The 230,686-nt window shown below is 67.2% G+C and carries 204 protein-coding genes, 8 pseudogenes and 1 riboswitch (2 of these 213 only partly in view); of the genes and pseudogenes, 95 read left to right on the top strand and 117 right to left on the bottom strand.

The features are described from left to right. The 6 genes from IHQ52_RS05795 to IHQ52_RS05770 all read right to left on the bottom strand — a co-directional run. Positions 1–442 carry the beginning of an aromatic ring-hydroxylating oxygenase subunit alpha gene (locus tag IHQ52_RS05795; protein ID WP_096272938.1) on the bottom strand. It extends 740 nt beyond the left edge of the window, so 442 of the gene's 1,182 nt are visible here — the first part of the coding sequence; the start codon lies at positions 440–442; its stop codon lies off the left edge, out of view. 172 nt (positions 443–614) lie between these two features. Further along, on the bottom strand, positions 615–1,847 hold the full coding sequence (locus tag IHQ52_RS05790; RefSeq protein ID WP_024500246.1) for a cytochrome P450: 1,233 nt from the start codon (positions 1,845–1,847) through the stop codon (positions 615–617). After that, the gene (locus IHQ52_RS05785) at positions 1,847–2,083 is read right to left on the bottom strand and encodes a ferredoxin (RefSeq protein WP_096272936.1); all 237 of its coding nucleotides are present in this window, start codon (positions 2,081–2,083) and stop codon (positions 1,847–1,849) included. Before IHQ52_RS05785 ends, IHQ52_RS05790 begins: the two co-directional genes overlap by 1 nt. A gap of 2 nt (positions 2,084–2,085) precedes the next feature. Next, positions 2,086–2,955 carry an SDR family NAD(P)-dependent oxidoreductase gene (locus tag IHQ52_RS05780; protein ID WP_024500248.1) on the bottom strand — a complete coding sequence of 290 codons (870 nt, stop codon included), beginning with the start codon at positions 2,953–2,955 and terminating at the stop codon, positions 2,086–2,088. Between the two features lie 363 nt (positions 2,956–3,318). Continuing rightward, positions 3,319–4,812 (bottom strand): aldehyde dehydrogenase, encoded by a 1,494-nt coding sequence (locus tag IHQ52_RS05775; protein WP_024500249.1) that lies wholly within the window; start codon positions 4,810–4,812, stop codon positions 3,319–3,321. Positions 4,813–5,008: 196 nt separating this feature from the next. Next, entirely contained in the window at positions 5,009–5,437 is a 429-nt protein-coding gene (locus IHQ52_RS05770; protein ID WP_024500250.1) for a hypothetical protein, read from the bottom strand. A gap of 73 nt (positions 5,438–5,510) precedes the next feature. Here IHQ52_RS05770 and IHQ52_RS05765 point away from each other — a divergent pair, with 73 nt between their 5' ends. Genes IHQ52_RS05765 through mnhG form a run of 6 tightly spaced genes read left to right on the top strand, consistent with a single transcriptional unit; the run spans position 5,511 to position 12,212 of the window. Further along, positions 5,511–8,483 (top strand): Na+/H+ antiporter subunit A, encoded by a 2,973-nt coding sequence (locus tag IHQ52_RS05765; RefSeq protein ID WP_238064139.1) that lies wholly within the window; start codon positions 5,511–5,513, stop codon positions 8,481–8,483. Continuing rightward, on the top strand, positions 8,480–9,169 hold the full coding sequence (locus IHQ52_RS05760; RefSeq protein WP_096272928.1) for a Na(+)/H(+) antiporter subunit C: 690 nt from the start codon (positions 8,480–8,482) through the stop codon (positions 9,167–9,169). The genes IHQ52_RS05765 and IHQ52_RS05760 overlap by 4 nt, the downstream gene beginning before the upstream one ends. After that, positions 9,166–10,779, top strand: coding sequence for a Na+/H+ antiporter subunit D (locus tag IHQ52_RS05755; protein WP_096272926.1), 1,614 nt, complete (start codon positions 9,166–9,168; stop codon positions 10,777–10,779). The genes IHQ52_RS05760 and IHQ52_RS05755 overlap by 4 nt, the downstream gene beginning before the upstream one ends. Then, the gene (locus IHQ52_RS05750) at positions 10,776–11,609 is read left to right on the top strand and encodes a Na+/H+ antiporter subunit E (protein ID WP_096272924.1); all 834 of its coding nucleotides are present in this window, start codon (positions 10,776–10,778) and stop codon (positions 11,607–11,609) included. The genes IHQ52_RS05755 and IHQ52_RS05750 overlap by 4 nt, the downstream gene beginning before the upstream one ends. Then, positions 11,606–11,869 (top strand): monovalent cation/H+ antiporter complex subunit F, encoded by a 264-nt coding sequence (locus IHQ52_RS05745; protein ID WP_096272922.1) that lies wholly within the window; start codon positions 11,606–11,608, stop codon positions 11,867–11,869. Before IHQ52_RS05750 ends, IHQ52_RS05745 begins: the two co-directional genes overlap by 4 nt. 10 nt (positions 11,870–11,879) lie before the next feature. Next, positions 11,880–12,212, top strand: coding sequence for a monovalent cation/H(+) antiporter subunit G (mnhG, locus tag IHQ52_RS05740; protein ID WP_096272920.1), 333 nt, complete (start codon positions 11,880–11,882; stop codon positions 12,210–12,212). Here the strand turns inward: mnhG and IHQ52_RS05735 are convergent. The 4 genes from IHQ52_RS05735 to IHQ52_RS05720 all read right to left on the bottom strand — a co-directional run bounded on the left by IHQ52_RS05735 (position 12,209) and on the right by IHQ52_RS05720 (position 15,057). Beyond that, a complete protein-coding gene (locus IHQ52_RS05735; protein ID WP_096272918.1) occupies positions 12,209–13,333 on the bottom strand; it encodes a glutamate--cysteine ligase in 1,125 nt (374 codons plus the stop codon). The two genes, mnhG and IHQ52_RS05735, sit on opposite strands and share 4 nt — an antisense overlap. Before the next feature lie 32 nt (positions 13,334–13,365). Beyond that, entirely contained in the window at positions 13,366–14,046 is a 681-nt protein-coding gene (locus IHQ52_RS05730) for a superoxide dismutase family protein (protein ID WP_096272916.1), read from the bottom strand. A gap of 133 nt (positions 14,047–14,179) precedes the next feature. Continuing rightward, positions 14,180–14,665: a LytR C-terminal domain-containing protein gene (locus IHQ52_RS05725; protein WP_096272914.1), complete on the bottom strand. Its 486-nt coding sequence runs from the start codon at positions 14,663–14,665 to the stop codon at positions 14,180–14,182. A 47-nt stretch (positions 14,666–14,712) separates the two neighbouring features. Beyond that, complete coding sequence (locus IHQ52_RS05720; protein WP_024500253.1) at positions 14,713–15,057, bottom strand: DUF3263 domain-containing protein; 345 nt, start codon at positions 15,055–15,057, stop codon at positions 14,713–14,715. A gap of 329 nt (positions 15,058–15,386) precedes the next feature. On the opposite strand from IHQ52_RS05720, the gene IHQ52_RS05715 reads away from it, so the two are divergent. The 8 genes from IHQ52_RS05715 to IHQ52_RS05680 all read left to right on the top strand — a co-directional run bounded on the left by IHQ52_RS05715 (position 15,387) and on the right by IHQ52_RS05680 (position 22,116). Further along, on the top strand, positions 15,387–15,998 hold the full coding sequence (locus IHQ52_RS05715) for a peptide deformylase (RefSeq protein WP_024500254.1): 612 nt from the start codon (positions 15,387–15,389) through the stop codon (positions 15,996–15,998). Between the two features lie 8 nt (positions 15,999–16,006). Then, a complete protein-coding gene (locus tag IHQ52_RS05710; RefSeq protein ID WP_024500255.1) occupies positions 16,007–17,032 on the top strand; it encodes an N-acetylglutamate synthase, CG3035 family in 1,026 nt (341 codons plus the stop codon). Then, a complete protein-coding gene (locus tag IHQ52_RS05705) occupies positions 17,032–17,661 on the top strand; it encodes a guanyl-specific ribonuclease (RefSeq protein ID WP_024500256.1) in 630 nt (209 codons plus the stop codon). The genes IHQ52_RS05710 and IHQ52_RS05705 overlap by 1 nt, the downstream gene beginning before the upstream one ends. Next, entirely contained in the window at positions 17,658–18,170 is a 513-nt protein-coding gene (locus IHQ52_RS05700; protein WP_024500257.1) for a barstar family protein, read from the top strand. The genes IHQ52_RS05705 and IHQ52_RS05700 overlap by 4 nt, the downstream gene beginning before the upstream one ends. A 59-nt stretch (positions 18,171–18,229) precedes the next feature. Next, positions 18,230–18,859 (top strand): TetR/AcrR family transcriptional regulator, encoded by a 630-nt coding sequence (locus IHQ52_RS05695; RefSeq protein ID WP_024500258.1) that lies wholly within the window; start codon positions 18,230–18,232, stop codon positions 18,857–18,859. Positions 18,860–18,901: 42 nt separating this feature from the next. Continuing rightward, positions 18,902–20,122 carry an oxygenase MpaB family protein gene (locus IHQ52_RS05690; protein WP_375295676.1) on the top strand — a complete coding sequence of 407 codons (1,221 nt, stop codon included), beginning with the start codon at positions 18,902–18,904 and terminating at the stop codon, positions 20,120–20,122. Continuing rightward, positions 20,119–21,261, top strand: a complete 1,143-nt coding sequence (locus IHQ52_RS05685; protein ID WP_096272912.1) for a DUF5995 family protein — start codon at positions 20,119–20,121, stop codon at positions 21,259–21,261. Before IHQ52_RS05690 ends, IHQ52_RS05685 begins: the two co-directional genes overlap by 4 nt. A 69-nt stretch (positions 21,262–21,330) precedes the next feature. After that, a complete protein-coding gene (locus IHQ52_RS05680) occupies positions 21,331–22,116 on the top strand; it encodes an exodeoxyribonuclease III (RefSeq protein WP_024500261.1) in 786 nt (261 codons plus the stop codon). Between the two features lie 115 nt (positions 22,117–22,231). Here the strand turns inward: IHQ52_RS05680 and IHQ52_RS05675 are convergent, their stop codons facing one another. Then, positions 22,232–22,984, bottom strand: a complete 753-nt coding sequence (locus IHQ52_RS05675; protein WP_024500262.1) for a siderophore-interacting protein — start codon at positions 22,982–22,984, stop codon at positions 22,232–22,234. After that, on the bottom strand, positions 22,981–24,645 hold the full coding sequence (gene mbtM / locus IHQ52_RS05670; RefSeq protein WP_024500263.1) for a long-chain-fatty acid--ACP ligase MbtM: 1,665 nt from the start codon (positions 24,643–24,645) through the stop codon (positions 22,981–22,983). Before mbtM ends, IHQ52_RS05675 begins: the two co-directional genes overlap by 4 nt. Positions 24,646–24,984: 339 nt before the next feature. On the opposite strand from mbtM, the gene IHQ52_RS05665 reads away from it, so the two are divergent. The 7 genes from IHQ52_RS05665 to IHQ52_RS05635 all read left to right on the top strand — a co-directional run bounded on the left by IHQ52_RS05665 (position 24,985) and on the right by IHQ52_RS05635 (position 37,607). Further along, positions 24,985–28,440 (top strand): non-ribosomal peptide synthetase, encoded by a 3,456-nt coding sequence (locus tag IHQ52_RS05665; RefSeq protein WP_238064138.1) that lies wholly within the window; start codon positions 24,985–24,987, stop codon positions 28,438–28,440. Between the two features lie 60 nt (positions 28,441–28,500). Further along, positions 28,501–29,109 (top strand): GNAT family N-acetyltransferase, encoded by a 609-nt coding sequence (locus tag IHQ52_RS05660; protein WP_006436918.1) that lies wholly within the window; start codon positions 28,501–28,503, stop codon positions 29,107–29,109. Positions 29,110–29,113: 4 nt separating this feature from the next. Continuing rightward, entirely contained in the window at positions 29,114–30,913 is a 1,800-nt protein-coding gene (locus IHQ52_RS05655; RefSeq protein ID WP_238064137.1) for an IucA/IucC family protein, read from the top strand. Further along, the gene (locus IHQ52_RS05650; protein WP_096272906.1) at positions 30,910–33,252 is read left to right on the top strand and encodes a penicillin acylase family protein; all 2,343 of its coding nucleotides are present in this window, start codon (positions 30,910–30,912) and stop codon (positions 33,250–33,252) included. Before IHQ52_RS05655 ends, IHQ52_RS05650 begins: the two co-directional genes overlap by 4 nt. Further along, complete coding sequence (locus IHQ52_RS05645; protein ID WP_040004804.1) at positions 33,240–34,682, top strand: non-ribosomal peptide synthetase family protein; 1,443 nt, start codon at positions 33,240–33,242, stop codon at positions 34,680–34,682. Before IHQ52_RS05650 ends, IHQ52_RS05645 begins: the two co-directional genes overlap by 13 nt. Before the next feature lie 67 nt (positions 34,683–34,749). Then, on the top strand, positions 34,750–36,294 hold the full coding sequence (locus IHQ52_RS05640) for a pyridoxal phosphate-dependent decarboxylase family protein (protein WP_006436922.1): 1,545 nt from the start codon (positions 34,750–34,752) through the stop codon (positions 36,292–36,294). Beyond that, positions 36,291–37,607 carry a lysine N(6)-hydroxylase/L-ornithine N(5)-oxygenase family protein gene (locus IHQ52_RS05635; protein ID WP_006436923.1) on the top strand — a complete coding sequence of 439 codons (1,317 nt, stop codon included), beginning with the start codon at positions 36,291–36,293 and terminating at the stop codon, positions 37,605–37,607. Before IHQ52_RS05640 ends, IHQ52_RS05635 begins: the two co-directional genes overlap by 4 nt. 303 nt (positions 37,608–37,910) lie before the next feature. Here IHQ52_RS05635 and IHQ52_RS05630 read toward each other — a convergent pair whose 3' ends face one another. The 3 genes from IHQ52_RS05630 to IHQ52_RS05620 form a co-directional block, all read right to left on the bottom strand. Continuing rightward, positions 37,911–38,585, bottom strand: coding sequence for a PIG-L deacetylase family protein (locus IHQ52_RS05630; protein WP_006434999.1), 675 nt, complete (start codon positions 38,583–38,585; stop codon positions 37,911–37,913). Positions 38,586–38,775: 190 nt separating this feature from the next. Next, entirely contained in the window at positions 38,776–39,153 is a 378-nt protein-coding gene (locus IHQ52_RS05625) for a carboxymuconolactone decarboxylase family protein (protein WP_040004542.1), read from the bottom strand. A 44-nt stretch (positions 39,154–39,197) separates the two neighbouring features. Continuing rightward, entirely contained in the window at positions 39,198–40,961 is a 1,764-nt protein-coding gene (locus IHQ52_RS05620; protein WP_006435001.1) for an aminotransferase class V-fold PLP-dependent enzyme, read from the bottom strand. Between the two features lie 440 nt (positions 40,962–41,401). Between IHQ52_RS05620 and IHQ52_RS05615 the strand changes: the two genes are divergently transcribed. Beyond that, positions 41,402–42,052 (top strand): DUF2202 domain-containing protein, encoded by a 651-nt coding sequence (locus IHQ52_RS05615; RefSeq protein ID WP_006435002.1) that lies wholly within the window; start codon positions 41,402–41,404, stop codon positions 42,050–42,052. A gap of 135 nt (positions 42,053–42,187) precedes the next feature. Here the strand turns inward: IHQ52_RS05615 and IHQ52_RS05610 are convergent, their stop codons facing one another. The 9 genes from IHQ52_RS05610 to IHQ52_RS05570 form a co-directional block, all read right to left on the bottom strand. Then, on the bottom strand, positions 42,188–43,291 hold the full coding sequence (locus tag IHQ52_RS05610; RefSeq protein WP_232513056.1) for a sensor histidine kinase: 1,104 nt from the start codon (positions 43,289–43,291) through the stop codon (positions 42,188–42,190). A gap of 20 nt (positions 43,292–43,311) precedes the next feature. After that, complete coding sequence (locus tag IHQ52_RS05605; RefSeq protein WP_006435004.1) at positions 43,312–44,010, bottom strand: response regulator transcription factor; 699 nt, start codon at positions 44,008–44,010, stop codon at positions 43,312–43,314. Positions 44,011–44,021: 11 nt separating this feature from the next. After that, positions 44,022–44,273 (bottom strand): DUF2202 domain-containing protein, encoded by a 252-nt coding sequence (locus tag IHQ52_RS05600; protein WP_232513055.1) that lies wholly within the window; start codon positions 44,271–44,273, stop codon positions 44,022–44,024. A 532-nt stretch (positions 44,274–44,805) separates the two neighbouring features. Continuing rightward, entirely contained in the window at positions 44,806–45,777 is a 972-nt protein-coding gene (locus IHQ52_RS05595) for an ABC transporter substrate-binding protein (protein ID WP_096272902.1), read from the bottom strand. A 43-nt stretch (positions 45,778–45,820) separates the two neighbouring features. Further along, entirely contained in the window at positions 45,821–46,633 is an 813-nt protein-coding gene (locus IHQ52_RS05590) for an MTB12 C-terminal domain-containing protein (RefSeq protein WP_096272900.1), read from the bottom strand. A 135-nt stretch (positions 46,634–46,768) separates the two neighbouring features. Then, complete coding sequence (locus IHQ52_RS05585; protein WP_006435009.1) at positions 46,769–48,073, bottom strand: wax ester/triacylglycerol synthase domain-containing protein; 1,305 nt, start codon at positions 48,071–48,073, stop codon at positions 46,769–46,771. A gap of 25 nt (positions 48,074–48,098) precedes the next feature. Next, positions 48,099–49,265, bottom strand: a complete 1,167-nt coding sequence (locus IHQ52_RS05580) for an acyl-CoA dehydrogenase family protein (protein ID WP_006435010.1) — start codon at positions 49,263–49,265, stop codon at positions 48,099–48,101. A 14-nt stretch (positions 49,266–49,279) separates the two neighbouring features. Then, a complete protein-coding gene (locus IHQ52_RS05575) occupies positions 49,280–49,528 on the bottom strand; it encodes an acyl carrier protein (protein ID WP_006435011.1) in 249 nt (82 codons plus the stop codon). A gap of 49 nt (positions 49,529–49,577) precedes the next feature. Further along, positions 49,578–50,918 carry a salicylate synthase gene (locus tag IHQ52_RS05570; RefSeq protein ID WP_006435012.1) on the bottom strand — a complete coding sequence of 447 codons (1,341 nt, stop codon included), beginning with the start codon at positions 50,916–50,918 and terminating at the stop codon, positions 49,578–49,580. A gap of 147 nt (positions 50,919–51,065) precedes the next feature. Between IHQ52_RS05570 and IHQ52_RS05565 the strand changes: the two genes are divergently transcribed. After that, on the top strand, positions 51,066–52,733 hold the full coding sequence (locus IHQ52_RS05565) for a (2,3-dihydroxybenzoyl)adenylate synthase (protein ID WP_006435013.1): 1,668 nt from the start codon (positions 51,066–51,068) through the stop codon (positions 52,731–52,733). Between the two features lie 74 nt (positions 52,734–52,807). Here IHQ52_RS05565 and IHQ52_RS05560 read toward each other — a convergent pair whose 3' ends face one another. Then, positions 52,808–53,155 (bottom strand): GNAT family N-acetyltransferase, encoded by a 348-nt coding sequence (locus tag IHQ52_RS05560; RefSeq protein WP_006435014.1) that lies wholly within the window; start codon positions 53,153–53,155, stop codon positions 52,808–52,810. 183 nt (positions 53,156–53,338) lie between these two features. Then, a riboswitch (TPP riboswitch) is annotated at positions 53,339–53,453 on the top strand. Here IHQ52_RS05560 and thiC point away from each other — a divergent pair. Together thiC and thiD are read left to right on the top strand one after the other, a co-directional pair. Further along, on the top strand, positions 53,444–55,135 hold the full coding sequence (gene thiC, locus IHQ52_RS05555; RefSeq protein ID WP_006435015.1) for a phosphomethylpyrimidine synthase ThiC: 1,692 nt from the start codon (positions 53,444–53,446) through the stop codon (positions 55,133–55,135). Its footprint overlaps the riboswitch before it by 10 nt. A 77-nt stretch (positions 55,136–55,212) precedes the next feature. Next, entirely contained in the window at positions 55,213–56,013 is an 801-nt protein-coding gene (thiD, locus tag IHQ52_RS05550; RefSeq protein ID WP_051995364.1) for a bifunctional hydroxymethylpyrimidine kinase/phosphomethylpyrimidine kinase, read from the top strand. Between the two features lie 36 nt (positions 56,014–56,049). Here the strand turns inward: thiD and IHQ52_RS05545 are convergent, their stop codons facing one another. The 4 genes and pseudogenes from IHQ52_RS05545 to IHQ52_RS05530 all read right to left on the bottom strand — a co-directional run. Continuing rightward, complete coding sequence (locus tag IHQ52_RS05545; RefSeq protein ID WP_376740315.1) at positions 56,050–57,666, bottom strand: ABC transporter family substrate-binding protein; 1,617 nt, start codon at positions 57,664–57,666, stop codon at positions 56,050–56,052. Positions 57,667–57,698: 32 nt separating this feature from the next. Beyond that, positions 57,699–59,774, bottom strand: a complete 2,076-nt coding sequence (locus IHQ52_RS05540; RefSeq protein ID WP_006435018.1) for a dipeptide ABC transporter ATP-binding protein — start codon at positions 59,772–59,774, stop codon at positions 57,699–57,701. Continuing rightward, a complete protein-coding gene (locus IHQ52_RS05535; RefSeq protein WP_006435019.1) occupies positions 59,771–60,769 on the bottom strand; it encodes an ABC transporter permease in 999 nt (332 codons plus the stop codon). Before IHQ52_RS05535 ends, IHQ52_RS05540 begins: the two co-directional genes overlap by 4 nt. A 1-nt stretch (position 60,770) precedes the next feature. Further along, positions 60,771–61,121 (bottom strand): annotated as a pseudogene (locus IHQ52_RS05530) (ABC transporter permease subunit); the annotation flags it as partial. A 3-nt stretch (positions 61,122–61,124) separates the two neighbouring features. Here IHQ52_RS05530 and IHQ52_RS05525 point away from each other — a divergent pair. Then, positions 61,125–61,472: pseudogene (locus tag IHQ52_RS05525) on the top strand (daunorubicin ABC transporter ATP-binding protein); the annotation flags it as partial. After that, positions 61,472–62,320, top strand: coding sequence for an ABC transporter permease (locus IHQ52_RS05520; protein ID WP_238064135.1), 849 nt, complete (start codon positions 61,472–61,474; stop codon positions 62,318–62,320). The pseudogene IHQ52_RS05525 and the gene IHQ52_RS05520, both read left to right, overlap by 1 nt. 168 nt (positions 62,321–62,488) lie before the next feature. On the opposite strand, the gene IHQ52_RS05515 is transcribed toward IHQ52_RS05520, so the two are convergent. Then, positions 62,489–63,652, bottom strand: coding sequence for an ROK family transcriptional regulator (locus tag IHQ52_RS05515; protein ID WP_006436636.1), 1,164 nt, complete (start codon positions 63,650–63,652; stop codon positions 62,489–62,491). A gap of 673 nt (positions 63,653–64,325) precedes the next feature. Between IHQ52_RS05515 and IHQ52_RS05510 the strand changes: the two genes are divergently transcribed. After that, complete coding sequence (locus IHQ52_RS05510; protein ID WP_006436635.1) at positions 64,326–65,387, top strand: sigma-70 family RNA polymerase sigma factor; 1,062 nt, start codon at positions 64,326–64,328, stop codon at positions 65,385–65,387. Positions 65,388–65,413: 26 nt separating this feature from the next. On the opposite strand, the gene IHQ52_RS05505 is transcribed toward IHQ52_RS05510, so the two are convergent. Further along, on the bottom strand, positions 65,414–65,830 hold the full coding sequence (locus IHQ52_RS05505; RefSeq protein ID WP_085950455.1) for a VOC family protein: 417 nt from the start codon (positions 65,828–65,830) through the stop codon (positions 65,414–65,416). A gap of 133 nt (positions 65,831–65,963) precedes the next feature. Between IHQ52_RS05505 and IHQ52_RS05500 the strand changes: the two genes are divergently transcribed. Next, positions 65,964–66,671, top strand: a complete 708-nt coding sequence (locus IHQ52_RS05500) for a histidine phosphatase family protein (protein WP_006436633.1) — start codon at positions 65,964–65,966, stop codon at positions 66,669–66,671. Between the two features lie 113 nt (positions 66,672–66,784). On the opposite strand, the gene IHQ52_RS05495 is transcribed toward IHQ52_RS05500, so the two are convergent. From IHQ52_RS05495 to IHQ52_RS05475, 5 genes are all read right to left on the bottom strand, one after another. After that, positions 66,785–67,531, bottom strand: a complete 747-nt coding sequence (locus IHQ52_RS05495; protein WP_006436632.1) for an SDR family NAD(P)-dependent oxidoreductase — start codon at positions 67,529–67,531, stop codon at positions 66,785–66,787. A 38-nt stretch (positions 67,532–67,569) separates the two neighbouring features. Next, positions 67,570–68,586, bottom strand: coding sequence for a phosphotransferase family protein (locus tag IHQ52_RS05490; protein ID WP_006436631.1), 1,017 nt, complete (start codon positions 68,584–68,586; stop codon positions 67,570–67,572). Beyond that, positions 68,583–69,797 carry an acyl-CoA dehydrogenase family protein gene (locus IHQ52_RS05485; RefSeq protein WP_006436630.1) on the bottom strand — a complete coding sequence of 405 codons (1,215 nt, stop codon included), beginning with the start codon at positions 69,795–69,797 and terminating at the stop codon, positions 68,583–68,585. Before IHQ52_RS05485 ends, IHQ52_RS05490 begins: the two co-directional genes overlap by 4 nt. A 123-nt stretch (positions 69,798–69,920) precedes the next feature. Beyond that, positions 69,921–70,568, bottom strand: coding sequence for a TetR/AcrR family transcriptional regulator (locus IHQ52_RS05480; RefSeq protein WP_006436629.1), 648 nt, complete (start codon positions 70,566–70,568; stop codon positions 69,921–69,923). Positions 70,569–70,596: 28 nt separating this feature from the next. Further along, positions 70,597–71,301 (bottom strand): TetR/AcrR family transcriptional regulator, encoded by a 705-nt coding sequence (locus IHQ52_RS05475; protein WP_006436628.1) that lies wholly within the window; start codon positions 71,299–71,301, stop codon positions 70,597–70,599. A gap of 83 nt (positions 71,302–71,384) precedes the next feature. Between IHQ52_RS05475 and IHQ52_RS05470 the strand changes: the two genes are divergently transcribed. Then, complete coding sequence (locus IHQ52_RS05470; protein WP_006436627.1) at positions 71,385–72,341, top strand: oxygenase MpaB family protein; 957 nt, start codon at positions 71,385–71,387, stop codon at positions 72,339–72,341. 184 nt (positions 72,342–72,525) lie between these two features. Here IHQ52_RS05470 and IHQ52_RS05465 read toward each other — a convergent pair whose 3' ends face one another. Together IHQ52_RS05465 and IHQ52_RS05460 are read right to left on the bottom strand one after the other, a co-directional pair. Further along, complete coding sequence (locus IHQ52_RS05465; RefSeq protein WP_006436626.1) at positions 72,526–73,806, bottom strand: alpha-hydroxy-acid oxidizing protein; 1,281 nt, start codon at positions 73,804–73,806, stop codon at positions 72,526–72,528. Positions 73,807–73,874: 68 nt separating this feature from the next. Continuing rightward, positions 73,875–74,168: a hypothetical protein gene (locus IHQ52_RS05460; protein ID WP_006436625.1), complete on the bottom strand. Its 294-nt coding sequence runs from the start codon at positions 74,166–74,168 to the stop codon at positions 73,875–73,877. Positions 74,169–74,293: 125 nt separating this feature from the next. On the opposite strand from IHQ52_RS05460, the gene IHQ52_RS05455 reads away from it, so the two are divergent. From IHQ52_RS05455 to IHQ52_RS05435, 5 genes are all read left to right on the top strand, one after another. Next, positions 74,294–75,436 (top strand): polyprenyl synthetase family protein, encoded by a 1,143-nt coding sequence (locus tag IHQ52_RS05455; protein WP_040004770.1) that lies wholly within the window; start codon positions 74,294–74,296, stop codon positions 75,434–75,436. Next, a complete protein-coding gene (locus tag IHQ52_RS05450; RefSeq protein WP_006436623.1) occupies positions 75,433–76,155 on the top strand; it encodes a hypothetical protein in 723 nt (240 codons plus the stop codon). Before IHQ52_RS05455 ends, IHQ52_RS05450 begins: the two co-directional genes overlap by 4 nt. 182 nt (positions 76,156–76,337) lie before the next feature. Then, entirely contained in the window at positions 76,338–77,192 is an 855-nt protein-coding gene (locus IHQ52_RS05445) for a carotenoid biosynthesis protein (protein WP_006436622.1), read from the top strand. Continuing rightward, positions 77,179–78,327 (top strand): glycosyltransferase family 2 protein, encoded by a 1,149-nt coding sequence (locus tag IHQ52_RS05440; protein ID WP_006436621.1) that lies wholly within the window; start codon positions 77,179–77,181, stop codon positions 78,325–78,327. The genes IHQ52_RS05445 and IHQ52_RS05440 overlap by 14 nt, the downstream gene beginning before the upstream one ends. Then, a complete protein-coding gene (locus tag IHQ52_RS05435; RefSeq protein WP_006436620.1) occupies positions 78,324–79,817 on the top strand; it encodes a phytoene desaturase family protein in 1,494 nt (497 codons plus the stop codon). Before IHQ52_RS05440 ends, IHQ52_RS05435 begins: the two co-directional genes overlap by 4 nt. Before the next feature lie 261 nt (positions 79,818–80,078). Here the strand turns inward: IHQ52_RS05435 and crtI are convergent, their stop codons facing one another. The 4 genes from crtI to IHQ52_RS05415 all read right to left on the bottom strand — a co-directional run bounded on the left by crtI (position 80,079) and on the right by IHQ52_RS05415 (position 84,014). Beyond that, complete coding sequence (gene crtI / locus IHQ52_RS05430; protein WP_006436619.1) at positions 80,079–81,668, bottom strand: phytoene desaturase family protein; 1,590 nt, start codon at positions 81,666–81,668, stop codon at positions 80,079–80,081. Continuing rightward, entirely contained in the window at positions 81,665–82,576 is a 912-nt protein-coding gene (locus IHQ52_RS05425) for a phytoene/squalene synthase family protein (protein WP_006436618.1), read from the bottom strand. The genes crtI and IHQ52_RS05425 overlap by 4 nt, the downstream gene beginning before the upstream one ends. A gap of 82 nt (positions 82,577–82,658) precedes the next feature. Further along, complete coding sequence (gene idi, locus IHQ52_RS05420; RefSeq protein ID WP_006436617.1) at positions 82,659–83,246, bottom strand: isopentenyl-diphosphate Delta-isomerase; 588 nt, start codon at positions 83,244–83,246, stop codon at positions 82,659–82,661. Positions 83,247–83,399: 153 nt separating this feature from the next. Next, entirely contained in the window at positions 83,400–84,014 is a 615-nt protein-coding gene (locus tag IHQ52_RS05415) for a TetR/AcrR family transcriptional regulator (RefSeq protein WP_006436616.1), read from the bottom strand. A 95-nt stretch (positions 84,015–84,109) separates the two neighbouring features. Between IHQ52_RS05415 and IHQ52_RS05410 the strand changes: the two genes are divergently transcribed. Beyond that, positions 84,110–85,126, top strand: coding sequence for a hypothetical protein (locus IHQ52_RS05410; RefSeq protein WP_006436615.1), 1,017 nt, complete (start codon positions 84,110–84,112; stop codon positions 85,124–85,126). Here IHQ52_RS05410 and IHQ52_RS05405 read toward each other — a convergent pair. From IHQ52_RS05405 to IHQ52_RS05395, 3 genes and pseudogenes are all read right to left on the bottom strand, one after another. Further along, positions 85,106–85,792, bottom strand: a complete 687-nt coding sequence (locus IHQ52_RS05405) for a CDP-alcohol phosphatidyltransferase family protein (RefSeq protein ID WP_006436614.1) — start codon at positions 85,790–85,792, stop codon at positions 85,106–85,108. The genes IHQ52_RS05410 and IHQ52_RS05405 overlap by 21 nt on opposite strands. A 55-nt stretch (positions 85,793–85,847) precedes the next feature. Next, positions 85,848–86,729 carry a YhjD/YihY/BrkB family envelope integrity protein gene (locus IHQ52_RS05400; protein ID WP_006436613.1) on the bottom strand — a complete coding sequence of 294 codons (882 nt, stop codon included), beginning with the start codon at positions 86,727–86,729 and terminating at the stop codon, positions 85,848–85,850. A 79-nt stretch (positions 86,730–86,808) separates the two neighbouring features. After that, positions 86,809–87,428, bottom strand: a pseudogene (locus IHQ52_RS05395) (LysE/ArgO family amino acid transporter). Positions 87,429–87,513: 85 nt separating this feature from the next. On the opposite strand from IHQ52_RS05395, the gene IHQ52_RS05390 reads away from it, so the two are divergent. Beyond that, the gene (locus tag IHQ52_RS05390; RefSeq protein WP_006436611.1) at positions 87,514–88,422 is read left to right on the top strand and encodes a LysR family transcriptional regulator ArgP; all 909 of its coding nucleotides are present in this window, start codon (positions 87,514–87,516) and stop codon (positions 88,420–88,422) included. Between the two features lie 21 nt (positions 88,423–88,443). Here the strand turns inward: IHQ52_RS05390 and IHQ52_RS05385 are convergent, their stop codons facing one another. Together IHQ52_RS05385 and ku are read right to left on the bottom strand one after the other, a co-directional pair. Beyond that, entirely contained in the window at positions 88,444–89,775 is a 1,332-nt protein-coding gene (locus IHQ52_RS05385; protein ID WP_006436610.1) for an MFS transporter, read from the bottom strand. 60 nt (positions 89,776–89,835) lie between these two features. Next, positions 89,836–90,819 (bottom strand): non-homologous end joining protein Ku, encoded by a 984-nt coding sequence (ku, locus tag IHQ52_RS05380; RefSeq protein WP_445614945.1) that lies wholly within the window; start codon positions 90,817–90,819, stop codon positions 89,836–89,838. A gap of 116 nt (positions 90,820–90,935) precedes the next feature. Here ku and IHQ52_RS05375 point away from each other — a divergent pair, with 116 nt between their 5' ends. The 3 genes from IHQ52_RS05375 (at position 90,936) to IHQ52_RS05365 (ending at position 95,156) form a co-directional block, all read left to right on the top strand. Beyond that, complete coding sequence (locus IHQ52_RS05375) at positions 90,936–93,413, top strand: ATP-dependent DNA ligase (protein ID WP_006436608.1); 2,478 nt, start codon at positions 90,936–90,938, stop codon at positions 93,411–93,413. Between the two features lie 62 nt (positions 93,414–93,475). Further along, entirely contained in the window at positions 93,476–94,252 is a 777-nt protein-coding gene (locus IHQ52_RS05370; RefSeq protein WP_006436607.1) for a dienelactone hydrolase family protein, read from the top strand. A 166-nt stretch (positions 94,253–94,418) separates the two neighbouring features. Then, entirely contained in the window at positions 94,419–95,156 is a 738-nt protein-coding gene (locus tag IHQ52_RS05365; RefSeq protein ID WP_006436606.1) for a metallophosphoesterase family protein, read from the top strand. 32 nt (positions 95,157–95,188) lie between these two features. Here IHQ52_RS05365 and IHQ52_RS05360 read toward each other — a convergent pair whose 3' ends face one another. The 7 genes from IHQ52_RS05360 to IHQ52_RS05330 form a co-directional block, all read right to left on the bottom strand. Continuing rightward, positions 95,189–96,208 (bottom strand): YdcF family protein, encoded by a 1,020-nt coding sequence (locus IHQ52_RS05360; protein ID WP_006436605.1) that lies wholly within the window; start codon positions 96,206–96,208, stop codon positions 95,189–95,191. A gap of 117 nt (positions 96,209–96,325) precedes the next feature. Beyond that, positions 96,326–96,754, bottom strand: a complete 429-nt coding sequence (locus IHQ52_RS05355; protein ID WP_006436604.1) for a DoxX family protein — start codon at positions 96,752–96,754, stop codon at positions 96,326–96,328. Positions 96,755–96,832: 78 nt separating this feature from the next. Then, a complete protein-coding gene (locus IHQ52_RS05350; RefSeq protein WP_006436603.1) occupies positions 96,833–97,264 on the bottom strand; it encodes a nitroreductase family deazaflavin-dependent oxidoreductase in 432 nt (143 codons plus the stop codon). A gap of 166 nt (positions 97,265–97,430) precedes the next feature. Further along, positions 97,431–98,957, bottom strand: coding sequence for an NAD(P)(+) transhydrogenase (Re/Si-specific) subunit beta (locus tag IHQ52_RS05345; RefSeq protein WP_040004779.1), 1,527 nt, complete (start codon positions 98,955–98,957; stop codon positions 97,431–97,433). Between the two features lie 20 nt (positions 98,958–98,977). Continuing rightward, on the bottom strand, positions 98,978–99,283 hold the full coding sequence (locus IHQ52_RS05340) for an NAD(P) transhydrogenase subunit alpha part 2 (RefSeq protein ID WP_004020381.1): 306 nt from the start codon (positions 99,281–99,283) through the stop codon (positions 98,978–98,980). After that, complete coding sequence (locus IHQ52_RS05335) at positions 99,283–100,374, bottom strand: Re/Si-specific NAD(P)(+) transhydrogenase subunit alpha (protein WP_006436601.1); 1,092 nt, start codon at positions 100,372–100,374, stop codon at positions 99,283–99,285. The genes IHQ52_RS05340 and IHQ52_RS05335 overlap by 1 nt, the downstream gene beginning before the upstream one ends. 331 nt (positions 100,375–100,705) lie before the next feature. Further along, entirely contained in the window at positions 100,706–102,262 is a 1,557-nt protein-coding gene (locus tag IHQ52_RS05330; protein ID WP_220455697.1) for a molybdopterin-dependent oxidoreductase, read from the bottom strand. A 165-nt stretch (positions 102,263–102,427) separates the two neighbouring features. Here IHQ52_RS05330 and IHQ52_RS05325 point away from each other — a divergent pair, with 165 nt between their 5' ends. Continuing rightward, positions 102,428–103,903: an FAD-binding protein gene (locus tag IHQ52_RS05325; RefSeq protein WP_006436599.1), complete on the top strand. Its 1,476-nt coding sequence runs from the start codon at positions 102,428–102,430 to the stop codon at positions 103,901–103,903. 145 nt (positions 103,904–104,048) lie between these two features. Here the strand turns inward: IHQ52_RS05325 and IHQ52_RS05320 are convergent, their stop codons facing one another. From IHQ52_RS05320 to nadB, 7 genes are all read right to left on the bottom strand, one after another. Then, a complete protein-coding gene (locus IHQ52_RS05320; protein ID WP_006436598.1) occupies positions 104,049–106,331 on the bottom strand; it encodes a heavy metal translocating P-type ATPase in 2,283 nt (760 codons plus the stop codon). Further along, positions 106,331–106,519 (bottom strand): hypothetical protein, encoded by a 189-nt coding sequence (locus tag IHQ52_RS05315; protein ID WP_006436597.1) that lies wholly within the window; start codon positions 106,517–106,519, stop codon positions 106,331–106,333. The genes IHQ52_RS05320 and IHQ52_RS05315 overlap by 1 nt, the downstream gene beginning before the upstream one ends. Position 106,520: 1 nt before the next feature. Next, the gene (locus tag IHQ52_RS05310) at positions 106,521–106,727 is read right to left on the bottom strand and encodes a heavy-metal-associated domain-containing protein (RefSeq protein ID WP_006436596.1); all 207 of its coding nucleotides are present in this window, start codon (positions 106,725–106,727) and stop codon (positions 106,521–106,523) included. 52 nt (positions 106,728–106,779) lie between these two features. Then, positions 106,780–107,073, bottom strand: a complete 294-nt coding sequence (locus IHQ52_RS05305; protein WP_005196646.1) for a metal-sensitive transcriptional regulator — start codon at positions 107,071–107,073, stop codon at positions 106,780–106,782. A 169-nt stretch (positions 107,074–107,242) separates the two neighbouring features. Then, positions 107,243–108,181, bottom strand: coding sequence for a hypothetical protein (locus tag IHQ52_RS05300; RefSeq protein WP_182155886.1), 939 nt, complete (start codon positions 108,179–108,181; stop codon positions 107,243–107,245). 166 nt (positions 108,182–108,347) lie between these two features. After that, on the bottom strand, positions 108,348–109,358 hold the full coding sequence (locus IHQ52_RS05295) for an alpha/beta fold hydrolase (protein ID WP_006436594.1): 1,011 nt from the start codon (positions 109,356–109,358) through the stop codon (positions 108,348–108,350). Positions 109,359–109,428: 70 nt separating this feature from the next. Next, positions 109,429–111,078 carry an L-aspartate oxidase gene (gene nadB, locus IHQ52_RS05290; RefSeq protein WP_006436593.1) on the bottom strand — a complete coding sequence of 550 codons (1,650 nt, stop codon included), beginning with the start codon at positions 111,076–111,078 and terminating at the stop codon, positions 109,429–109,431. Positions 111,079–111,210: 132 nt separating this feature from the next. On the opposite strand from nadB, the gene IHQ52_RS05285 reads away from it, so the two are divergent. Further along, positions 111,211–112,746 (top strand): FAD-dependent oxidoreductase, encoded by a 1,536-nt coding sequence (locus IHQ52_RS05285; RefSeq protein ID WP_006436592.1) that lies wholly within the window; start codon positions 111,211–111,213, stop codon positions 112,744–112,746. Positions 112,747–112,757: 11 nt separating this feature from the next. On the opposite strand, the gene IHQ52_RS05280 is transcribed toward IHQ52_RS05285, so the two are convergent. Then, positions 112,758–113,657, bottom strand: a complete 900-nt coding sequence (locus IHQ52_RS05280; RefSeq protein WP_051995403.1) for an SDR family NAD(P)-dependent oxidoreductase — start codon at positions 113,655–113,657, stop codon at positions 112,758–112,760. 126 nt (positions 113,658–113,783) lie between these two features. Here IHQ52_RS05280 and IHQ52_RS05275 point away from each other — a divergent pair, with 126 nt between their 5' ends. Together IHQ52_RS05275 and IHQ52_RS05270 are read left to right on the top strand one after the other, a co-directional pair. Further along, complete coding sequence (locus tag IHQ52_RS05275; protein WP_006436588.1) at positions 113,784–115,397, top strand: phytoene desaturase family protein; 1,614 nt, start codon at positions 113,784–113,786, stop codon at positions 115,395–115,397. Then, positions 115,394–115,828: an SRPBCC family protein gene (locus IHQ52_RS05270; RefSeq protein ID WP_006436587.1), complete on the top strand. Its 435-nt coding sequence runs from the start codon at positions 115,394–115,396 to the stop codon at positions 115,826–115,828. Before IHQ52_RS05275 ends, IHQ52_RS05270 begins: the two co-directional genes overlap by 4 nt. A 78-nt stretch (positions 115,829–115,906) precedes the next feature. Here IHQ52_RS05270 and IHQ52_RS05265 read toward each other — a convergent pair whose 3' ends face one another. The 3 genes and pseudogenes from IHQ52_RS05265 to IHQ52_RS05255 all read right to left on the bottom strand — a co-directional run bounded on the left by IHQ52_RS05265 (position 115,907) and on the right by IHQ52_RS05255 (position 118,748). After that, positions 115,907–117,361: an aminotransferase class I/II-fold pyridoxal phosphate-dependent enzyme gene (locus tag IHQ52_RS05265; protein WP_096275045.1), complete on the bottom strand. Its 1,455-nt coding sequence runs from the start codon at positions 117,359–117,361 to the stop codon at positions 115,907–115,909. 52 nt (positions 117,362–117,413) lie between these two features. Then, positions 117,414–118,474, bottom strand: a pseudogene (locus tag IHQ52_RS05260) (hypothetical protein). A 73-nt stretch (positions 118,475–118,547) separates the two neighbouring features. Next, positions 118,548–118,748 carry a hypothetical protein gene (locus tag IHQ52_RS05255; RefSeq protein WP_096274820.1) on the bottom strand — a complete coding sequence of 67 codons (201 nt, stop codon included), beginning with the start codon at positions 118,746–118,748 and terminating at the stop codon, positions 118,548–118,550. A 141-nt stretch (positions 118,749–118,889) separates the two neighbouring features. Here IHQ52_RS05255 and IHQ52_RS05250 point away from each other — a divergent pair, with 141 nt between their 5' ends. Next, the gene (locus IHQ52_RS05250; protein ID WP_096274821.1) at positions 118,890–119,135 is read left to right on the top strand and encodes a DUF6480 family protein; all 246 of its coding nucleotides are present in this window, start codon (positions 118,890–118,892) and stop codon (positions 119,133–119,135) included. An 8-nt stretch (positions 119,136–119,143) separates the two neighbouring features. On the opposite strand, the gene IHQ52_RS05245 is transcribed toward IHQ52_RS05250, so the two are convergent. From IHQ52_RS05245 to IHQ52_RS05235, 3 genes are all read right to left on the bottom strand, one after another. After that, a complete protein-coding gene (locus IHQ52_RS05245; protein ID WP_096275046.1) occupies positions 119,144–119,809 on the bottom strand; it encodes a DUF6766 family protein in 666 nt (221 codons plus the stop codon). Positions 119,810–119,849: 40 nt separating this feature from the next. Beyond that, positions 119,850–120,983: an Rv2629 family ribosome hibernation factor gene (locus IHQ52_RS05240; protein WP_006436581.1), complete on the bottom strand. Its 1,134-nt coding sequence runs from the start codon at positions 120,981–120,983 to the stop codon at positions 119,850–119,852. A gap of 115 nt (positions 120,984–121,098) precedes the next feature. Beyond that, the gene (locus IHQ52_RS05235) at positions 121,099–122,142 is read right to left on the bottom strand and encodes an NAD(P)-dependent alcohol dehydrogenase (RefSeq protein WP_006436580.1); all 1,044 of its coding nucleotides are present in this window, start codon (positions 122,140–122,142) and stop codon (positions 121,099–121,101) included. 223 nt (positions 122,143–122,365) lie between these two features. Here IHQ52_RS05235 and IHQ52_RS05230 point away from each other — a divergent pair, with 223 nt between their 5' ends. Together IHQ52_RS05230 and pgfA are read left to right on the top strand one after the other, a co-directional pair. Beyond that, positions 122,366–123,742 carry an ABC1 kinase family protein gene (locus tag IHQ52_RS05230; RefSeq protein ID WP_096274822.1) on the top strand — a complete coding sequence of 459 codons (1,377 nt, stop codon included), beginning with the start codon at positions 122,366–122,368 and terminating at the stop codon, positions 123,740–123,742. 103 nt (positions 123,743–123,845) lie between these two features. Further along, a complete protein-coding gene (gene pgfA, locus IHQ52_RS05225; protein WP_182155890.1) occupies positions 123,846–125,204 on the top strand; it encodes a cell envelope lipid trafficking protein PgfA in 1,359 nt (452 codons plus the stop codon). 369 nt (positions 125,205–125,573) lie between these two features. On the opposite strand, the gene IHQ52_RS05220 is transcribed toward pgfA, so the two are convergent. Further along, a complete protein-coding gene (locus IHQ52_RS05220; RefSeq protein WP_006436577.1) occupies positions 125,574–126,536 on the bottom strand; it encodes an alpha/beta hydrolase in 963 nt (320 codons plus the stop codon). Between the two features lie 409 nt (positions 126,537–126,945). Between IHQ52_RS05220 and IHQ52_RS05215 the strand changes: the two genes are divergently transcribed. The 7 genes from IHQ52_RS05215 to IHQ52_RS05185 all read left to right on the top strand — a co-directional run bounded on the left by IHQ52_RS05215 (position 126,946) and on the right by IHQ52_RS05185 (position 137,921). Further along, positions 126,946–128,424, top strand: a complete 1,479-nt coding sequence (locus IHQ52_RS05215) for an amidase (protein ID WP_006436576.1) — start codon at positions 126,946–126,948, stop codon at positions 128,422–128,424. Between the two features lie 76 nt (positions 128,425–128,500). Beyond that, positions 128,501–130,162: an FAD-binding dehydrogenase gene (locus tag IHQ52_RS05210; RefSeq protein WP_096274824.1), complete on the top strand. Its 1,662-nt coding sequence runs from the start codon at positions 128,501–128,503 to the stop codon at positions 130,160–130,162. Between the two features lie 112 nt (positions 130,163–130,274). Beyond that, positions 130,275–131,279 carry a Dyp-type peroxidase gene (locus IHQ52_RS05205; RefSeq protein ID WP_096275047.1) on the top strand — a complete coding sequence of 335 codons (1,005 nt, stop codon included), beginning with the start codon at positions 130,275–130,277 and terminating at the stop codon, positions 131,277–131,279. 65 nt (positions 131,280–131,344) lie between these two features. Beyond that, positions 131,345–132,145, top strand: a complete 801-nt coding sequence (locus IHQ52_RS05200) for a family 1 encapsulin nanocompartment shell protein (protein WP_006436573.1) — start codon at positions 131,345–131,347, stop codon at positions 132,143–132,145. Between the two features lie 146 nt (positions 132,146–132,291). Further along, positions 132,292–134,025 carry an ABC transporter ATP-binding protein gene (locus tag IHQ52_RS05195; protein ID WP_096274825.1) on the top strand — a complete coding sequence of 578 codons (1,734 nt, stop codon included), beginning with the start codon at positions 132,292–132,294 and terminating at the stop codon, positions 134,023–134,025. After that, the gene (locus tag IHQ52_RS05190; protein ID WP_182155892.1) at positions 134,022–135,941 is read left to right on the top strand and encodes an ABC transporter ATP-binding protein; all 1,920 of its coding nucleotides are present in this window, start codon (positions 134,022–134,024) and stop codon (positions 135,939–135,941) included. The genes IHQ52_RS05195 and IHQ52_RS05190 overlap by 4 nt, the downstream gene beginning before the upstream one ends. A 351-nt stretch (positions 135,942–136,292) precedes the next feature. Further along, on the top strand, positions 136,293–137,921 hold the full coding sequence (locus tag IHQ52_RS05185) for an HNH endonuclease signature motif containing protein (protein ID WP_006436570.1): 1,629 nt from the start codon (positions 136,293–136,295) through the stop codon (positions 137,919–137,921). 103 nt (positions 137,922–138,024) lie between these two features. On the opposite strand, the gene IHQ52_RS05180 is transcribed toward IHQ52_RS05185, so the two are convergent. Continuing rightward, entirely contained in the window at positions 138,025–138,720 is a 696-nt protein-coding gene (locus tag IHQ52_RS05180) for a hypothetical protein (RefSeq protein ID WP_006436569.1), read from the bottom strand. Positions 138,721–138,765: 45 nt separating this feature from the next. On the opposite strand from IHQ52_RS05180, the gene IHQ52_RS05175 reads away from it, so the two are divergent. Continuing rightward, the gene (locus IHQ52_RS05175; RefSeq protein WP_006436568.1) at positions 138,766–139,335 is read left to right on the top strand and encodes a YdeI/OmpD-associated family protein; all 570 of its coding nucleotides are present in this window, start codon (positions 138,766–138,768) and stop codon (positions 139,333–139,335) included. Between the two features lie 112 nt (positions 139,336–139,447). On the opposite strand, the gene IHQ52_RS05170 is transcribed toward IHQ52_RS05175, so the two are convergent. From IHQ52_RS05170 to rnhA, 3 genes are read right to left on the bottom strand one after another with little or no spacing between them, the layout of a single operon-like run. Beyond that, positions 139,448–140,239, bottom strand: coding sequence for an SDR family oxidoreductase (locus IHQ52_RS05170; protein WP_006436567.1), 792 nt, complete (start codon positions 140,237–140,239; stop codon positions 139,448–139,450). Positions 140,240–140,298: 59 nt separating this feature from the next. Further along, on the bottom strand, positions 140,299–141,195 hold the full coding sequence (locus IHQ52_RS05165) for a D-isomer specific 2-hydroxyacid dehydrogenase family protein (protein WP_182155108.1): 897 nt from the start codon (positions 141,193–141,195) through the stop codon (positions 140,299–140,301). A 27-nt stretch (positions 141,196–141,222) separates the two neighbouring features. Beyond that, a complete protein-coding gene (gene rnhA, locus IHQ52_RS05160; protein ID WP_085950454.1) occupies positions 141,223–141,660 on the bottom strand; it encodes a ribonuclease HI in 438 nt (145 codons plus the stop codon). Positions 141,661–141,828: 168 nt separating this feature from the next. Between rnhA and IHQ52_RS05155 the strand changes: the two genes are divergently transcribed. The 3 genes from IHQ52_RS05155 (at position 141,829) to IHQ52_RS05145 (ending at position 144,584) form a co-directional block, all read left to right on the top strand. Continuing rightward, positions 141,829–142,596 (top strand): methyltransferase domain-containing protein, encoded by a 768-nt coding sequence (locus IHQ52_RS05155; RefSeq protein ID WP_006436564.1) that lies wholly within the window; start codon positions 141,829–141,831, stop codon positions 142,594–142,596. Positions 142,597–142,732: 136 nt separating this feature from the next. Beyond that, positions 142,733–144,025 (top strand): DUF4185 domain-containing protein, encoded by a 1,293-nt coding sequence (locus IHQ52_RS05150; protein WP_006436563.1) that lies wholly within the window; start codon positions 142,733–142,735, stop codon positions 144,023–144,025. A 79-nt stretch (positions 144,026–144,104) separates the two neighbouring features. Further along, positions 144,105–144,584 carry a DUF1697 domain-containing protein gene (locus tag IHQ52_RS05145; protein ID WP_051349628.1) on the top strand — a complete coding sequence of 160 codons (480 nt, stop codon included), beginning with the start codon at positions 144,105–144,107 and terminating at the stop codon, positions 144,582–144,584. A gap of 295 nt (positions 144,585–144,879) precedes the next feature. Here the strand turns inward: IHQ52_RS05145 and IHQ52_RS05140 are convergent, their stop codons facing one another. From IHQ52_RS05140 to IHQ52_RS05125, 4 genes are all read right to left on the bottom strand, one after another. Further along, on the bottom strand, positions 144,880–145,356 hold the full coding sequence (locus IHQ52_RS05140; RefSeq protein WP_006436560.1) for a hypothetical protein: 477 nt from the start codon (positions 145,354–145,356) through the stop codon (positions 144,880–144,882). 58 nt (positions 145,357–145,414) lie between these two features. Next, positions 145,415–146,686, bottom strand: coding sequence for an acyl-CoA dehydrogenase family protein (locus IHQ52_RS05135; protein WP_182155110.1), 1,272 nt, complete (start codon positions 146,684–146,686; stop codon positions 145,415–145,417). Positions 146,687–146,728: 42 nt separating this feature from the next. Next, complete coding sequence (locus IHQ52_RS05130; protein ID WP_006436558.1) at positions 146,729–148,123, bottom strand: phosphotransferase family protein; 1,395 nt, start codon at positions 148,121–148,123, stop codon at positions 146,729–146,731. Positions 148,124–148,233: 110 nt separating this feature from the next. Beyond that, entirely contained in the window at positions 148,234–148,614 is a 381-nt protein-coding gene (locus IHQ52_RS05125) for a YybH family protein (RefSeq protein WP_006436557.1), read from the bottom strand. A gap of 101 nt (positions 148,615–148,715) precedes the next feature. Between IHQ52_RS05125 and IHQ52_RS05120 the strand changes: the two genes are divergently transcribed. Then, on the top strand, positions 148,716–149,600 hold the full coding sequence (locus IHQ52_RS05120; RefSeq protein ID WP_006436556.1) for a LysR family transcriptional regulator: 885 nt from the start codon (positions 148,716–148,718) through the stop codon (positions 149,598–149,600). Positions 149,601–149,610: 10 nt separating this feature from the next. Here IHQ52_RS05120 and IHQ52_RS05115 read toward each other — a convergent pair whose 3' ends face one another. From IHQ52_RS05115 to IHQ52_RS05105, 3 genes are read right to left on the bottom strand one after another with little or no spacing between them, the layout of a single operon-like run. Continuing rightward, the gene (locus tag IHQ52_RS05115; protein WP_006436555.1) at positions 149,611–150,387 is read right to left on the bottom strand and encodes a hypothetical protein; all 777 of its coding nucleotides are present in this window, start codon (positions 150,385–150,387) and stop codon (positions 149,611–149,613) included. A gap of 17 nt (positions 150,388–150,404) precedes the next feature. Further along, positions 150,405–150,845, bottom strand: coding sequence for a CoA-binding protein (locus tag IHQ52_RS05110; protein ID WP_006436554.1), 441 nt, complete (start codon positions 150,843–150,845; stop codon positions 150,405–150,407). A 58-nt stretch (positions 150,846–150,903) separates the two neighbouring features. Then, positions 150,904–151,536 carry a TetR/AcrR family transcriptional regulator gene (locus IHQ52_RS05105; RefSeq protein ID WP_006436553.1) on the bottom strand — a complete coding sequence of 211 codons (633 nt, stop codon included), beginning with the start codon at positions 151,534–151,536 and terminating at the stop codon, positions 150,904–150,906. Positions 151,537–151,643: 107 nt separating this feature from the next. Between IHQ52_RS05105 and IHQ52_RS05100 the strand changes: the two genes are divergently transcribed. Then, positions 151,644–152,777, top strand: coding sequence for a phosphotransferase family protein (locus IHQ52_RS05100; protein WP_182155112.1), 1,134 nt, complete (start codon positions 151,644–151,646; stop codon positions 152,775–152,777). Positions 152,778–152,781: 4 nt separating this feature from the next. Continuing rightward, entirely contained in the window at positions 152,782–153,918 is a 1,137-nt protein-coding gene (locus tag IHQ52_RS05095) for an Rv3169 family protein (protein ID WP_159404686.1), read from the top strand. Between the two features lie 64 nt (positions 153,919–153,982). On the opposite strand, the gene IHQ52_RS05090 is transcribed toward IHQ52_RS05095, so the two are convergent. Beyond that, positions 153,983–155,050, bottom strand: coding sequence for an alpha/beta hydrolase (locus IHQ52_RS05090; RefSeq protein ID WP_182155114.1), 1,068 nt, complete (start codon positions 155,048–155,050; stop codon positions 153,983–153,985). A 239-nt stretch (positions 155,051–155,289) separates the two neighbouring features. On the opposite strand from IHQ52_RS05090, the gene IHQ52_RS05085 reads away from it, so the two are divergent. Continuing rightward, a complete protein-coding gene (locus IHQ52_RS05085) occupies positions 155,290–155,859 on the top strand; it encodes a type 1 glutamine amidotransferase domain-containing protein (protein ID WP_006436548.1) in 570 nt (189 codons plus the stop codon). 7 nt (positions 155,860–155,866) lie between these two features. Here IHQ52_RS05085 and IHQ52_RS05080 read toward each other — a convergent pair whose 3' ends face one another. Together IHQ52_RS05080 and IHQ52_RS05075 are read right to left on the bottom strand one after the other, a co-directional pair. Further along, on the bottom strand, positions 155,867–156,484 hold the full coding sequence (locus IHQ52_RS05080; RefSeq protein ID WP_006436547.1) for a maleylpyruvate isomerase family mycothiol-dependent enzyme: 618 nt from the start codon (positions 156,482–156,484) through the stop codon (positions 155,867–155,869). A gap of 100 nt (positions 156,485–156,584) precedes the next feature. Then, positions 156,585–158,617 (bottom strand): annotated as a pseudogene (locus IHQ52_RS05075) (OPT family oligopeptide transporter). A gap of 183 nt (positions 158,618–158,800) precedes the next feature. Between IHQ52_RS05075 and IHQ52_RS05070 the strand changes: the two are divergent. Then, complete coding sequence (locus IHQ52_RS05070; RefSeq protein WP_006436545.1) at positions 158,801–159,445, top strand: TetR/AcrR family transcriptional regulator; 645 nt, start codon at positions 158,801–158,803, stop codon at positions 159,443–159,445. 68 nt (positions 159,446–159,513) lie between these two features. On the opposite strand, the pseudogene IHQ52_RS05065 reads toward IHQ52_RS05070, so the two are convergent. Both IHQ52_RS05065 and IHQ52_RS23655 read right to left on the bottom strand, forming a co-directional pair. Then, positions 159,514–161,078: pseudogene (locus IHQ52_RS05065) on the bottom strand (GMC oxidoreductase). Beyond that, on the bottom strand, positions 160,978–161,202 hold the full coding sequence (locus tag IHQ52_RS23655; RefSeq protein ID WP_157228303.1) for a twin-arginine translocation signal domain-containing protein: 225 nt from the start codon (positions 161,200–161,202) through the stop codon (positions 160,978–160,980). The pseudogene IHQ52_RS05065 and the gene IHQ52_RS23655 overlap by 101 nt, the downstream one beginning before the upstream one ends. 306 nt (positions 161,203–161,508) lie before the next feature. On the opposite strand from IHQ52_RS23655, the gene IHQ52_RS05055 reads away from it, so the two are divergent. After that, a complete protein-coding gene (locus tag IHQ52_RS05055) occupies positions 161,509–162,345 on the top strand; it encodes an SDR family oxidoreductase (protein WP_006436543.1) in 837 nt (278 codons plus the stop codon). A 42-nt stretch (positions 162,346–162,387) separates the two neighbouring features. On the opposite strand, the gene IHQ52_RS05050 is transcribed toward IHQ52_RS05055, so the two are convergent. Continuing rightward, the gene (locus tag IHQ52_RS05050; protein ID WP_006436542.1) at positions 162,388–162,801 is read right to left on the bottom strand and encodes a DUF5313 domain-containing protein; all 414 of its coding nucleotides are present in this window, start codon (positions 162,799–162,801) and stop codon (positions 162,388–162,390) included. A gap of 186 nt (positions 162,802–162,987) precedes the next feature. Between IHQ52_RS05050 and IHQ52_RS05045 the strand changes: the two genes are divergently transcribed. The 5 genes from IHQ52_RS05045 (at position 162,988) to IHQ52_RS05025 (ending at position 170,094) form a co-directional block, all read left to right on the top strand. Then, positions 162,988–163,506, top strand: a complete 519-nt coding sequence (locus IHQ52_RS05045) for a MarR family winged helix-turn-helix transcriptional regulator (RefSeq protein ID WP_006436541.1) — start codon at positions 162,988–162,990, stop codon at positions 163,504–163,506. Positions 163,507–163,773: 267 nt separating this feature from the next. Further along, the gene (locus tag IHQ52_RS05040) at positions 163,774–165,462 is read left to right on the top strand and encodes an MDR family MFS transporter (RefSeq protein WP_006436540.1); all 1,689 of its coding nucleotides are present in this window, start codon (positions 163,774–163,776) and stop codon (positions 165,460–165,462) included. 153 nt (positions 165,463–165,615) lie between these two features. Next, complete coding sequence (locus tag IHQ52_RS05035) at positions 165,616–166,833, top strand: CaiB/BaiF CoA transferase family protein (protein WP_006436539.1); 1,218 nt, start codon at positions 165,616–165,618, stop codon at positions 166,831–166,833. Positions 166,834–166,926: 93 nt separating this feature from the next. After that, positions 166,927–168,459: a catalase gene (locus IHQ52_RS05030; RefSeq protein ID WP_096274829.1), complete on the top strand. Its 1,533-nt coding sequence runs from the start codon at positions 166,927–166,929 to the stop codon at positions 168,457–168,459. A gap of 342 nt (positions 168,460–168,801) precedes the next feature. After that, positions 168,802–170,094, top strand: a complete 1,293-nt coding sequence (locus tag IHQ52_RS05025; protein ID WP_024499149.1) for a competence/damage-inducible protein A — start codon at positions 168,802–168,804, stop codon at positions 170,092–170,094. Positions 170,095–170,470: 376 nt separating this feature from the next. Here the strand turns inward: IHQ52_RS05025 and IHQ52_RS05020 are convergent, their stop codons facing one another. After that, complete coding sequence (locus IHQ52_RS05020) at positions 170,471–172,117, bottom strand: acyl-CoA synthetase (RefSeq protein WP_024499148.1); 1,647 nt, start codon at positions 172,115–172,117, stop codon at positions 170,471–170,473. A 289-nt stretch (positions 172,118–172,406) separates the two neighbouring features. Here IHQ52_RS05020 and IHQ52_RS05015 point away from each other — a divergent pair, with 289 nt between their 5' ends. Next, on the top strand, positions 172,407–173,393 hold the full coding sequence (locus tag IHQ52_RS05015; protein WP_024499147.1) for an esterase/lipase family protein: 987 nt from the start codon (positions 172,407–172,409) through the stop codon (positions 173,391–173,393). Then, positions 173,390–174,280 carry an oxygenase MpaB family protein gene (locus tag IHQ52_RS05010; RefSeq protein WP_024499146.1) on the top strand — a complete coding sequence of 297 codons (891 nt, stop codon included), beginning with the start codon at positions 173,390–173,392 and terminating at the stop codon, positions 174,278–174,280. Before IHQ52_RS05015 ends, IHQ52_RS05010 begins: the two co-directional genes overlap by 4 nt. Before the next feature lie 56 nt (positions 174,281–174,336). Here IHQ52_RS05010 and IHQ52_RS05005 read toward each other — a convergent pair whose 3' ends face one another. The 6 genes from IHQ52_RS05005 to IHQ52_RS04980 form a co-directional block, all read right to left on the bottom strand. After that, positions 174,337–175,671 (bottom strand): NtaA/DmoA family FMN-dependent monooxygenase, encoded by a 1,335-nt coding sequence (locus tag IHQ52_RS05005; protein ID WP_024499145.1) that lies wholly within the window; start codon positions 175,669–175,671, stop codon positions 174,337–174,339. 73 nt (positions 175,672–175,744) lie between these two features. Beyond that, a complete protein-coding gene (locus IHQ52_RS05000; RefSeq protein WP_024499144.1) occupies positions 175,745–176,518 on the bottom strand; it encodes an ABC transporter ATP-binding protein in 774 nt (257 codons plus the stop codon). After that, complete coding sequence (locus IHQ52_RS04995) at positions 176,515–177,402, bottom strand: ABC transporter ATP-binding protein (protein WP_024499143.1); 888 nt, start codon at positions 177,400–177,402, stop codon at positions 176,515–176,517. The genes IHQ52_RS05000 and IHQ52_RS04995 overlap by 4 nt, the downstream gene beginning before the upstream one ends. Continuing rightward, positions 177,399–179,018: an ABC transporter substrate-binding protein gene (locus tag IHQ52_RS04990; RefSeq protein ID WP_024499142.1), complete on the bottom strand. Its 1,620-nt coding sequence runs from the start codon at positions 179,016–179,018 to the stop codon at positions 177,399–177,401. The genes IHQ52_RS04995 and IHQ52_RS04990 overlap by 4 nt, the downstream gene beginning before the upstream one ends. A gap of 67 nt (positions 179,019–179,085) precedes the next feature. After that, positions 179,086–179,961 (bottom strand): ABC transporter permease, encoded by an 876-nt coding sequence (locus IHQ52_RS04985; protein WP_024499141.1) that lies wholly within the window; start codon positions 179,959–179,961, stop codon positions 179,086–179,088. A gap of 3 nt (positions 179,962–179,964) precedes the next feature. Then, the gene (locus IHQ52_RS04980; RefSeq protein ID WP_024499140.1) at positions 179,965–181,125 is read right to left on the bottom strand and encodes an ABC transporter permease; all 1,161 of its coding nucleotides are present in this window, start codon (positions 181,123–181,125) and stop codon (positions 179,965–179,967) included. A 278-nt stretch (positions 181,126–181,403) separates the two neighbouring features. Between IHQ52_RS04980 and IHQ52_RS04975 the strand changes: the two genes are divergently transcribed. From IHQ52_RS04975 to IHQ52_RS04960, 4 genes are all read left to right on the top strand, one after another. After that, positions 181,404–182,261 (top strand): GntR family transcriptional regulator, encoded by an 858-nt coding sequence (locus tag IHQ52_RS04975; protein ID WP_024499139.1) that lies wholly within the window; start codon positions 181,404–181,406, stop codon positions 182,259–182,261. An 80-nt stretch (positions 182,262–182,341) separates the two neighbouring features. After that, positions 182,342–182,857 (top strand): NADPH-dependent FMN reductase, encoded by a 516-nt coding sequence (locus IHQ52_RS04970; RefSeq protein ID WP_024499138.1) that lies wholly within the window; start codon positions 182,342–182,344, stop codon positions 182,855–182,857. Next, positions 182,854–183,360, top strand: coding sequence for a flavin reductase family protein (locus tag IHQ52_RS04965; protein WP_024499137.1), 507 nt, complete (start codon positions 182,854–182,856; stop codon positions 183,358–183,360). The genes IHQ52_RS04970 and IHQ52_RS04965 overlap by 4 nt, the downstream gene beginning before the upstream one ends. A gap of 139 nt (positions 183,361–183,499) precedes the next feature. Continuing rightward, positions 183,500–184,432 (top strand): SDR family oxidoreductase, encoded by a 933-nt coding sequence (locus IHQ52_RS04960; RefSeq protein WP_024499136.1) that lies wholly within the window; start codon positions 183,500–183,502, stop codon positions 184,430–184,432. A 68-nt stretch (positions 184,433–184,500) separates the two neighbouring features. Here IHQ52_RS04960 and IHQ52_RS04955 read toward each other — a convergent pair whose 3' ends face one another. Continuing rightward, positions 184,501–185,787 carry a bifunctional 3,4-dihydroxy-2-butanone-4-phosphate synthase/GTP cyclohydrolase II gene (locus IHQ52_RS04955; RefSeq protein ID WP_024499135.1) on the bottom strand — a complete coding sequence of 429 codons (1,287 nt, stop codon included), beginning with the start codon at positions 185,785–185,787 and terminating at the stop codon, positions 184,501–184,503. A 296-nt stretch (positions 185,788–186,083) separates the two neighbouring features. Here IHQ52_RS04955 and IHQ52_RS04950 point away from each other — a divergent pair, with 296 nt between their 5' ends. Then, positions 186,084–187,037 carry a DUF808 domain-containing protein gene (locus tag IHQ52_RS04950; RefSeq protein WP_024499134.1) on the top strand — a complete coding sequence of 318 codons (954 nt, stop codon included), beginning with the start codon at positions 186,084–186,086 and terminating at the stop codon, positions 187,035–187,037. Between the two features lie 173 nt (positions 187,038–187,210). Further along, on the top strand, positions 187,211–187,993 hold the full coding sequence (locus IHQ52_RS04945) for a sulfite exporter TauE/SafE family protein (RefSeq protein WP_024499133.1): 783 nt from the start codon (positions 187,211–187,213) through the stop codon (positions 187,991–187,993). A 1-nt stretch (position 187,994) separates the two neighbouring features. Here the strand turns inward: IHQ52_RS04945 and IHQ52_RS04940 are convergent, their stop codons facing one another. Genes IHQ52_RS04940 through IHQ52_RS04920 form a run of 5 tightly spaced genes read right to left on the bottom strand, consistent with a single transcriptional unit; the run spans position 187,995 to position 193,391 of the window. After that, positions 187,995–189,098, bottom strand: coding sequence for an ABC transporter ATP-binding protein (locus IHQ52_RS04940; RefSeq protein WP_024499132.1), 1,104 nt, complete (start codon positions 189,096–189,098; stop codon positions 187,995–187,997). 54 nt (positions 189,099–189,152) lie between these two features. Further along, the gene (locus tag IHQ52_RS04935; protein ID WP_024499131.1) at positions 189,153–190,040 is read right to left on the bottom strand and encodes a carbohydrate ABC transporter permease; all 888 of its coding nucleotides are present in this window, start codon (positions 190,038–190,040) and stop codon (positions 189,153–189,155) included. Next, positions 190,040–190,999 carry a carbohydrate ABC transporter permease gene (locus IHQ52_RS04930; protein ID WP_024499130.1) on the bottom strand — a complete coding sequence of 320 codons (960 nt, stop codon included), beginning with the start codon at positions 190,997–190,999 and terminating at the stop codon, positions 190,040–190,042. Before IHQ52_RS04930 ends, IHQ52_RS04935 begins: the two co-directional genes overlap by 1 nt. A gap of 2 nt (positions 191,000–191,001) precedes the next feature. Continuing rightward, on the bottom strand, positions 191,002–192,351 hold the full coding sequence (locus tag IHQ52_RS04925) for an ABC transporter substrate-binding protein (RefSeq protein WP_024499129.1): 1,350 nt from the start codon (positions 192,349–192,351) through the stop codon (positions 191,002–191,004). Further along, positions 192,348–193,391: a sugar-binding transcriptional regulator gene (locus tag IHQ52_RS04920; protein WP_024499128.1), complete on the bottom strand. Its 1,044-nt coding sequence runs from the start codon at positions 193,389–193,391 to the stop codon at positions 192,348–192,350. Before IHQ52_RS04920 ends, IHQ52_RS04925 begins: the two co-directional genes overlap by 4 nt. A 123-nt stretch (positions 193,392–193,514) precedes the next feature. Between IHQ52_RS04920 and IHQ52_RS04915 the strand changes: the two genes are divergently transcribed. The 4 genes from IHQ52_RS04915 (at position 193,515) to IHQ52_RS04900 (ending at position 198,378) form a co-directional block, all read left to right on the top strand. After that, entirely contained in the window at positions 193,515–194,582 is a 1,068-nt protein-coding gene (locus IHQ52_RS04915) for an NAD(P)-dependent alcohol dehydrogenase (protein WP_024499127.1), read from the top strand. Beyond that, entirely contained in the window at positions 194,579–196,054 is a 1,476-nt protein-coding gene (locus IHQ52_RS04910; RefSeq protein WP_024499126.1) for a mannitol dehydrogenase family protein, read from the top strand. The genes IHQ52_RS04915 and IHQ52_RS04910 overlap by 4 nt, the downstream gene beginning before the upstream one ends. After that, positions 196,051–197,466: a xylulokinase gene (locus IHQ52_RS04905; protein WP_024499125.1), complete on the top strand. Its 1,416-nt coding sequence runs from the start codon at positions 196,051–196,053 to the stop codon at positions 197,464–197,466. Before IHQ52_RS04910 ends, IHQ52_RS04905 begins: the two co-directional genes overlap by 4 nt. 138 nt (positions 197,467–197,604) lie before the next feature. Beyond that, positions 197,605–198,378 (top strand): class I SAM-dependent methyltransferase, encoded by a 774-nt coding sequence (locus IHQ52_RS04900; RefSeq protein ID WP_024499124.1) that lies wholly within the window; start codon positions 197,605–197,607, stop codon positions 198,376–198,378. Between the two features lie 73 nt (positions 198,379–198,451). On the opposite strand, the gene IHQ52_RS04895 is transcribed toward IHQ52_RS04900, so the two are convergent. Beyond that, positions 198,452–199,285, bottom strand: coding sequence for an aldo/keto reductase (locus IHQ52_RS04895; RefSeq protein ID WP_024499123.1), 834 nt, complete (start codon positions 199,283–199,285; stop codon positions 198,452–198,454). Positions 199,286–199,609: 324 nt separating this feature from the next. Further along, a pseudogene (locus IHQ52_RS23825) lies at positions 199,610–200,154 on the bottom strand (molybdopterin dinucleotide binding domain-containing protein); the annotation flags it as partial. A 275-nt stretch (positions 200,155–200,429) separates the two neighbouring features. Here IHQ52_RS23825 and IHQ52_RS04885 point away from each other — a divergent pair. Then, positions 200,430–200,633 carry a cold-shock protein gene (locus IHQ52_RS04885; RefSeq protein ID WP_004020476.1) on the top strand — a complete coding sequence of 68 codons (204 nt, stop codon included), beginning with the start codon at positions 200,430–200,432 and terminating at the stop codon, positions 200,631–200,633. Positions 200,634–200,790: 157 nt separating this feature from the next. Further along, positions 200,791–201,558, top strand: coding sequence for an oxygenase MpaB family protein (locus tag IHQ52_RS04880; RefSeq protein ID WP_024499121.1), 768 nt, complete (start codon positions 200,791–200,793; stop codon positions 201,556–201,558). Positions 201,559–201,583: 25 nt separating this feature from the next. Here the strand turns inward: IHQ52_RS04880 and IHQ52_RS04875 are convergent, their stop codons facing one another. Then, a complete protein-coding gene (locus IHQ52_RS04875) occupies positions 201,584–202,225 on the bottom strand; it encodes a trypsin-like serine protease (protein ID WP_024499120.1) in 642 nt (213 codons plus the stop codon). Between the two features lie 243 nt (positions 202,226–202,468). Between IHQ52_RS04875 and IHQ52_RS04870 the strand changes: the two genes are divergently transcribed. From IHQ52_RS04870 to IHQ52_RS04855, 4 genes are read left to right on the top strand one after another with little or no spacing between them, the layout of a single operon-like run. Further along, positions 202,469–204,769, top strand: a complete 2,301-nt coding sequence (locus tag IHQ52_RS04870) for a glycerol-3-phosphate 1-O-acyltransferase (RefSeq protein ID WP_024499119.1) — start codon at positions 202,469–202,471, stop codon at positions 204,767–204,769. After that, positions 204,769–206,259 (top strand): HAD-IB family hydrolase, encoded by a 1,491-nt coding sequence (locus tag IHQ52_RS04865; RefSeq protein ID WP_024499118.1) that lies wholly within the window; start codon positions 204,769–204,771, stop codon positions 206,257–206,259. Before IHQ52_RS04870 ends, IHQ52_RS04865 begins: the two co-directional genes overlap by 1 nt. Continuing rightward, complete coding sequence (locus tag IHQ52_RS04860) at positions 206,256–207,710, top strand: wax ester/triacylglycerol synthase domain-containing protein (protein ID WP_024499117.1); 1,455 nt, start codon at positions 206,256–206,258, stop codon at positions 207,708–207,710. The genes IHQ52_RS04865 and IHQ52_RS04860 overlap by 4 nt, the downstream gene beginning before the upstream one ends. Before the next feature lie 47 nt (positions 207,711–207,757). Then, complete coding sequence (locus IHQ52_RS04855) at positions 207,758–207,958, top strand: hypothetical protein (RefSeq protein ID WP_035760557.1); 201 nt, start codon at positions 207,758–207,760, stop codon at positions 207,956–207,958. Between the two features lie 9 nt (positions 207,959–207,967). Here IHQ52_RS04855 and IHQ52_RS04850 read toward each other — a convergent pair whose 3' ends face one another. Next, positions 207,968–209,296, bottom strand: a complete 1,329-nt coding sequence (locus IHQ52_RS04850; RefSeq protein ID WP_024499115.1) for a DoxX family protein — start codon at positions 209,294–209,296, stop codon at positions 207,968–207,970. A 157-nt stretch (positions 209,297–209,453) separates the two neighbouring features. Between IHQ52_RS04850 and IHQ52_RS04845 the strand changes: the two genes are divergently transcribed. From IHQ52_RS04845 to IHQ52_RS04835, 4 genes and pseudogenes are all read left to right on the top strand, one after another. Beyond that, positions 209,454–210,011: a TetR/AcrR family transcriptional regulator gene (locus IHQ52_RS04845; protein WP_024499114.1), complete on the top strand. Its 558-nt coding sequence runs from the start codon at positions 209,454–209,456 to the stop codon at positions 210,009–210,011. A gap of 118 nt (positions 210,012–210,129) precedes the next feature. Next, entirely contained in the window at positions 210,130–211,191 is a 1,062-nt protein-coding gene (locus IHQ52_RS04840; RefSeq protein WP_157753410.1) for a spirocyclase AveC family protein, read from the top strand. Positions 211,192–211,264: 73 nt separating this feature from the next. Next, a pseudogene (locus IHQ52_RS23740) lies at positions 211,265–211,446 on the top strand (wax ester/triacylglycerol synthase domain-containing protein); the annotation flags it as partial. Positions 211,447–211,555: 109 nt separating this feature from the next. Further along, positions 211,556–211,744: a hypothetical protein gene (locus tag IHQ52_RS04835; RefSeq protein WP_035760577.1), complete on the top strand. Its 189-nt coding sequence runs from the start codon at positions 211,556–211,558 to the stop codon at positions 211,742–211,744. A 275-nt stretch (positions 211,745–212,019) separates the two neighbouring features. On the opposite strand, the gene IHQ52_RS04825 is transcribed toward IHQ52_RS04835, so the two are convergent. The 5 genes from IHQ52_RS04825 to dnaB all read right to left on the bottom strand — a co-directional run bounded on the left by IHQ52_RS04825 (position 212,020) and on the right by dnaB (position 218,991). Beyond that, positions 212,020–213,330, bottom strand: a complete 1,311-nt coding sequence (locus IHQ52_RS04825) for an MFS transporter (protein WP_024499111.1) — start codon at positions 213,328–213,330, stop codon at positions 212,020–212,022. Positions 213,331–213,953: 623 nt separating this feature from the next. Continuing rightward, the gene (locus IHQ52_RS04815; protein WP_198362481.1) at positions 213,954–214,568 is read right to left on the bottom strand and encodes an RNA ligase family protein; all 615 of its coding nucleotides are present in this window, start codon (positions 214,566–214,568) and stop codon (positions 213,954–213,956) included. A gap of 56 nt (positions 214,569–214,624) precedes the next feature. Beyond that, positions 214,625–215,134: a hypothetical protein gene (locus tag IHQ52_RS04810; protein ID WP_024499109.1), complete on the bottom strand. Its 510-nt coding sequence runs from the start codon at positions 215,132–215,134 to the stop codon at positions 214,625–214,627. Then, positions 215,131–216,516 carry an AAA family ATPase gene (locus tag IHQ52_RS04805; protein ID WP_024499108.1) on the bottom strand — a complete coding sequence of 462 codons (1,386 nt, stop codon included), beginning with the start codon at positions 216,514–216,516 and terminating at the stop codon, positions 215,131–215,133. The genes IHQ52_RS04810 and IHQ52_RS04805 overlap by 4 nt, the downstream gene beginning before the upstream one ends. Before the next feature lie 231 nt (positions 216,517–216,747). Then, positions 216,748–218,991 (bottom strand): replicative DNA helicase, encoded by a 2,244-nt coding sequence (dnaB, locus tag IHQ52_RS04800; RefSeq protein ID WP_024499107.1) that lies wholly within the window; start codon positions 218,989–218,991, stop codon positions 216,748–216,750. Between the two features lie 579 nt (positions 218,992–219,570). Here dnaB and IHQ52_RS04795 point away from each other — a divergent pair. After that, positions 219,571–220,236 carry a hypothetical protein gene (locus tag IHQ52_RS04795; protein ID WP_035760553.1) on the top strand — a complete coding sequence of 222 codons (666 nt, stop codon included), beginning with the start codon at positions 219,571–219,573 and terminating at the stop codon, positions 220,234–220,236. A 166-nt stretch (positions 220,237–220,402) separates the two neighbouring features. Here IHQ52_RS04795 and rplI read toward each other — a convergent pair whose 3' ends face one another. The 4 genes from rplI to rpsF form a co-directional block, all read right to left on the bottom strand. Beyond that, positions 220,403–220,858, bottom strand: a complete 456-nt coding sequence (gene rplI, locus IHQ52_RS04790; protein WP_024499105.1) for a 50S ribosomal protein L9 — start codon at positions 220,856–220,858, stop codon at positions 220,403–220,405. A 19-nt stretch (positions 220,859–220,877) separates the two neighbouring features. Beyond that, positions 220,878–221,135, bottom strand: a complete 258-nt coding sequence (gene rpsR, locus IHQ52_RS04785; protein ID WP_004020662.1) for a 30S ribosomal protein S18 — start codon at positions 221,133–221,135, stop codon at positions 220,878–220,880. A 60-nt stretch (positions 221,136–221,195) separates the two neighbouring features. After that, a complete protein-coding gene (locus tag IHQ52_RS04780) occupies positions 221,196–221,717 on the bottom strand; it encodes a single-stranded DNA-binding protein (protein WP_006868586.1) in 522 nt (173 codons plus the stop codon). 116 nt (positions 221,718–221,833) lie between these two features. Further along, on the bottom strand, positions 221,834–222,115 hold the full coding sequence (gene rpsF / locus IHQ52_RS04775; RefSeq protein WP_004020660.1) for a 30S ribosomal protein S6: 282 nt from the start codon (positions 222,113–222,115) through the stop codon (positions 221,834–221,836). Positions 222,116–222,322: 207 nt separating this feature from the next. On the opposite strand from rpsF, the gene IHQ52_RS04770 reads away from it, so the two are divergent. Together IHQ52_RS04770 and IHQ52_RS04765 are read left to right on the top strand one after the other, a co-directional pair. Continuing rightward, the gene (locus IHQ52_RS04770; RefSeq protein ID WP_051349625.1) at positions 222,323–223,777 is read left to right on the top strand and encodes a hypothetical protein; all 1,455 of its coding nucleotides are present in this window, start codon (positions 222,323–222,325) and stop codon (positions 223,775–223,777) included. A gap of 1 nt (position 223,778) precedes the next feature. Beyond that, positions 223,779–224,357 (top strand): GNAT family N-acetyltransferase, encoded by a 579-nt coding sequence (locus tag IHQ52_RS04765; protein ID WP_024499103.1) that lies wholly within the window; start codon positions 223,779–223,781, stop codon positions 224,355–224,357. 11 nt (positions 224,358–224,368) lie between these two features. On the opposite strand, the gene IHQ52_RS04760 is transcribed toward IHQ52_RS04765, so the two are convergent. From IHQ52_RS04760 to IHQ52_RS04740, 5 genes are all read right to left on the bottom strand, one after another. Beyond that, positions 224,369–224,776, bottom strand: a complete 408-nt coding sequence (locus IHQ52_RS04760) for a hypothetical protein (RefSeq protein WP_024499102.1) — start codon at positions 224,774–224,776, stop codon at positions 224,369–224,371. Positions 224,777–224,812: 36 nt separating this feature from the next. Beyond that, complete coding sequence (locus IHQ52_RS04755) at positions 224,813–225,754, bottom strand: 8-oxoguanine DNA glycosylase OGG fold protein (protein WP_024499101.1); 942 nt, start codon at positions 225,752–225,754, stop codon at positions 224,813–224,815. A 72-nt stretch (positions 225,755–225,826) separates the two neighbouring features. Next, positions 225,827–227,488, bottom strand: a complete 1,662-nt coding sequence (locus IHQ52_RS04750; protein WP_035760574.1) for a glycosyltransferase family 87 protein — start codon at positions 227,486–227,488, stop codon at positions 225,827–225,829. Then, a complete protein-coding gene (locus IHQ52_RS04745; RefSeq protein WP_024499100.1) occupies positions 227,448–229,790 on the bottom strand; it encodes a transglycosylase domain-containing protein in 2,343 nt (780 codons plus the stop codon). Before IHQ52_RS04745 ends, IHQ52_RS04750 begins: the two co-directional genes overlap by 41 nt. Positions 229,791–229,917: 127 nt before the next feature. After that, on the bottom strand, positions 229,918–230,310 hold the full coding sequence (locus tag IHQ52_RS04740) for a DUF5318 family protein (protein WP_006438600.1): 393 nt from the start codon (positions 230,308–230,310) through the stop codon (positions 229,918–229,920). A 219-nt stretch (positions 230,311–230,529) separates the two neighbouring features. Here IHQ52_RS04740 and IHQ52_RS04735 point away from each other — a divergent pair, with 219 nt between their 5' ends. Further along, a protein-coding gene (locus IHQ52_RS04735) for a PadR family transcriptional regulator (RefSeq protein ID WP_006438599.1) crosses the window boundary here: on the top strand, positions 230,530–230,686 show its 5' end (the start). 578 nt of this gene lie beyond the right edge of the window; the window shows 157 of its 735 coding nt (coding positions 1–157); the start codon lies at positions 230,530–230,532; the stop codon falls past the right edge of the window.

The following is a 230,686-nucleotide window of genomic DNA, read 5'->3' as shown; positions in this document are numbered from 1 at the left end:
CGTGGTCGGAACGATCCACGTCGCCGAAGGTCGAGTCGCGCGTGATGGTCCGCAGCGATCCGTCCGGGTCGTAGGACCAGCGGTGGTAGCCACACGAGAAGATCCGGCAGCGCCCCTTCTCGCTCTTCTCGAGCATCGCCCCGCGATGCCGGCAGAGATTGACGAACGACCGGACACTGCCGTCCTTCTGCCGCACCACGATGATGTTGTTCCGCGGCATCTGGACCGTGACGAAGTCGTTGGGCCGGGAGATCTCGCTGCCGTGCGCGACGATCGAGGGCACACGGCCGAAGATGTGGTCGCGCTCCTCCTTCGCGAGCACCGGATCGGTGAACTCTTCGGACTCGAACTGGACGATCTCGTCGAACTTGTCCGTCGTCTCGTTGCGCAGGAGATCCAGCGCACGCCTGATTCGATCTTGACGGGGAAGCGAAGTGGTCATGATTCCCTCCGTGGAGGAGCGGTTGTCTGCGAGTAGGGATGCACCCGGCGGGCTGCCGCGGATACGGACCTAAACCTACAGTAATAAGTTTTATGGGGCAACGGTGCGGCCTGGGTACCGGTGCGGCGAGCGGGGAACACAACCCGCCGCACCGGTGGTCTGGGACGCCGGGTCAGGACTCCGGGGTGAACCGGATCGGCATGCGGACGCAGCCACGCACCTGGCTGGCGTGGAACACCGGCGGATCCGATTCCACGAGCTGGAAATCGGGGATTCGGCGCAGGATCTCTTCGAGCGCGACCGTGAGTTCGATGCGCGCGAGATGTGAACCGAGGCATCGGTGTGCGCCACCGCCGAACGACAGATGGCGGTTCGGCTTACGGGCGATGTCGAGGGCATCGGGGTCCTCGAACTCCTCGTGGTCCCGATTCGCCGAGCAGAGCATCAGGATCAGCTGCTCGCCCGCCGAGATCTTCATCCCGCCCAGTTCGACGTCACGGGTGGCGCGACGCCCGGGCACCACGGCCGCCTCGATGCGCAGGATCTCCTCGACCGCGGTCGGGATCATCAGCTCCGGGTCGTCGATGATCTGCTGTCGCTGCTCGGGATGGTTCACCAGGTGGACGATCGCCCACGCCAGCGAGCCCTGGACGGTGTGCAGGCCGGCGATGAGCAGCAGGAAGAACATGCGGTTCAGCTCTTCGTCGGTCAGCAGCCGGAGTCCGTCCTCGAGCTCCACCTCGGTGTGGATGAGCTGCGAGGTGACGTCGTCGCCCGGGCTCGCCCGGCGCTCGTCGACCATCTTCTGGAAGTAGCCGAGCATCTGCATGCCGGCGATCGCACGAGCTTCCAGCGACTCCTGTTCGGAGCCACCGGGCTTGCCGAACAGCACGACGTCGGTCGCCTCGGTGAACAGCGGCGCGTCCTCGACCGGCCAGTCCATCAGCGCCAAGAAGATCCGAGCCGGGAGTTCGTGGGCGAACTCCGAGATGTATTCGGCCTCACCCTTCTTCGCGAAGCCGTCGAGCAGGTCGTTGACGACACCTCTGATGTCATCGGACAGCTTTTTCATCCGCGCCGGACCGAACAGCGGCTGCAGCGCCTTGCGGTAGCCGGTGTGCTCCGGGGGATCGAGCTCGATCGGGATGAATTTGCCGAAGGCCTCGTTCGTCACCAGGTTGTTGGGGTAGCTCGAGAAGGTCTCCGCGTCGCGCAGGACCTCGTGGATCTCGTCGTAAGAGGTGACGATCCAGTGGCCGCCGTGGGCCGTCGAGTAGACGACCGGTCCCTTCGCGGCGAGTTCTGCGGCAAATTCCTGGAATCGATCGATCGGGGCTGCGATGGACTGGTCGTAGACGTCGAAGTCGACGGTGACGTCCTCGCGGGATCGTTCCGCTGTTGTCATTACTGGTCCTTTGTGGTCGTGGAGTCGGTGGTGAGCAGCGCCAGGGCCCGTTCCGGACACATCGACACCGCCTCGCTTGCCTGAGCCGCCTCGTCCGGGGTGAGAGCGCGTTCCGGAACAACGGGGTCGCCCTGATCGTCGGCGTCGATCAGATCAGGGGCGACCCCGTAGCACAGTCCGTGTCCGGCGCACGCCACGCGATCCACGATGAGAGTGGTGGGCTGCGGGGAGGACATGGTCAGGCGTTCGGGTTCTTCTGCTCGAGGTCCTCGGGGAACCACATGCCGACGCGCGACATGGTGCCGCCGTCGCCCGAGGAGATGACCTGGCCGGACATGTAGGCGGCGTCATCCGAGGCCAGGAACAGGGCGATCTTGGCGTTGTCGACGAGTGACGGCGGGCGGTTCAGCTTGAGCGGGATCGGCGAGACGAACGGGTCCCACGGGCCGGAGACCTCTTCGTAGGACTGGCCGACGACCGGCGAACCGGCGGGCATCAGGAAGTTCGGCGACATGCCGTGGGTCGGTGCGAGGCCGTTGACGCGAATGCCGAAGGGGCCGAGGTCCAGGCTCAGGCCGCGCACGAGGCCGTTGACGCCGGCCTTGGTGGCCGAGTACAGCGCGATCTGGTGGTAGGCGAGGAACGAGGCCGCCGACGAGGTGGCGATGATGGTGCCGCCGCCGTTGCGCTTGAGATGGGGAACCGCGGCCTGGGCGGTGAAGATGACACCGGAGAGGTTGACGCCGAGGACATTGTTCCAGTCCTCCTCGGTCAGGTCCTCGAAGTTGACCTGCTCGCCGCCGGCGACGGTGGGCACGCCACCGCGCGAGACGACTCCCGCATTGGCCCAAGCGATGTCGAGCTTGCCGAACTCGGCGACCGTCTGGTCTACCGCGGCGGTGATCTGGTCCTTCTTGGAGACGTCGGCGGTGATGGCGATCGCCTCGCCACCCTGCTGCTCGACGAGCTTCACGGTCTGCTCGGCGCGATCACCGTCGATGTCGACGACGGCGACCTTGGCACCCTCCGCCGTGAACAGCTGGGAGGACTGACGGCCCAGACCCGAGCCGGCTCCGGTGATGAGTGCGACTTTGCCTTCGAGTTTCATGTTCGATCCTTGCTCTGGGGGGGGGTGAGTGGCGATACCTGCCGAGTTCGCGGCCAGGCTGACTGACGCCGTGAAACGAGGTGACTCGCATCGTGACGTGTGAGTCGATGTGATGACCGCCACCTTCGGGCACCACGTTAGATCGTTGAACATGAGACGTCAAGTGATATTTGTCAGCAGCTCAAGGTTTTCTTTTCTCGTTGCCACACAGCTGATTTCAACGACGACGACCAGGCGTGACAGTGTCACGCCTGGTCGTCTGTTTCGTTCCGCGCGCCACCTTGGCGACCCGGAAGGATCGCCACGTTGGCGTCGTTCAGTTGTCGGTCGTGCAGCCGTCGGAGAGGTCCGCCCTCACCCGGTTCAGGACTGCGGGGGCGCCGGTAGGTGCACGGTCTTGATCTCGAAGAACTCCTCGAGACCCTCCGCGCCGCCCTCGCGGCCGACACCGGACTGCTTGTAGCCGCCGAACGGCAGGGTGAAGTCGAGAACAGAGGTGTTCACGTTGACCGTTCCGGTCCGGATGCGTTGCGCGAGTTCGAATCCGCGCTCCACGTCGGCGGTGAAGACGGCACCGGACAAGCCGTAGACGGAGTCGTTGGCGATGGCCACCGCGTCGTCTTCGTCTTCGTAGGTGATGATCGAGATGACGGGACCGAACACCTCTTCCTGGGCGATCGTCATGTCGTTGCGCACGTTGTCGATGATCGTGGGCTGCACGAAGAAGCCCTGATCCCCGACCCTACCGCCGCCGTAGACGACCTCGGCACCCTCGGCCTTGGCCTTCTCGATGTAGCCCTCAACGCGCTCACGGTGACGCTCCGAGGTCAGCGGCCCCAGGAAATTCGTCTGCTCCCAGGGGTTTCCGATCGGGATCATGTCGAGGGCCGCCTTGTACGCCCCGACGATCTCGTCGTGACGCTTGCGCGAGACGAGGACGCGGGTCAGGGCGACACACGCCTGGCCGGACTGCATGCAACCGGCCATCGGCAGGTTGGCCATCACCGTGTTCAGGTCAGCGTCGTCGAGGATGATCGCCGCGGACTTGCCGCCCAGTTCGAGGGACACCTTCGCGACCCGGTCGGCCGCGAGGCTCATGATCCGACGGCCGGTGGCGGTGCTGCCGGTGAAGGTGATGTGGTCGACCTTCGGGTTGACCACGAGCGACTCGGAGACCTCACGGTCGGCGACGAGCACGCTGAGGACGCCCTCGGGGATCACACCCTCTTCGACGAGTTCGGCGACCACGTCGGCGAACACCGACGGCGACAGCGGCGCCTCGGGCGAGGTCTTGAGGACCACCGAGCACCCGGCGGCCAGCGCCGGGATCACCTTGAAGGCGATGCTGCCGATGGGACCGTTCCAGGGGATGATCGCGGCGACGACGCCGGTCGGCTCCTTGACGATGCGGGAGACCCCGCCGTCGGCGCGCGGACGCTCCTCGACGACATTCACCTTGCGCGCCTCGGCGGCCACCGCACGGTACAGGCCGAGCACCATCTGCTGGGTCATCGCGCTGACGGGCGCGGTGACGCCGACCTCGACGATGCCGAGGGTCGTCAGTTCGGGGATCCGCGTCTCGAGGCGGTCGGCGATGGCGTCGATCACGTCGGCACGTTCCGCAGGCGACTTGCGCGCCCATTCACCGCCGTCGAACGATGCCCGGGCCACGTCGACGGCACGCGCCATGTCCTCGGCGGTGGCGGCACGGACGCGGGCCGCGGTGCGCTCGGAGTACGAGTCGACCACGTCGATCCAGTCATTGCCGCTCGATTCGACCCAGCGGCCTCCGATGAAGACTCGGTCGCGGTCGGCGATGGTGGCGAGTGGGTCGGTCGCCTGTTCGGTCGTCGTCATGGAACAGCTCCTCGATGAGTGGATGTGCGGCCCCGGAGTCCAGGGCGGACAACACGGTGACGCAGCGTTGTGAATCGGGTCACAGGAGAGACTAGTAACCGAAAGGCGTTAGGTCAACACCTGACATGTTCTGTCATTTGTCTCGCAGCTTCGGGCACGAGAAAGCCCCCGCCGCAGCGGGGGCCGACGCGCCGGATTACTCCGCGTTCACCAGGTAGAACACCGATGAACCACCACCGGCCGCCTGGGGTGATGCGCCGATCTGGACCCAGAAGGTCGATCCGCCCTTGGACGCGGACAACACGGCGACCGACTGACCACCTTCGGTGGAACGGTGCGATTCGGTGTAGCCGGCGTCGGTGAGCTTCTTCGCCGCCGCGTCGAGCTGGTTGCCGGCATTCGCCGGACCCTGGACGGTGACCTCCCAGCCGTCGGCGCGTGTACCGCTCGCCGAGAGCACGTGCCCGTCGATCAGCGGCACCTGCGTGACGGGAAAATCCGACGGCAGCGGGACACCCTCGGGACCGGCTTGCTCCTCCTCGCCACACCCGGCCAGTGAGCCCGCGACCACCACGATCGAAGCCAGTACCACAAGGAGACGCCAGAGCCAGTCGAACCGGAACATACGGGCAACGGTAAAGTAGTTCCCGCGGGTGTTCGCCCGTGACACCCCGCCGGGAGAAAGACGGAGTGCCCTTTTGATATCCGTGTTGACTGCGTTGGCAGTGTGCGCACTGATAGCGCCCGCAGTCATCCACTGGATCGGCACCCGGGGCTTTTACATCCTCGCGCTCGCGCCGCTCGGCGCCCTGATCTGGGTGATCACCCACTGGCCCGAACCGGAAGCCGACCGCGTCGTCGTGGAGACGGTGAGCTGGGTTCCGTCGCTGCAGATGGACATCGCCACCCGGTTCGACACCCTCGCGGCGATCCTGTCCGTGCTGATCCTCGGGGTGGGCGCCCTCGTGCTCTGCTACTGCGCCCATTACTTCGACGACGCCCGTCCCCGCGTCGCGCTGTTCGGCGGCGAGATGGTCGCGTTCGCCGGTGCCATGTTCGGTCTGGTCGTCTCCGACAACATGCTCGTGCTCTATGTGTTCTGGGAGCTCACGACCGTGCTGTCGTTCATGCTGGTCGGCTTCTACGGCGTCCGCGCGACTGCCCGCCGGTCGGCCACCCAGGCGCTGCTGGTCACCACCTTCGGCGGTCTGGCCATGCTCGTCGGCATCGTCATGCTGGGCGAACGGTCCGGGACCTACCTGCTCTCGGAGATCATCGCGGCGCCGCCGACCGGCGTCTACGTCGACGTCGCGATCGTCCTGCTGCTCGTCGGCGCGCTCAGCAAATCGGCCATCGTCCCGTTCCACTTCTGGCTCCCGGGCGCCATGGCCGCCCCCACCCCGGTCAGCGCGTACCTGCACGCCGCGGCGATGGTGAAGGCCGGCATCTACCTGATCGCGCGGCTGGCCCCGGCCTTCTCGGTCACCGCCAGCTGGCAGGTCGCCGTCGTCGGACTGGGCGCGTTCACGATGGTCCTCGGCGGCTGGCGGTCGCTGCGTGAACTCGACCTCAAGCTCATCCTGGCCTTCGGCACGGTGTCCCAGCTCGGGTTCATGGCCGTGCTCGTCGGCATCGGCGACGCCAACGTGGCCATGGCCGGACTCGCCATGCTCGTCGCGCACGCCATGTTCAAAGCCTCGCTGTTCATGGTCGTCGGCATCATCGACCACGCCACCGGTACCCGCGACATACGTAAACTCGCGCGGCTCGGTCATCGGCTACCCGTGCTCGCCATCACCGCCGCGGTCGCCGGCGCCAGCATGGCCGGCATCCCCTTCACCTTCGGTTTCATCGGCAAGGAAACCGCCTTCGCGTCGGTCTGGGACACCGGCGCCCTCGCCCCCTGGCAGGCCCACACCGTCGACATCGTGCTGCTCGTCGGCTCGATCATCACCTGCGCGTACACGCTCCGTTTCCTGTGGGGGGCCTTCGGTCGCAAGGTGCGGCACACGCCCAGCCCGGCAGTGGCGAAGATGCACGCACCCTCATGGGCCTTCTACCTCTCCCCGGTCGTCCTCGCGGTCGCCGGTGTGGTGGCCGGACTCGTCAGCGGACCGATCGGCGATCTCTTCGAGCCCTACGCCGAGACCCTGAACAGCTACGGCCACGAGATCGAACACCTCGCCCTGTGGCATGGATTCGGCCTCCCGGTGATCTTCTCGATCATCGTCATCGTGGGCGGCGTGATCGCCTTCCTCGGCATCCGCCGAATCCGCGACCGCGTCTTCGGGTTCCGGCCCCTGCTCAACGCCGACCGCATCTACGACGCTGCGCTGCGTTCGGCCGACACCATCTCGCTGCTGCTGACCCGCAACACCCAGCGCGGTTCACTGCCCATCACCCAGGGCGTCATCCTGTGCACGGCGATCCTGCTGCCGACGATCGTCCTGTTCCTCGGCGCGCGCGACCGGCTGCAGGTCGACTACAGCGCCACCGCGGTCCAGGTCGTCATCGGCGGAATCATGATCGCCTCGGCGCTCGCCGCGGTCGTCCTGCGCAATCGTCTCGCCGCGACACTGTTGGTCGGCATCACCGGCTACGGCTGCGGCATGCTGTTCGCGCTCTACGGTGCCCCCGACCTCGCCCTCACCCAGTTCCTGGTGGAGACCCTGACGCTGGTCATCTTCGTGCTCGTGCTGCGCAAGCTGCCCGCCGAGCCGGAGAAGCGGCACGCCACCGCCTTCAAGCCCCTCCGCGCGCTGATCGGTCTCGCATTCGGCGCCATGCTCGTGGTGATCGGTCTGTACGCCGCCTCCGCGCGCTCGACCGAGCCCCTGCACGTCGACCTCCCCGAAGCCGCCTACAAGTACGGGCACGGCGCGAACGCGGTGAACGTGCTCCTGGTCGACATCCGCGCCTGGGACACGATCGGCGAGGTGTCGGTGCTGATCGTCGCGGCGACCGGCGTCGCCTCGATGGTGTTCCGCAACCGACGCTTCGGCGCGGCACCACGCGTCGCCGACGCCATCCGGCTGCAGGCGGGCATCAGTGGCGACGATTCGGACGACGACGATCCGATCCCACCCGACCGCACGACGTGGCTGCTCGGGTCGGGTCTGCGCGACCCGCGGCACCGTTCGATGGTGCTGGAGGCGACGACACGTCTGCTGTTCCCGACGATGGTGGTGCTCTCGGTCTACTTCTTCTACGCCGGCCACAACTCGCCGGGCGGTGGTTTCGCCGGCGGACTCACGGCAGGACTCGCACTCGTCCTGCGGTACCTCGCCGGCGGACGCTACGAGCTCGGTGAGGCCCTGCCGATCGAACCGGGCCGCATCCTGGGCGCGGGTCTGGCGATCTCCGCCACCACCGCGATCACCTCGATGTTCCTCGGGGCCCCGGCGCTCTCGTCGGCCGTCTTCGAGATCACCGTCCCCGTCCTCGGCGACATCAAACTGGTCACCGCGCTGTTCTTCGACCTCGGCATCTACCTCATCGTGATCGGCCTCGTGCTCGACGTGCTGCGCAGTCTCGGTGCGCGACTCGACGTCGAGACGACGATGGCCCGCACCACGGTCCGGTCCCGGACCTCGTCGGAGACGGTCCCGGCCGAATCGGACGAACCGACCGCCGAGAACGTACCGACCGGGAAGGGACAGGTGGCGCGATGAGCACCAACCTCCCGCTCCTGCTGGTCGTCGGATTCATGGCCGCCTGCGGTGTGTACCTGCTGATGGAACGCAGCCTGGTCCGGATGCTGTTCGGCCTGCTCCTGTGCGGCAACGCGCTGAACCTGATGATCATCGTGGTGTCCGGCGGGATGGGCAATCCGCCGATCCTGGGCCGGTCGTCGGAGAACCGTGCAACCGATGCCGACCCGCTCGCACAGGGGATGGTCCTGACCGCGATCGTCATCACCATGGGTGTGGCGGCGTTCGTGCTCGCGCTGGTGTACCGGCTGTTCGTGATCAACCGCGACGACGACGACGTCGAGGACGACGTCGAGGACGTCAAGATCAAGACCGGCACGCTCGACACCGCCCCCGACCGCGACCGCAGCGACGACCCGGTCACCTTGTCCGACACCGTGACCGGCGACTACTTCGACGACGCGGGCAACCCGCTCACCCCCGAGGAGGCCGCCGAGCGGCACTCCGCCCTGCATGAGACCGACATCATGCCGACCGACGCGGACGTCATCGACGAGATCGGTTCCGACGACACCGAGGACGACCCGGACGTCGTTGGCGACAAGGTGCCCGACGACGACTCGGGCGAGCCGAATGTCATCAGCAGCTCCGGGGAGAAGATCGCCGCCGACGACGCAGCACACAGTTCCGAAGGGGGTGACCGATGACTCCGCAGCCGTCCTGGATTCCCGTCCTGATCGCCCTGCCGACGCTGGTGCCCCTGGGCGCCGCCGCGCTCTCGCTGCTGCTGGGCCGGAGCCCCCGGTTCCAGCGCGTGGTCGCCATCGGGGCGATCTCGGTGGCGTTCATCACGTCGTGCCTGCTGCTCTACCTGACCGACCGGCACGGCACCTTCGCCGTCGCGATCGGCGGCTGGGGCGACAAGGGCTACCCCAACGGTCCGCTCGGGATCACGCTGGTCGTCGATCAACTGGCCGCCCTGATGCTCGTCGTCTCGACGATCGTGCTGCTCTGCGTCGTCGTGTACGCGATCGGTCAGGGTATCCGGGACGGCACGGCGCAACAGCCGACGTCGATCTTCCTGCCGACCTACCTCATTCTCACCGCGGGTGTCTGCAACGCCTTCCTCGCCGGCGACCTGTTCAACCTGTACGTGTCCTTCGAGGTGCTCCTCACGGCGAGTTTCGTGCTGCTGACGCTCGGTGCCAGTGAGGAGCGCGTGCGAGCCGGCGCGTCGTACGTGATGGTGTCGATGGTGTCGTCGCTGATCTTCCTGGCCGGCATCGCCTTCGCGTACGCCACGACCGGCACGCTGAACCTCGCGGAGATGGCCGTCCGTCTCGACGACGTCTCCAGCGGTACCCGCAACGCCCTCTACGCCGTGCTGCTGGTCGCCTTCGGCATCAAGGCCGCGGTGTTCCCGCTGTCGACCTGGCTGCCCGACTCCTACCCCACCGCCCCCGCACCGGTCACCGCGGTGTTCGCCGGTCTGCTCACGAAGGTCGGTGTCTACGCGATCGTCCGCGCCCACACCCTGCTGTTCCCCGGCGGGTCGATGGACACGGTGCTGATGGTCGCAGGTCTGCTGACGATGATCGTGGGCATCTTCGGCGCGATCGCACAGTCCGACATCAAACGTCTGCTGTCGTTCACCCTCGTCAGCCACATCGGCTACATGGTCTTCGGTGTCGCCCTGTCGTCGGAACTCGGCATGTCGGCCGCGATCTACTACGTCGCCCACCACATCCTCGTCCAGACCACGTTGTTCCTGGTGGTGGGACTGATCGAACGTCAAGCGGGTTCGGCGTCGCTGCGTCGTCTCGGTGGCCTGATCGCCAGCCCGATCCTCGCCGTCCTGTTCCTGGTCCCGGCCCTCAACCTGGGCGGCATCCCGCCGTTCTCCGGGTTCATCGGCAAGGTCGCCCTTCTCCAGGCCGGCGTCCAGAACGGCTCGGTGCTGGCCTGGATTCTGGTGACCGGTTCGGTCGTGACCAGCCTGCTCACGCTGTATGTGATGGCCCGCATCTGGACCAAGGGTTTCTGGCGGCCACGTGCCGACGCCCCCGAGGGCGAGCTGGCCGACCAGGGACCGTCCGCACTCATCGACGAACGCGACGAGGGCGCCTTCTCCGACCGTGAGGACGTCGGCCGCATGCCGGCGATGATGGTGCTCCCCACGTTCGCGATGGTCGTGGCGGGTCTGGTGCTCACGCTGTGGGCAGGCCCGATCTTCGACTTCACCGACAGTGCCGCGACCGACGTCGTGCACCGCGGCGTGTATGTCGAGGCCGTACTGGGCGGAGGTGAAACACGGTGACCACCGGAGAACCGCACACCGGCAAGCACACGGGGCCGCCGAAGCGGCGCGCGCCCGTGGTCTCCACCAAGGGGCCCGTGCTGTCGCTGGTGATCAACACCTGGCGGGTGTCGCTGCTGTTCCTCTTCTGGCACTTCGTCAGTGCCCTGGTGTGGCTGCGCAATCACACGAGCCTGCCCACGTGGCTCGGCGGCGACAGCCGCGAGGTCGCGGTCCGGCTCTGGACCATCGCCTGGCTGACCTTCGTGTGGGTCTTGTTGTGGGGCACCGTCTCCTGGGCGAACGTCATCGGCGGTGTCGTCCTGGCGATCACGGTGCTCACCGTGCTGCCGCTGCCCCGCGTGCCCGTCGAGGGCCGTATCCATCCGTTGTCGGTGGCGCGGCTCCTCGTCCGGATGGTCGTCGACTTCTTCGTCTCGAGTGTGCAGATCGGCTGGATGGCCCTGCGTCCCGGCCGTCCGCCGCTCGGCGCGGTCGTGCGAGTCCGGGTGGCGATCAAGTCGGACATGGTTCTCACTCTCGCCGTCGACTACCTGAACCTCGTGCCGGGCACGATGGTGCTCGAGATCGACCACCGGCGGCGCATGCTGTACGTCCATGTCTTCGACGTCCGCTCGGAGAAGAAGGTGCGCGCCTTCTACGACCAGGTGGCGTATGTCGAGCGCATGTTCATCAAGGCCTTCGAGCGCGACAGCGAATGGCATCCCAGCCCGTACCACGGCATCGACGAGGACTTCCATCACGTGCGGCCCATCGAACCGGTCGACGGCGCCCCACCGGCCGAAGAACCTGACCGGACCACGGGCCGGTCGGATCGAGGGGAGTCATGAGCGTGGTGTGGACGATCGTGGCGGCGATGCTGTTGCTCGCCGCGGTCCTGACGACGATCGCGATCCTGCGGGGTCCGACGACACTCGACCGCCTGGTCGCGCTCGACGTACTGATCGCCCTGTGCATGTGTGGCCTCGGTGCGTGGGCGGCCTACAGCCGGGACTCGACCGTCGTGCCGGCCATCGTCGCGCTGTCGTTGGTCAGCTTCGTGGGATCGGTGTCGATCGCACGCTTCCGTGTGCGGGATGACCAGACATGACGGTGAAGAAATGATTGTGGACATCGTCAGCGCGACGCTGATTCTCGTCGGCTGCCTCCTGGCGGTCACCGCGGCCATCGGCCTGGTCCGGTTCCCGGACACGCTGAGCCGAATGCATGCGGCCACCAAACCGCAGACCTTCGGCCTGCTGCTGGTCCTGATCGGTGCCGTCGTGCGACTCGGCGACAGTGTCGACAGTGGAATGCTCATCCTGGCCGGACTCTTCGCGCTGATCACCGCACCCGTGGTCGCACACCGGATCGGACGCCTGGCGTATCAGGAGCAGCGTGCCCGCGACGGCCTCATCGAGGAGCGGGACATGGAGTCACCCGACCGGGATTAACCGCCCAGTTCGGCCACGACCGATGCGACGACGTCGCGCATCGAGTGGGTGTCGCGGTACACCGCGCGCTGCCGCTGATAGCTGGCGCCCTGCGCGATGATGTTCTCGATCCCGGCGAGTTCGTCGACGCAGTCGAGGTCGCGCGCGATCGGCTGTAGGCGTTCGAGCAGGTCGTGGAGATCCTCGGTGACGAGTCTCTCGGTGCAGTCCGCGTCGAGGATGACGATGGCCTCGAGGCCGTAACGCGCTGCCCGCCACTTGTTCTCCTGAACGAGCCAGGGCGCCATCGTCGGCAGCGTCTCCCCCGCGGAGAACCGACGGTCGAGATCGACGACGAGACAGTGGATCAGTGCGACGATCGCCGAGAGCTCACCGAGGTTGGTCATGCCGTCGCAGACCCGCACCTCGATGGTGCCGAGATGCGGCGACGGGCGGATGTCCCAGCGGATCTCGTTGAGATGGTCGATGATCCCGGTCGTCTTCTGGTCGGCGACGAAAGCCTCGAACTGTTCCCAGGTCTCGAACTGGAACGGCAGCCCCGCGGTCGGGAGCTGCTGGAACATCATCGCGCGGTTGCTGGCGTAGCCGGTGTCCTGGCCGGCCCACATCGGCGACGACGAGGACAGCGCCAGCAGATGCGGATAGTAGTTCAGCAGGGCGTCGAGGATCGGGAGCACCTTGTCGCGGTGGCTGATCCCGACGTGGACGTGGACGCCCCAGATGAGCATCTGCCGACCCCACCACTGGGTGCGCTCGATGAGCTCGGCGTACCGGTGCCCTTCGGTCAGCAGTTGGGTCGAGTACTCGGCGAACGGATGGGTGCCCGCGCCGTAGAGGTCGACGCCGAGTTCTTCGGTCAGTACCCGCACGATGCCGAGCGTGTCGGTGAGATCCGCGACCGCCTCACCGGTCGTCCGGCAGATGCCGGTCACCAGCTCGACGGTGTTGCGGAGCAGCTCCTTGTGGATCTTCCCCAGACGTTCCGGGTGATGCTCCTCGACCGCGGCGAAGAGCGCCGCCGCCGAGTTCGACAGATCGCCGGTGACCTTGTCGGTCAGCGCGAATTCCCACTCGACCCCCAGAGTGGGGGACGGCGACCCGTCGAACTCGATCGGTGTCATGGACGGCCGCGATCGCTGTCGGATCGCGGTGCCTAGCTCTTCTCTTCGATGACGCCGCAGGCGATGCGGGAGCCGGCGTCACCGGTCTTCAGGGTGTCTTCCTTCGGTCCACCCGGGTACTTGTCGGCCGGGATGTTGCCGAAGTTGTCGGCCTTCTCGTGGATCATGATGGCCTTGCCGAAGACCTGCTGGAGCTTCACCGCGTCGGTCGTGGTGACCGTTCGGCCGGTGTGATCCTTCAGGATGTTGATCGAGACCAGGTCACCGCTCGCGGGGTGGCTGGTGTTGCCGTTGACCTGCAGGTGCCCACCCGCCGAGGTGAAGGCCTGTGCCCCGCCTGCACCGGCGTCGCAGGTGCCGTTCTCGTGGATGTGCATGCCGTGGAAGCCGGCCGGGAGGTCACCGTCGGTGATGCGGACGCTGACCGTGACCGCACCCTCGCTCTGGCTCTCGGCCGAGAAGGTGGCCTCGCCGACGACCTTGCCGGAGGCGTCCTTGATCTCGGCGACCGCGGTCTGGCCGCTGGGCTCGCTGTCCACGTCGTCCTCGGCACCCGGGGGCAGCGGTTTGTCGGAGACCACCGGCGGGGTCGTGCCGGGGACATCAGTGGGGTTCTGGTCGGGGCTACATCCGGCCAGGGCCACTCCGATCAGTCCCGCGGAAGCCAGCGCGGCGAGGGCGCGCGACGCGGTGAGTTTCGAACGTCCGGACATGTCACTCCTTGATCACTGTCACCGGGTCTGCGCCCGGTTGGGGCGGTTCACTGGGCGTCGGCCCAACGGTGCGCGACAACTACAGGCGCGCTGTTGAATTGTGGATGCTTCGACGATAGTCCGGCCTCGTGCGTCACGATCCACTGACCGCGGTCACCACGATGACCGGGAGCCCGCCCTTGCACCGGGTGAACGAGCTGGGACGCTCCTCTACGGAGACGGTGCCGCCCAACGCCTCCGCGAGCTGCTCGGCCTGCGCCTTGTCGGAGTCCTCGTCGTAGAAGACCGTGTTCTCGCTGAAGCCACCCGCGGTGTAGTTGCCGGGCTGGGCCATCGTGTAGCCCTTCTCCTTCAGCAGGTCGGTCACGTCCGACGCGAGTCCGGACACCTGGCCGGCGTTGATGACGCACACGCGCTTCGCCGACGCCGCGGCAGAGGTCGACGACGGGGTCGCTGCGGTGGGCGTCGAGGTGGCGGTCGCGGTCGTCTCGGTCTGGGGATCGCTTCCCGAGGTCGCCGCGGAATGCCAGCCGAGCCCGATGAAGACGACGGCCACTGCGAAGAGCATCATCGCCCCCGCGCGCAGCGGGAGGCGATTGGGCTCACGGTCTGCATTCATCACCGACGACCTTAACGCACCTCGGGTGGCTGACCGGGGTCAGCGTCTCAGGTGATCTCGAAGCCCAGACGACGCGCGGCGCGGGCCTTCTGGCGCGACGCACGGAGACGGCGGAGTCGCTTGACGAGCATGGGATCCGCGGCCAGCGCCTCAGGACGGTCCACCAGCGCGTTGAGCACCTGGTAGTACCGGGTCGCCGAGAGACCGAACAGTTCCTTGATCGCTTCTTCCTTGGCGCCGGCGTACTTCCACCACTGCCGCTCGAAGGCCAGGATGTCGTGTTCCCTGCGCGTCAGTCCGTCCGCACCGACCTCGTGCGGATCGAGCTGGGCTCCGTTGTCGGGGGTGGGTTGATCGCCTTCGTTCTGGCTACGCGCGACTGCGCCGTCCATCTCACTCCCTCACCGATGAAACCTGATGACCCTCACACCGTCGCCGACGTGCGCCGAGCCGGCGGACCGACCCGAGTTGACCGACTCGAGATTCCGGGACATGGCGACGAATCACAACAGTGTGGTTCGCAGACAATCTAACCACGGTCACGCCGTCCGATCGCGCTGTGACTCGCCACGACGCTCGGTCGGTCGAGACCACGCGTGAGCTGTCGCTGTAAGCCTCACCTCACCACGTTCACGTCGATCCGGGGAATCGGATGATTTCCGGACTGTGGCGCCGTACCCGGCGTCGTTCCGGCGCCCTGAGCAGCTATAGGGTGATCGGCATGGCGATTCTCCCGATCTGCATCGTGGGCGAGCCGGTGCTCCACCAGCCCACCTCCCCGGTCCCGCTCGACGCGGACGGCCGTCCGTCGCAAGAGGTCATCACCCTCCTCGACGACATGTACGAGACCATGGACGCGGCCCGTGGCGTGGGGCTGGCGGCCAACCAGGTCGGGGTCGGGTCCCGGATGTTCGTCTACGACTGCCCCGACGGCGACCGCATGGCCACCCGACGCCGCGGCGAGGTCATCAACCCGGTCCTCGAGACCTCCGAGATCCCCGAGACCATGCCCGATCCCGACGACAACGACGAGGGCTGCCTGTCCGTGCCGGGCGAGCAGTTCCCCACCGGCCGCGCCGACTGGGCACGCGTCACCGGCGTCGACCGGACCGGCGCCGAGGTCGTCATCGAGGGCAACGGCTTCTTCGCCCGCATGCTGCAGCACGAGGTGGGACACCTTGACGGGTTCCTCTACGTCGACGTGCTCGTCGGCCGCAACGCGCGGGCCGCGAAGAAGGCCATCAAGCGCAACAAATGGGGTGTCCCCGGGCTGACCTGGCTGCCGGGCACCGTCGCCGACCCCTTCGGGCACGACGACGAAGACGAGGACTGACCCACCAGGTGACTGTCTCGCTGTCGGGTGCCGTCGTCGGCGACCGGGTCGTCGTGCGCTATCTGCTGGGTTCCACGACACCCGCCGACTGGCGCGGCAATCCCGATGCCGCACAGTCGGATGTGACCGGCATCCTCGTCGACGACGCGGATCCCTTGCGGCTCGAGCGTGACGGCGAGGTGGTGTCGATCCCAGTCGCGACGGTGACATCGGTCCGGCTCCTCTCGGCACGTCCGGTGCGCAACAGGGAGATCCGCACACTCGAAGAGGCAGCGGCCCGTGCCTGGCCCGGCGTGGAGACCGCATGGATCGCCGGCTGGTTCCTCCGCGCCGGACTCGGCTTCACCCGCCGCGCCAATTCAGCTGTCCCACTGGACATGTCGGCCCATCCCGACGCGACCACGCTGCAGCGGATCGCTCGCTGGTACGCCGACCGCGACCTGCCGCCGCTCCTGGCGCTGCCCGACCGGCTGATGAAGGCATCGACCATCGGCGGCGTGGAGGACATCGAGGTACAGACGCTGACCTGCGACCTCGCGTCACTCACCGAGCGCCTCGCCGATTCACGGTCGGACGCGGTGCGGCTCGCGGACGAACCGGATGCGGCGTGGCTCGACGCCTACGCCGGACACCGAGCCGACGCCGACACCGACGTGGTCCGGCAGGTGGTGACAGCGGGTGACGAACCGCTGGTGTTCGCGTCGATCGATGCGGGCGGCACCGCGGCAGCTATCGGCCGGGGCATCGTCACCCAGGCCGCCGACGGCCGGAAGTGGCTGGGGCTCTCCGCATTGTGGACCGACCCCGCACGACGCCGCGCCGGCCTCTCCACCCAGGTGCTCGCCGAACTGGTGGCCTGGGGAGCCGAGAATGACGCCGACGCCGCCTGTCTGCAGGTCGAGACCACCAATCGCTCTGCCGGAGCGTGGTATCGGCGGCTCGGATTCGGCCTCCACCACGCCTACCGCTACCTGACCCCCGAGATCCCCTCCACCGACATCCCCACCGAGGACATCCCCACCGAGGACCACTGATGGCCCGCCGTTCACGTTCCCGTTCGACGCCCAGCGTCGCCCAGCGCCGGCGGCAGGCCGCGATCACCGTGGCCGCGTTCGTGATCATCGGGCTCGTCTTCGCGATCACGTGGTTCATCAACAACAGCCGCGACTCGAGCGCGGACGACATGCGTACGGCTGCGGCGTCGTCCACGACCAAGGCCACGAAGTCCAAGGCATCGAAGGCCGCGACCACAACCAAGACGACCACAATCAGGACGACCACCACCAAGACGTCGAGGCCGAAGACGTCCACGGCCCGGACGGCGACGAAGACCTCCAGGGCGTCGAAGACCTCGAAAACACCTGCTCCCGCATCGATTCCGGCGCACGTCACCCGCACGCTGGCGTACATCGACGCGGGCGAATGGCCCGAGGCCGCCCGGGCGCCGGGCACGAAGGGCGGAATGACCTTCCGCAACAACGAGGGTCATCTCCCGGCCACCGACGCGAACGACCGCCGGATCACATACCGAGAGTGGGACGTGAATCCCAAGGCCCCCAACCGCGGCCGGGATGCCGAGCGGATCGTCACCGGCAGTGACGGTTCCGCCTGGTACACCGCCGACCACTACCGCTCGTTCATCCAGATCCGAGGACCGTCATGACCGCGCCGCACGACGATTCGTTCATCGAGGACCTCCGCGCGTTCCTCGCCGGCGTAGGCCAAGACGGCCCCGCCGTCGCCGTCACGACCGCGCCGAGACTTCCCGATCTCGAGCCCGACACCCGCATCCGCACGGTCAGCGGCGCCACCGCGACCGACCTCGGTGGCCTGTACACCTCCTTCGCCCGCGTCTGGGATTTCCCGGACCACTTCGGGCGCAACAAGGATGCTTTCGACGACTGCATGCGGGATCTCGAAACCGCAGCCGCCGAGGGCGACGCCCCGTCGACGATCGTCGTCCACATCGCCCAGGCGCATCGGTTGCTGGATTCCGACGACGCAGGCTTCACATGGTTCGCGCAGTCCGTCGAGTTCTACCGCGATGAGTATCAAGATGGTGGACGCACCTTCGCGGTGATCCTGTCGACCTCGGATTCTCGTCTGGGCGAGGTGCGCTCCCGCTGGTCCGATGCGGGTGTGGCAATCACGGACCTGTCGAACCTCCGCTGATCAGGCCACGCCGGGTCGTGGCCCACCATGGCGTCGGACCGTCGTAACCTGGGGCGGAGATGACTACAGAACCGGCACGACGCGGCCGAGGCCGCCCTCCCGGCCCTCCGGTGGACCTCGACGCCCGTCGCGAGGAGCTACTCGACGCGGCCGAGGCCGCGATCCGCAGCTCCGGGGCGGAGGTCGGACTCGCCGAGGTCGCCAAGGCGGCCGGACTCACCCGCTCGGCGGTGTACGCGGCGTTCGCCGACCGGGACGCGCTCATGAATGCCCTGGCGGCGCGGCATGCGCGGAAGATCGTGGAGAAGCTCACCGTCGTGGTCAGCGGAACCATCGAACCGGCCGATCAGACGCGCGCCGCCATCGACATCCTGGCCGAATGGTTCGACACCGAACCCCAACTCGCCCAGCTCCTCACCGGCCGGCTCGACCAGTCCGCCGACGGGGAGTCCGGGGCCGTGGTCAGCGCGATCGCCGAGATCCTGCGCGCAGGCTTCCGCGCACGTGGTGGCGACGACGCCCCCGCCGATTCCTGGGCGCACGCGCTCGTGGGCGCGGTCTCGTCGACGGTGAGCTGGTGGTCGCGCACCCGGTCGATCCCGCGGTCGACGCTGGTCGATCACCTCCATCTCCTCATCTGGTCCGGTTTCGAAGGCGTCGACAGCAGGGCGAACGCCCGCAACCCTTGACCACAACCCATCAAAAAGACACACTGTCTTTTTATGAACGCCATGAGTACCGTCACACCGCAACGCGCCGCCTCGATCACCGGCGCCCGCAACTGGACGGAGGTGAGGTCCGCCCATCCCGAACAGGTCGACGCGATGGCCGACGGGTTGATGGTGGGCGACCCCGCCGCCGACGCCGTCATCGCCGAGATGTTCGCCGGCGAGGGGTGGGCGTGGCCCCAGATCATCGCCGCCGTCGACGATCCGACCCTGGGCGCCGACGCCCCACCCGCCCTGCAACGGTTCCTCGACCAGGCCGCCCATACACCGCCGTGGTTCGATCCGGCCGTCGCACGCGCCGGCGCCGAGGCGTGGTGGCGTTTCGGTTCGCTGCAGTCGAGCACCTTGTACCAGTCGCTGATCTACGGATATCAGGCCCGTGGATTCACCCGGCCCCTGGTGGAAACCGGCCGATTCACCGAAGGCACCTGGGACCGCGTCGTCGCCACCGGACGGTGGGTCACCCTCGCCACGGCCCCCGGAATGATGGAACCCGGCAACCCCGGCTGGTCGCAGACGCTGCGAATCCGCTTGGTGCACGCCATCATTCGCCACCACCTGCACGCGGGCGAGACATGGGACGACGATCAGTGGGGCGTACCGATCAACCAGACGTACTCACAGCTGACCATCACCGCCGGTTTCCTCGTCCTGCCACTCCGGGTCGCCAAGGACTTCGGAATCCAGTACTCCCAGGCCGAACTCGAGGCGATCACCCATCTGTGGCGTTGGATCGGCTGGGTGATGGGCGTCGACGAGCACCGGCTCCCGAAGAGCTTCGCCGACGCGCGGCGGACGGACCACATCGGACGCGAATTCCACCTGACCCCACCGGAGGAGTCCAAGCTGCTCGTCCAGGCACTCCTCGACGACGGGTACCGAACCGATCTCCGACTGCCCAAGCCACTCAACAACGCGGTGCACCGGTTGTCCCGGCCATTCCTCCGGAGCCTGTTCGCCTCCGTGTCGACCCGCTGGGTCGACGACGAGGTCGCGGCCGCAATGGGTTTGCGGTCCACGCCGCTGCATCACCTGGTGACCCTGGCGCGACCCGTCGTGCGCTCTCGCGAGATGGCGCGCGGCGCCGGACTGCTCGGCTCCGAGCGGAAGGTCGCGCATCGCGAACTACAGCTCGTCACCATGCAACTCGGCATCGACCTCGAGCACATCATGTCCACCCGTTACGACGCCGCCGACAAGGGCCACCTGGAGACCGTCGCATGACCGCCACCTTCACCCTCCGCCAGAAACTCCGTTGCACCCCCGAGGCCGCATGGCATCTGCTGACCGATCCGGAGCAGATGTGCCGGTGGTCGACGGCACCGATCAGCCCGCTGTCCAGCGGCCCGCAGGATCGACTCGACACCCCGGGCGCGCTGCGCATGGTGACGCTGCCGGGAGGACGGGTCAAACTGCGCGAGGTCATCGAAGATGCGGAGTTCCCAACGACATTCAGGTACCGCGTCTACGACGGTGGTCCTCTGCTGGTGGACCACCGCGGTCACCAGCGCGTCGTCGAGACCCCCGATGGCGTCGAGGTGCACTGGACCGTCCACATGACCCTCTTCCCCGGTGTTCTCTCTCATGTGATGGCCCGCAAGATCCGCGGAGAGGTGCAACGGTCCCTCGAGGTGATGGCGTCGATCGCCGGCGAGCTCGACGACGCGACGCTCACTCCCCCGAGCACCAGCCCACCCCGCGAACCCGACGACCTCGACGAACTCGTGGCGTCCGCGCTCGCGATCCGCGACCTACAGCAGGAGATCGCCGACGAGCTCGCCGGCGCCAACGACCCGAAACAGTGGTTCGCCCGCGTCTACCAGTACGTGACCGAGACGATGATCGACGCGGCCACCGGACGTCTCGAACTGGGACTGACCCACCCCGATTGGGTCCTCGCGATCATCCCGGTCTTCCACGACTACTTCGCCCGCAACCTAGACGCCTACCGGAACGGCGGCGACGTCGAGGAACCGTGGCGGGTCGCATGGTCTACCTGCGAGATCGTCAGCCCGGAGAAGCCGCATCTGCCGGTCATGGAAGGACTGCTGGCCGGGGTCTCGGCACACATCGAAGCCGATCTGCCGCGGGCGCTCGCGGAGGTCCGTCTCGACCGCTATCCCAACCGTGATCTGCGCGAATTCCGGCCCGACTACCTCCGGCTCGCCCCGGTCTTCACCGTCGCCTCCGACCGGCTGCTCGCCGATCTGCCCCGGAGCCACAAGCCCTGGTGGGCCGGGATCGCCGGCCGGTTCAACACCCAGTTCCGCGACGCCTTGCTCGCCCGGACCGGGTACGACGTGGCCCGACACCGCGTCCGGTCGTTCGAACGCGCCGTAGAGCTGGCCGCCAACCCCCGGTGACCCTGCAGGCCGACCGGCCACATTATGGTGGACCCGACATCGGCCACCACCATGATCGAGGAACGCTGCATGCGCTTCGCCACCTGGAACGTCAATTCGATTCGGGCGCGATCGGAGTCGGTCGTCGCGTGGATGGAGCAGGCCGACATCGACGTGCTGGCGATGCAGGAGACGAAGTGTCACGACGACGCGTTTCCGCTGATGAGTTTCCTGGCCGCCGGTTACGACGTGGCACACATCGGGCAGGGCGCCTACAACGGGGTCGCGATCGCGTCGCGGGTCGGCCTGGACGGCATCGAGATCGCCTTCGACGGCGTGCCCACCTATCCGGTCGACAACCAGCCGATCCGCGAGGCTCGCGCGATCTCCGCGGTGTGCGCCGGGGTGCGCGTGTGGAGTCTGTACGTCCCCAACGGACGTACGCCCGACGATCCGCACTACGAGTACAAACTGCGCTGGCTCGACGCGCTCGGTGACCACATCGCACTGCGGCTGGCTCACGATCCGGCCGTCGAGATGATGCTGGCCGGCGACTGGAACGTCGCCCAGACCGACGACGACGTCTGGGACCGCGAATACTTCGAGGGACGCACCCATGTCACACCTCCGGAACGCGCAGCGGTGCAGCGCTTCCTGGACGGCGGTCTGGTCGACTCCGCGCTCCCCTACGCCCCCGGTTACACGTTCTGGGACTACACACAGTTGCGCTTCCCGCGCGACGAGGGCATGCGTATCGACTACGCGTTCTGTTCACCCGCGCTCGACACACGCGTTATGGGCGCGCACATCGACCGCGAGGCGCGGAAACGCAAGGGCGCCAGCGATCATGCCCCGGTGGTGTTCGACCTCGCTTGACCGCTCCCTGAGGAGCGAGCCTGCGAGCATCTCGAAGAGTCCTTTCGATACGCCCTTCGCAAGCTCCGGGCTACTCAAGGAGCAGAAAGAGCGAGCTCGCGAGCGTCTCGAAGGGTCAGGCGAAGGACTTGCCCGGAATCCAGTAGGCCTGCGCCTTCACTGACTTCTTGGGGATTCCGTAGTCGTTCTTCAGCGTCGCCGACACCGCGCGGGTGCTGACCGAATCCAGTGCGACCCAACCGAAGTGGCCATTCGCATCGAAGGCCGCGGAGCGTACGGCGTCGACGAGTGCGGCCCCGTCGCGCTCACGGGCGATCCAGTGGACGGTGTCGTGCGCACGAGCACGCAGCGGCAGGGACCTGTCGCTCTCGTGCTGATACTCCAACCAGATCGTGGCAGGCGTCTCCGGGCGACCGGATGCCTCGATGGCGTCGAGCAGCGAGTTGATCGCCGGGAGCGAAGCCGCGTCACCGGCCATGACCCACCCGCGGACGTCGGCCGGCATGGCGAACTTCGAACCCATCACGGTGGCGTTGATCGTGTCCCCGGGCTGCGCCTGCTGCGCCCAGCGGGCGGCGATGCCGTCGTGGATCGCGAACTCGATGCCGAAGGTGTCGGCGGCAGGGTCGGCGTCGACGAGGGTGTACCCCCGTTGGTGGAGTTTGCCCGCGTCGTCGAACCACATCCGGATCCACATCGTGGGGTGCAGTGCTCGTTTCGCGAGGAGACCGCCGCCGCTGAAGGTCAGACGCACATAGTGTTCGGTCACCACCTCGGAGCCGGTCACGGTGAGCCGGAAGTCGTCGCCGCCCAGCAGCTTGAGGACGGCGCCCTGCCATCCACGACCTCTTGTCACCACTTGGCTCACTGTTGCTCGACCGATCCGAGCGTCCCGTCCTCGACCATCTGGCGGGTTTCGAGGCGACGGATCTTGCCCGAGGTGGTACGTGGAACCGAATCGGGGGCCAGGAAGATCACGTCCGCCGGCATGATCCCGCATGCCGATGCGACCTCCGACATGACCTCGGCACGAGCCTTTTCCGGGTCCGAACCCTTGTACTCGGCGACGATCACCAGGCCCGGACGCGACGACCCTTCGCCCCGCGCCATCGCGACCACGCCGCCACGCCGAACGCCGGCGGCCTCGGCGGCCGCGCGCTCGATCTCGATCGGGAACAGGTTGCGTCCGGCAACGATGATGACCTCTTTGGCCCGTCCACAGATGACCAGGCGGTCGTCGATCAGATAACCGAGGTCACCTGTGGAGAACCATTCCCCCGCACCGAGATCGGCGCTGCCGAGGTAGCCGCGCATCATCGAGGCACCACGGATCTCCACGTGGCCCACGGAACGACCGTCGACGGCGGGAACGTCAATATTCGGTTCGACGATCCGAATCTGCATGCCGCCCAGCGGCTTTCCGAGGATCGCGTACCGGCGTCGGATGGGTTCGCCGCCGCCGGGCGGGGTCACCGTCACCTCGTCGTAGTGTGCGCCCTCGCCGACCGCGGGCATCGTCACGGCACAAGCGGATTCGGCCATGCCGTAGGCGGGTGCCGCCGCCGAGCGATCGAAACCGAACGGCGCGGTCGCCTCGAGGAACTTGTCGAATGCGTCGGCGTCGATCGGCTCGCCGCCGCTGATCGCGACGCGGAGGTTCGACAGGTCGACGTCGCGCAGGAGTTTCCCGTAGCGACCGAGGATGTCGTAGGCGAAGTTCGGGGCGGCCGTCACGGTGGCCTTCGTCTCGGTCAGCCACTGCATCCACTTGAACGGCGCGGCGGCGAACGCGGTGTTCGGCAACACATAGGTGGAGATGCCGGTGGTCATGCCGGCGAGCAGGAACATCAGGCCCATGTCGTGGTACAGCGGGAGCCAACTGAACCCCGTGTCGCGGGTGCGGTGCAGTCCGAGGCGGCTCACGAGTTCGATCGCGTTGGAGTACACGGCCGACGACGTGAGCACCGCGGTCTTGGGGTCACCGGTCGACCCGGCGGTGCCCTGCAGGACAGCGACGGTGTTGCTGTTGACGTTGCGGGCGACGAAGTCGGTGGTGTCGGCGGCGACACCGAACTCGGCGACCCGCGCGATCCTCAGGTGACCGTCGACCTTCGACAGCAGGTCGAGCTGGGAGCCGCTGCCCAGGACGGTGCCGACACCGATCGAGACGAATCGCGAGTAGGTGGCCTGCGCCCACCGGTCCTCGTCGGCTCCACGGATGGGTCCGGGCAGAATGCTCACCGGCACTCCGACGAGCCACGCACCCTGGATCGCGGCGATCAGGTCGACGGTGGGATCGCCGATGAGTCCGACGGCGAGCGGCTCGTGGAGCTCACTGTCGGCGAGCAGCTGCACCGCGATCTGCTCGGCGCGTGCGTGGACCTCGCGCCAGGGCGCGGTCACCCACTCGCCGGTGTCGGAGTCGAGCACGGACAGCGTGGTGTTCCCCGCCGACATCGCCTCTCGGACAGTTGCTGCCAGGGTATTGGTGGAGCCGGCCTCCTCCAGGACCACGCTGCTCTGCGACATGTTCGTTCCCCGTTCTCGCCGACCGCGGCGTCGGCTGTCTCGTAAATCTGGCGAATGGCGTCCACTGCGCCGGAGCGCGCGAATCGCGTGGGTCGCGGCGACCGAACTCAGCCCACCACCCATGGGTAGGTTAGCCTAATCTTTGTAACGCACAAGGGGCGGTCGACTGCCCACCGAAGCGTGATTCAGATCATTTGGCGACATGGCGGTTCATAACTTAGGCTAACCTAAGTTTTGTCGCCGGCAGACGTTGGTCGCGGCGATTAGTTAGTATACCCTACCCTAAATTGGCGTACACGAGTAGACGACGTTCCCGAACCGCGAGAGGCACTTCGACTGATGGCCACGAACTCCGAGATGACATCCACCATCACCGATCTCGCCGACCCTGCCGTCATCCGTGCCGAGGTCGCCGGCGCTCTCGGCGTGACATCGGAGTCCCTCGACCCCACCCAGGACCTCATCGCCCAGGGACTCGACTCCCTGCGCATGATGCGACTGGCCGGCACCTGGCGCAAACGCGGCATCGACATCGACTTCGCCCGCCTGGCCGCCGCACCCACACTCGACGCCTGGACTGCACTCATCGGAAGTCCCGCGACCACCGCAGACACCGACGAGTCCCCGGAGAACGTCGACCCCACAGCACCTTTCCCGTTGGCGCCGATGCAGCACGCGTATTGGATCGGCCGCTCCGACAGCCATGCGTTCGGCAACGTCGCCGCGCACCTCTACATCGAATTCGACGGTCACGACATCGATCCGGACCGCTTCACCACCGCCATGAGCGCGCTGCTGGAGCGTCATCCGATGCTGCGGATCCGCGTACTCCCCGACGGCACCCAGGTCGTCGGACCCGCACATCCGGAGGCCATCGCCGTCCACGACCTCCGCGGCCGGCCGGCCGCGACGGTCGACGCGATCCTCGCCGAAAAGCGTTCACACGGAACGCATCGCGCCCTCCCGGTCGAGGAGGGCGCGGTCATCCGCGCGGAACTGAGCCTGCTTCCGGACGGCTCCACCCGCGTGCACCTCGACGTCGACATGATCGCGGCCGACGCCATGAGCTACCGCGTGCTCGTCGACGATTTCGCGCGTCTCTACCGCGGAGAGACCCTGCCGGAGCTCGGTGTCACCTTCGCGACGATCACGGCCGACCGGACGTCCCGTGAGATCCGCGACGAGGACCTCGCATGGTGGCGGGAGCGCATCCCCCACCTGCCCGGACCCCCCGAACTCCCAGTCGACGATCGCGCCGCCCGCGGCGAGGTGGAACCGCGCAGCGTCCGCCTCCACCATTCGGTCTCCGCCTCCGAGTGGAAACGACTCGAGGAACACGCCCATCGCCGGGGCGTCACCCCCGCGGCTGCGGTGGCGGCGGTCTTCGCCGAGGCCGTGGGCACGCACTCCGCGAATTCCCGCTTCCTGCTGACTGTTCCGCTGTTCGACCGTCCGCAGATCCACCCCGATGTCGAACGCGTGGTCGGCGACTTCACCTCCTCGATCCTCGTCGACGTCGACCTGAGCCAACCGGCGACGCTGGCCGAGCGCGCACATCAGATGCGTTCGGCAATGCATGACGCCGCTGCCCACGGTTCGATGAGCGGCCTCGACGTCCTCCGCGAACTCGGGCGTGCACGAGGCGAATCCGTCGTCTCGCCGGTCGTGTTCACCAGCGCGCTCGGGCTCGGCGACCTCTTCTCGGCGCAGTCCACCGACGTACTCGGCGACCCCACGTGGATCGTCTCACAGGGTCCCCAGGTACTGCTCGACGCACAGGTCACCGAGATCGCCGGCGGCCTGCTCCTGAACTGGGACGTCCGGGTGTCCGACCTCGACGAGACCACCGCCCGCGCGATGTTCGACTACTACGTCCGTCTCCTCGGCCTCCTCGTCGACGGCGAGTGGGACCTGGCCGCGCCCGATCCGGTCGCCGATGAGGTTCGTACACAACGTCGCTCGGTCGAGCACCCGCTCCCTGCCACCGATGTCTTCGACGGCACCCTGCACGGCACGATCTTCGGCCGCGCGGCGCAGCGGTCCGCGTATCCGGCGGTCATCACCGATGACCACACCTGGACGCACGGCGAGCTCACCGACGACGCACTCCGTGTGGCGGGCGCACTCGCCGCGGCGGGCCTCCGCACCGGGGACACCGTGGTCGTCCACCTGCCCAAGGGCGGCGACCAGGTCGTCGCCGCACTCGCCGTGCTCGCCGTCGGCGCCGCCTACGTACCGATCGCGCCGACGCAACCGGAGGCCCGCCGGGCCCGGATTGTCTCCATCGCCGGACCACGCGCTGTGCTCACCGCCGATGTCGGCGCCTGGGCGGACGGCGACGGACCCGCCGTCATCGACATCGCACATGCCCGAACCGCGGCACCGGCCGAGCCCGCAGAGGTGTCCGGCGAGGCGTTGGCCTACATCCTCTTCACCTCCGGATCGACGGGACTGCCCAAGGGCGTCCAGGTCCCACATCGTGCCGCGGTGGCCACCCTCACCGACCTCCTCGACCGCTACTCGCTCGACGAGCGTGATCGCAGCCTCCAGGTCTCCTCGCTCGAGTTCGACCTCTCCGTCTTCGACATCTTCGGACTGCTGGCCGTCGGCGGCGCCGTGGTGGTGCCCGGTGACGACGAGCGCATCAAGATCGACGACTGGGTGCGACTTCTCACCGAACACTCGGTGTCCGTACTCAACTGCGTGCCGTCGATCCTCGGCATGATCCTCGACATCGGTTCGCTGCCCGCGTCGATGCGGGTGATCATCATGGGCGGTGACAAGGTCGAGGTGTCGCTGCTCGACCGGGTCGCCGCACAGCTGCCCGACTGCCGGGTCGCCGGCCTGGGCGGCACCACCGAGACCGCGATCCACTCCACGATCTGCGATGCGGACGACGTGCCCGCCGGGATGGCGTTCGTGCCCTATGGCGTTCCGCTGCGCGGCGTCCGGTGCCGGGTCGTCGACGAGACCGGCCGTGATCGTCCCGACCTCGTCCCCGGTGAACTATGGATCGGCGGTGCCGGCGTCGCCGACGGCTATCGCGGCGATCCCGAGCGCACGGCGGATCGCTTCGTCCGCCACGACGGCGAGACGTGGTATCGGACCGGTGATCTCGCCCGCTATCTGCCCGGCGGATTCCTCGACTTCCTCGGCCGCGCCGACCACATGGTGAAGGTGCGCGGCTACCGTGTGGAGCTCGGCGAGGTCGAAGCCGGACTGCTCGGGCTCGACGAGGTCGGTTCGGCGGTCGCCTGGTCCGACGGCCGCGACCTGCGTGCCGCCGTCGTCCCTGCCGGGACACGGATCGACGAGGACGAGATCCTCGCCGGACTCTCCGAAACGCTGCCGCCACACATGATCCCGCGTTCGATCGCCGTGCTGGATGCTCTGCCCCTCACGGCGAACGGGAAGTACGACCGCAAGGCACTGGCAACCCTCGTCGACCCGTCGGACACCGGCCCGGCGGTCGTCGCACCGCGTACTCCGCTCGAGGAGGCGCTCGCCGTGATCTTCTCCGACGTACTGCCGGTCCGACCGATCGGTGTCACCGAGGACTTCATCTCGCTCGGCGGCGACTCGGTGCAGGCCACCCGCCTCGTGGCGCTGTCGCGCACCTGGCTCGACGCCCCGCGCCTGTCGGTCGCCGACATCTTCGGTCACCGGACCATCGCAGGCCTCGCCGAACGGCTCACCGCCCTCGAAGGCCCGCGCGTCACGCGCGTCGCCGAGATCCTCCTCGGCGTCGTGGCCCTGACCGACGACCAGGTGGACGCCGAGCTGGCCGGGACCTAACGCGCAGCCGGCAGCCCCGGTACCCACCACGACCGCAGACTTCACGACAGCAAAGGCATCATGACCACTTCATCGGCACCCGCGTACGACCTGCACTCGGTCGATCTCGACGACCTGTCGCACGCCGTCACGGTCCACGGATGGCTCACCCATCCCAAGGCCAAGTACTGGGACATGCTGGAGAGCTCGGTCGCGGACGTGGAGAAGATGATCCGGGAGACCGCGGCAGCGACCACCGGCACGCCCTACGGCATGCGTCTGGGCTACCACGACGGCCGACCGCAGTTCCTGTTCGAACTGTACGATCCGCAGACCAGCGAACTCGCCGACCCCGCAAGCGGTTACGTCCATGCCGAGGGCGACATCGGGATGCACCTGCTCGTCGCCCACGCCGAGCAGGCCCTGCCCGGATTCACCGGCGCGGTGATGCTGCACATCATGCGGACGGCGATCCTCGAGGTCGGCGCCGCGCGAGTGGTCGTCGAACCGGACGTGCGCAACACCGCGGTCCACCGCCTCAACGCCAGTGTCGGATTCCAGGTCGACGGCGACTATCCGGTCGGCGACAAGACCGCTCATCTGAGCTACTGCACGCGCGACGACTTCCTCCGCGTCACCGCCGGCGGCACCAGCGTCGGCGCGGTCGAGGTGACGGACCTGGGAGCGTGATCCGTTGACCGTCGAACAGATCCGCCATCCGCGAACCGCACTGCCGGGCACCGTGTCCCATCGGGAGACGTATCACCGCAGGATCGCCAGGAAGATACTGGCCGAGTTCTCTCACGAACGCGCCCTGAGTCCCGTCGAGACCGGACCGGGCAACTACGTCGTCGTCTCCGCCGACGGCGACACCGAATACCGTTTCCGCGCCGAGGTCCTCGCCCTGGAGAACTGGGCGATCGAGGAGTCGTCGTTGCGTCGTGTGCGACGTGGCGAGGAACTGCCCGTCGACGCCATCGCCTTGGTCGTCGACCTCGCACCGCTGCTCGGCATCGGCCCTCAGGCGCTGCCGGACTACCTCGAGGAATTCATCAACACCCTCGCCATCAGCGCCGACCGGCCCGACGAACGGCGCGTCACGGCAACCGATCTCGCGTACGCCGACTTCCAGACCATCGAGAAGACGATGACCGAGGGTCATCCCTGCATCGTGGCGAACGCCGGGCGCCTCGGCTTCAGCGCCGAGGACATCGAGCGTTACGCACCCGAGGTCGGCAATCACTTCCGGCTCGCCTGGGTCGCTGCCCGCCGTGAGGACTGTGACGTGGCGACGGTCAGCGGCGTCGACTACGACGCCATGCTGGTCGACGAACTCGGCGTCGAGACGCTGGCGGACTTCGACGCCGTCCTACGCGAATGCGGTTGTGAACCCGACGCTTACCACTACCTGCCGGTGCACCCGTGGCAGTGGACCGAGAAGGTCCGCAAGCTCTACTCCGCCGATCTCGCCGACCGGCGCATCGTGTTCGTGGGTGAGAGCCCCGACCTGTACCAGGCGCAGCAGTCGATCCGTACGGTCTTCAACTCGACCAGCCCCACCCGCCACTACGTCAAGGGTGCCCTGTCGATCGTGAACATGGGCTTCACCCGGGGCATGTCGGCGGATTACATGCGCACCACCCCGCTGATCAACAACTGGGTCCGCGGACTCGTGGCCGACGACCCGTACCTGGCCGCCATCGGATTCGAGATGATCTTCGAGGTCGCGGCCATCGGCTACCGCAGCCCCACCTTCACCCAGATCACCCAGCCGGGATCGGAGTACCGCAAGATCCTCTCGGCGCTGTGGCGCGAGAGTCCGGTCTCGCTCGTGGGCAGCGACGAACAGCTCGCCACCATGGCGGCGCTCCTGCACGTCGACCACCACGGCGACTCCCTTGTCGGTGCGTTCATCGCACGGTCTGGGATTCCCGCCGCCGAGTGGATTCGACGCTACCTCCGGACATACCTCCATCCGATCGCCTACCTGTTGTACCGGTACGAGCTGAAGTTCTCCCCCCATGGCGAGAACCTGATCCTCGTCCTCGACAACGGGATCCCGGTCCGTGCGATCCTCAAGGACATCGGCGAGGAGGTCTCGGTCTTCGGCGATCCGGAGGGGTTCCCCGAGAACTGCGCTCGCGTGCTCACCGCCGAACCCGACGAGATCCGCAACCTCGGCGTGCTGTCGGACATCTTCGACGACTTCCTGCGCCCACTGGCGGGCATCCTCCACACCCACCGGCTCGTCACCGATGGGCAGTTCTGGGACCTGGTGGCCGAGAGCCTGCGCGAATTCGTCGCCGCCCATCCCGATCTCGACGACAAGTTCGCGAAATGGGATCTGTTCGCGCCACATTTCGGTGCGGTCCACATGAACGGCCTGCAGCTGCGCAACAACAAACGGATGGTCGACATCGAGGACTCCTACGCATCTCTCATCGACGCCGGCCATCTGCTTGCCAACCCCGTCGCCGATCGGGGGCCCCGATGACCACCACGACCCCGTCGGCCGAATCTCCCGTCGCGGAGATCCTGCGCGACGCCCACGGCATCCCGCACGTGCTGGCCGCCACTCCGGCCGGGGCACTTTACGGACAGGGCCGTGCCTGCGGTCAGGACCGCCGGTGGCAGATCGAGTTCATGCGGCTGCGCGCCGAGGGCCGCACCGCCGAGGTCTTCGGCGGGTCCTGCGTGGAGTGGGACACCTTCGCCCGGCGAGCACGCCTCGATGCGGCCGCCGAACGGATGTACCACGCTTCCTCGGAGCGCACCCGAAACCTGCTGCGCGCCTATGCCGACGGCGTGAACAGTACCCTGTCGGATGCCGATGGCGTTCCTCCGGCACCGGAACTCGCAGCGCTCGACCATCATCCGGAGCCCTGGCGGCCGTGGACCCCGATCTCGGTCTTCATCATGCATCACGTGCTGTTCGGCCGGTTCACCACGAAACTGTTCCGGCTCCACGCCTGCCGCACCACCGGACCGGATGCATTGCGGTTCTGGGCCTTCGAGGGCAGCGAGAACGACCCGACCGTGCCGAGGATTCCCGACGAGGCATTCCTTCGCGAGATCCTCGATCTCACCCGGCCCACGCCGGTCGCCGAATCCCCCGTCGGGGAAACCGTCGACCTGGGGGATCCGATGTCGGGCAGCAACGCGTGGGGTGTCTCCGCGGCCCGCAGTACCACCGGGTCGCCGATCGTCGCCGGCGACCCGCACCGATTCCTCGAACTGCCCGGCATCTACCAGCAGTTCCACCTCGCCTCGACCGACCCGGCACAGTCCTTCGACGTGGCCGGTTTCGCCTTCGCGGGCGTCGCCGGGATCCCGCACTTCGCTCAGGGCGAGGAGATCGCCTGGGGCATCACCAACGCGATGGCCGACTACCAGGACCTGTACGTCGAGCGACTCACCCGCGACGAGACGGGCACATTGCTCGTCGAGGTGCCCGGCGGAAACCGGGCGCCGGCCACCGTCCACACCGAGCAGATCGGCGTCCGCGACTCCGAACCCGTTGCGGTCGAGGTGATCACCACACACAATGGCGCCGTCGTATTCGGTGGTCCGGATGAGCCGTTCGCGATCAGCCTGCGTTCGCCGCTGCTCTCGACGGACGTCACCTTCGACGCCCCGCTCGACCTGCTGTTCGCCCGATCGATCGCCGACGTCGAAGCCGCGCTGTCGTCCTGGGTCGAGCCGGTGAACCGTGCCGTCGTCGCGCACGCCGACGGAACGACCGTCACCCACGTGGCCGGACGGGTACCCGTCCGGGCTCCGGAGAACTACTGGCTACCGGTTCCCGGCTGGGACGAGCGCTACCAGTGGCAGGGCTACGAACCGGGTTCACTGGGCGACCCCGATTTCGACGCGACCGTGGCCGACGGCGGTGTCAGCGTGACCGCGAATCAACGGATGTCCACGGTCCCTGCGCTGCAACCGATCACCACCGAGTGCGTGGAGGCGTTCCGCGCCGACCGCATCACCGCTCGTCTCGACGAACTCGACGCGGTCAGCGCGGACGACTGCGGAAACATCCACCGCGACATCCGCCTCGACCAGGCGGAGGTGGTCCAGCGACTCCTCACCCGGGTGGTGGGCAACACCCCGGCCGCCGAGGACTTCCGGCAACGCATCCTCGCCTGGGACCGCACCATGGGCGCCGACAGCACCGACGCCTTCCTGTTCGCCGAGTTCCGCAGTCAGCTGGTGCTCGGAGTCGCGCGCACCGACGTCCTCGCCCCGCTGCGGGGTCCGCACGGCTTCCCCGCGGTGTTCCAGCCGTGGTTCGTCCCGGAGCCGCGCCTCGCCACCGCCATCACCACGGTGATCGCCAACTCCGCGGTGATCGGGATAGACATCGGCGAGGTTGCGCTCGACGCGCTCGACGCCGTCGTCACCCGCGTCGAGGCGATCGGGCACGTCCCCCGCTGGGGCAGCGTGCACGTGCTCGCCCCGATCCACGGTTTCGATCTCGTCGGTGCGTCACCTCGACATCCGGAGCTGTTTGCGGCGCTGCGACCCACTCCGCTGCCCCTCGCCGGGGATTCGGAGTGTGTCTTCGCCAATGCGTCCGCGGTCGGCACCCACGTGTGCATCACCGGCTCCGCGGCCCGCTATGTCTGGGACCTCGCCGACCCGCGGGCGAGCCTCTGGGTGGTGCCACTCGGCGTCAGCGGCGACCCGGATTCCGAGCACTTCCAGGACCAGGCCCCACTGTGGGCGGACGGCCGATTGATCCCGGTGGCCCGCGACTGGGATGTCCTGCGCGCGGACGACCCCACCGTCATGTCCACCGTCACTTCGACCGAGGGAGAACCGTGCCCACATTGACCGAAGCGCGACTCACACTGCTCCGCCGGCGGATTGCGGAGTCCGGCGACGCCGCTGCGGGCGAGGCCCGCCCCGACCCGAGCGCACAGAACCCGGATTCCTTCGGGCAGTTCGGCATCGCCGAACGTCGAATGTGGAAGATCTACGAGCTCGATCCGGAATCGGTATCGCACAACATCGGTCTGGTCATCGAGTTCGACGGCGATCGAACCGTCGAATCCGTGGTCGCCGCAGCGGAACTACTCGTCGAACGCTTCGAGGTTCTCAGTTCGATCGTCGAGGTCGAAGCCGGAGTACCCCACCGTGTGAAGGTCCGTCGAGAAGGACGGTGGGCCGCAACCCGTTCGGTCTGGACCTGGGGTCTCGACGACGCCGCGGTCGGCTCGACGGAGAGCGACACCATGGCCACGCGGTTGACCCGCACCCCATTCGACCTGTTCACCGAGGTGCCGTTACGCCTGCGTGTCTCGGGAGGTGACGGGCGGGTGAGCATGATCCTGGTGGTTCACCATCTCGCGGTCGACGACACCTCATGGCCTTCGCTGCTCGGCACGCTCGTGTCCGGCGAGTGGATCGGGGACGTGCACGCAGAGGCCCGGCCCGCCACCCCGGATGCCGCCACTGCGGCCGAGACCACCGACGCCGCGGTACGCCACGCTCTCGACACCTGGGCGGCCGACGATGTGCGCCACCCGCTCTCCGGCGAACTGCCCGCCGAGAGCGCCGCGGAGAGCTGGCTCTCCCCGATGGACGATCGGGAGGGCATCAAGGTGGCCGCCGCGGTCGCCGACGAATCGCTCGCCGCGTTCGACCGGGTCGCACAGATCGTCGGCGCTACACCCAACGCGCTGCTCATCGGAGTGTGCTCGCTGGCCGCGTTCGCGCTGACCGGTTCACCCGACCATGTGCTCGTGGTCCCGGCCGACAACCGGCGCCGCACACAGCCACCGCAGCGTATCGGCTACTGCGGCAACATCATCCCGATGCGTTTCCGCGTCGACCCGACCGCGACCGTCGAGCGGGCCCTGCGCGATGCCGCGTCGGTGATCTACCGGGCGATGGAACACTCCGGCACCGACTTCGGCCCGATCCTCACTGCACTTCGCCAGCGGGGCGGCCGGTTCCCGGTCATGGAGATCATGGCTTCGGTGCGTCCCGCGCCGCTGCGCGGCGTCGCCCGACCCGACGGCCCTCCGGCCACCTGCCGTTCGGTGTTCAACGGAATCGCCAACTATCCGTTGTCGATCGCCTTCGAGACCGACGACCACGCCACCCACGTCGAGGTCGATCACCAGCCCGGAATCGTTCCCGACCACGTCGCCACGCGCGCCACCGGCGTGTTGACCGCACTCGTCGACCTCATCCCGTCCGCTCTGGGCTCGACGGTCGCCGAACTACTCGCGGATCTCGAGAGACGGGTCCCGGCGTGACGGACCGACACGCGCACGGAGACCGAGCGCATGATCACACCACCATCGAAAGTCCAGGGGGAACTCAGTGACCGAAGACCGCGTGTCCGCGTGGGGGGCTTCCCGTTTCGCCCGGCCGGGAACGGGATGGGCGGACATCGGCCGCGGTCTGGCCGAGGCGGCCGAGTCGGTCACGGCTCACCACCACGGCGCGCCACTGCCCGCCGGGGATCCGGTGTCGGTGCTCGCCGCGGTCACCGAATCCCTGGGTGGCCCCGGAATCCCCGATTCCGGGATCGGCGAGTCCGAGGCCCTGTCACGACTCGCGCGCCTGGTGGCCGAGTACGGTCTCGATCTCACCCATCCGCTGACCGCAGCTCATCTGCAGCCGGCACCTCTGTCCGTCGCGGTGGCCGCGGATGCACTCGCGAGCGCCACCAACGCCTCGCTGGACACCTATGACTCGGGACCCGCAACGCTCGCCCTGGAGACCTGGACCGTTCGCTCACTCGCCCGCATGGCGGGATTCGGCGAGCAGGCCGGTGGCGTCTTCAGCCCGGGCGGATCGATCTCGAACCTGCTGGCCCTCATGATCGCCCGCGATCACACCGCCGCACGCCGTGGCATCGACGTCCGGCACGACGGTGTGGGCGCGCTGCGCCGACCCGTGGTGTTCTGCTCTCGCGTCGCCCACTTCTCCGTGCACCGCGCATGCGCCGCACTGGGTCTCGGCGAATCCGCGGTCATCCCGGTCGAGGTCGACTCCCATCACCGGATCGTCCCGGAAGCACTCGAGGCCGCGATCCGGCAGGCCGGCGATGTCACCCCGCTCGCGATCGTGGCGACGGCCGGTACCACCGACTTCGGCACCGTGGACCCGCTGCCCGAGATCGCCGACATCGCCGAGCGTCACGAGATCTGGCTGCACGTCGACGCCGCATACGGATTCGGCACGCTGTTCTCCGATCGTCTGTCCGGACTGCTCACCGGCGTCGACCGGGCGGACTCGGTCACCCTCGACCTGCACAAGGTCGGCTGGCAGCCGGCCGCCGCCAGCCTCATGCTGCTCTCTGATGCCAACCGGTTCGTGTCGCTGAACCGTTCGGTCGCCTATCTCAACCCCGACGACGACGTCGAGGCCGGTTACAGCGGCCTGCTCGGTCAGACCCTGCAGACCACCCGCCGGCCCGACGTGCTCAAGGTCGCGGCCACGCTGATGGCCTACGGACGCCGCGAACTCGGCGGGATGCTCGAGCGGTGCAACGACCTCGCGGTGTACGCCGAACAACGGGTGGCCACGGAGTTGCAGCTCGAACTCATCGCACCGGTCACGCTGACCACCATCGTCTTCCGCTATCGCTGCGCCGACCTCGACGCGGTCAACGGCGAATTGCGACGTCGCCTCATCGCCGATGGCAAGGCGCTCATCGGGCGCACCCAGGTACGGGTGCCCGGCGAGGACGAACCCCGGACCTGCCTGAAACTGACACTTCTGAACCCGGAGACCTCGGAGAGCGACATCGACGACCTGTTCGACGAACTCCTGCGTCTCGCAATCGAAGTGGAATCCGAGAACGCCTCGGCGTCCAGCGACCAGGCCCACAGTGAAGAAATGGTGAGGGTGTCGGAATGACCCGAGTTGAGAATGTAGATGTCCTGGCGGTCGGCTGCGGCCCGTTCAATCTGGGGCTCGCCGCGCTGGCGTCGACCGTCGAGGACCTCGACGTGCTCGTCGTGGACTCGCGCGACGAGTTCCGGTGGCATCCAGGACTGATGTTCGACGAAGCCCGACTGCAGGTGGGTTTTCTGTCGGACCTGGTGACCCTGGTCGATCCGACGCACCCTCTGTCGTTCCTGAACTACATGGCCGACACCGACCGGATGTACCGGTTCCTGGTGCGGGAGAGCTTCTACCCCACCCGCGTCGAGTACGAGACCTACCTGCTCTGGTGTATCGAGCGGCTCGACTCCCTGCGCTGGGGCACCACCGTCACCGAGGTCAACTGGGATGACGAGGCCGACGCCTTCCGCGTCTCCATCGTCTCCGGCGGCGCGACGTCGACCGTGATCGCCCGCCACGTCGTCGTGGGCGTCGGCACCGAACCGTTTGTGCCGGAATCATTGTCGTCGGAGTCCTCGGCGGTCGTGCACAGCTCGGACTACCTGTACCACCAGGACAAGGCTCATGCCGCCGACTCGGTGACCGTCATCGGGTCGGGACAGTCGGGCGCGGAGATCGTGGTCGACCTCCTCGAGGCGAATCTCCGCGGCGGACCGGCCGTCCGCTGGTGGACCCGCACCCCGTGGTTCGCCCCGCTCGACTTCACCAAGATGTCGCTGGAGATGACCACCCCGGCGTACATGGATTACTTCCACAGCCTGCCGGAAGAGGCCCGCGACCGGATCCGCCCGCAGCACTGGCAGTTCCACAAGGGCGTCTCCACCGACACCCTCGAGCGGGTGCACGAGCTGCTGTACCAGCGTCAGCTGCGGGAGAAGCTCAACCCCGTCCAGCTGCGCATCTCGACCGAGGTCGAAGGCATCGACACCCTCGCCGGCGGCACACTGAAGGTCCGCGGACGCCACCTCGACACCGGCACCCCACTCGCGCACACCACCGACATGGTCATCGCCTGCACGGGCTACCAGGCCCGCAAGTCGGACTTCCTGGCCCCCATCGAGTCTCAGCTGCACCGGGATTCACGCGGTCGTCTCGTCATCGGCGCGAATCATCAGGTCGAAACCGAATCCGCCCTGACCAACCGGGTGTTCGTGGCGAACGCCGAGGAGCACGCCATCGGCGTCTCGGCGCCCAACCTCGACATCGGCGCGGTCCGCAACGCCCGAATCCTCAACGCCGTCATGGGTCGCGAGGTGTACCGGCTGCCGAAGGACACCGCTTTCACCAGCTTCGGGATCGACGACACCGACGACGTCGTCGGCTAGGACTCAGCGAGCAACGCCCCTCGCTCCCTGAGGTGCGAGGAGCGCAAGCGACGAATTCCCCCTCGCTCCCTGAGGTGCGAGGAGCGCAAGCGACGAATTTCCCCTCGCTCCCTGAGGTGCGAGGAGCGCACACGACGAATTTCCCCTCGCTCCCTGAGGTGCGAGGAGCGCAAGCGACGAGCCTCGAAGGGCTGGCGAGATGACGTCGCCGGCTCTTCGAGAGCTGCCGAAAACTTCGTCCACATGAGCAGCACCCGAGGGCATATCCGGGCCGCTGCGAAATGCTGGTTCATGAGCTGTCCATCAGGCCGTGGTGTCCGCGGAACGCGCGGGAGGGCGGAGACGGATCCGTTCGTCGTTGCCTTCGAGTTCCAGGCGGCGGGCGAGGACCGAGTTGTTGCTGGCTTGGCTTTCGTGACAGTTGATTGCAGCCCGCTGTATGGCGCGGTCGACGGCGATGTCCACGGTCCCGTCGCCGTCGAGGGCGACGAACGTGGTGTCGAACTCGGCGTTGAGCTTCGCGGCGACGGCGGGGGCGACGCCCCACTCGAGCACCATCAGCTGATGACGGTCGGCGACGCGATGAGCTGTGGCGGTCGCGGCCTGGTGATCGGGGTGTCCGGTGACGCCGCCCGGTTCGAACACGACGAGCGTGGCCGCATCACCGAGGTTGTCTTGCACGACCTCGTCAAGGGCAGCGGGCGCGATCTCGCGCAGATGACCGTCGGGAAAGTCGTGGAGCACGATGTCGCTGACGCCCAGGCGTTCGGCGGCGGCGGTCAGCTCGTCACGGCGCACGGTCGCAAGGTCCGCGACGGCTCCGAGGGTGCTCGCTTCACCGTAGGTCAGGCACACCACCCGCACGACGGTCCCGGCTGCGGTCAGTGCGGCTAGTACGGCACCCAACCCGAAGCTTTCGTCGTCCGGATGGGCCAGCACCGCCAATGCCGGCCCGCGGCCGGCGACGTCATCGAGCACTGACGTACCCCCGCCGCTAAACACCTCGGCCGCCTCGGCGGTGGCGTCGGCCCTCTGATGTTCGGTGGGGCTCGCACCAGACGAACAGCGGCGCAGCCCCCGCACGATGGCCGGAGGTCGACCTACGGTGTTTGGCCATCGTGGTCATCTCGGGTGGGAGAGATCGCGGGAACGCGTTCCATGCCATCGTTTACGGTCCGGGTGCGGCGTTCTCGCTGCTGGAGGCCCGTTCAGCGTGGAATTCGTTGAACGCGGCAAAGGCGCGGGGCCCGTATACGGTGGCCGGCCCACCGGCCATCATGATCGCGACGCCGATGGCTTCGGCCGCTTCCTGCGGTGTGCTGCCCTGTATGGCCGCGCCACGCGCATGTGCGGCAATGCAGCCATCGCATTGCGTGCTCACAGCGATCGCCAAGCTGATCAGTTCCTTGGTCTTGGCGTCGAGCGCCCCGGCGGTCAGGGACGCTGCGTAGAGTTGTCCGAAGCTCTCGTAGATCTGCGGGATCGCCTGGCGCAATGCCCGGGCGGGTGCGCGAAGTTCCTGTTGGACATCCTTGCCGTAGCCCATGCTGTGCCTGCCTCCCACTGTTCGTTGTCGTGGCCTGATGGTGGTCAATGCGGGGTGCCGTCGGTGCCGGGGTTCTCGTGTCTGGAGGTCAAGCACTGCGGGGGCAGGGGGAACCAGCGCAGCGCTTCGAAGTGCGCGGGGAGACGAGTCGGGCCGTCGGGGACCTTTTCCGGGCGGGCCTCGAGCAGCGTGCGGGCCTCGCGCAGGTGGTCGACCAGTGCGGCCTCGTCGAGGGTTTCGCGTTCGGTCGGGTAGTGCAGGATGCCCGCGGTGTCGTAGAACAGGTCGGTCAGCCGCAATGGCGGCTGACGAACTTCTCCACGGTGGTGCCACAGGCCAGTATCGGGGCTGAAGGTGTAGTCCGTGAGGAGCCGATGGCCGTACCGGGCCAGCAGCTCCACGGCCTCGATCAGGTAGTCCCGCACAGTGTCGGAAATGAAGTAGTTGAAGTTGATGCGGGTCCAGCCGGGTTTGATGCCCTCGCAGCCCAGCGCGATCTCGTCTCGGAAGGCGCGCGACTGGTGCGGGTCGATGCCCAGGAGCCGATGCCCGTACGGGCCGGCACAGGAACAGCCACCGCGGGCCTGGACCCCGAACAGATCGTTGAGCAGCGCCACGACGTAGTTGTGGTGCAGGTAACGATCGGTGCCCGATCTGAGGCGGAAGGACACGATGGACAGCCGTCGCGCATCAGGGGGGCCGAGAATCTCGATACTCGGATGGCGGTGCCACCGGTCCAGGGCGTGGCACCACAGACGTCGTTCTCGCTGCTCGATGAGGTCGGTCCCCACGGCGTCCTTGAGGGCGAAGACCAGGCCGGCGCGGATCGACTCGATGATCGCCGGGGTGCCTCCCTCTTCCCGGGCCACGGGATCGTCGAGGTAGCGGTGGCCGATCGGGTCCACGAAGGCCACCGTGCCCCCACCCGGCACGGTGGGCACGGTGTTACGCACCAATTCGCGGCGGATCACCAGCACCCCCGGGGTCTGGGGACCGCCGACGAACTTGTGTGGCGAGAGGAAGATCGCATCCTTGTAGTCGCCGCGCCCGGGAGTGCTCTCCCGCATCCGGATCGGGACATACGGTCCGGCGGCCGCATAGTCCCAGAAGGACAACGCGTCGTGCTCGTGGAGTAGGGCGGCGATCCGGTCGGTGTCCGACAGAACGCCGGTGACATTGGAGGCGGCCGAGAAGCTACCGATGCGCAGCGGCCGGTCCGAGTGCTCGATCAGTTGCTGCTTGAGTTGCTCCACGTCGATGTGACCGTCAGCGTCTTCGTCGATCACCACCAGGTCAGCGATTGACTCACGCCACGGCAACTCGTTGGAATGGTGTTCGTAGGGGCCGACGAACACCACGGGGCGTGGCGAGTCGGCGATCTGCTCGTCCCAGCCGTAGCGTGCCGCCAGCCCGGACGGGACACGGAGTTCGAGGATTCCGACCAGCTTGTTCACCGCCCCCGTCGCTCCGGACCCGCAGAAGATCACCAGATCGTTCTCGGTGCCGCCGACGGCGTCGTGAATGAGTTGGCGTGCGTCCTGCCGCAACAGTGAGGTCTGCAGTCCTGTGCCGGAACTTTCGGTGTGAGTGTTGGCGTAGCGCGGGAGCACTTGTCTGCGGATGAAGTCCTCGAGGAAGTCCAGTGACCGTCCCGAGGCGGTGTAGTCGGCGTAGGTGATCCGGCGTCGACCGTAGGGGCCGTCCAAGATCTCGCCCTCACCGATGATTCCCCGCCTGATCCGTTCGAGCAGGAGCGAGGTGGGGGCCGATTCTGCTGAGGTATCGGAGCTCCCGGTCACCACCGTCATACGGAAACTCCCTCCTCCAACAAGGTGTTCGCCCCCCACTGTGGCCACAGTGCGCTCGAAGGCGGGGGCTGCACAAGGGCCGTTAGGCCCGGGCGTGAGAGCTGGATCGCCGGCCGGTGACGCCAGTGGGCGGCCAATCAGTCGACGTCGGCCGACCCGCGGCACCGGCGCTCGACGACACGTTCGCCGGGGTGTCGACGGTTTCCCGAACCCCGGGCTGAGCATGTCCACCCATCCCCGAGTGCAGGTCCGGCCCGGGCCGGCAGAGCGGTGCGGCGTCGTACGCGGGCGGTGACACTCGGCCCTTCCGCCCGGTGATGCCGCCGGAAGACCAGCGCTGGGTTGCTCTCACACAAGCTTCACACTTCGGGACGGGGTCCCTTCACTCATGGTGAGTTAACTCGGTGGGGAGAGAAAGGTGGAGAAAGGTGGTGCCGGTGATGAACAACTGGCGAAGAACAGTGACAGCACTCGCGGCAGGAGCGACGATCGCAGTCGCTGGATTCGGGGCGGCCGTCGCGTCAGCACAGGAACCGGACGAGAGTGCTGGGGGTGCGCTGTCCTCCCAGGAGCAGTCCGACCTGGTGATGATGCGGGAGGAGGAACGCCTGGCACGAGACCTGTACCAACAGTTCGCACAGCAGTGGGGAGCCCAGATCTTCGAGCGCATCTCCACCAGCGAACAGCGTCACTACGATGCCGTCGGCACTCTGCTCGGCCGGTACGGTGTGAGCGACCCGTCGGCCGGGCTCGCGGCGGGAACCTACTCCGACCCGCAGCTGCAGAGCGCCTACGACGGTTGGCTCGCCCGCGGCCTGGCCTCGGTCGAGCAGGCGTACGCGGTCGGGGCTGAACTCGAGGCCGCCGACATCACCGAGTTGACGACCGCGATCGAGGTCAGTGACGAGGACGCGATCGACCGCGTGTACGGCAAGCTGCGCACCGGTTCCGAGCACCACCTGGAGGCCTTCCGGGCGGCCCTGACCGGCGAGGAGCCGGCCGGCGGACACTCGCCGGGCCAAGGGCAGAAGCACGGGCAGGGCAAGGGGCAGAAGCACGGGCAGGGCCAAGGGCAGAAGCACGCGGAATAATGCACGGTCTCCGGGCGATCGGTCCGCTGGCGGGTGCAGCCACCCGGCGCACGTCGCGGAATGTACGGCTCGCGGGCCGGTCCGCTCGGGGCAACCCCGGTGCAGGTTTCCCTCGTTGCGGAAGACCGGGTTGTGTCAGCGTCGGATCGGGTGGTCGCTTCGAGTGGGCAACTGCAGGGTGAACCGTGCTCCGTGACCGCGGCCGGGAGAGTCGGCCGAAAGGTCGCCGCCGTGGGCGCGGGCGATATCCCGGCTGATGGTCAAGCCGATGCCGGAGCCGAGATCGTGCTCGCCCCGGCGCCTGGACGGTACCCGGTAGAAGCGTTCGAAGATCCGTTCCACATCGTCCGGGTCGAGTCCCTCACCGGTATCGGTGACGGTGACCGTGGCGACGTCTCGATCCGCGGTGATGTCGATGTTCACGCCGCCGACCTCGGTCGCGGCGAGGGCGTTGCCGAGCAGATTGATCAGCACCTGCGTGATCCGGTCTGCATCGGCACACACCATCACCGGCCGGGGCGGCGGGTGCACGGTCACGGTCAGGCCGGCATCGTCGAATTGGGGGCGCATCCGACCGGTGACCTGTACGACGAGGTCGGACAGATCGATGTCGGCCGGGTGCAGGTCCAAACGACCTTCCTCCGCCCGGGACAGGGTGGACAGATCATCGGCGAGCCGGCGCAACCGGCCGACCTCGGTTTCGATCTGGACCAGCTCTGCCGCGTCGAAGACACCGTCGAGGACACCCTCGGCGTAGCCATCGATCACGGTCAACGGGGTGCGCATCTCATGCGCCACCTCCGACAGCAGCCGGACCCGCCGGGCTTCTGTGTCGGCGAGGCGGACGGCGAGATCGTTGACGTCGGCGGCGACCGCAGCAAGTTCAGCCTCCGGCGGCACCGGGATGCGGTACCGGTAGTCGCCGGTGGCGATCGCCTGAGTGCCCGAGCGCACCGACCTCAGCGACCGCAGCAGGCGTCGGGACGCCAGCAGCCCCAGCGCGGCGGCGGTGATCACTCCGGCGAGCACACCGAGCAGCAACGCCGTCGTGACCGCATCGGCCACGACCTCCCGTAACGGAGAAGACCCGTTCGTGCGGTTGCGGCCGCTGCCGGGGCCGGTGGCGCGTTCTTCGAACACCGCCGGCGCCGCGACACGGACGACGGCGAACGTGACCAGTGCTCCGACCACCGCCACCAGCACATGGGAAGCGAACAGTCGCATCGTCAAGCTCGGCATCGGGAGCCGGAGACCGCGGTTCACCGGTCGGCCCCGGCCGTGGCCACGAACTTGTAGCCGACTCCGCGGACGGTCCCGATGAAGCGGGGGTCGGCGGCGTCGTCGCCGATCGCCCGGCGGATGCTGCGGATGTGCACGTCCACGACCCGCTCGTCACCGAAGAAGTCTCCACCCCACACTTTCTCGAGTAGTTGCCTGCGTGAGTACACACGGCCGGGGGACCGTGCCATCGCCAGGAGCAGGTCGAACTCGAGCGCGGACAGTTTCACGGGTGTGCCGTCGACTGTCACTTCCCTGGTGTCGGGATCAACGGTGAGACCGGAGGCCGATACTCGGGAGGGTGCGTCCGGGGCGCCTCGGGCGCGGCGTAGGACGGCACGGACGCGGGCGGCGACTTCTCGGGGTGCGAACGGCTTGGTTATGTAGTCGTCGGCGCCGACCGCCAGACCCACCAGCTTGTCGACCTCTTCGGCGCGCGCGGTGACCAGCACGACGTACACGTCGGAGAATCCGCGGATGCTGCGCAGTACCTCGAGACCGTCGAGGTCGGGAAGGCGGATGTCGAGCAGCACCAGATCGGGACAGCGGGACTGCACCAGGGTCAATGCTTGCGAGCCTGTCGCGGCTTCGATGACGTCGTAGCCGTCCGCCTCGAGATAGCCACGCAGGACGCGACGGATATGGGGTTCGTCGTCGACGACGAGGACGCTACGAGGCACGGTTCTCCTCTTCAGGTCCGGTGAGTGTAGATCCGGCGGGCCGCAGGACCGGGCAACGGACCGCTCTGGACAGAAAGATCGGTCGAGGCGTTCGACGAGGGTCGATCGACGGCGACTCCGGGCACACTGTATCGCTTCAGTAGTCGCCCGATCGCGTCGTGATGACGCTGCTCGCCGTCGGAAATGTTGCCGAAGATCGGCACACCCCACGCCTGATGGGACCGCCGGTACAAGTCGCGCGCCAGCCGTTCCTCCTCGCGCATCAGGAGCAGGTCCGCCCGCTCGCTATCGGACAGGGGCATCGGTCACCGATCCCGAACTGTCGTCGACGTCCGAACACCCGATCAGCGCCCTGCTTGCCGCCAGACCTCTTCTCTTGTCGTGCCCCTCTGCGGACCGAAAGCCCCTGCACCGGACTTCACGTGCTGGACGGCCTCTCCTCGGGTGGCGGGGTACGGTCGCCGTCCGCCTCGCGGTCACTGCTTTCGATCACCGCCGTGACCTGCCGACCTCCACGGCCCGAGCCGACGTGCGCTTCGGCCCGTATGCGCTCGACCAGGTGGGGACTGTCTGAATAACGGTGGGTCCGGGTTGGCCTGACACGCCGAGCAGCGAGCTTGGCGGGAAGGATCGACCGTGACGGAAACGCTGGAATGAAGTGCCCCAGGTTTAGTTCCTATGTGGGTGCGAGGAGCACCTCAGGGAGCATTCCGATCGCACGCTCGAGCTATGAATGCTGAGCGAGACGACAACGGCCCGCCCCGCACAGCGGGACGGGCCATTTCGCTCGAGGGATCAGCTCGTCGCGGCCCCGAAGCTCGGCTTGAGCAGGTCCAGCACGTACGGAACCGAATTCGGCGACGGCGCGTTGAGACCGGTGATCTGCGACTGCGACATGAAGGTGACCGCGTTGTTCTTCACGGCCTTCAGATTCTTGTAACCCGGTAGCTTGCGGAGGGTTTCGGCCTGCTCCGGCGTCGCGGTGGCGACGACGAGGACGTCGGCGTCGAGCATCGGGATGTTCTCGGTGCTCAGGCCGAAGCGGGGATTGCGGGTGCGCTGGTACTCGGCGACCAGCTTCGGTGCCATCTCCATCTTCAGTTCGCTGAAGAGCTTCGCCGCGCCGTCGTTCGGGTCACCGAGAACCGACAGCTGGTCGTTTCCGTACATGAAGGCCAGCGCGTAGGTCTTGCCGGCGAGACCGGGGAACTCCTTGCCGACGGCGGCGACCTTCGCGTTGGTGTCGTCGATGATATCGGTCGCCTTGTCCGGCTGGTGCAAGACGGTGCCCATGACCGTCACCATGTCCTGCCAGGGGTCGATCTCCTGGCCGCTGATGGAGTTGACCGTCGGCGCGAGCTTCGCGATCTGTTCGAATTCCGGGCTGTTCGAGGCGAAGCCGGGTGCGAAGATCAGATCCGGGTCGAGCTTGGCGATGGTCGTCGCGTCATCGCCCTTGGTCGGGTCGATGAACGTCGAATCGGCGAGCTTCTGGCCGTACCACGGCTGCAGTTCTCCCGTCGCCGACTTGGAGTAGTCGTAGTAGCCGACCGGGGTGACACCGAACGAGAGCGCCACGTCGGTCCACTGGTCGCCCAGGGTCACGATCCGCTTCGGCGTCTCCGGGATGGTCACCGACCGACCGTCGGGCAGGTTCAGTTGCACCGACCCACCGGCCGAGTCGTCGGAACTCGAACAGCCGGCGAGCAGGCCCGCGAACATGAGCACACCCGTGATGAGCGCGCCGAAACGAAGTCGTGAGGTCACGTCAGATCTCCAGAACAGTAGGTGTCGACGAACGGTGAGGGTCTCAGAGCGAGCAGGGCAGCAGGACGAAGCTGGCGATGAGGCAGACGCTGCTGTTCGACAGCTTCCACTTGTCACCGCTCCACACCCAGGTCATCGCACGGTTCTGGCTGCCCCGTCCGACGACGCTGATCTGCAGGGGGGCGGTCATCTTGTTGCCGCTGATCTGCACCGGACCGACCATCTGGTAGCTGAGGCCGACATTTCCGTAGGTGGTGATCGCCTGGGCGACCGCGTCGATCTGACGCAGGGCACGCTCGCCGCCCTGGAGTTCGGCGGCGCGAGCGGCACGGTTGCCGCGAGAGTTCATGACGATCTTGACCTTGGTGTTGAGCTGGCCTGGCGTCAGCGCCGTCGGGGCCGCGGCGGCCTGCTGCTGCGGGGGCGCGGCAGAAGTGCCCGGCGCGGGTGCCGGCGCGGGCGCGGCGGCGTCGGGGCCCGCACCGACCGTGCCACCGCTCTCGGGCACGTTCTCCGTCGCAGCGGGTGCGGGTGCTGCCGCCGGGGCGGGCTGCCCGGGCGCGGCGGCCGGCTGCTGGGTGGCGGCCGGACCCACCAGGCCCTGCTGCTGGGGTGCCTGTGCGGAACCCAAGTTCACGACGGTCGGCTGCGCCGCCGACGCCGTGTCGTTGCGTTCGCTGACCACGATGCCGACCACGCCGATGGTGACGACGATCGCCGAGATCACCGCCGCGACACCCGCCGATGCCAGCACCGTCGGAATGCTGACCCCGCCCGAGCGCTTCTCCGAACCGGCTTCCGGCTCGTGGGTGTCACCCACGTATCCCGGGTCCTGGTAGCCGACGTCGTTCTGCATGGTGTTCTCCGTGTTTTCTTCGGTATGGCGTGTTCACTCGTCTGGCGTGGCCGCGCGCTCGATCGGCGTCACCACGTACTGCATCGTTCCCGATTTCCACCGGGATTACTAGGCAAGCCTAAGCTAGCTTCAGTGTCACTCGGGCGTTAGGGCCTCGTTCAGCACCTTGTCGAATGTCGTGACGAACTTCTCCGCGTAGTCGGGCAGTGCCTCCGCATCGGTGACGATGCCGAAACTCGTCGTGGTGCCGAGGATGAGGACCGTCACCGAGAAGGAGTAGCCGGCCAGCGGCGACAGCGGGGTGAGGCTCACGATCGACCTGCCCAGCACCGACCGCACCCTCGAGAAGCCGGGGTTGATGCCGATGTGGATGTCCGGGTGCATGTGCGCCATCGAGGCGTTCACGATGGCGCGCTGCAGGCCCCACAGCGGCGCGCGCGGGAGGTCGTCCGCCGCTGCGAGATAGAGTTCGGGCCGCCGTTGCGCGATCGTGGCCAGCTCACCACGAGCCCGTTCGATCTGCTGCGACAGGTCGGTCTCGTTGCCGGGCAGGTTGAGCAGCGCCACGGACACCGCGTTGCCGGTGTGCCGGAACTCCTCGTCGAGGGTCACCGGAAGCGTCACGCGGAGGACCTCCGCCGGCGGCGACGCCGGCGGATCGAGGCTGAGGGCCCGGCCGATGGCCCCGAGGACGAACTCGTGCACGCTGGAACCGTTGGCCTTGGCCGCTTTACGAAGAGCGCGGGTCGACGTGCCGAACAGCGCATGTTCACGACGCCCCGACTTCGTCAGGCTCGGCCAGGCGCGCTTCTTGCCACCACCGGCGGCGTGCTGATCGTTGAACGCCGCCTTGGCCTCGCCCAGCTTCTCCGGGTCGATACCGCTGATGTGGAACCGGGGACTCGTGGCGAACCGCTCGAACTCGGCGAGGTCCTCGCGCTCACCGTCGGCGAGCAATGCCGCGAAGGCCGCACCGGCGATGCCGTCGGAGATGCTGTGATGCACGCGGAGCAACACCCACTGACCCACGCCCTCGGCGCCCGCAGAGGGTGTGAACAGCGTGATGTCCCAGAACGGACGCGGACGCGGCAACGGCGTCTCCAGGAGCTTGGAGACACGACGCTGCAGGTGCTCGCGATCGGTGAAGCCGAGTTCCGAGACGTGTTCGCCCGCATCCCAGTTCTCGTCGGCGAGCACCACCTCGGGCTTGCGCCAGCGGCCGTTCTTGACACCCAGCCGGAAGATCTCGAACAGCCGGCCCCGTTCACGCACCCGGGCACGGACCTCGTCGAGGCCGAGAAGCGTTCCACCCGTCTCGAGTTCGAGGATCATCGACCAGTGCATGGGCCGGCTGTCGGTGTCCATGTGCAGGTAGGTGTGGTCCGGGGGTGCGAGCTCGGTGACGCGAGCGTCGGCCGGGGAAGTGACTGTGCTGTTCATCGATGACCGCCTGGATGAAGGACGCTCAGGGCGCCTGGGTGAGAGAACCGGAGAAGTGCTGCTGGTAACGCTCGGTGTCGGGTTTCATGGCCGCGGCGACCAGTTCCCACAGCACCTCGTCGGTACCGCCACCGACGCGCGCGAGTTTCATGTCGCGCCACCAGCGTCCGATCGGGGTCTCGGTCTCGAGGTAACCGATACCGCCGAAGATGTGCAGGCATTCCGAGGCGACCTCTTCGCCCAGGTTCGCCGCGGTCGCCTTGAGTGCCGCCGCGGTCCGGAGGTTGATCCTGCCCCCGGCGGCGACGCCGTCGAGCGAGTAGCTCAGCACATCCACGCGGGCCTGCAGGTCCGCAAGACGCAGGCGGAGTGCCTGATGGTCGTAGAGCTTCTTGCCGAACTGGGTACGCTCCATCATGCGGGCGAGCGTCACGCCGAGCATCACCTCACAGGCGGCCGCGATCTGCGCGGCGACCGAATAGCGTTCGTGTGCAAGGCCCCAGCTGATGATCGCCAGACCCGTGCCCGGGCGGGCGATCAGCGCCTCCTCGGGGATCCACGTGTCGATGGCGACCGGGGCGGTGTCGAGCGGTCCGGCACCCAGCTTCTGATACGGCGCGCCGACGCGGACCTGGTCGACCGGCACCGCGGCGAGCGCGACGTTGCCTCCGGCGTCGGGGCCGTCCTCGACGCCACGACACACGACGAACATGTAGTCGGCGATCGGCGACAGCGAGACGAACTTCTTGTTCCCCACGACGCGGTATCCGCCGTTCTCGCCGAAGATCCGCGTCTCCGAGTTCTGCAGGTCCGACCCGCCCTGCTCCTCCGAGGCGCCGATGCACAGGACGGCGTCGGTGGTCATCGCCCGGTACGCGAGATCTTTCAGGAAGTCGTTGCGGCCGAAGCGTCGGAGGATGGCGATCGCCGAATCGTGCAGGCTGACACCGACGCCGATCGCGGCCGAGCCCAGCGATCCGAGACGACGGCCCAAGGCGAAGTGGTCATGGAGGTCGGTGAGCTTGCGATCCTCCCACTTCCGGGTGAAAACCCCTGCCTCACCCAGATGTTCGAGGAGTGGACGCGGGAAGCGATGGTCCCTCTCGGCCTGCGCTGTCCACGCGGTGACCTTCTCGTCGAACGCCGCGTCGAGCAACTCCGTGTACGTATGCACTCCGGTGTCCACACTCATCCCCTCGCCCCCGGTCAGGCCGCGGTCCCGGCCTTCGAGCGGACCAGGTCTTCGAGATCACCGACCGTCTTGGACTCGAAGAGTTCGCGCTCGGTCAGCTTCACGCCCAGACGCTCCTCGATCGCCACGACACCGATGGCGAATGCCACCGAGTCGAGCCCCAGGTCGTCGATCAGTCTCGACTCGGGGGTGACGTCGCCGAGCGCGAGGTCGAGGTCCTCGGTGAGGATTCCTTGTAGCGCTTCGGTGATGTTGTCGGACATGTGATCACTCCTGAGGTGACGATGGTGGTGGGTCGGACGTAACGGGCGGTCAGCGTGGGATGACGTAGGGGGCGACGCTGCCCAATTTCTCACAGGTCTCCTCGAACTCGCGCTCGGGTGTCGACTGCGCGACGATGCCGGCACCGGCGCGCAGCCACGCTTTGCCCCCGGTCGCGAAGACGGTACGCAGTGCGAGGGTCGCCTCGAGCTCCCCCGACGACGACGCGACGAGTATCGCACCCGAATACGGGCCGCGACGCCGGGACTCGAGCCGGTCGATGGCCTCGACGGCCGGGGTCTTCGGAACCCCCGAAGCGGTGATCGACGGGAAGACGACTTCGAGTGCGCGCCAGGGTGTTTCACCGTCGGCGAGAGTACCCTTCACGGTCGAGGCCAGGTGCTGGACGCTGCCACGCTCACGCACCTCCATGAACTCGCTTACCGCAGTCGTGTTCGCGGCCGAGATCGACGCGATCTCGTCGAAGCAGGCACGAACCGACATCGCGTGCTCGGCGACCTCTTTGGCGTCACCGAGAAGCTCGGCGCGGGCGGCCGCATCACGCTCCGTCGAGATTCCGAAAGCCCTTGTACCCGCAAGCGGTTCGGTCACCACCGTCCGGTCGTCGTGCACCGCGACCACGAGCTCGGGGCTGAATCCGGCGGCCGCGAGATCACCGAGCGACAGCAGATACGAACGCGCCGGGGTGTTGTCCGCGCGACCCCGCGCGTAGGTGGCGGGGATGTCGACCGGGAACGGGATGTCGACGGCGCGGGAGAGGATGACCTTCTGATAGCGCCCGGCGGCGATCTCGGCGACGGCGGTGGCGACGCGACTGCGATAGTCCTCCGAGTCGACTCGCACATCGACCGGGCGCGACTCGCCGGGAGCGCTTGCCGTGAGGGAGATCTCGAGGAGAAGACGTGCTCGTTCGGGATCGGCGGTGCCGGTGTCCACGCCATCCGCGTCGACGAAGGCCTCGAACTCGGGGACGATCAGATGCGCGAGGACCGTGTCGTCGGGAACACGGTCGAGGATGCCGTGGTACGGCGCGCAGAAGTCGAAACCGACCCAGCCGTAGAGACGCCAGTCGGCGATCGACAGGGATTCCGTCGCCGCGGCGAGGGCATCTGCCGGGTCGCCGTGCCAAGCAGTGGTCGTCCGGCGCCCCTGGTCGTCGACGATGACCTCGCTGCGCGTGACGACCACACGCGCACGGACGCCCGCGGCGAAGGTCCAGCGACCGTTGCGCTCGTAGACGACGTGGTCACCAAACTCGCCCGAACCCGCCCAGGCCGCCGAGATCTCGGCGGCGGCGGCGCTGACCGGGGTCGCCGGTCCGAGCCCCGCAGCGTCGAGCGTCGGGGTTCGCGAATCGGTCGTCAGCGACATGTCCTTGTCCTCCGGTCGTGGGCGGCAGCGTGATCTTAGGAAGATTAGGACAGCCTAAGCAAACAGCCCCCGTTCGTCGATGGCGTGGCTCACACCGCCGACCGATCGGTAAGGTTACCCTATCCTGTCTGTGTTTGAATGGGACCCATGCAGACGCATCTGGACCGAGTGACCGACCTACTCGACGGTTTCACCCCGTACGCCGACGTCCAGGCCGAGCGCTACCGGGACGCCGGACTGTTCCGCGGCCTCCCCCTGTTCGCGAGCTTCGACGCCAGTGCCGATCGCACCCCCGACGCCCCGGCCGTCACCGATGCGTCGACCGACGGACCGCGGACGCTCAGCTACTCCGACCTGCGTGCCGCCTCGCTGCGTCGTGCGGCAGGTTTCGTCGGGGCCGGACTCCGGCCCGGACAACGCGTCGTCCTGCAGCAGAACAACTCCCTCGACTTCGTCGTGAACCTGTTCGGCCTGCTCCGCGCGGGCATCGCCCCGGTGATGACCCTGCCCGCCCACCGGATCACCGAGATCGCCCACCTCGCGGCCGGCGCCGGGGCCGTCGCCTACATCGGCGAGGACGGACGGCGCGGCTTCGACTTCCGGGATCTCGCCACCGAGCTGCAATCCCGCGTCCCCGACGTCGAGCACGTGTTCATCTCCGGCGATCCCGGTCCGTTCCGGGGGGCACCGGACACGGACTCCGCCACGGTCGACCTCCCTTCCCCGCCGGATGCCGGCCTCCCGGCGCTGTTCCTGGTCTCGGGCGGCACCACCGGTCTGCCCAAACTGATCGCGCGGACCCACGACGACTACGACCTCAATGCGCGACTGTCGAGCGACGTCGCGAACCTGACGGCCGACGACACGTACCTGGTCGCGCTGCCCGCGGCCCACAACTTCCCGCTGTGCTGCCCGGGCATCCTCGGCGTCCTCGGCGTCGGCGGCCACGTCGTCTTCACCGACAACCCGAGCCCCGACAACACCTTCGACCTCATCGAACGCCACCGCGTCACGGTGACCGCACTGGTGCCCGCCCTCGCGCAGCTGTGGTGCGCGGCGACCGAGTGGGAACCCGCGGACATCAGCTCCCTGCGACTCCTCCAGGTCGGCGGCGCCAAGCTGGCCCACCCCGACGCCGTCGCGCTCGACGAGGCCCTCGGCGACGTGGTCCAGCAGGTGTTCGGCATGGCCGAGGGGCTCATCTGCTACACCCGGCCGGACGAACCGCGCGATCTCGTCCACGAGGTGCAGGGTTCACCGATGTCCGAGTTCGACGAGGTGCGCGTCGTCGACGAGGAGGGCGCCGACGTTCCCGACGGCGAAGAGGGCGAACTGCTGGTGCGCGGCCCGTACACGATCCGCGGATACTACCGGGCCGACGCCCACAACGAGAAGTCCTTCACCCCCGACGGCTTCTACCGATCGGGGGACAAGGTGACCCGGCTGCCCTCCGGGCATCTGTCGGTGACCGGCCGCATCAAGGACACCATCGTCCGGGCCGGCGAGAACGTCGCTGCCGACGACGTCGAGGAGAACCTGCTCGCACACCCGTCGGTGCGACAGGTCGCGGTGGTCGGACTGCCCGACGATGCGCTCGGTGAGAAGATCTGCGCCGCGGTCGTGCTCTCCCACGACCATCCGCCGGCCCGGCCGCTCGAACTGGCCACGCTCCGCACGTTCCTCGCCGACCGCGGCCTCGCATCGTTCAAGCTGCCCGACGTGGTCCGCATCGTGCGGACCCTGCCCGTCACCGCCGTCGGCAAGATCGACAAGAAGATCCTGCGGACGACGCTGCTGGACTCTCCCGCTGGTTGAGCCCCTTCCACCGCTGATTGAGCCCCTTCCACCGCTGATTGAGCCCCTTCCACCGCTGATTGAGCTTGTCGAAATCACACCGGCGCGAGCTCCACGATTCCCGGGTGATGGTCGAGGTAGTCCTTGGTGAACGAACACACCGGCCGGATCCGGGCGTTGTGTTCACGCGCGAAGTGGATGACCGTCCGGGTGAGACGCGTCGCGAGCCCGTGGCCGGTGTACTCGTCGTAGAGCACGGTGTGCAGAACGGTGATGGTCGTCTGGCCGTCGACGGTCTCCATCGAATAGCCGAGTACGCCGACGAGATCGCCCGCAACCCAGAGTTCGAACCGTTCGCGGTCGGGATTGTGCACCACCTGAGCGATCTGCTGCAGGATGGACCTCGCCGATTGCGGCGGTCGATGCCGGTTCTTGCGTAGCACCTACACCTCCTCATGTCGTCACCGTCTGCGGGTCACCGGCATCACGCCACTTCTTGACGTTCGGTCCCCTGTGACTAGGGTCACACCCTACCTTACGGATCCGTAACTGCTGAGAAAGGGTATCGATCTGCCAGGCATCGGGTGGCTCCTCCGCGGACGTTGTAAGGTGGCGAGCGCAACACAACTACACACCGCGGGGGCTCTCACGATGACCGAGGGCTGAGATGGCGACGGGCGGTCGCCGACCGCTCGAACCTGTCCGGGTAATGCCGGCGTAGGGAGACCATCATGGGCACACGTGTATCCACCACACCCACCACTGCAACCTTCGAAGACGGCGGACTGACCACGGGACCGATCGAGGGCAGTTCCAAGCACTACCTCGCCGTCGATCATCTCCGCGTACCGCAGCGTCGGATCCACCTCACCAACGGCGAACACCTCGACGTCTACGACACCTCGGGTCCGTACACCGACACCGAAACCGAGATCGATGTGGAGCGCGGACTGCCGAAGACCCGCGACTCGTGGCACCGCCCGGAACCGATCGACGGCGCGAGCACCCAGCTCGCGTGGGCACGAGCGGGGATCATCACCGACGAGATGCGGTTCATCGCCGCGCGTGAGGGCGCCGACGCCGAACTCGTCCGCTCCGAGGTGGCCATCGGTCGCGCGGTGATCCCGGCCAACCATCGTCACCCCGAATCGGAGCCGATGATCATCGGCAAGCGGTTCGCGGTGAAAATCAATGCGAACATCGGGAATTCGGCGGTGCGCAGCTCGATCGCCGACGAGGTCGAGAAGATGGTGTGGGCGACGCGTTGGGGCGCCGACACCATCATGGACCTCTCGACCGGCGCGGACATCCACACCACGCGCGAGTGGATCCTGCGCAACTCCCCCGTACCGGTCGGCACCGTGCCCATCTATCAGGCACTCGAGAAGGTGAACGGCGATCCCGTCGCCTTGACGTGGGAGATCTACCGCGACACCGTGATCGAGCAGGCAGAGCAGGGCGTCGACTACATGACGGTGCACGCCGGGGTCCTGCTCCGCTACGTTCCGCTGACCGCCCGCCGGGTCACCGGAATCGTCTCCCGAGGCGGTTCGATCATGGCCGCCTGGTGTCTGGCTCACCACGAAGAGTCGTTCCTGTACACGCACTTCGACGAACTGTGCGAGATCTTCCGCCGCTACGACATCACCTTCTCCCTCGGCGACGGACTACGGCCGGGGTCGATCGCGGACGCCAACGACGAAGCCCAGTTCGCCGAACTGCGCACCCTCGGCGAACTCACCACCATCGCCAAATCCCATGGCGTGCAGGTGATGATCGAGGGACCCGGACACATCCCGATGCACAAGATCGCCGAGAACGTGCGCCTGGAGGAAGAACTCTGCGAAGAGGCACCCTTCTACACCCTGGGCCCCCTGGCCACCGACATCGCACCCGCCTACGACCACATCACCTCCGCGATCGGTGCGGCGATGATCGCCCAGGCGGGAACGGCGATGCTCTGTTATGTGACACCCAAGGAGCATCTCGGGCTGCCCGACCGCGACGACGTGAAGGTCGGCGTCATCACGTACAAGATCGCGGCCCACTCCGCAGACCTCGCCAAGGGGCATCCCCGGGCGCAGGAACGTGATGACGCATTGAGCAAGGCGCGCTTCGAGTTCCGCTGGATCGACCAGTTCAACCTCGCCCTGGACCCGGACACCGCCCGCGAGTACCACGACGAGACCCTGCCGGCCGAACCCGCGAAGACAGCTCACTTCTGCTCGATGTGTGGTCCCAAGTTCTGCTCGATGCGGATCTCCGCCGACGTGCGCGCCTACGCGGAGGAGAACAACCTGGTGACCGCCGAGGACATCGACCGCAAGATCGCCGAGGGCATGGCGGCGAAGTCGGCCGAGTTCGCCGAGGGCGGCAACCGCGTGTACCTGCCCCTCGAGACCAGTCGAGGCGGTTCCGCGTGACCGGTCAGCCACCGCACGGCCACGGGGACTTCGAATTGCTGCCCGTCGCGGCGCCGGGTGAGACGCCGGTCCGCGTGATGACCATCGCCGGATCGGATTCCGGTGGCGGCGCCGGCATCCAGACCGACATGCGCACCTTCGCGCTGCTCGGCCTGCACGGTTGCGTCGCGGTGACCGCGGTGACCGTGCAGAATTCACTGGGCGTCAGCGGCTTTCAGGAGATCGCACCGGAGACCGTGGCCGCCCAGATCCGCACGGTCGCCGACGACATCGGGATCGGCGCCGCCAAGACCGGCATGCTGGCGTCGGCGCCGATCATCGACGCGGTCGTCGCCCAGTGCGCAGACAGCGCTATCGGTCGCGACACGTCGACACCGCTCGTCGTCGACCCGGTATGTGCCTCAATGCACGGGAACCAGCTACTCGCGGATTCCGCCCTGGACACTCTGCGCGACAAGCTGTTCCCTCTCGCGACGGTGGTGACGCCGAACCTCGACGAGGTCCGGCTCATCACCGGGGTCGACGTCGTCGACACCGATTCCCAGCGTGATGCGGCAAAAGCATTGTTCGATCTCGGGCCCGCCTGGGCCCTGGTCAAGGGTGGACACCTGCGCTCCAGCGACCACTCCCCCGACCTGCTCTACGACGGTGCGCAGTTCATCGAGCTCAACCACGAGCGCATCGACACGACCCACGACCACGGGGCCGGTGACACCCTCGCCGCCGCGATCACCTGCGCTCTGGCACACGGGTACTCGGTGCCCGACGCCGTCGCGTTCGCGAAGGAGTGGGTCACCCGCGGACTCGCCGCAGCCTATCCGCTCGGCGCCGGCCACGGCCCGGTGAACCCGCTGTGGCGGGTGGGCCCCAACCACTGAAGCGTCGGCCGCCACCGTCGAGGTTGATGGGCGACCCTACTTCTCCCAGCCGATGTCCTCGATCGGACCGATGTAGAACTGTCCCGCACCGTAATTGGCGAGATCTTCCTTCACCGCGACCATCGCCGGACCGTTGAAGAGCGGGAGGTTCGAGTACTGGGCGAATGCCTCGCGCTCGACCTTGTTCCCGGCCGCGATCTGGGACATCGGGTCGCCGATCCGTGCCATCGCCCTGATCTGTGCGTCGAGTTGGGGAGTGCCGGCCCCGGCGGGGTTGAACTGCGAGTCGCTGCACCACACCTGGCAGAAGTAGGCCATGCCGAACGGATCGCTCGAGGAGAAGCCCATCATGAACAGGTCGAACTCCTTGTTCACCACGACGGCGGAGAAATCCGACGGGGGACGTTGTTGCACCACGAGATCGACGCCGACCTTGCCCAGGATCGCCTGGAGCGCCCGTGACAGGTTGGCGCCGGTTGCGTCGTCGCCGACGTTGGGCAACACCAGCGACAGCCGTTTGCCGTTCTTCTCGCGGATACCGTCCCCGCCCTCACGCCACCCGGCTTCCTCCAGCAGCGCCGCCGCCTTGCCCGGATCGTAGGACACCACCCCCGCGAGGTTGTCCTCATACCCCGGCTGGAAGGGGTAGAGCGACAGCGAACCGGGGAGTTCCTCGGTGTAGTTCAAACCGGTGAACCGGATGCGCGCCAGGGTCTGCCGGTCGATCGCGGCGAACACCGCCTCTCGGACGACGCGGTCGGACAGTATCGGCGCATCGAGATTCAGTACGAGCAGCGCCTGCTGCGGCGACGCAGCGGTCCGGATGTCGATGCCGTTCATCGTGAGCACCCGCGCACGCGCGTCCTTGGCCGCCACCCCGGTCGCGTCGATCTCGCCGTTCTGGAAAGCATTGAGTGCCGCCTGCGACTCCATCTGCCGGAAGATCCGGCGGTCGAGTTTGCCGGGCCTCCCCCACCACTTCGGATTGCGTTCGAAGACGACGGTCCCGTTGTCGGCGTCATACGAGGAGACCGTGTACGGTCCTGCACCCCACTCCGGATGCGGTTGCCGCACATAACCTTCGTTGTACACCTCGGGCGAGGTGGCCTTCGGATGGAGCACGACGTTGAACAAGCCGTCCGGCCAGGCGTAGACGCCGTCGAAGCGCACGATGACCTCGCGGTCGTCGACCCCGCGGGTGACCGAGGCGATCTGGCTGTACCCGTCGGTGGAACTGACGATGTAGCGGTCGTCGACACCCCGACTGGTGCGCCACGTCTCGACGAAGGCGCGGTAATCGATCGGCGTGCCGTCGTTGAAGAACGCCTTCGGGTTGACCGTGTAGGTCACCACCGTGTTCCGGCCGACCGTCTCGGTACGGACGCCGGTGAGGTAGTCGGGATTCGGGGAGTACACGCCGTCGGGCGAGAAGTAGGCGAGCACCGGGTTGTACCAGCGCCACAGGGCCAGCGTGTAGGCGCTGGCATCTGCGTGGAAGGTGTTCCACTGGGGCGACACCTCGGTGATGGCCGTCGTGAGGCTGCCGCCGTCCTCGAGCTTCTCCCGGGGTTGCGGATTGAGCGAGGCCCCCTCGGTCTTCACCGCACCGCTGTCGACCGCTGCGCCGCAACCGGTCACGCAGGCGATGGTCATGAGCACCGCGGTGATGAACCGCCACCAGCGCCTCACTGCTCCACCTCCAGGAAGTGGCATGCCGCTCGGTGGTCGCCGCGAACAACACCTTCACGGTTCGCCGGCCGTAGCCGGGGAACGACGGTGCGGCACCGCTCGCGACGTTCGTCGTCGAGCTGCGCGTGCAACGGACAACGACTCGTGAAGCTGCACCCGACGATGTCGTCTGTCGCGCTGGGTTGTTCGCCGGTCAGGACGATCCGCCGCCGTTCGCGTTCGACGCGCGGGTCGGGAATCGGCACCGCCGACAGCAGCGCTCGCGTGTAGGGATGCGCGGGTTCGGCGAAGACCGCCTCGGTGGGTCCGGCCTCCACGATCACCCCCAGGTACATCACCGCGGTGCGGTCGGCGAGATGTCGCACCACGGAGAGATCGTGTGCGACAACCAGATAGGCGACATCACCGTCGGACTGCAGTCGCCGGATCAGATTGACGACGTCCGCCTGCACCGAGACGTCGAGTGCCGACAGCGGTTCGTCGAGGATGATCAGGTCGGGGTCGGTGGCCAGTGCCCGCGCGATGGCGAGCCGTTGTCTCTGACCACCGGAGAAGGCGGCGGGGAAACGGTCGGCGTGAACAGGGTCGAGCCCGACCCGCCGCATGAGGCCCGTCACCTTCTCCTCCGCCTCCGCCTTCGGGATCCCCAATGCCCGAAGCGGTTCGGCGATGAGGTCGAAGGCGGTGAACCTCGGGTCGAGCGCATCCGACGGATCCTGGAAGACGATCGACGCCCGCTGCCGCAGCGCGCGCGCCTCCCGCGCGCGGACCGCCGCCGGATCCACCCCGCCGATCCGGACGACGCCCTTCGGCTGTGCGAAGTCCATGATCTCCAGTAGGGTCGTCGACTTGCCACTGCCCGATTCCCCGACGAGTGCCATCGACTCGCCGCGTCGGATGTCGAAGCTGATGCCGTTGACCGCCCGCACCGATCCCACTCGCCGCTTGAGGAAACCACTGGTCAGCGGGAAGACCTTCGTCATGTCCACCACGTCGAGGACGGTCGGCCGCTCCACCCGCTCGATCGCGGCCACCGACGTCACCGGCACGTCGGGCAGCGGGAACACCGGCTCACCGTCGATCCGGCCGTCGGCATCGATCTCCCGGGCGCGGACGCAGGCCACCCCGTGGTCGCCGCTCAGCTCCGCCAGGGCCGGCTCGGCCCGACCGCAGTCGTCGATCGCGACCGGACACCGTGGCATGAACTGACATCGGTCCTGTACGTCGATGAGGACCGGTGGCGACCCCGGGATCGGGATCAACGCGTCGGTCCGCCGGTCCACGCGCGGCACGGCCCCCAGCAACCCGATGGTGTACGGCATGCGCGGCCCGCCGAAGAGCGTGTCGACGTCGGCGGTCTCCACCGACCGGCCGGCATACATGACCACGACGTCGTCGGCATGGCCCGCGACGACGCCGAGATCGTGCGTGATCAACAGCATCGCGGCACCGGTCTCCCGGCGCGCGGTGGCGAGCAGGTCGAGGATCTGGGCCTGGATGGTCACGTCCAGGGCGGTGGTCGGTTCGTCGGCGATGATCACCGACGGGTCGTTGGCGATCGCCATCGCGATCATCACGCGCTGACGCATCCCGCCGGACAACTCGTGCGGAAAGGCCTTCGCGCGGCGTCCCGGATCGGCGATGCCGACCAGGTCGAGCAACTCGACCGACCGCGCCCAGGCCGCCTTGGCGGTGACCGACTGGTGGGCCCGCAGCGCCTCGGAGATCTGCGCACCCACCGTGAACACCGGGGTCAGCGACGACAACGGGTCCTGGAAGACCATCGCGATCTCCGAACCCCGGACCGCCGACATCTGCTTGTCCGACAACCCGATCAGCTCCCGGTCCCGCAGGACGACCGATCCGCTGACGTGCGCGGAGTCCGGCAGCAGTCCCAGGACCGCCAGTGCCGACACCGATTTCCCCGATCCCGATTCGCCGACGATGGCCGTGGTCCGGCCGGGTCGCAGGTCGAAGTCGAGACCGCGGACGGCGTCGACGACCCCGGCCTCGCTGCCGAAATCCACTCTCAGGTCACGGACCATCAGCACCGCGTCGGACCGGCTCGTCATCGGCGGGTACCTCCACTCGACGTCGGGTCGAAGGCGTCGCGCAGACCGTCGGCGATGAGCGCCATCGACACCGTCAGGAGCGCAAGCACGGCGGCGGGGAACCAGAACAACCACGGTGACGCGGCGAGGGTCCCGGCACCCGCCTGCAGGAGCGAGCCCAGGGTGACGTCGGGGATCTTCACCCCGAATCCGAGGAACGACAGCCCCGTCTCGGCGAGCACGGCCGCCACCACGCCGAGTGCGAAGTTGATCACCAGCAACGACGCGATGTTGGGCAGGATGTGCCGCAGGATGATCGCCGGCGGGGACACCCCCAGATACTTTGCTGCGGTGACGTAGTCGCGCTCCCGGACGGTCACCGCCAGCGAGTGGATCACGCGCGCGAGCATCATCCACCCGAATGCGATGAGCACGACGATCAGCCACCGCCAGTCGCCACCGGTGCTGTTCGAGACCAGGGCGAGGATGAGGAACGTGGGCACCACGAGCAGCAGGTAGACGACACCCAGGATGACGCGCTGTACCCAACCGCCGAAATAGGCCGCGATCCCGCCGAGGAACGCGGCGATCGCGGTCGTCCCGATCGACACGGTCAGCGCGATCGTCAACGAGCGCTGGAGTCCGTGCACCACTTGCGCATACAGGTCGTTGCCGGCGTCGTTGGTGCCGAACCAGTGGGCGCCCTCTGCTCCTTGCGTCGACGGGGGGAAGCCGATGGCCAGGAAATCGGTGTCGGTGTAGGTGTAGGCGGTGAACAGCCCGCCGAACACGGCGAAGAAGACGAGCAGGACGAACATGACCAGGCCCAGCATCGCGGAACGGTTGCGCGCGTATCGCTTGGCGAAGATCACGGCCCGGCCGGTACGACGCCTCGCCAGCGGCGCCGACGCGGTGTCCGACTCGTCGAGGAGACCGCCGGTCTCGCCCATGATCGGGGCGGTGGCATCGAGGTGCCCGGACTGCGGTCCGCGCGGTTCGGGTGGCATCATCGCCATCTCAGCTCACCCGCACTCTCGGATCGAGATAGACGACCGCGAGGTCGGCGAGGATCGCACCGACCGCGGTCGCCAGCGCACCGAATGCGGCGACCGCGACGACACCGTGGATGTCGTTGGTGTTGATCGAGGTGACGAAGTACCGGCCCATCCCCTCCCAGCCGAAGATGGTCTCGGTGAGGACCGCGCCGGTGAACACCGCCGGGATCGCGAAGGCGATACCGACGGCCACCGGGATGATGGCCGTGCGCAACGCATGTCGTCGCACTGCCACGCCGCGGGTGAGTCCCTTGGCACGTGCGGTTCGTACGTAGTCGGCGTTGATGGTGTCGAGCACCATCGACCGCTGCAGGAGATCGACAAGGGCAGGATCATCGCCCACGGCACGCCGCTGCAGCTCAAAGAGCAGGCCGGCGCGGCGAGCCTCGTGCTGACCGTGTCCAACGCCGACGATCTCCCGGCGGCCGAGGCCTTGCTGCGCAAGAACGGCGCGGAGGTGTTCGTCGACGTCCCCGCACGCCGGCTCACCACCGCTTCCGGCGGCCTCGGGGACCTCCCCCGCGTCGCCGCATGGTTCGACGAAAGCGGTATCGCTGTCGACGATTTCGGCCTCGCACGCCCGAGCCTCGACGACGTCTTCCTATCCCTCACCGGACACCGCGCCGAGGACACCACCAACTCCACCGACGAGGAGCACTCCTGATGACCACCACCACTGCACACACCGACGCGGTGGTCGCGAGCACATCGCGAGTCCATCCGACGTCCCTCTGGCAGCAGTCCTGGATCATGGTGAAACGCAACATGATCCACACCAAACGGATGCCGGAGATGCTCTCCGACGTCACCATCCAGCCGATCATGTTCGTGCTTCTGTTCGCGTATGTGTTCGGCACGTCGATCCAGACCGACAGTGCCTCCTACAAGGAATTCCTGCTGCCGGGCATCATGGGCCAGACCATCGTGTTCACCGCATTCATCGTTGCGTCCGGAATCACCGCGGATCTGGAGAAGGGCATCATCGACCGCTTCCGGTCACTACCCATACGCCGGTCGTCGGTGCTGATCGGCCGTAGCATCGCGAGCGTCCTGCACAGTTCCATCGGCATTGTGGTGATGTCGTTGACCGGGCTCGCGATCGGCTGGCGAATCCGCGGGTCCTTCGTCGAGGCCGTTCTCGCGTACGCCATGCTGTTGCTGTTCGGATTCGCGATGATCTGGTTCGGCATCCTCATCGGATCGTGGCTGCGAACCGTGGAGGCGGTCAACGGCTTCATGTTCTCGACGCTGTTCCCGATCACGTTCCTGTCGAACGCGTTCGTCCCGACCGACCCGATGCCCACGTGGCTCAGGACGATCGCCGAATGGAATCCGATGTCGTCACTGGTACAGGCCTTGCGTGTGCTGTGGGGCAACGGTCCGGAGTTCGGTCCGGGTTCGGCACTGCCGCTTCAGTATCCGGTCATCTCGACCATCGTCTGGGCGGTCGCGCTGACCCTGATCTTCGCACCGTTCGCCCTGCGTGCGTACAACAAGCGCACCATCGACTGAGCGGAGCAGGCAACCGGCCCACGCTCCCCGAGTAGCGAGCCACAACACGCTCCCCGAGTACCGAGCTCGCGAGCCACACCACGCTCCCCGAGTAGCGAGCTCGCGAACCACACCACGCTCCCCGAGTAGCGAGCTTGCGAGCGTATCGAGGGGACTACAGCGGCCCGTTCAGGCGGTCAACCCGATCGCCTGCAGCGGGTCGCTGTAGATCGCGTCGAGCGAGACCGCACCGGCCGCCTGCTGCTGCACCGTGGCTCCCGAATGCGATACCCGCACATCGCGTTTGGTGACGATCGAGGTCTCGCGAACGGCGCGGGCCACCGTCGGCAGGCTGGCCGGGTAGTCGGTGAACGCCTGACCGCCGAGGATGATGTGGTCTGGGTTGAAGATGTCGGCGATGAGACCGACAGTGCGGCCCAGGACCTCGGCACGTTCTTCGAGCAGAGCGCGCGCGGTTGCGTCACCCGCACGGGCGAGACCGTGCAGGCCCTCGACATCGGCCACCGAAAGACCCAGCGCCTGAGCGGCTTCGACAACACCGGTATCGCTCACCGCCGGTTCCAGACGCCCGGTGCGGTGCGGATCGAGGAGCTCGGTGGCGCCGGTCGGGAAGTGACCGATCACCGGCGGTCCTGCGGTGGGAGTGTGGACGGTACCGCCGACACTGAAGGCGATGCCCAGCATTTCGCGGGCGTAGAAGTACAGGAAGCTCGACTGCTCGTCGTCGGGGTTGAGGACCAGCTCGGCGGCTGCCATCGCCTCGACGTGCGACGCGACCGAGACCGGCAGACCCACGGCCTCGGCGATGACACGCCCGACGGGTGCACCCTCCCAGCCCAGGCGGGGATGATCCACGATGCCGCCCTCGGCGACCCGGCCACCGAGTGCGACGCCGACCCAGAGCACTCGCTTTCCGGTCCAGCGTTCGGCGAAGCGGCGTGCGCTCACACCGATCGCGGCGAGGGTCTGCTCGGGCGTGTCGGCCACCGGCGTCGGGATCTGGATGGCACCGACCACGCGATGCAGCAGGTCGTGGGTGGTGATGGAGGTGACCTTGTAGCCGATGTGGATACCGAGGGTGAGGAACTCGGCGAGGTTGACCTCGAAGGGCAGGCGCGGGCGTCCGATGGCTCCCGACGGGGCGAGGTCCGCGCGCTCGCGGATCAGGCCGGCCTTCAGCAATGCACTGACCTGGCGGTTGACCGTCGAGATGCTCAGGCCGGTGCGTTCGGCGGCATCATCGCGGAACAGCGGGCCGGCCAGGCGGGCGGCCCGGAGGACGAGAGCGGCCGGCTTGTTCGACAGCTCGAGGCGAGGCGTCGCAACGTGCACCCGCTGATCCCCCTTCCCGAATCCTCGTCGGTCAGCGATCGGTCCCGGGATTCGGGACGACGGGACCGACGAAGTTACGGATGACAACGGTACGGGTTGGCGGCTCACCTGCGGACCACGGCGCACCGGCCGGGACGCAGGCCGACGCGTCAGCGGCGTGGGGGCGGTGCGCAGGGTGCGAGTGGAGATCTCGGGAAGGATTGCGGTCATGATTGTCCTCGTCGAAAATCCCCGCGTTCTTCACGGCGGGGCGGGGTGGCTGAAGTGCTCGGATGAAGAGACTTGGAGCGACACCCCGGACGAGGCGTCGGCTCAGCGCATTCGACGACAACAACAGAGAACACGAGCGAGCGGCAGACGGCAGCCCAGCGCGGTGGTCACATAGGTGACCTCCGACAGCCTGCGGTCGACACTCGTCATGCGGATCAAGCTAGCAACGCCCACCCCGCCGCGGCAAGCCCGTTCCGCCAGGTGACGGAGGTTTGGCAACCTACGGGCATATGCGTTCACCGGCGAAGATAGCCCCGCCGACGATGATTCGCGCGGGTTGCGCTCAGCGTGATTCCAAATCCTTACCCGGCGCCCATCCGACCTGGGTCGCGTTCCGAGCGGACCGAGGTCGCCTTGTCTCTTCCGAGTCGAGTGTGTCGGTGATCGACGGTAAATTGTGAGCATGACCACAACCGCGGGTGAGTCCGTTTCCGACGCCGATTTCCTGGAGGTCGCCGAACCGTTCCGTCGTGAGATCGTCGCCCACTGCTATCGGATGCTGGGCTCGCATCACGACGCGGAGGACCTGGCCCAGGAGACATTCCTGCGCGCGTGGCGCGGATACTCCAAGTTCGACCACCGCTCCTCGGTGCGGACCTGGCTGCACAAGATCGCCACCAACACCTGTCTCACGGCACTACAGAGTTCACAGCGCCGACCGCTCCCGTCCGGCCTCGGCGGCGATGCCTTCGACCCGACCGACGACCTCCTCCAGAACCACGAGGTGCCCTGGCTCGAGCCGTATGCCGGCACCGTCGACGAGATCACCCCCGGCGACGACGCGGACCCGGCCTTCGTCGTCGGCGCACGCGAATCGGTGCGGCTGGCGTTCATCGCCGCCCTCCAGCATCTCCCCGAACGCCAGCGCGCCGTGCTGATCTTGCGCGACGTCCTGCAGTGGCGCGCCGCCGAGGTCGCGGACACTATCGGCGTCACCACCGCAACCGTCAACAGCCTTCTGCAGCGCGCCCGCGAGCAACTGAAGACCGCGCGGCCGCAGGCCGACTCCGCGAGTTCGGACTCCTCGGTCCTCGACGACGACGCCAAGCGGGAACTGCTCGCACGCTATGTGTCGGCTTTCGAGCGCTACGACGTCGACGCGATCGCCGAGATGTTCACCGACAAGGCGATCTGGGAGATGCCGCCGTTCACCGGCTGGTACCAGGGCCCGGAGGCGATCGGGACACTCATCAGTAAGAACTGCCCGGCGGAGAAGCCCGGCGATCAGATCCTGCTGCCCACCGTCGCCAACGGGCAGCCCGCGTTCGGTCTGTACATGCGCGAACCCGACGGCGTCCACCGGCCGTTTCAGCTCCAGGTCCTCGACATCGATCCGGCGACGCAGAAGGTCGGCTACGTGGTGGCGTTCTTCAGCGACACCATGGAAGCCGACTTCGCGAGGTTCGGCCTCCCCCCGACGCCGTACGACGCCCCGGCTCGCACCGCGCCGAACCCCTGGCACTGATACCCAGGCCGAACTGGCGTCCCGGGTCACCCGTCGGGATTCTGCGGCAGTTGGGAGGGGTCCATCCAGACCACCTCCCAGGCATGGCCGTCCGGATCGCAGAAGCTGCAGCAGTACATGAACCCGAAGTCCTCGGGGTCGCGCAGCGGTGCACCGCCCGCGGCGAGCGCCGCGCCTGCGAGCTGGTCGGCGTGTTCCCTGCTGTCGGCGGAGAACGAGACGAGCGCCTCTCGCCCGCGGGTGGGGTCGGCGATGCTCCCGGCCGCGAACCCCTCGAAGCGTCGGTGCTGCATCAGGATCACCATCGCGGCGTCGTTGATCGTCATGCACACGGTGGCCTGATCGCAGAACATCTCGTCGAACCGGAAGCCCAGCGCGCCGAAGAACCGTCGTGACCGCGCCACGTCGGCCACCGGCAGATTGACGAAGAGCATCGATGCCACGGCGGCCTCCAGTCGGGATCGGGACTCGACCCGCCCGTTCGACCGCATGCGGATCGGCCGGCCGGAACAGGGTCTCACCCGATACAGACCTGCCCGCGCATACGAATTCATCGCGATCGAATAGTGTTCACTCATGGGCGTCATCTACCTTGTGCGGCACGGTCAGGCTAATGCGTTGGCGTACGGCGTATCCGACGCCACGGACGACCTCCGGAACGGCCCGGGCGGACTCACCGCGACCGGCGACACCCAGGCCGCGGTTTCCGGTGCGTTCCTGTCGGGGCAGATCGACGGATTCACGGCGGCCGTGAGTGGTGACCTACCGCGGCAGAGCCAGACCCTCAGCGGAGTGCTCGGCGCTTTCGAAGCACGACCGGACGCGAAGGTGGATCCCGGCTGGAACGAGTACTCGCTGCCGGCGCTCGTGGGACACGCATCCCCGGAGATGTACCGCGACGGCCGCAACTACCAGCAGCATCTGGACAAGGGCCTCGCGGCCTGGATCGCGGCCGGCGACCACGAACCGACACCGGGACCCGACGGTGGACCCGCGGAGAGTTACCCACAGTTCCAGGCCCGGGTGCACGACGCCGCGGTTCGTGCCACGGAGCAGGCCGGGTCAGGTCAGACGCTCCTGGTGGTGTCCTCCGCGGGCACCATCACGCAGTGGATCGCGCAGCTCTGGGGCATCCCGGACGAGCAGTGGCCGACGATGGCGCGCTCGATGGTCAATGCGTCGATCACGAAACTGATCGTCGGCAGGCAAGGCGTGACGGTGGTGTCGTTCAACGAGCACGGCCACCTCTCCGACCGTGAGGGCGGTATCTCGACCTTCCGCTGAGTCCAGCGGCATGGTGTGTGCGCGTCGAGCAACCACGCACAACGAGGAGCCGTGCCGAAATCACCCCCGCGACAGGGGCGTTCGACACGGCTCCTCGTTGTGTTCGACGCCTGCTAGGCCCGATGCAGATTCGTGCCCGGACGCGTGAGCACCACGTTCGGCAGCACTGCATACCGCGACAGCTGCGTGACCGAATGTGCGACGACGGCGACATCGGCGGCCGTGATCATCTCGTCCTTGGAGATGCGGTCCTTGAGCCAGTCGGTCATGTCGGTGGCAACGTAACCCGGCGCGATCGTCGTCGCACTCACGCCGTTCTCCGACTCCTCGAGGTTGAACGTCTCGCACAGCGAGATCAACGCGGCCTTGGTCGCGCCGTAGGCGGACAGCTCGGGCTCGGGGTAGACGCCGGTGATCGACGCCACGGCAATGACTTTCGCCGTCCCGTTGGCTTCCGCCGTCGTCCGCAGCATCGGCAGTACCGACTGCAGCAGGATGTACGGCGCCCGCACGTTGACCTCGTAGAGACGGTCGAAACGCTTGACCGGCATATCCGCCACCGCACCCTTGGAGCCCATGCCCGCGTTGATGATCAGCGCGTCGCATCGCCCGAATGCCTCCGCATGGGCGGTGCCGAGTGCGGCGATCGCTTCGGCATCGGTCATGTCGGCCGGGACGACCTCCACCCGGCCGGCGCCGTGCTCGCGGAGCTCGGCCGCCTTCTTCTCCAACGCTTCCCGGCCTCGGGCACTGATCGTCAGGTCCCAACCGTCCGCGGCGAACCGTTCGGCGATCGCCGCTCCGATGCCACGGGACGCGCCGGTGACCAACGCGGACCGGTTCTTCGACACTTCACTCATGCACTTGTCCCCGTATTCTGACTGTTCCCATGTGACTCTCAGCTGATGTGACGCAGACCGTCGGCGATGAAAGCCGCGGTGGCCTCACCCGCACGCTCGGCGCCGTCGCCCGACGACGCGCCCGAGAGGGCACGGTAGGTGATGCCCTCGGCGATCACGCCGAGCTTCAGGTTGGCGAGACCGAGGTAGAAGTCCCAGTCGCCGAGGTCGGAACCGGTTGCGGTGGCATACTTCTGCGCGATCTCGTCCACGGATGCGTAGCGATCGCTGGTCCACGCCGCGGAGAAGCCGAGCACCTGGTCGAAGGCACCGGTCCGGTACACGCACATGAGCGCGACGTCGGTCAGTGGATCGCCGAGCGTCGACATCTCCCAGTCCACGACAGCGGCGATGCGTGCCGGGTCGTTCGCGTCCACGATCGTGTTGTCGACGCGGAAGTCCCCGTGCACCACCGATTCCCGGGCCTTCTCGGGCACACGCTCGGACAGCGCTTCGACGAGGCGGTCCACGTCGGGCAGCTCGCGGGTCTTCACGTGACCCCACTGACGGGCCCACAGTTTGACCTGTCGCGCAGCGAATCCGGCCGGCCGTCCGAAGTCGCCGAGACCGACGGCGTGGTAGTCGACGGCGTGCAGGTCGGCGAGCGTCCGGACGAGACCGTCGAGATTGGCGGCCACCTCCTCGTCGGAGTACACGGCGAGATCCTCGGCGGTGCGCACCACCCGGCCGTCGACGAATTCGACGACCGTGCAGGGTGCCCCGATGATCGACCCGTCGGAGTCGAAGGCGACAGTTCGCGCGACCGGCACCGAGGTCGACTGCAGCGCACTGGTGACAGCCCACTCGCGGTTCATGTCGTGGGCGGACGGCGTGAGTCCACCAGTCGGTGGACGACGCGCCACCCACTTCGTGTGGCCGTCGGTGACGGTGTAGGTCAGATTCGACTTGCCGCCACTGATCAGGTCGATGGACAGGTCACCGGCGACTTCGACGCCGCTGTCGACGAGGAGTCGGCGGAGTTTGTCCGCCTCGAGAGCTGATTCGACTCCGGTCATTTCGCACCCGCCGCGGCCTGTGCCTTCTTCGCGCGGCCGACGGCGCGGCGCGCGATGGCCCAGCGGTGGACCTCGGACGGACCGTCGTAGACGCGGAACGGACGAAGTTCCTGCGACAGGCGGGCGATCGGCAGGTCGGCGGAGACCCCGAGGCCGCCGCACATCTGGATGCTGCGGTCGGCGATGCGCGAATATGCTTCACCGGCAAAGGTCTTCGCGATCGAGGTCTCGTCGGACGCGTGGTTGCCCAGGTCCAGTTCATGACAGGCCTTGAGCAGGAGCGCACGCGATGCGGCGAGGTCGATCTCGTTGTCTGCGATCATCTGCTGGATCATGCCGAGGTCGCCAAGTCGGCCACCGAATCCCTCACGGCGCGAGACATAGTCGACCGCGACGTCGTGGCAGCGTTTGGCGGCGCCGAGCCAGCGCATGACATGGGTCATGCGGGCCGGTCCGAGCCGGACCTGTGCGTAGCGGTAGCCCTCGTCGACCTCGCCGAGGATGTCGGCGTCGGGAACGAAGAGGTCGTCGAAGGTGACCTCGCAGTGTCCGCCGATCATCGCCTTGTCGATGGTGTTGATGTGGCGACCGACGGTGATTCCCGGGGTGTCGGCCGGAGCCAGGAACATCGTGGCGCCGCCGCGGTCACCGGGCGAGCCGGCCGTGCGGGCCATGATGATGAAGAAGCCCGCGCCCTCGGCGCCGGTGATGAAGTGCTTCTTGCCGTTGATCTTCCAGCCGCCGTCGGCGCGGACGGCCTGCGTACGCAGCGCATTGGGGTCCGAGCCCGCGCCCGGCGCCGGTTCGGTCATCGCGAAGGCCGACCGCACCTCGCCGGTGGCGAGCGGGGCGAGATACTTGTGGCGCTGCTCTTCGCTGGCGATGCGCTCGAGCATGTGGATGTTGCCCTCATCCGGCGCGCCGATGTGCAGCGCGACAGGACCGAAGGTGGAGTAGCCCGCCGCCTCGAAGACCGGCGCGCGGTCGGTCATGTTCAGGCCGAGACCGCCGAACTCGACCGGTGCGTGCGGGGCGAAGATGCCCTCCGCCTTGGCCTTTGCATTCATCTCGCGGCGCAGGTCGTCTCCGCCGGCTGCGGTGATGTCGCCGGCGTTCGCATCCTCGAGCGGCAACACGTACTCGCGGACGAAACGTTCGGTCTTCTCGACCAGCTCGACCACCGCGGGATCGTGGCGCAGGTCTATGGGCATCGTGACTCCTTTGGCTGGACCGACGGGAACTTTACCCGACGCCGACCGAGCGATCGTTCGGCCGTCCATACCTTGCCAGGCGATGTCATCCTGGTCAAGGCTGACCGGGTGAAATCCGTGCCCTCAGGTGGTGCGGTAACCCACCAGGGCACGGGCCAGCTGAAGATTCCGCGCGATCAGCTCGTCCGGGCCCAGCAGTCCGTCGAGTTTGAACCACGTCGAGACACCCACACACATCGTGGCCACCGCGCGGGCCGCATCCTTCGGGTACTCGGTGGTGAAGTCGCCCGCCTCCACGCCGGCGAAGACGATCTCGTCGACCATCCGCTGCTGACGGTCCCGGTGGGCGATGTACTTCGGCCGGTAGTCGTCGTCGAGACTCCGGATCTCCGTGGATCCGACGAATGCCTGCTCCCGGCGGTACATGTGGAACCGCAGCAAGGATTCGACGACCGCGTCGAACTGCTTCACCGGCTCCGGTCCGGCTTCGAGGATCGCCGCCTCCGACCGGGCCAGCAGGTCGGTCATCGTCCGCTCGAGCAGACCCTGCAACAGGGACTGCTTCGACGGGTAGTGGTGGTACAGCCCCGGCACCGAGAGGTTCGCCCGCGCGGCGACCTCTCTGACCGACGTGCCGTGATAGCCCTGCTCGGCGAACGCCTCGAGGGCCGCCGCCAGCGGGATCGGGAGCTCGGGCTCGCCGTAGTCACGCCACGCGCCGAGAGGTTGCTTCGCCGGTCGTACGTCGGTTTCGCCGGTTCCGCTGTTCATGGGTTCAAACATATCTCCACGCGCGGCACTACTCACCATCGGCGCTGCGGTGGGACAGGCTCTTCTCCAGGATCTCCGCGGGGGACACGAGCAACGCGATGCTGAGGTCCACGACGTCCGACTTCGTGAGCTCGACGTCGCCCTCGAGCCAGGCCGCGAGCAGGCGACTCAACCCACCCACCTGGTAATGCGCCACGCCCGTCGCCTGCGCGGGGCCGACGTGCACATCGAGAATCGTCGAGGTGCTCTGGAGCGTCAGATCCGCGAACAGTGTGGTGGACTCCATCCGCTTCGCTGCGATCACCGGGCTCAGCAGGGCTTGCGAGAACAGCAGTCGACCCTTGCGCCGATCCTGATCGATGAGGTCGACGATCGCGGCGACCGCTCCGGCCACCTTGGCGCGCATGGTCGCGCCCTCAGAGAACGCGGCGAGGCTCGAATGTGCGATCTCCTCGATGACCTCGTCGTACACCACACCGACGAGCTGGTCGACCGACTCGAAACTCTCGTAGAAGTATCGTGCGGTCAGGCCGGCCCGCCGACAGACTCCGCGCACCGTGACCGCCTCCGCGTCATCGGCGCCGAGCAGGTCCAGAGCTGCGTCGATCAGCGATGCGCGGCGTCGCGCGACCCGGGTGTCGCCACCCTCGCCGCCGTACGCGCGGAGGGAAGCAGCCGTATCCGACGCAGCGGCGTCGGACCCGGTTTCCGGGGTCGAAGGTCCTCTTCCCATGGTTCCTATCTTGACACCCCAGTAAGTTCATGTTTTATAAAACGGGAAGCAAACGTTTCCTAAATCCGGCCAGGAGGGGTTCGATGGCATCGGAGCCTATCACCAGTGGAAGCTCGGCCCTGTCGCCGCGAACGTCGGCCGACGCCACACCCGAGATCGAGCAGTTCCTCGCCGCGGAGAAGCCGGACACCGAGTTCCTGCCGTCGACCGCACGCATGTCCCGCGCCGAACTGGACGCGCTCCCCTCCGCACAGAACCTCGATCCGTTGGGCATCGGCGTCCTCGCCGGCGCGGCGAACGTCATCATGCAGCTGAGCCTGCCGGCGGTGGGTTACGGCGTGTACGAGAGCCGCGTCGACTCCGGGAATCTGTTCAAGCATCCCCTCAAGCGCGGTCGCACCACTCTGAGCTACCTCGCGGTCGCCGGTCTGGGCAGCGCCAAGGACCGCAAGGCCTACCGCAAGGCGATCGGCAAAGCCCACGCGCAGGTCCGGTCCACCACCGACAGCCCGGTCAAATACAACGCCTTCGACCCGAAGCTGCAGCTGTGGGTCGCGGCCTGCCTGTACCGCGGCACCGAGGACGTCCATCGGATCTTCGGCGGGATGACCGAGGTGTCCGACGATTTCTACCAGGCCGGCGCCGTCCTGGGCACCACGCTGCAGGTCCCGCGCGAGGCCTGGCCGGCCGATCGAGCGGCCTTCGAGGAGTACTGGAACGAGACCGTCGAGACTCTCGAGATCGACCCGGTCATCCGTGAGTACCTGATGAAGATCGCCCGCGCCGAGTTCCTGGGTCCGATCGTGGCCAAGCTACTGGGCTGGTACTTCGAGATCCTGGCCATCGGCTTCCTGCCGGAGAACTTCCGCCGGAAGATGGACGTGCGACTGTCGCCGTGGCAGCAACTGTTCTTCGACAAGCACAACGCCGCACTCCGGGCGATCATCACCCGCGCACCCAAGCCGGTTCGCAGCTTCCCGTTCAACCTGCTGCTCGCCGACGTCCGGTGGCGGATGCGCACCGGTCGCCCTCTGGTCTGAGTTCCGGTTCCCGGTTGGGGGAAGCCCGTCCCGCTCATCGCGAGCGGGACGGGCTTTTCGGCCTTCTGAGCCACCCCTCCGCTCGTTCCTCCGCCCGTTGAGCCGGCACCGAGCGCAGCGACGACCCCTCCCCGCCCGTTGAGCCGGCACCGAGCGCAGCGAGGCGCCGTGTCGAAACGCGCGCCTACAACCTCCGCAACGCATCGCGGCCGAGCGCGGCAACGTCGGTATGGCCGGCGAGTCCGAGCGTGAGGTCGAGTTCGGCGATGATGTCGGCCACCGCGTCGCGTGCACCGTCGGCACCGGCAAGCGCCAGCCCGTACATGTGCGGCCGGCCGATGCAGGCGGCGTCGGCGCCGAGCGCGAGTGCCTTGAAAACGTCTGAGCCGGTGTAGATCCCGGAGTCGATGAGCACCTTGATCCGGCCGTCGACGGCGGGCGCGATCTCCTCGAGGGCGTCGATCGTGCTCACGGCACCGTCGATCTGGCGTCCACCGTGGTTGGACACGATGATGCCGTCGACCCCGGCGTCGACGGCGCGACGGGCATCGTCGGGATGGAGCACCCCCTTGAGCACGATCGGCAGCGACGTCCGCCCGCGCAGCCCCGCGAGATCGTCCCAGCTCAGCGACGGACGCGAATAGATGTCGAGAAAGGTCTGCACCGCGGCGCGCGGTCGGGCCGACGTGAGATTCGCGAGGAAGCGCCCCGGCGCGTTGCGGGTGATCGAGATCAGGGTCGCGATGGCGCCGAGGGAGATCTCGGGTCGTTCCCCGGCGGCGGTGCGCAGTCGCTCGGTGACGATGTCGGCGAAGCGCCGGTCCGAGGTGTACTGCGCGATGCCCTCACCCCGCGCGAATGGCAGCGATCCCAGGTTCAGGTCCTGGGGACGCCATCCGAGCATCGTGGTGTCCAAGGTGACGACCACCGCGTCGGCACCGATCTCCTCCGCACGGGCGAGCAGGCTGTCGACCAACTCGTCGTCGGTGGACCAGTACAGCTGGAACCATCGCGGCGCACCTGGCGCCACACCGTCCATCTCGGCGGCCACGGTCTCCATCGGCACACTCGCCTGGTTCGAAAAGATGTACGGCACACCGAGTTCCGCGGCCGCATGACCGATCAGCCGGTCGGCGTTCGGAACAGCCAGGGACCCGGCACCCACCGGCGCGAACAACACCGGTGCCGGGATGCGACGCCCGAACAGTTCCACCTCGAGGTTTCGCTCGGAGACATCGCGGAGAATCCGCGGCACGATCGCCCAGCGGTCCAGGGCCCGGCGGTTGGCCGCCATCGTGCGACCCTCACCGGCACCGCCGCCGATGTACGCCCACGCGCGGGCCGACATCGCCCGTCTGGCGCGACGTTCGAGTTCCGCGAAATCGGTTGGCACGCGTGGCTTTCGTCGGTGAACACCAGCGGTGTAGATGTCATTCTGCCGCGCTCGCCCGTATCCCGTGGTCATGGGAGCCGATCGTAACGTCGGCATCGGCCGGCCCGGGACGATTCCGGCTGTGTCCGAGGGACCCTGACTCAGCGCGTGGCGATCGCCGTCACGCCGGCGGCGGCAACCGTCACCAGGCCCACGGACGGCCAGGCACCGATCTTCTTCGCGAGCGGATGCGAGCCGCCGAACGCCGCCAGATAGGTGGCGAGCAGACCGCCCGCCACCGCCGGCCCCTTCTCGACCGCCCACCGTCGGGTGCACCAGGCGCCTGCCGTCGCGAGGACCACCCCGCCCAGCTCTCGCCGACCGCTGTATCGCGCCGCCGCGAAACCGCCGACCAGACCGACCGCCACCACGGGAACCGTTGCATCCACTGCCATGCGACCCAACGTACCGGCATCCCGGAGCCCGCACCCATCCGTCGGGTGTCACCGCTCCGAAGACCGGTTACCCGCATACGCCGGCGGACCCGACAGCCGACCCGCACCCCCCGAAGGGCCTCGACATGACACAGACCGCAGAGATGACCGACTCATCCCTCCCCCACCGGCCTGTCCTCGACACGAACTCCGGTCTCCGCGCGATCGACGACGCGACGACCGACCTGGAACTCGTCGAGGAGGTCCTGGCCGCGCACTTCCGCCGCCATGCCCTGACGCTGCAGAAAGTGGGGGCCGAGCTCACTCCCGCGGTGGATGCCATCGGGGGACGTATCGGCGGTGGCAAGCGCCTGCGCGCGGCCTTCTGCCTGTGGGGTGCTCGAGGCGCGGCACGTGGGCAGACGGTGCCCGGTGTCGTCGAGTTGGCGTCCGCGATCGAGTTGTTCCACTTCGCCGCCCTGGTCCACGACGACGTGATGGACGACTCCGACACCCGTCGCGGCCTCCCCACCGTCCACCGCCACTTCGCCGACACTCATCGCGCCGACGGGCGCCGCGGCGATTCCGACACGTGGGGCACCGCCGTTGCGATCCTCGTCGGCGACATGTGCCTGTCGTGGTCGGACGATCTGGTCGCCGCGGCGGTCGACGCCGTGCCCCGGGACGTCCGGCAAGCCGTGCGCGAGACCTGGACGGAGATGCGCAACGAGGCCTACGCGGGGCAGTACCTGGACATGCTCGGCCAGACCGAGGAGCACACCGATCCTGATCGGACCGTGCGCGTCCTCCGATACAAGAGCGCCCGCTACAGCATCGGGCAACCGCTCCGTCTCGGTGGCACGCTCGCCGGCGCGGACGCCGGCCTCCTGGCCGACTACGACCGCATCGGGCTCAGCGCCGGTGAAGCATTTCAGCTGCGCGACGACATCCTCGGTGTCTTCGGCGACGAGAAGGTCACCGGGAAGCCGACGATCGACGACATCCGCGAGGGCAAGCGCACCATGCTGATGGCACTGGCCGAGGAATCGGCGACCTGGACGGAACGGCGGGTGATGGCCAACTGCCTCGGCAACCCGGACCTCGACGCCGACGGTGCGGCACTGATGCGCGAGGTCGTGGAATCCACCGGCGCGCTCGAACGCGTCGAACAACGCATCGTCGAGCTCGCCGAGGACGCTCTCGCCGTCGTCGCGCACGCCTCGGTGGACGACCAGACCCGTCAGGCCCTCACCTCCCTCGTCGAACGTTGTGTGTGGCGCCGCTCATGAACTCGGATGGTGCTCCGACGGTCGAGTTGCGCATCTGGGGCGTCGACCGGGTGATGCCCGCGCTCGGCCGGATGGCATCGGGACGCCGCGCGCTACGGGCGACCCCGGGACTTCGGTTCGCCAAACTGCTCGGCACCGGAACCGCCAGGACGTTCACGATGGAGAGCGCCGACCTGCGGCACTGGGCAGCGCTCACCGTCTGGAACGACGACGATGCGGCGCGCGCCTCGTCGAATTCGCGGGTCCTGCGACGCTGGCAGGACTCGAGCACCGAGGAACTGCGCATCACGATGCGGCCGCTCCGGTCGAAGGGTCGGTGGTCGAGGGTCGACCCGTTCGGCCATCGGTCGCACGACGGCCAGCCGGCCGCCGGGGTCCGGCCACGTGACTGGGCGGGACCGGTCGCCGCACTCACCCGCGCCCGGTTGCGGCCGACGACGATGGCGTCCTTCTGGCGGGCGGTTCCGCCGGTGGCGTCGGAACTGGCCGGCGCACAGGGGAATCGACTCGCGCTCGGCGTCGGCGAGCTGCCGATCGGCGTCCAGGGCACGTTCTCGCTCTGGGACTCCGCGCACGACCTCACCGACTTCGCCTACCGCTCCCCCGCCCACAAGTCCGCCATCTCGCGCACCAAACCCGCCCGTTGGTACGCCGAGGAACTCTTTGCCCGGTTCGCCGTCCTCGACGTCACGGGGACCTACCAGGGGAGATCCGCATGAGCACGACCAGACATTCGCCAGCCAAAGCACAAGGAACACAAGCGCAAACGCCTTCGCCGCCTGAGGTGCGAGGAGCGCAAGCCCCAGTACCTTCGCCGCCTGAGGTGCGAGGAGCGCAAGCCCCAGTACCTTCGCCGCCTGAGGTGCGAGGAGCGCAAGCCCCAGTACCTTCGCCGCCTGAGGTGCGAGGAGCGCAGGCGACGAGCCACGAAGGCCCGGCGAGTAGATCATCCCGCCGTCACCACCTCATCCCGGTCGCGTGGGTTCTCCTGGCCGCGACCATCGGGGTCCAGATCGCCTTCCCGCTGACCGGTGGTGGCACTCTTCCGCTGACCGTCGCGAGCGTGGTGCTGCTGGCGTCGGCGTCGGTGATCCATCTGGCGGCCACGCGTGGACTCGGGGCCGCGGTGGGTCTGGTGGTGATCGCCGGCGGCGGCGGGCTGGTCGCCGAGGCGATCGGTGTCAGTACCGGATTCCCTTTCGGCACATATGCCTACACCGACGGTCTGGGCCTCAAGATTCTCGGCGTGCCGGTTCTGGTGCCGCTGGCCTGGATCATGATGTCGTGGCCTGCGCTCGCCGTCACCCGGCGACTCATCGGGGCACTGAACCTGTCCGGCACGCGTGCGCGTGTGGCCACCGCGTTCCTGGGCGCCTATGCCCTCACCGCGTGGGACGTCTTCCTCGATCCCCAGATGGTCGACCAGGGGCACTGGGTGTGGCAGTTCCCCGAACCGTCCCTGCCCGGTGTCGACGACATCCCACTGACGAATTTCGCGGGCTGGCTTCTGGTTTCGTTCCTGATGATCGCCGTCCTCGACCGCGTGGTCGGCGCCGGGTACGAGAACACGGACGACGCGGTTCCCGTCACCGCCTATCTGTGGACCTACTTCTCGTCGGTCATGGCGCACGCCGTGTTCTTCGGCCGGCCGACGGTCGCACTGGCCGGTGCCGTGGTGATGGGGGTGGTCGCGCTGCCGCTGCTCGTGCTCGAGGTGCGATCGATCCAGTCCAGGAGACATCGTGCGCGCGACTGACCTGTGGCATCGCACGGTGACGGTGGGGACCGGTCTCTCGCTGGCATCGCTCGCTCTCACCGTCGACAACGCGATCCGAGTCCGCCGGCCCGGCCTCACCGACATCCCGACCGCCGAGCCGCTCTCGGTCCTCATCCCGATGCGAAACGAGGTCACCAGGGCCGAACGTTGCCTCACCGCCGTTCTCGACGCCATCGACCGTTGGCCCGGACCGGCACGCGTGCTGGTGCTCGACGACGGCTCGGTCGACGGAACCGACGCCGTGCTGGCACGACTCGCCGCGCACGACGACCGGATCGAGGTGTTCGAGGGTTCGCCACCCCCGCCCGGGTGGCTCGGGAAGACCTGGGCCTGCCGGCAATTGGCGGACAACGCCCTGCCCGCCGGGACCCTCCCCGACGGGGTCCTCGCCTTCGTCGACGCCGACGTCGTGGTCGAACCGCACGCATTCACGTCGTCGGTCGCGTTGATGCGAGAATCCGGTCTCGATCTCGTCAGCCCCTATCCACGGCAGGTTGCGACCAGTGCCGCCGAGCGCCTGGTGCAGCCGCTGCTCCAGTGGTCGTGGATGAGCACGCTTCCACTCGGACTCGCCGAGCGTTCCCCGCGCGAGTCCCTGACGGCCGCGAACGGTCAGTTCCTGATGGTCGACGCCGTGACCTATCGACGGGCGGGAGGTCATGAGGCCGTCCGCGACGTCGTCCTGGAGGACATCGCCCTGCTCCGGGCGATCAAGGCCGCCGGCGGACGCGGCGTGGTCGCCGAGGGAAGCACCGTGGCGATCTGCCACATGTACGACGGTTGGTACGAAGTCCGTGCGGGATACCGCAAATCGCTGTGGTCTGCGTTCGGTTCCCCGGCCGGCACATCCGCGGTGACCGCCGCCCTCTGCCTGATGTATGTGATCCCGGCTCTCGCCGCACTCACCGGGTCGCGAACCGGACTGGTAGGATACCTCGCCGGCGTCGCCTCCCGACTGGTGGCCGCCCGATGCACCGGTGGACGCACCTTCCCCGACGCCTTCGGACACCCCGCGTCGATCGCCCTGTTCACCTTCCTCGCAGCAGACTCGACGATCGCCCGACGCCGCGGCGAACTTCGCTGGAAGGGACGCACCATCGAGGTCGACCGATGAGCCGGGTCATCGTGATCGGCGCGGGCGTCGGCGGGCTCGCCACCGCGATGCGCCTGCAGGCGGCCGGTCATGACGTCACCGTGCTCGAACAGTTCGACTCCGTCGGCGGCAAACTCGGCGTCATCGAGCACGACGGCTTCGTCTTCGACACCGGCCCGTCCCTGGTGACCATGCCACACGTCCTCACCGAACTGTTCGATGACACCGGTGCATCCGTGGACGACGTACTCGAACTCCAGCGGCTGCCCGTCGCCGCACGTTACCGCTTCCCCGACGGCACCGAACTCGAGCTGCCCGACACCCTCGACCACATCCCGTCCGCGCTCGACGCCGCGCTGGGCCCCGGACGTGGCGACCAGTGGTCGGCGTTTCTCGCTCGCGCCCAGGCCATCTGGGACGTGACCCACGGCCCCTTCCTGGAATCGCCGATGAGCGTGCGGACGATGATCGGCGGGATCGCGACACCGTCGGATGTCCGCACCGTGGCGCCCTGGAAGTCCCTGCGCGGGCTCGGGTCCGAGTATCTCGACGATCCCCGCCTGGCCATGCTCCTCGACCGCTACGCCACCTACACCGGTTCGGATCCGCGACGCGCACCGGCAGCGCTGGCGTCCGTCCCGTGGGCCGAACAGGCCTGGGGCTCTTGGTATGTACGCGGCGGACTCGGACGGATCGCGACCGCGATGCGGGACCGGCTCCTCGCCCTCGGCGGCCGAATCGAGTTCGGTGTCGAGGTGTCCCGGGTGTCGACGGACGAACGCACACGTGTCGACGGTGTCGTTCTTGCCGACGGCAGCAGGCGCACCGCCGACATCGTCGTGGCGAATGCGGACGCCCGCCAGGTGTACGGCCGCCTCGTACCGCGCCGTCCTGCCCGCATTCCGTCTGCGCTGCTGCGACGGTCGACGCCGTCGCTGTCGGGCTTCGTCCTGCTCCTGGCCCTCGACGATCCGCCCGCCGACCAGCCACATCACCACGTCCTGTTCGCCGAGGACTACGACGAGGAGTTCGACGCCGTCTTCGGCTTCAACGGCCCACCGCGCCCCGTCGCCCGACCGACCGTGTACATCTCCGCACCCGACGATCCCGAGATCGTTCCAGGACCGGAGACGGCCGCCTGGTTCGTGCTCGTCAACGCGCCCCGGCACGATCCCGAGCACGGAGTGGACTGGGATGCACCAGGACTCGCAGAGAGCTACGCCGATCAGATCATGGCTGTGATGGCCGACCGCGGCGTCGACGTCGGCGACCGGGTCCGCCATCGGCTGCTGGTCACGCCGGCAGATCTGGAACGCCGCACCATGACGCCCGGCGGTTCGATCTACGGCTCGTCGTCGAACGGTCCGCGGGCGGCGTTCCTGCGGCCCAAGAACACCTCGCCCGTTCCGGGCCTCTACCTGGTGGGCGGGTCGTCGCACCCGGGCGGTGGGCTACCGCTCGTGATGATGTCGGCGATGATCGTGGCGGACCTGATCGCCGCTGCCCCCTGAGGAGTGAACCCTCCCAGGGAATGCCTCACCAGGCCTTCGAGGCTCGTCGCTATCGCTCCTCACACCTCAGGCGGCAGGATTGGTTGCTCCCAACCGAACTCAGGCGAGCGCAGCGAGCCACGAACCACTCCCTGAGGCGCGTCCGAAGCCTGCGGAGCGGGTCCCCCCGCTCCCTGAGGAGCATCCGGAGCCTGCGGAAGACGCGTCACGAAGGGCATGCGGGAGCGGTAGCCCCCCAACGTCCCTCAGGCGGCGGGGGGGTCAGCGCGTCGGTGTGGGCCCCACGGAGTGATCTCCGTTGAGCCGCTTGCGGATCAGTTCGGCACTGATCAGGCACATCGGCAAGCCGATGCCCGGCCGGGTGCTCGACCCCGCGTAGTACAACCCCTCGACCTTGCGCGAGCGGTTCGTCGAACGCAGGAATGCGCTCTGGCGCAACGTGTGTGCCGGCCCCAGAGCCCCACCGCACCACGAGTTCACGTTGTCGACGAAGTCCGCGGGGCCGACGGTGCGTCGTACGACGACGCGGTCGGCGAGATCGGGGACACCGGACCACTGTCCGATCATCGCGATGGCGCGGTCGGCGACCTTCTCGATGTCGGGGTCGCCGCCACCGTCGACCCCACCGTGTCCCAGACCCGGATCGGGCGGGACCGGGACGAGGATGAAGACGTTCTCGTGACCGTCGGGGGCAACCGACTCGTCGGTCGCCGACGGCTTGCACACGTACAGCGATGCGGGATCGGGTACCCGCGTGGGTGTTTCGAAGATGGCGTCGAAGTTGGTCTTCCAGTCCTCGGTGAAGAACAGCGAGTGGTGGGCCAGTTCGGGCAGCTCACCGCTCACGCCGAGATAGGCCAGCACCGCACCCGGCCCCGAGGTCGCACGCTCCCAGTACCGCTGCGGGAAGGTCTGCAGGTCGTCGGGCAGCAGCTTCGTCTCGAGGTGGTGCAGGTCGGCCGCTCCGACCACGATGTCGGCGGGCACATCTCGCGTGGAACCTTCAGCCCCCTGAACGCGAACCCCGACGACCTCGGCGCGGCGCCGGCGTAGCCGACCTGGTCGCTTCCGCGTCAGCACGGCGGTCGCCGCCGTACCGGTGTGGATCACCACGCCGCGTTCGCGTGCGACGCGTTCGAGTGCGTCGACGAGAGTCGTGAAGCCGCCCTGCGGATATCGGACTCCGTCGGCGAGATCGAGCCAGCTCATCAGGTGGTACATCGACGGTGTCCGCTCCGGTGACGAACCGAGGAACACCGCCGGGTACCCGAGCACCTGCTGCAGGCGCCGATCGCTGAAGCGCGCGGAGATGAAGGACTGCAACGAGCGGGTCAGCAGTGACGCGAGGGTCGGCGCATGCCGCAGTACCGGCAGGCTCAGGAACGCGCGTACGGAGTCGAAGCTGGTGTACAGGAACCGTTCGACGGCGAGGTCATACGCCTGTCGCGCGGTCCGGAGGTAGGACTCGAGAGCCGCTCCGGCGCCCGGTTCGATCTGCTCGAACACCTCGCGGTTGCGCTCGAAGTCGCCGAAGATGTCGATCGGTGGTTCGTCGGATTCGTTGTCCCCGAAGAAGACTCGGTACCCCGGGTCGAGCCGGACGAGGTCGAGCTGTTCCTGTGTCGAGGTACCGAGCATCTCGAAGTAATGGTCGAAGACCTCCGGCATCAGCCACCACGACGGCCCGGTGTCGAACCGGAACCCGTCGGCGCTCCACAGCCCGGCGCGTCCACCGAGGTCGTCGTTCTTCTCGATCACCTCGACGTCGTGCCCGTCGTGGGCGAGCAGTGCGGCGGTGGCCAGTCCGGCGACACCGCCACCGATGACGACGATTCGTTTGCGTGCGTTCATGAGGTCAATCCCCTCGGTGTGCGCGGCATACCGCGGCGGGCGACGGCGGCGGCCGCGATCTTCGCCTTGCCGGCGTTGGGAACTCGGACGCGTTGCCTCCTGGCCTCGGCGGCCGAGGACTCCCGTAGGCGTGCGGTCAGTTCGGCGAAGAGGTCGTGTGCGGTGCAGACGGCGACCCGGCTGTTCGCCGGAAGGTACGGGATCGCCGCCGCGGCGGCGGTGAGATCGAGATCGATGTCGTCGAGCCACAGCGACCACGCCCCGTCATCGGGACGATCGGGGTCCAGGCCGACGAGGTATCGACGACCCAGTCCGTCACTGTCCTCACCGAAGTCCCGTAGGAAGTTGATCTTCTGGAACGCGGCGCCGAGACGACGCGCACCGGGCGCGAGGTGGTCGTAGCGTGCGGCGGCCTTGGGCTCCTCGGCCAGGAACGCCCGCAGGCACATCAGTCCGACGACCTCGGCGGAGCCGTAGATGTAGGCGGCGAGGCTCTCGAAGTCATGCTCGACCTGAGTGAGATCCGCACGCATCGACGAGAAGAACGGCGTCACGAGGTCCAGGTCGATCCCGGCGCGGCGCGCGGTCCGCGCAAAGGCGTGCACGACCAGGTTGCTGCTCGACCCGGTGATCATCGCCGCGGCGGTCTGTTCCTCGAGCTGATCGAGTTCGTTGCGCCGGTCCACCAGACCCTGCTCGGGCCGCGGTGCGTCGACGATCTCGTCGGCGACGCGGACGAGCGCGTAGATGTTGCGGACGTCGCGGCGGATCGCGGGGGTGAGCAGCCGGGAGGCGAGCCCGAAAGAACTCGAGTACGACCTGATCACCAGCGCCGCGCTCGCCTCGGCCACGGCGTCGTACCGACGATGTGGCGGGACCACTTCGGTATGACCGGGTAGATGCATCATCCGATGGCTCCTGCGGTGTGACGATGGGTATGTGAACGACGGGGCGACGACGGCGGGTACGCCGTGTCCGCTGGTCCCGACATCATGGATTCGACGCCCGTGCCGTCATCGGATGGGTCGAATCCACAAGCGCGCCGTCGACGAACCCGTGGGGATCGGGACCCGGGAGCTGCCGCACCTGGTCGGCGAACCAGGGACTCACCGCCCAGGGAGTGCGTGCCACCAGGTCCCACACATCCGGGACCTCGGCCCAGGCGTACTCGGCGACCTCATCCGGATTCGGCTCGAGCGATCCCACCGGCCGTGCGACGAACACGGGGCAGATCTCGTTCTCGACGATGCCGCTCGCATCGACGGCGCGGTACCGGAAGTCGGGCAGGATGCAGCGCACCTCGTCGACGTCGATCCCGAGCTCACGCTGCGCATACCGGTGCACGGCGTCGACGACGGACTCACCCGGACGCGGATGGCCACAGAACGAATTGGTCCACACTCCCGGCCAGCTGCGCTTGGACAGGGCCCGACGGGTCATGAGGATCCGGTTGCCGTCGACCAGGTGGCACGAGAACGCGAAGTGCAACGGGGTGTCGACGCCGTGCACGCCTTCGCGGTCGGCGGTACCACATGGTCGGCCGTCGGCATCGGCGAGAACCACCGAGTCGTTGGTCATCTGTTCCTCATCACAAGTCGAGATCGGGGGGCGAGCACAGGCTCACCCGATGTTCGGCACCGAGGCTCCGATCGGATGGGCCGCGGCTCGGGCCGGCGGGCGGGCGATCGGAGCCTCGGCGCACTCGCCTCGATGGTAGGCAGGTCCGGCCGATCAGTCCCGGTCGCCGAAACCGGCGGCACGCATCAGCGCACACCACGTGTCCACATAGGCATCGAGGTCGACGTCCCCGACGAGTGACTGCTGCACGACGATGCCCTGCATCACCGACACCATCGGCAAGGCCAGATCTGCCGGTTCACCAGGAAGTTCGTGACCGGCGTCGCGCCACCTGATCAGAACGCGCTCGAAGACCGCGCGCAGCCCCAGGACGATCTCGCGGACGATCTCGCGCAGCTCGGGGTTGTTGGCCGCCTCACCCCAGATGGTCATCACCATCCGGAAGTCGTCGGTCAGCGGCGCGATCTCGGCCATCACGTGCGCCGCGAGCACCCGGACGGCGTCCTCGGGCGACGCGGGAGCGCCGTCACCGTCGGCGAGGTCGCCGAGGCCCGCTTCGTATGCCTGGAAGACCGACCGTGCCACCGCGGCGATCAGTTGCTCCTTCGACGAGTAGTACGAGTAGACCGCCCCGGCGCTCAGGCCCGACTCCCGGATGACGTCGGACATCGACGCGCGATGGAAACCCTTCTCGGCGAAGCAGCTGCGCGCGGCGTCGAGGATCTGCCGGCTCCGCTCGAGCTTGCGTTCCTCGCTGATCTTCGGCATTCGACGAGTATAAAACGAATCTTCGTTCTTGATTGATCCTCAACCCGCGGTGCATAATTCTTAAAACGAGAGTTCGTTCTTTTTGGGAGGTCGCGATGACCACGTACATCGATCCGTCAGATCAACTGCCCCTCACCGAGAAGGGGCCGAAGCCCGCGCCTCACGGACCGTCCTGGCGACTTGTCGCCGTGCTCGTCCTCGCCATCCCGATCGTGGTCAGCACGATCGCCGCCATGTTCGTCTCCCTCGCGGTGGACCCCGAGCCGCACGACGTCCCGCTCGGCGTGGTCGCGCCGGCACGCGCCGCACAGGCCATCGAGTCCGCTCTGGCCGACCGGGCCGGAGACGACGCCTTCGTCGTCGAGCAGTTCGCCGACGCCGCCGCCGCCCGGAGTGCGATCGAGACCCGCGACATCGTCGGTGCCGTGACCGTCGGCCCGCAGGGCGTCACCGTCCTGACGGCCGAGGCGGGATCGCCGGCGCTGGCGCAGATCGTGGCCGGGGTCGGGACGGGCATCGCCACCGCGCAGTCGTTGCCGGTCACCACCGAGTCGGTGGTCGCACCGCCGTCGACCGATGCACGCGGCACCGGATTCGCGGCCGGTCTGCTCCCGCTGCTCATCGCGGGTATCGCACTCGGCGCATCGGCCGCGATCGCTCTCGCCGGGCAGGTGTGGATGCAGGCCACCGTCGTCCTGATCGGCCCACTGGTCGCCGGACTCGGTTTCGCGGCGGTCTGGTCGTGGCTGGGCGTGATCGACGGACGCGTGGTGCCGGTCGCCATGGCGCTGGCGCTTCTGATCGGCGCCATCTCCTGGTTCACCGCCGGTGCCGGCGCACTCCTCGGGACACCCGGCGTCGGTGTCGCGGCGATCCTGATGATGCTGATCTCCAACCCGCTCTCCGGGCTCGCATCCTCGCCATACCTGCTCCCCGCGCCGTGGGGAACGCTCGGCCAGTGGCTGCCGACTGGAGCGGGCGGCACCCTCACCCGGTCGGTCGCCTACTTCCCGGACGCCTCGACCGCCGGTCCGATGTGGATCCTGCTCGGCTGGATCGCCGCCGGCGCGGTCCTGCTCGCGCTCTCCGCCCTACGGCAGCGACGAGTCTGACTCGGGCGGACGCCCGCGGGTCTGCCGGAACACGGCGACGAACAGCTGGAGAAGGCCGATCATCGCCAGGATCGCACCGGTCGCGGCGATGGTCGCCGCCAGCGCGTCGGCATCGCTGTCGGACAGACCGATCTGCCACACGACGGTGGCCGCGACCATCGCGATGAAGGCGAGGATGACGCGCGACGGCCGCTCCCAGACCGTGACCCTGCCCGGGCCCGCCATCCCGGCCGCCTGGGCCGTCGCCCGGGTCCCCTCGAGGAACAGGGTCAGCACCGCGATCACCACCCCCATCCACGGCGGCGCACCGGCCATCACCACGATTCCCGCGAGGAAGATGTCCGACCAGCGATCGGCCATGGTGTCGAGAACCCGGCCCCATTGGGTCGCCGAACCGGTCTGGGCGGCGATGGCGCCGTCCACGCCGTCGAGGACCGCGGCGAGGAGGATGACGACGGCGGCCACTGCGAACCATCCGTGTCCGGCGAAGGTCACCGCGAAAGCGATCGCGGTGGCCAGGGCCCCGCCGACGGTGATCGCGTTCGGGGAGATGCCGAGGCGCGCGAGCGGCCGCGCACACGCGTTGCTGAGGAGGACCCACCGTTCGACCCAGAAGGATTCACGGGGATCGATTCCGCCGTGCAGCTCCGACCACGCGTCGAGCACGGTGTCCCGTTGAGACCGGCGTGCGAGTCGTCGGTCACCGGCGAGGCGACGCGGTTCAGCCGACACGGTCGTCGACCCGGGCGCCGTCGAGTGCGTGCCCGAGAGCCCATCCGACGATCACGAGCACGTGCAGGACGTAGAGCCAGAGTCCGACCGCCACCACTCCGCCGATGACGCGCAGGCCGCCGTAGGGGATACCGACATCGATCGGCAGGGACAGGAACAGCAGGAATCCCTGCGCGAATCCGGCGATGAACGACGCCGTGACGAGCGCGGTGACCCCGGCGATCGCCAGGCTCGGACGGCCTGGGGTCACTTTCCAGTACACCCACGTCAATGCCACCGCGAGGCTCAGCCAGACGGTGACGAATCCGACGACCACGCGGGTCGCGAGGTCCCAGAAACCTCCGGAGCCGCCGCCGTCGGGCGCCAGTCCCGTGATCGACCCGCCGACCGTGACCGCGATGTGCGCCAGCGTCGGGACCAGGGCGAACAGCGCGAGGATCGACAACCGGGATCGCCACCCGGTGAAGCGATCCCGTTTCGGATAGAAGGTCAGGCAGGCCCGGCGTAGGCCTTCTCCGTAGAACGATGCCGGGAAGAGGAGTACGAGGGCGCTCAGCACGGACAGTCCGGTGCCGATCACGACCGCCTCGTCGAAGACCGCGCGACCGCCCATGTCGGGTGGGATGAGCACGTCGAGACCCAGCCATGTGCTCTCCGCCGACGACGCCCCGCGAATCCACGTCGTCGACCAGATGGCCAGCAACACCCAGGGCACCACGGCGATCGCGGCGTAGTAGGTCAGTGCCGCCGCGGCGACCGCGAGGTCGCCGCGGGCGAGGATGGCCCGCGTGTCGGACACCACCGCACGCACATCGAACGACCGCGGCCCCGGCACGCGAGTCGCCGGCGGGGCGGAGGAACTGAGGGTCACCCTCTCCGGTGTACCGGACAAAGGTCTCGACTAGGCATGTTGCGGATGCCCAATCACCGGCACCGATGTCACAGCGAGGTCACACCGACGCGAAGAGCGCGATCGCCATCCCGATCATGAGACCGCCACGACGGCGTCGAGGATCTTCCACGCGCGCGGGCTGGCGAAGAAGCGCGACAGGCGCCGGGCCCCTCCCCCGAGCGCGGTGAACCACAGGATGCTGGCCAGACACGCGCCGATGGCGAAGGCCCACTTGCCGTTTCCGTGACCGTTGGCGATCGCACCCATGGTCAGGACGGTGTCGAGGTAGACGTGTGGATTGAGCCACGTGAGCGCCAGCGCGGTGCCGACGGCGACCCACCGGCCGGCCGATTCGGCCTCTTCGGCGTTCGCGGAGATGGCCTCGTTGCTGCGGAGGCAGCGTTTGGCGGCGAGCAGTCCGAGCCCGAGCACATAAAGACCGCCGACCATCTTGGCGACGGTGATCACCTGAGGGTGGGCGGCGACGATCGCGCCGAGTCCCGCCACTCCCGCGACGATCAGCACGACGTCGGAGATCGCGCACACGGCCACGATCGACCCCGTGTGCCGGCGCGCCACGCCCTGCCGGAGGACGAAGACGTTCTGCGGACCGATCGCCACGATCAGGCCCGCACCGGTGAGCAGCCCGGCGATCGCGGGGAGGAGGTAGCTGGACACCCTGCGAACGTTATGACCGTCGCTTCGATCAGTACAGCGAATGTTTCTAAAGAATCATCAGCTGTTCTTCATCTAGCGTGGTCGCATGGACATCAGCCAGGAAGGTCTGCGCACGCTGGCCGCAGTCCTGCGTGAAGGGACGTTCGACGCGGCGGCGTCGTCGCTGCACATCACGCCCTCGGCGGTCAGTCAGCGGATCAAGACGCTGGAATCCGCGGTCGGCCGGGTGGTGCTGCGCCGGACCAAACCGGCTTCGGCGACCCCCGACGGCGAGGTGTTGGTTCGCCTGGCCAGGCAGTGGGAACTGTTGCTCGCCGAGACGCGCGCCGAGTTCATCGGCGAACCCGACCACGACGATGCCCCGGTCTCCGCACGGCCCCGGGTTCATCTCCCCATCGCGACGAATGCGGACTCGCTGGCGACCTGGTTGCTTCCGGTTCTTGCCCGGTTCCACCGGGACCACGCGGTGGCGGTCGAGGTGTTCCGCGACGACGAGACGCGCAGCGGCGCTCTGCTGAAGTCGGGTGACGTACTCGCCGCGGTGACGTCGGAACCGCTGGCCGTGCGTGGCTGCACCCTCCACCCGCTCGGCAGCCTGCGGTATCTGCCCGTCGCGACACCAGAATTCATCGAGACCTGGCTGCCGGACGGTCTCGACGCCGAGGCGTTGTCCAGAGCCCCGATGGTCCAGTTCGATCGCAACGACCACATCCAGCTGAACATGGTGGCCGCGTTGGCCGGCCGCGCCGTCGACCCACCCGCCGCCTATATCCCGGCCTCCACGGAGTACCACCGCGCGGTCTCCCTCGGAATCGGCTGGGGCGCAGTACCCGCCGTCCAGATCCGCGATGCCCTCGACGACGGCCGGGTGCGGATGATCGCCGACCACCACCTCGACGTCCCGCTCTACTGGCAGTACTGGAAACTCAGTTCCCCTCTGCTACACCATCTCACGGACCTGGTGGTCGCAGGCGCCGCGGAGGTGCTGCGGTGACCCGCGACGTCGGCGGACTGGTCAGTCGTTGACCGGCACCAGCTTCGGCGGCGTCTCGTCGACGAGCGGGTGCTCGATCTCGTCGCGCCACATGCGGGCCGCGAAGTAGAACGCCCACGCGATCGGCACCGGCAGGAGACCGGCCAGGACGAACGTCGCGGTCAACCCGATCGCCGACGAGACCGGAGCGGCGATCGCCATCGACACCGGCATCAGCGCGACCGACACGAAGAAGTCGAGACTTGCTATTCGGCCGAGCAGTGGCGGCGGGGCACGACGCTGAAGCAGCGTCCCCCACAACACCATCGGGCCGTCGAACAGGACTCCCATACCGAAGCCGGCCGCGACGAACAGCCAGGTCGAATCGGCGACCCCCATCAGGACGAGCGGCACGCTCGAGAACGACCACACCCCGAACATGACCGTCAGATACCGCCGGGGCATCGGCAGCGACGCGAACACCAACGACGTGACAGCCGCCCCGATACCGAACCCGGCCAGCACCCACGCATGCTGCGAAGCGCCACCCTCGACGCGCTCACGCAGGGCAAAGGGCACGAGCACCTCGATCGGACCCAGGGTCGCCAGCACCAGGACACAGGCGAAGAACAGCGTCCCCCACAGCCACGGCGTGCGGATCATGTACACGAAGCCCCCGACGAGGTCGACGACCACACCGCCAACGCCTGCGCCGGTGCGCACGATCTCCGACTCGGAACTCGCCGGTTCGCCCAGTCGTCGCGACGTCACCGGAGCCATCACCAGATAACAGAACCCCGACGCGATGGACGCGATCGCGGCCAGCACGACCGCCTGCCCCGGCGCGGTGGCCCCGATGACGGCCCCGGCCACCATCGGGCCGACCGCCTGGAAAACCACCGGGCGGAAGAAACCCTCGATACCGTTCGCCGCCTGCAGTTCCGACGACGAGACCACACCGGGCAGCAGCGCCGAGTATGCCGGGTAGTACATGCCCATCGTGGCGCCCGCGAGCAGCGATGCCACCACGACCATCCAGAGATCGAGAACGCCGGCCACGGACGCCACACCCACGGCGCCGAACGCCACCATCTTGGTGACCTCGAGGCCGATCATGATGTGGCGCTGCGAGATCCGGTCGGCCAGCACACCGCCGGCGAGGGTCGAGACGAGCATCCCGACCGCTGCTATCCCGGTCGCCAGCGACACCTGTCCCGGTCCGCCACCGAGGGCGATGACCTGCCAGATCACCGCGATCGTCCAGATCCCGTCACCGAACATCGCCAGGATCAAACCCGACGCCAGCAGCCGGTACTGCCGTCGCGCCAGGGGCTTCAAGGCGCGCGGCAGACGGGTGTCGACGTCGGTGCTCACCCCTCGAGCTTGCCGGACGCCGACGTTCTCAGGCCAGCGAATTTCCGCCGGAGAGCGCGATCAGCTCGCCCGGCGGGAGGCCTTCTTGGCGGGCGCCTTCTTCGCCGTGCTCTTGGAGCCCGACGATCCAGAGCTGCTCTTCGAGGCCGCCTTCTTGGCGGGAGCCTTCTTCGCCGCGGCCTTCTTGGCGGGTGCCTTCTTGGCAGCCTTCTTCGCGGCCTTCTTCGCGGCCGTGTCCTTCTTCTCGGCCTCGTCCTCGTCGGAAGCCCCGCGGTCCTTCACCGAGGCACGCAGAGCGGCAAGCAGATCGGCGACCTCGGAATCCTCCTCGCCGGGCTTCTCCTCCTCCGACTCGGGGAACGCCTCGCTGCCCTCGGCTTTCGCCTCGATGAGTTTGGCCAGCTCGTTCTGATAGGTGTCCTCGAACTCGGACGGATCGTAGTCGGAGGCCATCGACTCGATCAGCGACGCCGCCATCTTCAGTTCCTGGTCGCGGATCTCGGTGTCCTCGTCGAGAAAACCGAAGTCGGGTTTGCGAACTTCATCCGGCCACAGGAGTGTCTGCAGGGTCATGACGCCGTCGACGACGCGCAGCGCCGCGACCCGCGTGCGGTTCCGCAGGGTGAACGTCGCGATCGCCAGGCGGTCGGTTTCCTCGAGCGCCTTGGCCAACAGCACGTAGGCCTTGGGCGACTTCGACGACGGCTCCAGGTAATAGGGCTTGTCGAAGTAGATCGGATCGACCTGTTCGACCGGCACGAACTCGAGGATCGAGATCTCCGGGCTCTTCTGCACCGGCAGCGTCGACAGGTCGTCCTTGGTCAGGATCACCGTCTCGCCCGATTCCGATTCGTAGGCGTTGGCGATGTCGGAGTAGTCGACCTCGGTGTCGGTTCCCTCGCGCACGCGCCGGTATCGGATGCGGGTGCCGTCGGAGGAGTCGACCTGGTAGGACTTGCGGTCGTGACTCTCCGTCGCGGAATAGACCTTGACCGGTACATTCACCAGGCCAAAGCTGAGATCGCCCTTCCAGATCGAGCGCATGTCGGCCATTGTGCCAGGAGTTCGTGTGCGACGTCGGCAACCAGACGCAAACGCCTCCGTGGAGACACCCGCGCCGATCGACGAGCCTTCGGCTCTGCGGTGTGGACAATGGGGTGATGGCAGGCGGAGAGATCCTGGAGGTCGACGGCCGCCGGATCTCGATCACCAATCTCTCCAAGGTGCTCTATCCGGCGACCGGGACACGCAAATACGACGTCATCGACTACTACTCGCGCATCGCCGAGGTGATGCTGCCGCACCTGCGGAACCGCATCGTCACCCGCAAACGCTGGCCCAACGGTGTCGAGTCGACGCCGTTCTTCGAGAAGGATCTGCCCGACAGCGCGCCCGACTGGGTTCGCCGCCATGGCATCCAGCACAGCGAGCGGGTCATCGAATACGCGCTCGCCGAGGATCGCGCCACGCTCGTCTGGCTGGCCCAGATGGCTGCGCTCGAGATCCACGTCCCGCAGTGGCGGCTGCCGATCGGCCCCGACGGCGAACGCATGGCCAACCGGATCGTCTTCGACCTCGACCCCGGTCCGCGTGTCCCCCTGCACGAGACCGCGGCCGTGGCGGTGGAGATCCGGAACTGGCTGGGCGGCACCACCACGTACCCGGTGACCAGCGGCGGCAAGGGTATTCACATCTACGCCCGGCTGCCCAAACCGGTGAGCTCGGAAGCCGCCCGGAAGGTCGCCCGTGAGGTGGCCGACGAGTTCGCCCGGCAGCACAGTGATTTCATCACCGCCAACATGTCGAAGAAGATCCGCGACGACAAGGTCTTCATCGACTGGAGCCAGAACAACGCCTCGAAGACCACCCTGTCGCCGTATTCGCTGCGCGGACGCGAACAACCGTGGGTCGCCGCGCCCCGTACATGGGATGAGATCGAGGACCCCACGATCGCCCAGTTGCTCTACACCGAGGTCCTCGACCGAGTGGCCGACGTCGGCGATCTCCTGGCCGGTCTCGACGCTCCGTACGACGACGATCCGGCCACCGCCTCGGACGACGTCGTCGGTTCCTCCGACACCGGTGACGATCTCGCCGACCCGGACACGTTGCGGGAGAACATCACCTCCGACGACCATCACGGCGCCGGCGACGACCACGCGGAGGAGACGCGGTCGGGTCAGATCATCAATCTGCGTGAGTACCGTCGCAAACGCGACGAGTCGAAGACGCCGGAACCCTTCGGCGACGAGAACCATCGGCAACGCCTCCGGGAAGCGGAGGACGAGGTGGACGAGGATCATCCGGAATCCGCGCCCCGCGCACCGATCTTCGTCATCCAGGAGCACCACGCACGGCGACTCCACTACGACTTCCGTCTCGAACACGACGGCGTGCTGGTCTCGTGGGCGGTGCCGAAGAACCTCCCCACCGATCCGGACCAGAACCGACTCGCGGTCCAGACCGAGGACCATCCGATGGACTATGCCGAGTTCGAGGGCGACATCCCGGCCGGAGAATACGGCGGTGGTCACGTATCGATCTGGGACAAAGGCACTTTCGAGCTGGAGAAGTGGCGGGACAAAGAGGTCATCGTCCGCCTGCACGGCGAGCGGCTCCAGGGCCGGTACGCACTGATCCGCACCGGTGACAAGAACTGGCTCGCCCACCTGATGACCGACGAGCCGCGCCCCATCGTTCCCGACAGTCTCACCGATCCGAGACCGATGCTCGCCACCGACGAGCCGATCGACAAGCTCAACGGGCGCGACTGGGCGTTCGAGGGCAAATGGGACGGTTATCGACTCCTGGTGCGCTCGATCGGCGGCGAGTTCCGGCTGACGTCCCGCTCGGGGATCGACATGACGAACGATTTTCCCGAATTCGCTAGCATCACCGACGATCTCGGGCTCATGGATGTGGTGCTCGACGGCGAGGCGGTGGCCATCGACTCCACCGGCCGAACCAACTTCACGCTGTTCACCTCACGTAGGCACACCGAGGAGCCGTACACACTCAAGCTGCACCTGTTCGACATCCTGTATCTGAACGGGACGTCGTTGCTACGCAAACCGTGGTCCGTACGGCGCGAGATCCTCGAGGAACTCGCGCCGGCCTTTCGTCGCTCGACGTACATCGATGTGCCGCCGTTGCTTCCGACGCCGGCAAGTGCGGCGATCGAGTACAGCCGCGAACACAACATGGAAGGTGTTGTCGCCAAACGCCGTGACTCGGTCTATCAACAGGGCCGACGCTCCACCAAGTGGCTCAAGCACAAGAACTGGAGCGACATCGAGGTGGTGGTCGGCGGATATCGTCCCGGGCGCGGCAACCGGTCGCACACCATCGGATCGCTTCTGCTCGGGCTGCCCGAGGAGACCGGACTGCGCTACGTGGGCCGCGTCGGAACCGGATTCACCGACGCGCAGTTGCGCTCTCTCGCCGAGGAACTCGAACCGCTGAAGATCTCGCGGTCCCCATTCCTCGAGAAACTCGACCGTCCCATCGCGTCGAGCGCGGTCTGGGTTCTGCCCAAGATCGTCGGCGAGGTGCGCTTCATGGACTGGACCACCGCCGGCCACCTTCGCCACCCGAGCTGGCGCGGTATCCGTCGGGACAAGTTGCCTGGGGACCTGTGACCACCCACCTCCGAGAACCAACCAAGACCCGGACTCCCACACCGCCGAGCACAGGAGGATCAATGGAGTCATCCGCAGTCCACGGCGAGACGATCACGGTCCCCGCAGCCTACGGCGACACCGAGATGTATGTGACCCGGCCGGCAGCCGCGGACGAGTCGCCGCTCCCCGGCGTCCTGTTCATCACCGATGTGATCGGACTCCGCCCGCGCACCCGCGCGATGGCCGACCGCATCGCGTCGTGGGGTCACGTCGTCGCGGTGCCGCATCTCTTCTACCGGTACGGCACCGCCGACGAGTGGGCCCCAGCCGACGATCCGCTGCTGCCCGGGGCTCTCGGGGCATTCTTCCGGGCGGCGATGCCCCGCGCGTCGACTCTCACATTCGACGTCGCCCGCGCCGACCTCGTCTCCTACCTCGAGGCCCTGCGCTCGGTGCGCGGTGTCTCGTCCGGCCCGATCGGCGTCACCGGCTACTGCATGGGCGGCCGGCTGGCGCTGAACCTGGCGGCCGCGCGTCCCGCCGAGGTCGCCGCCGTCGGGATCTTCCACACCGGCAACCTCGTGACCGAGGACTCCGACAGCCCTCACCTCCATCTCGTCGACATCGACGCGTTCGTACTGGCCGTCCACGCCGACAAGGATCGCTCGCTCCCCCGCACCGCCATCGCCCGATTCGAGCACGCACTCATCTCGAGTGGGGTCACCCATTCGGCGACCGTCTACCCGGGGGCCGAACACGGGTACACGATGTCCGACATCCCCGCCTACCACCACGAGGCCTGCGAACACCATTTCACCGAGCTGGAGGCGCTGTTCCGGCGAACCCTCACCACCTGAACGCCGGCCGGGACCAGTGCGCCATCAGACCTACCGGCCGGTCAGACGAATGAGCCACACCAACGCGAGCGGAGTGTGTTTCGACTCGTGGCGCCACCGTGGTGCGGGTCGCAGCCGGGCCTAGGACTAGCCTCGTGGGAGTCAGTGACCGTGACAGGAGCTCTTCGTGTTCGTTGTCGCCCACATCAGCGACCTTCATTTCAACGGGACGCGGTTCAACCGAAGCCGCATCCAGTCGACGCTGAGCTACATCAACGCGCGGGCAGCCGGAATCGACGCTCTGCTGGTCACCGGTGACATCGCCGACGAAGGTGTGCCGAGTGAGTACCGAGAGGCCTTCGGCGTTCTCCAGAGTCCCTTGCCGATGCTCATCACCGCCGGCAACCACGACGTCCGCGAACCGTTCAGTGCCACACTGCTCGGCGCCGAGACCTCCGGACCGATCAACCACGCCCGACGCGTCGGCGACGTGTTGTTCCTGATGTGCGACAGCTCGATCCCCGGACGCAACGACGGCTACATCGACGACCAGACGCTCACCTGGATGTCGGCTCGACTTGAGGCGGAGGACCCGCAGACGCCCGTCTTCATCGCCTTCCATCACCCGCCCGTCGAGCTGCACATGCCGTTCATGGATTCGATCCGGCAGACCGGTGAGGAGCGTCTGGTCCCCCTCGTCGAACGCCACCCGAACATCGTCGCGTTCCTGTGCGGCCACGCACACACGCCCGCGGTGACCCGATTCGCCGACCGCCCACTGTGCGTCGCTCCGGGCGTCGCGTCGACGCTGAACCTCCCGTTCGAGGGCAACGAGGTCGTCAACCGCGGCCAGCCGCCCGGTATCGCCTTCCACATCTACGACAAGGGGCGACTCGTCACCCACTACCGATCGGTCATGTTCTGACCGAACTCCGTTCGGGGATGTTCTGACCGAACTCAGCCCTCGGTCCCCGAACCGATGGCCGACGATCCGGCGTCGAGCAACTGCTTGAGGACCTGGCCACCGATGTCGGCGAGCAGACCGGGGCCGGGATCGGGGAGGTTCTGCGGGAGCACTCCGGGCTGGTGGGTCGTGGGGATTCGCGCAGCCCGGGTGGCTTCGAGCCGGATACCCCGCGTCTGACCCTTGGTCAGCGGAGTGAGGTACTTGCTGAGATCGGTGGCGGTGGTGAGGGTTCCGACGACCCGCAGTCCGGTCGCCCCGAAGTCCGCGGCTCCGCGGCGGATGTGGTTGGGCGAGGTGACCAGGACGATGTCGCGAATGCCTTTCGCACGCAGGATCTCCGACGTGTTCTGCGCGTTGGCGACGGTCGACCCCGACTTGTCCTCGGTCAGGATGCGCGTGGCGGCGACGCCGTTGTCGATCAGCCAGGTCTTCATGGCGGCGGCCTCGGTGATGCCGTTCTTGGGCACCCCGCCGGTCACGACGATCGGTGCAGCCGTGGTGATCTCGGCCTGCGACTTGCCCGCCGACACCCGATTCACCAACTCCGGAGCCATTTTTCCGTTGGCATCCAGGCCGAATCCGAGAACGACGATCGCGACCCGCCCGGCAACCGGCTTGGGCGTGGTGTCCGGCACGATCCGCGCAGCCGTGGCGACCCCGGAGATCACGTTGCGTGCCGTGGTGGCCAAGAGCGGATTCAGCACACGCAAGCGACTCAGGGCGGCATTGCTGACCGAGGCATCGTCGATCTGATCGGCCCAGATCGCTTGCAGTGCAAGCGCATCGGTGTCTGCGGGCGCAATCGTCAGCGCCTGCTGCAGGGACGCGAGCCCGCCGGCCACGTCCCCGTTGGCGAACTTCGACTGCGCGTCGTTGTACAACCCGGCCGGGTCGACGGCGTCCGCCACCGTCACCACACTCGCCCCGTCGGCGGGGAGCGACCCGACGGCCACACCGCCGAGCGCGGCAACCGCGATGGTGGCGGCAGCCGCCAGCCGAAAGCGCTTCACTCTGGTAACACCAGTCACTCGCGTAACAGTACGAGAGATGCGCAACGGCCCCGCACCCGTCCGATTCCAGATCGATAACGGGTGCGGGGCCGGTCAGGAGCGTGCCGCGGTCGGCGATCAGCGGCGCAGGCCGGCGACCTTCAGCAGTTCCGGGCGACGCAGGACCAGTCCGATCCACATCAGGACGCCGAGGTAGACCGCGAACAACACCGTACTGAAGAGCGGTTCCTCGATCCGCATGTTCGCGGTGACCGCGCCGCCGAGGTAGGCGGTGATGCCGAGCGCGCCCAACACGGCGGTCCGCGGGATCGCATACACGACAAGGCAGATGAGCAACACGATGCCCATGACGATGGCCTGGTCGGAGTCGAAGCCGAGCTTCTCCGTGCCGTCGACCACCGACTGCGGTCGGGTCAGCTTGCCCACGACGTCGAACGCAAGGAATGCGCCGACGAGCACGCTGATCACGATCCCGGTGATGCGGCGCCGGTTTCGGCCCCGGCTGGTGTCGGACGAACGCGTTATGGTGGTGGTGTCGGTGGTCATGTTGTTCTCCCTTGTGGACGAGCGGTCTGGTTGTCGTGCAGGGATAGACACCGCTCGTGCGGAAAACTCATCGTTGGATCACCCGGCGCACTCTCCGGCGGTCGCCAGCTTCACCACCGGGTACTCGCGGGTCGCCTTCTTCTGATACTTCGCATACCTGGGTTGCGCACTGACGACCGCATTCCACGCGGCTTCTCGTTCCGGGCCGGTGAGCACCACCGGCGTGACCGGAACCGGTTGTGCGCCGTGCCGTTCCACGGCGACGGCGTCGGGATGCGCCGCGAGGTTCGCATACCAGTCCGGATTGCCCTTTCCACCACCGGAAGCGACGACCAGCCAGTCGCCGTCGTAGGGGAACCAACTCAGCGGTGTCTCTCGTGGTCGGCCCGACTTGCGCCCCTTGGTGCGCAGGATGACCATGTCCATCCCCCACATCGTCCCGCTCTTGTTGCGAATCCGGGTGACGGTGCGCTCATTCATCTTCCGCTGATACCACTGCCAGACAGACATGACTCTCCTTCGATTCGCTCTCTGACCCTGTCGTCTGACCAGACGCTAACCGCCAGACACGCGCGCCCGCTTCTCGATTCCTGCTCGATGCGCGCCCGGCACACAAAAGACCCCCGGCAGCCGCACGAAACGTGGACTGCCGGGGGTCTTCTGAGTGTGTTCTCTTCTACAGCGCCTTGAGTTCCTCGATGACGCTGTCGACGCTCTTCTTCGCGTCGCCGAAGAGCATCGAGGTGCCGTCGGCGAAGAACAGCGGGTTCTCGATGCCGGCATAGCCCGAACTCATCGACCGCTTGAGCACGATCACCGACCGTGCCTCGTCGACGTTGAGGATCGGCATGCCGTGAATCGGGCTGCTCGGGTCGTTCCGCGCCGCGGGGTTGGTGACGTCGTTGGCACCGATGACGATCGCGACATCGGTACGGCCGAACTCGCCGTTGATGTCATCCATCTCCTTCATCGCGTCATATTCGACGTCGGCCTCGGCCAGCAGCACGTTCATGTGACCGGGCATACGACCGGCGACCGGGTGAATCGCATACTTGACCTCCACCCCCTTGGCCTCGAGCAGGCTCGCCATCTCCTTGACCGCATGCTGGGCCTGCGCGACGGCCAGACCGTAACCGGGCACGACGATGACCTGATTCGCGTACGCCATCTGAATTGCGGCATCCGCGGCCGAGGTGGCCTTGACCGTGCCGCCCTCACCGCCGGGACCACCGGCAGCCGCGGCGTCGCCACCACCGAACGATCCGAACACGATCGCCGGGATCGACCGGTTCATCGCCTTGGCCATCAGGTTGGTCAGGATCGAACCCGACGCGCCGACGATCATGCCGGCCACGATCAGCGCCGTGTTGTCCAGCGCGATACCCGCAGCCGCGGCCGACAGACCGGTCATCGCGTTCAGCAGCGAGATGACCACCGGCATGTCCGCGCCACCGATCGGGAACACCACGAACAGACCCATCACACCGGCGGCGAGCAGCAGCCCCACCATCCACCAGACGCTCGCCCCGCCACCGTCGGCGGCGTCGACACCCAGGTAGATCGCCAGTCCCAACGCGACCAGCAGCAGCACGATGTTGGCCGCCTGGAACAGCTTCGCATTCGCCACGAAGGTCTTCTCCAGACCCTTGGGCATGATCTCCTGCAGCTTGGCGAACGCCACCAGCGAACCCCAGAACGAGATCGAACCGATGATCGCCGCGATCAGCGAGCCGACCACCAGCGGCGAGGCCGGTTCGGTGTTGTGGAAGACCGAGAACCCGGAGGTCTCGATGAACTCCGCCCATGCGATCAGGGCCACCGTGCCGCCGCCGACACCGTTGAACAGCGCCACCAGCTGCGGCATGGCCGTCATCTTGGTCTTCAGCGCCGGCGGAATGCCCAGCACGACACCGAGAACCAGACCGATGACGATCAGGATCCAGTTGATCGTCGGCACCCCGACGGTCGAATGACCGTCCTCGCCGACCGCACCCGAGTTGTAGATGTAGAGCAGGGTCGCCGCCACGGCCAGACCCATACCGGTCGCGGCGATCCAGTTGCCGCGCACCGCGGTCTTGGGTCCGGTCAGACCCATCAGACCGTAGATGAACAGCGAGAACGACACGATGTAGAGGGCCATCACCAGATACGAGACGCCCTCGCTGGGCGTGTGCTCGCCCGCCGCGAGCACCAACTGTGACACCGATGATTCCTGGGCGCCGATCACTTGGCGGCCTCCTTCTTACCCTTGAACATGCCCAGCATCCGGTCGGTGACCGCGAAGCCACCGATGACGTTGAGCGTGCCGAACACCAGCGCGACGAACGCGATGATGCGCACGCCCCATCCGGCGTCGGCGGGCAACTTGCCCAGGACCACCAGCGCGCCGAGCACGACGATGCCGTGAATGGCGTTGGTACCCGACATCAGCGGGGTGTGCAGGGTGTTCGGAACCTTCGAGATGACCGCGAAGCCAACGAATCCGGCCAACACCAGGATCGCGAGATTCGCGAGAAGTCCGGCGTACATCAGGCAGACACCCCCTCAGAGGTTGCACGGGTGACGCACGCAGCGGCCACCACTTCGTCACCGAAATCCGGTGTGATGGCGCCGTTCTCGTCGAGCATCAGCTCGATCAGCGCCAGCAGGTTCTTCGAGTACAGCTCGCTGGCATGCTCGGGCATGGTCGCGGGGAGATTCAGCGGCGCGGTGATCGTGACGTCGTGGCGGACGACGGTCTGCCCCGGCTCGGTCAGCTCGCAGTTGCCGCCGGTCTCCCCGGCGAGGTCGACCACGACACTGCCCGGCTTCATGCCCTCGACCGCAGCGGCGGTCACCAGGCGCGGCGCCGGGCGTCCCGGCACCAGCGCGGTGGTGATCACCACGTCGAAGCCCTTGATCGCGTCCTCGAGAGCCTGCTGCTGCTGGGCGCGTTCGGACTCGGTGAGTTCGCGGGCGTACCCGCCCTCGCCGGCGGCGTCGATACCCAGGTCGAGCCACTGCGCACCGACCGACCGCACCTGCTCGGCCACCTCGGGCCGCACGTCGTAACCGGTGGTCCGTCCGCCCAGACGCTTGGCCGTGGCCAGGGCCTGCAGACCGGCCACACCCACGCCGAGCACGAGCACCGTCGCCGGCTTCACCGTGCCCGCGGCAGTCGTCAGCATCGGGAAGAACCGGGTCGACTGATCGGCAGCCACGACCACGGCCTTGTAGCCGGCGACGTTGGCCTGCGAACTCAACGCGTCCATCACCTGCGCACGGGAGATACGCGGGATCGCCTCCACCGCATACGCCTCGACACCCGCATCACGCAGCGCACCGATCTTGTTGTCGGCATTACGCGGAGCCAGGAAACCGATCAGTTTCTGACCGCTGCGCAGCTTGCCGATCTCATCGTCCGACGGCGGCGACACGCGCAGCACCACATCCGCCGAATACGGATCTCCGATCGTGGCCCCGGCCTCGGTGTACGCCTCGTCGGGGATCAGGGCGCCGAGACCGGCCCCCGACTCCACCACGACGGGCACACCTTTGCCCACCAGCGAGGCAGCCACCTTCGGGACCAGCGCCACACGACGCTCCCCCGGGGCTGTCTCGCGCACGACACCCACTGTCATTTCACTCACCCTGTCTGGCGGCGACGCCCGGTAGGCGCCGCCTTGTTTCGGCGCCTGTTCTCGGCGCACATGTCTACAACGCCGTGACCTGCGTGCAAATCGTGCAGCTCCGCCATGTGTCGGCGGTGCGGACGACCTGACGCAGGTCACGAAGTGCTCGGGCTTCGACAGCGATGACTGTCACCCGGCTCACATACAGAGGTGCGGAAAACATAACACGGGCTCTCAGCGTCAGCTCAGGAGAGTCGGATACCTCACTCACCTCTTGACAACAGCATTGCTCATGATCTTTCTACAGGGGAGTTCGCATCCGAATCCGCTGGTGAGACAATCAGGCGATGGTGTATCTGCGCTCGTCCAGACCGGTCGCGCCGTCCGGGGCGGGTGACTGGTACCTCTCGACCTGAGGGCGCCCCTGCTTGTCGAACGCCCGGCACGTCACGGTGTGATCTCCCTTGTCCGCCTGCCATACGAACTTCCACTGGCGCCAGGTGTCGACGCTGTACTCGGTCGCGAGTTCCGCGGGTTGCCACGGACCGTCGTCGATGCGGACCTCTACGCGCTCGACGCCGATGTGCTGCGCCCACGCGGTCCCGGCGATGACGACCTCGCCCGCCGGATGTGAGGTGCCCCTGGCGGGCCGGTCGATGCGCGAGGCCAGTTTGATCGGTCCCAGGGCCGACCATCCGCGGTCGGTCCAGTACGCCTTCGCCTCGGAGAACCTGGTGATCTCCCAGTCGACGACCCATTTGGTCGCCGACACATAGCCGTACAGACCCGGGACCACCTGGCGGACCGGATAACCGTGCTCGATCGGCAACGGCCCGCCGTTCATGCCGATCGCGAGCAGTGCGTCGCGGCCGTCGGTGATCGTCGAGATCGGAGTGCCACAGGTCCACCCGTCGACGCTGGTGGACAGCAGCATGTCGGCGCCGGGCCGCACGCCGGCGAGGTCGAGAACCCTTTGCATCGGCACGCCGAGCCATCTGGCGTTGCCGATCAGGTCTCCCCCGACGTCGTTGGACACGCACGCGAGCGTCACCAGTCGTTCGGTCATCGGCATCGCCACCAGGTCATCCCAGGTGAGCGTCACCTGCTTGTCGACCTCTCCGTGTATGCGCAGCCGCCATTCGACCGTGGTGAGCGTAGGCACCTGGAGAGCGGTGTCGATCCGGTAGAAGTCGTCGTTACCGGTGATGAAAGACGTTGCGCCCGAGAGGTTCAGTTCGGTGCCGGCCGGAACCGGCGGTGCCGGGACGGCCGGCTTCGGGAGCAGGATCCGCGCGCGGTCGGCCAGGGTGTCGGCGGCGTCGGAGAGCATGCGGCGACCGATGACGCCGATCGCGACGGCGGCCACGGCAACACCACCCGCGGCGAGAACGAACCGCCGCGAGAGCGCTTGGCGGCGAACGTCTTCCGTGTGGACGTCGGGATCGATCGGCGACGGTTCGTCGTCGAGCTGGGCGAGCAGCAGCCGCAGCACGACGATGCCCACGACGCCGGCGATGATCGAGGGCAGCGCATACGTCCACGTCGCACCGGGCCGGTTCACCGCCGCCAGCACGCCGACGGCCGCGAAGACCGCGATGATCGCCGAACCCGTCGCCGGCCGGCGACGCTCGAGATACCCGCAGGCGCCGGCGATCGCGGCGATGATGATGCCCATCCCGACGAACAGTGCGACCTTGTCCGCGATACCGAAGGTCTCGATGGCCCATTCCCGGACCGCCGCGGGCGAGTGGTCGACCACCGATGAGCCGACCGCGAAGTACGGCGAGGCGTCCGGCGACACCGGAACCGCGGCGATCTCCCCCGCGGCCAGGCCGGCACCCACCGCGACGACGCCCGCCAGCCACGGGGCTGCGGCGTGCGCACGACGGGTCGACAAGAAGGCCACACTTCTTGATACCGGAGTCTGCGCCCGTGGCGGCGGGTCGCGATGGAAGGCCCACCATTCGTCCGACGGGCGTTCGGCCGACCGGCCCCCGCGGGCGCCTTCGCGAATAGAGCCCAAGACTAGAACAGGTTCTAGTTTGTCCGCTAATCTGACCGCATGGCTACCAGTACCGAGATCCCGGAGACCGTCGCCCTCGAATCGGTGAAAGAATTCTCCGACGAGGTCGACGTCGTCGTGATCGGATTCGGCATCGCGGGCGGTTGCGCCGCGGCGGAGGCCGCCGCGAACGGGGCGCGCGTCCTGCTCATCGAACGCGCCGCCGCAGCCGGTGGCACCACCTCGCTCTCGGGCGGCTTCTTCTATCTCGGCGGCGGCACCGCCGTCCAGAAGGCGACGGGCCAGGAGGACTCCGCCGAGGAGATGGAGAAGTACCTGACCGCGGTGTCCATCGACCCCGAGGCCGACAAGATCCACGCCTACTGCGTCGACAGCGTCGACCACTTCAACTGGCTCGAGGGACTCGGCTTCACCTTCGAGCGCAGCTTCTACCCGGAGAAGGCCGTCATCCAGCCGGGCACCGAGGGCCTGATGTACACCGGCAACGAGAAGGTCTGGCCGTTCAAGGACCAGGCCGTCCCCGCCCCGCGCGGCCACAAGGTGCCGGTCCCCGGCGAGACCGGTGGCGCCTCACTCGTCATCGACCTGCTCGTCAAACGCCTCGGCGAACTCGGCGTCGAGGTCCGGTACGAGACCGGTGCACGTCAGCTCGTCGTCGACTCCGACGGCGCGGTCGCAGGCGTGGCGTGGAAGAAGCCGGGCGAAGAGGGCGTAATCCGGGCCAACTCGGTGATCATCGCCGCGGGCGGATTCGTGATGAATCCCGAGATGGTCGCCGAACACACGCCGCATCTGGCGGAGAAGCCGTTCGTCCTGGGCAACACCTACGACGACGGCCTCGGATTGCGCATGGGCCGATCGGTGGGTGCCGAGCTGAAGTACATGGACAAGGCGTTCATCACCGCCCCGATCTACCCTCCGGCCAGCATGGTCATGGGCGTCATCGTCAACAAGTTCGGCGAGCGCTTCGTCACCGAGGACTCCTACCACGCACGCACCTCGGGTTTCATTCTGGAACAACCGGATTCGACGGCCTACCTCATCGTCGACGAGACGCACATGAACGAGAAGCAGAACTATCTGGTCCCGCTCATCGACGGCTGGGAGACGATCGAGGAGATGGAACGCGACCTCGGGATTCCGGAGGGCAACCTCCAGCGGACCATGGCCCGGTACAACGAGAACGCCGCGAAGAAGGAGGACCCCGACTTCCACAAGGCGGCCGAGTTCCTCGAACCCCAGGACAAGGGACCCTGGGCCGCCTACGACCTGTCGCTGGGCAAGGCGATGTACGCCGGCTTCACCATGGGCGGCATGGCCACCTCCCTCGACGGCGAGGTGCTCGACGAGTCGGGGTCGGTCATCAAGGGCCTGTATGCGGCCGGCGCGAGCGCCACCAACATCGCGCAGGACTGCAAGGGGTATTGCAGCGGAACGCAATTGGGCGAGGGTTCCTACTTCGGCCGACGCGCCGGTCGCCACGCCGCGGCACGCGTGACGACGAGCGCGAGCTGAGCCCCATCCCCGACGGATAACCGCCCCCGAAAAGCACCCTGTGCAGCGGACCCGGCGACGATATGTCGCCGGGGCCCGTCAGGAGGGTGGTTTTCGGGGGCGGTTCTGCGGGGTGCTTTTCGGGGGCGGTTTTCAGGGGCGGCTATCAGCGACCCGGCTGGAACCGGCGCAACCGCAAACTGTTGCCCACGACGAACACCGACGACAGCGCCATCGCGGCCCCGGCGATCATCGGGTTCAGCATGCCGGCCGCGGCCAGCGGGATCGCGGCGACGTTGTAGCCGAACGCCCAGAACAGATTTCCCTTGATCGTGCCGAGGGTTCGACGCGCCAGCCGGATCGCGTCGGCGACGACGCGGAGGTCACCACTCACGACGGTGAGGTCGCTGGCCGCCATCGCGACATCGGTGCCGGTGCCCATGGCGAGCCCGAGGTCGGCCTGCGCCAGCGCGGCGGCGTCGTTGATGCCGTCACCGACCATCGCGACCACGTGGCCCCGTTCCTGGAGTTCGGCGATCACCTCGAGCTTGCGCTGCGGGCTCACCCCCGCGGTGACGTCGTCGATACCGACCTCCGCGGCCACGGCACGCGCCGCACCGTCGTTGTCGCCGGTGAGCAGCTTGGGGGTGAGCCCGAGGCGTCGGAACTCGGCGATGGCCGCGGCCGACGAGGTCTTGATCCGATCCGACACCACTATCAGCCCGACCGGGATTTCACCGACCAGTACGACGACGGCCGTCGCACCACCCGATTCCGCGGTCGCCACCGCGTCGGCGAGCTCGGCGGGCATCGGCACGGTGACCTTGCTGGGTGAGAGGACCTGAACTCGCCTGTCTCCCACCGTTCCTGAGACTCCGGCGCCCTGCGTGGACACGAAGTCCCGGGCCTTCTCCGTCACATGCTCACGTCCGGCCTCGACGACGGCGAGTCCGATCGGGTGCTCCGATCCGGCCTCCACCGAAGCGGCCCATGCGAGGACCTGCGTCTCGTCGTGACCGTCGGCCGCGATCACCGTCGACACGGACATGTCGCCGGTGGTGACGGTGCCGGTCTTGTCCAGCACGATGGTGTCGACGCGCCGCGTCGACTCCAGCACCTCTGGACCCTTCAGCAGGATGCCCAGCTGCGCACCACGGCCGGTGCCGACCATGAGGGCGGTCGGGGTGGCGAGCCCGAGTGCACACGGGCAGGCGATGATGAGCACCGCGACCGCCGCGGTGAACGCGAAGGTCACGTCGCCGCCCGCGAAGTCGTCCAACGACGCCGCACCGAGCCAGAAACCCAGCGTGGCAACGGAGATCGCGATAACCGCGGGGACGAACACCGAGGAGATCCGGTCGGCCAGGCGCTGTGCGTCGGCCTTGCCCTCCTGCGCGGCGGCCACCATGCGCGCCATCTGCGCGAGCGCGGTGTCGGAACCCACCGCGGATGCCCGGACGACGAGCAGTCCGCTGGTGTTGACCGTCGCTCCGATGACCGCGTCACCTGCGGTCACCTCGACCGGGACCGATTCACCGGACACCATCGACGCGTCGATCGCCGACGCGCCCTCGACCACGACCCCGTCGGTCGCGATCTTCTCACCCGGGCGCACCACGAACTCGTCGCCGACGGCCAACTGACCGATCGGAATCCGACTCTCGGTGCCGTCTCGTCGGACGACGACGTCCTTGGCGCCGAGGTCCATCAGCGCACGCAGCGCATCGCCGGCACGACGCTTGGCCCGCTTCTCGAAGTAGCGGCCTGCCAGCAGGAAGGTCGTCACGCCCGCGGCAGCCTCTAGATAGATGTGCGACGCCCCGTCGGCGCGTTGGGGCAGCAGGTCGAAGCCGTGAGTGAGTCCGGGCGTGCCGGCCGTACCGAGGAAAAGGGCATAGAGCGACCAGCCGAACGCGGCGAGCGTGCCGACCGACACGAGGGTGTCCATGGTCGTCGCACCGTGACGCAGATTGATCCACGCCGCGCGGTGGAACGGATAGGCGCCCCACACGACCACCGGCGCGGCCAACGTCAGGGACAGCCACTGCCAGTAGGTGAACTGCCAGGCCGGGATCATCGCGAGCGCGATCACCGGGACCGACAGCACCGCCGACACGATCAGCCGCTGACGCAGCGCGTCGAGTTCCGGGTCGACGGTCGTCGCAGTGCCCGCCACGTTCGCGTCCGCCACATTTGCGTCCGCCGATGCGGCCGGCGGTTCGGGGAGGATCGGGGAGGCGTCATAGCCCGCGGCACGGACCACCTCGATGAGGTCGTCGGCGGCGAGCCCGGTGGGAACCTCGACGTGGGCGCGTTCGGTCGCGTAGTTCACCGACGCGGTGACACCGTCGAGTTTGTTGAGCTTCCGCTCGATGCGGTTCGCGCAGGACGCGCAGGTCATGCCGGAGATGTCGAGGTCGACCAGTTGCAGGCCAGGACTCGCAGACATCAGTGATCGCCCCCATTCGTCATGTCACCGTGGGTGTTGCCGTCGGTCGTCTCGACGACACCGTGCGAGGGCGCGTCGTGGGTCACCGGTTCGGGTTGCGGCCCCCATGCCCGGCCGACGCCGAAGGCGATCACGAACGCGGCGATCAGCGCGACGACGTAGGCCAGGGGACCCTTGGGGATGCTCATGTCACACCAGTGAGTACCCGGCGTCGGCGACCGCTCCGGCGATCTCCTCCCGCGGGATCTCACGGTCGGCGACGACGCGTACGGCTCCGTCTTCGAGGGTCACGTCGACGCTGGTCACCCCGGAGATCTCCGCGATCTCCTCGCGGACGGAGGCGACGCAGTGGCCGCAGGTCATGCCGGTGACGGTGTAGGTGCTGGTGGTGCTCATGCGTACTCCTCGTGGTCGGTTGATGTCGTGCGCGATGACGTGTGGGTCGACGTCAGGACTTCACCAGGCGGGCGATCGCGGCCATGGCCTCGTCCACCTTCTCCTTGCCCGCAGCGTCGCTCTCCTGCGCCGCGTGCACGACGCAGTGGGCCATGTGCTCCTCGAGCAGGCCGAGGCTGACCGCCTGCAGAGCCTTGGTCATGGCCGACACCTGGGTGAGGATGTCGATGCAGTACGAGTCCTCCTCGACCATGCGCTGCAACCCACGTGCCTGGCCCTCGATGCGACGGAGTCGCTTGAGATAGTCGTCCTTGCGGCCGATGTAGCCGTGCTGGTGCTCGTCCATGTCGCTCCTGTTGTACGGATACCCCTCAGGGGTATGTCACTCAGGTATACCACCATCCGCCCGCCAACGGTACCCCCCTACCGTATTTGCGCGGGACGAGCCGCAGACGAGTCGGGCGGCACTGAACGCACCGACGTGAGCGCGCGTCGAACTGAGTGAACCGCGAGTACTAGGCCCGCAGAGCTGCCGCGAGACGCGCGAGGGCGACGGCGACCTCGTCGAGGGCCGCGTTGATCGCAGCGCGGCGGGCGGCTTCGGACTCCGAGTGTTCGTCGGCGGCATCCACCTGCGGACTCGGGCCTACGGTCCCCGCTCGCGGTGGGACGCCGCCCTCCCCGGCCCTGGCCGGTGCGATCTGCGGCATGTCCGGAAGTGCCGGTGCGGCGTGCGTCGAGGCCACGGGGTTCGGTGCCGGCGGGTTCGGGGTCTTGGTGTTCGGTACCGGCGGGTTCGCGGCCGCGGGGTTCGGTGCCACCCGTGCGGGACCGCCCTGATCCGGTGCGCCGGACCGGTGCCGCCGACCGTGGTAGTCCTCGGAGACGAGCGGTTCGGCGTTCGTGGAACGACGACCTCCCCGGTAGGCCGGACCCGGAGCCGACGCTGGCGAGGACCCGTGCACCGGTTCTGGCGATGGTGCCTCAGCCGGAGGCGGGGATGGGGCCGGCTGGTGGGAGTCGGGTAACCGGTGAGACCCCATCCGCTGCGATTGCGGGTTGGGCGGCTGTGAACCCGAGGTGCGCTCGGGTCCGGGAGTCGGACGCTGCTGGTTTCCGGCGCGCGACATCACCGACGGGGCGTGACCGTTCGAGTGCGCATAGAAGTGCGGTCCGCCGTGACCGACGAAGAAGACACAGCCCACACCTTCCGGCGACGGGACCGGACAGGGGTTGCGTTCGATGAGGGACTGGGCACGATCGTCGAAGTCGTTCCACTCCAGCCAGAGGCGGCGGTCATGCCTCGGATGCGTGCTCGCATCCGTCGCGTGGTTGCCACGGTGGCCGATCGCGAGACGGCACTGCAGCAACCAATCGGACTCACCCGACAGTCCCAGCGCCGCCCGTTCGGTCGGCCGGCACACCACCGTCGACCAACAGCCTTCGCCGTTCATACGGACTCCCCTTCATACCTGCACTACTTCACGTTTTCTGCGCGCCATCCCGCCATGCCACGCCGGTCTTCGGAGCGATTCTCGAGTGCTCGTGCCTACCTCGGCGCGTCCCCCGGCAAGCGCCACGGCGTCCCCCATGCCCGCGGTGCTGTGAAGATCCCGGGCGTCAGTCTACGAAGGAGGCCGGTTCGGTGCCACCCTGTCCGCCTCCGCGCGTCCGGGCGAGAAACATCACGATCCGGCGATTGACCTCCTCCGGGCGATCGAGGTGGAGGAAGTGTCCGGCACCCGCGACGACCGCGGTGGCACTGCCGTCGGGCAGCACGTCGCGCACGTGATCGGTGAACCTCGACTGCATGCACCCGTCGTCGGCGCCGTGTAGATACAGGGTGCGGCAACGGGGTTCACCCAACCAGTCGTCGCGGAGGTCGGCGTAGCGGGCATCGGTGCGTGGGCGGCGCACCGCGCGGTAGTAGCCCAGGGCAGCGGATCGATGCGCGCGGGTCGGCAGCGCGGCGAGCGCATGGTCGATGTCGACGTCGTAATCGGGCCGCGGGTCGCCGGCACGCCGCAGACGCCAGCGTCGCCACAGCAACGGGATCAACCAGCCCAGACTCCGCTCGGGCAGCCACGGCAATTGATTGAACCCGATGTACCAGCTCATCGTGGCCTGCCGCGCCAGCAGACGCACCGCACCCGGGCCGTCGGCGACCGCGCGCCGGATCGCGGGTATCGGCGGCACCGACATCGCGACCACAGCCGAGTACGGATTGTCGGGGCGGTGTGCGAGAGCGTTGACCGTCAGCGCACCCCAGTCGTGCCCTATGAGCACCGCATCCCGCCCGGCACCGACCGCCCGGTGAATCGCCCGGGCGTCGTAGGCGAGGGCCGCGACGTGAAAGTCCTTGTCCAGCGGTATGTCCGACGGCGAGTATCCGCGGGTGAACGGCGCGACGACGCGATAGCCGGCGGCGACGAGTTCGGGCGCGAGCAGACGCCACGTCCACGCCGAGTCGGGAAAACCATGAAGACACACCGCAACCGGTCCGTCGACCGGGCCCCACACCAGTGCACGGAGGGTGATGTGCCCGAGGTCGATGGCCTCGTGTCGCGGAGCGTCCGGGATACCGGCGGCGCGGCGCTCGGTGTCGCGTGGGTGTCGTGAGCTCTGGGTCATCGGCGTCAATGTAGCGCCCGGGTCCGACGAGCGCATCGACTTGCACGCATCGCTGCGCGCGCGCATCGGGTCAGACCGCGACGCCGGCGAACCCCGTCTCGCGGATCTCGCCGCCGACGAGTCGGAACGTGTGGGATTCCCCGACCTCGGCGGTCTGCGGGAAGTCCGTGCGCACATGCGCGCCGCGCGACTCGGTCCGGGCGGTGGCCGCCGCGATGACCGCCGACGCGGTCAGCGTGAGCGCCGCATCCTCGACCTCGCGCACGGTCCGGGGGACACGCCGCGGCGCGTTCGCGACCACCTCGGCCGCGACCGCCAGTCCGTCGGCGGACCGGCGGAGCGCGACCCGGCGCGACATCACATCCTGCAGCAGGTCGCGGTCGAGGATCGGCATCGGTCCGGGCACCTGCGGGGCGGCCGCGGTGGCCGGCCGCAGATCACGCCGGCCGAGGGCGACCGCGGCAGCACGACGACCCATCACGAGCCCTTCGAGCAGGCTGTTGGACGCCAGCCGGTTGGCTCCGTGCAGGCCGGTCCGCGCGACCTCGCCGGCGGCGAGGAGGCCGTCGACGGCGGTGCGCGCCTCGTCGTCGGTCACCACTCCGCCACAGAGATAGTGCGCGCCGGGCACGACGGGGATGCGGTGGTCGGCCGGGTCGAGGCCGGCCGCCCGGATTCCGGCGCTGACCGTCGGGAATCGGCGCTCGAAATCGTGTACCCCACTGATGTCGAGGTAGACGCAGGGATGCCCGGTCAGTTCGATCGCGGTCTCGACGGCGTTGGCGACCACGTCGCGAGGCGCGAGGTCGCCCATCGGGTGCACGCCCTCGGTCACCGACCGTCCGTACACATCGACGAGTCGGCCGCCCTCGCCCCGGACCGCCTCACTGATCAGCGTCCGACGCCCGCGGGCGCCGGGTGTGTAGAGCATGGTCGGGTGGAACTGGATGAACTCGAGGTCGGCCACCTGCGCGCCCGCCTGGAGCGCCAGCGCGATGCCGTCGCCGGTGGCACCCGCCGGATTGGTCGTTGCGGCGTAGAGATGACCGGCACCACCCGTCGCGAGCAGGACCGTCGGCGCGTCGACTGCACCCCACCCCCCGTTCCGCAGGTAGGAGACACCGGACACCCGGTCGTCGCACACCCGCACCTCGGTGACGATCGCGTCGTCGAGGAAGCGGATGGACGCTCCGGCACCGGCACGCTGCGCGACGGCATTGTGGAGGGCCCGCTGGATCGCGGCACCGGTGGCGTCACCACCGGCGTGGATGATGCGCCGCACCGAGTGGCCGCCTTCACGAGTGCGCAGCAGCTCCCCGTCGGCATCGCGGTCGAAGTCGGCACCCCACTCGATCAGCGCGGACACCGACGACCATCCGTCGGCGAGGATCGGACGCGACGCGACCGCGTCGCTGAGGCCGCCACCCGCGGCAAGGGTGTCGGCGAGGTGCAGATCGATCGAGTCGGTGTCGTCCGAGTCGGTGGGACGGACCTCGGGCATGACCACCGCGACGCCGCCCTGGGCGTAGAACGTCGAGGTCGGCTGCTCGCCGCGATCCGGACGCCAGCTCGGCCCCTTGTTCACGACGACGACCGACAGTCCACCTTCCGCGGCGCAGAGCGCGGCGGTCAGACCGGCGATGCCGGCCCCGACCACGACGAGATCGGCACGGTCCGCGGCAGCCGCGTCCCGCACCAGTCCATGTGTGGACGTAATCATGTCATCCGCCTTTCGCCGGTCGTACTCTCGACAACCCCGGCGGGGGGTATTCGATTCCCAGTCGAAAACCCTACCCCGCGGCTTCCCTCCGCGAAATGTTTGATCGCGCCGGATCGAGGCAACCCGAGCTCCATGAAAACCCTCTGGTTCGACCCGGCGAGTGACACCGACCACGCAGGGCTCCCGGACGTGCGTCCCGAAACCACACCGTTCGGGACCGTCGACACCTACGACCAGGTCGTCGTGGGCGGTGGGATCACCGGTCTGACCACCGGACTCCTGCTGGCTCGAGCCGGTCAGAAGGTCACTGTTCTCGAACGACGCCACATCGGCGCCGCGGCCACCGGACACACGACGGGCAAGCTCTCCCTCCTGCAGGGCACTCGATTGTCGTCGATCGCGAGTCGTCACGGAAAGGCCGCGGTCCACGACTACGTCGAGGCGAATCGCGAAGGCCAGGCATGGCTGCGGCACTACCTCGCCCACCGGGGACTACGGGTCGACGAGCGGGCGGCGCTGACGTTCGCGGCCACTGCGTCGGGCGCGAAGACGGTGGAGAAGGAGTTCGAGGCCTGCCGAGCGCACGACATCCCGGTGGAGCACGTCGACTGTCCGGAGCTGCCCTTCGACGTCCACACCGCGATCCGCCTGGAGGGACAGGCGCAGATCGACCCGATGGTGGTGCTGCGCGCCCTCGCCGACGACTTCCGCGCGCACGGCGGCCACCTCTACGAGGGTGTCCACGTGCAGGGCCTGCGCCACGGCTCACCGCACACCGTCACCACCGACGCCGGCGACCTGCGCGCGGAGTCGGTGATCCTCGCGACCGGCGTCCCGTTCCTCGACCGCGCCGGGTTCTTCGCCCGGGTGCACCCGCAGCGTTCATATGCGGCGGCGTTCGTCGTCGACGGGGAGATCCCCCGCGAGATGTACCTCGGCGCCGACAACCCGTCGGTCTCCCTGCGAACCGCTCCGCGCCACGATCACGACGGCGAACTGCTACTGGTCGGCGGTTTCGGTCACGAGGTGGGCCGGACCAAATCCGAACGCCAACACGCGCTGGACATGATCGCCTGGACCGAGAAGCACTTCCCGACCGCGCGAATGGTCGCGCGGTGGTCGGCGCAGGACTATACGACGATCGACGAATTGCCCTACGTCGGGCAACTTCTGCCCGGCATGGAGACCGTTCAGGTGGCCACGGGATTCGCGAAGTGGGGACTCACCAACGGTGTCGCGGCCGCGCTGTCAATGACCGGACGCATCCTGGGGTCGGAGCCGCCCTGGTCCAAGACCCTTCGCCCCTGGCGCACCTCGGAGGTCACCAAGCCCGGCTCGCTGGCGTCGGCGGTGTCGGCCAACGCGCAGGTCGCGGCATATATGGCCGGCGGCTACCTCGGCCTGCTGAAACCCGCGGACACCTCACCCGCCGAGGGCGACGGCAGCGTCGGGCACTCCGGCGCGGCACCCAAGGCCGTCTGCACGGTGGCCGGCCAGACCCGATCCGTCGCGCCTCTGTGTACCCATCTGTACGGCGTGCTGCGCTGGAACGACGCCGAGCAGTCCTGGGACTGTCCGCTGCACGGGTCGCGCTTCAGCCACACCGGTGTGGTCCTCGAAGGACCGGCAACGCGAAACCTGTACTCGCAGGACGCATCCGACGACTGATCCCGGCAGGACTACCCCGCGCCCAGGATCCGCCGGAACACCGGTCGCGTCACCGTCGCCACGGGGCGCTGCAGGGCCCCGGCCAGGATTCGTACACCCAGATCCAGGGCGTATGCGTCGAACCCGACGAGTATGCGGTCACGGTTGCCGAGCAGACCGGCGAGGATCGAGATCGCCGCGGCATCCGATCGGGTACCTGGCAACCGGCGGTCGAAACCCTTGGTGACACGGTCACGCACAGCGGAATCCACGTACCGGGCCCGTCGTGCGATGGCGGTGTGGACCACGCCAGGGTAGACGATGTGGATCCGGACACCGGAGTCATTGTCTCGCAACTGTTTCTGAACGGTTTCCGAGTATCCGCGGGTCGCGAACTTCGACGCCGAGTACGCCGATTGGGCGGGCGATCCCATCAGCCCGAACGCGCTCGACGTGTTCACGATGCGCCCTCCCCCCGCGGTATGAAGGTGTCGGAGGAATGCCTCGGTACCGTTGACGACCCCACCGAAGTTGACCGCGAGGATCCGCCGCGCATAATCGTCGTCCTCGTCGAGGACGGACGCGACCATCGTGATGCCCGCGTTGTTGAACACGAGCGCCGGCGCGCCGTACCGTCGAACCACCTCATCCGCATAAGCCGTGACGGCCGCGGTGTCGGCGACGTCCACCTCGGCGGCATGCACCGTCGCGCCGTTCTCCGCAGCCGAGTCCGCGGTCTCGGCGAGTGCCTGCGTGTCGACGTCACTGAGCAGCACCGGCACCCCGGCGGCCACCAGCCTGTTCGCCAGAGACCGGCCCATTCCCGAAGCGGCGCCGGTGATGACGGCAGGCCGTCCGGCACACAACCGCCGAAGACGATCATCGGTGACCTGCGGATGCCACAACCGACCGAGACCCAGGGAAACCTTCACGTTCACCGGACTACCCCGCCCGTCCCGTCCTACACCTTCACCGCGTTTATCCGGCCCCTGCACGGGTACCCCTTCTCACCGTGGGCTCGACCCACCCGAACGCAGCCATCACGGAGAGGGAAACGAGTGTCAGACGCAGTCGTGGTGGGCGCCGGACACAACGGGCTCATCTCCGCCATCCGGCTCGCCGACGCCGGATGGGACGTCACCGTCCTCGAGGCAGCGCCCGAGGTGGGCGGGGCGATCAAGAGTGCCGAGCTCACCCCCGGTTACGTGACCGACCTCTTCAGCGCCTTCTATCCCCTCGCCGTCGCCTCCCCGGTGTTCGCCGACCTGGATCTCGAAGCCCACGGCCTGAACTGGAGCAGAGCGCCATTGGCATTCGGACATCCGGCGGGGCCCGAGGACGACGACGCACCGGTCGTCCACCCCGACGCGGCCGACACCGCAGCCCAACTCGCCGCCTTCGACCGACGTGACGGCCAGGCGTGGCTCGATCTCGTCGAGCAGTGGGAAATGCTGCGGCCCGCCATCCTCGACACGTTGTTCGGCTCTTTCCCGCCGGTCCGCGCGGTGTTGTCCCTGCTGCGTTCCGTCGGCACCGCAGAGGCTCTGCGCCTTGCCCGGTTCTTGATCCTGCCCGCCGATCGGATGGTGCGGGAACTGTTCCACAGCGAGAAGTCGGGACTGCTCATCCTGGGCAACGCGCTGCACGCCGACATCCCCCTCCATGCACCCGGCAGCGGAATGATGGGGTACCTGCTGACCATGCTGGGCCAGGACACCGGATATCCGGTCCCGGTGGGTGGTGCGGGTGCGCTGTCTGCCGCACTGCGGCGCCGCGCGGAAAGTGCTGGCGCACAGGTACATTGCGACACCCGGGTGACCGAGATCGAGGTCCGGGGTGGACGTGCGGTAGGTGTCGTCGACAGCGGCGGACGCCGCTGGCGGGCCGACCGGGCAGTTCTCGCCGATGTCTCGGCGCCTGCGCTCTACACGGACCTGCTCTCTCCGGCCGACGTGCCCGGGCGCGTACTCGACGATCTGCAGAAGTTCACCTGGGACACCCCGGTGGTGAAGGTGAACTACGCGATCGACGGGAAGATACCTTGGCGCAGCGCCAATCTCGGCGGCGCGGGTACCGTGCACCTCGGCGCGGACGCGCGCAACATCGCCTACTCCACCGCCGACATCGAGACCGGGAACATACCCGAACACCCCTTCCTGCTCTTCGGTCAGATGACCACGGCCGACGCCGGAAGATCACCCGCCGGCACCGAGAGCGCATGGTCCTACAGCCACCTGCCCCGCGGGGTCACCGACGACGAGGCCGCTCGTCTTCTCGCCGCCCGGATGGACGAAGTACTCGAAGAGCACGCTCCGGGCGTCTCGGACATGACCATCGGCCGCCACGTGCAGACACCGCACGACCTGCAGACCGCAGACGCCAACCTCGTCCACGGGACGGTGAACGGGGGAACGGCACAATTGTTCCAGCAGTTGATCTTCCGTCCATCGCCGAGTCTCGGTGGCGCCACGACACCCGTGGACCGCCTTTATCTCGCGGGATCGGCCGCACATCCCGGCGGCGGGGTACACGGGGCCTGCGGCAACAACGCCGCACGCGCCGCCCTTGCCTCCGACGGTATACGCGGAACGCCGCGAAGAGCGTTGAACCGCACCATCACCAGACACCTCACGAAACCATGGAAACCACAAGGGAACGGAGATCATTCATGAATCGCGTCGAACGCCACACATCCGCAACCCCCGCGCAGGTCTGGTCGGTGTTGTCCGACGGCTGGCTCTACTCCTCCTGGGTGGTGGGCGCATCACGCATCCGCGACGTCGACCCCACCTGGCCGCAGGCGGGAGCGAAGATCCACCACTCGGTGGGCGTCTGGCCCGTGCTGCTCAACGACGAGACGACGTCGGTGGAGTCCAAGGCGGGATTGTTGGAGATGTCCGCAGCCGGCTGGCCGTTCGGTCGCGCCCGCATCCGGATGACGATCGAGAAGGACGGCAACGGCTCCCTGATCGGCATGGAGGAGTTCGTCGAGACGGCCCCGCTGAAGTGGGTTCCGCCGGTGGTCCAGCAGACCGCCATGTCACCCCGACTGAACGAGTGCCTGACTCGACTGGCGATGCTCGCCGAGCGTCAGCCCGGCTGAGAGCCGGGATTCATCCAGTGTTCCCGGCTTACGAGTAGCCCCGCTTTGGGCGAGGAGGCCGGAGCATGCGGAGGGCCGTCACGTAGGGCGGCACACCACCTTGATGGTGTCCAGGGCGTCGTCTGCGGCGTCTGGCAGGTTCATCCCGGCGTTCTTCCCGGTCCGTAGGTACTCGACAACCGGCTCGTTCAGCACCTCGCCGGGTACCACCACCGGGATACCGGGCGGGTACGGTGTGATCTGTTCGGCTGCAATACGTCCCGGAGCCTCGTCGAGGGAGACCGACTCGGTGTCGCCGAAGAAGGCGTCACGGGGGAGCATCCTGTTCTCCAGCTGCAGCTCGTCCGGAGACGGCTGGCGGATCTCCCGAGGAGGATCGAAAGAGTCTGCGGCGGAAGCGAGATCGCGCAGCGCTGTCAGCAACCGATCCGCGGTGTCCTCGTCGTCGGCATGCGAGATGGTCGCGAGAATCCGTCGATGGTCGCTCAATCCGAGGTCGACGCAATGGTGTTCGCGGAGCCAGTCGGCGCATTGATAGCCACTGACCCCCAGCCCGTCCACGTCGATCAGGACCTGCATCTCATCCAGATCATGGCTGGCCTCTTCACGGAGCAGTTCGTCATGCGTCACCGTCAGACCGTCGATCTCGTCGACGCTGCGACGGACGGTGCGCGCCAACTCGAGTCCTCGGCCGAGCACTTCTCGCCCAGACCGCACCATGTATCGACGCCAGCCGTCCAACGCGGCATAGATCGGCACGCTCGGGCTGGTGGTCATCAGCAGGTCCGCGCACCGTGACAGCCGAGAGCGGTCGATCAGGTCGCCCTGGACGTGGAAGACAGACCCCTGCTCGAAGCCCGCGCCCATCTTGTGGACACTGACGACGCAAACATCGGCACCGGCATCCATTGCCCACGTGGGTAGTTCGTCGTGGAACGGCAGGTGCGCGCCCCACGCCTCGTCGACGATCAGTGGCTTGCCGTACTCGTGGCAGACGTCGGCGATGGCCCGGATGTCCGCACACGTGCCATATGGAGTCGGACTCACGATGAGCAGGCCCGACGCCTGGGGATCCGTCTCCCACGCCTTGCGTACCTCCGCGGGCGACGGCGGATGCGTCAGGTGGAGCGTCTCGTCCCATCGCGGACGTAGTCCGGAGAAGATCAGCCCGGCCACGATCGACTTGTGGGCATCCCGGGTGATGAGGAGTTCCCCACCTTCGCCACCGGCCACGGCCATCATCGCGGCCTTCACCGACAGCGAACTGCCGCACGTGGAGAAGAACGCGAGCTCGGCGCCCACCGCGTCCGCCATGAGTTCCTCGGCGTCGGACAGGTAGGCGTTGGTCATCCGCCGGTCGTCGAGACCGCCCGAGGCGAGGACATCCGATTCGAAGGCGGCCCCTCCGATGGTCGAGCGCGTGCGGTCGTCCACGCCACGACCCTGTCGGTGGCCGGGCGGCGTGTAGCCGTACCGGTTCTCGCGGCGGTACCCGTCGAGTGCTTCGAGTAGTGGTGCTCGAGATTGATCCAGAGACATCGTGTCGGGGCTCCGATCGTGTCTTATGACGGAACAGGGGTGCGGGTCAATGGGCTTCGCTCATCTCGCCGCTGTGTGACGACTTCGCGGCGCGGCGTCGCAGGCGTTCTCGATAGCCGTATGTCGCCCTGAGCACGTCGTCGTGACTGTCGGCGCTGGAACCGAGCGCACCGGCGAAGATCCCCATCGACGTCGCCAGCCATGCGAGGTTGACGTAGTTGACCAGCCCGGCCCGGAAGCCGAGTTGCGAGGACAGAAAGGTCTCCTCGATGACGGTCATGGCGGCGACGAGGACCGCGACGAACAGGCCCACGTAGAGGACCACCGCGCTGAAGGCGACGGTGCAGACCGTGGCCGTGTTGTAGAGCCGGGCGCGTGGTCGGTAGGTGTCGGTCGTCCGTTCCCAGAGGCGGTTGTTGACGATCAGCCAGAGCGTTGCCAGGACCATCGACAGTATGGAGATGGCGGCCAGACGCCATGGACTGAGCGCGTTGGCCATCGACCAGATGGTGGAGAAGAAGACACCGAACGACGCCGCCGCGGCAGCGGCCGCCGTCATGCCCGTGAGCGTCGGGATCAGTCGCCACGGCCGGTTGCCGCGCACCATCCCCCCGCCGTCAAACGCATCCGAGGGGTGATACCCGGGGCCACAACATATTCCGTCTCACCATCGCGTTCGACCAGCAGTCCGCGGGACCGCTCGAACGACTCGGTCGAGGAGTCCTTCAGAGAGGACACCACCGTCGCGATGAGGTTGCCGAGCCGCCGGCGGGGGGATGGCCCGAGCGCCGGCAGGGAGATCACCGCGGCCCCACGTTCCCGGTCGAGTTCGGCCAGCACGACACTGTCCCGGGTACGCCGGTCACCGCCGAGACCCCCGCGGACGGTGAACAGGCGAGGCATCTCGGTCACAAACACGACGACTTCGTCCGGGACCCGGTCGGCACCCCAGACGGTCTCCAGATCGCCGCGCGGGGTCATCTGGAGTGTGGTGTCACGGGTGACGGTGACTCCGCGGTAATCCATCCCGAATCGCTCGGCGATCCCGCGAATCCGGTCCTCGCCGTTCGTGATCAACGTCTCGGGCAACCCGTGTTCGGCCACCATTCGCAGACTCGAGATTCTCCTGCCCTCCTGGCGCTCGACGGTTGTTCATCCACCGACGGTCGGTCCGCCGGGGTCAGTCCGGCGGCTCGGGCTCGCCGGCGGCCGGCGACTCGAGGTCCTCCTCGTCGCCCGACGTGGGCTGAGCCTCGTTCTCCTTCTCCGTAGGCTCGTCGACGTGTTCTTCCTCGAGTTCGTCCACCTTGCGGCGGGCGTCGTCGGGGGTCTGGTCCGGTGAACCGGTCTCGGCCGGCTCCATCGGTAGTTCTTCGGACATCTAGGTGTGTTCACCGCCAATCCGTTTCGGGTATCCGGACATGTGCGACTTCCCGGGGTGTTCGGTTTCTAAACACCGGAAATCCGTGAGGACGGCCTCCCACGAGGTGTAGGCCCTTCGTGACGTGGGTATGCCACGAGCATGTCTGACGAAGAGCGCAAGTCCATGGACCCAGCGCCGGAGGAGACACCCGATCTGGAGTCCGGTGGCGGTGTGGCACCCGGCGACACTCCACCCGACACCCCCCAGACGTCGGGGCTCTCGCACGAACAACCCAATCGGACGAAACACTTTCCGGCCGGCGGGGTCGGCGCCTTCCTCGGCGTCGGTCTCCTGGTGATCGCGATGCTCGTCATCATCGTCGGGCTCATCGTGATGGTGCTGTGACGACCTGATCAGGCCCCCGTCGCCAGGTGGGGATCGGCGACGGGCTTGGATTCCGCCGAATTGCGTTGTCGCAGTATGACCGACAATACGACGATCGCGGCCACCGCCACGAATTCGCTCTGCCAGTTCTGCATCGACTCGAACCAGAACTGCGATGTGGTGAGGTACTGCCAGACCGTTACCGCGGCCTCACCGTGTTGCTCCTGCTCGGTGCTGTACGCACGCGCGCCGCCGACGGCGTGCAGGACGAACGAGGCGAGGAACAGCGCGAAAAACGCTATCGACAACGAGTTCTCGTATACCGCGAGAACCCACCCACCGCGGCGGATCGGCCATGGGGCACCGGCCTGGTCCTTCTCCGCGCGAGGGTCCACGTCCTGCGGCGCTTCGGAATCCACGGGTTTGGACTCCGACGAACCCCGTTGATACAGAAAAGCCGTCAACACGACGTACATGCCCATCTGGAGGAACTCGGATTCCCAGTTCTCGAACGTCGCCTCGACGAATTCGCCGGTGCGCAGGTACCCCGACAGCGAGACCGACGCGGCGCCGTGGGACATCTGCTCGGCGTTGAAGGCATGCCAACCGGACACGATCATCCCGAACATGAAGACGAGAAACAGCGCCGAACAGGCCAGGAACAGCCCGTTGTCGCGTAAGACGCGGCGCATCATCAGAACCGGCCCCTCTCCGATCACCGACGCCGGCCGGGCCTCAGCCCAGGGCCGGAGAACGAGGCGAATACCTCAACACCGCACCCACCCCGTCACGCGGGGCGATCCGTTCGTCCACTCGCACCAACTCGGCGCCGATCATGACCGCCGCGAGCGGCAGCGCCTCGTCGGCCAGGAGCGTCCGCTCGGGTGCCAGTCCGAGCTCCGAGAGATTCTCCGGAGTCGGTGCGAGAGTTGCGACCCCACCCGCGTCCGGTCCGCCGTCGACGACCGTCGCGCCGTCGAGGTCACCGATGATCAGCGTTTCGACCTCGCCGTTCCGCAGCGCGCCGCAGACGGCGGTGAGACCTTCGACGGCGAGTGCCGGATCATGACCGAGCCCGGCCTCGAAACGTTCGGCCACATCGGCGATCAGCTCGTTCTGGCGCCGCGCGAATTCTTCGGCGACAGCACGGCGGACGTCGGCGTCGGCCACTCCGCCGCGCCGCGCGCCCAGGTGCAGATCGACGAGTCGCGTGGCCAGCCGCTCGGGAGCCGCGGCGGTCAGATCGGCGGTCGAGGATGTCTCGCCGATGACGAAGACGATCTCGGGGTCGTCGGCGTCGACGATGGCGGTCAGGCGCTCGGCCACCGCCCGGATGTTCTTGCGTCTTTCTTCGTCGCTGCGCTGCTGCGGGTCGCCGTATCCGGGGGACTCGGCACTTGCCGCGTGATGCACCGGATACCCTTCGCCCTCAACGGTTTCGGTCTTCACGGACACCCCACCGGCAGCGAAGACCTCGATGTCGGCCCCGGTGTGGTCGACGGCGGCGACCACGTGGCAGGGCGACGCGGTGCCGTGCTCGATCAGCGGGACCAGATAGGGCACCGGCGAGTAACGGGCCGTCGGGGTCACCGGTGGACGGATGAGCTGCTCGTCGAGGATCACTCCGTCCGGACCGGCGATCACCGCTCGACCACTGACACCGACCGACGGCACCTGGCCGAGGAGGGCGGTGCCGATCGGATCGACGACAGCGGGTTCCGCTCCGGCCGAGATCAGTTCGTCGCGCAATGCGCGCCAACGCAATTCCATCGCGTGCGCGGCATCTTCGGTGTTGTGCGAATCGTCGATGTAGACCGAGGCGAACGGACCTGTCGTGGTCGTCAGCGCTCGAAGTCGGGTCGAGTTCATGCGCGGTCTCCTCACGGGTTGTTCGGGCACGTCGACCCTCTACGGGTGCCCAGCGAGGAGGCCCTCAAACATCCCGGCCCGGCCGCCGGTCGGCGTGCCGGGCAACAGACGGGGGTCAGAGCGTGGCGGCGTCGATCACGAACCGGTAGCGCACGTCCGACGCGACCACGCGGTCGTATGCCTCGTTGATCCGATCGGCCGAGATCACCTCGATCTCCGCACCGATGCCGTGCTCGGCACAGAAGTCGAGCATCTCCTGGGTTTGGGCGATCCCCCCGATCATCGAACCGGAGAAGCTGCGCCGCTTGCCGATCAGCGCACCGGCCGGGACGTCGATCGGATGTTCGGGCAGACCGAGTTCGACGAGGGTGCCGTCGAGGGCGAGCATGCCCAGGTACTTGCCGATCGGCAGGTTCGCGGACACGGTGTTGAGGATCAGGTCGAAGGAGTTGCGCAGGTCGCGGAAGGTCTGCGGATCACTCGTCGCGTGGTAGTGGTCCGCCCCGAGACGCAAGCCGTCCTCCATCTTCTTCAGCGACTGCGACAGCACCGTCACCTCGGCGCCGAGCGCGTGGGCGATCTTGACCCCGACATGTCCGAGGCCACCGAGACCGACGATCGCCACCTTCTTGCCGGGACCCGCACCCCAGTGCCGCAACGGCGAATACAGCGTGATCCCCGCGCACAGCAGCGGAGCCGCCTCGTCGAGCGCGATCCCCTCCGGGATGCGGCAGACATAGTTCTCGTCGACGACGATCGAGGTGCTGTAGCCGCCGTGCGTGGGTTGCCCGTCCCGGCCGAGCGCGTTGTACGTCCCGGTGCTGCCGCGCTCGCAGTACTGCTCCTCACCGAGTCTGCACGGCTCGCATTCACGGCAGGAGTCGACGAAACAGCCCACGCCCACGCGATCCCCGACCGCGTACCGGGTGACGCCCTCACCGACGGCGGAGACCGTACCGGCGATCTCGTGCCCCGGGACCACCGGGAACCGGGTGCCACCCCATTCGTCGCGTGCGGTGTGGATGTCGGAGTGGCAGATCCCGGCGTAGGCGATGGCGATCGCGACGTCGTTCGGGCCGAGGTCGCGCCGTTCGATCGTGGTCGGCTCGAGCGGGCGATCTGCTGCCGGGGCGATGTACGCGTTGACCGTCGTGGGCATGCGGGGGACTCCTAGGGCTGGATGTTCAGGGACTGAAGTGTTCGCGGGCTGATGTGTGTTCGGGGGCTGATGCGTTCGGGGCGACCGATGCGCAGGTGCGCATGGGTCGGCACGTGACAAGTCTGCCGTCGCGCGTGCGTCATCGCCAGAACGGCACGTCGGGAGCCGACGCAGCACGTACGGACACTGGATCGGACTTCAAAGATCGTTACAATGGCCGACGGTGACGATCAACAGCTCGGTCGACGACGGCCGGCGCACGCAGTTGCATCCGGTGTCGCCCATCGCCGAGGTCACGCGATTCGGGGCAACCACCGCCCACGCGGCTGCGGGCCTCGGACGGTTAGTCCTCCACACGGCAGGCGACGCGATTCGCGGTCGCGCGCCCACTGCTGCGCGCGCGGCGCATGAACTGCGGGCCACCTTCGAGCATCTGGGTCCGACCTACGTGAAGCTCGGGCAGCTGATCGCCTCGAGTCCCGGCGTCTTCTCCGACGCCCTCTCCTCGGAGTTCGAGACGCTGCTCGATCGCGTGAAACCGGCCGACCCCGACGAGATGCGTGCACAGTTCGTCGCCGAACTCGGCCGCCCGCCCGAAGAGGTCTTCGCGCAGTTCGATCCGGTGCCGATCGCCTCGGCGTCGATCGCGCAGGTCCACACCGCGACCCTGCACAGCGGCGAAGAAGTGGTCGTCAAGATCCAGCGACCCGGGATTGCCGACCGGCTCGCCCCGGACGTCGCGATCCTCGAACGTCTCGCCGGTCTCGTCGAGGTCTCCGAGTACGGCCGGATGCTCAGCGCGCGCCACGTCGTCGAGGATTTCGCGGCCGGCCTCGATGCCGAACTGGATTTCCGGATCGAGGCGGACACCATGCGGGAATGGTTCGAGTGCCTGCAACCGGGCCCCTTCGGGGATCGTGTCCGCGTCCCGCACGTGTACGACGAGTTCACGACGCCGCGCGTCCTGACCATGGAGCGCATCCACGCGGTCCGGATCGACGACGCCGCCGCGGTTCGGGCGGCCGGTCACGACGGCGTCGCGCTGTGCCGGAACCTGTTGCTGTCGCTCCTCGACTCGGCATTCCACGGCGGCCTCTTCCACGGCGATCTGCACGCCGGCAACGTCCTCGTCGACGAAACCGGGAAGATCGTGTTGATCGACTTCGGCATCGTCGGCCGGTTCACCCCGCGTACGCGCCGGATCCTTCGCCAGCTCGTCGTCGACCTGGTGGTCCGGGCAGACTACGAATCCGCTGGCCGCGCGATCTTCCTGCTGGGCGCCGTCCACAAGCCGGGGTCGACCGTCAAGGGCGCCGAGGACATCAAGAAGGTGACGACCCCGCTGTCGACGACCGATCTCGGTTCGATGTCCTACACCGACCTGGGCCGACAACTCGCCGCCGTGGCCAAGGCCCACGACGCCCGGCTGCCGCGCGAACTGGTTCTCGTCGGCAAACAGCTGCTGTACGTCGAGAAGTACATGAAGCTGTTGGCGCCACGATGGAAGGCCATGTCGGACAAGGAGATCTACGGCTACATGGCCGGCATCCTGAAGGAGGCCGAGCGCGATCGCCGGGCCGACCGTGAACGAATGAGCTGATGCACGGTGGTAAATCGCGGCATGTCGGGCCTACTGACGCGTACGGAGCGCGAATCGACCGCTAGGGTGAGAGCGATTAGCTGCTGATTCACAGGAGTCACACATGAGACGTTTCGTGCCGGCACTGCTGGCATTCTTTGGCGCCGCGTTCATCGCGGCGGCCATCGCCATCCCGCTTTACCTGGTGCCGCAACTGAAGGTGGTGCCGCTGGACCTGGACATCACCTCCGAGGCGACGACGGTGGCGGCCGACGGTTCGACGGGCGACCGGTTCCCGGCCGTCATCTTCGACCGTTGCTCGGTGTCCGAGGACCGTGCCCGCACACTCGAGGCGCACCTCACCCAGCAACGCCGCTCGATCATCACCGAACCGTCGGACAGCCGCCAGGCGAGCCTGCAGTCCGCGCAGACCGTTCTGATCGACCGGCTCCGGGACGCCGACGGTCAGGAGACCGAGCCGAGCGTCGCCGCTGCCGGTGAGACCCGCACCTGCAAGGACGGCTTGCTCACCGCGTCCATCGACCGCGTGTCGGTGAACCGGAAGACCTCGGTTCCCAACGGCGCCGTGAGCTCGCTGCAGCTCGAGGCCGTCCCGCCGGGCGGCAACGTCAACGACGTGTCGGTCACCCTCGACAACCGCACCGGCTTCCAGTACAAGTTCGGCTTCGACGTCCAGAAGCGCGACTACGCGTACTACGACCTGAACACCCGCCAGGACTGCGCGGCCAAGTTCCAGGGCGAGGAGGAGATCGACGGGGTCAAGACGTATCACTTCGCGTGCGACGTCCCCGAGACCGATCTGTCGTCGCTGCCGAACGCCCAGGGTGAGGCCGCTCTCGGCACAATGCTGACCATGCCCGCCAGGTGGTGGGGCATCACCGGCCGCGGCGTCCGCCCGAACGATCCGGTCACCATGCACCGCTACGCGGCGGCGACCCGCCACGTGTGGGTCGAACCCGAGACCGGCACCATCGTCGACGGTCGCGAGGACCAGCACCAGTACTTCAAGTCGCCCGACCAGAGCGAGGCCACTCCGGCGCCGGTTCGTGAATTCCGGATGGACGCGCTCAAGGGCACGTTCAAGTGGGCCGACCAGACCGTCGCCAACCAGGCCGACAAGGCCGGCGGCTACCTGAACCAGCTGAAGGTCGGCGGCACCTGGGTGCCGATCATCCTCGGCGTCATCGGCGCCATCCTGCTGGCCGCCGCGGTCCTGCTGTTCCTCCGCGGACGTCGCGACGACGCCGTCGTGGCCACCGCCGGTCCGGTCGGCGCCCCGCCCGCCGCGGACGACCGCGACACCCGACTGATCAAGCGGGATGTCCCTCCGGCCGGTGCCGCACCGTCAGCGGGTAACCCGTGGGAGCGGCCGACCGAGCAGATCCCGAAGGTCGACGGTGGCGAGCCCCCGGCCGACGATTCGTCGACGCGCACCTTCCGCAAGCAGCCGCCGCCCGAGTAGGGCCCAGCTGCACGGCGACCCCCGCGGGCGCATCCGGTACCCACCGGATGCGCCCGCGGTGTTTTGTCTGTGGCAGGTGCAGCACTACGTGTCGGCCGGCGACACGAACTGCTGAATCTGGCCCTCAGAGGCGCGAGGCTCCTCTGCCCACTTGATGTGCGAGGACCGCGCCACCCCCTCAGGTGCGAGGGCTCGCCACCCCGCCCCTCAGGTGCGAGGGCTCGCCACCCCGCCCCTCAGATGCGAGGACCGCGCCACCCCGCTCCCGTAGCCAGGCAGGGCCACACACACAACACGGGCCGGTGACCCCGAAGGTCACCGGCCCGTGCCGTTGTTGTCTCTATGGAGTTGCGAGACCGTTCACTCGGCTCAGAAGAACGCCGGGCGGAAGGTCTTGGCCCACGACTCCTTGAAGGTGCTCGACCAGTAGTCCCACCAGTGCGCACCGTCCGGGGTGATCCGGGTGGTGAGCTTGACGCCGGGGACGAGCGCCACGCGGCCGACGTACAGCTGGCTGCTGGTCGAGGCGGCGACCTCGAGCGGGATCATCTGCGCGAACTTGACCGGGTCGAAGTTGCCGCTGGTCGGGTTGACCGACGAGTCGTACTTGCTGCCGACGCCGCTGCCGGACGACACGTAGACGTACTTGCCGGCCAGGTTGCCCGCGCTCAGGAACGGATCGTTCTGGAACCAGCTACCCGCCGGGTAGAAGCCCCACATGTTGGTGGGGTTGCCGCCCATCTCGATGACGGAGGCCTGGATGCCCTGGGTGAAGCCCGGCATGGTGACCGTCGGGTAGCCGCTGTAGGACGCGACCGCCTTGTAGAAGTTCGGGTGACGCGACGCGAGGTTGAGCGCCGAGGTGCCCGACATCGACAGGCCGGCGATGCCGTTGCGACGGTTGTCGCTGCCATGGTTTGCGGCCATGTAGCCCGGCAATTCGCGGGTCAGGAAGGTCTCCCACTTGTTGACGCCCAGCTTGGGGTCGGCCGACTGCCAGTCGGTGTAGAAGCTGCCGCCGCCGCCGAACGGGATGGCGACGTTGGTGCCCTTGCCGGCCATGTAGCGGGCGACATCGGTGTTGATCAGCCAGCCGCTGTTGTTGTTGGGGGCGCGGAGTCCGTCGAGGAGGTAGAGCGTCGGCTTCGGTCCGCCGCCACCCGCCGAGACGATGCACACCGGCACGGTCCGGTTCATGGCGTTCGAGCGGACATACTCGACGTTGCAGCCATTGGCTGCGGACGCCGGCGGAGCTGCGACCAGCGTGGCACCTGACACGGCCACGAGAGCCACGAGTCCGGCGACGAGGCGCTTACGGGCGCGAGTCAGCATTCGTCAGTTTTCCTTTGGATCTCGGCCGGAGTCGGCCGCTGTCTGGGTCTTGCCTACCGGGTACTGCGGAAGTGGTACGAGGGGGATTGTATTGATCCCCGTCCGGCGCGGTACCCGTCGTCGTGAAGTGTAACGGCACGATAACGTCGCGGCAAAGGCTGGAACGTGCTTCGTGACCCCGGATGGCAGTGGCACATCTCACATCTGCCGCGATCTGAGCAGCCCATATGGCCCATACGCGGCACCCTTGCCCGATTTTGCCCTCTGAACGGATGAAATTGCCGCGACCGCACCGTTATTCGTTTGGGTGGTTAACGGATACAGAGATCTGCCACGAGCTTCGGGGCCGGCCATGTCGATCAACCACCCGCGATTCGACGCCTCGATCACTAGGGTCAGGGCGGTGGACATGGGTGAATACCTCGGCGCCGACGCCACCGCACTCGCCGGACTCGTCGCCTCGGGCGAGGTCACGGCAGTCGAACTCCTCGATCTGGCACGGACACGTGCCGCCACGGTGAACCCCCACCTGAACGCCATCGTCATCCCGATGGAAGCCGAGGCCGACCGCCGGGTGCACACCGAGCTCGACGGACCGTTCGCCGGCGTCCCGTTCCTGATCAAGGACCTCGCCCAGGACTACCGCGGCTACCCGACGACGCGCGGCTCCCGGTCACTCGCCCGGCACGTGGCCACCGAACACGCGACGGTCGTCCAACGCTTCCTCGACGCCGGGCTGGTCATCTTCGGTAAGACCAACACCCCGGAGTTCGGTGCCAAGGCACAGACCGAATCCGTCCTCTGGGGCCCGGCGCGCAATCCGTGGAACCCCGACGTGACCCCCGGCGGCTCGTCCGGTGGCAGCGCGGCCGCCGTCGCCGCCGGCATCGTGCCCGCGGCCGGGGCCAACGACGGCGGCGGATCCATCCGCATCCCGGCGGCGTGCAACGGCCTGGTCGGCCTGAAGGCCTCGCGCGGTCTGATGCCGTTCGGCCCCGCCACCGGTGAACCGCTCTTCGGGATGGGAGTCGAGGGCGTCGTGACCCGGACCGTGCGCGACGCGGCCGCCCTCTACGACGCGATCATCGGCCCCACCTCGTCGTCGACCTATCCCGCTCCCCTCCACACCGAGTCCTTCACCACCCGCATCGCCACGCCGCCGCGACTGCTGCGGATCGGGTTCACCACCCGTTCGGCGATCAACCCCGCACCACACCCCGAGGCGGTCGCCGCCGTCGAGCACGCCACACGCGTGCTCACCGGACTCGGGCACCACGTCGAGGAGGTGGACCCGCCGCACGACGACGCGGAACTGGCCCGCGACTTCCTCGAGATCTGGTTCGCGAAGGCGGCGGCCCAGGTCGACGAGGCGCGACGCCTGTCCGGCGCCGGTGACTCCGAGTTCGAGGCGGACACTCTCGCCCTCGCCGAGATCGGCCGTGCGGCCGGGGTCGTGCCGCTCTTCCGGGCACTCGATCACGTCAACGACCACGTCCTCGCGCTCGAACGCTTCCACCAGAATTACGACCTGCTGCTGACCCCGACCCTCGCCGTACCGCCACCGAGGATCGGGTCCATGACGACCCCACCCCTCCTCCAGCGGGCAGCGCGTCTCGCGGCTCGCGCCCGCGTCGGCCGGGTGATGTCGCGGATGGGAATCGTCGACCAGCTCATCGAGGAGAACCTCGACTGGGTTCCCTACACCCAGCTGGCGAACCTGACCGGGCGTCCGGCGATCAGCGTTCCCCTGCACTGGACCGACACCGGCCTGCCGCTCGGGGTGCAGTTCGTCGGCAAGCTGGGCGCCGACGGCGATCTCCTCGCCCTCGCCGCATCGCTCGAAGATGCCGCGCCGTGGTTCCACCGGTACGCCGACATCACCGTGTGACGCGGCGCTAATGTCTTCTCGAGATCGCGAGTTCTCGTGGGGACGAGCGGCACATCGAACGAGGTGAGGAGTTGTCGTGACTGAGCAGGTGGCCGACGCGGTGGTCGTCGGTGCGGGTCTGGCGGGTCTGGTCGCGACATACGAGCTCACCAAGGCCGGCCGGCGGGTGGTCGTCGTCGATCAGGAGAACCGCAACAATCTTGGGGGACAGGCATTCTGGTCGCTGGGCGGACTCTTCATGGTCGACACCCCCGAGCAGCGCCGACTCGGCATCTCCGACTCCGCGGACCTCGCCCTGCAGGACTGGATGGGGTCAGCCGGATTCGACCGTGACGACGAGGACTACTGGCCGCGGCAGTGGGCCCGGGCGTACGTCGACTTCGCGGCCACCGAGAAGCGGCAGTATCTGCACGATCTCGGGCTGCGCATCACCCCGATCGTCGGCTGGGCCGAACGCGGGGGCGGTTTCGCCGACGGGCACGGGAATTCCGTGCCACGCTTCCACCTGACCTGGGGCACCGGGCCGGAGGTCGTGCGGATCTTCGCCGAACCGGTCGTCGAGGCCGAGAAGCGCGGGCTGGTCGAGTTCCGGTTCCGCCATCGCGTCGACGAACTCATCGTCGAAGACGGTGTCGCCGTTGGCGTGCGGGGCGCGACCCTCGCACCGACCGACCTCGGGCGCGGCAAGGCGTCGAACCGCGATGTGACGGGCGAGTTCGAGGTCCGCGCCGGCGCGGTCATCGTGACCTCCGGCGGGATCGGCCACAACCACGACCTCATCCGCAAGAACTGGCCGGTCGACCGTCTCGGACCGGCACCGAAGACGATGATCTCCGGCGTCCCGGCCCACGTCGACGGACGCATGCTGGGGATCAGCGAGGACGCCGGCGCGAGCATCGTCAACCGGGACCGCATGTGGCACTACACCGAGGGCATCCACAACTGGGACCCGATCTGGCCGGACCACGCCATCCGGATCATCCCGGGCCCGTCGTCGTTGTGGCTCGACGCCAACGGCAACCGCCTCGCGCCGCCGAACTTCCCGGGCTTCGACACGAACTCGACGATGAAGGCGATCCTCGCCGCCGGTCACGACTACTCGTGGTTCATCCTCACCCAGTCCATCGTCGAGAAGGAGTTCATGCTGTCGGGTTCGGAGCAGAACCCAGACATCACGTCCAAGGATCTCCGGCTCGCCGCCAGGAGCCGCCTCGCCAAGGGCGCCTCCGGTCCGGTGGATGCCTTCCTGCGCAACGGTATCGACTTCGTGGTCGCCGACAACCTGCCCGAATTGGTCAGCGGCATGAACGCGATCGCCCGCGGCCCCGAACTCGATCTCGCCCACATCGAACGCGTCATCTCCGCCCGCGACGCCGAGGTGGACAACAAGTTCTCCAAGGACGCCCAGCTGATGGCGATCAACAACGCGCGACAGTTCATCGGCGACAAGATGGTTCGTGTGGCCAAGCCCCACCGCATCCTCGATCCCGCACACGGTCCGTTGATCGCGGTGCGGCTCAACATCCTCACCCGGAAGACCCTCGGCGGCCTCGAGACGAACCTCGACTCCCAGGTGCTGCGACCCGACGGCAGCGCGTTCGACGGTCTGTTCGCCGCCGGCGAGGTCGCCGGCTTCGGGGGCGGCGGTGTGCACGGTTACAACGCTCTCGAGGGCACCTTCCTGGGCGGGTGCATCTTCTCCGGACGAGCGGCCGGACGGGCCGTCGCGCGCAGCTGACCCCGGCCCTCGACCGGGTGCCGACACGTCTACGAAAAGGGCTGCCTGCCCTACTTTTTCGCGACCCCATCCGCGATCCCGTTTCGGATATGCGTGGGCTAGGGTAATGGGCGTGCCGGTGCCGCAGACGATCCTGACGCGAAAGACCAAGTCGGCGATCTTTCTCGTCCTCACCATCGACGACGGTGGTGAGGACACGGTCCGCGATGTGCTGGCGGAGATCCCGGGACTGAACAACGCGGTGTCCTCGCGTGCCCCGGAGGCGGCGCTGGCCGGCATCGTCTCGATCGGTTCGGACGCGTGGGACCGGTTGTTCGACGGCCCCCGTCCCCGTGCGCTGCGTCCGTTCGTGCCCTATGAGGGCGACGTCCACACGGCTCCGGCCACCCCGGCCGATCTGCTGGTGCACATCAAGTCCGACCAGATGCACCTGTGCTTCGAACTCGGCCGCCTGATCACCGACGCACTCGGCGATGCGGTGACCGTCGTCGACGAGGTCCACGGCTTCCGCTATTTCGACCTACGCGACCTCATCGGTTTCGTCGACGGCACCGAGAATCCGGTCGGGCAGGCCGCGGTCGAGGCGATCACCGTCGGCGACGAGGACCCCGACTTCGCCGGCGGCAGTTACGTCGCGATCCAGCGCTATGTCCATGACCTCTCGTCGTGGAACGGGCTGAGCACGGGTGAACAGGAAGCCGCGATCGGGCGGACCAAGCTCGACAACGTGGAGATGTCCGACGACGTGAAGCCGGCGAACTCCCACATCGCGCTCAACAAGGTCGAGGACGAGAACGGCGAGGAGATCGACGTCGTCCGCGACAACATGCCCTACGGCGACGTCTCCGGGGCCGGCGAGAACGGCACCTTCTACATCGCCTACTCCGCCGGACCCGACGTCACCGAGGAGATGCTGCGCAAGATGTTCATCGGCGATCCGCCGGGGACCTACGACCGCCTTCTCGACTTCACCACCGCCGTCACCGGTGCGCAGTTCTTCACCCCGACCATCGACTTCCTCGAGGATCTGCCGCCCGCACCCCAGACATCCGAACCCGCCGCCCAGGTCCCGCCCCGCCGCGGCGACGGTTCCCTGGGGATCGGCTCCCTACGCTAGTCCCCCCGGGAACCAGTCCCTGCAGACAGACCCACCGCCCGACACCACCGCATCAGGAGGCCACCATGAACAACCTGCACCGCGAACTCGCGCCCATCTCCGAGGCAGCCTGGGCGGAGATCGAGGAGGAGGCGACCCGGTCGTTCAAGCGGAACATCGCGGGCCGTCGACTCGTCGACGTGAAGGGGCCGATGGGTCAGGACACCGCGGCGGTCACCCTGGGCCATCGCAGCAAGATCGACTCGCCGGCCGACGGCATCCAGGCGTTCATCCGGCGCACACAGTCGCTGGTCGAGTTGAAGGTGCCGTTCACCGTCTCCCGTGAGGCCATCGACGATGTGGACCGCGGCGCCCAGGACTCCGACTGGGATCCGGTCGTCGAGGCCGCGCGCCAGCTCGCGCTCGCCGAGGACCGGGCGATCTTCGAGGGCTACGCGGCTGCCTCGATCGCCGGTATCCGCTCCGAGGCCACGGCGACCCCGATCCAGCTGCCCGAGGACGTCCGCGACTACCCCGAGGCCGTCAGCCAGGCACTGACCACGTTGCGACTCGCCTCGGTCGACGGGCCGTACTCGGTCGCCATGTCGGCGGAGGTGTACACGCAGGTCAACGAGACGTCCAACCACGGCTACCCGATCCGCGACCACATCAAGCGGCTGGTCACCGGCGACATCGTGTGGGCGCCCGCCATCCGTGGCGCGTTCGTCATGAGCACCCGTGGTGGCGACTTCGAGCTGACGATCGGGCAGGACGTCTCGATCGGCTACGACTCCCACGACGCCGACGTCGTGAACCTCTACTTCCAGGAGTCGTTCACCTACCTCACCCACACCGGGGAGGCGGCCGTCGCGCTGTTCGGCGGTTGATCGACGGAGACCGACGCACCTCACTTAGCCGGGGCAACTAGTCTGACGCAGGTGATCGCAGTGACCTCCGCCCCGCTCGCCACGCGGGCTACGCTCCCGGCGCCGGGCCATGACCTCGGCCCGCTCGCTACGCTCCCGGCGCCGGGATGCTGACCCGACTCATCCGCACGTACCTGCAGCGGTACCGCATCAACATCGTCATGGTGGTGTCGCTGCAGCTACTGGCGACCGCGGCGATGCTGTACCTGCCGAGTCTCAACGCCGACATCATCGACAACGGTGTGGCGACCGGCGACACCGGCTACATCCTGCGGATCGGTGGCTGGATGCTCCTGGTGAGCATCGTGCAGGTGGTCGCCACGGTCATCGCGCAGTTCTTCGGCGCCCGGGCCGCCCTCGGCGCGGGCCGCGACATCCGCGGCGACCTGCTGCACCGGGTGAACTCGTTCTCCGCCCGCGAGGTCGGCACCTTCGGCGCACCGTCGTTGATCACGCGCACCACCAACGACGTCCAGCAGGTACAGATGCTGATCGTCATGAGCAGCGCGATCCTCGTGATGGCGCCGATCATGTGCGTCGGCGGGATCATCATGGGCATCCGCGAGGCCCCCGCACTGTGGTGGGTCATCGCGGTGGCCGTGCCGGTCCTCGGCCTGTCGATGGGGCTCGTCATCGCCCGCATGATCCCCGGTTTCCGCTCGATGCAGGAGCGCATCGACGCGGTGAACCGGGTTCTGCGCGAACAGATCACCGGCATCCGCGTCGTGCGCGCCTTCGTGCGGGAGGACCACGAGCGGCAGCGCTTCGCCGTCGCCAACGACCGCCTCGCCGACGCCACCCTGCGGGTCGGCAAGCTGATGGCCCTGATGTTCCCGCTGGTCATGGTGATCACCAATGTCACGATCGTCGCGGTCATCTGGTTCGGCGGGCACGCCGTCTCCGACGGCACCGTCGAGATCGGCGCGCTCACCGCGCTGATGACCTACGTCATGCAGATCCTGATGTCGGTGATGATGGCGTCGTTCCTGGCCATGATGGCGCCGCGCGCCGCGGTCTGCGCCGAGCGCATCTCCGAGGTCCTCGACACCGAGACCTCGGTGCATCCGACGACCGATCCGGTCGGTTTCGCCGGCCATCCGGGCACCGTGCGGTTCGACGACGCCGAGTTCCGCTACCCCGGCGCCGATGATCCGGTGCTGAGCGGCATCAGCTTCGGCGTGACGCCCGGGACCACGACCGCCATCGTCGGGTCGACCGGTTCGGGCAAGACGACGCTCCTGGGACTCGTCCCCCGACTCATCGACGCGACCGCCGGGGAGGTCAGGGTCGGCGGCACCGACGTCAAACGTCTTGATCCCGACGAGCTGAGGGCGGTGGTCGGTCTCGTACCGCAACGGCCGTACCTGTTCTCCGGAACCATCCGTTCCAACATCCTGCACGGCAAGGCCGACGCGACCGACGACGAGATCTGGGAGGCGCTGCGCATCGCGCAGGCCGACGAGTTCGTCTCGGCGATGCCCGACGGCCTCGACACGAAGGTGTCGCAGGGCGGCACCACGGTCTCCGGCGGGCAGCGGCAGCGGCTGGCGATCGCCCGAGCTCTCGTCCGGCGTCCCGCCATCTATCTGTTCGACGACTCGTTCTCGGCCCTCGACCTCACCACTGACGCCAGACTGCGCGCGGCCCTGCGCCCGGCCACCCGGGACGCTTCGGTGATCGTCGTCGCCCAACGCGTCTCGACCATCGTCGACGCCGAGCAGATCGTCGTCCTCGACCGCGGACGCATCGTGGGCATCGGCACACATGACGACCTGCTGGCCTCGTGTCCCACCTACGCCGAGATCGCCGAATCGCAGATGGCCATGGAGGAGCGCGCATGACCCGCCCAGGTGGGCCACCGGCGGCCGGCAGCCCCGAGTCCAAGCCGCGCTCGTTCTGGCCGTCGATCAGACGAGTTGTCGCCCAACTCGGTTCGTACCGGGGCCTGATAACGGTCACGCTCTCCTCGATCGTGGGTTCGGTCGTCCTGCTGGCCATCGCCCCGCGCGTTCTCGGGCACGCCACCGACCTCGTCTTCAACGGGGTCATCGGCCGGATGCTGCCCGCGGGCCAGACGAAGGACCAGGCGGTCGCGGGCCTGCGTGCAAGCGGTGACGACACGTTCGCCGACATGGTGTCGTCGATGGACGTGACACCCGGCGTCGGAGTCGATTTCGGCGACGTCGGCCGAGTCCTCTTCATCACGTTCGTGATGTACGTCGTGGCGTCGGGACTGGGCTGGCTGGCCGCCTATCTGCTGAACATCGTCGTCGTGGAGACCATCCGGGAGCTCCGTGCCCAGGTCGAGGAGAAGGTCCACCGTCTGCCCCTGCGCTATTACGACACGATGCCGCGGGGTGAGCTGCTCAGCCGGGTCACCAACGACCTCGACAACCTCTCGCAGAGCCTGCAGCAGACCATCGCCCAGTTCGTGAACTCGGCGCTGACGGTGATCGCACTGCTGGTGATGATGATCTGGATCTCGCCGTTGCTCGCGCTGATCGCGGTGGCGACGGTCCCGCTGGCGGTCCTCGCCACCGCCGTCATCGCGAAGCGTTCCAAGCCGCACTTCTCCGCGCAGTGGGCATCGACCGGGGCACTGAACGCCCAGGTCGAGGAGGCCTTCACCGGTCACGAGCTGGTGACTGCATTCGGGCGTCAGCGCGAGATCGAGGCGACCTTCGACGAGCGCAACGAGAAGCTGTACGAGTCGAGTTGGCGCGCGCAGTTCATCTCCGGCGTCATCATGCCGACCATCATGTTCCTCGGGAACCTCAACTACGTGGCTGTCGCCGTCGTCGGTGGTCTGCGGGTGGCGTCGGGTTCCCTGAGCCTCGGCGAGGTGCAGGCATTCATCCAGTACTCGCGTCAGTTCACGCAGCCGCTGACCCAGATCGGGTCGATGATCAACCTGATGCAGAGCGGCGTGGCCTCGGCCGAACGGATCTTCGACATCCTCGACGCCGAGGAGCAGACCCCGGACGCGGCGAACCCGAAGTCCCCCGAGGTCGACAACGGTCTCATCGAGTTCGACGACGTCTCGTTCCGCTATGTCGAGGACAAGCCGCTCATCGAGAACCTCACCCTGACGGCCCGGCCCGGGCACATGGTGGCCATCGTCGGGCCGACCGGCGCGGGCAAGACCACGCTGGTCAACCTGATCATGCGGTTCTACGACGTCGACTCCGGAACCATCCGCGTCGACGGCGGGGACTCGGCCGAGATGACCCGCGACGACCTGCGTGAGCGGACCGGGATGGTCTTGCAGGACTCCTGGCTGTTCGGCGGGACCATCTACGACAACATCGCCTACGGCGACCCGGCTGCGTCCCGCGAGGAGGTGCTCGAGGCCGCGCGGATGAGCCACGTCGACCACTTCGTCCGCACCCTTCCCGACGGTTACGAGACCGTCCTCGACGACGAGGGGGGCGGCGTGAGCGCCGGTGAGCGGCAGCTCATCACGATCGCCCGGGCGTTCCTCGCCAAGCCCACGATCCTCATCCTCGACGAGGCGACCAGTTCCGTCGACACCCGCACCGAGCTGCTCATCCAGAAGGCGATGGCCAACCTGCGTACCGATCGCACGAGTTTCGTGATCGCACACCGACTCTCGACGGTGCGCGACGCCGACGTGATCGTGGTGATGGAGAACGGCCACATCGTCGAGCAGGGCAACCACGAGGAACTCCTCGCCGCCCGCGGTGCGTACTGCCGTCTCTACGAGAGCCAGTTCACCGGTGCGCTCGAGGCGGGCTGAGTCGACAGCCCCCGCCGGCTGAGCCGGTACCGAGCGCAGCGAGGCACCGCGTCGAAGCCCCGGCATCCACCCCGCCCCGCCGGCTGAGCCGGTACCGAGCGAAGCCCCCGGCATCCACCCCGCCGGCTGAGCCGGTACCGAGCGAAGCCCCCGGCATCCACCCCGCCGGCTGAGCCGGTACCGAGCGCAGCGAGGCACCGCGTCGAAGCCCCCGCCCACCGCCCTCTACCAGACCCCACCGACAAGTCACGCGACGAAGCCAAGTACCGAAAGTCGTTGCGAGGTAGTCGAACTGCGGGTACTGTCGAGTTATCGAACACACATTCGAGTCAATGTCTCCGGGGGGTGACCATGGCCGATCACGCACTGCACGATGGCACCACCACACCGCCACCGTCCAACCCCGCCGCGTTGATCGGTCAGATCCACACCCTCATCGATCAACTGCAGACGGCGAGCCTGGCACAGTGTCCGGATGCCGAGCTGGTCGATGTCGCCGCCGAGACCGAACGCGCGATCGCGCGACTGAGTTTCGCCGGTGACCGTCAGGTCGTCGAAGCCACCGAACGTGATCTGCCACGTAAGACCGGTCATCGCAGTGTCATCCAGTTCATGACCCACCGCTTGCGCATCGCCTACCCGGGCAAACGACTCAAACAAACTCGGGCCACTGCAACCTTTCCCGACCTCACCACCGGCGAACCCCTCGAACCCGCCCACCCCACCCTGGCCAAGGCCTTCGCCGACGGCCGCGTCGGGTCCGCGCACGTGCACGCGGTGATGGAGGTCCTCGACCAGATCCCCCACGCCACCCCACACGATATGCAGGTCGCCGCCGAACGCCAGATGGCCGAGATCGCTGTCGACCACACCCCCGCCGACATCACCGCGCTCGGCGCACGGCTTCTGGCGCAACTCGATCCCGACGGCATCCTGACCGACGATTCGGATCGCCAGCGACGCCGCCAACTGTGGGTCAACCGCCAACGCGCCGACGGCACCGCCCAACTCACCGCCACCCTCACCCCCGAACTCCTCGCGCGCATCAGCATGTTCCTCGCGGTGTGGGCCAAACCCGGCATGAACAACCCCACCGATCCCGATTCACCCCACGGCTCGATCGAGAACGCCGACCCCGACCAGGTGGCCGCCGCGGCCGAGCGCGATGACCGCAGCCCCGCGCAGTTGAACCACGATGCGTTCAACGCGCTGCTGACAGCGGTGTTCGAGGACGGCATGCTCGGCAAGAGTCACCGTGGGCTGCCTGTGCAGATGATCGTCAAGGCCGATCTGACCGATCTGATACGTGAAGCCGGGTTCGCCACCACCGCCACCGGCACCCTCATCCCCATCCCCGACCTGATCACGATGGCCGCCGACGCCCAACCCTGGCTGACGGTGTTCAAAGACGCCACCGCGATCCCGTTGTACTTCGGGCGCGGGAAACGTCTAGCCACCCGCGAACAACGCCTGGTCTCCTTCGCCCGCCCCGACGGTCACGTCTGCTCCACACCCGGCTGCGACCTGTCCGCGGCGTATGTGGAAATGCATCACGCCCAACTCGACTGGGGCCTGGGCGGGCTGACCGACATCGTCGACCTCGCCCCGGCGTGCCCGAAACACAACCGAATGGTCAGCGACAAGCCCGGTGACTACACCACCCGCATGGTCCGCGAAGGACCCGACGAAGGCCGCTGCACCTGGCAGCTGAATGCCGAACCCGGTGCTCCACCCAACCCCGAACGCATCAACCGGGCACCTGATATACCCGGACGATTCGCCGAACACCTACAACACGTGCGTACCGAGATCTACGGACCCGACGAGGCGTCCGGCGATCACCCACGCCTACACATGCGCGAAGTCATCGACCACCGACCCGAATCGCCCGACGACCGGGGTATGTCACTCGCCGACCTGTCACCCATTGAACTGCAATGCGCCGCACTCATCGGACTCACCAAGACCCGAAAGCCTTGAGCCCGAGGACATTCGCGATTGCTCAGGAACTGAACCGTCCCGGACCGAATGTCCGCCACGATGTCCCGCGACTTCCCGCTTTCATGCACACAGAACGGGAACCTCAGTCCCCACGACCCCGCTCGAGCGCACCGGCGATCTGGCGCTCGAGCCGTTCGGCCGCCGGCGGCGGGACGTCGATGAGTCCGTCGAGCTCGGCGCGCGCCTTCTTGTAGGCGGCCTGGCGTTCCGCAGCGGTGGCACCCGAGTCGGAGGCGACGCTGATGAGCTTGCGGGCGCGGTCGAGGGCTTCCCGTTCGATCGGCGAGAAACCGGCCTGCTTGCGGCGGCGTGCCTCGCGTTCGGCGGCGTCGAAGGCCGCGGCGTAGTCGCCGACCGCCTCCCGGTAGTCGGCGAAGTCGGCCGGTGCGATCGTCGACTCGGTGTCACCGGGACGTGGAGCGTCCGGACGCAGGTCGTCCGCGTGGACTCGCGCACGATGAAAGGCGAGGGTGAGCGGTTCCCGCATGTCGGTCATCAGGGGGTACTCGATCAGCGTGGCCAGGTCGACTTCGTAGGCGAACCACTTCTCGTTGAGCGCATCGTGCTGTTTCAGCGTCTTGCGCAGCTGCTCGGCGGACGTCGTGGTCAGCTTCAGCTGCTCGGTCTGTGCGGCCGCTTTGATCCGGGCGAGCTCGATCTTGTCCTTGCGCCGCTTCTCGTTGTACTTGGCGATCGACCCGGCCCAGCCACCGACGACTCCACCGATGGGAAAGATCAGCCACCAGTTGTTGCTCGCGAACTCGAGAATGCCGGTCACAGCCCAACTGTACCGAGACCGACCGTCCGCGATTAGGGTGAACGCATGGCCGATCCGGGCGCGCCTCAGCTCGTTCTCGACACCGTCGATGACTGGCGAGAGTGGTTGCGCGACAACCATCGGACCTCGTCAGGTGTATGGCTGGTGTTTTGGCGCAAGGGTTCCGGACGCGAGCCGCTCGACTACGACGAGACGGTCCGGGAAGCGCTCTGCTGGGGCTGGATCGACGGCCACAGCCGCGTCTTCGACGAGGCCCGGCGCGGCTTGTGGTTCACCCGGCGCGGCCGCAACAGCCCGTGGGCGGCGTCGAACAAGGCGCGGATCGCCGACCTCGTCGAGTCCGGACGCATGCAACCGGCCGGCCAGGCGGTCGTCGACGACGCGAAGGCACGTGGCCTGTGGTCCATCTTCGACGACGCCGAGGCCGGGATCGAGTCCCCTGAACTCGCCGCCGCCCTCGACGCCGACCCGGTGGCGCGCGCCAACTGGAATGCCTTCCCGCTCAGCGCCCGCAAGCAGGGTCTCGGCCAGATCGCACTGGCGAAGAGGCCGGAGACCAAGTCCAGACGGATCGCGACCATCGTCGAGCAGGCCGCCCGGAACATCCGCCCCTGACGGCTGTTGAGCCCGTACCACTGCCGGTTGAGCCCCTACCACTGCCGGTTGAGCCCCTACCACTGCTGGTTGAGCCCCTACCACTGCTGGTTGAGCCCCGTCGAAACCTCGACTACAGATCCGGGATCGGCAGGTCCAGGTTGGGTGCGATGATCCCGCCGTCGACCTCGAGGATCTTGCCGGTCACGTAGGCACCCGCCGGTGAGGCGAGGTAGAGCGCGGCGGCGGCGATGTCCTCGGGTTCGCCGAGCCGGTGCATCGGGGTGGCGTTCTCGACGGCGGTACGCATCTCGTCGTTGCCGGCGACGATCTCCAGGGACGACGTGAGGATCGCGCCGGGCGCGATACCGTTCACCCGGATCTTCGGGTTGAGGTCCATCGCGGCGATCCTCGTGTAATGCGCGAGAGCAGCTTTCGCGGTGCCGTAGGCCGCGTACGCACGGCCCGGCACCCGGCCGACGGCCGAGGTGATGTTGATGATCGAGCCGTGACCCGTCGTCGCGAGCATCTGCTTCGCCCCGGCCACGACGAGAGCGTGAGCATTGGCCACATTGAAGTCGAAGGCGTCGACCAGGTGTTTGGGAGTCGTGTCGAGCAGCGGGCGCGGCATCGCACCGCCCACGTTGTTGACGACCGTGTCGAGGCGCCCGAACTCGTCGACCGCGGTCTGCGCGAGGGCGGCCGTGGCGTCGGCGTTGCTGAGGTCCACCGGGACGACGTGCGCCCGGCGCCCGGCGTCGGCGATCTGTCCCGCCACCTGGTCGAGGTCGAATTCGCTACGTGCCGCGATCACCACGTCAGCGCCCGCCTGCGCGAAGGCCACGGCGATCGCCGCGCCCAGCCCGCGACCGGCACCGGTGACGACGGCGACGTGGTCATCGATTCGGAATCTGTCGAGAATCACTCCCCGACCTTGCCACGAACCGCCAGAAAACGAGAACGTGTTCTAGAAAGTCGCCCGGATCAGTACTCCCGGCCGGGGGTGACCACGGAGATCAGCTCGTCGCCCGCCGCGAACCGGCGGAGATTCTTCGCCAGCCACGGCGCGAATTCGCGCGTCAGACCCGACGCGGGATTCGCGACATGCGGCGTGATGATGACGTTCGGCAACGACCACAGCGGATGGTCCGCCGCCGGCGGCTCCGGGTCGGTCACGTCGAGCGCCGCCCCGGCGATCTCGCCGGCGACGAGTGCGTCGTACAACGCCTCCTCGTCGACCAGCGGACCCCGTGCGATGTTTACGATCCATGCGTGATTCGGAAGTGCCGCAAGGCTTTCGGCGTCGATCATGTGCCGCGTCTCCGCGGTTGCCGGTGCGGCCAGCACCACGTGGTCGGTCGAGGCCCACACCGCGTCGAGTTCGGTGGAGCGTCGTACCTCATCGGCCCCCGGCACGTCGCGGCCCGACCGGTTCACCGCGATCACACGCGCACCGCACGCCTTCAGCCGCGGCCCCAGGGATGCACCGATGCCGCCCGCTCCGACGATGGCAACCGTCGAGCCGCGCAGCGACCGCACCGATGTGTCGATCCGTTCCTTGTCCCAGTGCCGGGTGACGGCGGTGTTGATCTGGCGCAGCCCGGCGAGGAGCAGTGCCAGCGCATGCTCGGCGACGTTCTCGGCGTAGAAGCCGGAGGCGTTGGTCCAGACCCGACGGTCGTCGACGATCCCGGCGTCGAAGAAGTCCTCGATGCCCGCCGACTCCAGCGCCACCCATTCGACGGCATCCGGCAGCTCGGGGAAGTCGTCGGGCAGTCCGATCCAGACCAGCACCCGCGCCTCGTCCAGACCGACGATCTTGCCGCCGGCGCGCTCGACGGCGGCGACGAGGTGCTCGTCGTGGTTCGGTTCGATCGCCACCGGAATGGAGGCGCCCTGCCCCCGCGGTCATCGGGAGACCGCCCGCGCCGCGGTGGTGGCGAGTTCGTCGGCGATCTCGTTGAAGTGGTCCCCTGCGTGGCCCTTCACCCAGCGCCACTCCACCTCGTGACGCTCCTCCTCCTCGATGAGGCGGCGCCATAGGTCGGCGTTCTTCACCGGCTTCTTGTCCCTGGTCTTCCAGCCGTTGGCCTGCCAGCCGGCCACCCACTTCATGATGCCGTTCCGCACATAGGTGGAGTCGGTGTAGATGATCACCTTCGACGGCCTGGTCAGCGCTGCGAGACCCTCGATCGCCGCGGTGAGCTCCATCTTGTTGTTCGTGGTGTCGGGTTCCGACCCGGAGATCCGCTTCTCGCTGCCCTTGTACCGGAGCACCGCACCCCATCCGCCGGGGCCCGGGTTCCCGAGGCAGGCGCCGTCGGTGGAGATCTCCACGACCGCCATGCCATCGGCGCCGGTCGGGTTCTCGAGAGCGGGGTTCACGGGATCTGTCACGCAGGGAAGCCTACGTCAGCGGCGTGACGGCTCCCCAGACCGCTCACATCCCGAACCATGCTGCGCCGAAGCCGTCTTCTTGCTGACACGACCACCGCCGACCCCTAGGGTGGACACATGGCTGTCTGGGATCCAGCACGCTATCTGCAATTCGCCGACGACCGGGCGAGGCCCTTCCTCGACCTGATCGCGCAGATTCCCACCAACCCGACGACGATCGTCGATCTGGGCTGCGGTCCGGGGCACCTGACCAAACATCTGCGCGCTCAGTGGCCGTCCGCCGAGATCCTCGGCATCGACGAATCCGCCGCGATGGTCGACCGCGCCATCACTGACAACTTCGATCCTCGCGCGAACTTCGACGTCGCCGACGTGGTCGAGTGGGCACCGCACCGCCCGTACGATCTGATGATCTCCAACGCGATGTTCCAGTGGGTGCCCGATCAGTTCGGCGTCATCGACCGCCTCCTGGGCCATCTCTCCGACGGCGGCGCCTTCGCGATCCAGGTGCCCAACGGCCACGACGCCCCGTTCCGCACGGTACTGGCCGAGCTCGCCGCCACCGAACCGTTCGCGGAGTCGCTGAGCGACGTCCGCCCCTTCCCCCGCCTGGACGCCGAGGACTACCTGAGGTTCTTCTTCGATCACGGTTTCCGCGTCAACGCCTGGGAAACCACCTACCTGCACGTCCTCGCCGGCGACGATCCGGTCTTCGACTGGATCGCCGGTGGCGGGATCCGGCCCTACATCCAGGCCCTGCCCGCCGACCTGCGTGAACAGTTCGTCACCGAACTCAAACGCCGCCTCGCCGAGGCGTACCCGCGCCACGAATGGGGCACGCTCCTCCCGTTCCGGCGCGCGTTCGCGGTCGCCACCCGGCACTGAACCTGCCGCCTGAGCAGCCGGGAAGGCTGCAGGGCGAATCGAAGGGTCACATCCCGGTCAAGCTTCGGCCACCTCCACCGGTCGGACCGGCTACTTCTGCAACACTGGCAACAACCAGTAGTCACAGGGGGTCCGCATGTCCCGACGCAGCCGCGTGCGCCTGCGCCCGCTCTCGCCTGCGCGCCGCACTCTCGTGATCGGCGGCCTCACCATCGGACTCGCCGCGGGCCTTCTCTCGGCGGCCCCACCGGCCGGCGCGGCGGTCTGCAACGTCACCGGCATCACCGGCGGCGACGTCGGCAGCACGGGCAGCACCGGATCCAGCGACCTGGGCTGGGGCAGTGCCGATTTCGGCAGCTACCGCGCCGGCGGCAAGAAACCGCAGGGACCATTGCCGAAGCTCAAGGGCGCGACGACCGCCGTCTCCTGGGTCACCGGTCCACGGAGCCCCGAACGCACGGACACCCGCTTCGGGATCACGGCCACCGATGTCGGCGTCCCGTGGGAGAACGGCTCCGGCCAGATCCTCATGGCTTTCGGCGACACCTGGGGCAGGTGCGCCGGTCAGATGGTCTGGCGGCACAACACGATGCTCCGCAGCGATGCGAACTCGAATCTCGACAAGGCCATCCGCTTCCCGACCGCGATACCCGGAGCCGTCCGTTCCGGCGCCTCGGTGACACCCGCACATCCCACCTATTCACAACCGATGTTCAACGCGATCGGCGTCCGCAACACCGAGGTGGGACGCATCCCGACCGGCGGCATCTCGGTCAACGGCATCCAGTTCCTGAGCTTCATGTCGATCCACAAGTGGCTGGGACCGGGACGCTGGAGCACCAACTACTCGGCGATCGCGGTGTCGCGCAACAACGGTCAGACCTGGACCGTCGACAACAACACGATCCGCGTGAACCTCGACCTCACCGTACCCGGCGTTCCGCAGATCGCGCGCGGTCACAGCCGGTTCCAGATGGGCGCGTTTCTGCGCAGCGGGGAGTACATCTATCAGTACGGCACGCCGAACGGTCGGCACGGATCGGCGTTCGTGGCCCGCTTCCGGCCCGGCGACATCCTGAATCTCAGCCGCTACCAGTACTTCCGGGGCGGTGATGGATGGTCGCCGAATCCGGCCGACGCCGCCCCGATCGTCGGGTTGCCGGTCAGCGAGATGTCGGTGGCCTACAACGCTTACCTGAAGAAGTTCGTGATGCTCACCGAACGTGCCGGCACGATCATGATGCGCACGTCCCCCACCCCGGTCGGCCCGTGGAGCGGCGAGCGCGTCCTGATCCCCAGCGCGCACTCGAGCGGTTTGTACACGCCGTACATCCACCCCCGCTCGAGCGGCAAGAATCTGTACTTCGTGGTGTCCCGCTGGGACGACTACAACGTGATGCTGGCGCGCACCGACCTGTCCAAGTTGTGAGACCTGCCATCATGGACCGGTGAGTGAATCAGAGACGACGCGCATCGTTCTCATCCGAGCGGTCAACGTCGGCGGCGCCATGCTGCCGATGGCCGAACTGCGGGAGATCGCAACCGAACTCGGGGCCACGGACGTCTCGACGTACATCGCGTCGGGCAATCTCCTCTGTTCACCACCAGGTGATCCCACCGAGTTCGACCGTGCGCTCGAGGCCGTGATCGAAGAGCGCTACGGCTTCTTCCGCGAGGTCATCAGCCGCACCCCCGCCGAAGTGAGTGCCGCGCTCGACGCGCACCCGTTCGAGATCGTCGACGACAAATACTCCTACATCTACTTTCTCGTCGCCCGACCGGACGCCGACAAGGTGGCGGCGTTCGAAGAGAAGGAGTTCGGCGGCGATGTCCGGCAGGTGATCGGCTCCGATCTCCACATCCGATACGCCGAGGGTGCGGGCCGATCGAAGCTCACCGCGCCCGCGATCGCCCGGGGTCTGGGTGTGCAGGGAACCGGCCGCAACCTGCGTACGGTCCGAAAGCTGCTGGATCTCACCGAGGCTTGAGCAGCCCGGTGGCCGGACCGCAGGTGCGGGCGTAGCGTCGGAACAAGGACACCGGACGCGTACGTCGAGAGGAGTCCCCATGGACCGCCCGGAATCGGACCCGACAGTAACGGACCCCACGCGTGGGAATCAGCCGGTACCTCAGCCCCCGCCGCCTCCGGACCCGGTTCCGGTGCCGGAGCCGATCCCCGAGCCTCCGCCGGAACCGCCTTTCCCGACGCCCACGCCGCCGCCCGATCCCCAACCAGGACCGCCCGATCCGGAGCCGCCTCCGCGTCCGGTGGTCATCTGAGCGTCAGCCGCGCGACAGGACCCGCGTCACGCGATCCAGGTCGGCGAGTTGATCCGACTTCGGCGCCTCCCACAGCTTCTTCGGTAGCTCTTCGAGGGCCTTGACCGCCGATTCGGCACTGTCGAGGATCTCGACGGCTGCGTCGCCGCCGGTGTCGGCGGCCGCGATGAGGCGATCGTCGAGTTCGAAGACCGCGTCGTCCAGCCGGTCCCGCGCCGACACGAGTTCATCGTCGTGCGGAATGGCGGGATTGGCGTGCACGTCGGCGATCGCGTAGCGGATACGCCGGTGCAGCAACGCCTCTAGGGTGTTGTCGGTGGTCCAGCTCTCCGGTGCGCGGCCCGGCCGGCCGGGGATGAGATCGGTGGACCGGGCAAACCGGCGCACCCGTTTGTCGGAGTCGTAGGCGAACCACGCGGCCCCACCGAGGATGAACAGCGCAACCACCACGGTCACGACGATGACGATGACTGCGATCATGGCCGGCTCACCTCGTCCGACACGGTTCGCACATGATCTGGCATACGGCCCAGCCTACTCAGGACGTGCGCACACCCTTGGGAGCCTTGCCGGACATGAAACCGAACAGGTATCCGGCGACGCGCCGCATCTGGATCTCGTCGGCGCCCTCGGTGATGCGATAGCGCCGGTGGTGACGGTAGATGTGCTCGAACGGTTCATGCCGCGAGTACCCGCGTCCGCCGAACACCTGCATCGCCTGGTCGGCGGCGTCGCAACACAGCCGGTTGGCCTGGTAGTTGCACATCGAGACCTCGGCCGAGGCGGCGAAGTTGCCGTGGGTGTCCATCTTCCAGGCCGTCTCCCGGATGAGCGCACGCACCATCGCACACCGAGTGTGCAGATCGACGAGCGGGAACTGGATCGCCTGGTTGGTCGAGAGCTTCTTACCGAACGGAGCCCTCTCGTTGGCGTACTCGACCGCCCGGTTCACGCAGTACTGCGCGGCACCGAGACTCGACGCCGCCTGCCGAATCCGGTTCTCGTTGAAGAAGTGCTGCACCACCTGCAGGCCGGCACCCTCCGCCCCGAACACGGCCGAGTTCGGGACTCGCACGTCGCGCAGGGAGATGTGGGCGTGATCGGTGGGCATGTTGAACGTCCAGAGGTACTCCTCGACGCGGAAGCCGGGCGCCTGCGGGTCGACGAGGAACGCGGTGATACCGCGTGCGTCACCGGGTTCTCCACTCGTACGGGCAAAGACGATGTCGCGGTGGGCGGCGTGTATTCCGGTGTTCCAGGTCTTCTCGCCGTTGATGATCCAGTCGTCACCGTCGCGGACAGCGGTCGTCTCCATGTACGTCGCATCGGAGCCGTGCTCCGGTTCGGTGATCCCGAACGCGAAGAACTTGGTGCCGGCCGCCAGACCCTCGACCCACTCCTCCTGCTGCTCGGGGGTGCCGTACTCCAGCATCAGCAGGAGCCCGATATTGTTGCCGACGATGGCATGTTCGTTCTGCAGATCGCAGTGCAGGCCCAGCCCTTTCGACGCGAGATGCTCGCGGATGATCGCCATGGCGAGATTCGATCCGTCGCGCCCGCCGAACTCCTCGGGGAACGGATACCGGAAGTGTCCCGCGGCGTCGGCCCGCCGCCGTGCCTCGCCAAGCAGCGCTTCCCACTCGGCGTTCGGCAACCCACCGCGTTCCCAGTACGTGCGCGAGTCCTCACGCCGGTGGTCGAAGAACCGGATGTTGTCGTCGGCCTGCTCGAGAGGCTTGATCTCCGCCTCGATGAAGGCGTCGAGTTCATCCAGGTAGTCGCTCAGCGACTCGGGCAGTGCGAAATCCACGGTGAATCCTTCTCGTTGGTGATCGGCTGTCGTGTGGTCATGTCACGGGTGCGGGACCGCGAAGTACTTCGGATTGGCGACCACCAACCGCGCCCGCACGTCGGCCGCGACCGCGGCACGCACCTTCTCGTCGGTGCCGTCGAGTTCGCCGGATCGCAGGGCGTCGCACAGTGCTCGCTGATCGGTGACGCCCAGGGCGGCCAATCGTTGCGCGCTCTCCGCGGCGTGGATGGGCCCGAGCAGGACCTGGCGTCGGACGACATCCACGACGTTGCCGGCGACCCGCGTGTGGAACTTGACCTGCGGTGACATCTCGGACGTCACGGCATCGGAGCGGAGGAATCCACCGAGCGCTTCGAGCAACTCGAGCGACGACGGCGAGCCGTGCGGCTCCTCATCGGGGCCGGAGGTTTCGACGCTCAACGGGTCCGGCACCACCTCGGGCGACACGATTCCGAGATCGAGCAGGGCGTCGAATTCCTGTTCGGCACTTCGCCGTCCGATCGCGGCGAGCTCGACGGACCGTTCGATGCCGTCGAGGTGCCGGTTGGCCTGGAACGCGCAGATCAGGCCCCACTTCACCGTGGCGTACAGCTCCCACCAGCGCAACGCCTCTTCGGCGGGTCGCCACCCGGCCACCTCGGCGTAGGCGTCGAGCAGCCCAGCGCGCTCGCCCATCCCGGCCACCGGGGTGGAGCCACCGAACCGCCAGGCCTTGGCGCACAGCCAACCCAGGTCCTCGACCGGGTCACCGATGTGGACCAGTTCCCAATCAAGCACCGCGGCAACGCCATCGGCGTCGACGAGGAGGTTGCCGAGCCGGAAGTCACCGTGGACGACACCGGAACCGGGAGACGACGGCGGTGGATTGGCCACGAGCCACTGGGTCGCGAGGAGGAGCCCGGCCGGCATCGCGTCGAACTCGCGCGGGAACAGTGCGCGCAACGCATCGACCGGATCGACGAGTTCTTCGAGACCCGGCGTCGCAGCGGCATCGATCTGATGCACCCGCGCCAGAATCCCGCCGCACTGTTGGACGAACCGGTCACGCGCAGCAGCATAGGTGTCGTCGCGGAGTATCCGACGCGGGATCGATTCGCCACCGATGAAATTCATTGTGAGGTAGGGAAACCCGAGAACGCTGTCCTCGCCGAGGCCGGCATCGAGGATCGCCGGCACCGGAACCCCGGCGTCGGCGGCGGCCCGCAGGACCTCCGCCTCCGCCCCGAGTCCGCCGTCGTCCTGCGCCGCCGGTACGGCGCGGATGATGATCGCTTCGGGTCTGCCCTCGCTGTCGACGAGGGTCGCGGCGTAGGTCGCGCGGCTCGCACCTGCGGGTAGTCGCCGGGCGGAATCGACCGTCACCGGAGTACCTCGTGTCGCGCTGAGCCGCTCGGCGACTCGGGTGGCCACATCCCGGGCCTCAGGCACTCCCACGCAGATCCGTCCCTTCGCGCCTCACCCGGTGACCGACGCCATCACCGGTGTAATCCCCGACACAGCGAAGCTAGCACGGAAGCTGAATCCGCTGTCAGAAAACTCCCGTGTCAGGCGCGCTCTCCGGTTGTGGGGGTCTGGAACTCCGGCTGATCGATGATGCGGACCCAGGAGCCGTCGGGACGACGGGTGACGACCTGCGCACGGGCCCCCGCTCCGTTGCGCGGCGGTGTCGAGGTCAAGGCCAGGTCGTCACCGAAGGCGAGCGTCGGCAGCGGCGACTCCGGGACGAAGGTCGGACGGTGTTCGAGGACCGACGCCCAGAGGTCGCGGATGGCCGCGCGACCCCTGGTCACCCGCCCCGGCGGAAACGCCATGACGGCGTCCTCGTGGTAGAGCGAGGCGACCGCGTCCGCGTCGCCGGCGTTGGAGTACTCGACGAACAACCTGGTGAGGTCTTCGGGAGTTCGGGCGGTCTCGTAGGCGGTCACAACGATTCCTCTCGGGCGGAGTCACAGGGACCTCTTCACGGTGCGTTGCCAGCCAAAATAAGTCCAAGTGATTGTCCTGATGGTCGCTATCATCGAAAGTTATGGAGATGCGGCAGCTCGAGTACTTCGTGGCAGTGGCCGACGAGGAGAGCTTCACCGCCGCGGCGCAGCGGGTGCACACCACGCAGCCCAACATCAGCGCACAGATCCGCAGCCTCGAACGCGAACTCGGATCGGCGCTCTTCGACCGGTCGGGCAGGTCTGTCCGCCTCACCGACGCCGGGCGGGCAGCACTCCCCGCGGCGCGCCCGGCGCTGGCAGCCGCCGCGGGCGTGATTGATGCGGTGTCGGAGGTCCGCGGCCTGCTGCGCGGAAGCCTGGCGGTGGGCATGGTCGAGGGCTGTACCGTCGCACCGCTGTTCACCGCGCTGGGCGCGTTCGGTTCCGCCCACCCGAAAGTCGCCTTGAGCCTGCGTGAGTCGCCGTCGGACCGGCTCATCGCATCGGTGGCCGACGGCAGTCTCGACGTGGTGCTCGCCGGCTACGGCGACGAGTTGCCGCGCGGCATCGAATCACTCACGGTCATCTCCGAACCCGTCGTCGCCGTTGTCCCGGCCAACACATCGGGAAAGGTCGAGGCCACGCAACTCGACGACCTCCGGCGCCGGTCCCTCATCTGCCTGCCGCGCGGCGCAGGCATCCGAACCGTCTTCGACGACGCGGCGGTCGCGCATGGCGGACCCATCCGGCCGGCCATCGAGGCGTCATCCCCCGACGCGATCGTCGAATTGGTGTGCAGCGGCATGGGAACGGGCATCCTGAGCGCGTCCATCGCGGCTGCCGACGAACGCGTTGCCGGACTCCCGATCGACGGCGTCGACGTCGACGCACGGCTCGGTGTTCTCTGGAGAACCGACCCTGCCCCCGCGACGCGACGGTTCGTCGACCTCGTACGCGAGGAATTCCGCCTCGCCGACCCGGAGTGACGCTCCGAGCTCAGCTCGCCAGCGCGTCCCCGGCCTCGTCCGCCGACTCCTCCGGCAGCGCGGGATCCACCGCATCGTCGGTCGGCTTCCCGGCGATCCAGTCGCCGATACTCAATCCTCGACGCCCCCAACGCTTGTCGAAGTGCCGCGCCCGCGCGGTCGACTTCTCCAGCTTCGCCGGCGAGTAGCGGCGCCGGGCCCAGGTGGATCTCGGTCGTGCCAGACGGATGGCACCGGCCCAGGCGAAGATCGGGATGAACACACCGACGATCGCCGTCGAGTACTTGCCCTTGACCACGCAGAAGATCGCGGCGGCGATGTTGATCGGCGCGGTCAACGCGAACGCCACGGGTCCGAACTCGACGTCCGCCTCGGCATTGAACGGGTTGAAGCCGAGAAGGACCATTCCCAGCGCGGCGACGGTGAGGGCGACCACCTGCACCGAGAGTTGGCCTTCGCGTGACCAGTACACGTCCTGGAGACGAAGGATCAGCGCGAACTCGTCGAGCACCAGCGACGCGCCGATACCGACCAGGACGGCACTGATGGACGCGCCGGGCTCGACGCCGTTGACGCCGACGGAGACGAACGCTCCCACGAGCAGCAGAATCAGTCCCGGGACCATGTGGTGGACGTGCAGACCGCCGGACACATTGTTCTTGAAAGGCCCCTTGCCCGCCCGGATCAGTCGGGTGATCACCCGCGTCACGACGAACGTCACCGTGAACGAGGCGAACAGGAGGAACAGCGGAAGTCGTTGATGCGTCAGGTCATCGAGTAATTCCACCGTCGGTCACTCTCTCGTCATGCCGGCACGATGCCGGTGCGCCGCTGCTCGATGATCAGGCAGCGGTCCTCGACGTAGAGCAGTCCCGCGTCCTCGGCGATCTTCCGTGCCTCCTCCGAACGGATTCCGAGCTGCAGCCACAGCGCCGTCGCGCCTGCCTCGACCGCGGCACGCGCGACGTCGGCGCACTCCGGACCGGGACGGAACACATCGACGAGGCCGACCTGGTCGGGGATCTCCGAGAGCGACCGGAACACCTTCTCACCGACGATCTCGTCGGCGGTGGGGTTGACCGGGATGATCCGCCAGCCGAGGTGTTTCATGTGCGCGGGCACCTCGTTGGCGGCCTTGGCCGTGTTGGCGCTGGCACCCACCACGGTGATGGTGTCGTAGGTGGACAGGATCTTCTCGACGATCTCGTCCGTCGTGCGGGGGTCGGCGGAGTCTTGGGTAGCCATTCTGAGAGTGTATGTGCCGACGTCGGCTGATTCGGCACGTCGGCGGTGTTCGCCGGCGTCAGCGCATCACGCCGTGCAGGACGATGGCCACCAGCCGCTCGGCCCAGGCATCGTCGAACTCCTGGTCCCGGAGCAGCAGGATGTGCAGCATCGCCGATCCGCCGACGACCTCGATGAGACGGTCCGGGTCGACGTCGGGGTGCACCTCGCCCCGCTCGACCGCCACCACCAGCCGTTCGCGTACCCCACCGAACACCTCGGCGAAACCGGCGTGGACGCGGGCGGCCAGGGCCGGATCGGCGGACATGTCGGCGATCAGACCGGGCAGCGCGACCCGAGTCACCGGTCTGGCGAACAGGTCCCGGGCCGCGTCGACCATGGACCGCAGGTCGGACTCCATCTCGCCACTCGACGGCGGTAGACGCGTCATCTGCGCGAACACGACGTCGTGGACGAGTTCGGCCTTACCCGACCATCGCCGGTACAGCGCGGTCTTGGTGGTGGCGGCCCGGTCGGCGATCGCGGCCATCGTCAGGCGGCGGTACCCCACCTCGACGACGAGTTCGGCTGCGGCGTCGAGCACGGCGGAGTCGATCCGCGCGTCACGGGGACGCCCGGCGACGGTCTCGATCAGTCCGGTGCCGTCGAGACCGGTGCCGGCGAGATCAGCGCCGTCGGGTCCAGCGTCCATGAGACCAACTCTCGTAGCAGTCGCGATTTTGCCGAAGTCCCTGCGCGCTCCGCGACCCGTCTGCTGTCATTACGCTACTCACCGTAGCGAATATTGGGGGTGCGCCCGTGGCCACCGAACCGGCGGTCGAACACATCGACCATCTACAACGCTCCAGCAGGGACACCACCTCGGTCCCGGACATCCTCGCGTCCTGGCTCGCCGAACAACCCGACACACCGGACTCGGCCCCCGAGGTGACGGTGAGCGCGGGTGGCGACACCAACGGCATGTCGTCGGAGACCATCTCGGTCACTGCGACCTGGCCGGGGACCGAAACCCTGCACTGGGTGATGCGGATGGCGCCTTCCGCCGCCGACATCCCGGTGTTCCGCACGTACCGGATGGACCACCAGTTCGAGACCATGCGCCGTGTCGCCGAACTGACCGACGTGCCGGTCCCGCGGGTTCACCACCTCGAACCGACCGGATCGCTGCTCGGTGCGCCGTTCTTCCTCATGGACCGCATGGAGGGCGACGTGCCGCCCGACGTCATGCCGTACACATTCGGCGACAACTGGTTTGCCGATGCCGACGCCACCGACCGGCGTCGTGCGCAGGACTCCGCGATCCACGTCATCGCCGACCTGCACTCCATCCCCGACGCGACGGAGAACTTCGGGTTCCTCCTCGACGACCTGCCCGCCGGGGACTCCATCCTGTCGCGGTTGCTCGCGTGGCTGCAGGACTGGTACGACCTGTCCTCCGAGGGAATCGGCCGCTCGCCTCTCGTCGAGCGCGCACTGACCTGGCTCACCGCGAACTTCCCCGACGAGGCCGCGTCCGCCGACCCCGTGCTGTCGTGGGGCGATTCCCGGTTGGGCAACATGATGTTCGTCGACTTCACGCCGACCGCCGTCCTCGACTGGGAGATGGCACGGATCGGGCCGCGTGAACTCGATGTCGCCTGGGTGATCTTCGCGCACGGCGTCTTCCAGGAGCTCGCGACGATGGCCGGCCTGCCCGGCCTTCCCGACCTCCTCCGCGAGGAGGACGTCCGCGCGACGTACCGGGAGCGGACCGGGGCCGAACTGGGCGACCTGCGCTGGTTCTACGTCTACGCCGCGGTGCAATGGTGCTGCGTCTTCATGCGGACAGGCGCGCGACGCGTGCACTTCGGCGAGCTCGAACGTCCCGATGACATCGACGGCACGCTCTTCTACCACCGTCCGTTGCTCGAACGTCTCCTCGAGGAAGGCTGACCACATGTCCGGTCTCGGACCGCTCGACGAGTTCCCGATTCATCAACTGCCGCAACCGATCGCCTGGCCCGCGAACTCCGACCGCAACTTCTACGATCGTGCCTACCTCAACGCCCACGACCGCAGCGGCGACATCTTCCTCATCACCGGCATCGGCTATTACCCCAATCTCGGGGTCAAGGACGCCTTCGTCCTGATCCGGCGCCGGGCGGCCGACGGCCCGGACACCCAGACCGCGGTCCACCTGTCCGACGCCATCGACGACGCGCGTCTGGACCAGCACGTGGGCGGTTATCGGCTCGCCGTCGACGAACCGCTGCGCACACTGCATCTCACGCTCGAGGAGACCGAGGGCGTCGCCGTCGACCTGCGCTGGGAGGGTCTGTTCGATCCACTCCTGGAACAACCTCATGTCATGCGTCAGGGCACCAAGGTCACGCTCGATGCGCAACGCTTCGCGCAGGTCGGTACCTGGCGAGGGTCCATCACGATCGACGGCGAACAGATCGCGGTCGACCCGACCGCCTGGATCGGAACCCGGGACCGATCCTGGGGCATCCGGCCGGTGGGCGAGCCGGAACCCGCAGGGAGACCGGCCGATCCGCCGTTCGAGGGCATGTGGTGGCTCTACGTGCCGATGGCCTTCGACGACTTCCAGCTCGTCCTCATCGTCCAGGAGGACCCGAGCGGATTCCGCACCCTCAACGACTGTTCCCGCGTGTGGAAGGACGGCCGCGTCGAACAGCTCGGATGGCCGCGGATCTCCGTGCACTATGCGTCCGGGACCCGGATACCCACCGGCGCAACCATTTCCGCCACCGCATCGGACGGTTCGGCAGTGACATTCGAGGTGGAGTCACTGCTTCCCGTCCCGATCCACGTCGGCGGCGGGTACGGCGGCGACCCGGACTGGACCCACGGCGTGTGGCGCGGTGAGGATTTCACCGAGCGACTCACCTACGACATGACCAGCCCGGAGGTCGTCGGGCGAATACCGTTCGGAGTGATCGACCATGTCGGACGGGCGGTCTGCCGGGAAGGCGACGGCACCACCCGCACCGGCTGGGGCCTGTTCGAGCACGGTGCGCTCGGCCGACACGACCCGTCAGGCTTCGCCGACTGGCTGACCGTCGCCCCTTAGTCCCTGCAAGGCTTGTGCGCACCGCACGCCCCCTGAGTAGCGAGCTCGCGAGCGTATCGAAGGGTCAGTCCAGACCGGCGAGGAACTCGTCGATCCGCGGCCAGGTCTGTTCCACGGCTGCCGACCCCGCGATGAGTCCGAGGTGGCTGGTCTCGACGGTCGTGAACTCCACTCGCGGCGATCCGGTGAACAGGTCGACGCCGTGGTGGGCCGCCGCCCAGCTGACGATGGCGTCCCGGTGGCTGCCGAACAGCTGTACCGATACCGCGACCTTCGAGAGGTCGACGGTCACGTCGTCGAATCGCAGGACGCCGCGGGCCAGTTCACCGCGCATGATGAAGTTCTCCCACATCTGCTCGGACGCTTTGCCCGGGTAGCCGGGCATCGTCTCCTGGAAGCGGTCGATGGCCTTCATCCGCGTCAGCGCCTCGGTGTCGTCGGCGTTGCGGATGATGTAGCCGGGCTTCTTGAGTTCCCGCTGCCAGGCGGTACCCCGGTAGGCGGTCCGCACGAAGAATGCGGGGATACCTCCCAGGACGCGCAGCGCAAGTGACACCGGCTTGGTACCGATGGGCCGCATCAGCGCCTTCACCAGGGGGTACGGCGGGACGCGGTCATAATCGAGTGGGGTTCCGACCGCGGTGATCGACCGCACCGGCAGACCCGGATCCGCGGCGACGGTGAGGAACGAGATGGTGCCGCCCAGGCTCCAGCTGAGCAGGTCGATCCCCTCGCCGGTCGACGGGCCGGCGTCGAAGTCCGCAAAGGTTGCGGCGATCGCGCCGGGAACGATGTCGGCGAAAAAGTCGGCGAACCCCAGGTGCCGGTCCTCGCGGGTCATCTCCCCGAAATCGAGCACATACGGCACCCGGCCGGTCGACAGCAGGAACTCCACCAGGCTCAATCCCGGAGTGAGGTCGTAGCAGTCTGTCGAGACCGCGAGCGGCGGGACGAGCAATACCGGCCGCTGCGCCGACTCGCGGGACGACGTCAGCTGCTCGACGGTGCCGTAGCGCCGCAGCTGACGATGTGGTGCGTCGACGACGACGGTGTGCGGCGACTTTCCGGACTCACCGATCTCCCCACCGCGTGCCAGGTGAAGCAGTGTGGCGACGCCGTCGAGACCACCCATGACAGTCCTCCCCGTGCAACTCGTTCGCAGACTCCTCACGCACCCGCGGGCGCGTGATCGCTGGTCATTCAACACGGTGCGCCGGCTCGGGTCGTGGTTGGGGCCGAGCGCAGGTGGGTATGTCCGGATCGAGGCATCGCGGCTACGGCCGATGCCAGGCGATCAAGACGCGGTCGAATCGATCAGCCCGCAGGGCGGTCCCATCCCCCGACCGTCCGCGCGTACGAGGAGGAGACATCATGGCCGAAGAACTCAACAACGTCACCGTCGCATTCCTGGTGGCCACCGAGGGCGCCGAACAGGTCGAACTCACCGAACCGTGGAAGTCGATCGAGGCCTGCGGCGGGAAGCCGGTACTGGTGTCCACCGACTCCGGCACCATCCAGGCCTTCGACCACCTCGACAAGGCGGACACCTTCCCCGTCGACGTGACCCTCGAAGACACCCGCATCGCCGATTTCGACGCCCTGGTCCTACCGGGCGGCGTCGCCAATCCCGACTTCCTGCGTGCCTCGGCACCGGCCGTGCGCTTCGTGCGCGGCTTCTTCGAGGCGGGCAAACCCGTCGCCGCGATCTGTCACGCGCCGTGGACGCTCATCGAGGCCGACGTCGTGCGCGGACGAACGCTGACATCGTTCCCCAGTATCCGGACCGACGTCGTCAACGCCGGCGGCAACTGGGTCGACGAAGAGGTCGTCACCTGCCGAAGCGGCGACAACGTGCTGATCACCAGCCGTAAGCCCGCCGACCTGCCGGCGTTCAACGCGGCGATCGTCGCCGAGTTCGCCCACAGCCGGGTGCCGAGCTGACCGACGGTCACACGACCGAGATGGGGCCCTGGCCGCGTCCGGTGAGGATCAGCAACGCCTGCTCGCCCTGCCCGGTCAGCTCGGCCGCCCCGACGGCCGTCGCCAGTGCCGAGGCCAGCACCGACTGCGGCAGCGTCGGCGCCGATCCGATCGCGCGTGCGATGTCGAGACCGTGGACGGCCAGCTCGAAGGTTCTCGTCGGCAGGTAGTGGGACAGCAGGATTCCACCCCATGGGGTGGCGACCGGTCGGTCGGCGACGCCGGTGATCGCCGCGACCGCACGGTCCCGGCGTTCGACCGCGGCCCGCAGCGGGTCGTCGCCGAGATCGACTCCGGCGGCCACGCCGCGGGACGTCACCTCGGGCGAGGAGGCCAGTCCCTGGATGCGGGCGTAATACCCTGCCACCGAATCGATCTCGACGGTGTCCGGCTCGGGTTGGGCGAGATAGTCGGCGACCGTCGTCAGCGAGCGACTCGTGTGTCCGATCAGCGAACGAACCGACCATTCCCCGAGGCCGGGCCGGTCCCACTGCTCAGGGCTCACCGCGGAGACCAGCAGGAGGAAGTGTTCGGCCCCCGCGATGTAGTCCTCGATGGCCCTGCTCAGACGCTGCTCGTCTGCCATGGTGTCTCCCTGGTTCTCCGGCGGAAACCGACTGCACAGCACACGATATTCGGCTGTCTCGCCGCGGTCGTCGCCACCGCCGAGGCCGACCGTCAGGTCCTCAGCTGTGGGGGTCGGACCTGACGGTGTCGTCGACGCCGGCCGTGTCGGCCTTGCTCGGTACGACGCCGCTGGCGGTGGCGAGCTTGGCGATGCGGTCGTAGAGCAAGGCGACCACGCCGGCGAACACGATCACGCCGAGGATCTGAGCCCAGGTGTCGAAGCCGTCGCCGACGATGGCGAGGACCGAGTCGTCGCCGGTGGCGGCGACGATGCCCGCGAAGACCACACCGAACAGGGCCTCACCGACGATCAGGCCGGTCGCGAGCAGAACACCCATACGCTTCTTGTGTTCGACTGCGCCGCCGCTTCGTTCGGCCCAGCGGTTGTAGAAGTGACCGAGGAAGGCACCCACCGGGATGATGAGGGTGACCGACATCGGCAGGTACATGCCCATGCCGACCGCCAGCGGCGGGAGCCGGAACCTCCCCGCGCGACCGAGCAACTCGTCGATGAGGATGACGACCGCGCCGATGAGGGCACCGATGCCGATCAGACCCCAGTCGAGGTCGGCCCCCAGCACGCCCTTCGCGAGCGTCGACAACAGGCCGGCCTGCGGTGCCGCCAGTGCGTCCTCTCCCGCTCCCGGAGCACCCACGAAGCCGAAGACGTCGTACATCAGTCCGAGGATCGGGGGGATGATCGCGGACCCGAAGAGCACGCCGATCACCAGCGCCACCTGCTGTTTCCACGGTGTCGCACCGACCAGTTGACCAGTCTTGAGGTCCTGCAGGTTGTCATTGGAGATCGTCGCGACGCCGAAGACGACCGCGGCGGTGAACAGCGTGTAGGCGATCAGCGCGTCTGTCTGGGAGGAGTCGGCGGTCCCGAACGTCGCCTTGATGAGGATCGCGGCGATGAGGACCACGAGGATGCCGACGCCGGAGATCGGGGAGTTCGACGAGCCGATGAGACCGGCCATGTAGCCGCAGACCGCCGCCACCGCCAGACCGATGACGAAGACGAAGACGATGCTCACCGCGATGATCCCGGCGGCGCTGCCCTCGAGGGCGGTGTCGTGCACGAAGTCCCACAGGAGCAGGCCGATGGGGATCAGCAGCACGAGGATGCTGCCGCCGACGATGTTGAACGGGATGTCGCGTTCGGTGATGTCCACGGTCACGCCCTCGCGACGTGAACGCGACGAGGCGAGTGACCCCTTGATCCCCCGCGCGATGGGCCCCATCACCTTGATGAGGGTCCAGATCGCAGCGACGCGATGGCGCCCGCGCCGATGAGGCGGACGTCGTTCGCGAAGACGCCGGAGACGATATCGCTGAGTGACTCGCCGGCCTCACCCTGGTTCTGGCTTTCGATGGGCAGCAGCACGCCATAGGAGATCAGCAGGCCGACGAGCATCGCGACGCCGACGGTGACGCCGACGAGGTGCCCGATGCCGATCAGCGACATCGACAGGCCGGCGCTGAACAGTGTTCCTCCCGCACCGACCTTGATCGTCGCGGAGATCGAGTCGCTCAGGACCTTCAGCTTGGCCAGGAGAGCGAAACCCGCCGACGCGATCGAGCCGATCACGATCGTGCGCAGACCGGCCTTGTTCTCCGTGGCACCGCCGGCCGAGTCGCCGACCTTCAGGACCTCGGCTGCCGCAACGCCTTCCGGGTATGGCAGGTCCGACCCCGTGACCAGCGCGCGGCGCAGCGGGATCGAGTACATCACGCCGAGGATGCCGCCGATCGCGCACACGGCGACTGTGATCCAGTACGGGAACCCCGTCCACCAGCCGATCATCACCAGGCCGGGGATCACGAAAATGATGGCCGACAACGTGCCGGCCGCGGACGCGATCGTCTGGACGATGTTGTTCTCCACCACCGAGTGATTGGCGAAGTACCGCAGGATGCTCATCGAGATGACGGCCGCCGGGATGGCGGTGGCGAAGGTGAGCCCGACCTTGAGGCCGAGATAGACGTTGGCCGCGGTGAAGACGAGGGTGATGACCCCGCCGAGGATGACCCCTCGCAGCGTCAGTTCTCGCAGACTTGCCGTGGCCGTGGCCGTGGGCGCTGTCGCCATCAGGTCCCCTCACACAGATTGTGAACGGCCACGCCATGGCTGGACGCAAACCGGATTCACTCGAGTACAGTCGATCCACCTTATGGCCGGGCAGTCGCTCCCACGCAAACCCGGCCTGGTGTCGCCGGGAACAGGTCCCAAACCCGGCACCGGACGCCGGCGAGCGTAGGGCATGATTTATCCATGACCGAGGGGAAGACGGAGCAGTCTGCCCGTACCCGTCAGGCGCTGATCAGCGCGGCGGAGGAGCTGATCGCCCTGCACGGGGTGTCCGCGGTCTCCAGCAGGCAGATCAGCAAAGCCGCCGGTCAGGGCAACAACTACGCGGTCGGTCACCACTTCGGTTCCAAGGACGACCTGATCCGGGCCACGCTCACCACACACAACATCCCCATCGACCGGTTGCGCCAGAAGGCCGTCGACGAGGTCGGCCAGAACCCGCAGGTCCGTGACTGGATCCGGTGCCTGGTCTGTCCGGAGATCGAGTACCTCGGCAAGCTCGGCGCACCGACCTACTTCGCCCGGTTCTTCGCAAATGTCTCGAGCGATCCGGCCACCACCATCCTGCTGTACGAGCAGATGGGCGAGTCGAAACCACTGCTGGCGATTCTCGAGGGTTTCTACGGCGCGCTGCCGGAATTCCCCGGCGACGTCCTCGAGATCCGCAACAACATGACGCGTCACATCATCGTGAACACGCTGGCCGACATCGAACGCGCTGCCGAGAGCGGTGATCACCCGGTGACGTCCTGGCAGCATCAGTGCGAGATCGTCGTCGACGCGCTGACCGGCATGTGGCTCGCCCCGATCACCCCCCTCGCTCCCTGAGGGCGAGCGAAGCGAGCCGTCCCTCGCTCCTGAAGTGCGAACGAAGCGAGCCACACTTCGCTCCCGGATCAGATGAGGGTGCCCACGTCCTTGGCCACGATGTGGTCGAGTGCCCGTTCGGCGACCGCGGCGATCGTCATGGACGGATTGCATGCTGCGGTGTTACCCGGCATGAGGGCGCCGTCGAGAACGTAGAGTCCACGCTGCCCCTTGACGCGCCCCTCGAGGTCGCAGACCGTCCCCATGTTGGCACCGCCGAGCGCGTGCCAGGTCGACGGGAAGAACGCGTTGGTGTCGGTGAGAATCGCGTCGGGTCCGGCGATCTTGCGCACGGCACCGTCGATGTGTTTGGTCTGGATCTCCGAGTCACCCTCGTGCGGCCACTTGATGATCGCGTCCCCCGCCGCGGAGTCGTAGTCGATGACGCCGCGCCCCGAGCTGACGCCGAAACCCACCATCATCGTGGTGCCGGCGTAGACCGGGATCGGGGGCAGCGACGCCTGGATGATGGTGAACGCACTCTTGGGGTTGTTCCAGTTGGGACTGCCGTACACCACCGGACCGCCCTGTACCGCACCGAAATCGATGCGCGGGCTGGTCCAGGTGTAGATGCGATCCGCGTTGGTGCCCCACCCGTGTCCGAGTCCGTCGGGCAGGTCGGTGATCGTGCCGGCCTCACGGGCGCGGACGAGGAGTTTGGTGGTGTTGACGCTGCCGGCGGCCATGATGAGCGTCTTGGTGACGATTTCCTTGTGTTCCAGTACTTTTCCGGTTTCATCGGTCCGTTCGACGTCGAGGGACCACTTGCCGTCGGGGCGCCGGGTGACCTGTCGGACGGTGTGCAGGGTCCGCACGGTCACGAGTCCGGTGCCCTCGGCCTGCCGGATGTAGGTGACGTCGACGCTGTGCTTGCCACCGTTGTTCACGCCGATGGACCCGTCACCGTTGGTGTAGGCCGGTCTCATCTCGCCGCGGAGCTCCGCCTCGGCATATCCCCAGTCGATGGGCATCGGGATCTTCTGTAGTGGGAGTCCCACGGCGCGAACACGTTTGGCGAACTGTCGCGGCGCCAGGTACTGCGGCGACCGCACGACCGAGTCCGGTGCCACCGCGACCTTGAGCATCCGTGCGACCCGCGGGTAGTGCACGCGGTCCATCAACCGCCAGTCGAGCGCATTGGGGAAGTGTTCGTCGAACACCGCCTCGCTCGGCTGCAACGTCATCCCCTGATAGACCAGCGACCCACCCCCGAGCCCGGCCGGGCACAGTGCCGTCATGTTCGCACCGGCAACCGATTCGAACAGTCCCACATAGGGTTCGACGCTGAGCGGCTTGCCGAACAGGTTCGGGGTGGACTCGTGCCACAGCATGCGCTTGTCGGGTTCGACGCACGCGGAAAGGTCTCCGAGTTGGGCCCGGTCGGCCACCGACGGCCCCGTTCGAGCAGCAGCACGGGCACACCGGCCTGCGCGAGTCGGAGCGCCGAGACCCCTCCACCGAAACCGGAGCCGACGACCACCACCCGATGCTCCTCACGGGTGTGCCGAATCCGGCGCGCCGGCCGCGGTGACCGCCGCGGCCTTGAGGAAGGTACGTCTCGTTGGGTACGCCCCGGACATGGGTCTCCTGTCATCAGTGCACGAGAACGTCCCGCGCAGACGTGCTGGGTAGCTCGCGGCCTGCGAAGGGAACGACCGCGAGCGGGAGAACGACGTACGGCCGCGAGGGATGCAGCCGTCCGAAGAAGACTTTGGCATCGACCACCGCTGTGTCAAGGGCAACAACGGATTTCGGCCCTGATTCCGACATCGCGGCGTGGCACGCTTGACAGATGCTGAGTCATGTGACTGAATCGAGCGCAAGCGGGTCCGCACCACGGACCCCACCAGCGGACACCGACCGGGACCGGTCTTCCGAGCAGGCCGCCGATCCGGCCTCTCGAGTGTTGCGTTGCCTCGGCCACGGTGTGCAGAGGGGTGCGCACCGTGGCGGGGCCGCGAGTCGCTGCCGGTTCGTCACCCGCTGTTAGGATGACCCGACCACATCGCGGCCGGGGGAAGTACATGTCAGATCACTTGCAGGACAAGACCATCGTCATCACCGGTGCCGGTGGTGGATTCGGCAGGGTCATCGCCGAGAAATGCGCTGCTCGCGGCGCTCGTGTCGTCGGCGTCGACATCGACGCCGATGGTCTGAACACTGTCGTCGGCGGCATCGTCGCCGCGGGCGGTTCGGCACTCGCCCAGGTCGCCGACGTGACCGACATGGCGCAGATGCGGGCGGCCGCAGCACTGGCCGTCGAGGAGTTCGGGGCGATCGACGTCATCGTCAACAACGCCGGGGTCATGCCGCTGGCGTTCTTCGCCGACCACGAACGTGCGTGGGAGAAGTGGCACAAGGCCATCGACATCAACATCAAGGGCGTCGTGAACGGCATCTCCGCGGTCTACGACCAGATGATCGCGCAGGGCCGCGGGCAGGTCGTCAACATCGCGTCCATCTACGGCAACGGCGGATTCGAGGGCTCCGGCGTCTACAGCGCGACGAAGGCCGCGGTCACCATGCTGTCGGATTCCCTGCGCATCGAGGCGAAGGGCAAGATCAAGGTCACGACGGTCAAGCCCACCGGTGTCGCCGGCACCAACCTGGCCAGCTGGATCGTCAACGATCGCGCGATCCGCGGCATCGTCGGCCAGCGGGTGTCGTCGTACAAGGAGCACGTCACCCAGATGCTGCAGGGCGAGTTACCGGACGAGCTGACCGACGCGGACTCGATCAAGTACTGGCTCATCACTCCCGAGGATCTGGCCGACGCCGTAGTCCACGTCATCGACCAGCCCTGGGGCATCAGCCTCTCGGACGTGACCGTGCGCGCGAGCGGCGAGGACTACCTGTACTGAGAGGACTACCTGTACCGACCTGGGTGCGCGGCCATATCGAGATCAGCCGCGACGCTCGCCGCGGTACTTGCGGTGGTACTCGTCGTAGAGGTCGGAGTTCTTCTCCCGCTCCAGGCGGTTGACCAGGTCCGGGTTGAGTCCATGCTGGGCCAGTCGGTGCCGGCGGTACACGCGGTTCAGTGCGATCGAGAAGAAGAGGTAGGCGATGAGGATCGGCGCGGTCATGGTGAACCGGACGCCCCAGTCCGCCGGGACGAAGAGCATCGGGATCAGGATGATGATGCACGGGATCGCCCAGCGCACGACCATCCGAAGCGAGGCCCTGGGTCCTGCGAGGTCGTTCTCGACCCAGTCGGTCATCGACTTCGGCAGGGGTGCCCAGTAGCAGTACTTGACGTACTCCCAGGCGTTCGGGGTCGTGCGTTGCGTGGTGCTCACCTCTCGATCGTGCACCATGTGGTTGCCGCTTCCCAAGCAAGTTGTCGCACGCCACACTGACCTCGGGTGGCCGCATCCGGATCGACACGAGCGAACTCGTCGCCGAATCGGGCATATCCACCACGCTGCGTGTGCTCGAACACAGCGCGGTCGGTAATCTGACCGCGTCTCGGCACGGCGAACCGGCGAAAGGACTCCGCGATCATGGGCTCGGACCCGACCACCGACGCCTCCTCCACCGACGCCTCCTCCATCGACGCCTCCTCCATCGATTCCGAGGCCATCGGCGGCCTCGAAGCCGAACTCAACGACTTCTGGCGACGTAGCCGTATCCGCACACGACTGCGGGCCCGCGAGATCGATCCCCGGCTCGACCCGTCCTGCTATCCGCTCATGTCCGTGCTCACCCGCCACCACTCGATGCCGATGTCCGACCTGGTGAGCGCCGTGGGCATGGAGAAGTCGACGGTCACGCGGCAGATCGACGCGGTGGTCCGACTCGGGCTCGCCGAGCGACACCCCGACCCCCGTGACGCGCGGGCACGCGTGATCACGCTCACCGATCACGGGCGCGAGCGCGTCGACGCCGTCCTCGCCTCGGCGGTCTCCGATTGGCGGGCCCGCCTGGCCCAGTGGAACCCGGACGACATCCGGACCCTCACGAGCCTGCTCCACCGACTCGGCGAGGCGACCAACGACCCGGTCGTGGACCGGGAGTCCTGACGGGCCCCGACCAGGGCAGGCAGTACGGTTCCCCACCGGTTTCCGGCCGCCGGGAATAACCCGGTTAGTTGCGCGTTACACCTTTCACGCCCTATGGTTGCAGCATTCAACTAAACGGCGGCGGCCCACGTCCGGTCCCCGTTTCCATCAGCCCTTTTCCGGCACCTGTGTCCACGAGGTCGACGAGGTCCTTCCGTCGATGTTCTGTGGTCGCCGCCATTCGGCTCCGTCCACACGGTGCACGCACGACTTCGGAGGTAGCCCCGTATGACAACGTCCCCGCCACGCGTGGAACCCGTCGACACACCGATGACCCACAAGCAGCGCATCAACGCACTCGTCGGTCTGCTGCTCGGTATGTTCGTGGCCCTGACCTCGGCCACGATCGTGTCCAACGCACTGCCCACGATCATCACCGACCTTCACGGCACGCAGGATCAGTACACCTGGGTCGTGACGGCGACGCTCCTCGCCTCGACGGCGGCCACCCCGATCTGGGGCAAGCTGTCCGACGTCTTCAGCAAGAAGCTCCTCGTCCAGCTGTCGCTCGGCGTCTTCACCCTCGGCTCGGTGCTCTCCGGTCTCTCGACCTCGGTCTCGATGCTGATCGGCTTCCGTGTGGTCCAGGGTCTCGGCCTCGGCGGCATGCAGTCGCTCGTGATGATCGTCATCGCGTCGATGTTCAGCCCGCGTGAGCGCGGCCGCTACCAGGGCGCCATCGCCGGCGTCATGTCCATCGCGACCGTCGCCGGACCGCTGATGGGTGGCGTCATCGTCGACACGAGCTGGCTCGGCTGGCGCTGGACGTTCTACGTCTGCGTCCCGCTCGCCGTCATCGCCATGGTCGTCGTCCAGCGCACCCTGAACCTGCCGGTCATCCGCCGCGAGGTCCACATCGACTACGCGGGCGCACTGCTCATCTCGGCCGGCGTCAGCACGATCCTGATCTGGGTCACCTTGGCAGGCAAGAACTTCGACTGGGCCTCGGCCACGTCGTTCGGCCTCGTCGCCCTCGGCCTCGTCCTGCTCGCCGCCGCGGTGTGGGTGGAGTCCAGGGCCAAGGATCCGATCATCCCGCTGCACCTGTTCAAGGAGCGCACGACCACCCTCGCGACGATCGCCAGCATCGCCGTCGGCGTGGCCCTCTTCGGCGGCGCGGTGTTCCTCGGCCAGTACTTCCAGATCGCTCGCGGCTACTCGCCCACCGCGGCCGGCCTGCTCACGCTGCCGATGGTGTTCGGTGCGGTGGTCTCGGCGACGCTGTCCGGGCGCCTCATCACCAAGTACGGCCGCTGGAAGAACTACCTGCTCGCCGGCTCGGTGATCATGGCCATCGGCTTCGGGCTCCTGTCGACGATCGACGCCCACACCAACATGGCGGTCCTCAGCGGCTTCCTGTTCGCCCTGGGCCTTGGCATGGGCATGACCATGCAGAACCTGGTCCTCGCGGTGCAGAACACCGTGGAGCCGCGCAACCTCGGTGCGGCCACGTCGACCGTGACGTTCTTCCGCTCACTCGGTGGTGCGGCCGGCGTCTCGGTGCTCGGCGCGGTGCTGTCCAGCCACGTCACCGACCTCATCGGCCAGGGACTGCGCGCCATCGGCATCACCCAGACGGGCTCCGGCGGAGGCGCAGGCCTGTCCAACCTCAACGAACTACCCGCGCCGATCGCGGCGATCGTCCGCGGTGCCTACGGCGACGGAACGGCCCGGATCTTCCTGGTCTCGATGGCGATGGCCGTCATCGGCACGATCGCGGTCCTCTTCATCAAGGAGGTCGCCCTCAACAGGCTCAGCGGTGAGGATCAGCGACGCGCCGCCCAAACGGCCGCCGACTCGGCCGATGCCGAACTCACGCAGGTCCTCGCGGGCGAGAACCTCGACGGCATGGACGCCGACCTCGACCGCCGGGAGGTCATCGACCCGGCTGTGGAACCGGTCGACCGAAAATCATGACCTCCGCCCGCGCCGCAGCGCGCCGACCGTGACGCGGGACAACTGAGGGAAGCCGATCGCGGCCGCCACCACGGCGGCCGCGATCGGCGTCATGACGTGCATGGCGGCGGGGTCTCGTTGACGAACCGGACGGGCGCGGGTGATCCTTGGCCGGTGAATTCGGACCAGTCGCCCACCTCGGGCCGTGCCCCGCTGCCGCACTCCACCGACACTGCCACGCTGCCACTCGCGGGAATCACCGTCGTCGCCCTCGAACAGGCCGTCGCCGCCCCCCTGGCCACCCGGCATCTGGCAGACCTCGGTGCGCGGGTGATCAAGGTCGAGCGCGTCGGCGAGGGTGACTTCGCCCGCCAATACGACTCGGCGGTGCGCGGCGGCGCGGGTTCACATTTCGTCTGGCTGAACCGAGGCAAGGAATCGGTCGAACTCGACCTCAAGAGCGACGCCGGGCGCGATGCGATCAGGACGCTCATCGCCGGTGCGGACGTCTTCCTGCAGAATCTCGCCCCCGGCGCCGCGGCCCGACTCGGGCTGGGCGCCGACGTCCTGCGCGCCGACCATCCGGAACTGATCGTCATCGACATGTCCGGCTACGGCGACGCGGGACCGTTCCGCGATCGCAAGGCCTACGACATGCTCGTCCAGGCCGAAACCGGTCTCATCTCGGTGACCGGCACCCCCGAGGACATGACCAAGACCGGCATCCCGTCCTCCGACATCGCCGCCGGCATGTACGCCCTCACGTCGGTGCTGTCGGCACTGTTCCGCCGGGCCACCACCGGCGTCGGCGCACGGGTGTCGGTGTCGATGTTCGACGCCACGGTCGAATGGATGGGTCACCCCATGTACATGCGGCTCTACGGCGGACGCCAGATCGCCCGGGCGGGCCTCGGCCACGCAGCGATCGTGCCCTACGACAAGTACCCCACCCAGGACGGCACCATCCTCATCGGCGTCCAGAACGACCGCGGGTGGGACACGCTGACCCGCGTCGTGCTCGAACGCCCCGACCTCGCCGAGGACTCGCGGTACAAGACCAACATCGACCGCGTCTCCCGTCGAGCGGAGGTCGATGCGATCATCGCCGCGGAGACCAAGCGGTTCACCACCGAAGAACTCGACCGCCGCCTCGCCGACGCGGGGGTGCCCGCCGCCGAGATCCGTGACCTCGAGGCCGTGGTGGCGCATCCCCAGCTCGGCGAACGCGACCGCTGGCGGGATGTCGACACCGAGGTGGGCCCGATCAAAGCGGTGCTGCCGCCGATGACCTTCGACGACGTCGAACTGGCGATGGGACCGGTACCGGCACTCGGCGAACACACCGAAGCGGTGCTCCGCGAGTTCGGGATCACCGCCGACGAGCAGCCGTGACGATCATTCCCTCAGCGTAGGATCGGCAAAGCGGACCTGCAGCCCTCGGGTCGCGCATTTTCTGCACGGATACGACGACCTCTCGGAGGCGATATGTCCGACGATTCGCTGTACACAACCCGGGACTCGGGTGCACCGGCCGGGAGTGACGAACACTCCCTGACGGTCGGCGCCGGAGGACCCATCGTCCTGCACGATCACTATCTGATCGAACAGATGGCCCAGTTCAACCGCGAACGAATTCCCGAGCGACAGCCACATGCCAAGGGCAGCGGCGCATTCGGGACGTTCGAGACCACCGAGGACATCTCGGCCTACACCAGTGCCGCATTGTTCCAGCCGGGTGTGAAAACCGAGATGATGGCGCGGTTCTCGACGGTGGCCGGTGAACGGGGCAGCCCCGACACCTGGCGTGATCCGCGCGGATTCGCGCTGAAATTCTATACATCCGAAGGCATCTACGACATGGTCGGCAACAACACGCCGATCTTCTTCGTCAAGGACCCGATGAAGTTCCAGCACTTCATCCGCTCCCAGAAACGCCGCCAGGACAACAACCTTCGCGACCACGACATGCAGTGGGACTTCTGGACGCTGTCGCCCGAGTCCGCTCATCAGGTCACCTGGCTGATGGGCGACCGCGGCATCCCGAAGACGTGGCGACACATGAACGGCTACAGCTCGCACACGTATCTGTGGGTCAACGCCGAGGGCGTGAAGCACTGGGTCAAGTATCATTTCAAGTCCGATCAGGGCGTGGAACACCTGACTCAGCACGAGGCCGACCAGATGGCCTCTGCCGACACCGATTTCCATACCCGGGACCTGTTCGAGAACATCGCCGCGGGTAATCATCCGAGCTGGACGCTCAAGGTCCAGCTCATGCCGTTCGACGACGCGGTGAGCTACCGCTTCAATCCGTTCGACCTGACCAAGGTGTGGCCGCATGGCGACTACCCGCTCATCGAGGTCGGCAAGATGACGCTGCACACCAATCCGGTCGATCACCACACGCAGATCGAGCAGGCCGCCTTCGAACCGAACAACGTCGTCCCGGGTATCGGCTTCAGCCCCGACCGGATGTTGCTCGGACGGGTGTTCTCCTACGCCGACGCGCATCGACATCGACTCGGCGGCAACTACAAGCAGATCCCGGTGAACGCGCCGAAGAACGAGGTCCACTCGTACTCCAAGGACGGCGCGATGCGTATCCACAACGTCACCGACCCGGTCTACGCGCCCAACTCCAAGGGCGGCCCCTCTGCGCTGTATCCCGGTCAGGGCGAACCGCAGTGGGCGGCCAACGGTGAGATCCTGCGCAGCGCCTACGTCGACCATCCCGAGGACGACGACTGGGGGCAGGCCGGCACGCTCGTCCGCGAGGTGTTCGACGACGACGCGCGAGAGCGGTTCGTCGACAACGTCGTCGGCCATCTCCTCAACGGTGTCTCCGAACCCGTGCTGCAGCGCGCATTCGAGTACTGGCACCGGGTCGATCCCGACATCGGTGCTCGCATCAAATCGGGTGTCACCGAGAAGAAGGACGAGTCCGACCCGAAGAAGGACGACCAGGGCAACCCGGCACGGTCGTCGGCGCAGGAGAAGGCGAAGGCCGAAAAGGCTTGATGCGCAACGCCACTGCTCCTTGGCCACGAGCGACAGCGCCCGTCGCTCCCTGAGGTGCGAGGAGCGACAGCGCCACCCCCGTCGCTCCCTGAGGTGCGAGGAGCGATAGCGACGACCCCCTCGCTCCCTGAGGTGCGAGGAGCGATAGCGACGAGCCTCGAAGGGCCTGGTGAGATGAACTCGCCAGGCCCTTCGAGACGCGTCCTCCGCAAGGCCCGGATTCGACACCAGGCGACACGCCGGTTGAGCCGACACCGAGCGAAGCGAGGCGTCGCGTCGAAACCCGGCCCCACCGATCCCAGAGACACCACCGCTGGTCCGCCGCCGACTAGGCTCGATCCCGTGAGTGTGCGCGCAGGCATTGTGGTGACCGGAACCGAGGTTCTGACCGGGCGTATCGCCGACCAGAACGGGCCGTGGCTGTCCGAGCAGCTCCTCGAGCTGGGGGTGGACGTCGCCCACATCACCATCTGCGGTGACCGGCCCGCCGACCTCACCGCCCAGCTGCGTTTCCTCGCCGACCAGCAGATGGATCTCATCGTCACCAGCGGAGGCCTCGGTCCCACGGCCGACGACCTCACCGTGGCGACGGTTGCCGAGTTCTGTGGACGCGACCTACAGCTCGACCCCGCACTCGAGGACCACATCGCCGGAATCATCCGGCGCTGGCGGCCCGACACCGTGGACCTCGACGACGGACCGACCCGCATCGGTATCCGCAAGCAGGCCCACGTTCCCGCCGGCGCCACCGCGATACCGCCCACCGGCACCGCACCGGGCGTCGCCGTCCCCGCGACACCCGACGAGCCGCTGCCGACGATCCTCATCCTGCCCGGCCCACCCGTCGAGCTGCAGGCGATGTGGCCGACCGCGATCGCCTCACCCGCCATCGCCGAGGTGCTGTCCCGGGCCGACGACCTCACGCAGGAGACCATCCGGGCGTACGGACTACACGAGGCCGAACTCGCCGAGACATTGCGTCGTGCCGAGGACTCGATCCCGGGATTCGACGCCCTCGAGATCACCACCTGTCTGCGCCGCGGGGAACTCGACATGGTCACCCGCTTCGCCGCCGACGGCGCCGAGATCTACCGGCAATTGCTGACGTTCCTCACCGAACACCATGGGCGACAGATCTTTTCGACCGATGGCTCGACCATCGAGGATCAGCTGATCGCGACGCTCGACGGACGGCTGATCGCCACGGCGGAGTCCTGCACCGGCGGGCTCATCGCGGCGCGGCTCACCGACCGCCCCGGTTCTTCCGCCTACGTCACGGGCGGCGTCGTGTCCTACTCGAACGAGGCGAAGTCCGACCTGATCGACGTGCCCGCAGAACTGATCGCCTCGCACGGGGCGGTCAGTGAGGAGGTCGCCGCGGCGATGGCCGAGGGAGCCCTGAGTCGCCTGAAGTCCGATGTGGCGGTCTCGACCACCGGGATCGCCGGACCCTCCGGCGGCACCGAGGCCAAACCGGTCGGCACCGTCTGCTTCGGCGTCGCCGTCAAGGGCCGCCCGACCTACACGGTCACGCGACGTTTCCCCGGCGACCGGGAACGGGTCCGCTCCCTCACCACCACCGCCGCGCTGCACCTGGTCGTCGCACAGCTGGAGAGAGACCCCGCCGCCGGTTGACCTCCCTTGTCGAGTTGTCCCCTGCTACTGGTGGAGCGGCCCCTGTGTGGCGGTTGCTCGTCGTTTCGACGCGGTGGCTCGCTGGCGCTCGCTACCGGCTCAACGAGCATGGACACGTGGCAGTATCGACTCGCCGCCGCTCGCTAAGCGTGGTCACGTGGCAGTATCGGCTCGCCGCCGCTCGCTAAGCGTGGTCACATGGCAGTATCGACTCGCCGCCGCTCGCTAAGCGTGGTCACATGGCAGTACCGGCTCGCCGCCGCTCGCTAAGCGTGGTCACGTGGCAGTATCGGCTCGCCGGCGCTCGCTACCGGCTGCCGTTTGAGCTGTCCCCCGCCGGTTGAGCTGTCCCCCCGCCGGTTGAGCTCGTCGAAACCTACAGCGGCCCGGTGGGCAGCTGCCGGCGGACGAGCTTACCCGTGGGGTTGCGCGGCAACTCGTCGACGAAGACGACGTCACGTGGCACCTTGTACCGCGCCAGATTGGCCTTCACGTGCGCCTTGATGTCCTCGGGTGACGGGTTCGCGTCCTGCGCCGCGACGATGAAGGCGCGCAGACGCTTTCCGAATTCGTCGTCGTCCACGCCGATCACCGCGACGTCGTCGATGTCCGGGTGTTCGGCGAGGAGGTTCTCCACCTCGAGCGGATACACGTTCTCGCCGCCGGAGACGATCATGTCGTCGTCGCGGCCGTCGATGTGCAGCAGGCCGTGCTCATCGAAGCGCGCCATGTCACCCGTCGACATGTAGCCGTCGATGATCTCCTTGTTCCGTCCGTCGGTGTACCCCTCGAAAGGGGCGCCGTTACGGACGAAAAGTCTTCCACGAACGTTGGTTCCGGAGATCCGACGGCCCTCGTCGTCGAAGAGTGCGAGCCGGCTGGTGACCGGCGGGCGGCCCACCGTGCCCGGCGCGAGTCGCAGTTCCTTCGGCTGCGCGACCGAGGCGATGGCCACCTCGGTGGACCCGTAGAGGTTGTAGAGGACGTCACCGAACGTGTCCTGCACCGCTTCCGAAAGCGCCGGTGACAGAGCCGATCCCGCGATGACGATGATCCGCAGGGCGGACGTGTCGTACTTCTTGATGACGTCGGGTCCGAGAGCGAGCATGCGGTGGAGCATCGTCGGCACCGCGACCAGCACCTCCGCCTTGTGCTCGGCGAGCGCGGCCAGGGTCTTCTCCGGGTCGAACCGTCGCATCACGACGGTCTTGTTGCCCAGCGCTGCCCCCACACCCCAGAGGGCGAAGCCGGTGGAGTGGAAGATCGGCGAGACGATCACCATGGTGCCGCGCTGCGGGAACGGGATGCGGTCGAGCAGGAGGGCACTGGAGAACGGTGACAGCTTGGAACGTTGTGCCCCCTTGGGCAGACCGGTCGTGCCGCTCGTGAGGATGACGAGTCCGGCCCACTCGTCCGGTTCCGGAGGCGTCGCCGTGTCCCCGTCTGCGACGATGTCGTCGAGGGTGCGAACCCCTTCGGGGACCGGACGCTCGCCGTCGACCCAGGTCACGATCCGGAGTGTCTCGGCAGGCAGAGCATCGGCGAGGTCGGTGAACTCCTCGTCGTAGAGCATCGCGACGATCTTCTCGCGTTCGGCGACCTCGACGAACTGGGTCTTGCCGAATCCGGTGTTCATCATGGCCAGTCGGTAGCCGGCCTTTCCCGCGGCGCTCATCGTCGTCAGCAGGCCTCGGTGATCGCGGGCGATCACGCCGATCACCGAGCCTCGCTCGACGCCGGAGGCCTCGAGGTGGTTCGCGAGCGCGTTGGCGTTCGCGTTCAACTCGCCGTAGGTCAGTTCGCCGCGATCGTCGGCGACCGCACCCGCTTCCGGGTACTCGTCCGCCCCGTGCGCCACCACCGAGGCGCAGGGTCCGATGATCTTCGCGCGCTTGACCGTTGTCAGGAGCTCCTTGGGGCGTGTGGGGTCCAGCAGCCCCGAACGCCTGAGCACCTTGAACGCTCCGACGGCGTCCTGCACCTGTTCGACGGCAGTCCCGACCGCACCGGTCACCGAGACCATGTCCACCCACCTTTCGCGGCCGGAGCCGCTGTCCGCGCCCACGGGTCGGCTCGGGTGACCCCGCGGTTGGTCACGGTCGTCACCAATGGCCGAAGCAGGTGCCAGAGTAGGGCGCAACTCAGCGGTCGATGTCCGCTTCGCCGAAATCGGTTCGGTGGCAACGCTTGCCGGATCAGCGGACTCTTCCCGCCCGGATACCCGGCGAACGTTGCCGGAATCGGGTTACCGATTCGTTGCGATTTCGCGACAACTCTGACAACATCTGTCATCAGATCGAGGGTGGAGGAACATGTTCAGTTTTCGACGGTTGACGACGATCGTCACCGCTGCGGTGGCATGCACGATGACAGCGACGCTGGGTCTGTCCGGGGTGGGCGCGGCCGGGGCCGCGCCGGCGAAGAAGTACCCCGTGTCCTGGGACTTCCGCTCCGCCATTCCGAACGTGCTCAACCAGACGCTGGACGCGAACTGGTCCCCGCCGGGCACCAACGACCCGTCGTGCACGCTGACGAAGGAACGCCCGAACCCGGTGATCCTGCTGAACGCCACGGCGACCACGCAGTGGGCCTACACCGCGGGCGCTCCCTACCTGGCCAACCGTGGGTACTGCGTGTACACGTTCAACTACGGCAACATCACGCCCATCCCCAGCTTCCCCATCCAGGGTCTGGACGACATCGAGAGGTCGGCCCGCGAGGTCTCACGCAACGTCGACCGGATCATGCGTCAGACGGGCGCGAAGAAGGTCGACCTGGTCGGCTGGTCGCAGGGCGGCGGCCTGTTGCCGCACTACTACATCGACTTCCTCGGCGGCGACAAGAAGGTCGACAAAGTCATCGGCATCGCGCCCGGCAACCACGGATCGACCGGCGACATGCTCACGTACGTAAGGTATTTCATCCCGCCATTCGGACCTGTCGGCTACGACATCTTCAAAGCGCTGTTCCCCGCTTTCGCGCAGCAGGCGCAGTACTCGGATCTGGTCCGCAAGGTCTACGGCAACGGCGACACCAAGCCGGGCCCGCATTACACGACGATCGTCACCAAGTACGACGAGATCGCGACCCCGTTCACCAACGGCTTCCTCGAGGGCGACAACGTCACGAACATCCTTCTGCAGGACGACTGTCCGGTCGATCTATCCGAACATCTGTCGATCAACTTCAGCGAGCGCACCTGGCGGCATGTGCGAAACGCGTTGACACCAGCAGAGGCCACGCGCGTACCCTGTTTCCAGGTCGACCCCTTCTATCCCGGAATGAGTGAAGGCAGATGACGGCAGATCCAGCCCCCGCCCGAGATCATCCCGCCGACACCGAGATCGCCACGGACGACATCGCGGCCGACGGCATCGCACCCCTGGGCCCGGATTCGGTGGCCTGGAAGGTTTTCGGTGATCTGACGTTCATCCTGGGCGCACCGCGTCGTCTGCTCATCGATGTCGCCCACCCCGTGGTGGCCACCGGCGTGCGCGAGTTCTCCGTCTTCGAGACCGATCCGTACGGGCGCGCCGAACGCACGCTCGACATGATCATGGGTGTCGTCTACGGCCGCGAGGACGCGCTCGACATGGCACGCAGGCTGCGTGAGCGCCACCGCGACATCAAGGGCCAGAACCCCGACGGCTCGCGCTGGAGTTCACTGAATCCCGAAGCGTTCCACTGGGTTCACGCGAGTCTGGTGCACGGGATCTACACCCAGCAGAAGGAACTCGGTCGCGGCTGGAAGCCGGGCGAGGTCGAGCAGTTCTATCTCGAGATGCGTCAGGTCGGACGCATGTACGGGGTGCGCGAGCAGGACATGCCGGAGAACTGGGAGGCCTTCTGCACCTGGTTCGACGAGATGACCCGCACCAGGCTCGAGCGGTCGGACATGACCGATCGGGTCTTCGGTGTGGTGACGTCTCCCAAGCCACCGCCGCACATCCCGGTCCTGCGGCACGCGCTCGTGTGGAACACGACGGTTCGTCCCGTCGCCGGCCTCGTCCTGGCCACCGTCACCGCGGGTCTCCTCACACCGGAACTGCGCCAGTTGCTCGGCATCGACTGGGGCACCGGACGACGTGTGCTCTTCCGTCTGATCTCGTTGCAGTCGCGACTGATCATCCCGCGGCTGCCCAGGGCCATCCGAATGGTGCCGCACGCCCGCGCCGCCTACCGGTGACGACAGAACCTCGTCCCCACCCGCGAACGGCGGGTGGGGACGAGGTGTTTCGTGGCTCAGAAGGCGCGCAGGTTCTCCCTCAGGGTCGAGCCGGTGTACTCCTCGCGGATGAGTCCGCGGCGGCGCAGTTCGGGTGCCAGGCCGTCGGAGATCATCGCCAGGTTCATGCGCGTGGTGGGCAGGTAGAACAGGAAGCCGTCGCCACCCGCCTCCTCCATGATCTCGCCCATCTTGTCGGCGATGGTGGACGGTGAACCGATCAGACCCATGTCCTTGACCTGGAAGCTGCTCGCGACGACCTCACGAAGCGTCTCGTCCTCGCGGCCACCGAACAGTCCGGCGATCGAGGTGTACTCGCCGTTCTGCTTGGACAGGTCGATGTCGCCGACCTTGGTGTCGGGATCGATGGCACCGAAGTCGATGCGACCGCCCGAGGTGTAGGACATGTTCCACAGGTTGTACTCGATGGCCTTGTCCGTCTTGCGGAACGCCTGGGCCGCTTCGTAGGCGGCCTGGGCCTCCGCGTCGGTGGCCGCGATCGTCGGGGTCGCGATGAAGAGGACCTTGATGTGGTCGGGGTTGCGTCCGGCGGCGGCCGCCCGGGCACGGATGTCCTCGCGGTAGGCCTTTGCGTCTGCGGCGTCCTTGACGATGGCGATCTGGGTGTCGTCGTAATTGGCGGCGAGCACACGACCCGGCTCCGAGCTACCGGCCGAACAGACCGGGACCTCACGCTGCGGACCCGGGATGGTGTTCAGCGGCCCGCGGCACTTGAAGAACTTGCCCACGAACTCGATCGGGTTGACCTTGGTGTGGTCGGCATAGACACCGGCGTAGGGATCTGCGATGACTGCGCCCTCCTGCCACGAGTTCTGCAGTGCCTTGACGACGTCGATCCACTCCATCGCCATCTCGTAGCGCTCGTCGTGCTCGAGATGCCGTTCGTAGCCGAAGTTCTGGGCGACGCGGTCGGTGACGCTGGTGACCACGTTCATGCCCACCCGCCCCTCGGTCAGATGGTCGAGCGTGGTGAACGCACGTGCCGCGAGGAACGGCGGGTACTGGATGGTCGAGACGGTCGGGATGATGCCGATGTGCTTGGTGGCCTGCGTCATCAGCGGGACCAGCGGCAGCGGATCGTTCTTGGGGGCCATGAAACCGCGGCGCAGCGAGGTCTCGGCGGAGTTCTGGTAGGAGTCCTCGACCATCGAGGTGTCCTCGATCAGGATGTAGTCGAAGCCGGCACGCTCGAGGCTCTTGGCCATGTCGACGTGGATGTCGGGCTTCATCCAGTCCAAGTGGTTGGTGCCGGTCCACGGACCGTCACCGTTCGTGGGGCTCCAGGGGTGAATGCCGAAGCCGTCTCCGAGGAACCAACCCATGTGGAACATTGCGATCTCCTGTCGTGCGAAGTGATTGTGAGAGGTGTTGTCCGCCGACCGGGTCGGCCGGTGAATCATTGGGTCAGGCCGCTGTTTCCATGGCCTGGTAGGCGCCGACGAGCGTCTGCGTGTAGTCGTTCGACGGCGCGTCGAGAATCGACATCGTCTCGCCGGATTCGACGACCGTGCCGCGGTTCATCACCAGCAGGTCGTCGGTGATGAATGCGGTGGCCGGGAGTCCGTGCGAGATGAAGACCAGGCCCAGTGAGTGCGTCTTGACGTAGTCCTTGAGCAGGTTCAGGACCACCGCCTGCGCCGAGACATCGAGGGCGCTTACCGCCTCGTCGCAGACGAGGATGTCTGGACCGACGACCAGCGCGCGGGCGATCGAAAGACGTTGCCGCTGACCGCCGGAGAGCTGATGCGGATACCGCTCGACGAGTTCGGGTGCGATCCCGAGTTCGGCGACGATCGCGTCCACGGCGGCGTCGGCCGCCTTCGCGTCCAGCCCGCCGAGGATCTGCGCCGGGCGGCGGATCGCCTCGCGGACGACCCGCCGCGGATCGAACGTGGTGGTGGTGTCCTGGGCGACGAGCTGCACCTTGCGGCGGTACTCGAGGCGACCCGGACGACGTTCCAGCAGCCGGGACAGATCACGGCCGTCGACCAGGACCCGACCCGAGGTGGGCGCGGTGAGTCCGACGATCATCTTTCCGAGAGTCGACTTGCCCGAACCGCTTTCGCCGACGATACCGGTCGCACGGCCGCTCTCCAGCTTGGTGGTCACACCGCCGACGGCGGTCACCTTGCGCCCGTACTGCTTGTGCACGTCGACGACCTCGATGATCGTGCTCATGCTGCGGTCTCCTCTCTCATCACCGTGTCGAGGGTCGGAAGACGTTCCAGCTGAGCGGAACTCAGCGTGGGCATGCACTCCAGCAATCCCCGGGTGTACGGGTGGGTGGCGTGATCGAGGTCCGCCGCCGCGATGGTCTCCACGACGCTGCCGGCCTGCATGACGAGCACCTTGTCGGCAAAGCGTCGGGCGAGAGCGATGTCGTGGGTGATGAAGACGAGCGACGCCCCGTTCTCGATGGTGAGGCCGGTCATGAGTTCCATGACCGACACCGCCAGGGACGCGTCGAGAGCACTCGTCGGCTCGTCGGCGATGAGTAGCTCCGGCTCGGAGGCCAGCGCGATCGCCATCATCACACGCTGACGCATGCCGCCGGAGAGCTGGCCGGGTACCGACGACATGACCCGGCGCGGTTCGACGATGCCGACCTGCTCCAGACGGGCCTCCGCGGCCGCGACGCGGTCCTTGCGGGAGCCGTACCTGCTCTTCGGCAGGACCGCGGCGAGCTGACTGCCCACCGACCAGATGGGATCGAGAGAGCTCATCGCGTCCTGGAAGATCATCGAGATCCCCTGGCGCCGAGCCGGGATCCGTTGAGCCTTCTCCGCGGGCAGCGAGCGACCCGACAGCGACATCGTCGCCGCCGACACCTCGCCCACACCCGGCGGGATGAACCCGCCGAGTGCGTTGGCGATGCTCGACTTCCCCGAGCCCGACTCGCCGACGATCGCGACCCGCTCGCGCCGGCCGATCGTGAACGAGGTCGGGTGGACTTTCTCCACTCCGCCGTAGCGGATCGTCAGATCGGTGACCTCGAGGACCGGGGCGACGGTGCCCGTCACGTCCTCCTCGGCGACCGCCACCTGGTCGGTGAGCGTGGTCATGGCTTGAGCTCCGAGTAGTCGATCACGCTGTCGGTACGGAAGACGTAGCCCTCGACACCGTTGGCAAATGCGTTGAGCGGCTGCACGTATCCGATGTAGACGGTGGGCATCTGGTCCTGCAGGATGCGTTCGGCCTCGTTCCACTCACCCCACGCGGCCGGCGTGAGCGGCTCGCCGGAGGCGTTGCCCGCTGCGATCGCGCTGTTCAGCGGTGCGTAGTCGAAGTCCGGCCAGTTGATCGGCGATCCCGGGGTGTAGAAGAGGGACAGCACGTACGGCGGGGACTGCACAACCGCGTAGTCACGGCCCATCGATGCCTGGAACGTCTTGTTGGCCAGTCCCTCCTGGAACACCGCCGAGTTCACCTCGTTGAGGGTGACCTCGAATCCCGCGGCGCGAGCCGCGGTCTGGATCTGGACGGCCGTCTCCTTGAGATCGGGCACGGCGTTGTTGACGGTCAGCTCGAACTTCACCGGGGTGGTGATCCCCGCGTTTCGCAAGATCTCCAGCGACTTCGCCGCGTCGGTGGTGTTGCTCTTCAGTCCGTTGCCGTTGTAGTCCGGGAGCGTGTCGTTGAGAATCGACGAGATCGGACCCAACCGGCCCTTGTAGACGTCCTTCATGATCGCGTCGTAGGGAACCGCATACGAGAACGCGCGGCGGACCTCGACGTTGTCGAACGGCGCCTTGGTGGTGGTCAGCGGAACGTAGACGTAGGCGTTGCTGGGCACCGTGAAGATCTGGGCGGCGTTCGCATCGCGCAGGGCGACCTGATCGGCGGGACGCAGCTGGGTGGCGACGGACGCATCACCGCTCTTGACGAGGTTCGAGCGCTGGCCGGCATCGGCGACGACGCGCTGGACGACACGCTTCACGTCGGGCTCACCGAGGGCGTATCCGGGGTTGGCCTCGTAGACCATCTGCTGGCCCGGGGTGTAGCTGGTGAGCTTGTAGGCACCGAACCCGAAGTCCGCGTTGGTCTTCGAATACTCAACGCCATACGGGTCGTCGGCGGTGGCGTGTGCCGTCAACACCTCGGAGTCGTAGATGGCGTACGGGGTGTTCGCCAGCAGCGACAGCAGTGTGAAGCCGTGAGACGGATCGGCGATGCTGATGGTGACAGTGGCATCGTCGACCTTCTTCACCTGGTCGGTCGAGGTGATCACGGGAGCGCTGACGAACGACACGATGCTGGTGTCGACCTCGAACTTGCGCTTGAACGAGAAGATCACGTCGTCGGCGTCGAGGGCATTGCCCGCAGCGCTCTTGGCCTCGGTGTTGAGATGGAAGGTGTAGGTCTTGCCGTCGGGGCTTACCTCGTAACTCTTGGCCAGCACCGGCTCGAACTTGAAGAGCTCCTGGTGGGCCGAGAGCCCGTCCGTGCCTGCGACATACGGGTTACGGATGAGGGTCGCGCCGGTGTTCAGGAAGAACTCCGCGGCCTCGTAGCCGGTGGCGCTCGTCTCGTAGCTGAAGCTCGGGGGCTGGGCCGCGGTCACGATGACCACGCCGCCCTCGGCGGAATTGTTCGACGACCCGCCACCGCACGCGCTGAGTGTCAGTGCGGCGGCGAGGGCGAGCGCGGTTCCGCTCACCAAGGTGGACAGTCGTTTCATGGGTATCGGGTACTCCGTTCTGGGAATGAATGGGATGCAGAGGGGCCGTTGACGCGCGCCGGTCAGGTCAGACGCGGCGACGACGGGAGATGAAGGTGGTGACCCGGGAGGCCGCCCACACCGAGTAGGCGAGGGCGATGACCGGGAACAGGGCGGGCCACCAGCGTCCGACTGCTGCGTCGGCGGCTCCGTCGGCGAGCATGTTCCCCCACTCCGCGGTCGGGAGCGGGATGCCTACACCGAGGAAGCCGAGGCCGGCGCAGAAGATGATGCCCATCCCGAAAATCGCCGAAGCGTTCTCCAGGACCGGTGCACATGAGTTCGGGATCACATGGCGCAGGAGGATTCGGAGCTCCGATTCGCCACTCATCCGCGCGGCGGTCACGAAACCGTCGTTCCGTGTCCGCAACACCTCGGTACGCATCAGCCTGCCCTGGAAGGGCATGAGCACCAGGGCCAGTGCCAGTGCGATGACCACCGAATTGCGTCCGAAGAAGGACACGATGACCAGCCCGCCGATCATGACGGGCAGTGCCTGGACCAGATCGATGGTGCGCCCGAGCGTCGCCGCGATCGCGCCGAGCACGCCGCCCTTCGAGCCGTACATGCCCGCGATCGATCCGATCGCGATGCCGACGGCGGTCGCGAGGAGGGTCACCCCGATCGCGATGGCGATGTCGAGACGGAAGGCGGTGAGCGTCCGGGACAACACGTCGAAACCGTTGGAATCGGTGCCGAACCAGTGGTCCCCCGAGGGTGCGCTCGAGGGGGTTCCGACCACGTCGGTGGCCGATTGTGGTGCCAGCATCGGTCCGAACACCGCGAGGAGAAGCAAGAGTGCGAACGGGATCAGACCCGCGTAGTCGCGTAGTCGGGCCGCCTTCCCGAGGCGCAGGGCCGTGTGGGAGGTTTCGGCCGTCGTGGAGAGTGGCGCCATGACCATGTGTCAGACCTCCTGGTTGCGCGAGTCGCGTCGACGGGAATCGAGAAGACCGGTGGCCACCTCGGTGAGGAAGTAGACGATCAGACACAGGCCGGCAATGACGACCAGGAATGACCGGAGGGCGAACACATCCGACGACCGGACCGCGTCGACTGCGTACTGGCCCAGCCCGCCGAGTCCGAACAGCGATTCGAGGACCACCGCGCCACCGAGGAGCAGGCCGAAGATCATGCCGAGCATCGCGACTGCCGACGGCAGCGCCCTGCGGTAGACGCTCAGGACGACCACCCGTCGTGGTGCGCCGGAGGCGATCCGGAATCGGGTTGCCGGACTGTCGATCTCGGTGTCCAGGGCCAAGACCAGCGACTTGACCAGGATCGCCGAGTGCGACACCGTCATCACCGCGACCGGCAGGATCAGGTGGGCGATGTAGGAGTTGGCCGCCGCGGTGTCGCCCGCGATGACGGCGTCGAGGATCGGGAATCCGGTGACCTCGGTCGGCGGCATGAGGATCGGGTCGAGCCGTCCGGACGGGGCCGGAACCCAGGCCAGCGTGGCGAAGAAGACGAACAGGAACAGGATGCCGACGACGTACTCGGGGATCGCGCCCGCCGAACTGGCGTAAGAGCGAAGCACTTTGGAGAACCGGTTGGTCGGCCGGGTCACGATCAGGTAGGACATCGGCAAGCTGATCAGACAGGCGAAGAACAGGCCGGCGCCGATGAGCTCCAGGGTTGCCGGGACTCGCGTGGCCATGTCCTCGGCGACCGGCCGGCCGGTGGCGATCGAGTTGCCGAGGTCCAGGCTGAACAGCGAGGTCACATAAGTCCAGAACTGCGAGACCGGAGAACCGTTCAATCCATACGATTCTCGCGCCTGTTCCAGTGCGGCACCGGACAGGCGGCCACCGGAGGCGGACACCAATGGATCACCGGGGATGAGCTGGACGAGGAAGAACGCGACGACGACGAAGATCAGGAAGTTGACGACGCCGCGGCCTGCCGCGCGTCCGATCCAGGCCCACTCGGACAGTCGTGACACGACTGCCCCGAAACCGGGGCGCTTCGTCCCGGTGCTGCCGCCTCCCGCGGCAGTCGCCCCACGTCGTGCATCGACGGCACCCGGGTCGACAATGCCTGGTTGGACACTGATATCGACGGTCATTCGATCCCTCCCATCTACGGCTCGAGCTGTTGGGTCCTGATCCTCAGGCTGATTTGTTTCGAAACCCGCGCCCTGGCGTGACTGATCAATTGCGCGGGTTCACACTCGCGCTCACCGAGATGTAGTCGCAGGTCACGGGGCCGTTCGGCATCGACGCGTTCGTTTTTGCGCCGGATGTGACGCGCACAACTTGGCCGCGCTGATGCCGACCAGAGTCCTTAGACTCACTACCCATCGGCAGTTCGACCCCCGTTGTCGCAAGATCGGAAGTCATACCCATGACGACACCACCCCCCTATCACCCCCGCTCGCGCGGCGGCTCCGCACGCGGTCGTCAGGTCTCCTCTCGACGCGTCCGCGACCTCATCCTCGCGTCAATTCGCAACGGCACCATCGACATCGACGCGCAGCTGGTCGAGGAAGATCTCATGATCATGTTCAACTCGAGCCGTGGATCGGTGCGAGCGGCACTGAACGAGCTGAGCGAGACCGGGGTCGTCATCCGTCGGCCTCGTGTCGGAACGCGGGTCAACCGGCGCGATCTCGGTGTCGCACTGGACGACATCTCCGCGACCGGCGGCGAACTGGTTCACATCCAGGTCACCGACCAGTGCATCGTGCCGACCTTCCCGCTCATCCGCGAACGTCTTCGAATCGACGACGACGTCGTCCGTCTCGTCGAGAACTCGTTCATCGCGCACGACGAGATCATCGGGATGCGTAGTGCCTACTTCTCTCCGCGTTTCAATGCCGACCCCAATGATCTTCGGGACAAACCGATGTCGATGGCACGGACACTCGCCGAGTTCTTCGGCGTCGCACCGGGTGGCGCCTCGGTCTCCATCGGTGCCGAACGCGCCGACGAACGAACCGCGCGTCTGCTCGACGTCCGTCCCGGCGAGACGCTGCTGTCACGCGAGATCCTCTACACCACCGCCGATGGGACACCGGTGGAGATCGTCTTCGACCGCTTCCGGGCGGACCGGATCCGGTTCGAATCGCAGATCGACCACTCTGATGTGACCTGGTGTCCGAAGCCGGACCAGATTCCCTCTCCGGAGGAATCGTTGAGCACCAATGAGTTACCGCAGGAATCACCTCCCGGCGCGACCGGTTCTCTCGCGCAATCTGGGTGAAATGATCGCTTGACGATTCGGCAATATGACCCGCGCACCCTGCAGGAGAACGCATCTCGCGACATTCGAAGGGGAGCATCGTGATCGTTTCCGTAGTGGCAGGCAATCCGAAGCCTGCATCGAGGACACTGACGGCGGCAAGCCTGCTGGCGTCGACCCTCACCGGCAAGGACCCCGATCACGTCGTCGACGTGGTCGACCTGGGCGCGGGTCTGCTCGGTTGGGGCGACGCCGCGGTGGCGGAGGCCGTCGAGACCGTCGCCGGCAGCGACCTCGTCGTGTTCGCCTCACCGACCTTCAAGGCCACCTACACGGGGCTGCTCAAACTCTTCCTCGACCAGTTCTCGACGAGTGACGGCCTCCAGGACGTCACTGCCATACCCCTGATGCTGGGAGCCGGCCCCGCCCACTACATGGCGCCGGACCTCCTGCTGAAACCCGTTCTCGTCGAACTGGGCGCGATCGTTCCGGCCGCCGGACTCTACGTCGTCGACAAGCTCTATGACGACACCGAGGCGTTTGCGCCCTGGATCGATCGCTGGGGTGCGGTCGTGCTCGCCTCGGCGAACGCGACCGTGTCGGCGGGTGACCGATGACCGCGAACGTCACCCCGACCACGGGGATGGACAGCACAGAACTGCGAAAAGCGTTCGGCGCCTTCCCTACCGGCGTCGTCGCGCTGGCCGGGATGTCGGGTCCCGAGCCGACCGTCATCGTCGCCTCGTCCTTCGCGGTCGGGGTCTCCCAGGAACCTCCCCTGGTGATGTTCGCGGTGCAGCAGAGTTCGACCACCTGGCCGATCCTGCGCGACCTGCCCAGTCTCGGCGTCTCGGTTCTGGGCGAGAGCCACACCGAAATCATCCGGCAGCTGTCCGCCAAGGACAAGACACAGCGTTTCGCCGGTGTCGGCACCACGGTGCTGCCCAGCGGGGCGTTGCTCCTCGACGACGCCCCGGTCCACTTCGAGTGCGCCATCGAGAGTTCGCACACCGCCGGCGATCACGAGATCGTCGTGCTGCGGGTGACCGGTCTCGCGAACGATCACTCGAAACAGCCGATCGTCTTCCACCGCTCCGCATTCGCGCGCCTGGGCGCCTGACTCGGCGGGGTCGCCGCACAACGTCGTCTACGGGCGCGTCCTCGTGTCGTTGCCTGACCGGAAACAACCTGTACACCCCACGCACCGGAGCGCATACTGGCACGCAGGTCGGGGACGAGGCCAGCCCCAGGAGCCTGTCATGACACACCTGTCCGTCGTCGGCGCGCGCACCACACCCGATCTCACCGGAAAGGTCGCGCTCATCACCGGCGCCGGTAATGGGATCGGTTGCGCCACAGCGCACCGACTGGCCGCTGAGGGCGCGCGTCTGATACTCGTCGACATCGATCGATCTGCAGTCGAGACGGTCGCCGCGGCGATCGGCCCACGGGCATGCGGTCAGGTCGCCGACGTCACCGACTACTCGGCTCTGGAGGCCGCGGTCCGGGCCGGTGTCGAGCGGTTCGGTGGAATCGACATCGTGGTGGCCAACGCCGGCGTCGCGACATACGGGTCGTTCCGGCACCTGGACCCTCAGGCCTTCCGACGGGGAATGGACATCAACGTCACCGGCGTGTACTTCACCGTCCGGGCAGCCCTGCCATCGATCATCGAGCGCCGCGGGTACCTGTTGCTCGTCTCGTCCATGGCCGCGTTTCTCCCCGGCCCGGGGATGGGGCCGTACGCACCCAGCAAGGCGGCGGTGGATCACCTGGCCACGTCGTTGCGCGCCGAACTCCGACGACGAGGCGTAGCGGTCGGGTGCGCGTACATGACCTGGATCGACACCCCGCTCATCCGCGACGTCCAGGCAGATCTACCCGGATTCGCCGACTACCTGAAACAACTCGGGCCGCCGTTGGACCGCATCGTCCCCGTCGACGTCTGCGCCGACGCCTTCGTGCGTGGGATCGCGCGACGACAGCGACAGATCTTCGTGCCCTGGTGGATCGTTGTCGCCGCGTGGGGCAAGCACCTCCTGGCCAGTCGACTCGGCGATCGATTCTTCGGTCCCGAGGTCGACGACTTCATCGACCGATCCGACGCGGCGGTCGCGGAGCACCATCGCGCGACCAGCGCGCGCAATCTGCGGAACGCGAACATGCCCGCCCTCGATCGCTCTGGGCTGTGATGCTGCTCGGCCGGCTCTGATCCGAGCGCTGGCCCAGACCGCCGAAATGCCGGTTCACAAGACAAGCGCTAGTTGGAAACAGCGCTTCCGTTACTGGAGTGGCGATCGTGCGGTGCGCCGAGGCCGGATGCGGTACCCAGCAGGTGCCCGAGCCGGCGGCGCTTGGCATCGAGATAGCGGACGTTCGCCGGCATCACCCCCACGACGAGCGGGACGCGCTGGGTGACCTCGATTCCGGAGTCGGTCAGACCACGTACCTTGTCGGGGTTGTTGGTCATCACCCGTGCCCGGTCGATTCCCAGGTCTGCGAGAATCGCTGCGGCTGCGCCGTATTCACGTCCGTCGACCGGTTCGTCGAGTTCGAGATTCGCCTCGACCGTGTCGAAGCCCTGATCCTGCAGCCGGTACGCGGCCAGTTTCTTGAGCAGCCCGATCCCGCGACCCTCGTGGCCACGCAGGTAGACCACCACACCGCCCTCGTGGCTGATGCGTTCCAGCGCCGTCTCGAGCTGAGGTCCGCATTCACATCGCTGGGACGAGAATGCCTCTCCCGTCAGGCATTCGGAGTGGACCCGCACCAATGGGACGCCCCGGTCCAACCCTTGGCCGGTGACACCCGCGCTCACGAGCGCGATGTGTTCGGCACCGGTCTCGGTGTCGCGGTATCCGATCGCGCGCAGCTCGCCGGTCGGCGTCGGCAGGACCGTCTCCGCGCCGCGTCGTACCCGCGGCGCCACCGACCAGCGGTCCGCGTCGTGGATACGGCGGTAATTGACCAGCTCCTCGATGGTGAGCACCGGGAGGCCCATGCGGGATCCCATCGCGGCGACCTGCGGATACCGCATCATCGAACCGTCGTCGGCGACGAGTTCCGCGATCACCCCGACCGGAGCGACGTCGGCCAGCGTGCACAGGTCGACGGCCGCCTCGGTGTGGCCGGGACGCTCGAGAACCCCACCCGGCCGGGCACGAAGGGGTAGTACATGCCCGGGCCGGGTGAAGTCTCGGGGGCCGGATGCGGCCCCGGCCAGCATGCGCAGTGTGAGCGCACGGTCGGCGGCCGAGATGCCCGTCGTGACCCCTTCGGCAGCGTCGACGGTCACCGTGTACGCGGTCGCCTTGGGATCTTCGTTGTCGGTGACCATCGACGGCAGTTCGAGCATGTCCGCCCGCTCGGAGGTCATCGGCGCGCACAACAGGCCGGAGGTGTTCCGCACGGTCCAGGCGGTCCACTCGGTACCGACCCGGTCGGCAGCCAGGATGACGTCGCCCTCGTTCTCCCGGTCGGCGGCGTCGGTCACCAGCACCGGACGGCCCGCGCGCAGGGCATCGATGGCGTTCTCGATGGCGTTCATCAGATCTCCTCGACGTCGACGAAGCATGGTCGTCGTGGTCTCCCACGACCTCCCACGCCATTCGACACCGTCTCCGTGTCGGCACGGAAACCCGCTCGTGGCCGGAGAATTTCGCCGGTCGGCGTCGTCGATTGCGCAGGTCACCGCGCGTCGCGGGGCACAATCCGCCACGTGTCACGACCGGTTTCGGACAATCCGCCACATCCCTGAGCTGTCCCGCCGTGAGCGCCCACCGTCGTGGCATCGCAGGCGGGGGCATACTGTTCGGTGACTCGGATTCAGACCAGGAGGTTCCCGTGGCCGGTGGTCTCGTCGCATTGCTCGACGACATCGTGACTCTCACCAAGGTGGCCGCGGCGTCGCTCGACGACGTCGGGGCGGCGGCCGGCAAGGCGAGCGTGAAGGCCGCCGGCGTGGTGGTCGACGACACCGCCGTGACGCCGCGATATGTCCACGGATTCACCCCGGACCGTGAGTTGCCGATCGTCCGCAAGATCGCGGTGGGTTCCATCCGCAACAAGCTGCTCATCATCCTTCCGGTGGCGATGCTGCTCAGCCAGTTCCTCCCGCAGGCGTTGCCCTACCTGCTGATCGCCGGCGGCCTGTTCCTCTCTTATGAAGGCGCCGAGAAGGTCTACGAGGCGATCGGCGGCGGACACCACGCCGAGGAGGAGGTGGCCGCCGAACGTGGCCCGGAGTTCGAGAAGTCGATGATCAGCGGCGCCATCCGCACCGACCTCATCCTCTCCGCCGAGATCATGGTGATCTCCCTGTCGTCGGTCGAGGACGAACCGTTCTGGACCCGCTTGGCGGTTCTGATCGTCGTGGCTTTCCTGATCACCGCGCTCGTCTACGGCGTCGTCGCGATCATCGTGAAGATGGACGACATCGGACTCGCGCTCGCCCAGCGGGAGTCGACGTTCAGCCAGAAGGTCGGCCGCGGCCTGGTCACCGCGATGCCCAAGATCATGTCGACGCTGACCGTGGTCGGGATCGCCGCGATGCTGTGGGTCGGCGGTCACATCCTCATCGTCAACGTCGGCGAGGCCGGCTTCCACTGGCCCGCGGATCAGCTCCACCACGTCGAGCACTGGTTCGGCGACCTCGTTCACGGCGGCTTCGGCGGCGTGCTGTCCTGGACGGCCGGGACGGTCCTGTCCGCACTCGTCGGACTGGTCGTCGGCGCGATCGTCGTCGCGATCCTGCACGTCGTCCCGAAGCGGAAGAAGAAGGACGCGGCGGCGCACTGATCCCGATCGCTCCCACCTGAAATGCGCGCCTGAAATGCGCCCCTGAAATCGGCCCTCAGCAGCAGCGTCGACGACGATATGCGGCCGGCAGCTCCCCGCCGGACGCATTCCGGGGGCGTATTTCATCGCCCCGGTGACCGCACCATCCGACGCACCGGGCACCCTCAGTGATCGTGAGCACATGGGAACTTTTCGCCGTCCTGCTGGCCGGGATGGGTGCGGGCGCCATCAACGCGGTCGTCGGTAGCGGCACCCTCATCACGTTCCCGACGCTCGTCGCGTTCGGCGTCCCACCGGTGAGTGCGACCATCTCCAACGCCATCGGGCTGGTCGCCGGCGGCGTGTCCGGGACGTGGGGCTATCGGCGTGAACTCGAAGGACAGTGGCCGCAGCTGCGGTGGCAGATCCCCGCGTCGTTTCTCGGCGCGATCGTCGGGTGCTGGCTCCTGCTGCATCTGCCGGAGACGGTGTTCGAGGCGATCGTGCCGGTTCTCCTGGTGGCCGCGCTGATCCTCGTGGTGGCGCAGCCCTGGATTCAGAAGTGGGTCGGCCACCGTTCGATCTCGCCCACCGGTGCGGGTCGGCCCCACCTGACCGCTCCCCGCATCGCCGCGATGGTGGCCGGGACGTTCGCGGTCGGCATCTACGGCGGCTACTTCACCGCAGCCCAGGGGATCATGCTCATGGCGGTTCTCGGCGTCGTCGTCCCGGACCACCTGCAGCGGATGAACGCGGCCAAGAACCTGCTGTCCCTGGTCGTGAACGTCGTCGCGGCGGTCACCTACACGTTGGTCGCCTTCGACCGGATCGACTGGTCGGCGGCCGGACTCATCGCCGTCGGCTCACTCCTCGGCGGCGTGGTCGGGGCCCGCTATGGACGACGCCTCTCGCCTCGCGCACTTCGCGGGGTGATCGTCGTCGTCGGTCTGATCGGGCTGTGGCGGCTGCTGGCCTGACTCAGACCAGGCGATCCCCGGTCGACGGGTCGAACAGGTGAACAGCCTTGTCGGCCTGACGCAGTCGGATGCCCGCGCCACGCTTGGCCGGTGAGCGCTCGGCGGACCGTGCGACCATGACCATCGGCTCACCGTCCAGATTCTGCACCGACTGGTCGGCGAGGTTGGCGTAGATGTAGGTCTCGCTGCCGAGTTCCTCGAGCAGTGCCACCTCGGCCTCGATCCCGGTGCCGTCGGCGAGCGCAAGGTGTTCGGGGCGGATGCCGACGATCACCGAGTCCAGACCGGAACGACGCAGTGCCGCCTCGGATTCGGCATCGATGTCCACCGTGCCACCGGAGACGGTGATGGCACCGTCGACGACCGGTGCGGTGAAGAGGTTCATCCCGGGCGAGCCGATGAACCCGGCGACGAAGGCGTTGACCGGCTTGTCGTAGAGGTCGGTCGGGGTCGAGAACTGCTGCAGCTGACCGTTCTTGAGGACCGCGACCCGGTCGCCCATGGTCATGGCCTCGACCTGGTCGTGGGTGACGTAGACCGTCGTGGTTCCGAGCCGACGCTGCAGCGCGGCGATCTGGGTGCGGGTCTGGACCCGCAGCTTGGCGTCGAGATTGGACAGCGGCTCGTCCATGCAGAACACCTGCGGCTCCCGGACGATGGCTCGCCCCATGGCCACGCGCTGCCGCTGACCGCCCGACAGCTTGGCCGGCTTGCGGTCGAGGAAGTCGGTCAGGTCGAGCAGCTTGGCGGCCTCGGCGACCTTCCGCTTACGTTCCTCGGTGGGCACGCCGCGCATCTTGAGCGCGAAACCCATGTTCTCGCCGACGGTCTTGTTCGGGTAGAGCGCGTAGTTCTGGAAGACCATGGCGATGTCGCGGTCCTTGGGTGCGACGCCGACCATGTTGTCGCCACCGATCCGGATCTGCCCGGAATCGATCTCCTCCAGACCGGCGAGCATCCGCAGCGCGGTGGACTTGCCCGAACCCGACGGTCCGACCAGGACGACGAACTCGCCGTCGTCGATGTCGAGGTCGAGGGAGTCGACGGCCAGCTTGTCCGCGCCCGGGTAGACGCAGCAGGCCTTGTCGTAGGTGATGGAAGCCATGATGTTCTCCGGTTCTCTCTCAGAGGTTTTCGAGTCGGTAGGCGTGGGCGGCGGTCACTTGATGGCTCCGAACGAGAGCCCGCGGACGAGTTTGTTCTGGGCGATCCAGCCGCAGATGACGACCGGCAGTGCGGCTAGGACGGACGCCGCGGACAGCTGCGCCCAGTACAGGCCCTGCCCGGACATGAAGCCGGTCAGGAACACCGGCATCGTCTGCGCGTTGACCGCGGTCATGTTGACGGCGAAGAAGAATTCGTTCCACGAGAAGATCACGCAGATCAGTGCGGTGGCGGCGATCCCGGGTGAGATCAGCGGGAGGATGACCTCACGCACCGACGTCCACAGGCTGGCGCCGTCGATGCTGGCTGCCTCGAGCAGTTCGCCGGGGACCTCCAGGAAGAACGACCGCATCATCCACACCGCGATCGGGAGATTCATTGCGGTGTACAGGATCACCAGTGTCCAGATGTTGTCGAGCATGCCGATCTCGCCGACGATCACGTACAGCGGGATGATCGCCGCGACGATCGGCAGCATCTTGGTGCTGATGAAGAAGAACAAGGCGTCCTTGGTCTTCCGCACCGGCCGCAACGACAGGGCGAAGGCGGCGGGTACGCCGAGCAGCAGGACCAGGATCGTCGACACGATCGTCGCGAACAGCGAATTGAGCAGTGGTGTCGCGATTCCCGCGTCGAAGACGTCGCGGAACTGTTGCAGGGTGGGCTCGAAGAAGAACGTCGGCGGGTTGGTCGCGGCGTCGCTCTCCCGTTTGAAGGCGGTCAGCACCATCCACAGGACCGGGAAGAAGAATCCGATGGCGATGATCCAGGTGATCGCGGTCAGCAGACCCTGTCGCGGATTGCGGCGGCGCCGGATCTCGTTGCCGGGCTGTTTCTCTGCGGGTCCCGTCGCGGTGCGCTCGGGACGGATGTCGGTGCTCATCAGGCCGGCTCCTCTGTTCCGGTGAATGACTTGAAGATCAGACGCAGTGCGAGTGAGGCGACCACGATCGTGCCGATCACCGTCACGACACCCATCGCCGCCGCCTGACCGATGTCGAAGCCGAGGAAGGCGCGCTGGTAGATGTAGTACGAGAGGTTGGAGCTCGAGACCCCCGGACCACCCGAGGTCATCATGTACACGGCGTCGAAGGTGTTGACCAGGTAGATCGCGCCGAGCACCGCGCCCAGTTCGATGAACCGACGCAGGTGCGAGAGCGTCAGCTCACGGAACAGGCGGAAGCTCGTGGCGCCGTCGACGCGGGCGGCCTCCTGGATGTCGCGGGGCATCGACTGCAGTCCGGCGAGGATGAGCAGCATCATGAACGGCGTCCACTGCCAGACCAATTCGGCCATGACGCTCATCAGCGGGAACTCGGAGAGCCAGTCGGTCTTGATGCCGAACGGGCTCAGCACCCAGTTGACCAGGCCGTTGGTCGGCGACAGCAGGCTGGTCTTCCACAGCAGTGCCGCCGCCACCGGAGTGACCAAGAACGGGGTGATCAGCAACGTCCGAACGACGCCGCGCCCCAAGAACTTCCGGTCGAGGAGCAGCGCGAAGATCAACCCGAGGATCACCGAGATGAGCACGGTGCCGACGATCAGCAGGATCGTGTTGACGGTGACCCGCCAGAACTGGCTGTCGCCGAAGACCGCGACGTAGTTGTCGAGGCCGACGAATGCCCGGGAGTCCGGCCGGACGAGGTTCCACGACTGGGTGGAGTAGTACAGGGTGAACACGAACGGGATCTGCGTGACCACGATCATGAAGATCAAAGCCGGCAGCAGCGGGCCGCGTCGGCGCCAGCCCTCCGCCCGCGAGATGCGGTCGCGTGACGACGTCAGGGTTGTCCGCTCGGGCGAGGATTCCTCGGGCGAGCGCGTGGAGACTGCGGTGGCCATGATCACTGCTCCCTCTGGTAGGACTTGCCGACGACCTCGGCGTACTCCTGGGACTGGGCCAACGCGTCCCGGACGCTGATCTGTCCGGCGATCGCCGCCGAGATCTGTTGGCTGACACGGGTTCCGAGGTCCTGGAACTCGGGGATCGCGAGGAACTGGACCCCGGTGTAGGGCACCGGCTTCAGCGTCGGCTTCAGCTGATTCGCCGCCTGCATCGCGGTCAGGGTCTGCTCGGCGAACGGTCTCGCGAGCTCTTTGTATGCGGGTAGTTCATAGGTCGACAACCGGCTGCCAGGCGGTACGTGGCTCGGGCCGAGCTTGTCCGACACGTATTCGATGTAGCTCTTGCTGGTCATCCAGCGGATGAACGACCACGCCTCGTCGGGGTGTTTGCTGCTCGACGGGATGCCGAGCGACCAGGTGTAGAGCCAGCCGTTGTCCTGCTTGGCCATACTCGGCGCCGGGAGGTAACCGACGTCGCCGGCGATCGACGAGGTCTCCGGGCTCTCGAGGACCGACACCGCCGACGTGGCGTCGTACCACATCGCAACCTGACCCTGGGAGAGCAGGTTTCCGCATTCCTGGAAGCCCGACGACGACGCGCCGGCTTCTCCGTGGTTGCGGACGGTGTCGACATAGAACTGCACGGCCGCTTCGACTTCCGGGCTGTCGAGCTGGGCGTTCCACTCTTCGTCGTACCAGCGGCCACCGAAGGCGTTGATGACGGTGCTGAGCGGTGCGAGCACCTCACCCCAGCCGGGCTTGCCGCGCAGGCAGATGCCCGCGGTGCGGTCGTTGTCGAGCTTCTTCGCGGCCTCCGCCACCTCGGGCCAGGTGGGATTCGCCGGGAGTGAGACGCCGGCCTCGGCGAAGAGCTTCTTGTTGTACATCAGGAAGGACGATTCGCCGTAGAACGGTGCCGAGTACATTGATCCGTCGTGCGACAGTGCGGTTTTCAGCGTCGGGATGAAGTCGTCGGCGTCGTATTCGGGATCGGCGTCCATATAGGGACTGAGGTTGACCAGCCACCCGTACTCGCCCCACATCGGGGTCTCGTAATTGCTGATCATCACGACGTCGAACTCGCCGCCGCCGGTGGCGACCGATGCGGTGATCTTCGCGCGGGCCTCGTTCTCCGAGAGCGTCACGAACTTCACCGTGACACTGGGGTTCTGCTCTTCGAACTGGTCGGACAGCGCGACCGCGTCCTGCATCTGGGAGTTGGAGACCATCGCAACGGTGATCTCGCGCCCGCCTCCGCCGGTGAGTGAGCCGGCGCCGGAGCAGCCGGTCATGACCAGGGCCGCGGTCGTCAGGAGAGCGCCGAGCATTCGGGGTCGGGAGAACTTCATTGTTCACCTTTCTCTTTCGAGACAAGCCAGTCCGCCGTCGCGACGTCGGTGACCAGGATGGTGGCGTAACCACCGCGGAGAGCGCCGAGGATGGATTCCTGTCGGTGCTCGCCGCCGGAGACGAGGATCGAGGTGGGGCACGCCCGGACCGCGTCGAGGGGGACCGAGACGGTCCGGTCGACGAGGCTGGATGCCACCGCGTTGCCGTGCGCGTCGTAGAAGCGGCCGCCGATCTCGCCGACCGCGCCCAACTCGACGAGTTCGTCGAGCACGATCGCGTCGATGAAGGACCCTTCGAAGAGGGTCGTCGAGGTCGACACGGACCCGACCCCGAAAAGCATGACCTGCGCACCCCGTGCGGCCGAGAGCGACTGCGACAGAATCGAATCACGGTTCACCGCGGTGACGGTCTCGGGATCGACGTAGAGCGGCGCGACCAGCCGCAGGGGCCGGGCGTGGAGGCGTTCGGAGAATCGCGACAGCGCGTGGTCGACACCCGTGTGGTACTCCACCGAGGTCATCGAACCGTCCATCTGTACGACACGCTGGCATGATGCCGACGCGCCCATGGCGTCGGCAACCGCGACCTGCTCGGGCCCCCAGGTGAAGCCGAAGGTGTCGGTGGCCTGGATGCGTCGGGTCAGCACCGAGGCGCCGGCCCGGCCCAGTGCGGCGTTTCCGGTGGTCGATCCGTCGGCGACCTCGTCGATGACCAGAACCTCGTCGAGACCGAACGTCTCCTCGACCGCACGCTCGAGCTCGGTGTGGATCGACGACGACAGATGCGCCGGTGCCGACACGGAGACGTGGACCAACCCTTGCGCCCGCGCCCGGGCGACGAGGCGGCCGGCGGTGGGTCGGGAGACACCCAGCCGGGCGGCGATCTCGGCCTGGGTGAGGCCTTCGAGGTGGTACATCGTGGCGGCGCGGACCAAAAGCCGCAGGTCTTGGCCGGTGTCGGTGCCGCGTGGGCCGACTGAACGCCCCGACGAACCCTGCTGGTCGTCGGCGGTGTCGGCCGTCTGCTTGCGAGGTGCCATCGGTGGCCTACCCCCGTTCTCGGTGAGCAAATGCTCACTGGCGGTGAATGTGCTCAATAAGCTAGCATCCGATGTGTGACCCACGCAACAACCGATACGAACGTCCCGGGCACCCCCGAGGTGATGCGGGCCGGCGTTCTCCACCCGGATCTGTCGGTCGGCATCGAGACCCGCCGGTCGCCGCATCCGGCGGCCGGGGACGTGCTCGTGGCAGTGCGGGCGGTCGGCGTCTGCGGCTCCGACACCCACTACCTGAGACATGGACGCATCGGGGACCACGTCGTGCGCGAGCCGCTCGTTCTCGGCCATGAGGCGTCCGGCGTGATCGTGGCGGTGGGCGACGGTGTCAGCCCTGGCCGGATCGGCGAACGCGTGTCGATCGAGCCGCAACGACCCGACCCGACGACCGCCGAGACCAAGCGCGGGGACTATCACCTGTGCCCGCACATGGAGTTCTACGCAACGCCGCCGATCGACGGCGCCTTTGCCGAATACGTCACCATCGGAGCCGATTTCGCACACCCGGTTCCCCCGGAGGTCTCCGACGAGGCCGCGGCGCTGTTCGAGCCGCTCTCCGTGGGAATCGCCGCACTGCGCAAGGCGGACGTCGCGGCCGGCGACTCCGTCCTCATCGCGGGCGCCGGGCCCATCGGGTTGCTCATCGCCCAGGTCGCACGGGCATCGGGCCTGGCACGCATCGTGGTGAGCGAACCCGACGAGCTGCGCCGTGCGCGGGCGACGGAGTTCGGTGCGACCGACGCGATCGCGCCCGGTGAGGACCTCGACCCGGTCGACGCTTTCGTCGACGCGAGTGGGGTCGGGGCAGCCGTTCGTGACGGCATGGCCCGGGTGCGCCCCGCCGGACACGTCGTCCTCGTCGGGATGGGCTCCGACACGATGGAACTACCCGTGACGCTCATCCAGAACCGCGAGCTCGTCGTGACCGGCGTCTTCCGGTACTCCAACACCTGGCCGACCGCCCTGGCACTCGTCCGCACCGGCGCGGTGGACCTCGACGCCATGGTCACCGCACGGTTCGGTCTCGACGAACTGACCGACGCACTCAACGCCGACCTCCGGCCCGGGAACATCAAGGCCGTCGTCTATCCCGGTATCTCGCAGTGGCAGAACACCGATCATCCCGGATCCGCCCACCCCGGATCTGTACAGACAGGAGCGGCTCGCCGATGAGCATCCCGCTGAAAGCCGACACGCTGACCCGGATCCATGACGCCGAGGTCCCCGCGTACGACCGTACGGCTGTCACCCCGGGCATCGTGCACTTCGGTGTCGGCGCTTTCCACCGTGCCCACCAGGCCATGTACCTCGACCGGCTGCTGGCATCTGATCCCGCTGCCGCGGTGTGGGGAATCTGCGGTGTCGGGGTCCGTCCGGCGGATGCCGCCATGCGCGATGCGCTCGTCCCGCAGGACGGCCTGTTCACGCTCACACTGAAACATCCACACGGCGACATCGAAACGTCGGTGATCGGTTCGATCGTCGAATACCTCTACGCCCCCGACGATCCCGAGAAGGTCCTGGAACGCCTCAGCGATCCGTCGACCCGGATCGTGTCACTGACCGTCACCGAGGGTGGGTACAACTTCTCCCCCTCGACCGGCGAGTTCGACGCCACGAACCCTGACATCGTCGCCGACCTCGAAGGTTCAGCACCTCCGCGCACGGTGTTCGGTCTCGTCACCGAGGCACTCGCCCGTCGTCGCGAACGTGGTGTCCCATCGTTCACCGTGATGTCCTGCGACAACATCCAGGGCAATGGGCACATGGCGCGGTCGACGTTCCTCGCGTATGCACGGCTCCGCGATCAGGATCTCGCCGGTTGGATCGAGCTCAACACCCGCTTCCCCAACTCGATGGTCGACCGCATCACTCCCGCAACACCTTCCGATCTCGCCGACGAGGTCGCCACGCGTACCGGGATCGTCGACGCGTGGCCGGTGGTCGCCGAACCCTTCACCCAATGGGTCCTCGAAGACGACTTCTCGATGGGACGCCCCGCCCTCGAGACAGTGGGGGTGCAGGTCGTCGACGACGTCACTCCCTACGAGCTGATGAAACTGCGGTTGCTCAACGCCGGGCACCAGGCGCTGTGCTACTTCGGTCATCTACTCGGATACCGCTACGTCCACGACGCCGCGTCGGACGACGACATCCGTAACCTGCTGCGCCGCTACATGACCGAAGAGGGCAAGACGACCCTGCAGGAACTGCCCGGCGTCGACGTCGAGGCCTATATCGACACCCTGCTCGAGCGCTTCGCCAACCCGGCGATCGCCGACACGATCGCCCGGCTGTGCCAGGACTCATCGGATCGGATCCCGAAGTGGCTGCTGCCGGTGATCCGGGAGCGCCTGGCGACCGGCCAGCGCAGCGAACTGGCAGCGGCGGTCGTCGCGAGCTGGACCCGGTACGCCGAGGGCGTCGACGAACAGGGTGCACCGATCGACGTCGTCGATCCCCTTGCTGCGGAGCTTGTTCCGCGGGCCAGGCGATCGCGCACCGACCCGTTGGCGTTCGTCGCCGACAGCGACCTCTTCGGCACCCTCGCCGACGAGGAACTGTTCACGACGCCCTATCTGTCCGCACTGGAATCCATGCGCACCAAGGGTGCCCGCGCCACACTCACCGAGCTGCTCTCATGACCCTGGTCGCCGGGATCGATTCGTCCACCCAGTCGTGCAAGGTCGTCATCTGTGACGCACGCACCGGTGCGGTCATCCGGTCGGCGAGTGCACCGCACCCGCCCGGAACCGAGGTGCACCCCGATCATTGGTGGGATGCACTGTGCGCGGCCGTTTCCGCAGCCGGCGGATTCGACGGCGTGTCCGCGGTGTCGGTCGCGGGACAGCAGCACGGGATGGTGTGCCTGGACAGCTCCGGACAGGTGGTACGAGATGCCCTGCTGTGGAATGATATTCGATCGTCGTCCAGCGCCGCCGACCTCGTTGACGACCTCGACGGCCCGGCAGCGTGGGCGGAGGCGGTGGGCGTCGTCCCCGTCGCCGCGATCACCGCGGCCAAACTCCGCTGGCTCGCCGACAACGAGCCCGAGAACGCCGATGCCACGGCCGCCGTGTGCCTTCCACACGATTGGCTCACCTGGCGTCTGCGCGGCTGTACCGACATCGCCCGGCTGACCACCGATCGCAGCGACGCGTCGGGAACCGGATACTTCGACGCGGCATCCGGCGAGTATCGCAAAGATCTGCTGGAGTTGGCTTTCCATGGCCGTCGTCCGGCTCTGCCGGGCGTCGTCGGACCGGGCGACCGGGCGGGAACCACTCCCTCCGGCGTGGTCGTCGGCGCGGGCGCCGGTGACAACGCAGCCGCAGCCCTCGGACTCCATGCCCGAGGGGGAGATGCGGTGGCATCTCTGGGGACGTCGGGCGTCGTCTGCGCCGTCTCGGACACCGCCCCCAGCGACCCTGCCGGCTTGGTCGCCGGTTTCGCCGACGCGACCGGCCGGCACCTGCCGCTGGTCTGCACGCTCAACGGTGCGCCGGTTCTGGCGTCGACTGCGAAGATGCTCGGCGTGGACCTCGACGAGTTCGCGCGACTGGCGATCTCGGCAGAACCGGGCGCCGGAGGGCTGACGATGGTGCCATGGTTCGCGGGCGAACGCTCCCCCAACCTCCCGGACGCCAGCGGGACCCTGACGGGCATCACGGCCGGCAACTTCACCTCCGCGTCGATCGCCCGCGCCGCGATCGAGGGGCTGGTCTCGTCCCTGGTGTATTGCCGGGAGAAGATCGAGGAGCAAGGAGTGCACGTCGACCGTGTCCTACTCACCGGTGGTGGCGCGAAATCGGCTGCGGTACGGACCATCGCGCCGGCGCTCTTCGGCGGCGAGGTCGAGGTCCCCTCTGAGGGGGAGCACGTCGCGCTCGGCGCCGCGCGTCAGGCGGCCTGGGCCCTCACCGGCGAGCTGCCCGAATGGGACGTACCCCGCGAAACCCTCACCGCTCCAGCCAGTCCTGAGGTGTACGACCGTTATCGCGAGATCGCGGACACGGTTGCCGGCGTTGTTCCCGCCGGAGTGTCTCCTTCGCGCTGATCGGATCCGATCAGCGGCTGGAAAGCGGTCGCGCGGGATGGAAACCTGCACGCAGGAGCACACGGATGTTGCGAATGCCATGTCCCGGCGCGGTCGGCGGTGGACCATGAACGCCGATGCTCGACGACGGGAGATGCGATGGTCGACTGGGACGGTGAACGGTACGCGGAGGTGAGCGGCCTGCAGCGGATGGTGGCCGAGGAGTCGATCACCGGCCTCGCGCTCGCAGGTGACGAGCGACTCCTCGACGTCGGATGTGGGGACGGCTTCATCACGATGCTGCTGGCCGAACGGTTGCCCGACGGCTCGGTGGTGGGGGTCGACGCCTCGCACCGGATGATCGACCGTGCCTCGGCCCGGGTGCCGTTCGACATGCTGCGCGTCCAGTTCCACGTCGACGACGTGCTGGCGCTGCCGTTCGACCACGACTTCGACATCGCGGTCTCCTTCAACGCCCTCCACTGGGTCCACGATCAGCGGGAGGCGCTGCGACAGATCGGGAGAAGTCTCGTCGACGGCGGACGCGCGGTGCTGCAGATGGTCTGCGCGACCGAGCGCCCGAGCATCGAGGACGTGGCGATGCAGGTCGCGACCGATTCGCGCTGGGCCCCCGCTTTCGACGGATTCCGCGCACCGTACGTTCACGTCGAACCGGCCCATTTCGGCCACCTCGCCGAGGCGGCCGGGTTCACCGTCGACGACCTGACGGTGAAAGACCTGTCCTGGCAATTCGATTCGGTCGACGATTTTCGCGCCTGGTTCGCGGTGGGCGCCTCCGACTGGACCAGCCGACTACCCGACACGGAGATCGATGCGTTCGTCGCCGCCGTGGTCGACCGATACCAGTCGGTGGTCGGGGAACCCGCGCTGTTCCGCTTCGGCCAGCTGCGGGCATCGCTCCGGGTTCCCTGATCGGCCGGTCAGCAATGGGTTTCGCTCAGCGATACCCATTGCTGACCGGTTGCCCTGACGAGGGGCGCGACGGTCACTCCGGCACGTAGTTGAACGTATCCGGATCGGGACCGATACGGGCATCGGCGTTGAGGGCGTCGATGGCCGAGACCTCGTCTTCGGACAGCTCGAAGTCGAAGAGCGCGAAGTTCTCCTCGACGCGGGAGCGCGTCACCGACTTGGGGAAGACGATGTCGCCGCGCTGGATGTGCCACCGCAACGTGACCTGGGCGGCCGAGCGTCCCTTGGCCTCCGCGATCTTCGCGATGACCGGGTCGTCGACGACCTTGCCCTGCGCGATCGGCGACCACGCCTCGGTGGCGATGCCGTGCTCGAAGTTGAAGACACGCAACGGGTTCTGCGACAGATATGGATGCACCTCGATCTGGTTCACCGCAGGAACCACGTCGGCCTCGTCGAACAGACGCTGCAGGTGCGCCTGCTGGAAGTTCGAGACGCCGATGGCACGGGCCTTGCCGTCGGCGTAGGCCTTCTCCAGGGCCTTCCACGTCTGGACGTAGTCGCCCACCTCCGGCAGCGGCCAGTGGATCAGGAACAGATCCACCTGGTCGATCCCGAGGTCGGCGTTCGTCTTGTCGAGCGCCTTGAGCGCGTCGTCGAAGTCGTGGAATCCGTTGTTGAGCTTGCTGGTGATGAAGACTTCGTCACGGGAGAGGCCGGAATCGCGCAGCGCTTCACCGACGCCCTTCTCGTTGCCGTACATCTCGGCGGTGTCGATGTGGCGGTAGCCGACCTCGAAGGCCGTCAGCGTCGCCGCCCGCGTGTCCTCCGGCGGAACCTGGAAGACGCCGAAGCCCAACTGCGGAATGGTGATGCCGTTGTTGAGTGTGATGTTCGGGACTGTCATACGCGATCTGTCCTTTCGTTGCGGCGAGACGAGGGCGTACCTCGGCACCGGGTCGCCGATGATGGCGCAACCGAGCCCGAGGGATGCACGACCGTGTTCGGTTCAAGGCACGCCCGGACCGGGGATATTCCTGCACATGGCCTGACCTGCTGAGCAAGCCTCGAGCTGCTCGGTCTGCGATGACGGATCGACGACCCAGGTGCGTGGCGACCTCTGTTCGATTGCCGGTCAGATCGGACCGCCTTGGAGGCGGGGGTGTTCGAGTCGATGGCGACGTGGTCGAGAGGCACGAGCGCGGCGTTGATGAAGAGCGCGCGCCGTCCACCGTCCACCGTCCACGCACCGATACCTGTCGGACAGTCCGCAGATCGTGGTGTTGTACTGGTCGTGGCTGCGCATGGTCTGAAGGACCGGTCGTCCTTCGGGGACCGGTACCCACTGCAGCTCGTTCACCGCGAACCGCGCTTTGCCGCTTGCGGTTTCGAACCGGTGCTCATCACGGGGTGCGGGAAGGACGAACCCGTCGGGTTGCCGTACCCGAGCGTTGAGGTCGGGTTTCAGGCCAGACGGACCACCGACATCGAATGCTCGACGGGGACCAGCTGGCGCTGCCCTTTCCGCACGTCTCGGTCCGTGCGGTCCAGCGACGGCAGGACGAGCGCGGCGCGCCCGTCTCGTATGCCCCGGATCGAGTCGACGGCGTCGAGTCCGTGACGGCGGGGTGAGCGGATGCCGAACTCGGTGTCGAGCGCATCGAGGAAGGCGTCCGGCATCTTCTCCCAGATAGCCACCGTCCGGTCGCCCTGCACGTTGGAGTGCCCGCGCACGGGACACACGCCGGGCGAACTGTGCTGCACCTTTCCCCGGATGCAGCGCGGCGGCCCGGCAGATCGACCTCGACCACACCCGGCCGTTCGACCATCAGTAACCCCCGACGCGCCGAACACCGGTGGAACCAAGCCAACCCACCACCGTCATCCGTTTGCCGAAGCAGACGGACTGACGCGACCCGCAAAACCGCCATTGTGCACCTGTTTTGTGGAAATTCGCACCCACCGTTTCCCAGGACACATTTTCTGTGCCACACTTGTCGAGCGGTCATCAGTTTTGGTGGCTGCTGAACTGAAGAAAGAAGTACAGCAGTATGGCACAGGGAACCGTCAAGTGGTTCAACGGCGAAAAGGGCTTCGGCTTCATCGCACCCGACGACCAGGGCGCAGATGTCTTCGTCCACTACTCCTCCATCACCGGTAGCGGCTTCCGCAACCTCGAGGAGAACCAGCGCGTCGAATTCGACGTCGAGCAGGGAGCCAAGGGCCCCCAGGCAACCAACGTCAGCGCGCTCTAAGCACACCTGACTTCACGAAGCGCCTCATCCGACTCCGGTCAGATGGGGCGTTTCGTCGTTTCCGGGACATGATCACCACCGCCGTCGATGGCGCTCCCGATATCTGATAACCTCCGTTTCCAGATTTGGGGGATGTGCCGGACGAAGGATGGCGATCATGACACTCGACGAACACTCGCTTCTGTGGCGCTATGCCGGTGACCGCCGATTCGTGATGTCGATCTGCCGCGCGGTGTCGTTGCAGATGCTCCATCCCTCGATCGCATCCGCCACCCACGAGTTCTCGATGGTCTCCAACCGCGTGTTCATCCACAAGAAGCGGACCGCGCCATGCATCGTCAGGTCCGCCTACGAAGACGACTTCGACGCCGTACGCCTGATCCGCTACAGCCACGACCACTTTCACGGCCACCGACCTGATGGGCAGAGGTATCACGCACTCAACCCCGACGTCTTCTTCTTCGAGCATGCCACCTATGTCGACGCCCTGTTCACCTGTGTGGACGTGTTCTTCGGCGGACTCGGAGCCGACGACCGCGAGAAGCTGTATGCCGAGACCTGCGAATGGTACGGGCGCCTCGGCATCTCGGCGCGCGCGATGCCGGCGACGCTGCACGAGTTCGACGAGTACTTCGACGACGCTCTCGCCACTCAGCTGGACCCCGACCCCGGCATGGGCTGGTACCGCACACAGCTCCTCCGCCCGGACTACTGGCTGTTTCGCAACCTCCCCTCCGGGGCGGTCCGTGCGATCCAACATCCAGTGGCGGCAACGCATCTCGGGATAACCGTATCGGCGGCCGATCGGCGGTCGCTGGCGCGCACCGCGACGATCCTCTCAGCGGTGGATGCCGTCGCACCAGCGCGGAACATCTGGCCCGTCGAGGTCCGCGAGAAGGTCCTCGCCGCGCGGCGGACCCGCTGAGAGCACCTGGGATCTGCGTCTTCTCCTACCGCAGCGCGCGCGGCAACCGTGACACGGGGACGACGACGGTTCCCTCGATGGTTGCGGACGACAGTATTCCGACGACCTGCCCACGACTGTTCCGAACACCAGCACCACTGTCTCCCGACTCCGACCGAAGACTCGTCTGAATCGAATACGAGTCGTGGCTCGTCAGGAACGGCGGCGTGAGTGAGACGCCGTGCGAAGTGCGCAGCACCTCGGCTGGGTCGGTGACCTTGCCCGTTCCGTAGCCCGTGGTGATCCCCGACTTCCAGACCAGTTGACCCCGGTGGAACTTCGCATCCCAGTTCACCGTGTCGATCCGGGCAGACACACGCGGCGCCAGGCGGATCACCGCGATGTCGAGTTGTCGCGCGATGCGGTTGGCGGTGATCGTCCCGATTCGGTGTCCCTTCTGGTCGTACACCGGCCTACCGACGTCGCCGCAGTGCCCCGCGGTCAGCGCCTTCGTTCGAGAGATCACCGCGCCGAGAGTGCAACTGTTCGCTGTGACCAAGGTGTCGTCGATGCTGACCGCCATCCCCGACCTCACGGTGAGCACCGCGGCATCCGCCACGACAGCGGGCGCTGCGAACAGCGCCGTCGATGCCCCCAACGCCAGCAACACGCGCAACCGAATCCTCATGTTTCCCTCCCCAGGCAGCGTGAACAGCCTAACCGTGCCGGCGACGGGCGGCGCGACCCCGTCGCGACTGCTGCCGCCGCCTGTCGCGGTCGCCGAAACCCGCACCGCCCGATGTAGGCCACGTCACAATGAGGTATGCGGCCGGTTCGCCCGGCGGCTATCCCCCTGTGGGGACGACGGGACGTGCGAGACACCGGGGCATGAAGCAAACCGGCGCGGTGTCGACGATGAGACGTGAGGGTGATGCAGATGTCCGATCCCGTTCTGGTCCTGACGAAGGCCCGCACGTCGTGCGAGATGCGAGCGGTCACCGATTGGGCGGCGAAGGCCTACCCGGATGCCGAGATCCGTCAAGGTGCCGACGTCGACTTCGATGCACTCTCGCCCAGCACGCTGCTCGTACCCGTCCGGCCGGTCTGGCTGCCTGCGGTCCGCCAGGGTGAGCGGCGGGTCACGCTCGGCGACGTGCTGGTGCTGTCGAATCCCCGGCGCCCCCTCGGACTCATGCAGCCCATCATCCGCAGGCGCCGTCCGGACGCCCTGCGCGTGGTGGCGGGGGAACCGGCCACGATCGCCGAACTCCGCGAACGGCAAGCTCGCGACCAGGCCGAGGGTGAGCCTTTCGACCAGTTCGTCCGACTCCAGGCATCGGTGTCGGCCGAACGTGCGGAACGTCAGATCGTCGGCGACCGATACAAGGTCCCCCGGCTGGTGGCCGAACAGATCAGCAGCTCGGCGCGGTTCCAGAGCGGGGCGGCCAAGCTCGCCGCCGAACTGGGCCGACCGACCGATGCGGTGGTCTCCGAGGCGATCGACAAGCTCTCGGGTTTCGTCGCCACCCAGAGCAGGCTGATGGACGACATTTTCTCCGCGACGTTCAACAGGCTCCACGAACGCGCGTGGAACGTCACGGTCGACGTCGACACCCTGAATTCGCTACGGACGCTGAACAAGTCGACCGGCCTGATCTTCCTGCCCTCTCACCGTTCCTACGTCGACCCATTGGTGCTGGCGAAGGTTCTGCGTAACAACGACTTTCCACCGAATCTCGTACTCGGGGGCAACAACTTGTCGTTCTGGCCGGTGGGACCGATCGCCCGTCGCGCGGGGATGATCTTCATCCGCCGCAAGTTCGGTTCGGACCCGGTCTACAAATTCGCGATGCGGTCCTATCTGGCCTACATCATCGAGAAGCGGTTCAACCTGGAGTGGTACATCGAGGGTGGTCGCAGCCGAACGGGAAAGCTGCGCAAGCCGATGCTCGGGCTCCTGAACTACGTCGTCGACGCGGTGGGGCAGCTCGACGGCGTCGATGTGTCGATCGTGCCGACGTCGATCGTCTACGACCAGCTGCAGGAGGTCGGCGCGATTGCCGCGGAGGACGCGGGCGGGGTCAAGAAACCCGAGGGCGTCGGCTGGCTGCTGCGCTATGCCAAGGCGCAGCGCAGCTACCTCGGCGACGCGCGAGTCCGTTTCGGCACACCGATCTCGCTGCGGGAGGCGCTGGACGAAGCGGGTGAAGGGCCGGCACGTCTGGAGAAGGTCGCCTTCCGTGTGATGGACGAGATCAACGCGGCCACGCCGATCACGGCGACCTCCCTGGTCGGCTTTGCAGCACTCGGCGCACGGGATCGCGCGTACACCCTCCCCGAGATCGAGGCCGTACTCGCTCCCCTGCTCGACTACATCGAACGTCGCGGACTGCCCGGCCCCGATCCCGCGCTGTGCCGCGGCGTCGGGCTCGTGCGAACTCTGCGAGTGCTGGCCGGGAACGGCGTGGTGACCTGTTACGACGGTGGTTCCGAACAGGTCTGGTCGGTGGTTCCCGAGAATCGGGCCGTCGCCGCCTACTACCGCAACGGCGCGCTGCACCATTTCGTCGACCGCGCGATCGTCGAGATGGGGTTGCTCGCACTGGCCGAGGGCGAGGTGAAGGCCGGGAGCACGCCGATTCGGAGCAACCACGTCGGTTCCCCGCCGGCTCCGGATGAGAATCTTCTGACCGCGGCCCAGCGCGAGGCCCTCCGTATCCGGGATCTCCTCAAGTTCGAGTTCTTCTTCCCGCCCAAGACCGAGTTCCTCCATCGCCTCGGCATCGAACTCGATCTCCTGGCTCCCGGCTGGCGTGCGGTCACCCCCAGCCAGGAATGGACCTACGAGGTGCTGCACGGTCACACCGGAGCACTTCTCGCGCGGCGCACGCTGCAACCGTTCTTCGACGCCCAGCTGGTGGTCGCGACCAAGCTGGTGGAGCTGGGCAACACCGCCGAGGAGAAGGATGCCCTGATCGCCGACTGCCTGGGTCTCGGACGGCAACTGGCACTGCAGGCCGTTCTTCGTAGCAAGGACTCGGTGTCCAAGGATCTCTACGACGGGGCCTACCGCCTCGCCGACAACCGCGGTCTGATCCACGGCGAGGAGATCGTGGATCTGCGGGCCGCCCGCCAGGACTGGCTCGACGAGGTCGAACTGATGCGGGATCGCCTGGCGCGTATCGCGGCGATCGAGGACCTACAGCCGGTCGGCGTGCGGGAGGAGGAGTGATGAGCGCATTCACCGATCGCATGCGCGCGATCCGTTCCGCGCCGACGGGGAAGAAGGTGGCCGCGCTCTTCGACTACGACGGCACGCTGATCGAGGGTTTCTCCGCTGCCGCGATCATGCGGGCGCGGTTGCGCAGTATGGAGTTCGGGTTCGGGGAACTCGCCGACTTCCTGTTGATCGGTCTGCGCGGCGTCGTGTCGGAGCAGGACTACGCCGAGGTTCTCGCGGCCACGAGACCGACGTTCGCGGGTAAGACATATGCGGAGCTGATCGCCTTCGGCGAGCACCTCTTCAAGTACGAGACCGCGGCCAAGCTACGTCCCCAGATGTGGCAGATCTTGCGTGCCCATCGGGAGATGGGGCACACCATCGTGATCGCGTCGTCGGCCACGCGATTCCAGATCGAGCCGATCGCCCGCGAGATCGGGGCGGACTTCGCACTCGCCACCGACGTGGAGGTCGTCGACGGCGTGGTCACCGGAAACGTCAAGGGACGTCCGCTGTGGGGACCGGGCAAGGCGGCGGCTGTCCGAGAGTTGGCGCGCGCGAACGGCATCGATCTCGACGCGTCCTTTGCCTACAGCGACGGCAACGAAGACATCCCCTACCTCGAGTCCGTGGGAAATCCGGCGGCCGTATCGCCGCGCCGAATCCTGCGCGCCGAGGCGGAGTCCCGCGGTTGGCCGATCATCGATCTGAAGAACCCCACATACAACCGCTTGGGGATGCTGGCCCGGACCGGTGCGTTCTACGCGTCGTTCGTCGGCGCGGCCGCCGTGGGCGCGGCTGCGGGGGTGGTACGCCGCGATCCGCACGCCCTCGTCAAAGCGCTCCCCACCGGTAACGACGTCGGATTGTCGTTGGCCGGCGTTCATGTCCAGGTGCTCGACGGTGGCGAATACCTGTTCTCGGACCGGCCGTGCGTCTTCCTGTTCAATCACCAGTCGAAGCTGGACCTCCCGGTCATGATCAACCTGGTCCGGTCGGATGCGACCGGCGTGGCCAAGAAGGAGGTGCAGCGGGTACCGGTCCTCGGCGAGATCCTGCGCCAGGCGGGACTGGTCTTCATCGACCGCACCAACCGGGGCAAGGCCATCGAACAACTGGCACCGGCCGTGAAGGCACTGCGCGATGACGGCATGTCGCTGATCGTCGCGCCGGAGGGCACCCGGTCACCGACCCCGCGGATCGGGAGATTCAAGAAGGGCCCGTTCCACATCGCCATGCAGGCCGGCGTGCCGATCGTCCCGGTGGTGTTGCGCAACACCGGTGAATTGATGTGGCGCGGTGCGCAACTCATCAGACCGGGGACCGTCGAGGTGATGGTCCTGCCACCCGTCGACACCAGCGAGTGGACCGCCGACGAGATCGGTACCCGCGCCGAGGAGGTGCGGCAGATGTATATCACGGCACTCGCCGACTGGCCGCTGGAGTCGTTCGTCGACGACTCGGTGGAGTCGCTGCGCAGACAACCGGAGGAAGACCGATGAGCGACGACCCCGATCTGGCAGAGGGCCTGGACCGGCCCCTCGACTGGGCAAGCGACCCCCACATGAGTTCGGTGGACACCATCATGTGGCGCGGTGACACCGACCGTCGTATGCGCGGCACGATCTGCATGCTGGAGATCTACGACTGCGACCCGGACTGGGATCGCCTGGTCGCCGCCCACGAGTGGGCGAGTCGGATGGCTCCGCGCTTCCGCCAGCGGGTCGTCGACTCCCCCTTCGGCACCGGAACACCCAGTTGGGCGGTCGATCCCGACTTCGACCTGCACTACCACCTGCGTCGGATCCGGCTGGGCGGCGACGGCAGCATGCGAGAACTGCTGACCACCTGCGAACAGCTCGCGATGACCGCACTCGACGCCGCCCGTCCGCCGTGGGAGGGCACGCTGATCGAGGGTTTGCCCGACGGCAAGGCCGCGTACTTCCTGAAGGCGCACCATGCACTCACCGACGGTCTGGGCGCGATCATCGGCCTGGCACAACTGCATTCGCCGACGCGTGAACACAATCCGAAGAAACCGCAGCCCCCGAGCCCCGACCCGGTGAACATCACGCCGCTCGATCTGCTCCAACGGCAGATCGCCGAGGAGGTCCGACGGGTCCCGCATCGCATCGACACCACCCTCCGCGGCATACGCGCGCTGGCGAATCCGCGTCAGGCGCTGAGCACCGCTCTGCGCTATGGCCGTTCGGTCCCGAGGGTCGCCGGTCTGGTGAGCCCGCCCGGATCACCGCTGTTGGCTCACCGCAGTCTGTCGTGGCGGTTCAGCGCCTTCGAGGTGCCGTTTCCGGACTTGAAGGCGGCCGCGACCGCTGCCCGCTCGTCGGTCAACGACGTCTACCTCGCCGGACTCATCGGCGGGTTCCGGCTCTACCACGAGAAGATGGGTTCACCTGTCGACACGATGCCGGTGGCGATTCCCATCTCGGTGCGGCGTCCCGAAGATCCCGCGGGCGGAAACCGGATCGCGGTGGGCCGCCTGGCCGCGCCGGTCGGTATCGCCGACCCCTTCGAGCGCGTGCTCACCATCCGCGAGCAGGTGCGTCAGGCCCGTCATGAACCGGCGGTCGACATCTTCAACACCCTCGGATCGGTGATGGCGTGGCTACCCGGCACGGTTCTCATGCGCTTCAGTGGCACGACGAGCCAGAACGACCTGCAGGCCAGCAACGTCCCCGGAATCCCCTGGGACACCTACGTCGCCGGCGCGAAGGTCGAGCGCATGTTCCCGTTCGGCCCGCTCCCGGGCTGCGCCATGATGGCCACCATGATCACCCACAACGGAATCGCCTGCCTCGGAATCAACTCCGACGGTGCCGCGGTGACGGATCAGGAACTCTTCGCCGACTGCCTGGTCGCCGGATTCGGCGAGGTGCTCGCACTGGCGGCGGACGACGACGCGGTGCCCGGGGAACTGAAGCGCGTGGTGTGAGACTCCGACTCACAGACCTGGCAGTGTGGCGACGATGGGGCGCGCTGATGAACACGGTGATGCTGGTCCTCGTCCTCGCCACCGGGGTGATCGCATCGGCGTGCGCGATCATGGCGGCCTTCATCTACCTGCGCCGAGGGCGCGATCCGCTGACCGCCGATCGCGGTGCCCGCCGATGGCTGGTCGCCACCGCGATCTTCGGGATCAGCGCCATCGTGCTGCGGTTCGTGTGGTTGTTGATGCTCTGAATGTGAACGTCACCGGAAGAACGGCGCCTCTTGCACCCAGTTGAACCCACGACTCCGTAGCGTCAACGCGTCGTGGTCGATACGGTGCGCGACGATCGAGGTCGGCGTTGCGTCCAGCTCGCCGGACAGCACCAGGGTGTCGTCGTCGGGTCGCTCGATGACCAGCGAGGCGAGCGGCTGTTGCATCTGCAGTGTCTCGTCGGCGATGTCGGCCGGCACCGGCACCAGCGCACCGTCCATCATCTGCAAGGTCGTCGCTCCGCCAATGTCGAAAATGATTCGTTGCCAGCGCTTCTCGTCGGTCGTGAGCGGGGCACGCAGAGTTCCGTCCACGCGGAAGTCCTGGACTGACCAGATGCCGTACAGTTCCGGTTTCGGTGCCCCGGCACCGTATTCCTGGTACCCGGTCCAACTGATCTGAGCTGCGCCGATCGCAACCCAGACGCCCAGCACCACCTGCATTCCCGCGGCCCACCTGTTGAAACTGGCGCGCCTGAACAGTGCAGTCGGAGTCAGCGGCTTCGCTGCTTGTCCGAATACGAACAGCTCCAGCAGGTTCCGCACATGCGGCGCCAACAGGATGAGCGAGAAGACCACCAGGTGGAAGGACAGGATCTTGACCGGGACGTCGAAGGTCATGTTGAGGATGAACACCTGGACCATTGCGATGAGACTGATGATCGCCCCGAGTGTGGCCGTCCGGGTCCAGAACAACAGGAGGCCACCGAGTACCTCGACACTGCCGAGCAGCATCTCGTAGACCGGCGAACTCCCGACCTGTAGCCACAGCACCGACGCCGGGCTGAAGTCTCCGAACGGTTCGAGCAGTGCCGCGAGCGGAGGCGGACCCATCTGCGACGGGATGAGCTTCGCGAAACCGTAGAACAGCATCTGTCCCCCGAGTGCGAGCCGCAGGAACAGCGCCGTCCAGGTCCACAGCCGTGCGTAGCCGGGACGTCGACGATCCAGCATCGACCACAGCGCGGCGACGACAAGGGCGACCACCACCATGAGGAACAGGTAGATCCAGATCGCCATCTGGTCTCCGCTCCCGGAATTCACATCGAGGATCGCGTCGACACCGAAGACGTTGCGGCCCAGCCACTCCAGGGCGGGCCCGAGCGCTTTCAGCTGCCACAGGACCGCGCTCTCCGGCAGCAGGCTCCCCGCCGGGCCGAGGAACACGAAGGTGATCTGTGCGAACGTCAGGCAGAACAGCGCCGTGTAAGTGAAGGTGAACCGGAACAGCACCTTCTTCGCCGGACTCCAGTCGCCGGACGGGATAGGGGGTTCGTTGGTGGAGTCCTTCGCGCTCGGGGCCGTGTCGATCACAGTCATACCGCGACGCTAAGGGGACGAGGGTGTCGCGCACATCAGTGAAGAGACCGAGTCCGCCCCCTGCTTTCGGGCGGCCTCACCTCCGGGGTGGCTCGGGGTTGACCACGACCTCGGATATGACGGATAGCATGGCGCCCATGGCAAACCGAGGGCACCCGTGACCGACTCCGCATCCCGTCGACTGTCGGCCGGCGACTATTTCGATGAGGCGATGCGGGTGCTGGAGGACTCCGGCTTCCCCGCACTGACCGCCGCCGGATTGTGTGAGCGTCTCGGCGCCACCCGCGGCTCTTTCTACCACCACTTCAAGAACTTCGACGACTTCGTGGCCAAGTTCTTGGACTACTGGGAAGAGCGCTACAGCCGCGACCTGATCGCGCGGCCCGAAGCGCCCGATCTGTGGTCACAGATCGACGAGCAGGCCAACCTGGCGATCGGGTTGCCACATGCGGCCGAGGCGGCGTTGCGCGCCTGGGCCACCGTGGAACCACGGGTGGCGACAGCGCAGCGTCGAGTGGATGAACTACGCCGACAGGGACTGGCAGCGTCGCTGCAGCGCCACGGCATACCGGAGACACAGGCCGCGGCGTTCGCCGCCATCGCGATCGCCGCCCTGGCGGGGATCCAGGTAACCCGGCAGCCGCTCGATCAGAGCGAGATGCGCGCAATGTATTCCGAGCTCGCACGAGCACTCCGCCAAGGCGGCCCCTCTTAAAAGCCGGTTGGGGCATTGACGCAAAGAGCTAACTGAATGTACCGTCGCTCCCAACATACAGGTGTGTATGTTCCGCTCGCTCCGTGAGCGGCAGCCGCCAGGAGGGACCGGCCGATCCATGACTACGAAGGATTCCCCCGATACCGTTGAGGACCGGACAGAACTGCCGTTCGGCGGTCGGCTCGGCCGTGTGGGCCCCGACTCGCCTGCTGTCGTGTGGCTGGCCAGGCTCGGCGCGGTCTTCCTCGTTCTGGAGCTCTACATCTTCGGCCGGTGGGTGACGTCGGACAGCTTCCAACGCGTCATGCCCGGTACCGACGACGGCACCAACATGGTGTGGATCTACTTCTGGGACGGGCTGAGCATCGTCGGCAGCATCGTGTTCGTCACGTGGATCGTGCGAAAACGCATCCGCGACGGCGAGCTTCCGCCGGTGGCGATCGTGGCGATGGCGTGGATGCTCACTGCCTGGCAGGACCCGCTGGTCAACGCTCTTCGTCCGGTCTACTCCTACAACTCGCACTTCCCCAACTTCGGCACCTGGGCTGAGTTCATCCCGGGTTGGGTCGACAACGGCGGCGTGAATCCCCAGCCCATCTTCTGGTGGGTCGGGATCTATCTGTTCTTCGTGCCGCTGAACATGATGGGCGTCGACGCGTACCTGAAATGGGTGCGCAGGCATGTGCCCCGGATCAATCGGGCCGGACTGATCGCCTTCGTGATGGTGCTGATGTTCGCCCAGGACGTCATCGGCGAGCTGATCACACTCCTGCAAGGCGTGGACCGCTACGTGTGGGTCGGCGGCAGCATCTCACTCTTCCCGGGTACCGATTACCAGTTCCCCCTGTACGAGGGACTCGTATGGGGTTGCGGCATGGTCGGATTGAGCGCGTTGATCTACTGCTTCCGAGACTCGCGCGGACGCATGATCACCGACCGCGGCCTCGATCGACTCAAGATTCGCAGGGGACGTACATTCCTCCGCGTGCTCTCGCTCGGCGCCGTGTTCAACATCGCGATGCTGGTCTTCTTCCTCGGGTACAACGTGGTCAACCAGCACGCCGACACCACCCAGCCCACCGTGCCGAGTTACATCGAGAACGACATGTGCGGGCTCGGCGACAACCCCAAGTGCGTCCCGTTCTGGTCGACCACGACGCCGGCCGAGCCATCGCGCTGAGGCGCCGGGTACGGCGCGTCAGCGTAGGTTCTCACGTTCAGCTGCACATGGCCGCGTCTGACAGTCGACTATCCGGCTGTTCCCGTTCGGCCCGCTCCCCGGCTGCGCGATGATGGCCACGATGATCACGCACAACGGAACCGCCTGCCTCGGAATCAATTCCGACGGTGCCGCGGTGACAGATCAGGAGTTGTTCGCCGACTGCCTGGTCGCCGATACGACCAGACCCCCGGGGAGTTGAAGCGAGTGGTGTGAGGCGCCAACCGGTACACCTCATTTCGACGATGCGACTTCGATCGAGGTCGCATCGTCGAAGCGACGTCTGGGCGTGTGACGACGATGGGCCGAGCTCGTGAATGCGGTGATGTTGACGCTGGTCCTCGCGACCGGAGTGATCGCGTCGATGTGCGCACTCATGGCTGCCTACACCTACCCGCGCCGAGGACGCGATCCGTCGGCAGCCGCTCGTGGTGCCCGCCGGTGGATGGTCGGCGTCGCGATCTTCGGGATCAGTGCCGTCGTGCTGCGGTTCGTGTGGGTACTGCTGAGTTGAAGTGGGTACAGGCCATTCGGACTAGTTCGACTGGTCCGACGATTTCGACCGTCCACTCCCCGACGACGAGCTCGACGCCTGGGGAAACCGATACCAGCTCGCCTGGGACCATCCGACCCGTTCGACCGCATGATCGTCGCCCAAGCCACCCGCCGCGGGCTGACCATCGCCACCGGCGATGACACCATCCGGAGCGGAACGACGGTCCCCGTCATCGACACTCGCCGGCGACCGTGACGACGATGTTCGCGCCCGGGCATCATGCCCAATCCGCCTCACCGGCGTCTCGGAACCGGGCGGCCGGACTGGCGTGACCACTGCTCGGGGTCGTCGCGCAACAAGCGTGCACGTCCTTTACGGCGGTAGCGCCAGATCTGTGCCGCGCCGAGTCCCCAGAGCAGGAACTGGGCGGCCATCGCCCAGGTGAAGGCTTCGGCGGGATAACCTTCGACGCCATCCGGGGTGCGCCAGTCGAGGATGAGACCGATCAGACCCGCGGTGACGAGGGTGGCCACAAAGCCGGCCTGATTGATGATCCCGGTGGCGGTACTCGTGCGCGAAGCCGGGTTGGATGTGCGGCCGAGATCGAAGCCGACCATCGACGCGGGACCGCCCATCCCGCAGACCACCACCAAGACGACGAGGACCCAGAAGGGTGCCTGACCCGGCCACGCCAGCACCACTGCCCAGGCGGTCGCGATGCTCGCGATCACCAGCAGAACCAACGTCGACCGGTGCCACGGCGAGCGGGTGATCAGCCACGCGAACACCGGCCCGAAGCCCATGATGGCCAACACCATGATCGTGAGCAGGAGCCCGGCCGCGCCGGCGCTCAGGTCCTGGCCCTCCACGAAGAAGGGATAGCCCCACAGGAGACCGAGGACGTTGGTGCTGAACGGAGTGGAGAAATGCATCCAGAAGCCCAGACGAGTGCCGGGATGAGACCACGACTCACCCAGGCTCTGCCGGATACCCGCCAATCCGAGCATCGGTCCCGACACCGAGCGGGCCTCCGCAGAATCTCGGACCACCAGCAGGGTGGCCAGCAGCAACACCACGCCGAGCCCCGCGGTGGCGATATACGCGCGGGTCCATCCCCAGCCGGACAACGCCCACGTCATCGGGATCGCTGCCGCCACAGCGCCCAGCTGACCGAGCACCCCGGTGAGCTGCGTCATCAACGGTATTCGACGGACCGGGAACCAGCTGGTGACCAATCGCAGGACACACACGAAGGTCATCGCGTCGCCGATCCCGACGAAGAACCGGGACGACAGAGCCCACGGATAGGTGTCGGCGAAGGCGAAGCTGAACTGCGCTACCGTGAGAATTAGTGTGCCGGTAAGCAATACACGACGCGGCCCGAACCGATCGACCAGAAGTCCCACCGGAACCTGCATCAGGGCATAGACCAGCAGCTGCAACACGACGAAGGTCGACAGCTGCGACGCGGTGATGTCGAAGCGTTCCGCCGCCAGCAAACCGGCCACAGCGAGCGAGGACCGCTGCAGGACCGCGACGAAGTAGACCGTGAGACCCACCAGCCAAATGGCCATCGCCTGGGTCGAGCGCGAGGGTGCGGTCATCGTCGGGGGCCGGAGACCGATCGGGCGGACAAGAATCCTTCGTTCACCTAACCCATTGTCGGGGGTAGGCCCATAGCGCCGTCCAGAGACCTACGCGCGTCCGGTTTCGACGCACACTGACCGGGCGTCGACCGGAAGACATCGTTTCGACGCCGCGACCTCAATCGAAGTCGCGCGACCGAGATGACGTCGAGCAGTCACGCGTCGGATGACCGCCGCCTACGTGCCCGATCCACTCGTTCCGTTGTCACGACTTCGATGGCGGCGACAGAGTTCCTGAACTGCTTACCCAGGACGCGGGAGCCCACGGCTCCGAGCACGCCCGCGAGGAGCCGGCCCTTGAGGTTCTTCCCGACCTGGTCCGAAGTCGGTGAGTCCTGCAAGAAACTGCTCGGGCGTCACGGTGGTCGTCTCGTGCATGTGGCTCGTGGTCACGGCATGTACCTCGACAAGTTGGAGATCCGCCCCGTCCATCGGCGCACTACCCCCGCGCCATGTCCACGAACCGGTTGGGATGCAACTGGTGCGCGACGGCGTTCGTCGCGCACTGTCAGCGACGAGCACTGCAGCACCAGATGGCCATTGCGTAAGTCGAGCGCGATGGTGCTGCCATCGTCGGAGACCTACCCCGAGGACCGAAGGCGGTTCATTGTGTGCTGCTCGGTCATCCAGTGCCGATCGATCTGCTGTACGAAGTCCGGACGGACGAGCTTCGCACGCCGCTGCGGCCCGGTGGAGGCCGCAGAGCGAGCGACAACACCCTCCATCTGCTCATGCCCCACCCGGCTCCGCTGTATCAACCCCGTCAATGTGTCCAAGGTGAAGTCTCCGACAGCGAGGAACGGGACGGTGAACAGGCCGACCTCGTCGGCAAAGGCATCGCGCATCTCTGGGTCCCAGAATCGTCCGGCCGTCTTCTCGTAGACGTCGAATATCAGAAACCAGTCGGGCAGTTGGTCATAGCTGACGCTGTGCGTGATCGCGCACCACTCGCCGAAGAGGACGAGTTCGGTGCCGAGCGCGCTGGCGAGTCGTCGTCGACGAGGCTCGATCCAGGTGGACAGTCCGCGGAAGTGGCGGCCGCCGGGCTGGACATAGCTGCCGCGCGCCTGAAACAGCAAACCGTCTTCGCCGCCCGAGATACCGAGATTCTGTCCGTCGATCTTCTCTTCGACGTGCAACGGACCGGACAGAAACTCGTCCCGCTCTGCTTCGTCCAGCACCTTGTCGTCGCGCACGTCGACACCCCGCGGCCGGACGAGGTACGGGGTCGACGGGAATCGCACGAAGTCGGTCACGGCGCGTCGCACCCGAACTTCGCACGGTAGGCGGCGCGGATCGACGGTTCGTGGACGTACTCGACACGCACACCGTGGCGACTCAGCACCTCGCCCCAGTTGAGCCATTTGGTGTCAGTGGCCTGCAGGACGGGGACACCGGCGACTTTCGCCGCCGCGACCAACTTGCGGTCCGACGGGTCGATCTCGGCATCGTCACCACCGAGCACCGCGTAGCTGTTCGGCGTGGTCGTATCGGGTTCGATGTCTGGTCGCACCGCTTCGTCCCAGCTGTGGCGATTGTCGTAGACGTACTTGGCGAAAGCATCACCCAAGGTGGGTTGTCCACCGCGACTGAGCTGGTGGAAGTACTCTTCGATGATTTCGCCGAGTTCATCGGTGACAACAGGAAGCCCGTTCTCGATGATCTCCTCGAGAATCTCCTCGCACGCCTCGACGAGTGCGATCGGCCGGTCGTCGGGAAACTTGACGACGAGCGGCACGTTGGTGTCGATCACTTTGCTCATGTGGACCGGCCTTGGCGTCGACGTCGAGCACTTCGTGACTGGGCGACCAGATCTGCCGCGGGGTCGCCGAAGAAGTTCGCGGGCCAGTTCCGCACGTTCCCGTACTCGTCGACGTCGAGCGCCTCGATGGTCGACCCCCGTTCGTCGAAGTTCACGGTGTAGCACCGCACATCGGCAGCGTCGACTTCTCCCTCGGCGATCCGACGGAGGAGACGCCGCAACAGGTGTTCGGAGTGGGATTCGACGATGAACTGCGTGCTGCGCGGCTTCCCGTTCTCACGAGCCGATGTCGCAGCGAGGAACAGGTCCGCGAGCCCGGCCTGCACGGATGGGTGAAGGTGGATCTCCGGTTGCTCCACGACAACCGTCGAACCGGGGGCGGAGTAGAACGCCTCCACGAGCACCGGAAGCACCTGCGAGACGCCGAACCCGACATCGGTGAGCAGAACTTCCCGACTACTGCCCGGCGTCGTCACTCGAACCTCGTACTCGTCACGACCGGCTCCGATCGGAGTCACCGCGAAGCTCTCGATCACCCCCAGCGTTCTCAGCCACTCGGCGACCAGTACTTGAAGGTGCTTCGTCTCCTGCTCGGGGTCGAAGTTGTACCGCCGGGACTGGCCGGCCAACAATGCATCGACCGTGTACTCACCGCTCCAGCCAACGTGGCTGACCTCTTCTCCGGACCATCGATACGTCCGACGGGGTTGTTTCCGCAACGGCCCGAGGTAGTTGACCGCCAACAACTGCTCCTCGAGCGCCAGCGTGAGATCTGCGGCGAAGTCGAGGAACTGATAACGAGTCGGTAGGTCATCGGGGAACGCATGGAAGTGGGAGGGAGCCGACACCGGCCACTGTCGTCCGAGCGTCCTGACCAGTTCGATGCCTTCGGCATGAACGGAGTAGTCTCCACTGCCGGCGTCACGCGCACTTCCCAGCGACAACGTGTCGCCGGAGTCGCTCGAGGTGAGGCGATACTCGTAGCTGTCGACGTGCAAGCGCGGTGGTGTCTCAGAAGTTGCACTGATCGCCGCACGAAATCCCATGTCGGTGCCATGGAATCTGGTTCGACTGTGTTCGTGATCCACGGTCAGCGGACGATCACGCCGCCAATCGAACTCAAAGGCCAAGGGCGCCTCGATGTTTCCGTTGCGCAGCACACTCGCGTACGCGCCGAGATCGACGGGTGTCCGGTCGTCCCCGGTGTGGAGGACCCGTCGGCGGTCCGGCGATTCGACTGTCTGCTGAAGCATGAGCAGGAACTGGTGCAGGCTCGACTTCCCCGACGAGTTGGCTCCGAACAGCACGGTCAACGGGGCCAGCTCGATGTCGCCCGTGTCCTCCCATGCCTTGAAGTTCTTCAGCCGTAATCGGGTGAACACGCCATTCCCTTCCTTCGCGAGCACTCTGCGTTCAGCGCAGTCACCTCCGCGGCCGCCCATCGCCGTGGAGAGTGCCGGCCAGCTCTCGAGAGAGTCGGTGAACCTCCGAGTTGCGGTGAGCAGAGTACCAATTCTGGACGCCTTGTTCGTCCAGGCAGCGGCTTTTCTCTGGCTGCGGGTGTGGCCGAACCCGCGTCGCCTTCGCTTCGCTCTACTTCGGCAGTCGCCGCGTCAACCCCGCGCCATGTCCACGAACCGGCTGAGATGCAGCTGGTGCGCGACGGTGATCGTGGCGGTCGGGCCGTTACGGTGCTTACCGACGATGATGTCGGCCTCACCGGCGCGCGGGTCGTCGCGCTCGATCGAGTCGGGGCGGTGCAGCAGGATGACCATGTCGGCGTCCTGCTCCAGCGAGCCGGACTCACGAAGGTCCGACACCTGCGGCTTCTTGTCGGTACGTTGCTCGGGACCACGGTTCAGCTGACTGATCGCGATCACCGGAACCTCGAGTTCCTTCGCCAGTAGCTTGAGTTGACGGGAGAACTCCGAGACCTCTTGCTGACGCGACTCGACCTTCTTACCCGAGGTCATCAGCTGCATGTAGTCCACCGCAACGACTTTGAGGTCGTGACGCTGCTTGAGACGACGCGCCTTGGCGCGGATCTCCATCATCGTCAGGTTCGGCGAGTCGTCGATGAAGAACGGCGCATCCGAGATCTCGCCCATACGACGAGCCAACCGGGTCCAGTCGTCGTCGCTCATGGTGCCGGCACGCATGTCGGCCAGCTTGACCTTCGCCTCCGCCGACAGCAGACGCATGACGATCTCGGTTTTACTCATTTCCAGCGAGAACATGGCTGCGGTGAGGCCGTGTCCGATCGCCGCGGACCGCAGGAAGTCCATGGCCAGCGTGGAGTTGTGTGTGGGGACCATCGCCTCGCCGGCGAGGTAGAGGTGTTCGTCGTTGTCGACCTCGACGCAGCGCACCGGCACCGAGTCGACCGGCCGCACCGCGACGACGCGTCGAACACCGGCATTACGACGAAGTTCCTTGTGGCGCAATGCCTTGTGGTGGACGGTGAAGACATCCTCATCGGCGTCGACGCGCAACCAACCCGTCGCCGAACGCTTGTAGTTGAAGCCCAGACCGGCAACGAGATCGGCCACGACCCCGGTCATGTGCCGGGTCGCGGCGGGCACGGTGATCCACCCGTCATCGTCGACGGTGGCACGCGCGTCGAGGAGGCCGGCCAACAGCGCGCGACGCTGAGCGATCGACCCGCGCAGGTACTCGTAGGGGATGCGACCACCCAGGTCGGCCATCAACGTCATGACGTCGACGGGACCTTCCGCGTCGATACGCATGCTGATCTCGGGATCGTCGAACGCCATTCCCGCGAGCGCGGCGACGGTGTACGGCCCATAGGCAAAACGCTTGCGCGGCAACTCGAGTGGCGCGGTGTTGCGGATGACGGCACATCCGACGTGGGCGCGCAGACCCGCCGTGGTGACGACCTGACGCTCGCCGTCGATCTCGGCCGCCCACTGATGCTGCTCGTCGGCGACCAGCACGGCACCGTCGTTGAATTCGACCTCGTAGCAGGGACGCTCGGTCATGACGTCGGTCGCCGCGACCACCGTCGTCGGCCGGCCGTGGGCGTCGAGTAGCTGGTCGCCGACCCCGACCTTGCCCATCGTCGTCCAGCCGGTGGGCGTGGGCAGCGGGGTGTCGAGGGCGAGCGCCTTGCCGACGCCCGGTCGTGCGGCGACGATGATCATCTGGCCCGGATGCAGACCGTTGGTGAGCTTGTCGAAGTCCGCGAAGCCGGTCGGGACACCCAGCGAGATACCGCCGCGCGAGGCGATCGAGTCGATCTCGTCCATCGTCGGCTGCAGGAGCTCTTCGAGCGGGAGGTAATCCTCGGCCTGGCGGCGTTCGGTGACCTCGTACACCTCGGCCTGTGCGCGGTCGACGACCTCGGCCACGTCCTGGCCGTCGTTGCCCGCGTAGCCGTACTGCACGATGCGGGTACCGGCCGTCACCAGACGACGCAGGATGGCCTTCTCGGCCACGATCTCGGCGTAGTAGCCGGCATTGGCCGCGGTGGGCACCGTCGAGATCAGGGTGTGCAGATACGGGGCGCCGCCGATGCGCTTGAGTTCGCCCGACCGCTCCAGTTCGGCGGCAACGGTGACCGCGTCAGCCGGTTCACCCTTGCTGTAGAGGCTGAGGATCGCCTCGAACACGGCTTGATGCGCCGGCCGGTAGAAGTCGGCCGTGCGGATCTTCTCGACGACGTCGGCGACTGCGTCCTTGGACAGCAACATGCCGCCGAGTACCGACTGCTCGGCGGCGAGGTCCTGCGGGGGTTGGCGACCGAAATCCTCGGTGGGGAGAGCGTCATCACCCCGACCCCTGTCCTGGTCGCGGTCTCCGGCGGCGGGACCGCGCCCGCGGTCATCCACAACAGCCACGCGTGTCTAACCTCTCGCAACGCTCGATCCATTCGCCCGGGGCGGATGGGTACGACCTCTGTGGTGTCGGCCCCGGTAGGCCACCTCGCGAGTCCCCGGTGTCGACGTCATGCCCTGTCACTTGATGCTCTGTCCGTCTCCATTCCTATCGGCTCGCTCCGACAAAGAGTGCTGTCGTGCGCGCGAGACGGGACTGAGACCTGAGCCGAGACATTAAGACCTCGACGCCGCCGACTCAAACCGGACTGTTAGCAAATCTGGGGAGGACTTGTGGACGAGGTGTGAGTGATCGGGGGAGCGATTGTGCAACCGTTGTGGACAACCTGAGGAATTAGGGTGTGAACAACCCTGTTTGACCAGGTCAGCGGCCTGATTAGTTTCCACAATCACGAAACTGAAAATCCTTCGGTACTCTTCGGCGCGTCGTCGTGCGGGCGTGTTGCGACCCACTGTTCAACTACGTGTGGCAAACAATTCGGTGAATTTCCCGGGTGATCTGCGTAACAGGTCCGCATACCTCCGATCAGTCGCCCGACTTATCCACAGTTAGTCGACGAGGACACGAACGCGTGTGATGCAATGTCGATCGTGTCGCCATTGGGGTTGGGAACCGGGATCATCCGTCGAACAGTCGGTGCGCTTGCGGCGCTGACCGTCGCGGCCGGGATCGCGGTGGGAGCACCGGCGGTGAACGCAGCACCGGGTCCCACGATGCCCGTCGAATTCGATCTGTCGCGCTACCAGCCCGTCGACCCGACGACGTTCCGGTCACTCGCCTACGGTGACAACGGCCGATCGTTCTTCACCACGGGCCGCTGGATGTGCCAGATCGGCCAGGCGTACCGCTACGTGGGCTGCCAGGGTCGTCCCGCGACCGCCCCGCCCACCGCGACGGGCGCCGCCATCGCCGGCGACCAACAGGGACCGTGGTGGGTCAACCGGGAACAGACCTATCGGTTCGGATCCACGACCGGTTTCCGGCCGCCGCTCCTCGGGGTCGGCAAGCGCGTCACGATCGCCGGTGTCACCTGCACCGTGCCCCGCCGCGACGTCGTCGCCTGCCGCACCGGCGAGCGGGCGCTGATCTTCACGCCCGCGTGGCACAAGTTCTTCTTCCCGTCCTGGGACACGCTCGGACCGGGCAACAACGCCGTCGCACACAGCGCGAACCCGGCACCGCGATACCTCCCGCCCGGCCTCCAGTACTGGAATCAGCTGCCCGCCAACCCGCCTGCGCCGAAGTAGGGGCCCTCGATACGCGGCGTCCTCGCTGCGCTCGGTCGTCGCTACTCGGCCGGCGGTCGGGGCGCATCCTCGCTCCGCTCGGTCGTCGCTACTCGGCCGGCGGGGGCAGACACGACAAGGCCGGGTGGAATCTCTTCCACCCGGCCTTGTGAGTTCGACGCTGCGGTCAGCTGGCGGCGACGACCGCGAGCTGCACGGTCGCCGAGACCTGCGGGTGCAGGGTGACGGTGACCGGGTAGCTACCGGTGGCCTTGATGTGACCCTTGGGCAGCACGACGTTGCGCTTGTCGACAACCGGTCCGCCGGCGGTCTTGATGGCACCGGCGACGTCTGCCGCGGTGACCGAACCGAACAGCTTGCCCGAGTCATGGGTCTTGACGTCCAGCGAGACCGCCGCGAGGCCCTCGAGGGCCTGCTTCAGCTCGTTGGCGTGCTCGAGACCGCGAACCTCGCGGGCCTCCTGCGCACGGCGGATGCCCTCGACCTGCTTCTCGGCGCCGCGGGTGGCCTTGATGGCCAGGCCGCGGGGCAGCAGGTAGTTGCGGCCGTAGCCGTCCTTGACCACGACGATGTCGCCGGCTTCGCCGAGATTCTCCACGGCGGCGGTGAGGATGAGCTTCATGTCAACTGATCCTTTCCGCTTATCGGCTGGTCGAGGTGAAGGGCAGCAGGGCCACCTCACGCGAGTTCTTGACGGCCACGGCGACGTCGCGCTGGTGCTGCACGCAGTTACCGGTCACGCGACGCGAGCGGATCTTGCCGCGGTCGGACAGGAAACGACGCAGAAGCGCGGTGTCCTTGTAGTCGATGACGGCCTTTTTGTCCTTGCAGAAGCTGCACGCCTTGGTCTTGGTGACCTTCTCGACGCGAGGCTTCCGGCTGGGCTTTGCCTTTGCCATGTGTGTATTGCTCCAGTCATGCAATCCGGGTGGCCGCCGACGGGCGGGACCCGGGAGTTATCAGAATGGTGGTTCGTCGTCCCCGCCACCGAACGATCCGCCGCTGCTGGCAGGCGCGCTGCCCCAGGGATCGTCGGCGACCTGCTGGTTCGATCCGCCGCCGCGGCTACCGCCGCCGCCACCGGATCCGAATCCACCGCCGCCACCGCCACCGCCGCGCGAGGCGCGATTGACCTTGGCGGTGGCGTAACGCAGCGAGGGGCCGATCTCGTCGACCTCGAGTTCCACGACCGTGCGTCGTTCGCCTTCTTTGGTTTCGTAGGACCGCTGCTTGAGCCGTCCCTGCACGATGACCCGGGATCCCTTGGTCAGGCTTTCGGTCACGTTCTCCGCGGCGTCGCGCCAGATGTTGCAGCGGAGGAACAGCGCTTCGCCGTCCTTCCACTCATTGGTCTGACGGTCGAACGTGCGCGGGGTGGAAGCCACCGTGAAGTTGGCAACCGCTGCTCCCGACGGCGTGAACCGCAATTCCGGGTCGGCGGTGAGGTTGCCGATGACGGTGATGACCGTGTCGCCTGCCATGTGTGTTTCCCCTCGGGTCGTTGGTGGGCACTCGCTGATCGACATGCACCGGGAGTTTCTGGGTCAACCCTAGAACCCGGTACCGACGTCTTCAGACGTTCAAGAAACCCTGTGGATTACTTCCGCAGGACCTTGGTGCGCAGAACCGACTCGTTCAGCTTCAGCTGACGGTCGAGCTCGGTAACCGTGGCGGGCTCGGCATTGAGATCGATGACGGCGTAGATGCCTTCATTGTGCTTCAGGATCTCGTAAGCAAGGCGGCGCTTGCCCCAGATGTCGACACCATCCACCGAACCGCCATCCTTGCGGACAACATTGAGGAAAGTATCGAGTGAGGGTGCGACGGTGCGCTCGTCCAGATTCGGATCGAGGATGACCATCAATTCGTAGTGACGCATAAGACCACATCACCTCCTATGGGCTAGGTCGGCCACGGACTGTCCGTGGCAGGAGGGTCGCCTGCGTCGGCAACCGGTCCAAGATACATGACCAGGACGTTCTCCCGGAAATCCGAGGTCACCGGTACCGCCCCGTCGTGGCTCGTCGCTCACGCTCCTCGCACCTCAGGGAGCAAGGGTCGGGCACGACGACCTACTCTGTTGGCCATGTCGGAGCCGCGGACCAGTACGCCTCGACGGATCACGTGGTTGTCCGGACGCGGTGAGACCGCGGTCATCGTGCTGGTGTCGTTGCTGGCGACCGCAGCGACGATGTTCTGGAGCTACCAGGTCAAGGTCCGCTGCGGTGGAGCGCCGTTCGATGCCGACGGACGCAGCGCCAACTGGCCCTCCGGCAATCCGGCCGGCATCATCCCCTGCTACTCGGACCTGATGTACCTGTGGCTCGGCCGGGACATCAACAACCACGTGTTTCCCTACATCCACGGCGGGATCGGTGGCGACGGCACGCTCTTCGGCGGCGTCGTCGAATACCCCGTGCTGTCCGGGCTGATGATGTACGCCGGGGCGATCGGCGCCCACACCGACACAGAGTTCTTCAACCAAACCGCATTGTTGTTGGCCCCCTTCGGTTTTGCGATCACTGTCATGCTGGCGCTGATGGTCCGCTGGTGGGCGCTGCTGTGGGCGGCCACTCCCCCGCTGGTCCTGTACTCCTTCCACAACTGGGAGCTGCCGGTGGTCGCGACCGCCGTCGCCGCGATCGCGGTGATGACGTGGGGTGGCTCGATCGATCGGGGCACGGGCCGACGAAGACTCCCCCTCCGGACCGCGGCCATCGTGGCCTCGGTCCTGCTCGCGATCGGCTTTTGTCTCAAGCTGTATCCCGGGATCTTCGTGCTGCCGCTGGCCGCCTATGTCCTGACCGGCGGTGCCGGTGGACTGCGGCGCGTCGGGCGCCGCGGCCTCGACTGGGTGGGTGCCGCGTGGGTTGCGGGCGCCGCGGTGGTCACCGTGGTCGCCATCCAGTTGCCGTTCATGGTCCTCGGATTCGACGGTTGGAAGGCGGCACTGACGTTCCAGGGGCGTCGGCGTGCCGACGTCGACACCAACTCCATCTGGTACTGGGGTCTGCGCTACCTCACCGGCACGACCGACACCTATCACTCGCTCGTCGGGGTCGCCTCGCCGCTGTTGATCCTTGTCACGTTCGCGGTCGCGATGTACCTCGGGTGGCGGCATTACGGCCGGATCGGCGTGTTTCCCTGGATCGGTGTCAGCGGAGCAATGCTCGCCGGGTTCATGCTGTTGCACAAAGTGCACTCGCCGCAGTACACCCTGTGGATTCTCCCGTTCTTCGTGCTGATGCGAGTGCGGTGGCAGGTCATCGCGGTGTATCTGGTCACCGACATCGCTCTGGACCTGACGATCTTCCGCCTGTTCCCGATCCGCGACGCCGGCGACCCGCTGCCCTGGTGGGTGCTCACCGGTGTCGCGGGCTCGGTCTGGGTACACGCGTTCCTGCTCGTGTACCTGATCGGCACGCTGGTCCGCACCCCGCTGCGTGAACCACTCGCGTCGATGACGATCCGCGACGACGCGCGCGTCGATCGGCCCGACGAACAGACCGCTCGCCCCGTACCGGCGACGGACAGGGCCTGACATGAGTTCGTGGCTGGGTACCGGACCGCTCGTCGGCGATCGGGTCACGTTGCGGCCGTTGACGATCGACGACGCGCCGGCACTCGCTCGGGTGGTCGGCGACCCGGACAGGTTCCGCTGGTCTCCGGGTGTGCCCATCGATCTCGCCTCCGCCCGTCGCTTCATCGAGACCGCCACCGCCGACCCCGGCGCACGCATGGCGTTCGCCGTCGTCGACAACATCGACGGCACCGTCGTCGGATCGACGAGTTTCTACGAGATCGACGAGGCCAACCGCAGCGTCTGTATCGGCTACACCTTCTACGCCGAACGCGTGCAGGGAACGACGGTCAATCCGACCGCGAAGTATCTGCTGCTGCGGCGCGCTTTCGAGGACTGCGACGCCGTACGGATCACGTGGCACACCCACGAGCACAACACGCAGTCCCGCGCCGCGATCGCGAAGCTCGGCGCTCAGTTCGAAGGTCTGCTCCGCAAACACCGGCGGTTCGGCGACGGATGGCGGACCACCGCGCTCTACTCGATGATCGACGACGAGTGGCCGGACGCGAAAGCCGCACTGCTACAACGGATTAGCTGACACACCGGGCATCATGGCTCCTTCGAGTGGTCCGGATGACCATGCGTCCGGCGCTCTTCTTTCATCCGCGCCTCGTACAGATGCCGTTCCCCGTCGGTCAACTCGTTGCGCACCCGTTCCGTATGGGCCCGGAACGGGTGCCAGTACGTGTCGTCGAATTCCTCGATGACCTGAAATGTCCAGCGGCCGTTGATGACATTGCGTCCGACCATCTCTGATGCGAGGATTTCCGCAATGTCGGCGTGTCCGTCTTTACGTAGCGCGTCCACGGCCTCCCCGAGCAGAAGATCCGCATGCCCGATGAGCTGGTGGAAGCTGTAGAGGTGACCACGGGCGCGTTCGACGTACTCGAGCGCCTCACCCACTTTTCCGACCGCCTCGGCGGTCGTATCCGGGACCTGTTCGCCACGCTCAGCCATGTCCCGACAATACCCACGCCGAGGGTGCGTCAACCTTCAAATTCGCCGACCGATGTAGCTGCCGTAGACGCGATCCTCGTCGAATCCGTCGTAGATCTCACTGACCTCACCATTGAGCGCCTGGCTGATCTTGTGACCCAACTGCCTGAATTCAAGTTGTGCCTCAGCGGATCTCGGCGCCAGGGCGGAGAGAGTGCACAACCAGCGGTGGATGATGCGCAGATCGTCGGTGGACAAGGGGCCGCGTACCCAATTCGCCTTTTCCCAGGTCTGGCGTTCCCACGCCTGCCACGGATGGTCCCATCCGCTCGGCGGCGAGATCGCGAAGAGTCCGCGCACGATGACGTCGTTGCGATCGATTTCGGTCTCCGTGCGCCAGCGGTCGACGATCCGGGAATAGGTCAAGTAGTCGGCGGCGGTCCAGACGCCGTCGCGCAGGCCCTTCCAACCGGCACGCCGCAATGATCGGCCGACCTTGGCCTCGAGCACCGGGCTCGGATGTTTCGGATCGCCGGCACCCGCGAAGTACAGGTACCACGTGAACCCGGCCGGGCCGAGCTTCTCGATGGTGTTGCCGCCCTTGTCCGGTCGCAGCATCGCGTACGCCGCGCCGGGGTCGTCGCGACTAGCCAGGGCGGCCTCCTGGAGGAGTCGGCCGAGACGTTTGCGGTCTGCGGCCACGGCGGCGATCCGCTTCTTCCCGTCTGCGTTCTGACGGCCCAGGCAGAATGCGACGACGTTCCACAACAGCGCGATTGCATCTTCCGCGGACTCGCCGGCGACGGCGCCGAGGGCGAACAGGTCTCCTCTACTGATCTTGCTGCCGTGCAGCGTGTTCGGCATGTCGAACTCGGCGAGATGGTCGATCCACCACTGCTGGTCGACCAGGACGGAATCGGTCAGGAGTTCGGTCGCGCGATCGCCGTCGGCGAGCCAGTCGATGAGGTCGTCGGGAACAGCGAGTTGTGAGGGATTCATGCTGCATTGGACGCGCCGACGCGGAGTTCGGTTCCCTCCTTCCGATACGCCAGCTCGGCCGGCGCGGTCAGCTCACGTACTCCCGGCCGAAACGGGCTCGGCCACTTCGACTTCGGCGCGCCGCCGCACGAGCCGCGACGGGAGGCGTAACCGGATCCGGTCCGGTGCGCCGTCGAGCACACCACCGGCCGGATCGTCGTACAAGCGACCGTCGTTCCCGCGCCGGACGAGGTCCTCCTGCGGATGCCAGATCTGCCAGATCACGACCGCACACAGCACGATGACCATCACTCCCCGGAGCACCACCGCGGCCGTGAACCACTGGTCGGGCAGCCAACGGCGTTCCGCATCCAGGAAGAGGCTCATCCGCGGAATCCAGATCAGCGCGTCGATCGTCATCCACGTCAGCAGCAGCCTGGTGTGTGGGATCGCGAGTACTGCCAGCGGCACCAGCCACAGCGAGTACTGCGGGCTCCACACCTTGTTGACGAGCAGGAAGCCGGCGACCGCGAGGAACGCCAGCTGCGCGACACGGGGTCGGAACGGCGCACTCAGGCCGATGAAGGCGACAGCCACCATGACGAGGACCGTCAGCCCGACCGACAGCGCGTTCAGATGGTCGATGTTCCATGTGAAACCAAGCGTGTCGGCGAGGATGCGGTAGATGGTGTCGGCGTCGGCGGACCGGTCTGCGTTGAACCGGAAGAACTCCCACCACCCGGTCGGATACGGGATCAGGATCGGGAGGTTGACCAGCAGCCACGCGGCGAGGGCTGCGGCGGCCGCGGCCCCGAACTCGCGGACTCGGCCGGTCCGCAGACACAGCGCTCCCAGTACCACCAGCAACAACGCCGGATAGAGTTTCGCCGCGGCGCCGACGCCGATCGCCACGCCCGCAATCCACGGCCGGTCCCGCGACCACGCGAGCAGCGCGACCGCGACGGCCGCGGTCGCGATGGTGTCGAAGTTGGTGAAGGCGTGGACGAACACCAGCGGCGACAGCGCCGCCAGCCAGACCGTCCACATCCGGGTCCGCGCAGTGAGAGCCGTCGCCCAGATGGTGACCAGCCAGAACAGTGCCAGGCCCAACGCGACGATGGTGAAGAACAGCACCACGTCCAGCGCGCCGGGGACACCCCAGTTCTCCTCGGCCCACACCCAGCCGCGCGTCAACTGCGCGGCACCGTACATGAACATCCCGGTGAGCACGGGATACTCCATGTACCGCTTGATGGTCTGGCCCTGGGAGTCCTCCTGGAACCAGAAGTCGCGGTACGGCAGCGCCCCGATGTTGAGTCGTTCCGCGCCGTACAGGCTGATGACGTCGCTGTAGCAGAGGTTGGTGAACTGTCGCTGATCGTCCCAGTCGAGTCGCATCTCGGCGCCGGGGCGTCCGGACGAACCGCCGTCGGCCGGGGCCTGTTGCAGGCAGCCCGCCTTGCCGAACCAGCCGATGGCCAATCCGCACAACGCGAGCGCGAACAGCACGCGTAGCGGGGTCAGGTGGCGGCTTCGGCCGATGACTGCATGCGCGCCCGCCGGTCCGCCGATGAGTGAACTCGCCTCGCGGACCGAGTTGTCGGTACGCGTCGGGAGGACGCGTTCGGTGTCGACGCGACCGTCTCGCGCCGTCGGCGCAGGGCTGTCCCAGGCAGGGTCGGCTACATCGTCGGAGTCAGCCGATACGTCCTGGTCAGCCGACCGGCGGTTCAGGGACTCCTCCGCCGTCCGCACCGCCGGGCACGTTGCCTCCGCCGTCCGGCGTGTTCCCGCCACCGGAGTCCCCACCGCCGGGCGAGTTGCCACCACCGGAGTCGCCCCCGCCTCGGGGAGCGCCCGGGAGTGGGATGGTGACGCCGGGTGCGAGTGTCAGGTTGCCGTCGCCGCCCTGGTCGGGGATGTCGAAGGTCGGTAGGGATGGTCCCCGCGAGCGTGTGGACGGAGCGTAGGTGGTCGCCGGGGCCTCGTAGGGGATGCCGGCCACGCCGCCGATCGCCTCGGGCTCGGGGAACTCCTTGATCTCCTTGCCCTCGAGCGCGGCGTTCATCGCCGCCTTCCAGATCTGCGCGGGCAGACCACTGCCGTAGATCGACGCGCCGCTGTAGTTGGTCAGCGCCGTACCGTCGTTCGTACCGACCCAGACCGCGGTGGACAGCTGCGGGGTGTACCCGACCATCCACGCATCCTTGTTCTTTCCGGTGTCGCCGAGCTGCACCGTGCCGGTCTTGGCGGCCGACGGACGCGAGCCGAGCGACGAGTCGTAGAGCGAGTTGCCGTTGGAGTATGCCGCGATCGGCTCCAGCGCCGCGGTCACGTTGTCGGCGACTTTGGCGGGGAACACCCGCTTGCCCTCGGACTTGCGTTCGAAGAGCACCTGTCCCTCGGAGTCGACGACCTTCTGCACGAAGTACGGCTCGTGGTAGACACCGGACGCCGCGAGGGTGGCATATGCCGAGGCCATGTCGATGACGCGGGACTGGTACTGACCCAGGACGACGCCGCCCTCCGGGGAGCCGTTCGCCTCCTGGAGGGTCTTGTCGATGTTGCCGAAGGATTCGGCCACGCCGGCTCGATGCGCTGCGTCGGCGACGTCCTCGGCGCCTCGCTTGAGGTCCATCATGAGTCGGTAGTAGACGGTGTTCAGCGACATCTTCATCGCTGTTGCGAGGTTGCACGAGCCGCAGCTCTGACCCTCGGAGTTCTCGACCGTGAGTCCACCGCTGGCCTCGAAGGGTGCGGAGCTGTAGACCTTCGACAGCGGGATGTCCTGTTCGAGCGCCGCGACGAGCGCGAACACCTTGAACGACGATCCGGTCTGCAGGCCCGCCTGTGCGAGGTCCCACCCGCCGGCGTTGTCACCGCCGTAGTAACCGCGGACGGCGCCGGTCTGCGGGTCGATGGACACCGCCGATGCCAGGAGGTCGTCGGGTTCGCCGTTGAGCTGGCCGTCCGGGCATTTGTAGATCTTGTTCTTGCGGCAGGCCGCCTGGACGACGCCGTTCTGCACCTGTGGATCGATGGTGGTGCTGATCTTGAGACCACCGGTCTGCAGCTGCTTCTCGGTGATGCCGACGCTGTTGAGTTCTTCCAGCACCCGACGTTTGATCAGGCCATTGGGGCCCGGTGTCTCGTCGGTACCGCTGACCCGCGGCTTGATGGTCTTCGGGAAGACCGCGTTGTCGGCCTGCTGCTTGGTGATGGCGCCGGTGGCGACCATGCCGCTCAGCACGTAGCGCCAGCGGGCCTCGGTCGCCTCCCGGTTGTTCTCCGGGTCGTAGTACGACGGCGCGCGAATGACCCCGGCCAGCAGTGCCGCTTCCTCGAAGGTCAACGGGTTCTTCGCGGCCCGCGCCTTGTCGGTGATCGACTTGTTGAAGTACTTCTGGGTGGCGACGGCGACGCCGTAGGCGCCTCGGCCGAAGTAGATGGTGTTGAGGTAGGCCTCGAGGATCTTCTCCTTGGACCAGCCGTGCCGTTCGTTCATCTTCGCGGCGATCGCGAGTTCCTTGAACTTGCGGTCGAAGCTGCGTTCGTCACCGACGATCGCATTCTTGACGTACTGCTGGGTGATCGTCGATCCACCGCCGGCGGACTGGTTGCCGGTGATCTGACCGATCATCGCGCGGGACAGGCCGCGCGGCGAGAAGCCGTTGTTCGTCCAGAACTCGCGGTCCTCGGCGGCGACGATCGCCTGGATCATCGTGTCGGGGATCTCGTCGAGCGGCACCACCGTGCGGTTGCCGTCGGGCTGGGTGATGTCGGCGAGGGTGCGGCCGGAGGTGTCGACGATGGTCGCCTTCTGACTGACCTCTGGTTCCGGGATCTCCGCGGTGAAGTAGGTGAAGGCGAACGCGAAGATCAGCACCAGCACGATGGCCGGGACGACGGCGCCCACTGCGCCGAGCGCCCACGCGAACCGCTTGTGCCGTTCCTCCGCTGCCTGCCTGCTGTTTCGCCGGTTGCCACTGCCACCGTTGCGACCGGGACGGGTTCCGGTACCGCGCGGTGTGGGCGAAGAACCGTACGCCTCGCTCATCGTCCACCTTTCCTACCGGGCGTGCGGCGCGTCACACACCGCTGACCTCGGTCACTTTCTCGAGCCTCGTGCCACTCCACTTTGACAGCACGTGCGGGGCCTCGGCAAAAAACCGCAGGCCAGCGCGCTACTTGGCCACGCGTCGGGTGCGACGCGTGGTCCGCGGGGGCAGCCCGGCAACGTAGGACTGCACCAAATGGTTCCAGCTACACGTCCGGCACACCTCGACGACATGCACCGAGAACTCCTCGTCGGTGGTCGCCAGCCGGGCGATCTCCTCAGTGCTCCGCGCTGAGCCACTCACTTGGCCAAGGCGTTCGCCGAACACCCAGGAAACCAGCGTGACCTGCTCTTTTCGGCAGATCGGGCACATCGTGTCACTGGGCCGACCGTGGAACTTCGCCGCGCGCAGAAGATATGGACTCGCATCGCACACATCGGCCACGGCGGTCCGGCCCGCGTGGACCGAGGACAGCCGAGCGCGCCGCTGCAGGGCGTAGTCGACGATCTGGCGTTGCACGGTTCCAAGCGTACGTGGTCACACCTCCACCGTCGGCGCGACGGGTCCGGCCGCCGACGGGGCGGGTTCGGTCGCCAACCCACGACACGCGGGGTAGCTTCCTCGATCGACCTCATCGTGGACACAGTTATATCGGTGCGATACATTGACAAACACATCGGAGCGAGGTGTTGCGCTGTCAGCACGCTCCGACACATCGAGGAAGGAGGGGGTGACGAAGTGCTCGAATTGGCGATTCTCGGCTTGCTCCTCGAATCCCCCATGCACGGCTACGAGCTGCGCAAGCGGCTGACCGGGCTTCTCGGCGCCTTCCGTGCTTTCTCCTACGGTTCGCTGTATCCGACCCTGCGCCGGATGCAGGCCGACGGATTCATCG

Origin of the sequence: Gordonia amicalis (assembly GCF_022059885.1) — a bacterium.
GTDB lineage: Bacteria > Actinomycetota > Actinomycetes > Mycobacteriales > Mycobacteriaceae > Gordonia > Gordonia amicalis.
The sequence above is the reverse complement of the archived record's forward strand: the minus strand, read 5'-3'. Positions and strand labels throughout refer to the sequence as shown.

Bases quoted from the DNA above. Each gene is read 5' to 3' on its own strand.
- IHQ52_RS05790 (WP_024500246.1), bottom strand. From the start codon at position 1,847: ATGACAACAGCGGAACGATCCCGCGAGGACGTCACCGTCGACTTCGAC.
- IHQ52_RS05785 (WP_096272936.1), bottom strand. From the start codon at position 2,083: ATGTCCTCCCCGCAGCCCACCACTCTCATCGTGGATCGCGTGGCGTGC.
- IHQ52_RS05780 (WP_024500248.1), bottom strand. From the start codon at position 2,955: ATGAAACTCGAAGGCAAAGTCGCACTCATCACCGGAGCCGGCTCGGGT.
- IHQ52_RS05775 (WP_024500249.1), bottom strand. From the start codon at position 4,812: ATGACGACGACCGAACAGGCGACCGACCCACTCGCCACCATCGCCGAC.
- IHQ52_RS05770 (WP_024500250.1), bottom strand. From the start codon at position 5,437: ATGTTCCGGTTCGACTGGCTCTGGCGTCTCCTTGTGGTACTGGCTTCG.
- IHQ52_RS05760 (WP_096272928.1), top strand. From the start codon at position 8,480: ATGAGCACCAACCTCCCGCTCCTGCTGGTCGTCGGATTCATGGCCGCC.
- IHQ52_RS05755 (WP_096272926.1), top strand. From the start codon at position 9,166: ATGACTCCGCAGCCGTCCTGGATTCCCGTCCTGATCGCCCTGCCGACG.
- IHQ52_RS05745 (WP_096272922.1), top strand. From the start codon at position 11,606: ATGAGCGTGGTGTGGACGATCGTGGCGGCGATGCTGTTGCTCGCCGCG.
- mnhG (WP_096272920.1), top strand. From the start codon at position 11,880: ATGATTGTGGACATCGTCAGCGCGACGCTGATTCTCGTCGGCTGCCTC.
- IHQ52_RS05735 (WP_096272918.1), bottom strand. From the start codon at position 13,333: ATGACACCGATCGAGTTCGACGGGTCGCCGTCCCCCACTCTGGGGGTC.
- IHQ52_RS05730 (WP_096272916.1), bottom strand. From the start codon at position 14,046: ATGTCCGGACGTTCGAAACTCACCGCGTCGCGCGCCCTCGCCGCGCTG.
- IHQ52_RS05725 (WP_096272914.1), bottom strand. From the start codon at position 14,665: ATGAATGCAGACCGTGAGCCCAATCGCCTCCCGCTGCGCGCGGGGGCG.
- IHQ52_RS05720 (WP_024500253.1), bottom strand. From the start codon at position 15,057: ATGGACGGCGCAGTCGCGCGTAGCCAGAACGAAGGCGATCAACCCACC.
- IHQ52_RS05715 (WP_024500254.1), top strand. From the start codon at position 15,387: ATGGCGATTCTCCCGATCTGCATCGTGGGCGAGCCGGTGCTCCACCAG.
- IHQ52_RS05705 (WP_024500256.1), top strand. From the start codon at position 17,032: ATGGCCCGCCGTTCACGTTCCCGTTCGACGCCCAGCGTCGCCCAGCGC.
- IHQ52_RS05700 (WP_024500257.1), top strand. From the start codon at position 17,658: ATGACCGCGCCGCACGACGATTCGTTCATCGAGGACCTCCGCGCGTTC.
- IHQ52_RS05695 (WP_024500258.1), top strand. From the start codon at position 18,230: ATGACTACAGAACCGGCACGACGCGGCCGAGGCCGCCCTCCCGGCCCT.
- IHQ52_RS05690 (WP_375295676.1), top strand. From the start codon at position 18,902: ATGAGTACCGTCACACCGCAACGCGCCGCCTCGATCACCGGCGCCCGC.
- IHQ52_RS05685 (WP_096272912.1), top strand. From the start codon at position 20,119: ATGACCGCCACCTTCACCCTCCGCCAGAAACTCCGTTGCACCCCCGAG.
- IHQ52_RS05680 (WP_024500261.1), top strand. From the start codon at position 21,331: ATGCGCTTCGCCACCTGGAACGTCAATTCGATTCGGGCGCGATCGGAG.
- mbtM (WP_024500263.1), bottom strand. From the start codon at position 24,645: ATGTCGCAGAGCAGCGTGGTCCTGGAGGAGGCCGGCTCCACCAATACC.
- IHQ52_RS05665 (WP_238064138.1), top strand. From the start codon at position 24,985: ATGGCCACGAACTCCGAGATGACATCCACCATCACCGATCTCGCCGAC.
- IHQ52_RS05660 (WP_006436918.1), top strand. From the start codon at position 28,501: ATGACCACTTCATCGGCACCCGCGTACGACCTGCACTCGGTCGATCTC.
- IHQ52_RS05650 (WP_096272906.1), top strand. From the start codon at position 30,910: ATGACCACCACGACCCCGTCGGCCGAATCTCCCGTCGCGGAGATCCTG.
- IHQ52_RS05635 (WP_006436923.1), top strand. From the start codon at position 36,291: ATGACCCGAGTTGAGAATGTAGATGTCCTGGCGGTCGGCTGCGGCCCG.
- IHQ52_RS05625 (WP_040004542.1), bottom strand. From the start codon at position 39,153: ATGGGCTACGGCAAGGATGTCCAACAGGAACTTCGCGCACCCGCCCGG.
- IHQ52_RS05620 (WP_006435001.1), bottom strand. From the start codon at position 40,961: ATGACGGTGGTGACCGGGAGCTCCGATACCTCAGCAGAATCGGCCCCC.
- IHQ52_RS05615 (WP_006435002.1), top strand. From the start codon at position 41,402: ATGAACAACTGGCGAAGAACAGTGACAGCACTCGCGGCAGGAGCGACG.
- IHQ52_RS05610 (WP_232513056.1), bottom strand. From the start codon at position 43,291: ATGCCGAGCTTGACGATGCGACTGTTCGCTTCCCATGTGCTGGTGGCG.
- IHQ52_RS05600 (WP_232513055.1), bottom strand. From the start codon at position 44,273: ATGCGCGAGGAGGAACGGCTGGCGCGCGACTTGTACCGGCGGTCCCAT.
- IHQ52_RS05590 (WP_096272900.1), bottom strand. From the start codon at position 46,633: ATGCAGAACGACGTCGGCTACCAGGACCCGGGATACGTGGGTGACACC.
- IHQ52_RS05585 (WP_006435009.1), bottom strand. From the start codon at position 48,073: ATGAACAGCACAGTCACTTCCCCGGCCGACGCTCGCGTCACCGAGCTC.
- IHQ52_RS05580 (WP_006435010.1), bottom strand. From the start codon at position 49,265: ATGAGTGTGGACACCGGAGTGCATACGTACACGGAGTTGCTCGACGCG.
- IHQ52_RS05575 (WP_006435011.1), bottom strand. From the start codon at position 49,528: ATGTCCGACAACATCACCGAAGCGCTACAAGGAATCCTCACCGAGGAC.
- IHQ52_RS05570 (WP_006435012.1), bottom strand. From the start codon at position 50,918: ATGTCGCTGACGACCGATTCGCGAACCCCGACGCTCGACGCTGCGGGG.
- IHQ52_RS05565 (WP_006435013.1), top strand. From the start codon at position 51,066: ATGCAGACGCATCTGGACCGAGTGACCGACCTACTCGACGGTTTCACC.
- thiC (WP_006435015.1), top strand. From the start codon at position 53,444: ATGGGCACACGTGTATCCACCACACCCACCACTGCAACCTTCGAAGAC.
- thiD (WP_051995364.1), top strand. From the start codon at position 55,213: ATGACCATCGCCGGATCGGATTCCGGTGGCGGCGCCGGCATCCAGACC.
- IHQ52_RS05545 (WP_376740315.1), bottom strand. From the start codon at position 57,666: ATGACCATCGCCTGCGTGACCGGTTGCGGCGCAGCGGTCGACAGCGGT.
- IHQ52_RS05540 (WP_006435018.1), bottom strand. From the start codon at position 59,774: ATGACGAGCCGGTCCGACGCGGTGCTGATGGTCCGTGACCTGAGAGTG.
- IHQ52_RS05535 (WP_006435019.1), bottom strand. From the start codon at position 60,769: ATGGCGATGATGCCACCCGAACCGCGCGGACCGCAGTCCGGGCACCTC.
- IHQ52_RS05520 (WP_238064135.1), top strand. From the start codon at position 61,472: ATGACCACCACCACTGCACACACCGACGCGGTGGTCGCGAGCACATCG.
- IHQ52_RS05510 (WP_006436635.1), top strand. From the start codon at position 64,326: ATGACCACAACCGCGGGTGAGTCCGTTTCCGACGCCGATTTCCTGGAG.
- IHQ52_RS05500 (WP_006436633.1), top strand. From the start codon at position 65,964: ATGGGCGTCATCTACCTTGTGCGGCACGGTCAGGCTAATGCGTTGGCG.
- IHQ52_RS05495 (WP_006436632.1), bottom strand. From the start codon at position 67,531: ATGAGTGAAGTGTCGAAGAACCGGTCCGCGTTGGTCACCGGCGCGTCC.
- IHQ52_RS05490 (WP_006436631.1), bottom strand. From the start codon at position 68,586: ATGACCGGAGTCGAATCAGCTCTCGAGGCGGACAAACTCCGCCGACTC.
- IHQ52_RS05485 (WP_006436630.1), bottom strand. From the start codon at position 69,797: ATGCCCATAGACCTGCGCCACGATCCCGCGGTGGTCGAGCTGGTCGAG.
- IHQ52_RS05480 (WP_006436629.1), bottom strand. From the start codon at position 70,568: ATGAACAGCGGAACCGGCGAAACCGACGTACGACCGGCGAAGCAACCT.
- IHQ52_RS05475 (WP_006436628.1), bottom strand. From the start codon at position 71,301: ATGGGAAGAGGACCTTCGACCCCGGAAACCGGGTCCGACGCCGCTGCG.
- IHQ52_RS05470 (WP_006436627.1), top strand. From the start codon at position 71,385: ATGGCATCGGAGCCTATCACCAGTGGAAGCTCGGCCCTGTCGCCGCGA.
- IHQ52_RS05465 (WP_006436626.1), bottom strand. From the start codon at position 73,806: ATGACCACGGGATACGGGCGAGCGCGGCAGAATGACATCTACACCGCT.
- IHQ52_RS05460 (WP_006436625.1), bottom strand. From the start codon at position 74,168: ATGGCAGTGGATGCAACGGTTCCCGTGGTGGCGGTCGGTCTGGTCGGC.
- IHQ52_RS05455 (WP_040004770.1), top strand. From the start codon at position 74,294: ATGACACAGACCGCAGAGATGACCGACTCATCCCTCCCCCACCGGCCT.
- IHQ52_RS05450 (WP_006436623.1), top strand. From the start codon at position 75,433: ATGAACTCGGATGGTGCTCCGACGGTCGAGTTGCGCATCTGGGGCGTC.
- IHQ52_RS05435 (WP_006436620.1), top strand. From the start codon at position 78,324: ATGAGCCGGGTCATCGTGATCGGCGCGGGCGTCGGCGGGCTCGCCACC.
- crtI (WP_006436619.1), bottom strand. From the start codon at position 81,668: ATGAACGCACGCAAACGAATCGTCGTCATCGGTGGCGGTGTCGCCGGA.
- IHQ52_RS05425 (WP_006436618.1), bottom strand. From the start codon at position 82,576: ATGATGCATCTACCCGGTCATACCGAAGTGGTCCCGCCACATCGTCGG.
- idi (WP_006436617.1), bottom strand. From the start codon at position 83,246: ATGACCAACGACTCGGTGGTTCTCGCCGATGCCGACGGCCGACCATGT.
- IHQ52_RS05415 (WP_006436616.1), bottom strand. From the start codon at position 84,014: ATGCCGAAGATCAGCGAGGAACGCAAGCTCGAGCGGAGCCGGCAGATC.
- IHQ52_RS05410 (WP_006436615.1), top strand. From the start codon at position 84,110: ATGACCACGTACATCGATCCGTCAGATCAACTGCCCCTCACCGAGAAG.
- IHQ52_RS05390 (WP_006436611.1), top strand. From the start codon at position 87,514: ATGGACATCAGCCAGGAAGGTCTGCGCACGCTGGCCGCAGTCCTGCGT.
- ku (WP_445614945.1), bottom strand. From the start codon at position 90,819: ATGCGCTCGATCTGGAAGGGCGATCTCAGCTTTGGCCTGGTGAATGTA.
- IHQ52_RS05375 (WP_006436608.1), top strand. From the start codon at position 90,936: ATGGCAGGCGGAGAGATCCTGGAGGTCGACGGCCGCCGGATCTCGATC.
- IHQ52_RS05370 (WP_006436607.1), top strand. From the start codon at position 93,476: ATGGAGTCATCCGCAGTCCACGGCGAGACGATCACGGTCCCCGCAGCC.
- IHQ52_RS05355 (WP_006436604.1), bottom strand. From the start codon at position 96,754: ATGACCACCGACACCACCACCATAACGCGTTCGTCCGACACCAGCCGG.
- IHQ52_RS05350 (WP_006436603.1), bottom strand. From the start codon at position 97,264: ATGTCTGTCTGGCAGTGGTATCAGCGGAAGATGAATGAGCGCACCGTC.
- IHQ52_RS05340 (WP_004020381.1), bottom strand. From the start codon at position 99,283: ATGTACGCCGGACTTCTCGCGAATCTCGCGATCCTGGTGTTGGCCGGA.
- IHQ52_RS05335 (WP_006436601.1), bottom strand. From the start codon at position 100,374: ATGACAGTGGGTGTCGTGCGCGAGACAGCCCCGGGGGAGCGTCGTGTG.
- IHQ52_RS05325 (WP_006436599.1), top strand. From the start codon at position 102,428: ATGGCTACCAGTACCGAGATCCCGGAGACCGTCGCCCTCGAATCGGTG.
- IHQ52_RS05320 (WP_006436598.1), bottom strand. From the start codon at position 106,331: ATGTCTGCGAGTCCTGGCCTGCAACTGGTCGACCTCGACATCTCCGGC.
- IHQ52_RS05315 (WP_006436597.1), bottom strand. From the start codon at position 106,519: ATGAGCATCCCCAAGGGTCCCCTGGCCTACGTCGTCGCGCTGATCGCC.
- IHQ52_RS05310 (WP_006436596.1), bottom strand. From the start codon at position 106,727: ATGAGCACCACCAGCACCTACACCGTCACCGGCATGACCTGCGGCCAC.
- IHQ52_RS05305 (WP_005196646.1), bottom strand. From the start codon at position 107,073: ATGGACGAGCACCAGCACGGCTACATCGGCCGCAAGGACGACTATCTC.
- IHQ52_RS05300 (WP_182155886.1), bottom strand. From the start codon at position 108,181: ATGAACGGCGAAGGCTGTTGGTCGACGGTGGTGTGCCGGCCGACCGAA.
- IHQ52_RS05295 (WP_006436594.1), bottom strand. From the start codon at position 109,358: ATGACCCAGAGCTCACGACACCCACGCGACACCGAGCGCCGCGCCGCC.
- nadB (WP_006436593.1), bottom strand. From the start codon at position 111,078: ATGATTACGTCCACACATGGACTGGTGCGGGACGCGGCTGCCGCGGAC.
- IHQ52_RS05285 (WP_006436592.1), top strand. From the start codon at position 111,211: ATGAAAACCCTCTGGTTCGACCCGGCGAGTGACACCGACCACGCAGGG.
- IHQ52_RS05270 (WP_006436587.1), top strand. From the start codon at position 115,394: ATGAATCGCGTCGAACGCCACACATCCGCAACCCCCGCGCAGGTCTGG.
- IHQ52_RS05255 (WP_096274820.1), bottom strand. From the start codon at position 118,748: ATGTCCGAAGAACTACCGATGGAGCCGGCCGAGACCGGTTCACCGGAC.
- IHQ52_RS05250 (WP_096274821.1), top strand. From the start codon at position 118,890: ATGTCTGACGAAGAGCGCAAGTCCATGGACCCAGCGCCGGAGGAGACA.
- IHQ52_RS05245 (WP_096275046.1), bottom strand. From the start codon at position 119,809: ATGATGCGCCGCGTCTTACGCGACAACGGGCTGTTCCTGGCCTGTTCG.
- IHQ52_RS05240 (WP_006436581.1), bottom strand. From the start codon at position 120,983: ATGAACTCGACCCGACTTCGAGCGCTGACGACCACGACAGGTCCGTTC.
- IHQ52_RS05235 (WP_006436580.1), bottom strand. From the start codon at position 122,142: ATGCCCACGACGGTCAACGCGTACATCGCCCCGGCAGCAGATCGCCCG.
- pgfA (WP_182155890.1), top strand. From the start codon at position 123,846: ATGAGACGTTTCGTGCCGGCACTGCTGGCATTCTTTGGCGCCGCGTTC.
- IHQ52_RS05220 (WP_006436577.1), bottom strand. From the start codon at position 126,536: ATGCTGACTCGCGCCCGTAAGCGCCTCGTCGCCGGACTCGTGGCTCTC.
- IHQ52_RS05215 (WP_006436576.1), top strand. From the start codon at position 126,946: ATGGGTGAATACCTCGGCGCCGACGCCACCGCACTCGCCGGACTCGTC.
- IHQ52_RS05200 (WP_006436573.1), top strand. From the start codon at position 131,345: ATGAACAACCTGCACCGCGAACTCGCGCCCATCTCCGAGGCAGCCTGG.
- IHQ52_RS05195 (WP_096274825.1), top strand. From the start codon at position 132,292: ATGCTGACCCGACTCATCCGCACGTACCTGCAGCGGTACCGCATCAAC.
- IHQ52_RS05190 (WP_182155892.1), top strand. From the start codon at position 134,022: ATGACCCGCCCAGGTGGGCCACCGGCGGCCGGCAGCCCCGAGTCCAAG.
- IHQ52_RS05185 (WP_006436570.1), top strand. From the start codon at position 136,293: ATGGCCGATCACGCACTGCACGATGGCACCACCACACCGCCACCGTCC.
- IHQ52_RS05175 (WP_006436568.1), top strand. From the start codon at position 138,766: ATGGCCGATCCGGGCGCGCCTCAGCTCGTTCTCGACACCGTCGATGAC.
- rnhA (WP_085950454.1), bottom strand. From the start codon at position 141,660: ATGGCGGTCGTGGAGATCTCCACCGACGGCGCCTGCCTCGGGAACCCG.
- IHQ52_RS05155 (WP_006436564.1), top strand. From the start codon at position 141,829: ATGGCTGTCTGGGATCCAGCACGCTATCTGCAATTCGCCGACGACCGG.
- IHQ52_RS05150 (WP_006436563.1), top strand. From the start codon at position 142,733: ATGTCCCGACGCAGCCGCGTGCGCCTGCGCCCGCTCTCGCCTGCGCGC.
- IHQ52_RS05145 (WP_051349628.1), top strand. From the start codon at position 144,105: ATGCTGCCGATGGCCGAACTGCGGGAGATCGCAACCGAACTCGGGGCC.
- IHQ52_RS05140 (WP_006436560.1), bottom strand. From the start codon at position 145,356: ATGATCGCAGTCATCGTCATCGTCGTGACCGTGGTGGTTGCGCTGTTC.
- IHQ52_RS05120 (WP_006436556.1), top strand. From the start codon at position 148,716: ATGGAGATGCGGCAGCTCGAGTACTTCGTGGCAGTGGCCGACGAGGAG.
- IHQ52_RS05110 (WP_006436554.1), bottom strand. From the start codon at position 150,845: ATGGCTACCCAAGACTCCGCCGACCCCCGCACGACGGACGAGATCGTC.
- IHQ52_RS05105 (WP_006436553.1), bottom strand. From the start codon at position 151,536: ATGGACGCTGGACCCGACGGCGCTGATCTCGCCGGCACCGGTCTCGAC.
- IHQ52_RS05095 (WP_159404686.1), top strand. From the start codon at position 152,782: ATGTCCGGTCTCGGACCGCTCGACGAGTTCCCGATTCATCAACTGCCG.
- IHQ52_RS05090 (WP_182155114.1), bottom strand. From the start codon at position 155,050: ATGGGTGGTCTCGACGGCGTCGCCACACTGCTTCACCTGGCACGCGGT.
- IHQ52_RS05085 (WP_006436548.1), top strand. From the start codon at position 155,290: ATGGCCGAAGAACTCAACAACGTCACCGTCGCATTCCTGGTGGCCACC.
- IHQ52_RS05080 (WP_006436547.1), bottom strand. From the start codon at position 156,484: ATGGCAGACGAGCAGCGTCTGAGCAGGGCCATCGAGGACTACATCGCG.
- IHQ52_RS05070 (WP_006436545.1), top strand. From the start codon at position 158,801: ATGACCGAGGGGAAGACGGAGCAGTCTGCCCGTACCCGTCAGGCGCTG.
- IHQ52_RS23655 (WP_157228303.1), bottom strand. From the start codon at position 161,202: ATGCCAAAGTCTTCTTCGGACGGCTGCATCCCTCGCGGCCGTACGTCG.
- IHQ52_RS05055 (WP_006436543.1), top strand. From the start codon at position 161,509: ATGTCAGATCACTTGCAGGACAAGACCATCGTCATCACCGGTGCCGGT.
- IHQ52_RS05050 (WP_006436542.1), bottom strand. From the start codon at position 162,801: ATGGTGCACGATCGAGAGGTGAGCACCACGCAACGCACGACCCCGAAC.
- IHQ52_RS05045 (WP_006436541.1), top strand. From the start codon at position 162,988: ATGGGCTCGGACCCGACCACCGACGCCTCCTCCACCGACGCCTCCTCC.
- IHQ52_RS05040 (WP_006436540.1), top strand. From the start codon at position 163,774: ATGACAACGTCCCCGCCACGCGTGGAACCCGTCGACACACCGATGACC.
- IHQ52_RS05030 (WP_096274829.1), top strand. From the start codon at position 166,927: ATGTCCGACGATTCGCTGTACACAACCCGGGACTCGGGTGCACCGGCC.
- IHQ52_RS05020 (WP_024499148.1), bottom strand. From the start codon at position 172,117: ATGGTCTCGGTGACCGGTGCGGTCGGGACTGCCGTCGAACAGGTGCAG.
- IHQ52_RS05015 (WP_024499147.1), top strand. From the start codon at position 172,407: ATGTTCAGTTTTCGACGGTTGACGACGATCGTCACCGCTGCGGTGGCA.
- IHQ52_RS05010 (WP_024499146.1), top strand. From the start codon at position 173,390: ATGACGGCAGATCCAGCCCCCGCCCGAGATCATCCCGCCGACACCGAG.
- IHQ52_RS05005 (WP_024499145.1), bottom strand. From the start codon at position 175,671: ATGTTCCACATGGGTTGGTTCCTCGGAGACGGCTTCGGCATTCACCCC.
- IHQ52_RS05000 (WP_024499144.1), bottom strand. From the start codon at position 176,518: ATGAGCACGATCATCGAGGTCGTCGACGTGCACAAGCAGTACGGGCGC.
- IHQ52_RS04995 (WP_024499143.1), bottom strand. From the start codon at position 177,402: ATGACCACGCTCACCGACCAGGTGGCGGTCGCCGAGGAGGACGTGACG.
- IHQ52_RS04990 (WP_024499142.1), bottom strand. From the start codon at position 179,018: ATGAAACGACTGTCCACCTTGGTGAGCGGAACCGCGCTCGCCCTCGCC.
- IHQ52_RS04985 (WP_024499141.1), bottom strand. From the start codon at position 179,961: ATGGTCATGGCGCCACTCTCCACGACGGCCGAAACCTCCCACACGGCC.
- IHQ52_RS04980 (WP_024499140.1), bottom strand. From the start codon at position 181,125: ATGACCGTCGATATCAGTGTCCAACCAGGCATTGTCGACCCGGGTGCC.
- IHQ52_RS04975 (WP_024499139.1), top strand. From the start codon at position 181,404: ATGACGACACCACCCCCCTATCACCCCCGCTCGCGCGGCGGCTCCGCA.
- IHQ52_RS04965 (WP_024499137.1), top strand. From the start codon at position 182,854: ATGACCGCGAACGTCACCCCGACCACGGGGATGGACAGCACAGAACTG.
- IHQ52_RS04960 (WP_024499136.1), top strand. From the start codon at position 183,500: ATGACACACCTGTCCGTCGTCGGCGCGCGCACCACACCCGATCTCACC.
- IHQ52_RS04955 (WP_024499135.1), bottom strand. From the start codon at position 185,787: ATGAACGCCATCGAGAACGCCATCGATGCCCTGCGCGCGGGCCGTCCG.
- IHQ52_RS04940 (WP_024499132.1), bottom strand. From the start codon at position 189,098: ATGGCTTCCATCACCTACGACAAGGCCTGCTGCGTCTACCCGGGCGCG.
- IHQ52_RS04935 (WP_024499131.1), bottom strand. From the start codon at position 190,040: ATGAGCACCGACATCCGTCCCGAGCGCACCGCGACGGGACCCGCAGAG.
- IHQ52_RS04930 (WP_024499130.1), bottom strand. From the start codon at position 190,999: ATGGCCACCGCAGTCTCCACGCGCTCGCCCGAGGAATCCTCGCCCGAG.
- IHQ52_RS04925 (WP_024499129.1), bottom strand. From the start codon at position 192,351: ATGAAGTTCTCCCGACCCCGAATGCTCGGCGCTCTCCTGACGACCGCG.
- IHQ52_RS04920 (WP_024499128.1), bottom strand. From the start codon at position 193,391: ATGGCACCTCGCAAGCAGACGGCCGACACCGCCGACGACCAGCAGGGT.
- IHQ52_RS04915 (WP_024499127.1), top strand. From the start codon at position 193,515: ATGCGGGCCGGCGTTCTCCACCCGGATCTGTCGGTCGGCATCGAGACC.
- IHQ52_RS04910 (WP_024499126.1), top strand. From the start codon at position 194,579: ATGAGCATCCCGCTGAAAGCCGACACGCTGACCCGGATCCATGACGCC.
- IHQ52_RS04905 (WP_024499125.1), top strand. From the start codon at position 196,051: ATGACCCTGGTCGCCGGGATCGATTCGTCCACCCAGTCGTGCAAGGTC.
- IHQ52_RS04900 (WP_024499124.1), top strand. From the start codon at position 197,605: ATGGTCGACTGGGACGGTGAACGGTACGCGGAGGTGAGCGGCCTGCAG.
- IHQ52_RS04895 (WP_024499123.1), bottom strand. From the start codon at position 199,285: ATGACAGTCCCGAACATCACACTCAACAACGGCATCACCATTCCGCAG.
- IHQ52_RS04885 (WP_004020476.1), top strand. From the start codon at position 200,430: ATGGCACAGGGAACCGTCAAGTGGTTCAACGGCGAAAAGGGCTTCGGC.
- IHQ52_RS04880 (WP_024499121.1), top strand. From the start codon at position 200,791: ATGACACTCGACGAACACTCGCTTCTGTGGCGCTATGCCGGTGACCGC.
- IHQ52_RS04875 (WP_024499120.1), bottom strand. From the start codon at position 202,225: ATGAGGATTCGGTTGCGCGTGTTGCTGGCGTTGGGGGCATCGACGGCG.
- IHQ52_RS04870 (WP_024499119.1), top strand. From the start codon at position 202,469: ATGCAGATGTCCGATCCCGTTCTGGTCCTGACGAAGGCCCGCACGTCG.
- IHQ52_RS04865 (WP_024499118.1), top strand. From the start codon at position 204,769: ATGAGCGCATTCACCGATCGCATGCGCGCGATCCGTTCCGCGCCGACG.
- IHQ52_RS04860 (WP_024499117.1), top strand. From the start codon at position 206,256: ATGAGCGACGACCCCGATCTGGCAGAGGGCCTGGACCGGCCCCTCGAC.
- IHQ52_RS04855 (WP_035760557.1), top strand. From the start codon at position 207,758: ATGAACACGGTGATGCTGGTCCTCGTCCTCGCCACCGGGGTGATCGCA.
- IHQ52_RS04850 (WP_024499115.1), bottom strand. From the start codon at position 209,296: ATGACTGTGATCGACACGGCCCCGAGCGCGAAGGACTCCACCAACGAA.
- IHQ52_RS04840 (WP_157753410.1), top strand. From the start codon at position 210,130: ATGACTACGAAGGATTCCCCCGATACCGTTGAGGACCGGACAGAACTG.
- IHQ52_RS04835 (WP_035760577.1), top strand. From the start codon at position 211,556: ATGTTGACGCTGGTCCTCGCGACCGGAGTGATCGCGTCGATGTGCGCA.
- IHQ52_RS04825 (WP_024499111.1), bottom strand. From the start codon at position 213,330: ATGACCGCACCCTCGCGCTCGACCCAGGCGATGGCCATTTGGCTGGTG.
- IHQ52_RS04810 (WP_024499109.1), bottom strand. From the start codon at position 215,134: ATGAGCAAAGTGATCGACACCAACGTGCCGCTCGTCGTCAAGTTTCCC.
- IHQ52_RS04795 (WP_035760553.1), top strand. From the start codon at position 219,571: ATGTCGATCGTGTCGCCATTGGGGTTGGGAACCGGGATCATCCGTCGA.
- rplI (WP_024499105.1), bottom strand. From the start codon at position 220,858: ATGAAGCTCATCCTCACCGCCGCCGTGGAGAATCTCGGCGAAGCCGGC.
- rpsR (WP_004020662.1), bottom strand. From the start codon at position 221,135: ATGGCAAAGGCAAAGCCCAGCCGGAAGCCTCGCGTCGAGAAGGTCACC.
- IHQ52_RS04780 (WP_006868586.1), bottom strand. From the start codon at position 221,717: ATGGCAGGCGACACGGTCATCACCGTCATCGGCAACCTCACCGCCGAC.
- rpsF (WP_004020660.1), bottom strand. From the start codon at position 222,115: ATGCGTCACTACGAATTGATGGTCATCCTCGATCCGAATCTGGACGAG.
- IHQ52_RS04770 (WP_051349625.1), top strand. From the start codon at position 222,323: ATGTCGGAGCCGCGGACCAGTACGCCTCGACGGATCACGTGGTTGTCC.
- IHQ52_RS04765 (WP_024499103.1), top strand. From the start codon at position 223,779: ATGAGTTCGTGGCTGGGTACCGGACCGCTCGTCGGCGATCGGGTCACG.
- IHQ52_RS04760 (WP_024499102.1), bottom strand. From the start codon at position 224,776: ATGGCTGAGCGTGGCGAACAGGTCCCGGATACGACCGCCGAGGCGGTC.
- IHQ52_RS04755 (WP_024499101.1), bottom strand. From the start codon at position 225,754: ATGAATCCCTCACAACTCGCTGTTCCCGACGACCTCATCGACTGGCTC.
- IHQ52_RS04745 (WP_024499100.1), bottom strand. From the start codon at position 229,790: ATGAGCGAGGCGTACGGTTCTTCGCCCACACCGCGCGGTACCGGAACC.